Source organism: Staphylococcus schleiferi (assembly GCF_025558325.1).
Classification (GTDB): domain Bacteria; phylum Bacillota; class Bacilli; order Staphylococcales; family Staphylococcaceae; genus Staphylococcus; species Staphylococcus schleiferi.
Genome location: NZ_CP094712.1, coordinates 1211101 through 1441786, shown reverse-complemented (window position 1 = coordinate 1441786; position 230686 = coordinate 1211101). Strand labels below are relative to the sequence as shown.

Below are 230686 nucleotides of genomic sequence, written 5' to 3'. Positions count from 1 at the left end.
GGTAATCAATCGATTATGGCTGTTGTTAAAAATAATGCATATAATTACGGATTAGATTTTGCAGTCAATACATTTAAAGAAATGGGTATTGATACGTTTAGTACAACGTCATTAAATGAAGCTATTGCGATTCGTAAAATCGATGCTGCAGCGACGATTTTTTTAATGAATGCAACGGATGAATTTGAGTTATTGCGTACATATGATATTCATATGACATTGCCCTCTTTGGCATTTTATGAACAATATAAAGAAGCATTGTTTGATGTTAAAGTGCATTTAGAATACGAAAACTTATTACATCGTTCTGGTTTTAAAACGATTGATGAAATGATAAAAGTTATTGAAGATCATCGTCAAACGTATAGCCCTAAAATGATAATAACTGGGCTTTGGACTCATTTTGGCTATGCAGATGAATTTGACGTTACGATGTATCAACAGGAAAGAGATGCTTGGTTCAATGTTGTTGATGTTCTAGTCAACAAAATGAATATGTCGTTTGACTTGATACACGCACAAAATAGCGCCAGTTATTTTAGAGAGGGCCATGTTTTTGAACATCATACACATGCACGTATTGGCATAGCTTTATACGGCTCTCGCCCATATGCTTCACTTTCTCGAGAAGCATTCCCGCAAGCATTGACAGTAAGCGCAAATGTCATCCAAGTGAGACAGGTTCAACAAGGAGATCACTGTGGTTATAGCTTTGCTTATACCGCGGAGGAAAATAACACACGTTTAGCCGTCGTTGATATTGGCTATGGAGATGGAATATTACGTACACGTGCGCAACATGAAGTTATGATAAATCAACGTATTTACCCTATTCGTGCCTTAATGATGAGTCATATGTTTGTTGAAGTTGATGAACACGTACAAGCGAAAGATAAAGTCATTTTGTATAATGAAGATTTACGCATCGATGATTATACATTTAAAGGCGTAGGTGCGAATTCGGAGCAGTTAAGCGCATTAAATTTGGATTCACTGATAAAGGAGTATAGATAAATGACAGTAAGTTACAATAAAAGTGGAGAACTCACTTTGGCAGGAACAAGTTTAAAAACTTTGGCCCAAAGCTTTGGGACCCCTACTATCGTCTATGATGAAGCGCAAATAAGAAATCAAATGAGACGCTATCACAGCGCATTTCAACAGAATGATATTGGTTATGTATTATCATATGCCTCAAAAGCGTTCACTTGTATTCAAATGGTCAAATTGGCACAATCAGAAGATTTTGATTTAGATGTGGTGTCTGAAGGAGAACTCTACACAGCTTTAGAAGCAGGTTTTGATCCGAAGCGTATTCATTTTCATGGGAACAATAAAACAAAACAAGAGATTCGCTATGCTATTGAAAGTGGTATTGGTTATTTTGTTGTTGATGCGCTAGATGAAATTGATTTGATTGAGCGCTATGCTACTGATACAGTCGAGGTTTTAGTTAGAGTTAATCCTGGAGTTGAGGCTCACACACATGAATTTATACAAACGGGACAAGAAAAAAGTAAATTTGGATTATCATTAAAACACGGCCTTGCTTTACAAGCTATCGAAAAAATACAAGCTTCTCAACAACTTCACTTTAAAGGTATCCATTTTCATATTGGTTCTCAAATTGAAGAAACAACGGGCATGATAGAAACAGCGAAAATGGTTTTACAGTGGTTAAAAGAAAATGATATTTCGATTGAATTGCTTAATTTAGGGGGCGGTTTTAGCGTGAAGTATGTTGAAAGTGATCGTCCTTTCAACATCGAGGAAGGCATTACTGAAATTGTTCAAGCCATAAAAGCAACATGTCATCAACTTGACTACCCTATTCCAACTTTAAGTATTGAACCGGGTCGTTCAATTGTGGCAGAAGCAGGTGTCACTTTATATGAGGTAGGATCGATTAAAGAGATTCCAAATGTGAATAAATATGTATCTATTGATGGGGGTATGAGTGATCATATACGTACAGCTTTATATGATGCACAGTATCAAGTGTTATTAGTGAACCGTCAAGAAGAAGCAGATGAGACGGTAACATTAGCAGGTAAACTGTGTGAATCCGGTGATATTCTCATTCATGAAGCTCGCTTATCTTCAAGCGTCAAACGTGGCGATTATTTAGCGGTTTTAACAACAGGCGCTTATCATTATAGTATGACGTCTAATTATAACCAAATTCAAAAGCCTTCTGTATTTTTTGTGAAAGATGGAAAAGCACGAGAAGTCATTAAACGCCAATCTTTAAGACAACTGATTATTAATGACGTTAAATAGTATCCATAACCTTGGTTTGTTAGTGAACGAAGTTGGAACATCCAATCTTTAATAACCCTCGCATGAGGTACAGGACGAGCCGGAGACGACGGGCTGAGGTTGTCCCCCTAGCAAAACAAAGGCATATTATACGAAGTTTTATAACAAAAAGGAAGCGCTAAGATGATTTTCTATTAAAAGTCATCTTAGCGCGATTCTTTTTGACAGTGATGACCTAGTCTTATGCTGTATGCTGTATGAACCACTGAGCATACAAAAAAGGTTCTTTGTCAACGTCGGTTGGCGAGACGATAACGCATTAAGCAACGTTATTTTGTTGTTTAATGCGTTTTTTATATTCACTTACAAATACCTTGGAAATGATTAAGATTCGATTCCTAAAATTCCAGAAATTTCTATAACCATAAGAAACCCGTTTAATCAGTTTTATTTTATTATTAATGCCCTCAATTGGCCCATTCGTTAAATGTGGATAACGCATCGTATTTGAGATATAGGGCAAATATTTGATGAATGTTTGAATGACGCGCTTGAGTCCTTGTGAAATATCTTTTGTTTTTGAATCCTGTAAGATGAAGCGTAATTGCTGGATATCGTTTACTTTCAGAGCACTTAAAAGACGATGCCCCGTTTCATATGTCTCTTTGAGCCTCTCATCAAGCTCCAATAAATACTGAACTAAACTGTATTGACTCTGCCAAGACTTAAAAAGTCCGTATGACTGATATATCATTCGATCTAAATCTAAGGGCGCTTTTAATAGTAACTTCCAATAACGCTTTAATTTATTATATTGAGGTCTATCTTTTGTCCTAAAACCATTCATAACTTGAACTCGGCATCGATTGATTTCACGATTGATAGCCTGCACGATATGAAAGCGATCCATAATTATCTCCGCATGAGGAAATAAGTCTTGAATGAGTGCGATATAAGGTGGAAACATATCTATAGAGATGGTTTTCACTCTTTCACGTTGCTTTCTAGAGAACTTTAAAAAATAGGCTTCTAATTTATGTTTGCGACGATCAGGTAAAATATCGATGATATCATGGGTTACACTATCACAGTAAATAAAGCTCATTGCACCTTCGACATCTTTCGTTGATTTGAATTCGTCAAAAGCTAAGTGCTCAGCTAAAACATGATGTGCCTGCGTCTTCACCGAATCACTTACCTCTTTTAAATGGCGATGGACAGTTGAAGGTGATACACATAGACTTTCAGCGACATCCTTTTCAGAGATGACTTTAGATAGTTTCCGGATCATCATGCATTTGACCTCATTTGAGATGGTACATCGGGGTTGAATATAGGGTGTTTGAGCTGTAAAGGTTTGTTGACAAGCTTTACAGTAAAAGCGCTGTTTCTTCAATTTTAAATAGGCAGGTCTTTCAAAAATTAATCCCATATAAACTTTCGTTTTACGAAAGCCATGTTTAATAATTAAATGGGCATCATTTTTAATTCCACAACACGCACAAGCACTGGGATGATATGTCAATTGGCCTTCGTATAATAATGCCTTTACGTTTTTATGTACATCTAATCCTAGATTTTGAGTGATTTTTAAATTTTTGACTTTAATTCCAAGCATTTCTGATATATCATTACACATAGGCACAATATCTCCTTAATCGTTGGTTTGGTCACTTACAATTATAGAGATATTTGTGCTTTTTTAATATCAAAAATTAAAATAACGGTCAGTGAATATTTCACCAACCGTTAAAAATATACAACCACAAAAAAACAGTGAAGTATGCTTCACTGTTTTTCTAAGTCAATATTGCATCTATTTATTATAGTTTTACAACGTTTGCAGCTTGAGGACCGCGATCGCCTTCAACTACTTCAAATTCAACTGATTGACCTTCATCTAATGATTTGTAACCTTCTTGGTTAATAGCTGAGAAGTGTACGAATACGTCGTTTTCTCCTTCAACTTCGATAAAACCAAATCCTTTTTCAGCGTTAAACCATTTAACTGTACCTTGTTTCATAATGTGTGAAACCTCCAAGACTAAAATTCAATATGCGCTATTCGCATATTACAAAAAATACTAATTCTTAATTTATATAATCTAAAAAAATATTTTTTGCAATATGGAATAATGCTATTGCTTATACCTTATTATAAGGCAATTGTGCATGATTTGCAATATAGAATTTAAAATTTATCGATTAGTCTATTATTGGTAAATTTAAATAAATTTTTTCATTTTTTAATGTAATATAGCTATAAAAGATTTGAAGATCTTCCTCACAGTCTTCGCAATAGTTCATGTCACAATTATTATAAAATGCGTAAATATTATGCTTGCCAACAATGTAATTGTCATAACAGCCTTTCGCTTGTTGGATCAACTGTTGGTAAGCTTGTATAAATGCGTCGTACGAATCAAACTTCTGTGTATCTACGATGTGTTCTGGCCAGTCATCGAATAACCACCAACCTTCGTAGTCTGCACGAATCTTAGCAACTTCCCACATGAAATTGTCCCCCTAAATACAAGAAATGTCTTTCATCCAAAATAATATTTTTAAATTTAAAAATCAAGTTAAAGCACTTAAATCATCGACATGTGATGTAGCTTTATTATTAGAGTTTTAGGCTGAAAATCCTTATAATTAACTGTAAGAGGTGATGTTAAATGAAGCACTATTTAATCCGTGTATATGGTCGGGTGCAAGGTGTAGGGTTTAGATATTTTACTGAACGACTTGCGATGCAATATGAAATCGTTGGCAATGTAAAAAATAAAGATGATTATGTAGAAATTCATGCTCAAGGGAATGAAACACAACTTGAAAGCTTTACAAAGGCTGTATCGAAGGGCGCCTCCCCTGCTTCAAGTGTTACACACTATTCTGTTGACGAACTAGAAATAGAAAAAGATTTTAGAGATTTTAAAGTGATATCTTAAAGGAAGATGGATATGAAGTATATATTTTCTCGTATTTGGGGTGTTTTTGTCGGTATTCCGGTATCTATTATCGCACTGCTGACAAGTATTTTTGCCTTAGATTTAAATTTTATTTTAGACATGTTGATAGGCTTTACAGGATTTATTGCGGGTTATGTTCCAACACAAAGACTCACATCACGTGCGTATTTACAAGAAATGAATTTATCGCGCAAAGACTATCGCTATATTGTGCATCAAATAAACCAAGCACAAAGTAAAATCAAAAGAATTTTAAAAACATTTATTAATGTACGATCTATACAAGATTTCAAGTTGATTAATGACATCTTTCGTTTGAGTCGTACGATTAACGCGCTCGTTAAACAACGGCCTTTTCAATTTTATAAGATAGAAAGTTTTTATTATTCGCATATCGATAATGCGCTTTATCTTGTTGAAAGTTACACACGTCTTGCGAAAATGCCTTTAAAATCAGCAGAAGAACAACAAAAATTACAACAAACGCGTATTACATTAGAAGAAGTCAAACGTACGCTGATTGCTGATTTAAAACAAATTAATGAACAAGATTATAATCAACTAGACACGGAAATAAAGCTTAATCAGCTGTATCAGAAAAGAAATATGAAAGAAATGGAGAATGATCGATGAAACAAAATGACCTTTCTAAAGAAGCGACAGCACATCCTTTAGATGATTATTTCAAATCTTTTGATCAAGAAATGACGTCTCAAAGTCAGGTACAAGCTTTAGAAACATCGTCAGAGTTAGATAAACATTTATCAGAACAAGATCGTCAAAAGATTCATAGTTTATCTGCACAAATCGAACCTTTAAATCATGAAAGTTTATTGAAATTTGGAGCTAACGCGCAAACACAGCTTTCAACTTTTTCGCATCAAATGTTGAATGAAATACAGTCTAAAGATGTAGGCCCCATCGGTGATACATTAGAACAATTGATGAAAAAACTTAAAGAAGTTGATCCTGAGTCGTTATCTCAAAAGGATGATTCATTTTTAAAGAAAATATTTAAGCGTTCAAAAAATTCAATGCAACAGCTATTTTCACGAATGCAATCGGTAAGTGCTCAAGTGGATCGTATTTCGATAGAACTCGATAAAAACAAATCACTATTAGTAAAAGATATCCAAATGTTAGATGGCTTGTATCAACAAAATAAAGATTATTTTGATATTTTAAACTTATACATTCAAGCTGGTGAACAGAAAAAGAAAGAAATAGAACAAGCGCTATTGCCTCAATTGCGTGAAGAAGCTAAAAGCGCATCTGATCAAATGAAAGTTCAAGAAGTTGCAGATATGGAGCAATTTTTAGATCGTTTAGATAAGCGAATTTATGACTTGAAATTATCAAGACAGATTTCTTTACAATCGGCGCCACAAATTCGAATGATTCAGAATGTGAGTCGTGCGCTCGCTGAAAAAATTCAAAGTTCAATTTTAACAAGTATTCCGTTATGGAAAAATCAGATGGCAATCGCGCTTACTTTACAACGTCAACATAAAGCTGCTATTGCACAAAAGCAAGTAACAGATACAACCAACGAAATGCTTTTACGTAACTCTGAAATGTTGCGTCAAAACGCTAATATAGCTGCTCAAGAAAATGAGCGAGGCATTGTTGATATTGAAACGCTTAAGACAACACAAGATAACATTATTCAAACGATTGAAGAAACGCTACAAATTCAAGAGGAAGGCAGACAAAAAAGACAACAAGCTGAAGCGGACTTGAAGCTATTAGAAAGTGACTTAAAAGAAAGACTGACGACAGCTAAAGTTCAAAGAAACCAGCAATAATCAGTATGAAAACATTTAAAAAACCACCGCATCCATAATAGGAATGCGGTGGTTTCATTATGACTCACGATTATTCTTTTTCGTAAACGATAATGTTAGAACTTTTTACAAATGCACCAATGATATAGCTGATGATTAATGTAACTACAGCAATTGGAAACCATTCAAGTGAATGTTGATGTAAAGGAAGTTGATCAATAAAGCTTAATTTTAACCATCCGTTTGTATTCATAACACTTAAAGCAGATTCAATTGTGACAACAGCCACAGTGATTTGTTGCGTAATTCGTCGTGTTGGAATAAAACGTGCGATTAAAATTAACAATACTGTCGTAATCGCGATTGGGTATAAAATGAGTAAAACCGGTATAGACATTTTGATTACAGCATTTAAACCTAAGTTTGATAATACAAAACTAATTAAAGTAAAAATGTAAACATATGCTTTATAAGAGATTTTAGGTAAAATGCTATTGAAATACTCACTGACAGAGACAACTAATCCACAAGCTGTTGTTAAACATGCGAGTGCAACGATAATACCTAGTAAATATTTACCAAATGCACCATAACCTGCATCCGCCATTGTAATTAATAAATAAGCCCCAATATTTTGATCGTTATCTACTAATCGTTTCATTGTATCTTCAGGGATAATCATGTGATTACCGATAAAGCCAAGTGAGATATAAATGACGGCTAATGCAATTGCCGCAATGATACCCGCCATTGCTGTTTGTTTGAAAATGGCATTTGCATGTTTAAGGCCTGTTGCTTTAACCGCATTCACCACTATCATTGAAAATGCAATCGCTGCAATTGCATCCATTGTTAAATACCCTTCTGTAAATCCTTTTGAAAAACCACCTAAAGCAGAAGTGTAAGTTTCAGGATTTGCACTACTTTGCGGTTTGCCACCAAAGTCGATAAAACCTTTAACAATCATTGCGATAATTGTCACTAAAAGTAAAGGTGTTAAAATGGCACCAATACGGTCAACGATTTTACCTGGGTTCAAACATAAATATAAAACAATAAGAAAATATATAACTGAAAAAATGAATAGCCACAAAGGATTACTCGAATGGATAACTGGTGTTACTGTCATCTCAAAAGATGTTGAAGCTGTTCGAGGTATTGCAAATAAAGGCCCTATTGTTAAATAGATAGAAACTAAAAATACAACTGAAAATGCAGGATGTATTTTATTAATTGCTCCGATATAACCTTGTTTATCTAATGCACCAACGACAACGCCGAGTAATGGCAAACCAATTCCAGTTAGTACAAAAGCAAGAATGGATGGCCAAAAATATTGACCGCTATCGAGGCCTAAGTTTGGTGGAAATATAAGATTTCCTGCTCCAAAAAAGATGGCAAATAACATAAAGCCAATGATTAAAGTGTTTTTATTCATATTGCTACTCCTTCAAATTCCTTTAAATAAATATGATTCATTCTATCACAAGAATTTGCCATCGTCTATAAAATTTCTGAAAATTACAAATGTAACTTCAAGTTTTGTATTAAAATGATTTCAATAATAATTTTTTTAATAACGGAGACAACATACTCGGTAAATGTTGAACGCCTTCCACAAATATCGCATATTGACCATAAATGTTATGAATGGTTTGTTCAATAGATTCAGTAATAGGTTCTTGGCTAAGGAAAACGTTGAAAACTTCAATTCCTAGTTTACGTGCCATTTCTACAGCTTCATAAGTGTCTAAAATTCCATCTTGACTATAATTGAAGGCAGAAGGCTCACCATCAGAAAATACAATTAAGAATCGTTGTTGCTCTGAACGTGTTAATAAGCGTTGACTCGCAATTCGTATAGCTACACCATCACGATTATCATCTTGAGGTGTTAATGACATAATTCTTGGCGCTTCTGTATTAAACGTAGATTGGTGATAATGAATAATTTCATCAATAATATTAGGCTGATATTCAGCATCTGCTTCAAAAGCATCTTCATTAAACGCTAAAATTTCATGTTTAACATTAAGAGATTTCAAAGTTTCATGAAAAAGCACGACCCCTTTAATCGTTTCTTCCATTTTGTCGTGCATACTCGCTGAGGCATCGATGAGTAATGTAAAAGTCGCATCGAATGTTCGACTCTGGTCAGCTTTTTTATAAAAAAGCTTATATTGATCATCAATAAACCAATTCACTAAATTACGTTGTAAACGTCCTTTAGTAAGATGCGTGCGAACATCTTGGTACTCACGATCGATAGTTTTTTTAATAATTTGAATTAAATCTTTTATCTCATATTGCACTTCACTCTGAACTTGACGGTATGCCTCGAAATATTCAGGTTGAATATCCGGTACATTCCACTTAATATCAACATATTGATTGATGCCCGACAAACTGAGTAATTGGTTCGATGGACCTTGTTCGCCACCTTCTTCATTTTCTTTCGTATCTTTAGAGCCGCGTCCCTTTTTACTAATCATATCAGTCATATCGTCCGTACTATCGCCTTCTCTTGCGGTGTCATTATCACTTAACACCTCACTATTTTCACCTTCATGTAATTCCATTTCGAGATAGGTGCCGCCAGCAGTGTCGCTATCTGCATATTTAGACTCGATCTGCTCTGCTTCAACTTCCTCTTCCTCTTCTTCATCTCGATGGCCATCTGTTTGTGCAGCATCTGTCCGCTTTAAATCTTCAAGTGTAAGATTTGATAAAGCTTCATAAATATGCCGGGGAATATGATAATATTCATTGAGCATATCTTCACTGAGCCAGTCGTCCACTTGAAACATAATCCTTTGTACGAGGTACATTGTCTCTTCACTAGAACGAAGTTGAAAAGCATCAGGTAGATATTGATACATTCTATTTAATATGCCATCTAACTCAACGTGAATATCCGGTACAGTGTAGAAATCATCTTGTAAAAATGATAATTCTAAATTTAGAAACAGTAAGTCAGTGAATAATGTTTTAGTGCGGTATACATTGATTTGTGACTCACAATACTGTTTGCGAATCTGCTTTCTGACTTGTATCATCCGTTGTGTCATCGGTCGTTGTTTGATGATTAAGTTTAAAATACGCATTTCCTCAATCATTTTAAATAATTGACGATACAGTTTAGGATGTTTAAAGCCTTCTTCATTATTTAAAACTTCATTGACCACTTGTGGATCCATATGAAAATAACTGTACGTTGCAAGTAAAATATCAGTTTTCAGACCTGTATGTTCGATGGTTTTAGGTCGATGTGCCCAAAAAGAACTACAGATTACTTCATTTTGGATAGCGTCATAATATGGAAATTTATGAATTTTTACTTGCGTGTCTTCATTTTTCAGTAACAACCTTGCAAGGTCTTGGAGCATCATCACTTTCATTGCATCAAGTTGTTCATCATTAAACATGATAAAACGATCGCTCATCAAATCACCCTCTAAAAGTTAAGTTCTACTGCATTCATTATCGCTTGTTGCTCACGTTCATCTTCTAATTTATCAATAATGGTACGTTGTATGGCTCTTTCGATTGGCATCACTGTTGCTAAATCACTCATATCAATTAAAGCACGTATACTGGCTGCCTCTTCAGAAAGCTGACCTTGTTGTGTCATCGTGCGCAGATCTTCATTAAATTTAATAATTTGATGGATTAATCGGTCATCTTGCAAAAGACTTTGTGCTTTAATGACATCATGCAATGTATCGCCATCGATATAATCCACATTAATGACTACAAAGCGGTTTTTTAAAGCTTCATTCATGGGTAATGTACCGACGTACCCTTCATTGATTGCGGCAATTACTTTAAATCCAGGTGCGGCTTTGATGACCTCACCAGTAAAAGGATTCGTAAGTTGTCTTCGATAATCAAGAACACCGTTTAAAATCGGTAGTGTTTCAGGTTTGGCCATATTAATCTCGTCAATATACAAAATATGCCCTTCACGCATCGCTTTAATGACTGGCCCATCAATAAAGACAATTTCTTGATGCCCTTCTTCTGAAGTCTTAATTGTTTTGAAGCCGAGTAAACTTTCAGCATCTAAATCCACAGAACAGTTAATTTGATGCATAGGCAATTGAGTGATATGACTTAATGTTTCGGCTAATTTAGTTTTACCAGATCCTGTTGGTCCTTTAAGTAAAATGTTTTTATTTAAAGCAAATAATTTTTCAGCATCTCCTAATACCGTTTCATCTGAGTTTATATAACTTGTAAATTGTTCTTTTATCATTCCCAAAATCCTTTCTAATTCAGTGCATGAAAAAAGACGTGAGTAAAAAGATACCCCCGCTTTTTATCACATCTATTTTCTAAGTCTGCTTGTATTAAACTTCTTCAAAATAAGTTTTATAGTATCCACCGACATGACCAGAATTATCAATTATTTGATAATACTCTTCTGTTTCATTAACGACTGGATATGTATTGCCAATCGTTAACATATCACTTACTGTAAATTTCTTTGCATCTGTATGAATGACTTTAACTTGCTTTTGAGGTGTTTGTTCTTTCCAAGTTTCGTGTAACATCTAATTTCATCCTTCCTCTTGTTGTTCTAAAGTTAAGATATATGAAATACCGTTCGCATCATTTATCCGAATAGAACGTGTATGTTGTTGATCATTTTTTAAAATTTCGTAAGGCATTTGATGCGCTTTTAATTTATTAATCGCATCATTAAATTCGGACATATTTTGTGCAGTAAATTCGACTTGCTCTACAATGCCATATTCTGGCAGTATTACGGTTTCTGCTGATTCGAATACGTGAATTTCAGCGCCTAAGCCACCATTTTGAGATTGTAATACAACTGTGCGTATTTGTGTTTGCGGTGTCACGTACTCTGCAAAAACTTCAAAATTAAATATTTGCGTTAATAAAGCAATCGTAATCATCAACTCATTCGTTTTAATAATTACTGGGCCCACACCTTGAAGTTGATGAAGTGGATTAACGGTACTCTCTTCATTTGGTATGCCTAGACCCACACCCGTATTGTTTTCGTTTGAAAAAATGTCAAATCGTTGTTCATTGGAATCATAAAAAGCGAGATGTGAATGACCATTCATGAATGTGGGTTCTTGATAATCAAGACGATGTTGATGAAAAATATCTTCATATTCCCGAATTCCTTCATCTGAAGGTGTACGCAATCCAATCAGTTGAAAATGCTGATGCTCTTGTTGAATAGGTTGATTCACTTCAACAAATTGTATTCTTGTTCCTGGATTAATAGCTGCATCACCAAATTGAACAGTGTTATTCTTTTTTTGATAAGTCATTCCTAACACATTATGAAATAAATCAATCGTTTTGTCTATATTTTCAGTCGCAAGTGTAATACTTCGGATATGAGACATAAATGATTCTCCTTCTTTCTTAAGTCCGTTTTGGATTTCATCTTAAAGTTAAGGTACCGCTATTATTTAAAGAAAATACCAAACACAATAAAAAGAATTCCTGCCCATAAATATATGGATTTCGCATGACTGTATTTCATCATGTCAAAACCATATAGTACAAGTAGTGCTAAGCCTATCGTTTGGAAAATAGGATAGTAATGAATAGAACCAACTAGGCTTGCAATCATCAGCCCTATATTGATTAAAATTAGGAAAATGCCCACTGTTAAAACAGGCACTATTAATTTACGGTTCATTTGTCAATTCCTTTCTTAATGCGCCTATCTTTTATTGTAACGTATATCGCATCGTTTGGATATGTATTGACAATTGAATATATCAGGATCCCTAATTTAAAGACGAATGTCAATCATTTTTCACTATTCGATGTTATGAATAGCATGATAGCAATGAAATTTGTTAAGTTAATCAAATGAAAAATACAACGGCGTCCATGCACCGTTGTATTTTAATGTGTAAAGTCGTTTCTTTTTAAGATTCTAATAATAAATCTTCAGGATTTTCAATCAGTTCTTTAATCGTTTTTAAGAAACCTACAGCTTCTTTTCCATCGATAATTCGATGATCATAACTTAAAGCAATGTACATCATTGGTCGATTTTCAATCGTATCTTTATCGATTGCAATCGGTCTTGTCATAATAGAATGCATACCTAGTATAGCAGCTTGGTTACCATTAATAATTGGTGTTGACATCATTGAACCGAAGATACCACCATTTGTAATGGTAAATGAACCATTGACCATATCATCAAGAGAGAGTTTATTATCACGTGCTTTTGCAGCTAAGCGTGCAATTTCTTCTTCAATCTCTGCAAAGTTCTTTTTATCACAATCACGAACGTTTGGTACTAATAATCCTCCCGGTGTAGAAACGGCCACACCGATATCATAAAACTGTTTCGTTACCATATAGTCGCCATCAATTTCTGCGTTAACTTCTGGATATTTTTTAAGAGCGGCAACTGCAGCTTTTGTGAAGAATGACATAAAGCCTAACTTAGTACCATTATGGTCTTCCATAAATTTTTCTTTTTTACGTTTACGCAATTCCATAACATTTGTCATATCAACTTCATTGAAAGTTGTCAGCATTGCTGTATTGTTGCTCACTTCTAATAATTTCTTAGCTGCAGTTTTCTTTCTACGGCTCATTTTTTCACGAATCACTGGTTTGTTCGGATTTTGTGGTGCTTGTGGTTTTGATTCATTTTGCTTATCTGCTGATTTTGTTGCTTGTTGTTCTTGAGGGCCACGAGCAACATCTTCTTTACGAATAACATCGTTCGCTTTACGACTCACTTCACTCAAACTGATGCCTTTTTCACGTGCAGCGCGTCTTGCTGACGGTGTGGCATTGATTCGTTCATTTGAAGCTGTTTGTGCGACTTCATTTTGTTTATCTGATTTTTCTTCTGCTTTTTGATTAGACGGGCTTTCTTGTTGATCATCTTTTTCTTTTGACGATGTTTCTTTTTTAGAATCATCTTTATTTGATGCTTTTGCGCCACCTTCGCCTACAACAGCGATTGCTTGACCGACTTCAACGGTATCGCCTTCTTCTGCAAGTAATTCTTGAATTGTACCTTCTTCTTCAGAAACGACTTCAACGTTTACTTTATCCGTTTCTAGTTCAAGTATGGCTTCACCTTTTTCAACTGTGTCACCTACTTGTTTTAACCATTCTGCAATGGTACCTTCTGTAATTGATTCTGCTAACTCTGGAACTTTTACCTCTGCCATTTTAAATATGCCCCCTAAATATTTAAACTATTTTCAATAATGATATTTTGAACAAGTTTGTGAATCTCTCCATCACCCTCAGAAGGTGCAGCACGATGTTTTCTGCCGTGATAAATGAGTTGATATTGATCCCCTGCAAGTTCGTTTAAAATAGGGTGAACAAAGTACCATGCACCTTGGTTTTGTGGTTCTTCTTGAACCCATGCAATGGTTTCAAGTTTTGGTAATGTTTTTAATAGCGACTCAATTTCTTCTTTTGGAAATGGATAAAGTCTTTCAACAGCGACAATTAAAATTTCATCGTTTGGTGATTCTTTTAGACGTTCTTTCAAATCAATAAACATTTTTCCTGATGCTAAAATGACTTTTTTAATTTTATTTGCGTCGTGATTTTCCGCAAGAATAGGTTCAAATCCACCACTTGTAAATGCATCGATAGGCTGTGCAACGGTTTTATTACGTAACAAGCCTTTCGGTGACATTAATACTAAAGGTCTCATCGCATCTGTGCCTAAGCTTGCTGCTTGTGCACGTAACAAATGGAAATAGTTACTTGAACTTGATAAGTTACATACTGTCATATTGTTTTCTGCTGCTAGTTGTAAGAAGCGTTCTAAACGTGCTGATGAGTGTTCGGGACCTTGCCCTTCAAATGCGTGTGGTAAGAAGAATGTCAATCCTGAACGTTCTCCCCATTTTGCATTGCTTGAGAAAATAAAGTTATCATAATACATTTGTGCCATATTTGAAAAATCACCGAATTGTGCTTCCCAAATATTGAAAGATGATGGATTTTCTACATTGTATCCATATTCAAAGCCAACTACAGCAGCTTCTGATAATGGTGAATTATGAATATCAAAAGTTGCTTTTTGATCAGGTACATGTTGTAACGGAATGTATGTTTCTCCGTTTTCTTGATCATGTAATACTGCATGACGATGACTAAATGTACCACGCTCGCAGTCTTGACCTGTCATACGAATTGGGATTCCTTCTTGCATCACTGTAGCAAAAGCCAGTTGCTCAGCATGTGCCCAATCCACGAGCCCCCCTTCTTTTTCAAAAGGTTCTCTACGTTGTTCGAGAATACGATTTAACTTTTTAAAGACATTAAATGCTTCAGGATAAGTAAGCATTGCTTCATTAATTTCTTTTAATCTTTCAAGCGATAATTCAGAATCATTATTCGCTAACGGTTTTGCAATACTTTCAGGCATTGCCATGTCAGTATTGTTATTTGTATCTTTTTTATCGATTTTATCGTGTGCTTGACGCATTTCTTTTTGTACGCCTTCAATCACTTCATCCATCTCATCTTGACTAATCACACCTTCATCCACCAATTGTTGACCGTAAATGACTTCTGAAGTGTCATGCTTTTTAATTTCTTTATATGGTAATGGATTTGTAAGTGTTGGCTCGTCCATTTCATTGTGACCGAAACGACGATAACCTACTAAATCAATAACGACATCTTTGTTGAATGTCTTTCTAAATTCCATAGCAATATCGATAGCTTCAATTGTAGCTTCTACATTATCTGCATTCACATGTAGTATTGGAACGTCATAACCTTTAGCGACGTCTGTTGCATAAGTTGTTGAACGGCCATCTTCTGGATCGGTTGTAAAACCAATACGGTTATTTGTAATAATATGCAAAGTACCTCCAGTTGAGAAACCATTCAAGTTACCCAAGTTCATTGTTTCAAAATTGACACCTTGCCCCGGATAAGCAGCATCACCATGCACGATGATTGGCATTGCACTATTGTGATCTGTCTTAATTTGACTTGAGCCATCAGTGCGATCTTGTGCGGCTCTCGTGCGTCCAGTGACAACAGGTGCCACAACTTCAAGATGGCTAGGGTTATTTGCTAATGTGATGCGTTGTTCGAAGCCGTGTTCTTTAATTGTTTTAATGCCACCTAAATGATACTTCACGTCTCCTGTCCAACCTGAAGTGATTTTTAAACTGCCATCTTCAGGTAAAAACTTCATCGGATCAGTATGCATAAACTCAGAAAGCATCATTTCGTAAGGCTTTTTAAGTACATGGGTTAGCACATTTAAACGCCCGCGATGTGCCATACCAATTTGTATATTTGTAATTTGTTCTTCTGCTGCACGTTTAATTGTTTGAGTGATCATAGGCACGAGGGTATTTACACCTTGGATTGAAAATCTTTTTGCACCTACGAAGTTTTTGTGAAGGTATTTCTCAAACCCCTCTACGTGTGCGAGAAGTTTAAATAGTTTAATTTTTTCTTCTTTGTTGAGGCTTGCTTTATAAGGTGTCTCAATTCTACGTTTCAGCCATACACGTTCTTTATTATTATTAATATGTGTATATTCAAAAGCAATAGGACCTTTGTAACGTTTTTCCATTCTCACTATGGCTTCATACGCATTATCATAAATATCCTTAAAATGGTCAGAAACGATTTCTGCTGAGATGCCCTCAAGTGTTTGTTGATCTAAATTAAAGTCTTCTGGATTTAATTTAGGAATATTCGTACGTTGAGGCGCGTTTACAGGATAAATATCAGCCTCTAAATGACCATACTGTCTAATATTATCAATTAATCGCATAACACGTTTTATTGTGCTATCCCCTGAGCTTGATTGATATGTTGATGAAACTGTTGCTTCACCGTCTTTAATTGTACTAAAGAGAACTTGTAAATCTTCAGTAACAGAACTAGGATCATCTAAATATTGATCATAAAGTTCTAAAATTAATCCTAAATTTGTTCCAAAGTTTACAGGTGCCTCTGTCACCTGTTTATCGTTCTTCATAATCCACCCTCCACATTTAAAAAAATAAAAACGCTTACAGGTCAATAATAGCATTAAAATGTGAACATTTAAAGGCAAAAAATTGGATAATTATAGTTATTATAATGAATCGAAACTGATGATAAATGTTGTAAATTGGCCCACTTCACTTTTGACTGAAATACGACCGTTATATAGTTTGACCATTTTATGTGCGATAGATAAACCGAGTCCGTTTCCACCTTGTTGGCGGGACCGAGATTTATCAACACGATAGAAACGATCGAATATATGTGCTTGGTCTGCCTGAGGTATGCCCATTCCCCTATCTGTAATTTTAATTAAGACTTGGTTGTTAATTAGTTTTGTTGCTATTGATACATGCTTATTTTGCGTATCATATTTAATTGCGTTATCGAGAAAGATTAACAGTATTTGTTCTAGATGGAATGAATTAATATCTAAATAGATAAAATCTAAATTAGATGAAAAATTAAATTGATAGTCTGGGTGAATTTGTTGTAAAGAATGTATCCGATTTTTAATTTCTTCGTTTACATCTACTTTTTCCGTTTGGTTATCAGTTAAGCGTGAGTCATCTTTAGTTAACAGTAACAATTCTTCGACAAGTTTTGTAATTCGATTCATTTCTTCTAATGAAATATTCAATGATTCTTCTAATATGTCAGGATCTTTTTTACCCCAGCGCTGAATTAAATTGAGATGGCCTTGTATGATTTGTAACGGTGTGCGCAATTCATGTGAAGCATCTTCAACAAATTGTTTTTGTTGATTAAACGAATTTTCAAGTTTGACCATCATACTGTTAAATGTATCAATGAGCGCATCTGTTTCTTCGTAATTCGTAGGTACCTCAAGTTTCTCTTGGAACCCATTTCGTCTAATTTGAGTCATTTTTTCAGTAATAATATTAATCGGTTGTGTGATTTGCGATGAAAAGAAATAACTGATACATGCGGTTACAAATAATGCGATAAAACCAAATATAAGTGCCAAGTAAGTAATAAAATTGAGTAAATCATCGTAAACATCAAGAGAGTGAACAATTGTTGCATACCCTTTAAAGTGACCCGTATCTACAGGATTAGAAACAGTAATATAAGCCCCTTTGTCATTTCGTATAATTTTAATGTTTCGAGTTTCGTGAGGGTGAAAAGGTGGTGAGAACTGGATATTCGTTGTATTTGAGTTTTCTAATAATTTATGTCCGTGTTCATCATAAAGAATGACTTTTTGATAGCTATCTGTGACGGAGCTATACTCTAAAGCTGTAATATTTTTTACCGGTTTTGTTTCTAAAAGATTGTAAAGATCATCTGCACTTCTTTCTGCTTTTTGAAATTCATTTTGCTTGAGTAAACTACTAATTGCATAAATAATGAGTAAGCAAAATATGAAAATGATAAGAAACGTAATGAGTGTCGTCACAAATGTCCATTTGGTTTTTAGTGTCGATTGTTTCATTGTCTGATCACGTATCCTACACCTCTAACCGTTTCAATTAGCTTTTGTTTATCGATTTTTTTCAATTTATTTCTTAAATATCGAATATATACATCTACTACATTTGTTTCGACTTCAGATTCATAACCCCAAACATGATCAAGAATTTGTTCTCGATGCAAGACGCGATTTTTGTTTTCTGCAAGAAGTAATAATAAATCAAATTCGGTTTTAGTGAGTTCGAGAGTTTCATTTTCATACCATACTTTGAAAGCATTTTTATCTATTTTGATGCCATCTATTTCTATCACATTTGATTTAGCTGAATGCTCATCTGTGTACCGTCGTATCAATGCACGACTCCTTGCTAATAATTCTTCAATTTCAAAAGGTTTGACAATATAATCATCAGCGCCATAATCTAACCCAGTGACTTTATCTTCTATTTCACCTTTAGCAGTAATCATAATGATAGGCGTATCTTTTTGCGTACGCAATCTTTTACAAACTTCTAAACCATCCATTTCAGGTAACATTAAATCTAATAAAATAAGATCAAAATCATGTTGTAAAGCGCGATTCAATCCTGAAGCGCCATCATTTCTAATTTCTACATCATAATTTTCATGTTTAAGTTCTAATTCAATAAAGCGAGCTAAGTTTTTTTCATCTTCTACAATGAGTACTTTTTTCATGCTTGTCACCTCTTCCATAATCATATGCTAAAACTATAAAACGGGAAAGTTTTTTAAAAAATTTTGCGTTTTTAATTGACAATCATTCTCAATGAGTTATAATGTAATTGAAAATGATTATCAATCACAACGACCCCCCACTACAATTCGTTCTTGAGATTGAGTCATTTTCAATAATATCCCCTTTTATATGCCCGTATAAAAATTCGTTGATATTAAACGTTAAATAAAAGCCGTCGCATTCATTTGCGGCGGCTTTGTTGCTTTTTATAAATTCAATTGTTTACGTAGGATGAGTTGAGACAGTAAAATACAAATCACACCGCCTATAATTCCTGCAATGATGTCAGTTGGATAATGGACACCGAGATAGACACGAGAACTAGAAATCAAAATGATAAATAGTGCACTCGCACCAATAACAAAAGCTTTTGATTTCCCTTTTAAAATACGGTGTGCAACAAACATTAAACTTCCAAAAAATGCTGTTGCACCCATGGCATGTCCACTTGGAAAACTAAAACCTGATATATCAATGAGTCGTAACAAAGTTGGTCGTTCTCTATCGAATATATTTTTAAGTATTGGATTCGTCACGCCGGACATTATCATAGTCAGTGCAAAAAAGAGCGCTTCAATTTTGTATTTATAGAGCATAAGTAAAGTTACGACAATGAGTGATAATGTAATCATTGCCCATACTTCACCGATTTGAGTCGCACCGAAAAAGATAGAAGTCGATATAAAACTCTCTGAAGAATAAATAAATGAATAAACTTCATTATCAATCCACTTGCCTAAGCGCGATTCATGAAACATGGCAATCACTGAAAATATCAGTGTAAAAATGAGTAAAAGTGAAATTCGCTTCCAATGTGACATGAACTAACCTCCTTAACCAAGTGCATCATGAATTATTTTTTCAAGTAAATCATCTTTAGTATAACTTTCAGTGAAATTCTCCATATTGTTAATATATTGAGCTCTATTTTTTTCAATTTCATTGAGCGCTGCCATCAATGTTTCACTAGTGAGTTCGGACTCATCTAACATAGTAGCATAACCTTGCTTTTCGAAATATTGCGCATTATCAATTTGATCGCCTCGTGATTGATCAAGGCCTAATGGGATTAAAAGCATTGGCAAACGTAATGTTAGAAATTCATAAATCGCATTTGAACCCGCTCTTGAAACGACGGTATCTGTAATTGCAAGTAAATCTGTTAAATCATCTTTAACAAATTCAAATTGTACATAACCTTCAGTTTGGACATGTGGCGCGACTAAGCCTTTACCAGTCAAATGAATAATCTGATAAGTTTCAAGCAATGTATCAAGATGACGACGAATGGCCTCGTTTATTTTAAGGCTTCCCATACTGCCGCCCATCACAAGTAACACTTTTTTGTTTGGATTAAATCCAGTTAATTGATAACCACGTGTTTTATTGCCGTGCTTCAAATCTTCTCGAATGGTAGCCCCGACAAAATCTGCTTTATCTTTCGGAACATGCTTTAACGTATCTTCAAATGTTGTATAAAGTTTTTTGGCAAACTTAATTGCAATTTTATTAGCTAGACCCGGCGTTAAATCAGATTCATGAACAATTGTAGGTATTTTTAATGATTTTGCAGCTAATACAACTGGCACGGAGACAAAGCCCCCTTTTGAAAAAACGATGTCTGGCTTTTCGCGTTTTAAGACTTTACGTGCATCTAAAATTCCTTTTAACACTTTAAAGACATCTTTTAAGTTTTCAAAAGAAAAGTAGCGCCGTAATTTACCACTAGAAATGACATAGTAAGGTGTTTGGGGCAATTGCGATTCAATCATTTCACGTTCTATTCCCTTTTTCGAACCAATATAAAATGCCTCATGTCCTTTCTCGATTGCAGCTGGAATTAAGCTCAAGTTGACCGACACATGTCCAACAGTTCCGCCACCTGTAAATGCAATTTTAACCATATTAACCCTCTATTCTGTTAAATTTTTATAATATGCATAAAATGGTTTACCTTTATCAAAAGGAAACTCAGTACTTGTCATTTCACCAGTTTTGACAAAACCATATTTTTTGAACAATCCTTGTGCGCGTTCATTTTGTGAAAATGTATCTGTCAACAAAATTTGAACATGATGTGATTCTGCCAAGTCCATTGCGAATTGCATTAGTTGTTGCGCAATCCCTCGATATTGTGGCGATGCGACAAGGCGATGAATGACATAAGCATTCGATTTATCAATGGGCCACTCAAGCGCATCATACCAATCTGGTGCATTTTGGTCAATGACGATAAAACCTTTAATTTCTGAATCGTCATAAACGTATAGGCCGCCCATTTCAATATCTGTTTTAAAATGGGTTTTAAGTGGGTAACGATGATCCCATTGTGGATTGTTATCCTCAATCATTAGTTGTTTTGCTTCTTCTGTTAAAGCTTCGATTTGATTAAGGTCTTGTAATGTTGCTTTTCTGATCAATGAAATCACTCCTCAAGTTTCTTTAGCGTTTGTTCAAGCATAGGATCTTCACGCGTTGCTTTTTCAACCAGCTTTTCTGTAAATAGACGATTTGTTTCTTCGTTAAACATCCCATTTGCCTCTATGTGATTTTTTTGTTGAAATGCTTTAATTTCAGTCGTTAATTGCGCATCGTATGATTCATCCACTGCATCTATTGAATAACCTAAGGCTTTCATTCCAATTTTAATTGACCGTATATTTTTATCGTGGTCACCTTGTTGGTAAGTTTTATCTGTCGGAATGGGTTTTATATTTTCATAGTCTGCACCTTTAACAGGAACATCTGGCTTAATACCTTTACCGTGAATATAATGACCATCAGGTGTTAACCATTTCATTTCAGTAAATTTCAATAAAGATCCATCTTTAAATTCACGTGTTGTTTGTACGATACCCTTACCAAATGATTTTGTACCATAAATTTTGGCAATATGATGGTCGTGTAGCGCACCTGAGAATACTTCAGAAGCACTCGCTGAACCTTCATTTAATAGGATTGAAACCTTCATATCTTTAATATGATCTAACGGTTGGTTTGCGGTTTTAACAGCATCTTTTTGATTGCCTTTTTCGAGTTTGACGACAGTTTCTCCTTTATCAAGGAAAATATTTGCCATTTTTACAGCTTCGTCCAACAAGCCGCCAGGATTATTTCTTAAATCCAATAATACTTGTGTGACACCTTCTTTTTGTGATTGCTGAATGGCAGATTTAAGTTCTCCTGCAGTGCCTTCTTGGAATTTATTAATTTTAAACACGCCAATGTGTCCATGTTTTTTGTATTCGACACTTTTTACATGAATCTTATCTCTTTTAACCGTAATATCTCTTGTGTCATTGCCTCTTTTAATCGTCAGTTTGACTTCAGTTCCTTTTTTACCGCGTATTTCAGGAATAATAGCATTGAGCGCTTTGTTTTTAGTCGAATGACCATTAATTGCTAATAGTTCATCCTTTGGTTTAATGCCCGCTTTTTCAGCAGGTGAATCTTTCATTGGACTTGTAATAATAATTTGTTTTCCTTTTTGTTGCATTTCAGCACCGATCCCGACAAAATCGCCAGAAACATCTTCTTGGAAAGATTTAGTTTCATCTTGAGATAAATACTCAGTGTATGGATCGTTTAAACTTTTAGTCATGCCTTTAATTGCGTCATTGAGAAGTTGATCTTTATCTTGCTTTTTATAATAATCATTCGCAATTAACTCGTATACATCACTTAGTTTTTGGGCATTCGCAGTCACTTTTTGGTTTTGAGATGCATGGTTGTAGTAAAAAAATCCCCCTGCAATAACTAATGCCGTTAAAACAAAAGTGAGTAGGATACTTAAAATAAAGGTTTTTAAAGATATGTAACGTTTTGGCTTTTTATTGTTGTTAGACGTACTCAATCGTATTTCACCTTCTTATTTGATTTTCTGATTTTTCAAAGGAAAAAGGGTGAGACATTGCTCGTCCGCACCCTTAAAACGCATATGTGGAAAGATATACATCACATTAAAATTGTAGCCATTCTTGATATTCCTCATATAAATCATCAAAGACAGACATAGGTAAAGTATAATTACCTTCCGTTTCAATATATTCGGACAATACATCGAAACTTTTCTCATATTTAGGAAATGATAAATCTTCAAAAATCATTTCTGCGAGTGCCCCTTGTAGATCTTTACGGCCACGTACAGTTAATGCGAATTGATAAAATGATGCATCTTTCATTATTTCATTTTCACTTCTATCACTGAAGTTTCACCTTTGCTAAGATGTGACGCCTCTTCAAATTGAATTGATTCTGTGCTAGCAGTATTGGTAATGATAATTGGAGAAACAGTAGATTTAGCATTTTGTTTAATAAATTCTAAATCAAATGATACGAGGACAGCACCCATTTTTACTCGATCACCACTTTCAACTGAAACTTCAAATCCTTCACCGTTAAGTTGAACAGTATCTAAGCCAATGTGAACTAATACTTCAAGACCATTATCAGCTTTTAAACTAATTGCATGTTTAGTAGGAAAAACGTTATCTACAACACCATCTATAGGTGAAACAACTGTACCTTCAATAGGTTGCACGCCAAACCCTTCTCCCATCATTTTTTGAGCAAAAACTGGATCTGGAATGTCTTCGATTTTTACAAGTTCACCACTAATAGGCGCATAAACCGTAATGTCTTTGCTTGCTTCATTATTCTTACCGAAAAGTTTTTTGAACATCTTGTTAACTCCTTTATTTATCAAAAAGTTTTACGAGATCACCATAACCGAGTGCTTCAAGTTTTTCATAAGGAATAAACTGAATTGCTGCTGAATTAATACAATAACGTAAGCCACCACGATCTTTTGGGCCGTCATTAAAGACATGACCGAGATGACTATTGCTGTCTTCAGAACGGACTTCTGTTCGAATCATTCCGAAAGATTTATCGACAAGTTCGATAATATCTTGATCATCAATGGCTTTTGAAAAACTAGGCCAACCACAATCTGATTCAAATTTATCATCAGAAGTAAAAAGTGGTTTACCTGAAATTTTGTCTACATAAATCCCTTTTTCATAATGATTCCAATATTCATTTTGGAATGGAGGTTCTGTCCCATCTTGTTGTGTTACGAGATATTCTAAGTCAGTTAGATCTTTTTTATCTTTTTTAATCATGCTTGATCACCCCAATGTTTTTTGATAAATGCTTTTCTACCAGACCCACGCTGATACTGATAATAATGAACGGGATGTTTTTTATAATAATCTTGATGATAGTCTTCTGCTGGATAGAAATTTTTGTAAGGTTCTACCGGTGTGACGACAGGTTTATCGAATATTTTTGCCTCATTTAGCGCATCAATTTTCTTTAGTGCACTTTCTTTCTGTGCTTCATCATGATAAAAAATGACAGGTCGATAACTTTCGCCTCTATCAAAAAATTGTCCATTTTTATCAGTCGGATCAAATGTTTTAAAATAAATATCTAAAATATCACTAAAAGATATCACTTGTTCATCAAATACAATTTGAACAGCTTCAACATGTCCTGTTGTATTCGTACATACTTCTTCATAAGTTGGATATTCAACCGTGCCACCACTATAACCAGAAGTGATGCTCTTAACACCGTCATATGATGTAAATGGTTTTACGAGGCACCAAAAACATCCGCCTGCTAATGTTGCTATCGCCATTTCTGACACCTCCGAGTTTTTATAAGTCTTTAGAATTTTTCAAGACAACTAAACCGATTGCACCCGCACCTGTATGCGTAGAAATCACGGGTGTCGTATGTCCAAATTCAAATTTTTGTATATTAAATGTTTCGTCTAATTTTTCTTTAAATTTATCCATAAAATCTTGTGCTTTTGCATGTGATATGCCAACCGATTCAATAGCATTATCACCGATAAATGATTTTAAATCTTTCAGGATAAATTTAATACATGCATTTTGTGTACGTGCATTATGAATCATCTCTAAATTACCATCAACAAGTTCACCAATTGGCTTAATTTTCATAAAGTTACCAATCAAGCCTTTTGCTTTACTAATGCGTCCACCTTTAATCAGTTGATCTAATTGACCAATAATGACGTATAACTTGATGTTTTCTTGTAATTTTTTTAATTTATTAAGGATTTCTTCTGTTGATAAGCCAGCTTCAACCCATTGTGTTAAACATTTCAATTGATAACCTAAACCAAACGAAATCGATTTTGAATCAATGACAGTAATTTTAGCATCAACCATTTCACTTGCTTGGACAGCCGTTTGGTAAGTACCACTTAAACCTGAAGATAGATGGATACTAATAATTTCAGCACCAGTTTGAGCAAGTTCCTCATATTTCTCTACAAATTTTCCGATTGGAGGTTGACTTGTTTTAAGATCATTTTCATCATAACCCAAGTATTGAGAAAAAGATTCATTTGTAATTTCAGTTTGATCTTCGTATGAGTCGCCATTAATTGTAACACTTAATGGAACGACATGAATATTATGTTGTTTTAAAAATGATGGTTCTAAGTCTGATGTTGAATCAGTAACAATTATTTGTTGCATAGTATGAAACCTCCAAGATTTACTTTCGAGTCAAATGTAAAAATGTATGTGGGTACTTGTTTTTCTCGTCTACTGTACCTTCTTCTGCAGAAACGACTTTCCACTCTTCAAATGTATAAGGTGGGAAAAAGGTATCTGCTTGAAATTCATCATCTATCACTGTGATATACATGTCGTCAACCTTGTCGATGAAAGTTTCGAATAAAGATTGTCCGCCAAATATAAAAACATGTTCGTCTTTAATGGATTGTATCTCATCAATGTCATGTATCACATCAACGCCGTCATGATGGAAGTCTTTATTTCGAGTCAACACAACATTTCTACGTTGAGGTAATGGCTTGCCAATTGACTCAAAAGTGGCACGTCCCATAACAAGTGTATGCCCGGTGGTTAATTTTTTTACATGCTTCAAATCATTAGGTAAATGCCAAGGTAATTGGCCTTGGAATCCAATACCACGATGTTGATCATGTGCGACTAAAATAGATAGTGTCATTTGTTTGCTCCTTTATTTATACAGCAATCGGTGCTTTTATTGCTGGATGTGATTGATAATTAACGATCTCTAAATCTTCATATTCTATATCAAATATCGAGCAATCAGAATTAATTTTTAACTGAGGTGGTTCGTAGCTTGTTCGTTCAAGCTGTGTTTGAATCGCTTCTATATGGTTGCTATAAATGTGCGCATCTCCAAAAGTATGAACAAATTCACCGACTTCTAATTGACATTCTTTTGCGATAAGATGCGTCAACAGACTATAGCTTGCAATATTAAAAGGAACACCTAAAAAGATGTCAGCACTTCTTTGGTAGAGCTGGCAACTTAATCGATTGTTCTCTACATAAAATTGAAATAGTGTATGACATGGCGGTAATGCCATAGTGTCAATTTCTGATGGATTCCAAGCACTCACAATATGACGTCTCGAATTAGGATGTGTCTTAATTTGTTCAATAACTGTTTTAAGTTGATCATAATGCTGCCCATCAGCACCAACCCAATCACGCCATTGTTTACCGTAGACATTACCTAAATCTCCGTGTTTTTCCATGAATGCATCGTTGTTCAATATTTGATGTTTAAAGTTGTTCATCTCTTGTTGATAGATTTTTGCAAATTCTGGGTCATGTTGGACACGATGGCCAAAATTAGTCATATCTGGGCCGTGGTAATCTGAACTTTGGACATACTTTTCAAACGCCCATTCATTCCAAATGTTGTTATTATATTTTAAAAGATATCTTAAATTTGTATCGCCTCGAATAAACCATATTAATTCTGTAGCAATCAACTTAAACGAAACTTTTTTAGTAGTGAGTAACGGGAACCCTTTCGAAAGATCGAATCGAAGTTGATGACCAAACTTAGAAATGGTGCCTGTGGCTGTTCTATCATCACGTTGATTTCCAATTTTTAATACTTCTTCACATAAGCTGTGATACGCTTGATCAAATGGATTCATGACATTCACCTCTTTCTCTTAGTATATATAATAGACGATTTTTAACTATTTGAAAAATAAAAACAACGTTGTTGATAAGAGATGCTTCTTAACTAGCAAATGGGTTCTAAATAAACGTATGCTCATAGTTGTCTGTGTGGCGTCTTTACTTACTTCTAATTAATGAACTCTTTCTTTCAATTGTCGCGATGAGCTATGAAATGATAGCGCACTGTTGCTATTATTGAAAGTCAAAAAGGATTGAAACAGCATTTGTTTGGCATGTTTCAATCCTTGTTAGAAAGTTATGCTTGGCAATGCGTATCGAAAGCGTCTTTAATATCCATGGCGATATCATTAATGTCTCGACCTTCGATATGTTCACGTGGCATAAAGTGCACAAGTTGTGTACCTCTAAATAGCGCAAATGATGGACTTGATGGTACTTGTTGAATGTATTCTCTCATTTTAGCTGTTGCTTCTTTGTCTTGACCGGCAAATACTGTGACTTTATGATTAGGTTTGTTTTCGTTTTGTTCAGCGACTGCCACTGCTGCTGGGCGCGCAAGTCCTGCCGCGCAACCACAAGTTGAGTTGATGACAACAAATGTTGTTGCATCGTCTTCCACATTTGCCATATAATCACTGACATCCGCTTCACTCTCTAAACTTTCAAAACCATTTTCTGTTAACTCGCCTCTCATTTGTGCAGCAAGTTCTTTCATATAAGCATCATATGCATTCATTATAAAAACACTCCCTCTATTTATTCATTTATTGATTTCGATTTGCAATTTGCTTCCAAACAGATCCAAGCGCGTCTTCTCCATTTTCAATGCGCGTAATCGCCATTTCAATTTGGAGCTTCACTTCATACGCTGAATCGTCTTGATGCGCTTTTAAACTTTCCAATTGTGCGGGACCACCCTCATCAAAAAGAAACATCGCAGCACGCCATCTCACTATTTTTTGTGGATCGTCGAGCGCCCGTTCCATTTCAGGTAAAGCTTCCTTAAAGCCTAAGTCACTAATATTGTCTCCCGCTGTTCTTCTAACTGCTGGGCTTTGATCTCTTAAACCTTTATATAAGTATGGAAGTGTGGCTTTGTCTTCAATCATACTGAGCAAGACCACAGCTTCTCTTCTCAATGGGACTTTACTTTCATTTAATGCCGCATCTAGTAAAGGATAGTCGTCTGCAGTTGGTGTTGGAAAAGATTTAAGCATCCGTAGACGTGTTTTCCAATCCGCTGTTTGCTGATAGGTCTCTAAAGAGACATGCGTATAATGTTTTTCGGGAACAGTGATATTAGTGTTTTTAGCTTCTTCAACCAATTGGTCTAAAACATGTTCCGGGTAAACTGCATGCATTTCTTCAATGACTTCTGCCATAACTTCTTCGATATCCCCATATCTTACACCTAGTGATGCCCATTTGCGTAAAAATACGACGTTATCTTCAGGTAATTGTGTAGAAAGCATGGCATTAACAAAGCGATCCTCTAATTGCGCTCTATATTCTTTATCCCCTGTAGTTAATTTAACCTGATAGGGAATCCCTTTAAACTTTAGGACTTCTACTTTAATTTCCCCAAAATGTGAATCCGGTTGAATTTCGGAGAGAGAATCTTGCTGATCGTGATTGAGCGTCGCAGTCACTTTAGGCAAAACATCCTCCCAATCTGCTTTAGGCATTTTATCAACCGCTATAAAATCTAACACATAAAAAACAGATTTAACTTCTTCTATTTTCAAAATAGCATTGATAAAGGGAGGTTGCCCTTCTTTAACTTCGGTATAAGTCGAAGAATGACGATCTTCCCTTGTTTCAGATAAAACAATTTTCATGGTATTTGGACTCGGTGTAGGCTCTACCTTAACAATTTCCATAAAAAACCTCCTCATCAAATCATGACATTTATTGCAACTCGTTTCCAAGTTGTCGAATTTGCTTTCCAATTGAACATTCATTGATGCAGAAGTGATGTGCTTGTGTCTTCCCTTTTACTTTTCGAATGTATGATTTAACAAGACATTGCTCACAATATTGCTGAGAGAGTTGGTCAATCTCGGCAATAGCATTTTTCTTAGATTCAGTGAGCACAAAATTCACCTCTTTAAAATATAATGCATACAATATTCACTATATTAACATGATTGATAGGTACATTGAAATGTTTAAACTTAGTGATTTCCTCAATCCTTTCAGAAAAACCTATCTTGAAAATACAACACGGTTTGCTTATAATAGTAAAGTTATATCGTTGAGCGGTTTCTAAACACCCGCTTTAACAAAATTTAGGAGGGATTCTCATTGTATAACGAATGGCTAGGTTTAGTCGCGTTTTTAGTTACATTTATATTAATGGTTTTAATGTACCGTTTTTTTGGTAAGGCCGGATTATATGCGTGGGTCGCAATAGGAACAATTATTGCAAATATCCAAGTATTGAAAACGGTGGATATATTTATGATTTCAGCCACTTTAGGTAACATTATGTTTGCTTCTATTTATCTTGCAACTGATGTATTGAATGATATTTATGGGCGGAAAGTTGCTAAAAGAGCAGTTTGGTTAGGTTTTTCATCCACTTTAGTGATGATTATCGTCATGCAAATCTCCTTAGCATTTCAACCAAGTGATGCGGATATGGCACAAAGCGCGTTGAAATCTATTTTTGATGTCGTACCTCGTATTGCATTTGCCTCAATCATTGCTTATATCATCGGCCAACACATTGATGTGTTCGTATTTAATGTGATTAAGAGAATATTTAAATCGGATCGCACATTTTTTATACGTGCTTATGGAAGTACAACGTTAAGTTCGATATTTGATACTGCGTTATTTGTACTCATCGCTTTTTATGGCAGTCTACCTCATCCTGTCATATTTGAAATATTTATAACAACGTATTTATTAAAATTGCTTTCTACAATTTTGAATGTACCATTTGGTTATTGGGCAAAATCACTTTATCGTAAAGGTAAAATTAAAGATGATGGCTATTGATCAGCAATCATGTTAATTTAAAAATAAAAGATGACTTTGAATTAGTCATTAATCTTGCGGGTGAAGATTTCTGTAATAATGTAATATGTTGGCGTATTTAATCTTAAAGAAGTTGAAGTGTGGTGAGCTCTATTGGCGAAAATACATTTTGATGCAGCAACGAAAGGCAATCCGGGTCTAAGCACATGTGGCGTTGTGATTGTAGATGAACATGAGCGTTATACAGCCACTAAAGTGTTAGGGATGATGGACAATCATACTGCAGAATGGGAAGCGCTCCTATTTGCAATGAAACAGGCTAAAGCGTTAAATATCGAGACTGCACTGATCTATACGGATTCACAACTTATCGAAGATGCTGTGAATCGAGAATATGTTAAAAATAAACACTTTAAAGCTTATCTTGAGCGTTACTTAAATGAATCAAACCATTTTGCACTTTGCTTTGTGAAATGGGTTCCGAGAAAGCAAAATAAAGCAGCAAATCAATTAGCACAAGATAAGTTATACCATACAATAAAGCAACAGTCTGATTAACCCAAATAAAAAAGTACCGAGATTAACTTATGAAAAACAGTTAATTTCGGTACTTTTTAATAATGACAACCATACCTCATTCTGAAGATATACTATAAATGTTGAATAAATCGTTTTGAGACAAAAAGCTCATGTTGATCACAAATTGAAAGGACGTGGTTAAGTTCAACTTGATGCGCCATAGATTCAAGTAATGAAGTCCATTCTATAGGAACGTGACACTCTATCGTTGCCAATTGTTTAGACAGTTGAAGTTCAGATAAATGTTCATTGATTTTTTTCTGCTGACCCGGTGTTAACTTTGCAAGATTTTCAACAACATTTTCAACTGAATCATACTGTTGAATCAATTTAATCGCTGTTTTTTCTCCGATCCCTTTGACACCAGGATATCCATCAGCAGTGTCTCCCATAAAAGCTTTAACATCAATAAGTTGTTGTGGTTTTAAACCATATTCCGCTTCAAAGCGGGCTTGATCATACTTGTGATATTCATTAAATCCTTTTTTAATCAGCCAAACATTAACCTTTTCATTAATACATTGAAGTAAATCTCGGTCACCTGTCACAATATAAACTTCGTGATGTTCATCAGACTCTGAAAAAGAGCGTGCGAGTGTACCGATAACGTCATCTGCTTCAAAGTTTTCGACGCCTATATTTAAAAAGCCGAGTGATTGTGAAATATGTTTGACATGATTAAATTGAGGGATTAATTCTTCTGGTGGTTCTGGGCGATTTTGTTTGTAATCTACATACATTTCATTTCTAAATGTCGCCTTTCCCATATCCCAACAAATTGCGACATGCGTCGGTTGGATATCTCGAATCGCGCTATAGACATGTCTGACAAAGCCTTGTGTCCCATTTGTAGGGACACCTGCTGAATTTCGCATAAAATTTTTATGGATACTCGTCGCATAAAAGTGACGAAATAATAAGGCCATGCCGTCTATAAGTAAAAGTTTTTGAGTCATCGTTTCAGTCCTTTGAATTTAGAATTTGTGCTAATTTTGGCGTGCTTATTTTTAATTGATTGATAAGTGTATCATCAATTTTGAAATCAAGGATCGCATTGATTTCATTTTGTGCTTCTAATTCTGCCGTTTCAATCGCTTCAGTTGCTTTTGAAGTGAGTTGGTCTAACAGCGATTCTAACACTTTTCGTAGTTCAGTCAACTTTGGCTGAAGCAAGTTAATCGTGCGTTCTTTGATTTCTGATTGGATTTGTTTTTGTACTTTAGGCTGTAAAAGGTTTCGCTTTGTCAGCTGTTTAGGTAATTGATCAACCATTTGTTGTAACTCGAGCGTTAAAATAGACTTTTCATACGGTTCAATCTGGATGGTTTCGTAATCAGGTATAATCACGCGATAGTGTTGAAGTAGTTTAATTTTAGGTGCCATTTCTTGTTGTAATGCTTGATTAAAGAAATGCTTAAGTCTTTCTATTAGCAGTGTTTGTTCTAAGAAGAGCTTTTGGTGTATTTGATCAAGATATGATTTCGTACTCCGTCTTTTTTCTTCATTAAAATGATTTGTATTTGTCATTTGGCCATTATAAATCGCTTTAACATCATCTGCTAATTGGATTTTTAAGCGCTCATTTAAATGGTAAATTTGATCTTCTATTTCGTTAAAGGTCTTTTGTGCAATCGATTGGATTAATTCAGCTTTAAATAGTTTTTCTCGGCGCATACGTTCAAGTTGTTGTTGCGTCTGATGCATTTGTTGCGCATTGGTTTCAAAATCGTTGATGATTGATTCGTAAGCTTCCTTAATATAGGCAAATTGATCATACATTTTCTGTTCTAACAGTGATTTAGATTCGACTTCAGCGAAATGTGTGATACTTTCTTTTAACGTATGCATCCCTTCATCATCTGTCTCTAAAGCGGCGCGACTCGATACCATAAAGATATCAGGGTTCATTTGGACTTTAGACAACGCATCTTTGACATATGCATATACTGCTTGTTGTTCGTCACTGTTTTCAGCTAAATCAACAGCATTAATGACCATTTTAAACGACTGATTGGTTTTCAATTGATTCATATCTTTCATATGTTGTATGAAAGCTTGATCATTCTGTGTAAACGCATGGTTAAAATAACTTACATATAAAATAAGATCTGATGTTGTCAAAATCTTTTCGGTTTCATTCGTGTGTCGTTGATTATTAGAATGTAAACCTAATGAGTCAATGATCACTTTGTCTTTTAGCCATGGTAAGGGTAGACGTAGGTGCACCATTTGTACAAAGGTAGCAAATTCGTCTTCCGCACTCCATTTCGAAATTTCTGAAGCATCGATGGGGTGTTCTATGCCCTTTTCGATATAGGACTGATATAAATCATAGTTTTTTTCTACTGCATTAATAAAGGCAACGCTATTTTTATCAATCTTTGTTTTTAATTGTTCAAGATCTGTGTTTAAAAACGTCGTGATTGAATCAAACTGATTGTCTATGAGCTGGGTCATATCGTTAATATCTGCTAATAAGGCGTCAGGTGTTTTAAATGTAACACTGTGATGGGACCCATACGATATTTCTGTCGTAGCGGCAGTGGTAGGATTAGGCGAACTAGTTAAATAAGCTTTACCTAGTAGCGCGTTAATCAAGCTACTTTTTCCAGCGCTAAATGTACCGAAAATCCCTATTTTAATTTTTTGTTGTGTCATTCTCGTTAATGTATCTTCAATGTTTTTGACACTTGTTTTAAAAAGCGGGATGTTGCGAACAACGTCTAATCCTTGTTGGATTTGAGTTGTATGCAAACTTCGCTCATTTGTGACCACACTTTGATGATTATCGGATTCATAGGTTGAGTCGGATACCGTTTCTTGTGGTTGGAAATGAATGCGTGTCCGATCAATCAGTTGGTCAAGAGAGTCTGACATATGAATATAGTAATGGCGATAGTTTTCTGTTTCTAGAGATTGCTTTAATTTCCGCAAATCGATATAGCGCTTATAGTCTTGAATATCAGTGGAATCTTCAACTAAATGCTCTTCTGCATGGACATTTTCAATGATTTCTTCATCTAAAGGCTCAGACATTTTCAAGATATATTGCTTGATTTCTTTCATTAAATGCTCTGAGAAAGTGAGCACATACTGATTCGTAATTTCTATTTGTGTTTGATACAGTTCAGTGATAAGACTTTCAGGAATTTCAAAGTGTTGCTTTAAAATTTGCTGATTCAATTGTGTATTATTGATAAAGCGTGTCAAAAATGATAAGTCATCTTGCATAGGCTTTTCAATTTGATGCGCAATCCGCTTCTGCAGTTGTTGTATAACGTCATGAAGGCGTGCAGCGCGAATTTCCTCTGTTTTTCTTTTTTTATTAAAAAGTCCCCCTGCTTTAAAGTTTTTAGTCATACTTTCTAAATAAAAACGAATGGTTTCCCGCATATCATGCGTCATAATATAAGCATTATCAATAATAGATCTGCGTTTATCTTTTAAATATTGCTTAAGGGCTGAAGGGGTATTTAACAGTTGTGTTTCTTCACTTATCATTTCATTTTTTTGATGTGTTTGATATGCTTGATCAAATTGTTCAGCCGTAATATTTAAACGTTCTAGAAGCATCTGCATTTCTTGCTGTAAATAATCTTTTTGATGTTGTTGAATAAACTCTTTCATTCGAGCAACATAATCTTTGACGGGTTCTCTATGTTGGTCTTGTTCTCGTATAAATGATGAAAGGGCATCAAATTCATTATAAGGATGCTCAAATTTAGTAATATAAAATGTTTTCAAAAGTTGAATATCCCATTCTTGAATTGACTGTTGCACACGACGTTGAAAAGTTTCAAAGTCGATTTCTTGATGATTGTGTTTATCAATCTGGTTAACAACAAAGACAACCGGGATACCTGCATAATTTAATCTTTTCATAAATTTGAAGTTTAAAGCAGATTGAACGTGATTATAATCAACTGTGTAAAAAACAATATTACTTGTATATAAAAATTGCTCAGTCTGCGCACTATGTGATTGTACATTGGAATCTACACCTGGCGTATCTTGAAAAGTGAAGCCATTTTTGAACTTTGAACTTTGTATTTGAATATCAATGGATTCAACTTGATAATTTTCCCGGTTCATCGCTTTAACTTCGTCATAATTTTGAAGGGAAGTGTATTTTTGACCTTCAATGTTTGCGGTCATCCCTGATTGCTCAGCAACAGTCACACGTGCGGTATTACTAGTGGTTGGAACGGGTGAGCTGGGTAATATCTCCTGACCGATAAGACGATTAATGACTGTCGATTTTCCAGATGAAAAGTGGCCTACAAAGGTCACGGTATATTGATTTAGGTAAACTTTTTTAATTATTTGATTAATCGTTTGAACAAACGTATAATGATCTGATTTTTCTACTTCTTTTTTTAATTTATATAAAATATCTAGTTCTTCTTGGTTCTGCATGTAAACTGACTCCCCTTGTTTATAAAGCACTCTATAGTTCTATTATATGAATTTAATTGTAACATTGTACAGTCATACTTATTTTATCACTTGAAGCGATATGCATATCGATAGGAAGACATTATGATGAAGTCAAAACATTGTGAGCGCTTCTTAATTATTCTGTTAAGCTCAATTTCATTAACGCTTACTTTGTATTAAAATGCAGATTAAAAAAACAACGTCACATGAATGTAACGTTGCTGCTTATTGAATATACTATTGAGTTAATATACTGCGCCAAATACTGTCTATTCTTGAAATTCAAGCGGTTTTGGACGACGTTTCATTTTAAGGAGTTGGGAAATGACATAAATGAGAATGCCAGTCCAAATAAAACAGAATGTGATAAACTGATCCATATTAAATGGCTCTTTAAATACAAAAATACCCAGTATAAAAATAAGTGTCGGCCCAATATATTGAATAAAACCCATAAGTGATAGTGGAATACGAATCGCGCCCTCTGAAAAAGCAAGAAGCGGTATCGCGGTTACTGCGCCTGAAAAAAGGAGCCAAAATGATGACATATTGATTCCGACACTTAACCCTGACGTTTGTCCAAGATATATGAGATAGATCAACGCCATTGGTGCAGTTGCTAATGACTCAATCGTAATACTACTTACTGCAGGCATAGGCACTAATTTTTTGAGCAGGCCGTATATGCCGAATGAAAAAGCTAAAAGTAAAGAAATGACTGGAAATTCCCCTACTTTGATTGTCATATAAACGACACCTATAGCAGCAAAGAGAATTGCAAGCCACTCTAAACGATTAAAACGTTCTTTAAAAAAGATCATTGCCAGTAAAATACTGACTAGCGGATTAATGTAATAACCTAAACTTGTTTGTAGCACATAACCAGAGTTAACTGCAAAGATGAATGTCCCCCAGTTCACTGCTACAACGTATCCCGCTAATATAATGATAAAAAGTTTGAGTGGTTTAGCTATTAAATTTGAAAAATCTTGATAGACTTGCTTTTGTTGGCCTATTAACGGAATTAAAATAACCATAAATATGAGTGATAATACAATACGAAACATTAACGTTTCAGTCGCATCTATCCCACGAATTAATGTCCAATAGAGTGGGAGTGTTCCCCACATGACATAAGATATTACTGAATAAAAAATCCCACGTTTAAACGCCTGATCTTGATACAAATCAGTCCCTCTTTTCTAAAAAAGTTTTCATGAATTGCTTATTCACTTTTATTTGCCCAATATTGATAATAAGTCGTTTCGATATAGCCATTAAAAAGTTTACGTCGTTTTGTTGCTTTACGATTAACTAAATGTTCGAATGCTTTATGGCTTGTCATAATATACAGTGAAAGTTGAGGATTTTGATGCAATAATGTACCTAAATAGCGATACATAGCTTCTACTTCATCGCGGTCACCAATACGTTCACCATAAGGCGGGTTCCCTATTAGCCCGATTGGCCCTTCATGCGCTATTGTTAAAGTGTTGACGTCTTTAACTTCAAATTTGATGATATCGCCAACCCCTACTTCATCAGCATTTCGTTTTGCGATTTCAACCATTTTAGGGTCAATATCTGAAGCATAGATTTCTATTTCTTTATCATAATCAGCCTGTTGATCTGCTTCATCTCTCAGTTGATCAAAGAGTCCATCAGGAATTATATCCCACTGTTCTGAAACAAATGAGCGATTAAAGCCAGGTGCAATATTTTGGGCGATTAAACAAGCTTCTATTGCGATAGTTCCAGAACCACAAAATGGGTCGATTAATGGTGTATCGCCTTTCCAGTTTGCAAGTTTAACTAAACTCGCGGCTAACGTTTCTTTAATCGGCGCTTCACCTTGAGCGAGTCGATAACCGCGTTTGTTAAGTCCAGAACCAGATGTATCAATTGTTAAAAGAACACGGTCTTTTAAAATATTGACTTCTACAGGATATTTCGCGCCGCTTTCGTCTAACCAGCCTGACACTTCGTATGCTTTTTTAAGTCTTTCTACAATTGCTTTTTTAGTAATGGCTTGGACATCTGGTACGCTATGTAACGTCGATTTTAAGCTACGACCTTGTACTGGAAACTGTCCATTTTCAGAAATATAGTTTTCCCAAGGAAGATTTTTAGTTTGTTCAAATAAATCGTCAAAAGTTTTTGCTTCAAACTGACCGATAATTAATTTGACACGATCTGCTGTACGCAACCATAGATTGGCTTTAATTAATGCAGATGCATCACCTTGAAAGTAAATGCGTCCATTTTCAACGCGCGTTTCGTATCCTAACTCTTGTACTTCTTTGGCAACAATCGATTCAAGCCCCATTGGACATACTGCTAATAATTGATACACAATCATTCTCCTAACATACATATTTGGAATTAAACTGCCTATAAAATATCAAGTCCTTCCCCGGCATGTAAGGAAGGCTAGAATTGTAAAGAAACTGACTTACATGTATACGTGATTAAGTCAAGGGTCCTTAATTTCTGAAATAACATTATGATTCATGGCAAGACGCGTCCTATAAAACCTCTAATTTTTTGGACGCTTTCCTTCTCCAACTCAGCAAGTTAAAAATTTTAAAAATTTAATCGTCACTTTTAGGGATGCGATTGATTTTTAACTATTATTTTGTAAACCATTGAAAAAATATTTTCAGTGAATTTTTTAACACAATTTTATTTTAACACACGATTAAGCTGCTTCATTTATTTTTTGCATAAATGAAGGGCTGGAACTCGATGTCCCAGCCCGAACTAGTTGAGATATTTCCATAAGCCATGTTCTGTACTATTGTACTCATTACGTGCACTAGCAGCACTGGTACGCCAGTTGTAATCATCTGTCTGAAAGGGATATTACCTTTCCTCGTCTATACGTTGAATTTCGTTAGACAAGTGCTCCTACCAAATTTGGATTGCTCACTCGAGGGGTTTACCGCGTTCCACCTTTATTATTTCTAATAAAGCTACGTCACTGTGGCACTTTCAAACTAATATAACCATATCTAATGACTTAGGTTAGTTCATTGCCGTCAATATCATTGATATTGCCTTGACTTATTGTTTCATCAAGCACGAACACTACAGTCATCTCAGACTGTGTGAGCATGGACTTTCCTCTATATGTAAACCATATAGCGATTACACGAAATATCCTTAAAAATTATAGCATTTTTAATCTCAAAAGCAATGACTATTTTCCAAAGACCGCTTTTTCTAAATTAGAAATACGTTTTAATATGTCTACGTTATTGCTTTGAGTTGAACTTTGGTTAGCGAAACTCTTATTATCTTGAGGTCTACTTGAAGCAACACGAATACGTAGATCTTCAATTTCTTTTTTCAGCTTGTGATTTTCTTCTGATAATTTAATCACTTCATTATTTAGGTCTGCCATTTTTTGATAATCAGCGATGATATCGTCTAAAAATGCATCAACCTCTTCTGGTCTGTACCCACGTACCATCGTTTTTTCAAAATCTTTTTCATAAATGTCTTTTGCTGAAAGCTTTAACGAAACATCTGACATTTGTTCCACCTCATTTGATTTAAATTTCTTCTGACCATTGTAAATCATTGATAAAGCTCATAATTTCGTCAAACGTCACAATATCACAAGTATAGTTTGTTTTTTCAACAAAATCAACTAACTTCTGTTTGAAGAACTTAGGGCTTGCCTCTTGTTCATCATCATAAATTAAGACTGTGACATCCGTATGGTCCAACATAAATTGATCTGCAGCTTGAAATTGAAAAGGGCCTTGATAAGCAGATTGGTAAATACTATTAACATAGTCGCTCTCTGCTATGATTTGTTGGTACTGTAATTGGTTAGCCTCATTCCATTTAGAGCTATGATCTAAAAAAGGCGTAATGACACCGAGTTTCAACTCTGGGTATTCCTTTTTAAGTTCAATGACACATTCTGCAGCCCACATTTCAATTCCCAACTGTCCTTGTATTAATACCCATTCAAGCCCCTCTTCAATGTATTGAATGAGTTTTTGAGTAATAAATTTTTTTAAATAGGTCACTTCTTTCGCTTGGGAATCAAAGATTTGAAGTTCATATGATTTATAACCTGTAATATACATCGTTTTATACATCTTTATGACCCCCGTTTTGAATGAGATAATTCAAGTCGTGTTGAACCGCTTTAAATCGATCTATAAATATTTTTTTACTTGTTGTGGATTGGTGACAGCTGATAGCAAGCTCTGAAATAAGTGATTGCATACGCACAAATTTTTGACGATTAAAATATGGAAGATCTTGAATTTGATTCTCATACAAATTTAAAGATGCTACATCTTGATCGACTTGTGCAACAAAAGGTGCAATGTCTTCGTAAAATTCAAATGGGTGCCCTTCCCTAGCCTGTTGATAACGCAAAGAGATATGGTTCAAGTCATCAAGAAGTTTTTCGATTGCAGATTGCATAAGTGGTATCACCTCATGTTAGATTACTTCGATTTTATCATATTCAAATTCAAAGTTTTAACCAGATATGTTTAGGGGTAACGGTCAAGACCTATCTATGTTACAATAATGACAGTTTATGAATCGTTTTTTTGATTTATAAAACGCCTATCCTATCATGTTTAATAGGACAGCAAACATGGACTGTAGGTGAAAAAATGAATTATCCAAATGGTAAGCCTTTCAAACCAAGTCGGACTCAAGACGGAAGCCCTGTGCGTCATAGTTCTAGTAAAATAAAATACGGTGGCCGTGGGATGACATTAGAAAATGACATTGAACGTTCTAATCAGTTCTATTTGAGAACGAATAAAGCTGTGATACACAAGAAACCGACACCTGTGCAAATTGTTCAAGTCGATTATCCTAAGCGGAGTCAAGCTGTAATAAAAGAGGCTTATTTTAGAACGCCTTCAACCACTGACTATAATGGTGTTTATAAAGGCTTTTATATCGACTTTGAAGCGAAAGAAACAAAAAATAAAACGTCCTTTCCATTACAAAACATTCATGAACATCAAGTGAAACATATGGAGCAAGTTGTGGCGCATGGCGGTATTGCATTTTTGTTATTTCGTTTTAAAGGAATCGATGAAGTCTATCTTTTACCGTTTAAGCGATTTATTCCATTTTGGGAGCGTTACATAAAAAATGGAAAAAAATCAATTAAGGTTGAAGAAATTCAAGAAAATGGTTACTATATTCCTTATCAGTATCAACCCAGATTAGATTACCTCAATGCAGTTGATAAGTTGATATTAGATGAAAGTGAGGACCGCTTATGACGGAAAAGAAAGGGACTTCTAGTCACGCCAACAAGAAGTCCGGTCAAAAAAAGAATAAAAATATTAAGCGTACGATTATTAAGGTGCTGAGCTTTTTAGTTCTAGCATTTGTCATTTTAGCGTTATTAGCTGTTTTGCTTTTTGCTTACTATGCGTGGAAAGCTCCAGCTTTTAACGAATCAAAATTACAAGATCCGAGTCCGGCGAAAATTTATGATAAAGATGGCGATTTAGTCAAGACGCTTGATAATGGTGCAAGACGTGAACATGTTGATTTAAAAGATGTTCCAGATACGATGAAAGATGCTGTACTTGCTACTGAAGATAACCGTTTTTATGATCATGGTGCGATAGACTATAAACGTCTGTTCGGCGCTGTACTTAAAAATGTATCTGGTGGTTTTGGTTCACAAGGTGCTTCAACTTTAACGCAACAAGTTGTTAAACGAACATTTTTGACTGACCAAAAATCTATCGAACGTAAAGCGCAAGAAGCATATTTATCTTATCGTCTTGAGCAAGAATACTCTAAAGATGAGATCTTCCAAATGTACTTGAATAAAATTTATTATTCTGATGGTGTTTATGGCGTTAAAGCCGCAGCAAAATACTATTTCAATAAAGACTTGAAAGATCTTAATTTAGCAGAATCTGCTTATCTTGCTGGTTTGCCACAAGTTCCAAACACATACAATGTGTACGATCATCCTAAAGAAGCTGAAAAACGTAAAGACACAGTGCTTTATTTAATGGCTTATCACCACCGTATTACTGAAAAGCAAAAGAAAGAAGCACAAGATACGCCAATTACAGCGAACTTAGTTAAACGTTCAGCTGAAGAGCGTCAAGTTAAACCGGATGATGATTCACAACAATACAATTCTTACGTCAATTTTGTGAAGCAGGAATTAATGGGTAACCCTGAATTTAAAAATGAAAATTTAGCAGATTTATTAAATAGCGGTATTAAGATTTATACGTATATGGATAAAGATGCTCAAAATTCTTTACAAAGTCATATTGATAATGGCGGCTATTATAAAAATGATGATCAGCTCGTCGGTTCAACAATTGTAGACAGTAAAACAGGTGCCCTTGCAGCTATTTCTGGTGGTAGAGATTATAAAGATGTTGTTCAGCGTAACCAAGCGACTGACGCACACCCTACAGGCTCTACATTGAAACCATTCTTAGCTTATGGTCCAGCTATCGAAAAATTACAATGGGCGACAAACCATTCTATCCAAGATGAGCAGTCGTACAACATTGACGGTGGTACATTCCGAAACTATGATCAGAAGAGTCACGGTACAGTTTCGATTTATGATGCATTACGTCAAAGTTTTAACATTCCAGCTTTAAAAACTTGGCAACAAGTAAAAGAACAAGCAGGAAGTAAAGCACCAACTGATTTTGCGAAAAAAGTAGGACTCGAATATGAAAATTCAAATATTGGTCCATCTGAAGTTCTAGGTGGTTCATCTTCTGAATTCTCACCTACGCAACTCGCTTCAGCTTATGCTTCATTTGCTAATGGAGGAACTTATAATAAAGCACACTCTATTAAGAAAGTTGTAGAGGCAAATGGCGATACAGTTGAATTTGATCATACAAGTCATAAAGCGATGAGTGATTATACGGCTTATATGATAACTGAAATTTTAAAAGGTACGTTTGAAGCTTATGGTTCAGCTTATGGTAACAGTGTTTCAGGTGTCCACATGGCAGCTAAAACAGGTACAGGCACATATGGTCAAGAAGCGTATCAACAATATAACTTACCTGACTCAGCCGCTAAAGACGTCTGGATTACAGGTTTCTCACCTAAATACACAATGTCAGTATGGATGGGCTTTGACAAAGTTAAGCAATATGGTGAAAACTCATTCGTCGGTAGTAGTGAACAAAAATATCCTCAACTTCTATTTAAAGATGTCATGAGTGAAATTAGTCCACACGATGGTGAAGATTTCAAACGCCCTGATTCTGTAAGTGGTAGCGGTAAAAGTTTATATGTATCAAAATCACCGGATGGCCATACAACAAGTAACTTTACAGAGTCAAGCGGAGGTTCTAACTCCAATTCGACATCTGGATCAAGTGATAGCAACAATGAAAGTCAGAATTTGAATAACGGTAACCGTCCACAACAACAAGGTAACAATAACTCAAATAATAATGGTGGTTTTTTCGGTCATCTTTTTAACCGATAAATCATACAAATATCCCAGTTTACTCAATGCGAGAAAACTGGGATATTTTTTGTCTTTGATTGATGTTTGAAATCATTGTATGAAGATGAAGAAGAGTCATTCAATGTGATGTCGCGCACGATAAGCGGCATACATTTTAATCAGTTCTGATTTGAGTGTTTTCATTTGTTGGTAGCCCATATAGTGATGCTTTCTTTCTTCAATATATGCAAGTCGATCAACAATATTAAACGGAACGATTGTGAGTGTATCCAAATCAAGTTGTGCTAATGAAGTAGGTTCGACTTGGTTAATTGCGTAAAAATAGTCCATTAACAATGAGTAATATTGATTAAGTAATGGTTTGGCCTGTACACTGCCAATTTGACGACTTTTGGCGAATTGATCTAATTCTTTTTCTAAAGTAGTCATTTGATTTAATTGTTCCATCAACTAGTGCCCTCCTGCTGCTTTAAGTGATGCACGATAACGCTTTTGACCTTCTCGACAATCATCAAATAATGGACAAACACCACATTTCGGTTTTTTAGCTAGACAATGATAGCGACCGAAGAAGATAAGTTGGTGGTGGCTCTTTGTCCAGCGTTCTTTTGGAATGATTGACGTTAATCGGCGTTCAACTTCAGTTACATTATCTTTCCATCTACAAATGCCTAAACGTTTAGATACGCGTTCAACATGCGTATCTACTGCAAGTGCAGGTTCACCAAATGCGACACTCATCACTACGTTTGCCGTTTTGTGACCGACACCAGCAAGACTTTCTAGTTCAGCAAGTGTATGTGGAACTTCCCCATCGAATTGATCAAGTAAAGATCGACTTAATTTTTGTATATTTTTTGCTTTGTTTCGATAAAGTCCAATCGAACGAATATCTTGTTGTAATTCCTCTAAATCAACAGCTAAATAATCTTCTGGAGTATGATATTTTTGAAATAATGAATGCGTAACTTTATTGACGGTATTATCTGTACATTGCGCTGATAATAGAACCGCAATGGTCAACTCGAAAGGATTATCATGAACTAACTCGCACTCTGCATTGGGAAACATTTGATCAATCACATCAATCATTTCAAGTGCTTTCTTTTTACTTATCAAAAGGATTCTCTCCTTTCAACCAATTAAATTTTGGAAGGTTTTCTATTTTTTTAACAGGTTGTTGAGATTGAGATTGCTTTTTAAATTTTGCACGAATCGGTTGCGTATCTTCTACGGTAGTCACATTATTTTTTTGCCAATTTAATAAAATTCTATCTACGTACTTTAATGATGTCTTCTGATGTGCAAGGGCCTCGTTCAGTGCAGCATCAATAATTTTAATGTCATAGTGATCAACATCTAGCCATTGATTAATATGTTCTATTTCTAAAGGCGATAACGGACGTCCGAATTCAGTTTCTATGCGATGAAACAATTGTTTAAAAGCCTCTGCTTGAGATGTAGATTGCGTTGTTTGTTCAACTTGTGATAATACTTGCGAAAATTGTTCATAGAACCCTTCTAAGTTGATATATTCAGTGAATTTACCTTCTGCGTTTTTCTCAACTCTCATTTCTAACAAACCGAGCTGAATGAGCTTTTGAATGATGGTTGTCACTTCGAACGCTTTCATAGTTGTCCCTTTTTTTAACGTATCTATAGAAGGTTGTTCATTCGAGTGCTCGTAAGCATGCAAAATTTTAAGGAGTATCACTAAGTCATTCTCATTCAAACCTAAGTCATGATAATGCTCAAGGAGTTCATATCGAATCACAACAGGTCTAATTTGAAGTTCACGTGCATTCATACCATTTCCCCCTCACTATATTTAAATGAAGTCCGCACTGATCTATCAAACATGAGCGATAAAAAAAGAGTGAGTGAGAAACCTCTCAAAAACAGGTTTCATCATCTCACCCCGAACGAGGTTGAGACCTTTATCACATGGGGATGATAAGTGAAAATAACGTACTGACTTATCATGCAAGACAACTGATCGTTGAATTCATCCATGTGCGCCCAACTTCAATTCGATTGTTAATTAAGGATATAAACGGTTTAATAAACGTGGGAATGGTGAAGTTTCACGAACATGTTCTACTCCTGAAATCCATGCCACAGTACGTTCAAGACCAAGACCAAAACCACTATGTGGCACACTACCATATTTACGTAAATCAAGATAATATTGATAGCTTTCGGCATCGAGATGGTGCGCTTCAATGCGTGCTTCTAATAAATCAATATCATTGATACGTTCAGAACCACCAATGATTTCACCGTAGCCTTCTGGAGCGATTAAATCAGCGCAAAGGACAGTCTCTTCATTTTCAGGGTTCGGTTGCATATAAAATGGTTTGATTTTAGTTGGATAGTTAACGATAAATACGGGTAAATCATAATGATTTGCGATAGCTGTTTCGTGTGGCGCACCGAAATCATCGCCCCACTCAATGTCGTTAAAACCTTCTTCATGTAAAAATTTAATCGCATCATCATAAGAAATACATGGGAATGGCGTTTGAACTTTTTCTAATTTAGAAGTATCACGACCAAGTGCTTTTAATTCGATTTTACAATTTTCGAGTACTGATTTGACGATAAAAGCAACATAAGCTTCTTGCACTTCTAAACTCTCTTGGTGTGTTGTAAATGCCATTTCAGGTTCAATCATCCAAAACTCAATTAAATGTCTTCTTGTTTTAGATTTTTCAGCTCTAAATGTTGGCCCAAATGAGAACACTTTACCATGCGCCATCGCTGCAGCTTCCATATAAAGTTGTCCACTTTGTGATAAAAACGCATCTTCATCAAAGTATTTTGTATGGAATAATTCGCTTGTCCCTTCTGGTGCACTCGCAGTTAAAATTGGTGGGTCAATTTTTGTAAAGCCGTTATTATTGAAAAATTCATATGTTGCTCGAATAATTTCATTACGAATTTTCATCACAGCGTGTTGTTTTTTAGAACGTAACCATAAATGACGGTGATCCATTAAAAATTCTGTGCCGTGATTTTTAGGTGTAATAGGATAATCATGAGCATCATGGATAACTTCAATTTTTTTCACTTGCATTTCATAACCTAAATCTGAACGTTGATCTTCAGTAATTTCACCTGTTACATAAAGTGAAGACTCTTGTGTTATAGATTTTGCAAGTTGAAATGTTTCTTCATCTACTTCTGCTTTTACTACAACACCTTGCATAAAGCCTGTGCCGTCACGTAACTGAAGAAATGCAATTTTACCGCTTGAACGCTTGTTTGCTAACCAAGCGCCTATTGTTACTTCTTGGCCAATCTTATTTTTTGCTTCTTTAATCGTTGTTTTCATAACCATTCTCCTATTTATTAATACTGTTACTATTTTAACAAAAGTAGTTACGAACTTCTACCTAATGACTAATCTGTCGAATCATTCGATTGCATTCGATTGAGTAATCGTTCAAATTGCTGAATATTACCTTGATGTTGTTTGTAATGCGTTAATGTATTTTGGAAAAATTGTTTATATTGACTATGGATAAGTCGATTATCAAAAGATACAATGACGCCTTTATCTTTTTCGTTCCGTAAAAGACGACCCAGTCCTTGTCTAAATCGCAAAACAGCTTCTGGTAACACATAATCCTTGAAGACATTATCAAACTCATTTGCAAGTAGCATAGGCTTCGTTGCATGTTGATTCATAAATGGTAATTTAGCAATCATGACACATTTAATTCCTTCTGCTTGATAATCGAATCCTTCAAAAAATGTGCTTGTTCCTAATAAAATCGCTTTATCAAAATGATTAAATTGTTGGGCAATTTTATAATTTTGATTTTGCTGTTGCGTTAAAATCACATAATCTTCAAATTCAACCATTTGGTTTAAATAATCCATAACCGTATATAACATTTTATAACTAGTAAATAATATTAGACATTTTCCTTCAACTGTGGTCACATATCGCGCGATATAATCGACAATGGTTTGGATATATTCATCTTGGTTTTGATAATTGTAGCGCTTAATATCTTTTGGAATAAAGATATGACCATTCGGTTGAAATGTTTGTTGGGATTGAATTTGATAGGTTTGAAATGATGTTTCATCCTCAAACCACTTTTTAAAAGTTTTAAATGACTGATTAAAAGTTAAGGTTCCGGATACGAACGAAATAGAGTCAAATTTATTGAGTATCTTCTCTGATAATAGATGCTTCACAGAATGATCTTTAATATGAATTTTGATAGTTGACTTTTGTTGTAAATTTTTGAGCGATAGATAAGCCATATGTCCATCTTTTAAACCATTCTCAATGTGCCGTAATTGATCGACAATATAAAGTAAATGTTTGCGCATCGTCTTAATCACTTTATGTTTCATACTGTTAAAGTTTTCGAGTGTTAAATTAATTTGCGAAATAAAGTGATGTAATGATGGTATCAATACATTAACATCAATATCATAAACATAAAACAGTTTTGATGTTTCGTCGTCATAAATGTGTGCATTATGGACCATCTCAAACAATGTTTCAAAGAACTGTTCGTTCATATCATGTATTGCGTTAATATCTTGTTTAATGTTAAAGACGTCTATTGGCGGAATATCTAATTTTTCGAGTATTCGTTGTTGCTCCAACTGATCAATTTGTTTGAGTAACTTCTCGTTTTCTGTTTTACCAATGAGTCCTAGTTGATATTTAATGTCTGAATAGCCAAAAGCACGCATGGCACAATCAATCGCATAATCAGGCAATCGATGGGCTTCATCGATGATACAATGATTAAACAATTGATAGATCGTATGGTCTGGTGAAGAATATAATAAATGTGCGTGATTTGTAATACCAATTTGAATTTTCGAAGCATTCGTCCGTATGTGGTTATAATAATGAATATCTTTACGAATCGGCACATAAGTTTCAACTTTTTGCTCAAAATACATTTTTTGTCCACCACGTAGATTGAGTTCTTCTATATCACCCGTATGTGTCTCTAAAATCCAAATTAATAACTGCATCTTAAGTAAATTTACATCATAATTCGATGTTTCATCTTTTAACACTTGACTGATAAGTCCTAGTGAAATATAGTCTTGCTTACTTTTGATCAGTGTTGCGTTAATCGTACTATTTAGAGCATCGTTCAACATCGGAATATCATGAGATAAAAGCTGATTTTGTAACATTTTAGTATTAGTCGAAATCATTACATGCTCGCCTGTTTCGATATAATACATTAATGCAGCAATCAAATAAGCTAAAGATTTACCGCTTCCTGTGTTTGCTTCAATCAAGGCTTTATCATTATGCATCAATTGATCAAAAACGACTTGTGCCATATAAAGCTGCTCTTCTCTATACTGATATCCACAATGATTGATAATTAATTGATATAGGTCATTTAAGTCCCCTTCAAACTTTAATGTCGCTTCATGAAATTCCGGTTGTGGTTTATAAAAAATCTGCTCAAATTGTTGTAACTGCTTTTGTTCTAATGAAGGTTGATGTAATCGAACCAATTCGAAAAAATAGTCATCCAAGTTATATTTGAGTTGTTTGCTTAAATAGTAAAGCTGCTTTTTAGTATTGAGCGGGAGTGTTTCAAATTTATCAAAGGCTAAAATCATAATTCGTGCTGTCGTCCGGGCATCTTCATCCGCGCGATGTGCGTTAGTTAAAGGCACACCTAAAGATTCTGACAGCTCTGTCAATTGATAGCTTTTTTCGGTAGGAAAAGCCACCTTAAAAAGCTCTAAAGTATCGATCACTTTCTTTGGTTGATAATGAATATGACACTTTCTAAAAGAACGTTTCAAAAAATTCAAATCAAAATTCACATTATGTGCTACAAATATACAATCTTTTATTTTTGAATATATTTCTTTTGCGACTTCATGAAAATAAGGCGCTTGTTGTAACATTTCTTCTTCTATTGAGGTTAAAGCTTGAATAAATGTCGGGATTTGAATATCTGTTTTTATCATTGAATGATAACTATCAATAATTTGTTTGTCTTGTACAAATGTAATACCAATTTGTATGATTTCATCATAATTTGTTTGGTTGCCAGTCGTTTCAAGGTCGATGACGGCATAACAAGGCGATTGCGCCATATAAAAGGTGCCTCCTTTCTCTGTTTGTCGTTTATAATTCGATGTCAGCACTCATTAATCTGTGAAGATCACCTTGACGATCAACGACATGTAAAAAGCCTTGGTCATCAATTTCAACGACTTTACCATAAAACTGCTGTGATCCTTCTGTAAAACGCAATTGCTTATTCCATATATTTGAATGTGCAATGTATTCCTCTTTGATTGCAGTGAATGGCTCATTTAAAAATTGTAAATAACGTTGCTCAATATTACGCATGAGTACCTTCAAAAAGTCATAACGATTGATGTCTTGACCGCTATGTATTTTAAGGCTTGTTGCTGTATGATTTAAACTTGGGTCAAAGTCTGAATCTTCATGATTAATATTAATACCTATACCACAAATGACCGCTTCTATACCATCTGCATTGGCAATCATTTCAGTTAAAAAGCCACAGACTTTTTGAGTTCCAATATAGATGTCATTGGGCCATTTGATTTGAACTTGATCTGTGAGATAAGTTTGTATCGTTTCACAGATTGCAAGAGAAATAAATAAATTAAATGTTGTCAGCATTGAAAAAGAAATTTCTGGGCGTAAAACGACAGACATCCATAACCCTTTCTCTTTTGGAGATTGCCAAACGCGTTTGAACCGCCCTTTTCCCGCAGTTTGCGCATCGCTCAAAATCAACATAGTCCCATCAAAATCAACAATCGATTTTTTGGCAATTTGTTGTGTGGAATCGACCGTCGCATAACATTCGAATTTCTCTATAAATGTAGAATCTTTAAATAGCCCATTTAAGACGCCTTCGTGCCATTGTGTTGGAAGTTCATTTAGTTTATGTCCACGATTATGGACAGAATCGATTGAAATGCCTTCTAACTTAAGTTGATCAATTGTTTTTTTAACAGTCATTCTCGAAATATTCAGTTTTTCCGCAATGGTTTGGCCAGAGATATAGTCAGGTCTTGCTTCGGTAAGTAATTCCAATATAGTTTCACGATATTTCGACATGTTCTTTCACCCATTCAATAATTTCTTCTTGTTGATTCCCCAGTTGGCCTTTAATGATCGCACATTCAACTTCTCGCAAGGCTTTTTTAAGCCAAGGTCCACCTTTTAAATGAAGTGCATCCATTAAAATAGCGCCATTAATAGCCATAGACTGACGATCCTTTATCGGAAGTTCGTCCCATACTGTTCGAAGGGTGCCTTCATTATAAACTAAAGGGGATGGTAATGAGATTTGGTTTGCTAGCCATATTTCCTTTAAACGTAGAAGTTCAAGTGATAAATCCAAACCAAAATCATAAACAAATAATTTTAATGCATTTTTGGTCTCTATCGATTGACTTGTGTTTATCGCTTTGACCATTGCTGAGACCGAATGGTTCTGAGCTTTGCTAAGTTTCAACGATTTTAGAGTGGCTTCCCCATTTTTTAACAGAATCAGTGCTAAAAATGCTTCCAATGTAAGTGGTGTAACAATTTTCAAAGAAGACATATTCATATCTTTGAATAAAGGGATATATTGCCAAATGTTCAAAGCTTGTAGTAAAGGGAATGTCTCAGCAACAAAAGAACCGTTAAGTAATTTTGTAAGTTCTGCGATGATACGCTCAATTGATAAAAATTGTATATCTGATAATCGTTTTTGCATCGCATCATACGTTTGTGATTCGATATGGAATCCTAACTGTGACTTGAAGCGGAGTGCACGTAAGATTCTTAAAGCATCTTCATTAAATCGTGTCTCAGCGTCGCCTACAGTTCGAATCAATCGCTGCTGAATATCTTGTTCACCGTTAAAGTAATCATAACGTTGAAAAGAAATATCCATAGCAATAGCGTTCATTGTGAAGTCACGTCTTTCAACGTCTCGATATAAATCACGTACAAAATAAACCTCAGAAGGCCGTCTATGTTCAATATAAGTACCTTCAGCTCTAAAAGTCGTCACTTCATAATTTTCTTTATTCCATACGATATTGATTGTGCCGTGATCTTTACCTATAGGTATCGTATGTTCAAAAAGTGATTCGATTTCATCAGGTGTCGCACTTGTTGTAATGTCAACGTCATGTATAGAGCGATTCATAATGTAATCTCGTACTGAGCCACCAACGAAATACGCTTCATAACCATTTTCGGTGAGACGATCTATAATGGGTTGAGCGACTTCAAATTGAATACGATTCATGAATTAAAGTTCTCCTAACATTTGTTTATAATAATATTCATACTGATCTGCGATATTCTGAGAATGGAAGCGTGTCTCAACATCTTTTAGCATACGTTGTTGCATTGTTTGATAAAGTTCTGGATCTTTTAATAATTTTAATGCATAATGTGCAGCTGTATCACTATCTCCTATGTCTACAAGATAGCCTGTTTTTTCATGTTGAATTACTTCTTGAATACCACCTGCATAAGTTCCTATTGGAATAACACCCGTTTTCATTGCTTCTAATAAGGTTAAACCAAAGCTTTCTTTTTCACTCATTAATAACACAATATCTGCAATTTGATAGAAATTACTCATACAATCTTGCTTGCCTAAAAATAGCACTTCATCGGATAAGCCGAGTTCACGTACTTTCATTCGCATATCTAATAATTCTGGTCCGTCCCCGATTAATAATAATTTAGCTTTTATTTGTTTTCTAACTTTACTAAATGTGTCGATGATGGTGTCAATGCGTTTCACTTGTCGAAAGTTTGAAACATGAATTAAAACTTTTTCATCTTGTTCAATATGATAGCTTTCTTTAAAAGATGGATTATATCTTGTTGGAAACTCTGATTCTCGCACAAAATTATAGATAGGAATAATTTCTTTATTCGGCGCAATAATCTCATTTGTTTGTGCTTTAAGTGATTGACTTACACTTGTCACGACATCACTTTGTTCAATACCAAATTTTATCGCATTTCTTAACGAATGATCGTATCCTAAAACAGTGATATCTGTTCCATGTAAAGTTGTCATGATTTTAATATCTTTACCCGACATTTGTCTTGCTAAAATACCACAAATGGCATGAGGGATAGCATAATGCATATGTAATACATCTAAATCATACTCATTAATGACGTTCGCAATTTTTGTACTTAACGAAATATCATAAGGTGGGTATTGAAAAACAGAATACTGATTGACATCAACCTGATGAAAGGTAATGTTAGGAATCGGCTTTGTAAGTCGAAAAGGCATATTAGAAGTAATAAAATGAACCTCGTGGCCACGCTCGGCCATTAATATACCTAATTCCGTTGCAATCACACCTGAGCCTCCCACAGATGGATAACAAGTAATTCCAATTTTCATCGTCAATAATCTCCTTTATGATTTTCTTTCAAAACGATTTTTATCACGTGTATTAAATTTTTGCATCGTTTGATTAAAACTATCCGTCATATCAATATTTAAAGAATTAGCTAAACAAAGTAATACAAATAGATTATCGCCTAGCTCTGCTTCAATTGTATTATCAGCTTCACTCTCTTTTTTCTTCTTTTCACCATGAAAATGATTGATTTCACGTGCAAGTTCCCCGACTTCTTCTGTTAAGCGTGCCAAATTTGCAAGCGGAGAAAAATAACCTGTTTTAAATTGTGATATATATGTATCAACTTCTTTTTGCATTTCAGAGAGTGATTTGGTCATTTGATGACTTCCTTTCTAAATTCATTCTCTTTTATCTTACATGAAATGAATCGATTTGGGCAATCTATCAAGCTCATTCTCTTTTAAGAATCAACTCAATACGATTTACATGAAATTAAAATGAGTGATTCACTATGCACCATGCATCATGATTTAAAAACAGGTGATTTGAGATTGATGTTATTCCAACTCCCATTCATGGCATAACATTGCTTTATAGCATAAAAAAGAGTTGGAGCAATTTCTCCAACTCTTTTTGCATTCTATTTTATTGATCTGATGAACGCGCGATTAAAATAAATCGTAATAGCTCAGCGACTGCGACTGCTGTTGCTGCCACATAAGTCATAGCTGCAGCTCTTAAAACGCGTCCAGCGTGTTTATATTCTTTTTCATTTACAATGTTTAACTTTTGAATCTGATTCATAGCACGTTTACTTGCATCAAATTCAACTGGCAATGTCACTATTGAAAATAATACAGCAAAAGCCATTAAGAAAATCCCAATCCATAAAGCAGTTGAACCAATTGCCATTTGTAATCCGGTTAACACAATTCCAGCCATAATGAAAATATATGACAATGAACTTCCTAGGTTAGCAACTGGTACTAATGCAGAACGGAATCGTAAAAAGAAGTAACCTTGATAGTCTTGAATCGCGTGTCCGACTTCGTGTGCAGCAATTGCAGTTCCGGCTACGCTAGGTCGACTATAGTTGGCAGGTGACAAAACGACTACCTTATTTTTAGGGTCATAATGGTCAGTTAGAAATCCTTGACCTTCTTTTACTTCCACATCATAAATGCCATTCGCATGTAAAATTTCTAATGCGACTTCTCTTCCCGTCTTGCCACTTGTCGATCTAACTTGAGAATATTTTTCATAGTTAGATTTAACTTGGTGTTGTGCATACATTGGGAGGATCATAAGTATTACAAAATAAATAATTAAAGACATTAAAGACATTATGCTCACTCCTTTAGACTATATTTTACGTGGTACTTCAAATAGGGTCAATCTTTTTACCTTGTCTTGTAAAATAAATCAAAAACAAAATGGAAATGACTGAAAGCCAAAACGAAATGTAACCTATTTGTGTTTCATACTGTGAGAGTCCTCCATATACTGGATATTGATGGAAGACATAATCAATGACATCATTATGAAAGACCCAAATGATACTGACAATCATGCTACATTCGGTAAATTTAAAGAGGGGTAAAAATAAAAAGGCTTGAATTGCCATGATAGCATGCATCATCAGCAGTACAACACCCATCACATAAATCGTTTGGTCATGCACAAATAGAATGATATTCATCAAGACGGCCCAAACACCATATTTAATTAAAGTTACAAAAGCAAGCGCATCGATAACGGCACTCTTTTTATTAACATACAATAGGATAAGTGACACTACTAAAAAAAGTGTTGCTGTTGGACTATCCGGAACAAACGGCCAAAAATACCAAGGTGTCGTAGCCAATCTGGGTTGATACCAAATATAGCCATAAATTGTACCTAAAATATTAAATAAAATGAGGAATAAATATGGCGCTCGATTGTAAATTAACATATTTTGGATTTGCGTCCATAGCATGGTGTCACCTCTCTTAATTAAATGAATTTGACCGTATTAGTCATTCATGTGGCGTAGTTCTAATAAGTTCAAAACGTTTGAAAAATGATGAAAAGCCTCTACATCGTTCATGTTAAGGCTTAAATCGATTTGTGATTGAATAGTGTGAATTAACTGATGCTCAATATTTTTAGATAATTCAATGGTATACATATCTTTTAAGTAATCATGGTTATTGTAAGAAGTAATGATTTGATGTAATAATAGGTGATCCATTCTCTTATCGCGTTGGGATGTATGTCCAAAATGGATTTTTATATCAATAATCCCATCGTGCTGCACGATATTGTGAAAAATCTCGTTTGAATTCATTAAAATCGTATGTGTATCATGATACTTAATTGCAACAAACGGGGCATCTTCAGTTGCAATTTCAAGCGTGGGATGCCCCTGTACAATATGATCAACAAAATGAATGCGTTCGAGTCTTTCGCTATTAGCTCTGATAAGGTTTAAGAGCCAAACGCTAATTCTTGATTTAAATTGATAATGAAATAGCAGATAATCAATAAAGTTTCTTTTTTCGTAATTTAAATGCACTTCATACATGAATCATCACCTTACATTAAACGTTCTTGTTCTTCAATCCATGTTGCATTACCTTTATCTTTCTCAATAAGTGTTTCGAGTATTCCTTTTGCTTGATCTGTCTGACCGACTTCGATGAGATAATAATAGTAATCTTTTAAGAAGTCGATATTTTCTTTATACGTGTCGAAAGCGAGTTCATAAAAATGCTGCGCTTCTTTATCACGTTCTTCTTCTCCAAATGCATATGCCAATTGCCATACAAATTGAGGATCCATATCTTCTTCATTGACGAATTGCACCAACTCAATAATCGCTTCATACTCTTCTTCTTTTCTAAATAAGTCTGCAAGCATCAATAAAGGTTCTTGATAACTTGGGTCAACTTCAAGGGCTTGTTTTAACAATTCGACACCTTCGTTTTGGTCACCATGTTCAATTTGTAGTGCGCCTGTACTATACATTAATTCTTTATAAAATTGGTTGAGTCGTAACCCCTCTTGGCCAATCTCAATGGCATCTGCAAAACTTTTTTCATTTTCATATAATTGTTGTAAATAATAATACCCTTGAATGAAATCCGGATCTTTTTGCAATAAAGTTTTCATGAGTTTAATCGCTTCATGCGTTAAATCATTTTTTTCATAAGCAATTGCTTTTTTCAAGTAGTCTTCAGAATGAAGCTCTTTTTCGTTGATTTCATCAAACCAACGCAATGCATCGGTATAATTACCGCTTTGAAGGCTACTGTCGGCTAATCTAGAAAACAAATTGATACCATTGATTTCATATTCACCACTTTCAAGAACAGTGTCATATTCTCGCGAAGCACGTAAATATTGCCCGTCGAAATAAAGAAGCTCCGCAAGCGCAAAATGTATAATCGGATCCGCAGGTTGCATATCAATCGCTTGTTGTACTTTTTCTATTGCGATATCGACCATACTGATTTGTTGATATAAATCTGCTTCTAACATTAAACGTTCGGGAGTAAGTGGGACTTCGTTTAAATATTCTAAAGCTTCGTCTGTATGATTTTCGGAAATCAATCCATCAATAAAATAAATTAGTACTTCATCTTCATCGGGATACTTCATATAAAGTGTTCTAAAAACTTCAAGACCTTGAGGTGTTAGACCAAAATTGTACAGTGTCTCACCTAAAACGAACAACGCATCATCATCGTCAGATTCCAATGCTTGTTGTACTCGAGAATCAAGCTGATTTAATTTTTGTAGATTGATATCATCGATTAATTTGTAGATGTCTTGCATACTATCCCTCATTTTCTAATTGTTTTAACATAGGTAAGAACCCCGGGAAAGATACGTTTACACTTTCAAATTGATGAATATGTACAGATTGTTCAGTGAGTAATGAAGCAACTGCTAGCATCATACCGATTCTATGATCCGTATGGCTATCGAGATCTGAAAGTCTAGAAACTGTTGAAGGCTCAATGATAAGTCCATCTTCTGTCGGTTTTAATTTTAAGCCAAGTTTACTCAGTTCATTTGCTGTCGTATCAATTCGATTGGTTTCTTTTACCTTTAATTCTTCAGCATCTTTTATGATACTTGAACTTGCAGCTTGTGTACAGAGTAATGCAATCACTGGCAATTCATCAATACAACGTGGGATAAGTGAACCGCCAATTTCAATCCCTTTTAAATGAGGTGTATATTGTACACGAAGGGTCGCTGTAGGCTCAGGTCCGTCCGTTTGTTGCGTTAATGTAAGGCAGCCTCCCATTTTTTGTACAATTTCAATGATGCCATCACGTGTAGGATTGATTCCTACATTGTGTATCGTAATATCACTATTCGGTGTTATTAAGGCAGCAACAATAAGAAAAGCGGCCGAAGAGATGTCACCTGGAACATAAAAATCTCGCGCAACAATGTGGTCAATCCCTCTCGGGGGTAATGTCACTGTTAATTGATTTGTTTCAACAGGAATCTGATAATGGGCAAACATTGTTTCTGTGTGATTACGAGACATTTCTATTTCGTGTATAACGGTTTCTTCATTGGCAAACAAACCCGCTAATAAAATAGCACTTTTAACTTGCGCACTTGCAACAGGCATTTGATAATCTATGCCTCGAACTTGACTTGGCATTACAATGAGTGGTGTATAATTTTCATCAACACCACTCATGTTGATATTCATCTTTTGAAGAGGTTGTAAGATACGATTCATGGGTCTTTTTGCAATCGATGCATCACCTGAAAGCACACTTCTTAACCCCATCCCGCCAAATAATCCTGCTAATAGTCTCGTTGTTGTACCTGAATTACCTGTATATAAACATTGACGGGGTGTTTTAAAATCTTGATACCCTGGTGAATCAATCACTATTTTTTCTGATGTGATAGTCATCTTGACCCCTAGTTTTTCAAATATTTTAGCTGTACGTAAACAATCTTCACCTAACAGAGGTTGATAGATGACTGACTTTCCTTTCGCTAAAGAAGCAAAAATGATTGCACGGTGTGTCATTGATTTGTCTCCGGGGACCGTGATTTCCCCTTTTAGAGGACCTTTTAATGTTATGGTTTGCATTTAATTCACCTCTTTGTGGAGTTGCTTAAGTTGCGTAAATGCTTGATGTAAAATGTTATGATTCACATGGACTGCAATAGGACTGCCGATGTCTTTTAGTAAAACCATGCGTACACCATCAGCGTCATTTTTTTTATCATGTAACATCAACGCATATAACGGTTCAAATTGAAACGACGCGATGATTTCCAACGGATAACCTAATGATTTGAAGTAACGATAATAGTGTTGAAGATTAAACGAAGTGTTGAATAAAATATTTGATACGATAAATTGATATAATATACCAATCATAACGGCATAACCATGTGGGAGTCGATGGTGATATTCCACTGCGTGTCCAAAAGTATGACCTAAATTTAAAAACTGCCGTTGTCCCTTTTCTTTCTCATCTTCAACGACAATTTGTAATTTTGTTTGGATCCCTTGAATTAAGTATGTTTCGATTTGTTTTAAAGATTTGAGCTCTACTTGACTCGGATATTGATTTTCTAATGCTTTTGTTGCATTTTCATTTCTCAATAAAGCATGCTTATAAACTTCAGCATAGCCACTTAATATTTCATTTTCAGGTAATGTCTCTAAAAAGTCTAAATCATATAGCACTGCTTTTGGCCGGTGAAATGCGCCTACTAAATTTTTACCTTGCTTTGTATTAATGCCGACCTTACCTCCGATACTTGAATCGTGTGCCAAAAGTGTCGTAGGAACTTGTATAAAATCTACGCCTCTCAAAAGTGTAGCAGCTAAAAAGCCCACAAAATCTCCTGTAGCGCCACCTCCAATAGCAACAAGACAGGTATTTCGAGTGGGATGATATGATAATAATAACTCTAAGTACTCTTCATAATATGAGAAATATTTGACTTGCTCTCCTGATGGAATCGTGATACACGTCATCGCTTGAGCGGTCACAAGTTGATCGATTTTACTTTTCCAGAGTTGATATACCGATGCATCTACGAAGACGAAAGTGTGCTGATAACTCGAAGTGAATTCGGTTAGCTTGTTTAAGGATGAATGTGCGACAATAATAGGATAATTATTTTGTGCGTATGTGGTTGTAAATTCCAATGTCGATCACCTATTCTTTAAAATGTTTTGTTAAGTTCGCGTCTCTCTGTTACAAGTTGAGCTAAGCGTGCGAAATCATGTGAACCAAATTCTTCTAAAATTGCTTTCGAGATTTCAAAAGATACCGCGTGTTCACAGACGACACTCGCAGCAGGAACAGCACAACTATCTGAACGTTCAATCGTTGCTTTAAATGGTGCTTTCGTATCAATATCTACTGAATCAAGTGGTTTATACAATGTAGGAATTGGCTTCATAACACCGTTCACAATGATTGGCATCCCATTTGACATTCCGCCTTCTAAACCACCAAGATGATTGGAGTCTCTGTAGTAACCTTTTTCCTCTGAAAACAAAATGGGATCTTGTATTTCACTGCCTAACTTTTCACCCGCTTTAAAGCCTTCGCCGAAACTAACACCTTTAAATGCATTAATACCAACGACACTTTGTGCAATACGACCATCTAATTTTCTATCATAATGCACATAACTTCCTATACCGATTGGCATATGGTTTACGATTACTTGTACCACACCACCAATGGAGTCGCCGTCTTTTTTAGCTTGATCGATTTTATCACGGACAGCTTGAGCAATTTGAGAATCAATCACGCGGACATCATTTTGATCTACATTTTCTATAATTGTTTCAATATCATAAAGACCTTGATCTTTAATACCACCAATTTCAACAACACGACTATAAACATCTATACCTAATTGGTTAAGCATTTGCTTGCAAAGTGCCCCCACAGCCACTCTTGCAGCAGTCTCTCGTGCAGATGAGCGCTCTAAGACATTGCGTAAATCACGATGGTTGTATTTCATCCCGCCAACTAAATCAGCGTGTCCTGGACGCGGTTTAGTAATGACACGTTTCATATTGTCTTGCGCTTCTTCTGAGATAGGTTCAGCCCCCATAATATTGCGCCAATGTGTAAAATCATCGTTCTTTATGACAATGGTAACAGGACTTCCTAAAGTATAGCCGTGACGCACACCAGAAACAATTTCAACTGTATCTTTTTCAATTTGCATACGGCGACCTCGGCCGTAACCGCCTTGACGTTTAAACATTTCTTCGTTGATTTGATCGATGTCGATTTTCATATTTGAAGGCAATCCCTCAATAATAACTGTTAATTGCGGTCCATGTGATTCTCCAGAAGTTAAAAACCTTAACATGACTGACACGCCCCCTTAGATTTATATTCCTAATCAATTTGCGATTAATAAATTGAATTTAAAATTCGTATGCCTCATATCATAGCATAAAATAAAAGATAAATTAATACAATTCAGTCTTTTTTGTTTATCGCTTTTAATGACTAAAGTGTAACCCGAAATTCTCTGTCAATATGCCACTTTTTAATCGTAGTATTGAAGTGGCTCTGTATGAAGTGCTCCGTTCAAAGTTTCACAGTTTAAATAAATTCGAATTGATGGAAATGGCAAAATGATGAATCGCGCAAAAACAAACTACTTTTACTCGAACACAAATGTATATCATAGAAGGAAGATGTATCAACAGCTATCTATATGTTTGAAAGACACAAAAAGAATACTGGCAGATACTGATAAGGCGCATATCCAAAAGAGAAACCCGAGATGATTTCGTTGTTTTCACGAAAATCTCGGGTTCTTAATAATTAACCTTCATACAACCAAGTTTCATCTGGTGTATGATATGTACTGATTTCTTCTTCGTTAAACCATAAAGCAATTTCTCGTTCTGCAGATGCGACAGAGTCTGAGCCGTGGATGACATTACGGCCAACAGTCAAGCCTAAATCTCCTCGAATTGAGCCTGGTGTAGCTTCAGATGGATTTGTGCTACCGATAATGTGTCGTGCGACTGCAACAGCATTTTCTCCTTCTACAACCATTGCGAATACAGGTGCTGAAGTAATGAAAGAAACTAATGAAGAATAAAATGGTTTCCCTTCATGTTCTTGATAATGTGTTTCTGCAAGAGATTTAGAAACTGTCATCAATTTGGCACCTACAAGTTTTAAACCTTTTTGCTCAATGCGCTGTACAATTTCACCTATTAATTTACGTTGAACAGCATCTGGTTTAATCATTACAAAGCTTTTTTCCATGTTGAGATATCCCCCTGTGTATTTATATTACAAGAATATCCTATCATTAGTTTGAAGCGCTTTCAACAACAAACTTATCTAATGCATTCTGTTTTGGAGTCGTTTAATTAATTTTTTAAAATGCGGTGTAATGTCACTTTTAGGCAAAGTATCGAGTAGGCTTGTCGCTTTATCCAAATATTTTTGACTAATATCTAGTGATTGTTGAATGACATCAGAATTTCTAATTTGATTGATACACCACTCAAAATCAGCAGTATCGGACTGACGATTTAAAGTCACAACTTTTTCTTTAAACGTCGGATTGTTTCTCATTTCCAATAAAACAGGAAGCGTCATATGTCCATTGCGCAAATCACTTCCGACGGGCTTCCCTAATTTTTTCTCTGTACTCGTAAAGTCAAGCACATCATCAATAATTTGAAAGCTCATCCCGATATTATGGCCAATATTGCGCATTTTTCTTACAGTTTCAGTATCGGCTTCAGCTGTCATTGCACCAACTTCAGTTGCTAACTGGATCAACAATGCTGTTTTACGATTAATACGTCTTAAATAATTGGTCATTGATTGTGTGGCTCTAAATTGATCTTGAAATTGAAACAACTCACCTCGACAAACTTCAATAATGGCTTCTGAAAGCGTTAGATGGATGCGATGATCTTCAATTTGAGATAAGTGTTCTAATGCACGGGCAAGCAAAAAGTTTCCAGTCAATATGGCTGTAGGTTGATCCCACTTTTTTTCAATCGTCAACTTCCCTCTTCTTTTGTCGCTTAAATCAATCACATCATCATGTACAAGTGTTGCCATATGAATAAGTTCGAGTGATGTCGCTACTTGGTAAGCAGCTGTGTTAGCAGGATTTTGACCAACATAACTGCTTAAAATGACAAAAAGAGGTCGAATACGCTTGCCACCAGAGGATAGGAGGTGATTAGCAGCATTTTCAAGTGTTGAATCATCCGATTGAATCAACTGCTTTAAAGAGTTTTCAATTTTTTTAATTTCTTGATTCAAATTTATTTTTGACATGCATAATCACCTTTTAATTATTTCGATTTCGGTTTGTATGCTAAATGCATAGCTGATACACCACCGGTAAAACTGCGCACTTTAACATTTTGGAAATGCACTGATTCGAAAAGACCTTTTAATTTTTTACGATCTGGAAAATCAAATGCTGATTGTTGTAACCATTCATACTCTTGTTTTGATTTGGCGAATATTTTACCGAATAATGGCATTACAAATTTAAAATACATTTTATAAACTTGTTTAAATACTGGAATAGTAGGTTGACTTGTTTCTAAACATACGACCATGCCCCCTGGTTTAAGGACACGATACATTTCAGATAAAGCTTTAGAATAATCTGGAACGTTTCTCAATCCAAATCCGATTGTGACGTAATCGAAAACATTATCATTAAAAGGGAGTGCCATTGCGTCGCCTTGTACTAGACGAATGTTATCCATATGGGCAGTCTTTTCTTCACCTACTTTTAACATGTTTTCACTGAAATCAAGTCCTGTGACTTCACCTTCTGGACCTACAGCCTTGCTCAACGCAATTGTCCAATCAGCAGTACCACAACACACATCTAATGCTTTTGAACCAGGCTTTACGTTCATTTCTTTCATCACTTTTTTACGCCATACTTTATGTTGTTCAAAACTAATGATGTTGTTTAATCGATCATATTTACCGGATATATTTTGAAACACCTCATGAACATGGGCTTTGTTTACATTGTTTTTTGCCATTTTAGAAACCTCATTTATTCTTTAATATAATTTTGGAGTTGGTTAATCGTCTCTTCAATCTCAGTCGTATCAAAATCGATGAGATAGGTTAAATGTTGAATTTCAAGATGATTAATCAGGTAGGCACGAAGAGTATTAAATTCAGTTTCTTTGCTGAATCGGTCAATTAGAACTTTAATTAAGAGGGTTTCAATCGTAATGATTGTCTCCAAAAATTCTTTTTGGCTTAGCGCTTTGCCTTGATGTTGTATGAATGATTTCAGTTCATTTATTTTAACAATCGCCTGACTCATTTTAAGTTGAAAATGAACATCTTTTAAATCCGCTATTAATTGATAATAGTGGGCACTCATTAAATCACCTATTAAAATTGCATCCCGTTCATAATGATAGAAGCTAATCCGATCTAAATGCTTCATCGATGTATCAATTGAAAGGCATGCAAGTTTCGCATTTAAAGGGACTGATAACTGATCTAACAAATGACTTAATGGTTTATTAATATGTATATTATCTGGTTGATTCAATTGATTCAGTCGATTATCAATTTGTCGTTGTAAATACGTTAAAGTATTCTCCATATGCCCCACCTCTATTTTTAATCACTCTCTATCTTAACACTATCATTCAAAAATTTAAATCTGAATTACTTTTCTATAAGAGATATTGAAGTTTTGAGATGGTTGTATTGTGAAAAGATATGGAAAATTACTTTAATTAAAGCAAAAAGCCCTATAAAGGGCTTTTTTACTTGTAAATAATTGAATTATTTCACTGCATCTTTCAATGCTTTACCTGCTTTGAAAGCTGGAACTTTACTTGCAGGAATATCAATTTCTTTACCAGTTTGAGGGTTACGTCCTTTACGTGCAGCACGTTCACGTACCTCAAAGTTACCGAAACCGATTAGTTGTACTTTTTCACCTTTAGCTAGTGTTTTTTGAATTGATTCAAAAACAGCATCAACTGCTTGACCAGCTTCTTTTTTAGTAAGTTCAGCTTGATCAGCAACAGCGTTGATTAAGTCAGTTTTGTTCATGTCAATTCACCTCCTCAAAGGTTATGTAATGATAATTCAATTATCATTATGGTATGACTTTAACACAACGCCATACAAGACTGCAACGATTTATATGCGAAAAACGTTGATTTAATCGCATTTTGTTAAATTTTAGAGATTTATGACTAAAATGACACACTTCAAGGAAAGTTATTCTGATTTTTTAGTTCTTCCCATTAAGGCTTTTACTGCGCGTTCAACAGGTTCATCCTCGAACAGTACACGGTATAACGCCTCAGTGATTGGCATCTCCACTTGTACAGCGTGAGATAAATGATACACAGATTCAGTTGTATAAACACCTTCGGCAACCATATTCATTTCACTCATAATTTCTTTCAACTTTTTCCCCTTACCGAGCTGATAACCTAATGTGAAGTTACGAGAATGTGTTGAAGTACAAGTCACGATTAAATCTCCAATGCCTCCTAAACCTTGGAAAGTAAGAGGGTCAGCTCCTAATTTGACACCCAGTCTTGTTATTTCAGCAAGCCCTCGTGTCATTAAAGCTGCCTTTGCATTATCGCCAAAGCCCATACCGACTAATACACCACTCGCAATCGCAATAATATTTTTCAAAGCGCCTCCGAGTTCTACGCCAACTAAATCATCATTCGTATAAACACGTAAATAGTCAGTCATAAAAAGGTCTTGGATACATTTACGTAACTCAGAATCACTTGATGCAGCTGCGACAGTTGTAGGTTGTTTAATAACGACTTCTTCAGCATGACTCGGTCCTGATAGAACACCAATGCCAGCATTATATTCAGGAGAAATCGTGTCTGCTAACATTTCAGATACACGCTTAAATGTCTCGTTTTCAATCCCTTTCGTAACGTGGATAAACGATTTTCGAGTCGTTAACAACCCATTGACTTGTGTCATTACCTCTCGGATAGCCTTTGTGGGTAAGGCAACAAGGAAAATATCTGCATGATCAATTGCCGCTTCGATATTTGTTGTCGCCTTAATATAGTGATTTAATTCCACGTTTTTCAAATAATTATGGTTAGTATGATGTGTGTTAATCTCTTCAACTGTTGATAAAGTTTTACCCCACATGAGTGTGTTATGGCCATTCTCTGCTAGAACATTTGCTAATGCAGTACCAAAACTACCTGTACCAAACACGGTAATGTTAGTCATATAAACCCCTCCGATTTAGTTTCGTTTTCGAGCAATAATGTGAACAGGCGTACCTTCAAAACCGAACGCTTGTCTAATTTGATTTTCAAGGTAACGTTTGTATGAGAAGTGTAATAATTCAACATCATTCACAAACACCACAAATGTTGGTGGCTCAATAGCGACTTGTGTAGCATAAAATACATTCAGTCTGCGGCCTTTATCCGTAGGTGTTGGATTCATTGCAATGGCATCTGTAATAACTTCGTTCAGCGTTGAACTTTGTACACGTTTTTTATGATTTTCACTTGCTTCGTTAATAAGCGGGAATAACGTGCGTAAACGCGTACCTTCTTTAGCAGATACAAAAGCGATTTGTGCATAGTCTAAAAATTGGAAGTTTTGTCTAACATCATCCATAAATTTTTTCATTGTTTTACTGTCTTTTTCTAATGTGTCCCATTTATTGACAACGATTACGATAGCTTTTCCTTCTTCGTGTGCGTAGCCCGCAACACGTTTGTCTTGTTCAATAATGCCTTGTTCTGCATCGAGTACTACAAGGACGACATTAGAACGTTCAATTGCTTTCAATGCACGTAACACTGAATATTTTTCAGTAGATTCGTAGACTTTACCTTTTTTACGCATACCTGCCGTATCAATTAATACATATTCTTGACCTTCATAGCTGTATGCAGTATCAATAGCATCACGTGTTGTTCCTGCAACATTAGAGACGATAACACGATCTTCACCAAGAATCGCATTGATTAAACTAGACTTACCCACGTTAGGTCTTCCAATTAATGATAATCGTATCGTGTCTTCATCATATGGATCTTCTTCCTCAGGTTTAAAATGTTTTGCGACCTCTTCTAATAAATCTCCAAGACCAAGTCCGTGTGAGCCCGAAAGTGGGAATGGTTCTCCAAATCCAAGGGAGTAAAAGTCATAAATATCATTGCGCATTTCATGATTATCTACTTTATTGACAGCCAATACGACCGGCTTTTTTGATTTATATAGCATCTGTGCAACCATTTCATCACTTTGAGTGATACCTTCACGCACATTGACCATAAATATAATGACATCTGCTTCATCAATCGCAATTTCGGCTTGTGCGCGAATTTGTGTTTGAAAAGGTGCATCCCCTATTTCGATACCGCCAGTATCAATAATATTAAATTCGTGTGTTAACCAATCGCCACTTGCATAAATACGGTCACGTGTCACACCAGGTGTATCTTCTACGATGGACACACGCTCGCCGACGATGCGGTTAAAAATAGTAGATTTTCCAACGTTAGGACGACCAACGATAGCAACTACAGGTTTCGTCATGATTGTTCTTCCTCTCTATTAATATCTTTATTATTTTAACATATCCATGTAAGCGCATCGACTACAAGCACTATGCTAAATACAACAATCGTATTATATCATGTGAAGTAATGGATATAAATGGAACGTATCACAGTCTTTTTCACTTCATTAATGCATCCAAAGAAAAAGAGTAAAGTACAAGTCAATTGTAATTGCTTAGACTCATACTTTACTCCACGAATACAGACGAATGCATCAACACATATCTGATTAATGATTCATGTTGACGCATTGTAATCTCAATAAATTTATATTATAAATTTAAGTCTTTAAGTTTATCTCCAAAAACATCTCCTAATGTAGGATTGTTTTCATTTTCATCAGTTGATTGTTGCGTGTATTGTTGTGTTGTTTCCTCTGAAGCTTCTTCAGTTTCCTCTTTAGGTAAGGCCGCTTTGATTGATAATGAAATACGTTCTTCTTCAGGATTGATACCTAAAATTTTAACTTGAACTGTTTGTCCAGGCTCAAGTACTTCACCAGGTGTGCCAATATGCTTGTGGCTGATTTCAGAGATATGAACAAGGCCTTGTAAACCGTGATCGATTTCAACAAAAGCACCGAAAGAGGCTAAACGCATAACTTTACCTTCTACAACATCACCTTCACTATATTTTTCTTGAATTGTTTCGAAAGGACTAGGTAAAGTATCTTTAATTGAAAGTGAAACACGTTCAGAATCTTGTTCTACAGAACGAACTTTCACTTTTACAGTGTCGCCAATTGTAACGACTTCTTCAGGTGTTTTTACATGCTCGTGAGATAATTCAGATACATGGACTAAACCATCTACGCCACCAAGATCGATGAAGGCACCAAAGTTTGTTAATCGTGCTACTTTTCCTTCGATAATGTCGCCAGCTTTAATAGATTTTAAAAGTTCTGCTTTTTTCTTTTCATTTTCTTCTGCTTCTACTGCTTTGCGGCTTAAGATGACACGATTTTTTTCAGGTTCAAGTTCTTCAACTTTAAGTTCAAGCACCTTACCTTCATAATCTGAGAAATCTTCAATGTAATCAGTTGAAATTAACGATGCAGGAATGAATCCTCTTTGACCAACATCCACAACTAAGCCACCTTTAACAACTTCTGTTACTTTAGCCTCAATTGTTTCGTTGTTATCTAATTTTTCTTGTAAGTACGCATAAGATTTCTCTTCTTCTAACTTGCGTTTAGAAAGGATGTAACTTCCTGTTTCATTTTCCTCATCGATTTCAATTTTAGTAACATATGCACCGATTTCATCTCCAACTTTAACAACTTCATTCGCGTTGTCCACGTGATAAGTTGATAGTTGGCTAATAGGAATAATGCCGTTAAATTTTCCACCATTTACATGTACAACAACGTGTTTGTCTTCAATTTGCTGTACTTCACCTGTAATCTTATCGCCTTCCTTAATGTCATTAATCATTGATTCATTGAATTCTTCAGTCATCATGAATGCCTCCTTATACTACTACATAATAATAACTTCTTATAAAAGCGTTGAATTGTCAAGAAATTTAGATAAGTTTGAATAAAATAATTCAAACTTTATTTACTAGCGCTATAATTCGATTTGTGACTTCTTCAATGGATAATCCTGTTGTATCAATTTCTACAGCGTCAGCTGCTTTTTTTAATGGTGAAATTTCACGATTCATATCATAGGCATCTCTTTCGGCAATATCTTTTTTTAATTGTTCAATTGAAGATACAATCCCGCGTTCTTGGTTATCTTTGAAGCGGCGCTCAGCACGCTCTTCTACAGATGCAATCATATATACTTTTACTTCGGCATCAGGAAGAACAGTTGTGCCAATATCTCGGCCATCCATAACGATGCCTTTTTTAGCCGCTAATTTTTGTTGTGCTTGTACTAAAAACGTACGCACTTCTTTAATTGAAGCAACATAGGATACTTCTTGCGTAACATCATTTTCTCGTAGAAAATCAGTGACATCTTCATCATTTAAATAGACACGCTGCCCTTTTTCTGGATCATATGCAAGATTTAAATCAATTTGATCCATCATTTTGTCAAAATGCACAATGCGATCCTTATGTTGTAAGTAATAATAAGTAATCGCACGATACATAGCCCCTGTATCGACGTACACCATTCCGAGTTGTCCTGCAACTCTTTTCGCTATAGTACTTTTACCAGCAGCTGCTGGTCCATCTAATGCAATATTTATCGCTGTCATTTGTTACCTTCCTTGTCGTTTGTTTAACATTATTTTATCATAAGAATGGATGGCTTTACGAGGAGGAACTTATATGAAAAAATTATTAGTCATACATACAGGGGGCACCATAAGTATGTCGGAAGATGAATCAAATAAAGTGAGTACGACTACTGACAACCCTATTTCACATCATCAAGATGTCATTGCGAAATATGCAAAAATTGATGAAATTATGCCTTTTAACGTGCCGTCACCTCATATGACAATTGAGCATGTGAAGATTTTAAAAAATACGATTGAAGCACCAGAAAACTTAAATTATTATGATGGCTTTGTCATTACTCACGGTACGGATACATTAGAAGAAACAGCTTTTTTATTAGATTTAACAGTTGCTACTTCTAAACCGATTGTCATCACGGGCGCCATGCGGTCTTCAAACGAAATTGGTTCTGATGGTTTATACAATTTCATCGCTGCAATACGTGTAGCGATATCGGATGACTCTGAAAATAAAGGCGTAATGGTCGTATTTAATGATGAAATTCACACTGCACGTAATGTAACTAAAACACATACATCAAATACGAATACATTTCAAAGTCCTAATCACGGGCCACTGGGTGTGATAACGAAAGCAGGCATTTATTTTCATCACAGACCATATGAAAATCAAAATTTGCATCTGGTTGATTCTACTCTGAACATCCCCCTGGTTAAAGCATATATGGGAATGGGAAGTGAGATGTTGCAATTTTATGCAGATACACAAGTGGATGGATTAATCATCGAAGCATTAGGGCAAGGTAATCTGCCACCTACTGCAATGCAAGGGCTGAATGCATGTTTAGCACAAGGTATGCCCATTGTGTTAGTTTCACGTTCTTTTAACGGTATTGTAAGTGCTGTGTATGCGTATGAAGGTGGCGGTCATCAACTGTATGAAAAAGGTGTTATCTTCTCTAATGGATTAAATGGTCAAAAAGCTAGACTTAAATTGTTAGTGGCATTGAGTAACAAATTGACGCATCAACAAATACAAAACTATTTTAATGAATAAAACGATATCATTTGGATTTTTTAAGATAGGATAAAAGTGATTGTAGAAGAAACTATCTGGATTTATGAAAAGAATATGAATAAACAATAGAGCAGTCGTTGTCTATGTTATGCTTACCTTAGACAACGACTGCTCTATTTAGATACACTAAAGGTAGCGTATCATTTATGATTCTAATGGAGATTGTTTTTTCGTTAAAATATCTTGCGCAATCGCATCGCCATGATATTTACCATTTTCAATAAAAATTGTATTCGCATCATTTCCTGCTGCAATAACACCTGCAATATAACAATTTTCGATATTTGTTTCATACGTATCATGATGGTAAACAGGAGCTGTTCCAAAATCGTTTGTATGCACTTCGATACCAATAGATTTCAAAAATTCATAATCTGGATGATAGCCAATCATTGCAAATACATAATCATTTGGAATGGTGATACGTTCGCCTTCTTTTTCAAAAGTAACATGACTATCAGTAATTTGAGTGACAACACTATTAAAATGCATTTTCACGTTTCCTCTACGGACCAATGATTCAAAGTTTGGTAAAATCCATGGCTTAATAGAAGGTGAATAATCTGCACCACGATAGATTACGGTCACTCGTGCGCCCGCTTTTTCTAATTCAATTGCAGCATCGACTGCTGAATTTTTCCCACCGATCACAACGACATCTTGGTCAAAATAAGGATGGGGTTCTTTGAAATAATGCATAACTTTTGAAAGTTCAGCGCCTTCAACCTCTAATGTATTATGTTGACCATAATAACCCGTTGCAACAGTTAAGAAACGACATTGATAAACATCTTTCGTAGTAGTTAAAGTGAAATGATCGTCTATTTTCTTTACCGTTAAAACTTCTTCAAAAGCGTTAATATTTAACTGATGATACTTTACGACTTCTCTATAATAAACAAGTGCTTGATTTCTTCTAGGTTTAAGCTCCTCAACAATAAAAGGAACATCACCAATGCTGAGTTTATCACTTGAAGAGAAAAATGTTTGATGTGTAGGGTAATGATAAATGGCATCGACTACATTACCTTTCTCAATAATAAGTGTTTCAATCCCTTTTTTCTTTTGTTCTATAGCAGCACTTAAGCCACAAGGACCGCCACCGATGATGATACTCTCTATAGTTTTCATTTTTAAACAAGAACATTAAAAAATGATGGTGAGTTACCACATATTATGCTACTTTAATGTTCTATATAGCCTCCTAATTCACATACTAGCACAGTATATTATAAGAACTGTTATTTTCCTTAAGTATTATAACAAGTTTTTTTATGAATCTAAATTGAAATGTATGTACATAATGTTAAATTTTTTCAGGTTAACGAAGTGACTTGCATACTGGTTTATAGGTGTTTTCCTGCTTTTATATAGCTTATTATTAAGATGCACTCAATATATAAAACATAAATAAGACTAGGAAATCTTGATACATTTAGATTTCCTAGTCTTATTTTTAATCATTTGTATTGGTTGACGACGAGTGCGCTGTTTGCGCGTCCCCTCTGTCATATAAAATATAATAATTATGGAATAATCAATTGTTGTCCATTTCTAATGTTATTACCTTGGATACCATTTGCACGTCTAATTTTTTCAACATTTTCAGGAGAACCATTACCATAGTATTGAATAGCGATGCGATATAAGTTTTGGTTACCTGTTACTGTATGGGTATGGCCAGTATTGTTTTGGGCTTGTTGATTATTCGCTTGTCCATTTTGTTGGCCATATTGTTGATTACTTTGATTGTATTGTTGTTGATTTTGACCTGTAGTATCTTGTGCGCCGTTGTTATTTTGATCTGAAGCATTTGAGTCATCAGTGGCATTGTTATTATCAGCACTATTATTATCATCTTGATTGTCTGATTGTGCTTTATCATCATCTTTAGTCGAGTTATCTTTATTAGCTTCTTTATCTTTCTCTTTATCTGATTTACTGTGCTCTTTCGTTTCATGTTTTTGAGCAACGTGTGATGCGTGATCGCCTTGTTGATTATGATTAACGAGATAAACACCACCAAAAATGGCTAAAGCACCTAATAGAATAATCGCTGCTAATAAAGGTAACAATTTCTTGAATCTACCACCGCTTGATCTGCCATTTGAAACATGTGTTTCATGAGCGGGTTGACTGTTTTCAGTGCCTGTATGAGATGATGGATGTGTTTGTGACGCGCCTGCCCCTACTGCTGCGCCATTAATTACATTCTCTTTATCTGTGTTACTTTCATGTTGTGCTTTTTTATCATTTGATGATGGATCATCTTGATTTGAATGGACACCTTCTGAAGACTCATGATGAGCCGTTGTTTTATCGTGATGATGTTTAGCGATTGCGCCACCCCCGACAGCGGCAGCACCTGTTAAGGCAGCTTTGTCTTTACTATCGTTTTTTTTGTCATCATGTGTCTCTGAATCATGATTTTCATCGTGCGTTTGATCTGCTTTATGATCTTCTATACTTTGATCATTTTGATGAACTTCTTGCGTTGAATGCGATTTTGCCTCATCTTTTGCGATAGGTTGATCGTTTTCAGCTTTTGTATGTTCATCCTGATGATTAACAAAGCCCCCTACTTTCCCTGGTCTTTTTTGCGATTTTTCATTAGTTTCCTGTTCGCTCAAATCAGTTTGTTGATCTGCTTGATTTGCTTCATTTACAGGTGATGGACCATGCTCTCTCTTTCTATGACGTCTTGATGCATTTCGAGGTGGGAATTGTTGGTTGTTTTCAGTTTGTTGTTCTGAATCGTCTACATGTGTCTCACTAGATGGTTCATCATGATTGTGCGATTTTATTTCTTGACGACTCTGTTCGAATTCATCCTTAAAATTATCTTTTGACACATACATTCATCCTTTCTACGTATATTAAATATATAGCTATATTTAAGGAATTTAAAACATGATAACCTCAATTATTAAAGAAAATTTACCAACCGTTTACATATCCCGATGATTGAAATAGCTATTAAGTATTTATATTGATTATAGCGGTTTTAAAAACGCTGTGTAAAGCATTGTAAAAACTAATGAAATAAATTTTCTAATTTTTCACTGCAATCTAACTTTCGCTTCACTTTTTTCTTATTTTTTTCATATATCGGTTCGATTGTTTCGCAACGATCACAACATTGTGACACGGTTTCATTAGGCATTTGAAAATAAGAAAGGAGATGTTGTCTTCTGCATTTTTGAGTTAAAACATAATGATGCATATGACGGAAAGCGCGCAATTTTATTTCTTCATTTTGTTTGAAAATAGCACGTAATTGTGCGAGTGTAAAGGCTTCGCTCAAAACATCTAAAATCTCTATGATTTCTGAGTCTATCAATTGTCCGAGTTCATATTGTTGAATATCTATTTCTCTTATAATATTTCCTGTTGCGAGAGTTTCCATTAAATATTGGTCATCTGGTTGAAACAATGCAATCGCTTGGCTTTGTTGTCCATCTCTACCAGCACGTCCAATTTCTTGCATATAGCTAGAAGGACTTGGAGAAAGATGGAAATGAATGACTGTCCGGATATCCGGTTTATTAATGCCCATTCCAAAAGCACTCGTCGCTACAATGATGCGAATATCATTTTTTAAAAACTGTTGTTGCACCGTTAATCGTTCTTGATAAGACAAATCTCCATGATAAATCCCTGTTAAATAGCCCGCTTGATAAATGGTCTGTGCGAGTTCTAGGCAAACTTTTTTTGAAGAGACATAAACGATGGTTGGCCCAGAATACGCAATTTTGTCAATTAACCACGTCACTTTCTCTTCATGCGAAGACTTTAATTCAACGGATAGAGCGATATTTGGACGGTCCATTGAAAATTGAATCTTGTGCATCGGCTGTTGAATGACCTTTTCAATGTCTTCTTGTAAATGAATTGTCGCTGTTGCTGTTAATGCTAATACAGTTGCGTTTTCAAATTGTTGGGTTATCTTTCCGATTAAAGCATAATGCGGTCGAAAGTCAAACCCCCATTCAGAAAGGCAGTGGACTTCATCTAATACAACGATACCAAAAGGAATATTTTTAAATTGGTTGAAATAATGTGGTTGTAAAATGAACTCTGGGCTCACAAAGACAAAACGTGACGACTTTATTTTTGCGATCGACAGCCTTTTTTCTGCATCTTCTAAACCAGAATGAATGGCAACAACCTTTTGCTCTCCTTTCATCTTCATTTGCATCACTTGATCATCCATTAAAGAAATAAGAGGTGAGATAATGAGCGTTGGCTGTTGTTTCATATAAGTAGGTAATTGGTAACAAAGTGTTTTACCTGTACCAGTTGGTAATATGCCCAGTGTATTCTGATGTTGTAGCACACTGGTAATGATTTCTTCTTGTCCTGGTCTAAATGATGTAAAGCCGAAAAATTGTTTTAAAGCTGCTTTAAGCATCTAATTCTCCTTTAGCAATCCCTACAATTGCAAGTTTAATTTCAAAGTACGACATATTATCAAATCGTTCTTTATAACGTTTTAAACGCTGATACGGTTCAGCATTGTATTGATTAATAAATTCTTGATTAAAATGATGTAGAAAATCTTGATAGTTATACATTTGATTTTTCATAAATAAATCTAAAATATGATCCTCGATTGTATTTTCTCTCACACCTTCAATTTGAGCAATTTTTTGGAGGTTATAACCTTGATTTAATAATTGTGCCGTCTGATGTACAGGTTGTGAAACGTGAAGTCTCAGTGCACACTGAGAAAGTATAGGAAAGTCACTACTTTCGTTTATCATTAGATAAATTAGAACAAGTTCTTCATAAAACATTTTGAATAAATCTTCACTCTCGATAGATTCAATCATACTGATTTGGGTAAAAGTATACATCGGTTCATCAAAACCTGTTAATAAATAATGGCTATATATTTTTTCTCGTTGCGCTTCTAAGTTTTGATAAAGCGTACGTAATTCTTGCTCTAATTGAGATAAAATGTTTTCTATTTGGTCAGATTGATAAATTTGCTTTACAACTTGATGGACTTCAGTTTGAGACGAAATCGGTTGAAAAGCCATTTGATTGTGTCTGGCATAAGAATAAGTTTGTGTGAGTAGTTGTATGGCATTAAAAGAAGCTTGTAAACATGGAAAAGTAACTTGATTCGTTATTTTTAGTTCAGTCGTTATGGTTTCTTCTTTAATGATTTGTTCAAAAGTTTGCATCTTAAGCTTTGGTGCACAACCATATAAAGACAATAGATTTAAAGAGACCGCATCAAAAAAAGTTTGATGAGATTTTTTTCCTATGATAATATTAAAGATGCTTTTTTTAGTTTTATAGGCTGATGCATGATGATATGCATAATTAATTAAGTGTTTCATCATTTGACCTCATTCTAAAACGAATATATTGAAAATTTAAGTACACAGAACTACAATAAAATTATAATGTTAGTGTGGCACTTTGAAAAGGGAGGCGAAAAAATTGGCTAAATATACGATAGTTGATATGGATACTTGTATCGCTTGTGGTGCATGTGGTGCAGCGGCTCCAGATATTTATGACTACGACGATGAGGGTATCGCATATGTGATTTTAGATGACAACCAAGGTACAACACCTGTACCAGAAGAGTTGTATGAAGACCTTGAAGATGCTTTTGAAGGTTGCCCTACTGATTCTATTAAAGTTGAAGAGGAATCATTTGATGGCGATGCACTCAAATTTGAGTAGACGATAAACAGCGATGATTGCTAGAGACAAGATGTCTTTAATATAAATATAAAACAATCGAATGTCTAGGAATAGACTGAAGTTGAGTGGATGTTTTCATGTTGTACATCCTACTCAACTTATTTATTTTAAAGTTATAAATGTGCATTCAGCTCCACTTGTCATTAAAATTTTTCGCATAAAAAAGAGATGTGTCTTCACAAATTGTAGAAGATACATCTCTTTTTTGTTTAATGACAACATCAACGTTAAGCAGAATCATCTAGGCTGAATAGACTTTGTCTCAGACTTCCTAGTCATGTGCTTCGTTTGAATATGTTTTTATTTTAGAATATGGCCAATACGTTTATATAACAATATAAAGATGACTGATACTAATGCACCTTTAATGATATTGAATGGAATGATACCCGCTGCAATGATAAGCTTAAGATTATTCGCTACATCGGCTAAATTCATAATCATTCCAAACAGTGGAAGTAGTACGAAATAATTTAAAACACTTAGTAATACAGTCATAGCTAATGTCCCAACGATAAGACCAATGATTAATTGACGTGTTGTTTGACGTGATTGATATACCCAATAACTCACTAATAATAATGTTGTTCCAGCTAAAAAGTTGGCAACCGGCCCAACAGGATCGCTCACATTGAAAAAGAAATTAAGTAAATTTTTAATTAATTCAACTAAAACTCCAGCGATGGGTCCTAAAGTAAAAGTAGCTAATAGAGATGGAACATCACTAAAATCAATCGTTAAATACGGTGGTAAAAATGGAAGCGGGAATTTAATAAACATTAAGACCACCGATATGGCACTTAACATTCCCACAATAATCAAATGTCGTGTTTGCTTTTGTTTCATGAAAAAACCTCCTATTAAATTCATCTTAGTTGAATAGGAGGATTAAAAAGCAACACAAATAAACCTCCATCTTCTCCCATCCAGACTTTACTGTCGGCTCTAGAATTTCACTAGATCAGCCACAAAATATCAAGATTTTGATTTTTTGCAGGTCGCAGGCTTTAATTTACTGCCGGTTGGGAATTGCACCCTACCCCGAAGATGAATTCGTTTTTCTATTTTAATGAGTATAGTGTACATGAGAATGCAGCCCAAAACAATGTTTTTGCAATCATTTGACAGTAAGATTCTTTGATGGGATGGTTTTATTTGAAATTTATCGTTTACTGCCAAGTGTCATTGACGTAAAAACAGATATAAGCGCATTATCTTCTTAATTATGAGGGGTTGGATGCTTCTAATTACAGAGAGAATTGCAGGATTGCGCGCCTTTTGTATCAAAAATAGGCTTGGTGATTGGCTCGTCAGGCCTATTTATAATAGAGTCACGAAATTTTTTTATCATATAAAGAAAGCGCTCAGACGATTTCTATTTAAAATCATCTGAGCACTATTGATTTTGCGACTGATGCCCTAATTTTATTAGCCTACTAAAGCGTGATAAATACCAAGTACACAAAAAAACAGGCACTTAAATATTTTTTAAACTTTATGCCTTCTTTTTAGGCAGTGTGATGGTAAAGGTTGTTCCCTCGTTGATGCGACTGTCAACATCGATGTGGCCACCATGCGCTTCAATAATCATTCGCGTGATAAATAGCCCAAGTCCAGTACCTTGTTTTCCGCGTTTACGAGCAGCATCAACTTTATAAAAGCGTTCAAAAACTTTTTCTAAATGTTCGGAAGGAATACCTACTCCTGTATCTTTAACGATTAAAATTTGTTGGTCTATAGTTGATTTTGCATGAATAGCTATCGTATCCCCTGGTTGTGTGTATCGAGAGGCATTATCAACTAAGTTAGTTAGCACTTGCTCCATACGATCAAAGTCATAATACCAAGGTAAGGCCATTTCGCCATCGAGTTGAAAATCTAGATGTAAATCGAGCTCATAAGCTTGTTGTCTGTATTTAATCGCCATTTTTTTAATTAAATCACTCATCGGCTGGACTTCTTGCGTTACATTTAGACCTTCAGCATCCATTTTTGCTACGTTTAACAGTTCATTAACGAGTCGACTGAGGCGTTTAGATTCATCTAAAACGATAGACAAAAATTCATTAATTTCATCAGGTTCTGTAACCACACCATCAACAATTGACTCAGTATAGCCTTGTAATAATGAAATAGGCGTTCTAAGTTCATGAGAGACGCTAGCAATAAAATCTTTCTTCACTTGTTCAAGCTCATGTTCATTCGTCATATCTCTGATAATGACCACAAGCCCGCCTTCACCATTCGTTTGAATATTATGAATGTAACTCATAATGACCACATAAAAGCGTTGATTCATCTCATATTCTCTGAATTCTGTACTTTGACTTTTAAAAGTATCATCAATTTGTTGATCGAACATCTCTTTATCATGCGCGTTCATTTCTGACAACATCCGTTGTGCGAGCTGATTTGAGATGATGGTTTGTCTATGATGATTAATCCCTAACACACCTTCAACCATTGAATTGATTAATGTATCTCGAATATTTTTAGAAGTGACTAATGCATCGATATGACTCTGGATACTCCGACTCATTTTGTTAAAAGTCATTGCCAATTCGCCAATTTCATCTTTTGTTTGAACGGGTACACGTTTATCATAATTTCCACGCGCGACCTCCCTTGCCTGCGTTTTAAGTTGACGCAAAGGATGTGTAATACGTGTTGATAAGAAAAATGCGAAAATGGTCGTAATCGCTAAAAAGACGACAGCTGTGATTAAAATAATGATAGTAATAATATTATTTGTTTCATCGATGCTTTTTAAGTCTTGATAAATAAAAATAACAGAGGCTTTGCCGGTTGAATCTTTCGACGGATACCCTAGCAATACAAAAGTATGTTTTTTACCATCAATATTAAACATGACATGTTGAAGTTTCGATTTATTTTGTGTTAAAACTTTTTCAAATAATGCATGTTGATTGATTTCTTTTAACATTTTAGATTTAACTACATCATGCTCATTGATATGAAGGCGATCGGGTAAGATAATGAGACCTTTATTATTTTCCAATAGGTCTTCACTATGTTCGATTGCTATTTTACGATTGTGACTATTTTCAATCACTTTACTTACATTTTCAGCACTTTTATAGAGAGAGCGTTCTGTTTCTTGCGTAAAATAATATTGGAAAAATGTGATGAGTGCAGCGCTTAATAAAATTAAAACTGTCGTTACTATTAATAAAATAGTTAACCACAGTTTTATAACGACATTATTGAGTCGTTTCATCCGACTGAATAACTTCAAACTTATAGCCTACTCCCCATACAGTTTGAATCATTTTAGCTGCATCTGCAGAAACTCGATTCAGTTTTTCACGCAAGCGTTTGACATGTGTATCCACAGTTCTTAAATCACCGTAAAATTCATAGTGCCAAACTTCTTTTAATAATTGCTCTCTATCGAAAACTTTATTTGGCGTTTTAGCTAAAAAGATGAGTAATTCATATTCTTTAGGTGTTAAATTCACTGGTGTTTCATCCGCTAAAACTTTATGCGCATCATTGTCAATTGTGAGATGTTTAAACTCAATCATATCACGCGCATGAGGTTCATTTTGTTCAGCTGTTGCTGATTGTGTCCGGCGTAAAAGTGCTTTGACACGTAAAACGACTTCGCGAGGTGAAAAAGGTTTAACAATATAATCATCTGCACCGGATTCGAAACCTTCAACACGATTATTTTCTTCGCCTTTTGCTGTAAGCATAATAATTGGCGTATCTTTCGTTTCGCGTAATTTCATCGCAACTTCAAGACCATCCAATTCAGGTAACATCAGGTCTAATAAAATACATGCATAATCGTATTTCGTTGCTAATTCTAATGCTTCGCGACCATCACTCGCTTCAGCTATCTCGTAACCTTCTCTTTCTAAGTACAATTTTAATAATTTTCTAATACGATGTTCATCATCTACGACTAAGATTTCATTAGTCATCATGACATACCTCCCACACATGGTGACATTTCTAACCTAAAGTTTATTATAGCATATCGAAATATCTGCTTGATAATAAAACAATGAATTTGAATTAAAATTCCATAAAAAAGAGTATGCCTGTAATTTTAATCTTAAAAAAGTATTATTTTTTTAAAACAAAAGATTTAATAAGATGTGCTTGTTAGCATCACACTTTTAAAAGGAAAAATAATTTGATTTAACAATTAGACGACGTCCACACACGGTTTGTTTTCAATGAAACATGGTATCACGCAAACGGACTGTGTTCACTTATTGATTCGTACCGCTTTCAGCGAGTTGTCTCAATGATTTAACCTCATGTGGTGATAATACTCTGCCTTCTCCTGCACCTAATCCTTTTAATGTTAACGGTCCAAATGAAACGCGAGATAGTTTTTGAACGTTAAAACCAAAATGTTCAAACATTCTTCTCACCTGTCTATTACGTCCTTCTGTAATTGTGATTTCTACTAAAGAACTATTTTTCTCTTTATTTTGTTTTTTGACTTTCAGTTTTGCAGGTTGTGTGAGTCCATCTTCAAGCATAATTCCTTTTTCTAATGCCTTCACTTGATCTCTTAAAATATATCCTTCTATTTTAGCAACATACGTTTTTGGTATTTTAAAACGAGGATGTGTCATTAAATGCGTAAAAGCACCATCATTCGTTAACAATAATAAACCGGAAGTATCATAATCTAAGCGCCCTACTGGATAGATACGCGTTTCAAGATCGTCGAAATAATCAGTGACCACTTTTCGACCACGATCGTCAGAAACACTCGTAATGACTTGGGCAGGTTTATAAAATAGAATATATAATTTATCTTCCAGTTCAAGAGGAATCCCTTCCACACTGACTTCATCGGAAGGGCGGACTTTCGTTCCAAGTTCAGTGACTGTAACACCATTCACTTGTACTTTACCTTCTTGGATTAATGTTTCTGCTTTACGTCTTGACGTATAGCCGCTATTTGCGATCCGCTTTTGTAATCTTTCTAATTCTTTGCTCATTATGATTCTCCTTTTTGATTCACTAACTGACTAAAAAAGGATTCGATTTCCTCTTCTTCCTCATCAGTTGTAGGCAATGCTTCTAAGTTTTCTAAGCCAAACACATTTAAAAACAATTCAGTTGTATATAATTGTTGACCTCGGGCTTCAGGGTTATTTCGAGGTTCAATTAAACCTTTACCAATCAGCGTCTTAACTGGACCATCTGAACCGACGCCTCTAATTAATTCTATATCATTTCTAGTAACAGGTTGATTATAAGCTATGATAGCTAAGACTTCCATGGCAGCTTGTGAAAGTTTTGTTGATGCTTTATTAATAATCAGCGACTCTATATAAGGTTCAGCTTCTCTTTGCGTTGTTAAAATAAAGCGATTACCATATTGATGGATTTCAAGTCCAGGTAAATTTAATTGAGAAATTGCCGTGTTTAACGTGTCTGAATCAACAGCTAGTGTTTCGAGTAATTGTGCTTCATCAATGCCATCTTCACCGACTGTATACAAAATTGCGGCAAGTGCTTCTATTGTATTAAGTGTCATAATTAACCCCTTTACTGATTTCGATATTCTGAAATGCTTGAACTTGTTGTAATTGAATGATGCCATTTTTGGACATTTCTAACAAAGCTAAGAAATGCGTGACGACATGTTCAATCGATTCATGAAATGTAAACAAGTCAAAAAACGAAATGCGAGTAGATGTTTTTAACTGATCATATATGTGCTGGGTCGATTGTTGAATCGTATACGTTTCTTTTCTTATATCTACTGTTGTTGGCTTCTTAAGTGCAACACGGGTTTTCATTTTTTGATATGCAACGATTAACTCGGTTAAATCGATTTGAGTATCGGGTGACATGCGCTCAGATTGCTCATAATGTGACAAATCTGTCGGCGCTTTTGTGTAATAATGCGCACGAAGTTCGCGTTGCTCGTTTAACATTTCAGAATAGGCTTTGTAGTTTTGATATTCAATTAATTTTTCAACAAGTTCGTCACGTGGATCCTCTTCTAATAAATCCTCTTGGGGTGTGTCAGGTAATAACATTTTACTTTTAATCATTAAGAGTTCAGAAGCCATTAACAAATATTCACTTGCGATATTAATTTCGAGTTGCTTCATTGCATGAACGTACTGCATATATTGCTCTGTTAATTCACGCATAGGAATATCATAGATATCAATTTCGAATTCATTGATCAAGTGCAACAACAAATCCAGCGGCCCGTTAAAGGCATCAAGTTTTACTTCATACATGGATGATCCTCATTTCATATTGCAAGTCATGTGCATAATAACAAAAAATATTATAGCATGTTTATGTATAACAATAAATTTTTGGAGTGATAAAATGAAAGAAAGTGATTTAGTTCATTTTTATTATCAATTTCATTATGAACAGCATTATTTTTTATGCCATGATATTTTAGAGGAGGCGTGGAAACTACAATCTGAGTTTACGAAACAAGATGCGGTTGTAAGTTTAATCCTATTGGCTACAGGATGTTATCACTATCGTAGAGGTAACTATAAAGGCGCCCACAAAACCTTTAATAAAGCTTATCAAATCATTCAATCCTATAAACCGAATGAACTGGTATATTTAGGTTTAAATATTGCAGAATATAAGGAAGTATTAAAGCATTTAATAAGCGCGACTTCTCTAGAAATCCCTTTTTCTCCGATTCAACTGCCTCTGACAGAAGAAATGGAACAACAAATTGAAAGTGAGTTTCCGAATTATTGTGTAACGAAGCATGTTGTCAGTACGCCTTATATTTTACATCATCATCAACTGAGAGATCGGACAGAGGTTATCGCAGCACGTCACCACGCACTTACACAAAGAAAAAAGGAATAAAACAGATGATTCTTAAATGAACTTCTGTTTTATTCCTTTTATACTTTCATCTCTAAAGCCCAAACGCTAACTTCGAATAAAGTACTAAGCTCTAGGATGATAGTCTTGGTAAATCTTACGAATCTGATTTTTAGTCACATGCGTATACAATTGTGTTGTAGAAATATCTGAATGTCCTAACATGTCTTGTACCGCACGCAAATCAGCGCCATTCTCCAATAAATGTGTGGCAAATGAATGACGTAATGTATGTGGTGTTAGTCTTTTGGTAATGCCTGCTTTAAGCCCAACTTGCTTAATCATCTTCCACACGCCTTGTCTTGACATTGGCTTACCATGCATATTTAAAAATAAAACATGGGTAGTCGTATGTTTTAACAATTGTGGTCTTATCTCTTGTATATAATGTGCTAAACAATCGATGACCGTTTCACCTAAAGGCACAATTCTTTCTTTGCTTCCTTTACCAAACACTTTTGCAAAGCCCATGATAAGATTGACATCTTGGACTTCTATATGAATAAGTTCAGATACACGCATCCCAGTCGCATATAAAAGTTCTAGCATTGTTTTATCACGATAACCGTTAATTTTTGAAGTGTCAGGTGTCATTAATAATTGGTCAACCTCATCAATAGATAGCACATCAGGTAACTTTCTATCATATTTGGGTGTCGCAATAAGGACTGTTGGATCGTGCGTCGTATAGCCTTCTCTCAAAGCAAATTGATGAAAGCTTCGAATTGTCGAAGTGAATCTTGCGATGGATTTCGCTGAATGTCCTTCGTCATGTAAAAAACCAAACCACTCTTGAATGATTTGCCGATTAACAAAATTTAAATGAGTAATTTTTTGCTCATTCAAATAGTTTAAATAGTGGTTAAGATCACGACGATACGCAGCGATTGTATTGTTGGACAAACCTTTTTCTATTTGAATAAATCTTAAATATTCATCTCGAATTTCTTCCATGCATTGACCTCAATTCTTGTCAATATCATTACATTTGCGCTTTCGTGCCTTTGCCCTCTTTTTGACACGCTTCACAAATACCATGAAATGTAAGTCTGTGATCTAAAATCTTAAAATTAAATTCATTTTCAACACGTTCTTCTACTTGTGGTAATAAGTCTTCTTCTATTTCATCTACTCTACCACACTCCATACAAACAAGATGGTGATGAAAATGTTTAGAGCCCTCTTTTCGTAAATCAAAACGTGCAACACCATCACCAAAGCTCACCTTATCCACGACTTTTAAATCTGCTAAAAGTTCTAGTGTACGGTAAACAGTGGCTAAACCAATTTCAGGTGCTTTTTCTTTTACTTTTAAGTAAACATCTTCGGCACTTAAATGATCAGTCTCATTTTCAATTAAAACACGCACCGTTGCTTCACGTTGTGGTGTTAACTTATATGAAGACTGTTGTAACTGTTGCTTCACGCGATTAAGTCTTTCCTCCACGGAAGCCTCACCCCTCTACTGAAAATTATAATTATTACAAATTGATTGTTTTACTTGTTATAAATTACCAGTAATTGAGAAAAAAAGCAACTCAAAGCGGTTATTTATTTAGAATGATTATAATGTAATAATAGATATTGGAATGCAATCAGTGTTTTAGCATCTTCTATTTCATGTGTTTCTACTGCATTTTTAACATCGGCCATCGAAAAATGAACTTTCTCAACAAACTCATCTTCATCCAAATGAACAGTGCCCTTTTGGAGTGAGTCCGTAAAATAAATAGATATTTTTTCATCTGCAAAACCAGGTGTCCCATAAACTTCGCCAATCAAATCTAATCGGTCAGTTCGATAACCTGTTTCTTCTTCAAGTTCTCTCATTGCCGCTTCTTTTCTATCTTCACCAGGTTCAAGCTTTCCAGCAGGTATTTCTAGTAATGTTTGTTCTAAAGGTTTGCGATATTGCTTCACTAGAATGACTTCATTTTCTGGTGTTACAGCGCAAATCGCAACGGCACCATTATGTTTTACGATTTCTCTATAGGCTGTTTTTTGATTGGGTAAGCGGACTTCATGTTTCTCTACATTTATAATTTTGCCTTCATAAATCGTTTCTTTTGATATTGTTTTTTCTTCAAAATTCATCAGTGATATGCCCCTTTTCAATTTTTCTCACAGTTTGCTATCATTAGTATACATAAATTTTATCGGAAGGAGCTTTAACATGCAAAAAAACACGTTGAAAAGTGGTCTGACTTTGTCAGAATTAGGATTGGGATGTATGAGTCTAGGTACAGATGAAAGTGATGCTTCTAAAATTATAGAGACAGCTATTGAAGCGGGTATTACCTATTTTGATACGGCAGATATTTACGATAAAGGTGAAAATGAAAAGATTGTTGGGAAAATATTAAAAAAATATCAACAAAACGGTGATATTGTTATTGGAACAAAAGTCGGCAATCACTTGAAAGATAACGGAGAAACTTTTTGGGACCCTTCAAAAAAATATATTAAAAATAATGTGAAACAATCTTTAAAAAGACTTGGCTTAGAAAAACTTGACCTCTACATGCTTCATGGTGGAACAATTGAAGATCCATTAGACGAAACGATTAGTGCATTTGATGAATTAAAGCAAGAAGGATTGATCAAAGCCTACGGTATTTCATCTATACGCCCTAATGTTATTCGTTACTATTTGGAACATAGCCAAATTGAAACGATCATGTCGCAATTTAATTTAATTGATAATCGCCCGCTCGATTTACTTGACGAGATTAATCAAAAAGGTGTGAAACTTTTAGCTAGAGGCCCAGTTTTTAAAGGATTGCTCACCAACAAAGCGGAAGTCACTTTAAATCATAAATTTAAAGAAGGCATTTTTGATTACAGTTTCGATGAATTGAAACAAACAATTCAGTCGCTTCAACAGATTAATCCTCAGCTTACTGCGCTTGCCTTTGAATTCTTAAAGTCTCACGCAGTATTAGGATCGATTATCGTTGGTGCGAGTACACCTGAGCAATGGCGTGAAAATATTCAACAGTATCATTCAACGGTTACTAACGAACAACTTCAAGCTGCAATGGATGTTGTCAAACGCCTTCATTATGCAGAACATTGGGAAATGTAACTTAAAAACCCTTCCTTTTCTTACCTAGAAAAAGAGGTTTGGCAAATTTTTCAATCCATCTGGGAGCAAGTTGATACCATTTCAACATTAAGTGGAGCCCTTTCGGAAGATTGACTTCAATTTTCTTTTGTTTCATCGCTTTGATGATTTGCGTTGCTACAAATTCGGGTTGTAGCATGATTCGTTTCACTTGATGGGCATATTGCCCTGATGGATCCGCCTTACCATGAAAAGGTGTTTGAATCGGCCCTACGTTTACTGTCATAACGTGCCAATTAGGCTGTTCCATTCGCAACGCATTAAGCAGATGATTAAGCGCTGCTTTACTGCCACCATAATGAGCAGCATAAGGTTGTGTAGCAAATGCAGCGAGGCTACTGATGCCTACAACACTTGCATGGGCTTTAAAGAATGGTGCGCATCGTTTAAGTAAAATCGCAAAATACACGATATTGATTTGGTAAGTCTCTACTACTTCAGCATCTTCATGCTCAAGCAATGATTTAAAATAGCCTAAACCAGCACAATGAATAAGCCCGTCATATTGGATGTCTGGGTTGAATTGATGATTGATCTCACGTACTTGTTGGATATTAGAAAGGTCGCATTCAATCAAATGCACATTCTGATTTGAAAAGTACGCACGTGCTTTGTTAATATCCCGTACAATTAATGTTAATTCACAGCAGTCTTGAAGCATGGCTTGAGCCAATGCGAATCCGAGACCACTCGTACTACCAGTCATAATAAAATGTGGTTTTTGCATAAAATCACCCTTTATCTTTTAAATCGTTCCCATAACGTTATGAATAACTGTAATGTAAAAGTACTAAATAAGGAAGTGAAATGTCGTATGAAAATCGTTTTTTATGGTGCTGGCAATATGGCACATGCTATTTTTACGGGTATTATTAATTCAAAAATTTTGGCGCCTGAGGATATTTATTTAACGAACCATACGAATGAAGAAATGTTGCAATCTTATCAAGAAAATTTAGGGATTCAATATAGTTATGATGATGAAGCCTTATTAAAAGATGCCGATTATGTTTTTCTTGGATCAAAACCACACGATTTTGATCAACTTGCTACACGCATTAAAGGAAATATTCATAATCAAAATAAATTCATTTCAATCATGGCAGGACTACCGATTTCTTATATTAAACAAAAACTTGATACGCATGCTCCGATTGCACGTATTATGCCAAATACAAATGCACATGTCGGCCATTCTGTGACCGGTGTGAGTTTCTCTTCGAATTTTGGTCCAACTTCTAAAGAAGAAGTTTTAGAAGTCATCAATGCATTTGGGTCTGCAATCGAAGTTCAAGAAGCACATTTGCACCAAGTCACTGCAATAACAGGAAGTGGTCCTGCATTTTTATATCATGTGTTCGAACAATATGTGATGGCAGGTACAAAATTAGGTCTTGAAAGAGCTCAAGTAGAAGAGTCTATACGCGAGTTGATTATAGGCACGAGTAAGATGATTGAGCGTTCTGATTTGAGCATGGAACAATTAAGAAAAAATATCACTTCAAAAGGTGGTACGACACAAGCTGGATTAAATGCATTATCTGAATATAATTTAGAAGGTATATTTGAAGATTGCTTGAATGCGGCTGTCAATCGTAGTATTGAATTATCAGCGCAAGAAGATGATATGTAATTATAAAAGGTTTCATATATAAGTATTGAGGCTAGGATATTAATTCTAAAATAAGTAGCGCTAAGATGAATTTTACTAGAAAATCGTCTTAGCGCTTTATTTTCATGATAAAACTTCGTATTGTATGACTTTACCTTCCAAGGTGACTGCCTCAGACTGTATACTTCGGCTGTCCTGTTCTAGCCTTTCTGCTTCGATTAATCCAAATTGAGTTAAGACTTCAGCTCTCACGCAGCGAGATCATAAATGCAAGGCTTTCAAGAATTTTATGTCTCGGACGTAATTTATTGTTAGCGAGATTGCTATTAAAATGTATAACTATCAAAATCTTCAACAAACTGAAACGATTGTTCAGATTCAGCTTGAATTTGTGCTTCTATCAATTGAATGTCTTCTTTAGTGTAGCGTCCACTTAAGTGCGTCAGCAACCCATGCTTAACTTGACCATCTGCCATTAATTGAAGGACATCTTCAATATGACTATGATGATAAGCATTGGCTAATGACTTATCGCCTTCAATATATGTGGATTCATGAACTAATACATCAACGTGATGTGCAAGTTCAAGTGCATGCTCACTCGGTTTTGTATCACCAAAAATAGCAATGGTTTTCCCTGTTTTTTCAGGTCCTTTGAATTGATTCGCATCATAAGTTTTGCCCTCATATTCAAATGTATCTTGAGACTTAATCTTTTGATAGAGCGGGCCTGGCGGAATACCTAACGCTTTTAATTTTGAAACGTCTAATTTTCCTGGCGTATTCGGTGCCTTAATACGATATCCGTAGCAAGGGATACCATGGTTTAAAGGCCTAGCATTGACTTCAAAATGATTAATACTTAAATCAAGACGCTTGTCTATTTCGATAATGTGTAACGGATAATTTAAATGTGAATAAGTTAATGATAAATTGTATTCAATAAAATCTTTAATGCCTTTTGGCCCAATTACAGTCAGTGGCTTTGATTCTCCACCTTGAAATGAACGACTGGTTAAAACGCCCGGTAAGCCGAAAACATGATCACCATGCATATGTGTGATAAAAATGTGACTGACTTTTCCGAGTTTAATGGAATGGTGGAGTATTTGGTGTTGGGTTGCTTCGCCCACATCAAAAAGCCAAATATCTGTTAAATAAGGCTCGAGTTTTAAAGCGATAGATTGTGTATGACGCTCTTTAGTAGGTAACCCTGCACTGGTACCAAAAAATGTAATTTCCATGCTTCGTGCCTCCTTAGCGTTATATTACCATAATTGCCGATGAATCGGTAACGAAATCTGACTGTATGTGCTTAAAGCAGAATTGTATGTCATTATGGGCGATATGCTTTATAATGTACACATATTTAATATAAAAAGAATTGAGGTTTTGAATCTTGAATAAGACAAATAATCATATTCCAGCGCTTATTACCATATTCGGCGCAACTGGTGATTTAAGTCACCGTAAATTATTCCCTTCCCTTTTTCATCTCTATCAACAAGATAATTTAGATGAAAGAGTAGCGATTATTGGTATCGGTAGACGTCAATTGACTAACGATGATTTTAGAGCACAAGTAAAAGCATCTATTCAAGCGCATGTCCAAGATACAAAACATTTAGACAAATTTATGCAACATATCTTTTATCAACCCCATGATGTGAATGATGAAGCAAGTTATCAAACACTTTTAGAGTTAAGTGAATCTTTAGATCGTACATTCTCTTTAAGGGGGAACCGTGTCTTTTATCTTGCGATGGCGCCCCAATTTTTTGGCATCGTAACAGATTATCTAAAATCTTCTGGCTTAACAAACACAAAAGGCTTTAAACGTTTAGTCATTGAGAAGCCTTTCGGTAGTGATTTAAAATCAGCGGAAGAATTAAATAAACAAATACGACGTTCTTTCAAAGAAGAAGAAATTTTTAGAATTGACCACTATTTAGGAAAAGATATGGTTCAAAATATTGAAGTTTTACGTTTTAGTAATGCGATGTTTGAACCTTTATGGAATAATAAATATATTTCCAATATTCAAGTCACTTCATCAGAAATATTAGGTGTTGAAGATCGTGGTGGCTATTATGAATCTAGCGGTGCTTTGAAAGATATGGTGCAAAACCATATGCTACAAATGGTAGCATTATTGGCAATGGAGCCACCTATTAGTTTGAATAGTGCTGACATTCGAGCAGAAAAAGTTAAAGTATTAAAATCTATGCACGTATTAAAACCAGAAGAAGTACGCCAACAGTTTGTTAGAGGTCAATATGATCGTGGAACGATTGACGGTCAACAAGTGAAAGCGTATCGTGAAGAAGATAAAGTAGCTTCTGATTCTAAGACGCCAACTTTCGTTTCTGGGAAAGTGCTCATTGATAACTTTAGATGGGCTGGCGTTCCATTTTATATCCGTACCGGTAAACGTCTAAAACGTAAATCCATTCAAGTCGTGGTTGAATTTAAAGAAGTTCCGATGAACCTTTATTATCAAAAAGATAAACATTTAGATTCTAATTTGCTTGTTATCAATATTCAACCGAACGAAGGTGTTTCTATTCACTTGAACGGTAAAAAATATGTACAAGGAATTGAAACTGAACCCGTTCAATTGTCTTATGCGATGAGTGCACAAGATAAAATGAATACTGTCGATGCATATGAAAACTTGTTGTATGATTGCTTAAAAGGCGATGCGACAAACTTTACGCATTGGGAAGAATTGAAATCAACATGGAAATTTGTCGATTCAATTCAAGAAGCTTGGGACAAATTTGAACCAGAATTTCCTAACTATGAATCTGGAACAGATGGTCCGTTAGATAGTGATTTATTGTTAAGTAGAGATGGTTTTAAATGGTGGAATGACATTCAATAATTTAAAAACATAAGGCTAATAGAAAATGAGCTAAGAGATACGGTTTTAGTATCACTTAGCTGTTTTTTGTTATATAATTGATAACTAGATACGAAAAATCGTGCGTCGTGAGTTTTAAGAGTATAGGGAGTGAAAATTTTGGACGTTATCAAACAGTTGCAACGTGCTATAGTCTATATGGAAGATCATCTTTTAGAATCGTTTGATTTGCAAACGTTAAGTGAATACGTTGAAATTTCTCCTTATCATTTAGAACAATCTTTTACGATGATTATAGGCCAAACCCCTCGTGAATATTGTCGAGCGAGACGATTAACGTTAGCTGCCAAAGATTTAATTCAAGGTGCAAATCGTTTAATCAATGTGGCTAAACGCTATCATTATGAAGATGTAAATGATTTTGCACATGATTTTAGTGATTATCATGGGGTTTCACCGTTACAAGCTAAATTGAAGCAAGACCAATTGAAAATGCAAGAAAGATTGTATTTGAAATTATCAACGACTTCTCGTCCCCCACTTCCTTATCGTCTCGATAATATGGGAGGCTTTACTTTAGTGGGGCACTCTCGTTTTATCCCTTCAAATGAATTAGATAATCATTTTATTGTGACTGACTTTCTTGAGGATTTGAAAGCAGATGGCCGATTGAAAGATATGATACGTTATAATGATCGCAGTCCTAGCGAATTATTTGTTGTAAGCTGTCCTTTAGATCAGGGCTTGGAAGTTTTTGTAGGTGTGCCAAGTGAGCGTTTGCCTGCACATTTAGAAGATCGTTTCTTTGCTGAACGTCAATTTGCATTGTTTAATTTACAAGGAGAGATTGATTATGTCACGAGTGAAGCGTGGCATTACATAGAAACCAGTTTACAACTGACTTTACCTTTTGAACGTAATAGTCTTTACGTTGAAATTTATCCATTTGAGATTTCTTTTGAGGATCCATTTACGAAAGTGCAACTTTGCGTACCAGTCAATATTGACGATGAGTAATATTTGAAGTTACAAATAAAGATACTAAAAAGAGACTCGCAACTTATTGCTTGCGGAGTCTCTTTTTTAATCATTTGATATCATCCAAAATGGATTACTCTGTCCAGTGTGTATGGAATGTACCTTCTTTATCTTTACGTTGGTAAGTGTGTGCACCAAAGTAATCGCGTTGTGCTTGGATTAAGTTGGCAGGTAATTCAGCTGAACGATAACTATCATAGTAGTTAATACTTGCTGCAAAACCAGGAATTGCAATACCGTTTTGAACACTTGTTGCCACGACATCACGCAAAGCAGATTGATATTCTGTAACGATATCCTTAAAGTAATCATCTAATAAAAGATTTTGTAATTGATTGTCTTTGTCGTATGCATCTTTAATTTTTTGTAAGAATTGCGCACGAATGATACAACCTTCTCTCCAAATCATCGCAAGTTCGCCTAATTGTAAATTCCAATTATTATCTTCACTTGCAGATTTCATTTGGTCAAATCCTTGCGCATATGAACAAATTTTACTCATGTATAAAGCGCGACGGATTTTTTCAAGAAATGCTTCTTTATCCCCTTCAAATGAAGCAGAAGGACCATTTAAAAGTTTTGAAGCATTGACACGTTGTGTTTTTAATGAAGAAATAAAACGTGCAAATACAGATTCAGTAATGATTGTTAATGGCGCTCCTAATTCTAAAGCGTTAATCGATGTCCATTTACCAGTCCCTTTTTGTCCAGCTTGGTCCATGATTTTTTCAACAAGCGGATCGCCATTTTCATCTAATTTCGTGAAGATATCTCCAGTGATTTCAATAAGATAACTTTCTAACTCGCCAGCATTCCAAGATTTGAATGTTTGAGAAATCTCTTCATGTTGCATACCGAGTAAATCTTTCATAATGATATAACTTTCAGCAATAAGTTGCATATCTGCATACTCGATACCATTGTGTACCATTTTAACGTAATGACCAGCGCCGTTTGGTCCAATATAAGTCACACAAGGTGTACCGTCTTTCGCTTTAGCAGAGATAGCTTCTAAAATGTCTGCCACTTTCTCATAAGCTTCTTTTTGTCCACCAGGCATCATTGAAGGACCAGTTAAGGCACCGACTTCACCGCCAGAAACACCCATGCCGATAAAGTTAATACCACTTTCAGCTAATGCTTTATTTCTACGAATCGTATCTAAATAGTTTGTATTGCCACCATCAATTAAAATATCGTCATTATCAAGTAAAGGTAATAAACTTTCGATTGTTTTATCTGTAGCTTCACCAGCTTTAACCATTAATAATATTTTACGTGGTTTTTCTAAAGAATTTACAAATTCTTCAATTGAATATGTTGGAACAATGTTTTTTCCTTTTGATTCTTCAACCATTAAATCTGTTTTTTCAGAAGAACGATTAAATACTGATACACTGTAGCCACGGGATTCAATATTCCAAGCTAGGTTTTTACCCATTACGGCTAAACCTACTACACCAATTTGTTGTGTCATTTTACTAACCTCTCTTATTTATAAATTACGGACTTATTGTACCATATAATAAGTCATGAAACACTTTCGCAATCTTATTTAGCGATTTCAATGATTTTAAGGACGTAATTTGCTAAATCATTTAAAGATTGTGTTGAAATACGTTCGTCAGTTGTGTGTATTTTTTCATAGCCAACACCTAAAATGACAGAAGGAATGCCTAATTTATTAATGATGTTACCGTCTGAACCGCCCCCACCGACATTGGCTTGCATATCAAAGCCAAGCGCACGAGAAGCTTGTTCAGCAATTTGATACACTTTGTCTTCAGGCTGAATTCGAAAGCCTGGATAAGAGAGTGAAGTTTCAACTTCTGCGTGACAATTAAATTGCTCAGCAGTCGATTGAAAGGTTTTCTCCATATGTTCGATTTGTGCATCTAATTTTTCTTTTGAATGAGAACGTACTTCTGCCCATATATTCACGAGATCAGTGACGACATTTGTCGGCCCGCCCCCTTGGAACTTTCCAATATTTGCTGTTGTTTCGTGATCAATTTGCCCTAATTTCATTTGACTGATGGCTTTCGCTGCAATATTGATAGCACTAATACCTTCTTCAGGGGTACTCGCATGTGCTTTTTTACCATGAATTGTTGCATTGACTTTTGATTGATAAGGCGCCCCAGTAGTGATATGTCCGACAGGAACTGAAGAATCAATAGCATATCCATAATCAGCATCTAGATCGTCTTTTCTTAATGCTTTAGCCCCTACTAAGCCTGATTCTTCTCCGACTGTAATCACAAATTGAATTTGTCCGTGTTGAAGATTTTGCTCTTGTATCACTTCAAGAACTTCAAATATAACCGCTAAACCTGCTTTGTCATCTGCCCCTAAAACAGTAGTTCCATCTGAATAAATAAAACCATTTTCTTTGATAATAGGCTTCACGTTTCGACCTGGCTCCACAGTATCCATGTGACTCGTAAAATAAATTTTGTCATACTCTGTATGAGTGGCTGGTAATGTACAGATTAAATTATTTGCACCAAATCCTGTTTCTTGTTGTGCTTGGTCTTCAACAACTTTTAATCCTAAAGCCTCGAATTTACGTTTTAGGATGGGTTGAATGATTTCTTCATGCCCTGTTTCAGAATCAATTTGTACTAATTCAAGAAATGTATTTAACAATCTTTCTTCATTAACCATTATGTCACCTTCCTTTGAACTTTAATGTCATTTTATCGAAAAACCCTCATTATGCAAAATATCTAATTTTAAATCAGAGTTAAAATTGCTTTGGCGTTTTGAATTAATGAATGTTATAATTTCGTTATTAGTCATTGATGATAAGCGTCAACGGTATTAAGTTCATTTAATAATGGCGTATTAAACGTAAATATCAATGAATTGGCTATTTATTATGATGTTATCGATGGTTTTCATCGAGGGATGAAGTACAGTTGATGTCATTTTTAAAACCATGTTTGTATAGTCAAATTTCGAGATGATGACTTGGAGGCGTAGATTTTGTTAAACAAAAAGGTTAGAAAAGTTTTATTAATTGTCATGCTTTTAGCTATCGTCGCGTCACTTATTTTAACAGGTGTCGCACCTTTGTTAAGCATGTAGTGGATGTTAAAAGAGCCTGAGACAAAATTGTCTCAATAATCGATGAAATCCGAGGTTTTCGTAAAAAACGAAAAATCTCGGATTTTTTTCCTTTTATCATCAGTTTAGCCGCACTAGATGCGACTAATTTCCTTAGGCACCTCGTTAGTTTAGTTTTTGTTGTGATTAATTAAATTATACGAAAGTGCCTTATTTTTTAAAGGATAATGGTGAATGATTACATATATAAGCGAAGTATTTATAGCGAGACTCCTGAGGGAACAGGACGAGCCGAAGACTACAGGCTGAGGCTGTCCCCTCGGAAAGCGAGCCTATATAATACGAAGCATGACAATAAAAAGGAAGCTCGAAGAGGATTTTTATCAAAATCATCTTCGAGCTATTTATTTTGGTATTTATGTCCCAGATTCTTTTATATTTCTTTTATGGGATAATTCAGACTACTATTGAACTTCGTGGTGCATTTTAAGTGATCCAAATTTAGATTTAATCGTTAAATACTCTTCAGTATCATATAAAATTTGTATCATACTTGAGCGCGTATGAAGCTCTTCATGCGTAGTGGGTAAAGGCAATTGTTCGATTTCCAAACGAATTTGGTAAAGTGTGTGAAGGCGTAACGCAGTATAGTTATTTTCATTCACATTTTCCGCCATTTCTTTAAATAAATGAGAGACACGCGCACTCATAACATCATCAGCATGAATATGTTCGATATGGTCCTTTATCCGTTTTAAAATTTCAACTTGGTCTTCTCGCATGTCGAAATAATGATAGTAACTATTTTCATTACGTACAAAGTGATTTTTAACATCCCTAAAAGCGAGTGATTTTGCTTCTTGTATTGTTTTAGAAAGAGAATTAAATGAAACATTAGGATGATTATTATGTTGAGCACAAGCATCGCTGTAAACATAAAAAATCCGTTTAATTTGAGCTTCTATCTCTCGCTTATATTTAGATAATGCGTGATCGAGATTTGGCATAATCGTATTCATTGTAAAAGCGATGGATAAGCCAACGATCAACAATAAAATCTCATTAATAACAAGGTCAAAATTTATTACTTTTGCATTAAAAAAGTGAAGTAAAATGACAATACTTGTGACGACACCTTCTTGCATATTAATCATTACTGTTGTAGGAATAAAAAATAAAACAATTAAGCCGAGTACCCAAGCATGTTGACCGAGTAAAGTGAAAATTGTTGCTCCAAAGGCGATAGCGATAAGACAGGAAATAAAACGAGAAACGATGGCGTGTACAGAGTTCATTTTTGTATCTTTGATACATAAAACAACTAAAATAGCACTAGATGCGTAATTATCCAACCCTAAAAGCTGTGCAATGATTACACCTAGTGCCATGCCTATCGCAGTTTTAATCGTTCTTAATCCGATACGATATGGATTTAAACGTAACATGCGACGTCACCCTACTTTTCAACACAGTAGCGATCAAACAAACGTTGCAATTGAGTGATGACATCCATTGTATCGTGTCCCTCGATTTGGTGGCGTTCCACCATTTCAGTAATTTTGCCATCTTTCATCAGCGCAAAAGAAGGACTAGATGGTGCATACCCTTCGAAATAATCTCTTGCACGTTGTGTCGCTTCTTTATCTTGGCCCGCAAATACTGTAACAAGACGGTCAGGTAATACATCGTAATGTAAAGCGTGCATTGCAGCTGGACGTGCAATTCCTCCTGCACAGCCACAAACAGAATTCACCATGACTAAAGTTGTACCCTCTTGTTTGAAAACTTGATCCACTTCTTCTTCTGTCGTTAATTGTTCATAACCAGCATGGTCCATTTCTGAACGCGCTTGCTGAACGACATTATTCATATATAAATCAAAATTTAAATCCATTTTGACATTCCTCCATACATTAGGCTTGAACTATTTTTATTTTACTAAACGTTCATGTGGACTGCAATCATTCTATGTTCGCTTTTAATGTCGAGAAAACATTTATATAGAAGGTATCCTATATGATTCCCTGTATCATCCACCAAAAGCAGATGTGTTTATTTTTATAAAAAGAAAAAGCTGAGCGCGCCATGCCCAACCTTTTCTTTTTAATGTTTATATAAAATGTTGATGCTTATTTAAATAACTTGCATTGTACTTTCTATGTGTAACGAATGATTTTAGCTTGTGTTATAGGTTTGATTCGTTATTTACAGATTAATATATTTGCGTATGCTCTAAAGTGTAGCTTTCAATACGTTGTTTGACTTCATTTAGAAATTGTCCTGCTTGTAAACCATCAAGTATACGATGATCTAAAGAGAGACAGAGATTGACCATTTGACGGATTGCAATCATATCATCAATGACAACAGGTCGTTTCACAATGGATTCTACTTGAAGTATTGCAGCTTGTGGATGATTAATAATGCCCATAGAGCTTACAGAACCGAAAGTCCCTGTATTATTGACAGTAAAAGTACCACCTTGCATATCTTCATGTGTTAATTGATGGCGACGTGCTTTTTGTGCTAATTCATTGATCTCACGCGCAATGCCTTTGATGGATTTTTCGTCTGCATGGTGAATAACAGGTACGAATAGTTTATCTTCATGTGCGACAGCGATTGAAATATTCACATCTGAATGAAGAATAATTTCATTTTCATGCCACGTACTATTGAGAAGTGGATATTTTTTCAAAGCTTCAGCGACAGCTTTTACAAAAAAGGCAAAATAAGTTAAATTATAGCCTTCCTGTGCTTTAAACTGTCCTTTATAGTGATTTCTAGTTTTAGTTAATTCAGTGGCATCCACTTCTACTTTCATCCAAGCGTGTGGAATTTCTTGAACACTTTGTACCATTTTTTTAGCAATTTGTCTGCGAACACCGTTAATTGGAATAGCTTGTGAATGGTTGTCATGTGAAAAGACATGCGTATTCTCATGACTTGTAGCTAGCTCCTGAACGACGGGTTCTTCAACAGTTTGGTTGTGTGTTCCAGAAGTTTGTGATGTTTGCGTAGCTTGTGATGTAGTACCTTGACCTGCGATATACGCTTCAATATCTTTCTTTGTCACACGACCTTCAAAACCGGTGCCTTCTACATTTGCTAAATCAATATTATGTTCCGATGCCAGACGAAATACGACTGGTGAGAAACGGCCGTTATTTTTAACTTTAGTACCCGCCTTATCTTGATTAGAAGTCACAGATTGAGGTGCATGAACTGCTTCAGTCGTTCCTGATGCTTCTTGTTGCTCACTAGATGTACTTACAGAGGAATCTGCATCATGATTTGCCACTTCCATTTCACATATCACTGCACCGACTTCAATTGTTTCGCCTGCTTGCGCAATAATTTTAGTGATTGTACCAGTATATGAAGAAGGTACTTCGGCTGTAACTTTATCTGTAATAACTTCGCATAAAGGATCATATTCTTCAATTTGATCGCCTTCATTGACTAGCCATTGTTCAATCGTTCCTTCATGGACACTTTCTCCAAGTTTTGGCATTTTAATTTCCATGATGACCCTCCTTAAAAGCGCGCAAGTTCACGCATTTTATTTTTAATTTTATCTGGATTAATCATAAATTCGTCTTCGAGTGGAGGCGAAAATGGCATTGCTGGCACATCAGGACCAGCAAGTCGCATAATTGGCGCATCTAAATCAAATAAGCAATTTTCGGCGATAATTGCTGCGACTTCAGATAAAATACTGCCTTCTTTATTATCTTCAGTGACTAACAAGCATTTCCCTGTTTTTTTCGCGCAACGAACAATTGTTTCTTGATCAAGTGGATATACCGTACGTAAATCTACAACTTCAACATCAATATTTTCATCTTTTAATATATCAGCGGCTTGTAAGCAATAGTTCACTGCAAGCCCGTATGAAAATACTGTAATGTCATTACCTTCACGCTTAACATCTGCTTTGCCTAACGGTACAGTGTAATACGCTTCAGGTACTTCCTCTTTTAGTAATCGATACGCCTTTTTATGTTCAAAAAAGAGTACAGGATCATTAGATGCGATAGAAGCAAGTAACAAACCTTTCGCATCATACGGTGTTGAAGGAATAACGACTGTTAAACCTGGTGTAGACGCAAACACACTTTCAATACTTTGGGAGTGGTATAAAGCACCATGTATGCCGCCACCAAACGGCGCACGAATTGTTAGAGGTGCGTGCCAATCATTATTAGAACGATAACGTAATTTTGCGGCTTCACTCATAATTTGGTTTGTTGCAGGTAAAATATACTCAGCAAATTGTATTTCAGCAATAGGACGTTTGCCCATCATGGCTGCACCTATAGCTGAACCGACGATATTTGATTCAGCCAGTGGTGTATCTAATACACGATACTTGCCATATTTATCTTGTAAACCTGCCGTAACACCAAATACGCCTCCCTTTTTACCCACATCTTCACCTAATATAAATGTTTGAGGGTCTTGTTCTAATGAAAGATCCAATGCTTGTTTAATTGCTTCTAAGTAAGTGATTTTAGCCATGTTTAAAGCCCTCCTTGTTCATAGACATATTGGTAAGTTTCTGATGCATCAGGATAAGGTGAAGCTTCAGCCTCTTTCGTTGCTTTATTGACAATGGCTTGATTTTCTTGCTCGATTTTATCAAACCAATCCCGATCGACTAATTCATTATCGATGAGATAAGATTTGAATTTTAAGTTACAATCATTTTCTTTATCTTGCGTTTTTTCTTCATTAGAGCGATAACGGTCATCATCGTCAGAGGAGTGTGCAGTTAATCGAGTACACATTGCTTCAATGAGTGTAGCGCCTTCACCGTTAATCGCGCGTTCTCGTGCCGCTTTAATAGCCCCATAGACCGCAATAGGATCATTTCCATCAACTGTTTCACCAAACATGCCATAACCTTTAGCACGGTCTGAAAGTTGTTCAGCGCCATACTGTAAATCTTTAGAAACGGAGATAGCATATTTATTATTTTCAATTAAACAAATAAATGGTAAATCGTGAACACCTGCAAAATTAAGCCCTTCATGAAAGTCACCTTGGTTTGAACTTCCTTCGCCAAGTGTTGTCAATGCGACCTGTTGTTTGTTATCCATTTTAAATGTTAACGCCGCACCTACAGCATGTAATATTTGAGTGGCAACAGATGAACCTTGAGACATAATTCCTACTTCTTTTTTACTAAAATGTGAAGGCATTTGTTTTCCGCCAGAGCTAATATCATCTCTTTTACCGAATGCCGATTGCATTGTTTCTAATGGTGTCATCCCTAGATAAGTAACGAGTGCGAGGTCTCGATAATAAGGGGCTGTTACATCTCCTTTTTGTAGTGCATAAGCAGTCCCAATTTGAGTTGCTTCTTGCCCTTGACAACTAATTACGAATGGGATTTTACCTGCTCGATTTAATAACCACATTCGCTCATCAAGTTTTCTTCCTAAGTCCATCGCTTGATAGATTACCTTTAAATCCTCAACTTCTAGTCCTACACTTTTATAATCTTTCATATTCATTTCCCTCCTTATATCTATATATGGATAGATTGATTATTCATTTTAAGACCGAGTTCCATCATTAATTCAGAAATCGATGGATGTGCATGTGTAGATAAGCCCAATTCTATAGATGAACCATTCATAAAATGTAATACGCTGAGTTCATTAATTAATTCAGTCGTATGGGGACCTACGAGTGACGCACCAATAAAACTTTCTGAATCTTTTTCAAATAAAAGTTCAGCAAAGCCTTCAGGTTGATTGGCTGATTCAATCATCGCTTTACCGTTCGCTCTAAATGGTGCCTTAACAACTTTAAAGTTTAATCCTCTTTGTTTAGCTGTTTCTTGGTTTACCCCTATAGATGCAATTTCTGGTGATGTATAAACACATTTTGGCATTTGATCATAGTTTATTGGTAAAGGATTTTCATTAAACATATGCTCAACGGCTATAACGCCTTCTCGTGCACCTACATGCGCTAATTGTAGATGACCAATCACATCACCTGCAGCATAAATATGTTGATCCGCAGTCTGCATCCACGCATTCGTTAAAATCATCTGTTTTTCATTTAGCTCAACTTTTGTATTGTTAAGTCCTATGTCCTGCGTATTAACCCTTCTACCGATTGAAACGAGAACTTTCTCAGTAGAGAAAGATTGATCAACATTAAAAGTTACTTTATCGGTATGAATTTCAATATCTTCCTCATTGAGTGCTGTATTTGTATAGAAAGTAACGCCTTGTTGTTCTAATTCTTTTTGAATCAGACGACTGCTCTGTTGACTTTCAGTAGGAAGGATTCTTGGACCTGCCTCTATGACATAGACTTTGACACCGACTTTACTCAAAAAGGATGCAAATTCTAACCCTATGACGCCACCCCCAATAATCGTCATTGACTGAGGTAATGCGGTTAACGTCATCATGTCATCACTACTTAAAATTTGCTCGTGATCAAAAGGTAAAAATGGCAGCGCCAGTGGGTTTGATCCTGTTGCAATCAAAACATAATCATTAGGTAATAATTCAGAAGATCCATCTTCATATTCAACTGAAACTGTCCCACTTTGTGGTGTGAAAATAGAGGCACCTAACAAGCGACCGACCCCATTAAATACATCGATTTTATGTTGCTTCATTAAACCTTGAACGCCTTGATACATTGTTTCAACAATTCGATTTTTACGCTCCATCACTTGTGGAAGGCTAAATTGAAATGTAGAAGGCTCCGCTTGAATACCATATTGATCGGCATTTTGCATTAAATGATAGACTTCAGCTGATTTGAGAAAAGATTTTGTTGGGATACATCCCCTATGTAAACATGTGCCTCCAACTTTTGATTTTTCTACTAAGGCCACATTTTTTCCTAATTGACTCGCCCTTATTGCAGCAGAATAACCTGCAATGCCACCACCTAAAATAACGACATCATATTTTTCTTTTGTCATAATATTTATCTCCTATCGATACGTTTGGATTGATATTTCTTGGTTAAATGCACGTTGTGCTTGGTCGGCCAATGTTGTCATTTCATGTTCTCCGGCATAAACAGAAATAGGTGCAATCCAATCTACGTAAGTTGAAATCAATTCAACGAGTTGCTCATTAAAACTCATTCCACCTGTTAAAATAATTTGATCAACTTTACCTTTCAAAGTTGCAGCACGTTCTCCAATCACTTTTGAAATTTGAAGTGCCATTGCCCCAATGAAAAGTCGTACTTTTTCATCCGTATCATAAGACATCATGATTTCTTTCAAATTTGAAGTCCCAAAATACGCAGTTAAGCCAGATTCACGACTGAGGATTGCATTTAACTTTTCAGCAGATAACTGATTCCTCTCCATATAAGTGATTAGTAAATCATTCGGTATACTTCCTGCTCTATCCATAGCCATGGGGCCTTCGCCATAAAGTGCTTCATTGACATCGATGACACGACCTTGTTGATGGGCACCAATACTAATACCGCCACCCATGTGTGCGACTATCACATGCACATCTTCATAGTTTTTATTGACGCTTTCCGCATATTTGCGAGCCATCGCTTTTTGATTGAGTGCGTGAAAAACACTGCGTCGTTGGATATCCGGTATCCCTGTCACACGTGCTTCATCGATTAATTCGTCTACAACAACAGGATCAGTTGTAAATACAGGAATATGATATTTTTGGCCTAAACGATAACCAATCATTGCACTTAAGTTCGAAGCATGAGCGCCATAATCAAATGATTTAAGGTCATTATACATTGCACTATTCACTTCATAGGTTCCGCCTGACAAGGGCTTTAGTAAACCACCACGACAAGCGATAACATCCATATTATCAAGTGTTTGATGATGAGATAATAAATCTTGTTCAATCAATTGCTGACGTGTTTGTTCTTGTTCTAACAAAGTTTGATTAATAACAGAGGTTGAATGTTTAATATTTTCATTTAAAATACATTCATCATTACGGTAGATTGCATATTTACTCGATGTACTACCAAGATTTAAAACGAGTGTCGTTACCATAGAATACCTTCTTTCAAAACTTCAACAAATTCCTTTTTATCTTATGGTTGCGAAACACAACGCTAAATAAACTTTAGCGCAACCAATATTGAGTTCACTTTATTTTCTATACTATCTGCTCTAGATGTAAGTACAATAGGAAAGCGTGCACCTAAAATCAAGCTTGCAACTTTTGCATGGCCAAAGTAAGTAAGCGATTTATAGAGAACATTCCCAGCATCAAGGCCAGGTACGATTAAAACATCAGCATTACCTGCTACTTTCGTGTGAATCCCTTTTTGGATTGCACTTTTCTTATCAATTGCATTATCTAAAGCATACGGACCTTCAATTAGGATATCCTCATCGATTGGGTGCGACGCATAAAATTGCTGTAATGTTTGCGCTTTTAAAGTTGAAGGGATTTTGTTACTAACTTTTTCAACTGATGATAAAAGTGCAATATTTAATGAGTCGTAGTCTAGTTGTCTCGCAAAACGGACAATATTATTAATCATTGCTTTCGTATCTTCAACTGAAGGAGTGATATTTAAGGCCACATCAGAAATCATAAGTAATTTGTGATAAGTCGGTATTTCACATATTGCAAGATGATTGAGGAAAGGTTTTGAATCCACTGCATTTCTTTTTAACACTGCTGATAAAATTTGAGCAGTCGGAATTTGCCCTTTCATCAAGATATGTGCTTTTTGATGATAGAGATCGTCTAAACAGTGTTCTATCGCTTCATCTTGCGTTTCAAATGTATGAATATGAATGCGTGTCAATAACTCTGGTGATAGGTCAAATGAACGTATCAACTCTGAAGCATCTTGATAATTGTATAATATAAATTCCGCTTTAGTTTTATTCAAAACTTCGACAATCACGTTGATTAATGGCTCTTCAGTTGCATTAATCATCGCAATGGTTCCACTGAAATTTTGATGCCCTTTTAGTAATGCTTTAAAATTCATATCACATCATCCTTTAAGCCTTTGATTTTGTTCTATCATTTCTTTCGCATTTTGTTTTGTAAGCTCAGTTACAGTTGCGCCTGAAATCATTCGAGCGACTTCAGCAATACGAGATTCCCCGTTGAGCTCTTGTACAGATGTCGTTGTACGCCCCTCTTTTTCTTGTTTGGCGATATATAAATGATGGTCACTCATGGATGCAACTTGTGGTAAATGAGAAATACAGATGACTTGTATCACAGCAGATATTTCTTTCATCTTTTCAGCCATTTTTTGAGCAGCTTGGCCTGAAACACCTGAATCCACTTCATCAAATAGAATCGCTGTTTGACCCCTAGAACGTACGAAAATACTTTTCAATGCCAGCATAATACGTGATAATTCGCCACCACTTGCAATTTTATTTAAACTCTTTAAAGGTTCACCTTTGTTTGGACTAATTAAAAATTCAACACGTTCAAGTCCTTCTCTTTGTGGCTGGTCGTAGGGTTTAAATGATATTTCAAGATTTGCATCCTTCATTTGTAAATTTTGTATTTCATTAACAATTCGATCTCTTAGTTGTCGCGCGACAAGCCTTCTTTCTTTAGACAAAACCTGGCCGTGCTCAATTAACTGAGCAGATAACTGTTTAATCTCATTTCGTAATTGTGAAGTGCTTTCTTCATAGTTTTCAATCTTATCAATTTCTTCTGCGATTTTGGCCTGATATGTGATTAACTCAGAAATATCTTTACCGTATTTTCTTTTTAAGTTGTTTAATAAATTCATTCGAGATTCAAGTTCATTTAAATATTGCTCGTCGAAATCAGTTTGATTAATTTCATCATAAAGCTGATGTTTTGCATCTTCTAAAGTATAGTAGAATTGGTCGACATCTTCTTTCAGTTTTTGAAATGTTTCTGGCAATATCTCATCAATTGTCTGCAAATGTGTACTTAATGTATAAAGTCTATCAGGGATGGCCTGTTCATCGGTCAACGTCTCATAAGCCGCATTAAGCGCAACACTTAAATTTTCTGAGTTTTGAATTCGCTTAATATCAATTTCTAATTGTTCGATTTCGCCTTCCTTTAATTGGGCTTCTTTTAATTCGTCATATTGAAATTTCATTAAGTCCAAACGTTGTAGCAAAGCTTGGTCTGCAGATTCAAGTGCTTCAAGCTCTTTAATTTTTGAGTGATGTTGATTAAATGTTTCTTCATATTGGCTTAATGCTTTTGCATATTGTCCATCTGAATAGCGATCAAGTAATTCGATATGATATTTTTGTTTAAGTAAAGTTTGAGTTTCGTGCTGTCCATGGATATCGAGCAGTGCCTGCATCACTTTCCTTAAATCTTGAAGCGTTACGGTTTGATTATTGATACGGCAAATACTTTTACCCGAACTAAATATTTCACGTTTTACAATTAAGAAGTCTTCGTTAATATCAATACCTAGCGTATTCAATTCTTGTATTGCTTCTTCAGCATGATCAATATCGAAAATTCCTTCAATAATCGCTTTTTTCTCACCATGTCGGACAAAATCAGACGATGCGCGCATACCAATTAATTGACCAATAGCATCGATGATAATGGATTTCCCAGCACCTGTTTCACCACTTAATACTGTAAGTCCGTCTGAAAATTGAATATCTAGCGTTTCTATAATTGCAAATTCTTTTATAGAGAGGCTTTGTAACATCTAACATCCACCCTTATAACATATTGAATATTCTTGCCTTAATTTCATCTGCCGATAAATTGTCTTTACAAATAATAAGGCATGTGTCATCTCCACAAATTGTCCCTAGAACTTCTTCCCAATCAATTTGATCGAGAATGGCACCTATTGATTGCGCGTTACCTGGCAATGTTTTTAATACTAACAAATTGTTTGCACTATCAATTTTTACAAATGAATCCATAAGATAACGACCCAACTTTTCTAAAGGATGATAGCGTCGGTCGTTAGGTAGACTATAAATATATTGACCACTAGCGGCTGGAACTTTAATCAGTTGAAGTTCTTTAATATCACGTGACACAGTGGCTTGTGTTACATTCATTTCATAATCATTTAAGCGCTTTACAAGTTCGTCTTGTGTTTCAATTTGTTCATTAGAAATAATTTCTCTGATTTTTATATGTCTCACAGATTTTTTAGGCATATTTGACACCTCATAACGAATATTTATACATTGATTTTACCATAATCTTATATGATTTACCTAATCAAGACATACGTAAGAATAGTCATTCATGCATACAAAAAATGACAAAAAATGGGCTGAGACTTTTTGACGTCCCAACCCTGAAATACCCTACATATTTGACTACTGATCTTTATTTAAAAATGCTTGTACTGTATGAACAAGGGGTTCACAAGTTAAACCTAAATCTTCAAGAATTTGGTCCACATTCCCATGTTCGATATAAATATTATCAATACCTAAGCGCTTAACACGATTTGCAAATGAATGATCAGTGAAATAATTAGCAATTTGACTACCCAATCCACCATTAAGCATGCCTTCCTCTACAGTGAGTACTGGCATATTTATTTCGCCTAATTGCTTTAACGTAGCCTCATCCATTGGCTTAATGTAGCGTGCATTAATCACACGGGCTTTGATGCCGAGTTTTGATAATTCTTCTGCTACTTCCATGAGTGTTGACACTGTAGGGCCGTAACTAATAAGAGCTATGTCGTCTCCCTCGGTTAGCGTTTCCCATGAGCCAATAGGAATATGACTGCGATTTTCATTAATTTTAACACCTAATCCATTGCCGCGAGGATAACGAATTGCGATTGGACCTTGCTCATAATGCATTGCAGTATAAACTAAATCTTTAGCTTCATTTTCATCTTTTGGCATCATAACGGTCATATTTGGAAATTGCGTTAAGAAACCGACATCAAAGACACCTTGATGCGTTTCACCATCAGCACCAACTAAACCTGAGCGATCAATACCAAAAATAACGTTTAAGTTTTGACGATCAACATCGTGTAGTACTTGATCGTATGCACGTTGCAAGAAAGTTGAATAGATTGCAACGTATGGCTTCATACCTTCCATTGCAAGGCCGGCAGCCATCGTAACTGCATGTTGCTCTGCGATACCAACATCAAAAAACTGTTCTGGAAGCTCAGATTGGAATTTAGTGAGTTTAGAACCAACTGGCATCGCAGGTGTAATCGCTACGACGCGTCTATCCTTTTTGGCATAGGAAAGGATTTCGTCGCTCATCAATTGACTCCATGATGGACCTACAGGTTGTCCTTTTATTTGCTCACCGGTATCAAGTTTATAAGGTCCAAGGCCGTGCCAAGTTCCAATCTTATCGTTTTCAGCTGGATGATAACCTTTACCTTTTTTTGTTACTACATGAATTAATACAGGTTTATTAATTGAGTCGGCAGCTGTCAGCGCATTTTCCAACTCTTCAAAATTATGGCCATCAACAGGTCCAATATAACGAATACCTAATTCTTCGAAAAATGCACCATCTACAACTAAATATTTTAAACTATCTTTGATACGGTCAGCAGATTCACGTAATCGGCTCCCCCCAGGTAATCGACTTAACACGCTCTCTGCATCGATTTTAAGACGATTGTAGCTTTGATTCATTCGAATTCGGCCCAACATATTATGCATTGCACCCACGTTAGGCGCAATGCTCATCTCGTTGTCATTTAATATAATTGTCATATTCGTACGATCATGACCAATATTATTTAAAGCTTCAAGCGCCATTCCTCCAGTCAACGCGCCGTCCCCTATTACAGGAACAATATGGTTGTGCTTACCTAGTATATCTCGCGCTTTAGCCATGCCCATTGCTGCTGATAATGATGTGGAGCTATGCCCGGCTTCCCACACATCATGCTCAGATTCTTTTAATTTTGGAAATCCACATAATCCTTTATACTGTCTTAATGTATTAAAATCATGTCCACGACCCGTCAAAATTTTGTGCGTATAGCTTTGGTGGCCTACGTCCCAAATAATTTTATCTTCAGGGCTATTAAAATGCTTGTGTAAAGCAATCGTCAGTTCAACGACACCTAAATTAGCACCAATATGCCCCCCGGTAACAGCACATGTTTGGATTAAAAACTGTCTTATATCGTGACTCAATGATTCAAGCTCACTTACAGAAAGACTTTTTAAAAATGAAGGATCCTGTATATTTCTTACATCCATTGAAATCACCCTTAATTTTTATGTCATTATGATTATAACATTACATGACTTTTATAGTATAGATTGAAATTAATTCTGTCGCTGATAAAAAAGCGTTAATAATTGCATTAAATCGGTTGTGTTATAGTTTGTAGACAACTGATTTAACAGTGCTTCCGCACTTTGAATATGGTTTTGAAGTTGTGCTTCAGCCTCAGCTTGACCTAGTAAAGAAACATACGTGCTTTTATGGTTGGCTTCATCACTACCTACAGGTTTACCTAACTGGTCTGCATCGCCATAAACATCCAAAAGGTCGTCTTTAATTTGAAATATGACGCCGAGATGTTTGGAAAACTGAATGAGTTGTTGTGTTACTTCAACTGGGGGTTGTGCGATAATTGTTGCTGCTTCAATCGCAAATTCAATAAGTGCCCCCGTTTTATGAGAATGAATTTGTTCTAATTGCTTAAGGTCAATCGCCTGATTTTCACTTTGCATATCTAAAACTTGGCCACCCACCATTCCCATATGGCCACTTGCTTTACTAAGGGATTGGATCAATTTCACCTTTTTTTCTGCACTAATGTCTTCATCACCCGTTATCATTTCAAATGCCTTGGTAAGCAGTGCATCACCTGCAAGTATTGCGAGCCATTCACCATAAACCGTATGATTTGTCGGTTTACCACGTCTTAAGTCATCATCGTCCATAGCTGGTAAGTCATCGTGTATTAACGAATATGTATGAACCATTTCAAGCCCTAAGGCGACACTAAATCCACTTTTTAATTGTTTTGGATTTAACATTTGAAGGGTTGCTAGCAAGAGTAAGGGTCTAATACGCTTTCCTCCCGCTTCCAATGAATAACGCATGCTTTCTTCTAAACGTGTTTTCAGACTTGTATCGTTAATTGAACGATGCAATACTTCGTTAAATTGGTCTAATAAGTTATTCAGATTTTGGTTCATCACTTTCATCTGCCTCTTCATCCATAAGTTGTGAAACTTTCTTTTCTGCATTTTTTAAAGTTGTTTCACATGACTTTGATAGTGCTATTCCTTTTTGATACAATTCTAATGATTTTTCTAAGGAAATCGTATCATTATCTAACTGATTCACAATTGATTCGAGCTCTTGCATCATTTCTTCAAATGAATTATTTTCTGTTGTCATTATTCCACCTTACCTTTTTAATTGTTGCATCTAGCTTCCCGTCTTTCATTGTGACTTCAATATTGTCCCCTTCATGAATATCATGGCTACTTGTGACGACATTATCATCTTTCATCACAATCGAGTATCCTCTTAACATTGTTTTCGTTGGGCTTAAATTATCAAGCGTCAGCAACTTTTGTTCAAACTGCTGTTTCTTTTGTGTGATCACACGTTGCATCTGCTTATTCAAAGCATTTTTAAAGTCTAAAGATTGCTGTTTTTGGCGCTGAATGTAATCATAAAAATACTTAATGCGAATACGTTGCTGAATGATATGAAGGCGCTGTTTTTCATATTGAAAACGATATTGCATAGACTGGTGAAGCATTCGGTCTAAGTCGTCGCGCTTTTGTGTTTGTTGATCGTACAAAAGCGATGGTTGCTTAAATTTATAATAAGATTGATATTGATTCAATTGCTGTGTTGCTTGTTTTAAATATTGTTTTATAAAACGATTTAAGTAATGACGACTTTTTGCCAATATCTGCAAAAGTTCTTTTTGATCAGGTGTAGCTAACATAGCTGCTTGAGTCGGTGTAGCAGCCCGTATATCTGCCACATAATCGCTTAACGTGGTATCTGTTTCATGACCTACAGCAGAAATGACAGGCGTTTGGCATGAAAAAATAGCTTTAACCACTTCTTCTTCATTAAAATTCCATAAATCCTCTATAGAGCCACCGCCACGGCCTAAAATGATGACATCCACATCTAAGCGATCTGCATATTGTAATTTTTCGATGATATCATTTTTAGCCTGACTTCCTTGTACAAGGGTACTGATTTTAATCTGTTCTGCCAAAGGATAACGACTATTGAGTGTGTTTTGAATATCACGAATTGCAGCACCAGTGCTTGCGGTTAATATGACAATTTTTTTAGGATATTTTGGCACTAATTTTTTATGTGATTGATCAAAATAGCCTTCTTTTGTGAGCTTAAGTTTTAACTGTTCGAATTTTTGATATAAGTTACCCACACCGTCTAGTTGCATTTTGTTTACATAGATTTGGTAATTACCACGACGTTCATAAACAGAGACACGTGCTTCAATGAGGACTTGATCGCCTTCTTTAGGTTCAAAATCCAAATGCGCCGCTTGGGCTTTGAACATCATAGCGGCAACAACGCTATCTGCATCTTTAACAGCAAAATAAAGATGGCCACTACTATGTCTTTTGAAATTCGAAAGCTCTCCTTTGATTAGAACAGATTGTAAATGTGGATCTTGATCAAATTTGAATTTAATGTATTTTGTTAACGCAGAAATTGTTAAATATTTTTCCATGTTATCACTCAATTTCTTTTGATATGACTTAATACGCCATTGATAAATTTATAATTGTCGTCATCACTAAATTGTTTAGCCAATTCAACAGCCTCGTTAATAATAACTTTTTCTGGTGTGTCACTATGATCAATTTCAAATGTCGCCATTCTCAAAATGATGCGGTCTGATTTTAATAAACGTGGAATTGTCCAACCATTTAAATGTGGGCTGATCTTTTCATCTAACACATTTTGATGGTCTTTGACACCAGAAACAAGCCATTTAATGAAGTCAAAATCTAAATCTGGATAGTCATCTTTAATAAAGCTGATGGCTTCATCGATTGTTAGTTCTGAATCTTTCATTTCTAGTTGAAATAATGTTTGGAAAGCTTGACTTCTCGCTTGTTTTCTACTCAATTTATTACGCTCCGTTCTTAAAAAATTAGTGACTATTTTTTAGCCATTTCTATATGTGTAATATGAACATTAATTTGTTGTGGTGAAAGTGCAGTCATTGTATGAATAGCACTATGAATGGATTCTTGAACTTTCAATGCTGTTTCTGACACTTTAACGCCATATTGTAATGAACAATAGACATCGATAAAAATTTCATTGTCTTTCGTGTCAATTTTGATACCTTTGTTTAAATTTTTGCGCCCAAAACGTTCTAATGTGGAATTTTTCAAGTCTGAAAAAACACCATGTACCCCTTTTACTTCTGAAACAGCAATACTAGCAATTAAAGAAATGACCTCGGGAACGATTTCGACTGTACCTAGATTTGGGTTGAAATTTTCAATTGGTTTAACCATATGAAATACCTCCATTCAAATTAATCTTCGTTATTCATAATATCGTATATCTCTAAAAACTTCGTGCTAAAGAAACCTTCATTAAAAACAGGATGGTTTAATAATCGGATATGGAATGGAATTGTTGTGTCAATACCTAAAACTACAAATTCGTTCAAAGCACGTAAACCAGACATAATGGCTTCTGCTCTAGTAGGTTGATGTACGATAAGTTTCGCAACCATTGAGTCATAGTACGGAGGTATTAAATAGTTTGTATAACAAGCAGAGTCGATACGAACGCCAAACCCACCTGGTGTCAAATATTGTTCGATTTTACCCGGTGAAGGCATAAAGTTTTTATAAGGATTTTCTGCATTGATACGGAACTCAATCGCATGCCCATTGATTTTGATATCTTCTTGTTTATAAGGGAGTTGCTCACCCATCGCAACTTTAATCTGTAGCTTCACTAGATCAACACCCGTTACCATTTCTGTAACAGGATGCTCAACTTGGATTCTCGTATTCATTTCCATAAAATAAAACTGGTTCTCATCCAAATCGTAAATAAACTCAATGGTACCCGCATTAAAATAATTAACGGCTTTTGCTGCCCTAATTGCAGCATCGCCCATTTCTTTTCTTTTTTCTTCAGTTAAAATTGGAGATGGTGATTCTTCGACTAGCTTCTGCATGCGTCGTTGAATGGTACAATCACGTTCTCCTAAATGAATCACATTGCCATATTCATCCCCAATAACTTGTATTTCAATATGTCTGAAGTTCTCAATAAATTTTTCTAAGTAAAGACCACCATTACCAAATGCAGTTTCAGCTTCTTGTTGTGTCATTTTATAGCCATTTATCAATTCATCTTCATCGCGTGCAATACGTATCCCTTTACCGCCACCACCGGCTGTGGCTTTAATAATAACAGGATATCCAATTTTATCTGCAGTTTGAATTGCATCTTCTATTGTATTAACTAAGCCTTCACTACCGGGTACGACAGGTACATTTGCGCGCTTCATCTCTTCTTTGGCGATATCTTTAATCCCCATTTTTTGAATAGATTCATAACTTGGCCCAATAAACTTAAGTTGAACCGCTTCACACAATTCAGCAAAATCCCCATTTTCTGCTAAAAAGCCATAGCCTGGATGAATTGCATCACAGCCAGTTGATGTCGCTATTGATAATATGTTCGGTATATTCAAATATGAATCTTTTGATTGCTTAGGTCCTACACAGTAGGCTTCGTCAGCTAGTTGAGTATGTAATGCATCTTTATCGCCTTCCGAATATATCGCTACTGTTTGGATACCCAATTCGTGGCACGCACGAATAATTCGTACTGCAATCTCACCACGGTTTGCAATTAATATTTTTTTCATATTACTTCACCTTGAATAAGGCTTGGCCATACTCAACCATTTGTCCGTCTTCAACGAGAATTTCAACGATTTCTCCTGAGACTTCAGCTTGAATTTCGTTAAACAATTTCATCGCTTCAAGAATGCAGACAGTCGTGTCATTAGAGACTTGATCTCCAACTTGAACATATGCGCTTTCTTCTGGTGAAGGTGATTTATAGAATGTACCAACCATTGGTGCATTGATTGTTTGAAGTTGATCATCACTTGAAGGTGCTTGGTTCATATCCTGATCAGGTGTTGATGATACTTGTTCAGTAAATGTATTAGGAGCTCCAACAGGTTGCGTCGGTGCAATTTGTTGAGTGACAATTTCTTTTTCTTTTTTTAGATTAACGATAGTCCCTTTATCTTCTATATTAATTTCAGTTAAGTTAGAGTGATCTAGAATATCGATTAATTCTTTAATCTCTTTAAAATTCATTTTGGTTACTCCCTTATGATTGATTATTTCTACCTTACTATTTTACTTGAGTGAAAGGGGCAATTCAAGAAAAGTCGTAATTCATGTGTTGTCATATCGAAAAACATCAAATCAAAAAAAGACTTGCATCAGATGTATAAAACATGATGCAAGCCCCTTTTTAATTAGGTATATGTTCGATATTGAACGATGAATACAATTACGCGCGTGAAACGTAACTTCCATCTGTTGTATTAATTACTAAAACGTCGCCTTCGTTAACGAATAGTGGTACGTTTAATGAATAACCCGTTTCAACAGTAGCTGATTTTGTAGCGCCTGTCGCAGTATCACCTTTGATACCCGGTTCTGTTTCAGTTACGCGTAGTTCAACAGTTTTTGGAAGTTCTACGCCAATTGTTTCGCCTTCATATGTTTGAATTTGAACATCCATGTTAGCAACTAAAAACTTTAATTCATGTTCTAAATATTGTGTTGTAAGTTCTGTTTGTTCAAATGTTTCATTGTCCATAAATACATGGTTGTCGCCATCAGCATATAAATATTGCATACGACGGTTTTCAATCATAGCAGGCTCTACTTTTTCACCTGCACGGAATGTCTTTTCTTGAATTGCACCTGTTCTTAAATTACGTAATTTTGATCTCACAAAAGCAGACCCTTTACCAGGTTTAACATGTTGGAATTCTAAAACTTTCCAAATGCCGTTATCGACAGAAATGGTTAAACCTGTTTTAAAATCATTTACAGAAATCATTCAGTTTCCTCCTCAGATTCACTCTTCTTATAAAATAATAAGGTCTTTTCGACAATTAGTAAAGCATTGACCGCCATTTTCTGTAATTAAAATGTCATCTTCAATACGAACACCACCAAGACCATTTACATATATACCCGGTTCAATCGTAACACAATGATTGATTTCAAGAACGGTATCAGATTTTTGAGAAAGCGCTGGTTGCTCATGTACATCTAATCCAATACCATGACCTAATGAATGACCAAAATTGTCACCGTAGCCTGCATCAGAAATCACTTGACGCGCGATTGAGTCGATTTCTTTACCAGTCATGCCTGCTTTAATCGCCTGAATTGCAGCTTCTTGACTTTTTAATACGATGTTATAAATTTTGATCATTTCATCAGAAGGTTGTCCCACTGCAAATGTTCTCGTAATATCAGAACTATAGCCTTGGTAGTAAGCTCCAAAATCTAAAGTAACCATATCTCCAGATTCGATGACTTTATCTGATGCGACACCGTGTGGGAGTGCGCCTCTTTTACCAGAAGCAACGATAGTATCAAATGATGTGTCGTCTGCACCTAGATGTAACATTTTACTTTCCAAATGCGCTTTTAATTCTTTTTCTGTCATCCCTGGTTTTGCCACAGTTAGAATATGTTCGTAAGCTTGGTCTACGATATCCGCTGCTTTTTGAATCAATTTAATTTCGTCCGTATCTTTTACGCGACGAATTTTTTCAATTTCATCGCCTATTGATATTAAATCGTGACGTCCTTGGTTTAATTTTAAAAAGGCATCATAAGAAACAAGGTGCCCTTCAAAACCTATATTTTGAAGGTTTAATTCTTGAATTTGTGTGATTACACTAGAATAAAGATCACTTTCTTGTTTAACAATTTCAAATAATGGTGCTTGTTCAGTTGCTTGATCGATATAGCGAAAATCCGTAATTAAACGGGCTTGATCTGCTGTAATTAATAAGCCACCGCTTGTTCCAGTAAAGCCAGATAAATAACGTCTATTAAAATCTGTGAGAACAACTAGGCCATCTATATGTTTTTCTTGTAATAGACTTCTTACTTTATTTATTCTATTTTTCATGATATTTTCCTCCTTGATATTTGTACTTAACTATATGATACCTTAAAATAAAAACAAGTATAATGAAAAACTATTAATGTTTAGGAGTTTATTATGAAAAAAAGAATGTTTGCGAGTTTAGGGCTAACGGTGCTACTAACGGGGTGTGGAAGTCAAAATTTATTGCCCCTTGAAGAAAAAAGTACGGATTTGAGTGACAAAAATCATGATTTGAAATTAGAAAATCAAGAACTTAAAAATGAGAATCATAAAAAACAAAAGCAATTAGATGCGTTGAAAAAAGACTCAGAAAATACTGGACAAGCTAAAACAAACAAAAAAATTGCAGATTACTTACAAATATCTTCAAAATACTATGGCTCAGTAACAAAAACAATTAATGACTATCAGGCGATTGATAGTCAAATTATGAAGAATAAAAAGGATCAAGATGTTATGGATCAACTTGATAGTGTTATTGAAGCGCATGATGATGCAATTGATCAATACAAAGAGAGCGTGAATGATTTATCGATTGTAAAAAAAGATGATAATGTAAAAAAACAACATAAACAAGTGTTGAAAGTACAAAAAGATATCAAAACAGCCTTAACTGAAATTAAAAAAGGTTATGCTAAAAAAGATTTGACTTCTATTCAAAGAGGACGTCAAAATTTGACAAACATTCAAGTAAAGAATGATAATTTGAAACAAAATTAAAGAGGTGTAAATAGAGATGAGCGCTTTGCAAAAAATCCTATTTGGTATCGTAATTATTATTGCGATAATCGGGTTAGTGTTGAATTTAGATCTTGTTTTATTTGGAATATTTAAATCAATTATCATGCTTATTGTGATGATTGCTGTGATTTATTTGATTTATTTCTTTTTCTTTTTAACGCCCGATCAAAGAAACTATAAATTGAGAGTGTGGAAAAATCGTTACCGACGCCGCAGATAATCCTTTAAGCGAGAAATACTAACTAAGAACAATAAAAAGCATGGCACAGTAATTATCATGTGTCATGCTTTTTTTCATTAATTTTATTTTCTGTATAAAAATGCTTCCGAGCGATATTTTTCTTCCAACGCTTTTACTTCTTCTTGTTGAGCCTCGGTCAATTCAAGCGGTTGATATTCCAAATCTAAAGCTTTTTTAAAGCCTTCTTTAAAAGCTACTTCCATTTCGGTTAATGATACATGACTATTAGACAAATCATTAATTGCGACCGCTTTTTCTACAAAAGCTTCCTTCATTTTGGCTTTTAATCGATCATTTTTAAAAATAAACATATCAAATAGATCATCGATGTCGACATCTTGTAGTATTGAACCGTGTTGTAAGATAACGCCTTTTTGACGTGTTTGCGCACTTCCGGCGATTTTTTTTCCTTCGACAACAAGTTCATACCAGCTTGGCGCATCGAAACATACCGAACTTCGTGGTTGTTTAAGTTTCTCACGTTCCTCTTTAGAGCGAGGTACTGCAAAATAAGCATCAAAACCAAGTGACTTGAAGCCTTCCAATAAACCTTCAGAAATGACACGGTACGCTTCAGTTACCGTTTTAGGCATATCTGGATGAGACTCAGGAACAATCACACTATATGTTAACTCTTTATCATGTAAGACACCTCTACCTCCAGTTTGTCGTCTTACAAGACCGTAACCTTTTTCTTTTACTTTGTTGATATCGATTTCTTTTGATAAACGTTGGAAATAACCAATCGACAATGTCGGTGGGTTCCACGTGTAAAATCTGATGACGGGATCGATTTCCCCTCTTGAGACAAAGTTTAATAATGCTTCGTCTAATGCCATATTATAATATGGGTCATGGCTCCCTGTATTAATAAAATGCCAAGTTTCTGTCATTTGACTTAAAGCCTCCTATGAACGACTTTGGCATATGTAGTGATTATATAAAAATACTAACATATGTCACAATATAAAAATTTTGATAAATCAGTCTATCAGTCTTATAATAATAATATCGGTATTTTAGGGAGGATGCAAGATGAGTAACATAACATGGATTGTTTTGATTGTGTTGGCTGCCGTCATTATTTGGATGGTAATTAATTATTTGATTAATAAAAAATCTGTTACAGAATTGGATCAAGAAGCTTTTCAACAAGGCATTCGAAAAGCACAAGTCATTGACCTTCGTGAAAAAGCAGATTATGACTATGGTCACATTAATGGTGCAAGAAACATACCTATGACCATGTTCCGTCAACGCTATCAAGGTTTACGAAAAGACCAACCGATTTATTTGGTTGATGCCAATGGTATCGCAAGTTATCGTGCGGCAAGAACGTTAAAGAAAAAAGGATATAAAGACTTATATATGCTAAAAGGCGGTTACAAAAAGTGGACTGGCAAAATTAAGTCTAAAAAGTAATTTTTAAAGCTAGAATGCTCCAACTTGACGATGGGTGCTCTAGCTTTATTTTAATGCTCAGTTAGGTTGAGCTCACACTCCTTATGAGCTGTGCTATATACCAGTGTGTTTAAATGTTACTGTTACTTTAATCGCCTCTTAAACTCAGTTCGATTGCGAGTCAAACTGTGTATGCTTCGTATCCTATTACAGTTAATAAATCATTATATTCAATCAAAAGAACCCTAGCATGTGCTGCTTTGCACGTACTAGGGTGATCATTTTATTTTTCTTCTTTTAAATTTTCAAATTTTAATATAGGCTTACGTGCTGCTGTTGTTTCATCTAATCGATCGATTATCGTTGTATGTGGCGCTTCTAAAACCTTATCAGGATCTTCTTCTGCTTCTTTAGCAATTTGAATTAAAGCGTCACAGAAATAATCTAACGTTTCTTTAGATTCTGTTTCAGTTGGCTCTATCATCATACCTTCATCAACAATCAGAGGGAAATAAACAGTAGGTGGATGAACACCAAAATCTAAGAGTCGTTTAGCCATATCTAATGTACGCACACCCAATTTTTTCTGTTTTGTACCGCTTAGTACAAATTCATGCTTACAATATTGATCAAATGGAATGACAAAAGTATCTTTAAGTCTCGCTTTCATGTAATTTGCATTAAGCACAGCTGCTTCTGACACTTCTCTCAAACCTTGGTAACCCATTGAGCGAATATACGTGTATGCACGTAAATAGATACCAAAATTACCATAAAACGGTTTAACACGACCAATCGAATGTTGGATGTCATTATCGTATTCAAAACGATCGCCATTTTTAACAACTAGTGGTTTTGGCAAATATTCTCTAAGGGACTTTTTAACACCAATTGGGCCTGAACCCGGTCCACCACCGCCATGTGGGCCAGTAAATGTTTTGTGTAAATTAAGATGTACAGCGTCAAAGCCCATATCACCTGGTCTAACTTTGTCCATAATAGCGTTTAAATTAGCGCCGTCGTAATAAAGCAATCCGCCTGCTTCGTGAACGATGTCTCGAATCTCCATAATATTAGTTTCAAATATTCCTAATGTATTAGGGTTGGTTAACATGATAGCTGCAGTTTTTTCACTGACTAACTCTTTTAGGTGATCAATATCGACTTCACCTTTTTCATTAGATTTCACAGTGACTGCTTTAAAACCAGCAAATACGGCTGAAGCTGGGTTTGTACCGTGCGCAGAGTCAGGAACAATAACTTCATCACGCTGTGTATCACCATTTTGTAAATGATAGGCTTTGAAAATCATTAAAGCAGTCCACTCACCATGTGCACCCGCTGCGGGTTGTAAAGAAATTTCATCCATGCCAGTAATTTCTTTAAGCTCTTCTTGCAAGCTGTAAATAATTTCTAATGAACCTTGAACTTGATTCACATCTTGAAGCGGGTGTGATTCAGCAAAGCCAGGAATGCGTGCGGCTTTTTCATTTACTTTAGGATTGTATTTCATTGTACAAGAACCTAATGGATAAAAGCCTGTATCTACACCGAAGTTTTTATGAGATAGTTCTGTATAATGACGAACAAGATCTAATTCTGATACTTCTGGAAATTCAGCCTTATTTTTACGAATGAATTTTGAATCTAATAACTTTTCCGCGACATTCTCGTTTATCTCTTTTTTAGGTAATGCATAGGCAAAGCGCCCTTCTTTTGAACGTTCAAATATTAATGGACTAGATTTACTTACCATTTAATTCACCCGCTTTCTTAACAAATGTATCAATTTCAGCTTTTGTTCTTAGTTCCGTTACAGCGACAAGCATATGGTTTTTGTATTGAGGATCAACGACACTTAAGTCGAAGCCACCAATAATACCTTCTTCAAGTAATAATGCGTTTACTTCTTCGATAGGTTTATTGAATTCAACGACAAATTCATTAAAAGAAGTGTCTTCATTGACTTTAAAACCATTGTTTTTAAACTGAGCTTTAGCATAATTGGCATTTTCAATATTTTGTTCAGCTATGTCATAGATTCCTTGTTTACCTAAAGCGGACATCGCAATTGAAGATGCGAGTGCATTTAAAGCTTGATTTGAACAAATGTTAGATGTAGCTGTTTCACGTCGAATATGTTGTTCGCGTGCCTGTAATGTTAAAACAAAACCGCGGTTACCATCATCATCTTGTGTTTGACCTACTAAACGTCCAGGTATCTTTCTCATTAATTGCTTCGTTGTCGCAAAATATCCACAGTGAGGTCCGCCGAATTGAGAAGGGATTCCAAACACTTGTGTATCACCAACAACGATATCTGCACCAAATTCACCCGGTGGCGTTAATAAACCTAATGAAAGTGGATTAGCAAAGACAATAAATAAAGCTTTTTTGTCTTTAATAAGCGCTTGAATGGCTTCTAAATCTTCTATTGAACCATAGAAATTAGGATATTGAACAGCAACAGCTGCTGTGTCATCGTCGATTGCTGCTTCAAGTTTTTCTAAATCAGTGATTGTACCTTCTAAATCGACTTCCACAACTTCATATTGCTCACGAATTGCAGAATATGTGTGTAATACTTGTAATGCTTGATAGTGTAAACCTTTTGAAACCACAATTTTACTTTTTTTAGTTTTCCCCCAAGCTAACAAACACGCTTCAGCAAAGCTTGTCATGCCGTCGTACATCGATGAGTTCGCTACGTCCATACCTGTTAACTCACAAATCATCGTTTGAAACTCAAATATAGCTTGTAGTTCACCTTGTGAAATTTCAGGTTGATAAGGTGTATAAGCAGTGTAGAATTCTGATCTAGAAATCATGGCATCTACCACTGCAGGTGCATAATGGTCATAAACACCCGCACCAAGGAAACTTGTATGTGTTTCTTTAGTTGTATTCTTATTTGCAATTCGATTTAATCGCTTTAGCAATTGTGTCTCTGGTTCAGCCTCTTCGATATTTAAATCTCGGTTTAGAAGGATGTTTTCAGGAACGTCACTATATAAATCTTGAATTGAATTTACCCCAATCGTTTCTAACATGTCCTTCTCATCTTGTTCAGTTAATGGAATATAACGATGACTCACACGATTCACTCCCTATTTTTCAATTTGATTTTTTTTAACAATTTGCGCTTTTACTTGTTTTTTTCTAACTTGAATAATGACTTCTTTTCCCATTTCAAATTCATCACGTTGAATAATTCCCATACCAATTGAGTGTCCTGTAGAAGGGGACTGAGTTCCAGACGTGACTTCACCTATTTCTTTGCCTTCTAAATTGTAAATGGTGTAACCTGTTCGAGGTATCCCTTTTTCAATCATTCGCAAGCCAATTGTACGTCTTGGTGCACCATTTTCTTTTTGTTCTTTGAGTACTGATTTTCCAATAAAATCGGCTTCAATGAGAGGTTTAGCGGCAAATGCAATTCCCCCTTCGTATGGTGTAATCATTTCACTTAAGTCTTGACCATGCAGAGGTAAGCCAGCTTCTAAACGTAACGTATCACGTGCACCTAAACCACAAGGAACCACATCAAGAGAAAGGAGTTTTTCCCATATGGCAACTACGTCTGCACTATCGCAATATATTTCGAAACCATCTTCTCCTGTGTACCCTGATTGAGATAAAATGACTTTTTTATCAAATAATTCTACCTCTTTTTTAAATTCAAACATTTTCATGTCGCTGATATCATCTTGAACCTGTGCTTGGATTAATTGACGTGCGTTTGGACCTTGTACAGCGAGTTGTCCGTAACTTGATGACACATTTTCAACCTTAGCATCAAAATCTTGACTATGATCAACAATCCATTGATAGTCTTTTTCTACGTTTGCAGCATTAACAATAAGTAAATAACGTTGTGTATCCAATTGATAAATAACTAAATCATCAATTACACCACCATGTTCATTGCACAATGCTGTATATTGTGCTTTTGAAAGTGTTAGTTGTTCTGTATCATTTGAAAGTACATACTGGACTAACTTTGCTGCATCAGGACCTTCGATGATAATTTCCCCCATATGACTGACATCGAATAATCCCACATTAGATCGAACAGCATTATGCTCTTCTTTAATACTTGAAAATTGAACAGGCATTGCCCAACCACCGAATTCAACAATTTTTGCACTAGCATCAACATAGTGTTGATATAACGGGGTTTGTTTTAAACCTTCAGACATGAAAATACCCTCCTAATTGTTTAATAAAAAAACAGAAGAGTAGTTGAACTACTCCCCTGTTGAAATCCCTTCAGGAATGCGTCACAATATTATCCTTTTGCCTGAGAGATTCGTAATCCAAGTTACTTGCTCCTTCGGCGATGGCCCATGCCATGCTCTCTAATATTGATCGTTCGCAAATATTGTGTTTTTAATTTCATTAAGTGTTTCTCGCAATGATATTTTGGATGAAATCTTAATGAATGCGATTTCATTATATCTTGAATTACGACTATAATACAAGCTTTTTAAGGCGTCATAACTTTTTTTGTTTGCATTAGGTCGATTCGCATCATTTTTAATGCGTTCATATAAAATTTCGAAGGGTGCATCTATCCAAACAACCGTTATTTCCTGTTTTTTTAGAAAATTGAATGTTTGATCGTCTGATAGTATACCGCCACCTGTGGCTATAATATCATATTTTTCTAGTGCATGTTTTAAATATTGACATTCATATCTTCTAAATGCTTTTTCCCCTTCTAACTCAAAAATTTCTGGTATTGATTGATTCAATTGCGCTTCAACCAAACTGTCTAAATCAGTAAATGAGCAATTGAGTTCACGTGATAAAATTTTGCCAATTGTGGATTTACCTGCGCCCATGAATCCTATTAATACGATAGGCATTTTACTAGTTGTCTTCAATCGTTACTCACCTTTTTCTATTGTTTGCCTAATGTGATGTTCATAATCATCAGTAATAGCATCTATTGTTTGTAATTTTAGACTATAAATCATTAAATAAAAAGCATTAAATGAAAAATAAGCAGTAAATATAACGAGAAGTAAAGGTAGTGTGAACCCTTTCTTAGAAGAGAATTTCTTTTTCGTGAAAACCATTCCTTTCACGGTACTTTATTCGCATTAAAATATATTTGTTACTAACTTTTGTGAAAACTACGTTCATCACCTCATTACATAGCGTAATATTTCCTCTATGATTCACAGTTTTAATGATTTTTTGATTTTGGAGATAATAATTAATTTTTGATTGTTTGTTTTGAATTTCAATTCCCTTTTTTAGTAATAATACATCTTTAATATCAGTGTGGTTTAAATGATCGGAGATATCTTTAATCATCATTTCTAAATCATAAGTTCTATCATCAAAAAGTGTGTGTTTATGTTGGCTGAATGTCATGATAAAAAATGGGATAAGCATTATGATTAAGCATTGCGCTAGTAATGCTATCAAACTTTCAATGAGTGTGAATCCCCTTTTTGATATAACAATATTTTTGATGAGACTGTAAATTTTGTATACAAATACGCTGTTTCTGAGGAATGACTTCATAATGTGCTATTCTTAACCTTTCATGAGGGATATTTTTTCTAACAATTTGGTATAGCGCTCGTTTAAGCTCCAATTGTTCGACTTCATTCCGATAAGTGGTTAACATTTGTTGATTTAATGGTAGCATTTGATTCGCTAAAACAACCAAGATAGAAATTGCAAAAAGCGCCTCTATTAACAAGTAACCTTTTTTTATTTTAAATATTTGATACGATACCTCCCTTGTTCAATATGAAAAATCAGAGCAATCGTTTGACCTTGATATTCAAAATATAACGTTCCAAACTTTGAAATTTGCCCTTTTTCATCAAATTTTAGATATGGCAGATTAGAACTCGTTTTTAATTTAAGGGGATTTAATTTAAGCAAGCGTGTTGTTTGGGGATATGAAGTAACAATTTTAATGTCATTGTATTGTTTGCGAAAAAGCATCAATATGGATTGATGATGTTTGATTGCCTGTGATTGATAGAAGTCAATCTCGCTTGTAAGCTTTTTAATCTCATATTGACATTGTAGATGAGAAAAATCAAATTTTGGATGTGTCATCACAATGGATAGAAAAACAATGATAATTGATAATACAACTAACATTTCTACAAGTGTATAGCCATCACGACGCAACCGCTTCGCCTGCATTGATAGAAATCGTTTCTCCAGATTTACATTGTTTTTGACTTTCTTTAATATAGCCTTCTCTAACTAAATCATCAATCGTTGCAGGTTTGTGATTGAACTTCAAAGCATAAGCTTCGATTTGACTATCTATCATTTTCAATTGAGCGCTACAGCCTGTCTTCTGAATGTGCTCAGATTGTTTAGCGATGTTAGGAATGATTAAAATGAGTAATACACTAATAATTAATAATACGAGTAGCATTTCTATGAGTGTAAAGCCTTTTTTTACTAATAATTTTGTCATTATATTTTTAAGCATATCAATATCTCCTATTCTTTTATTGTTTGCATCATTTCAAAAACGGGAAGCATCATGACTAAATAAACACATAATACAAGTAAACCAATTAAGGTGAACATAATGGGCTGAATCCATTTAATGTGTTGGTGTAAAAAATGTTCAATATGGTCAAGTAAAAATATGCTATACATTTGGAGTTCGACATCCAATTTGTCTCGCATTTCACCATGTTGAATATATTGAATAAACTGATTTTCAAAACAATTGAGTTGCGTAAATATAGTTGAAAAGGAAACGCCATTTTGAAGTTGATATTGCAAAGTACGACCAATATATGTGAGAAATAAACTTTCCTGTTGATGGATATAAATTTGGACAATATCATTCAATGTAATGCCATTTTTAAAAAATAAAACGAAATGATTTGTAATGTTATAGGTGTTGTAAAGTTTGTAGTATTTTCTGAGGAATGGGAAGCGGTTAATCCAATGGATTTGCTGACGAATAGTAAGTTGCTTAAAAAAGTGGCGAACTAAAAAGAAAATTACGATCAAACAAAGTAGTAGGACTATTGAAGTAAGTGAAAAGTTTTGGATAAAAGCTTTTATGATTTTTTGTAAAAACGAGGCTTCTATCTGCATATTGTCATACATTTGATTAAATTGAGGCATAACGGTGTGGTTCAAAGTCGTGATTAGCGCGAAAAAAATAAAAATAAGTACAATAGGATATTGTATTGTTTTAACAAATTGTTTTTTTAGCTTTCTGTTTTTACTGTAAAATTGGTGGCATAATTGCAGTGTTTCTGGGAGAGAGCCATATTTTTCAGCGAAATATAATTGGAGTAAGACGGTTTGGGGATAACCTAAAATACGGAAAACTTCATAACATGTAGCACCTTGATTCAAGGCGTTAATCAATATTGAATGAAATCGTGTGTTTTTGATTTGGAGTTGGTCATATATAAACTTCATCGCTTCAGCGAAGGTAAAACCATGCACTAAAAGTTGTGATAGGCGTTCCATTATTAATAGATGATTTGAGCGTATGTGGCGTAATGTTTTTCTATGTTGAATATTTTCGTAATATTTTTTCATCGATCACGCCTTCTTGGTTTAAAGAATGCAACTTATCTACTAAGCTTTCAAATGCTGCAGGTAATTTAAAATTATTTTTTAAGAAAAATTGAATTTCAGATTGATTCATTGTTTCATAAACAAGTTGTCGGTTATCGTTTTTAGTTGTAATTAAACGTTGATTAATAATCATATTAATAGATTGTGACAAGTCTTGCTGTGACAGTCCCATTTCTATCAGCCTTAATAATACACCAGAGCAGTCATTCGCATGAATTGTGGATAATACTAAATGGCCACTTAAACTCGCTTGAATGACGTCTCTGGCAATATATTTATCTCTTATTTCACCAATTAGAATAACATCTGGATCACATTTTAAAATGGCTTTCAAGGAAGAACTATATGTGATATCGGCTTTTTCATTTACTGAAATTTGTGTAATACCGTTTACAAGCTGTTCGACGGGATCCTCAATTGTAATAATATTAAGATTTAATTTTTGCTTTGCATAAACGACCATTTGATACATCAACGTACTTTTACCTGCACCCGTTGGACCACTAAATAATATGAGGCCCTGCTTTTTTTCCATTGTTGTTTTAATATCTATTACTGAGTCTAAATTTGAAGTTTGGAAATATTGGGGTGTTATGCGTATGACACAACTTTCAGTACCTAAATTAAGTGGCAAAGTAGATACGCGTAGATAATATAAATTTTTATACTCATAAATATATCTACCGCTTTGTGCTTTGTGGCGTGTTGTAATATCAAGTCCAGCTTGAAACTTTAAAAGCGTGAGTAATTTTTGATAGGTTTCTTTATTCAACGTGTCATACATGATTAACTGATCTTTAACTCTTAATTTCACCTCAACTTGTGATTGTGAAGGTATAAAATGAATATCACTTGCTTCACTTTGAATCGCATATTGGATGACATGGTCAAATAATAATTGCATAAAAAATCACCTCTTACATCTATACACGTAAGAGGTGATTAAATTACTTTAAAATTTTTAGCCATGAAGATATGGATTCATATATTCATTTTCAACAGTTGTGAATGGACCATGTCCTGGATATAATGGCAACGTTTCATCTAAATTAAAAATCTTATCTTGAATTGAATCAACAAGTGTTTCATAGTTACCACGGTATAAATCCGTTCTACCAATACCATTATTAAATAAAGTATCTCCAACAACTGCAAATTCATCAAAAACATATGTCAGACTTCCTGGTGAATGCCCAGGTGTATGCAATGCATCAAATTGAAATTGTCCAATTTGATGATGACCCTCTTCGATCGCAGTAGGCTGTGCATGGCTCGTGATGATTGGTAAGCCATATGCTTGGAATTGGACAGAGCCATTCTTTTCTGGTTCAGAAAGAAAATCAAATTCTTCAGGATGCATATATACTGGCACGTCATATTGTTCTAAAACATCATCTAGTGCTGCAATATGATCAAAATGTGCATGTGTGAGCAAAATTGCTTTCAATTGCTTTTGAGATTGCTGTATACGATTTAGTATTTTTTTAGATTCTGATGACGGGTCGATTAAAATCAATTCTGTATCATTTTCAATAAAATACGTATTTGTGCTGACGATCCCTAAAGTCAGGTAGGAAATTTTCATATTTATCCCTCTCACTTACTGTAAATGTTTTCTCACTGATTCTAATTTATCGTTCATTTTTCTATCTTTATCACGACGGTCATCGATTCTAATATTAGTGCAAACACGGTCTAAGCCTTTATCGAATGGTAGTTCATGAATAGCTTGAACAACTTCAAATAAATCGGATAACTCGCCTTCAATCAATGTGTTCATAGGTGTTAATTGATAATCGATTTTACCTTCTTGTTTGAATGCCTCTAATTTTGTTTGGATTTCTGCGATATATTGACTTACACTTGGTCCTTCAGTTCCAACAGGGATTACTACGACATCTACTATAGCCATTTAAACGCGCTCCTTTTCTATAATATAAGTTTTAATTAAACCCGCTGCACCGACAATACCAGCGTCATTGCCGAGTTCCGCACGTACAATTTCTGTACCCTCTTGTGAAGGTGTAAATGCAAGATGATGATATTCTGTCTTAATATTTTCAATTAAAATATCTCCTGCATCCGACATACCACCACCAAGAATAATATATTTCGGATTTGTCGTAACGCTGATAATACTAGCTAAATAAGCAATGTATTGTGCAACACGTTCGGTAATAAAAATACAAAATTGATCACCTGCTTTAGCAGCATCAAAAACCGCTTTGGCAGTGACTTTATTATCTTTAATCAATTGTAAAATTGATGATTTAAATGTCAATTTAGGATAGTAGAAATTGACTAAATTAACGACACCTGTAGCTGAGGCAACGGTTTCGATACAACCCGATTTACCACAGTTGCACTGGAAGCGTTGGTCATGATCCACTCTGATATGACCGAGTTCGGCACCTGAACCATTATGACCATGTACAATCTCGCCGTTTGAGATAATTCCGCCGCCAAGTCCTGTACCTAATGTTATCGCAACAACATCATCAGCATCTTTGCCCGCACCACTATGTTTTTCTCCTAATGCTGCCACATTGGCATCATTGTCGACATAGACTGGGAATGACACCCACTCTTGCATGATTTCTGAAACATTGACCCGGCCAGGCCAGTTAAGGTTGACAGCACCATTTACAATCCCAGATTTAAACATAACTGGACCGGGAACGCCTATCCCTAATCCAAGAACGTCATTCATGTCAAAATTATGTTTAACCATTTGGTTTACAAAAGCATCATATATTTGTCGTAATAAAACACGACCAGTAGGATCAGACGTATCGGTTTCAATCGACCATTTCGAAAGCTGTTCTAGATTATCATTAAAAATCCCAAGTTTACAAGTCGTACCACCAATATCTGCTGCTAAAATCAAATGTTTACTCATCTCTGTTCATCCTTCTTTGGTTAATTAATAATTTAGATTGGAGAAATTCTTCTCTAGTTATTAATTCGTGTCGATATAACGTCTGAATTTCTTGTTCAATCATTTCAAGCATATCATCTTTATTATCAAAATAAATGATAAAACCATATTTTTTAAGTAATTGAAGTACATCATAAAATGTATTAAGTTGTGTCTGCATGCTAATCATCCAGTTCTTTTTTTAAATTGATATAATCCTTATTTTTAGGATCGTTTTTTAGTACTTGTGATAAATATTTTTTCGCCTTTTTATTATCGCCTAATGACCGGTTTGCTATGGCTAATTCATAATTGAGTTGCGTTGAATTTGGAAAGAGCTTGACTCCATGTTCCCATTCAGCCATAGCCTCGGCTTTTGAATCTTGTGTTGCGATAATTAGTCCGGATAAATAATATGTCATGTCGTCTGCATAGCCATTATGGTAGGTCTGCTTAACCATATCTTTAGCTTCACTAAAATGATTGCTATACATTTCATCTTGAATGATTTGATTATAAATATTGATATCCGGTGTTGTATATATTTTAACGAGCATACCAATGGTAATCATCATTGTGATTGCGACTAAAATATAGAAGTATTTTCGCATTGCTACAAATAAATAACCTAAATAAGTAATAAGTCCCCCACCTATTAATCCGCCTAAATGAGCGACCACGTTAACATTTTGAATGAGTAATGTGATTCCCGTCATAATGAGTACAGCAAGGATCATTTGTAACATCATTTTACGTTCAAAACGTTTACTGATAATCATTAATGCAAGCAATGCGCCAATCAATCCAAAAATAGCCCCACTTGCTCCTAATGAAAATCCTTTTGTAATAAACGATAACGATAATAAGTTGCCAAAAATTCCTGAGAAAAAGTAGATGCCAAGCATTTTAAGTGATCCGACAAAGGATTCTACTAATTTCCCAAATATATAGAGCGACAACATATTAAAGAGTAAATGTTGAAAATCAATATGTAAAAATATCGAAGACAACAGTCGATACCATTCTCCATGAACAACATTAAAATGGCTTAATGCACCTAAATTAATAATTTCATAATCCGTATGATGAGGCGTAAAAAAAGTTACGATAAGCCAAATAAGCACATTAATTAAAATCAAAGCGTAAGTTACCGGTGTAAAACGATACATTGCACGTTCGATAATATTTGGATTCAATACACGTTTTTTGTACTCTTTTTCTGTTTTATTATCTTTATGTCTCAAATTTCTTTTGATAAGAAAATGGTCACTCATTTGATCAAATGATTTGATTGAATCAATACAATGAAAGCGAACACGAACAGGTTGATGTACATTGAATTGAGTGGGGTTAAACGATTTCTCCGTCAATACATATACATCATATCGATTGGCATTATAACCTATGAAATTTGTGATATCGTCATGATGTGAAATGAGGCGCTCTTTATCAAATTCTAATTCTTGGGTTGTAAAATGACCTTGTTTAAATATAATAATATGATTTTGTTTTTTATTGCCAAGCCAAATCTCGCCTTTATCTTGATCAAAGTGTATACATTCGTAGTTTAAGTATTTTATCCATAAAAAACTTGCTTTCCATAAGTGCTTTTCTTCAAACATATAAATCCTCCAGTTATTTATGTTTCTGCGATGATTAATTCAGATACCGGGTAATCATGAGGCTCAACGGTCATCAAGTCTGTCATTTGTATATCATAAACGAGACTTAGATTCACTGGCTGATATTTTGACAAAAATCGATCAAAATAACCCCCGCCATAGCCAATACGATAACCATTTTGATTAAAAACAACTCCTGGTACAATTACCAAATCTAATGAATGATTGATAGGTGTTTGATGTTTAACATATCGGATCCCTCTCTCATCCATATCAACTTGATTTAAGTCAAACAGCTGTTGAAATACCATCTTTTTTTGTTGATATTCAGTAGAAGGTACAAAAACTAATTTATCGTTTTGTAATGCATGTAAAATAATCGGGTCTGTATTGATTTCGTGAGGCATGGACATTACAATACCGATACGATTGGCATGTTGGTACTTTGGATGTGCAATTAATTGTTGAAATAGCCATTCGTCAGCTACACATTTTTGCTGGGGCGAGAGTGATTTCATCTTATTTAAAGTTTCTAACCTCAATGATTTTTTGTTCAATTAACTTCACTCCCCTTTTGTCACTATTATATCGTGCTTGTTAACTGGTGTCATGGAAATATCATTATATGACAATTGAATAAAGTATATAACAATTGATTTTATGTCGTAAAATATGTGTTTCAGCTACATTTAGAGTGGTGCATTTCAAAATCCGTTTATAGAATAATGAGCTAGAAATTGTTTCCTTAAGAGCGTAATAAAAAAAGAGGCCAAAAATATCTAAGACTACTAGATATTTTTGCCCCCCTTGGATAATCAAACGTTTAGAACTTGTAATAAAATCTTGTCTAGAAGTTTGAAATCTCCGTGATTTAAACTGATTTAATCATTAAAATGAGTTGAATTATTTATGTTCCAAACTCACTTACTTGAAATGATTACTTTGTTTCACGATGTAAAGTTTTTTTATTATCTCGTGCACAGAACTTATTCATTTCAATTCGTTCAGGATTATTTCTTTTGTTTTTAGTAGAGATGTAATTACGATCTCCACATTCTGTACAAGCTAATGTCACATTAACGCGCATAACAGTATCCCTCCTATTCTTTCTTCAAAATACGACTTCATTATCATATCATTTAAAGCAGAAATTGGGAAGTGTTATTTCTCATAAGTCTCATACCGATTTCCTGTAATAAAATAATAAATATGTTCAGCAATTTTGACGACATGATCACCGATTCTTTCTAAATATCTTGCGACTAAATGTGCTTGTCCAGCAACGAAAGGATCGTTATCAATCAAATATGTTGTATTAATAATTTGCTTATATAAATCATCAATATCAATATCACGCTCGATGATTTCTTTAACTAATTCTAAGTCATTATGACGCGTAGCATCTTTCAAGTCTTTGAGCATCAACATAGAAAGATGTCCCATAGCTTCGAGCCGCATCATAATATAATGATCTGTAAATTGCGCCCGTGTCCGTATTTTAGCTATATTTGCGGCATTATCGCCCATTCTTTCAAATTCAGAAGCGATTTTAAGTGTTGAAATCATAAATCGTAAATCTTTAGCAATAGGCTGTTGCCGTGTAATCAGCATGACAACTTTCTCATTAATATCAGACTCCAATTTATTAATGTCTTCATCTCTTCTAATGACCTGTCTTGCATGGGTAACGTCTTTATCTGATAAAACTTTTATCGATTGTTGTATCATATCATAAACGTTTAAACCTAATCGACGAACATCTTTAAATAGGTCACTTAACTGGTCTTCATATCTTTTCCTAATGACAGTCATGATTATCCAAAACGTCCAGAAATGTAGTCTTCTGTTTGTTTATCAGAAGGATTTGAGAAGATTTTATCTGTATCGTCGTATTCATTCACATGACCATTTAAGAAAAATGCCGTTTTATCAGAAACACGCGCTGCTTGTTGCATATTATGTGTAACAATAATAATTGAATAATCTTTTTTCAAATCTTGTACGAGTTCTTCTACTCTTAAAGTAGAAATCGGATCAAGTGCAGAAGTTGGCTCATCCATTAAAATAACATCCGGTTCGATAGCAAGGCATCTGGCAATACAAACACGCTGCTGTTGACCACCAGAAAGACCGTATGCATTTTGGTTAAGGCGGTCTTTTAATTCATCCCAAATTGCTGCGCCACGTAACGATTTTTCAACAATTTCATCTAGTATTTTTTTATCTTTTATGCCATGAATTCTTGGTCCATAAGTGATATTATCATAAATTGATTTCGGAAATGGATTTGGCTGTTGAAATACCATACCTACATTTGTACGCAATTTTTCAACAGGATAACGTTTGTCAAAAATGTTTTGATTTCGATAAAATACTTTACCTGATGTTTTAACAGAAGGCACCAACTCAACCATTCTATTTAATGCTTTCACATAAGTTGATTTTCCTGATCCAGAAGGCCCAATAATAGCAGTAACATTTTTCTCTAAAATATCTAAGTTGATGTTTTTTAAAGAATGTTGCTCACCGTACCATAAATCTAAATTTTGTGTAGAATAAACAATTTGACGATCTGCGTCTGTCAGTACATTGTCCTCTTGTTGTTGTGTAGTGGCAATAAATCTTTTATTTTCATTGTTAACTTTGCGATTACTGTTAACTTTGTTTGTTTCTGACTCTAGTGTATTAAGTTCAGTCATAGTAAAACCTCATTTCAAAACGATTTTAAAATTCTTCTTGTTAATATTTTTTAGAATACTTATTTCTGATAATGACAGCGATTGTGTTCAATATTAATAAAATGGCTAGTAGGACGATTATGGCTGCAGATGAAAGTGATTGAAAATCAATTCCTGGTTTTCTCGCCCAATCATAAATTTGTAAAGGTAATGTTTGAAAAGAATCTAAAATGCTATTCGGTGTTCTTAACAAAATGGTTGGAATACCGATTGCAACTAAGGGTGCTGTTTCTCCGATAGCTCTTGAAATCGCTAAAATAACCCCTGTTACAATACCAGGTATCGCTGCTGGTAAAACAACGTTTTTAATCGTTTGCCATTTGTTTGCCCCTAAACCATAAGAAGCTTCTTTAACTGAATTAGGGACGGCTTTCAAGGCTTCTTGGCTTGCTACGATAATAACGGGCAAGATGAGCAACGCTAATGTTAATGCAGCAGCAATTACAGAATTGCCGAGTTTCAACAAAGCAACAAATATCGTTGCACCCAATAAACCATATACAATGGAAGGCACAGAAGCTAAGTTAGAAATATTAACACGGATGAATTTAGTGAAAGCATTGTCTTTAGCATATTCTTCTAAATAAATGGCGCTTCCTACACCAAGCACTAAAGCGATAGGAATAAGTGTCATCATGAGCCATAATGTCCCAATAACAGCACCTTTAACCCCCGCTGTATGCGCAGATGATGAAGAGAAATTTGTGAAAAAGTCACCCGTCATAACTGGAAGGCCTTTTCTTAAAATGTCGATAATTAAGATGGCTAAAACAATTAGTCCAATAAGTGTACATATCAAGAATATCGATTTGAACACCTTATTCTTTGTCATACGGCCAGAGAGCTTTTTCTCAACCTCAGCTTGATTGATTAAATTCATATTAATACTCCTCTCTGAAACGTTTTGTAATCATTTGCGAAATAAAATTCATTATTAATGTAAAGATAAATAATGTGAACCCAACTGCATAAATACTGTAGTATAAATCAGAACCATTTGTTGCATCACCTTGTGAGACTTGGACAATATAAGCCGTCATCGTTTGGATAGAATGTGTTAAAGATAAATCAAACGACGGACTTGACCCTGCTGCAAGGGAGACGATCATTGTTTCACCGATTGCACGAGAAATAGCTAATACAATTGAAGCCATAATTCCTGATGTGGCTGCGGGTACAATCACTTTAAGTATCATCTCTAATTTTGTTGAACCTAAGCCAAGTGCCCCTTCTCTTATTTTGTCAGGCACTGATGACATCGCATCTTCACTCATACTTGCAATCATTGGAATAATCATTACACCGACAACGAGACCTGGACTAATTGCATTAAAACTACTAATGCTTGGGAAAATTGCTCTGAGCACAGGTGTTACGAATGTCAATGCAAAGAAACCATAAACAATTGTTGGTATACCTGCAAGGACTTCTAATATAGGCTTAATGATTTTACGTGCACGTTTTGATGCATACTCGCTTAAATAAATAGCTGCACCTATTCCAACTGGAACAGCGAAAATTGTTGCGATTAATGTTATTTTCAGTGTTCCGAGAATAAGTGCCCAAATACCATATTTTGGTGTCGAACTAAATGGATTCCAATCGGTTTCTAAAAAGAATTTAGAGATGGGGACCCGTGTAAAAAAAGTAATCGTTTCAGTCAATAATGTAATGACAATCCCTATTGTTGTTAAAATAGAAATTGCTGCAATCGTAGCCAATATGATTGGCATAATTTTATCACTCAGCGATGAACCAGAATGACTCTTCTTTTGGATCATCTCTCTAATATTGTTTTGCGATTTCATATTACGCGCTCCTTTTCTAAAAAGGGCTGAGACATAATCATTTGATTATGAAACTCAACCCTTTGACACTGTCAATCATGATTACAACTTCAAGGTGGATTTTGTAATCACTTCCGTAAATGAATATGCATGATTGTCAGAATATAAAACTTATCATGTTATGACTGCTTCGATTATTTCTTTTTATCTCCAGTTAATTTATCAAGTTTTTTCATCTGTTCTTCATATTTATTCTTAGGTAATGCGACATAATCAACACCTTTAGATTCTGCTGCTTTACCTTTATCATCTAATGTGTATTTTAAGAATTCTGCAAATGCATCATTTTTCTTGAGTTTTTCGTTATTAGCATAGATGAATAACGGTCTACTTAAAGGATATGAACCATCTTGGATTGTTTTGTGATCAGGTGAAATGGCTTTACCATTTTTATCTTTAATTTTAACTGCTTTTAAATTCTTTTCGTTTTCTTTATAGAAGTTAAATGCGAAGAACCCGATACCATTTGGATTATCTTGCACTGATTTAACAATGACATCTGTATTTTGGTTTTTCTCAGCTTTAATATCTTGTTTGTTCATAACTTCTTCAGAGAAGAAATCGTATGTTCCGTGCGATTGGTCAGGTGAAAAAGCTTTAATCTCTTTATTTGGATATTTAGAGTTAATATCAGACCATTTTTTAGCTTGGCCAGAATAAATCTTTTTCAAATCATCTAAAGATAATTCTTTTACAAAGTCATTATCTTTGTTAACTGCAATTGTTAAACCGTCTTTTGCAATTTCAAATTCTGTATAATCGATGTTTTTGTCTTTTAATTGATTTTTTTCTTCATCTTTAATTGGTCGTGACGCATTTGAAAAATCAGTTTTACCAGCAATGAATTGTTTGAATCCATCACCAGTTCCTGAAGTCACGTTTTCAACTGTAATATTTTTATGATCTGAAGAAAAGTTTTCGTTTAATTTTTCAATGATAGGTGCTACAGTTGATGAACCATTACCTTTTACAGAGCCCTCAACATCCGAACCTTTAGAGTCATTCCCTTTGCTATCATTACTTTGTCCAGCTCCGCCACATGCACCTAAAATTAATGAAGCGCTGATAACTGTAGTGCCCAGTACTTGCCATTTTTTCATTGAAACATCCTCCTAGAATTAGTGGTTATCATATTGTTTACATCTTAAGGATACAAATCATTTATTAACTATGAATGAATGTAATGTAAAGTTTATGTTAATTATGAAATTTTGTAGTGTTTCTTTGCGATATACGCTTATTTTTTCTTGATTGAACGTCGTTAGATTGTACTTACTTATTTGTGCTTTCAGTCAATCATTAATAGATAATTATTGAAAATCGGTTGTTAATATTGAAATCTAAACTATACATCATAAAATTTGGATTAAAAAAAGCCCTAAGATGATCGTTTCATCATCTTAGAGCTGTTCTGACTTCGTAATGCATATGAAAGTATTTGAGATTACAAAGCCAGTCTTTATTTAAAATAGTAATTAATAACATCTCGTCCTAAGTCGCCACCATTCAACCATGGTTCAGGAACAGGTTGGTTGGTATAAACGATTGAGAATGCAAGTTTTGGATCATCTTCAGGAGCATAACCAATATAAGTAGAGTTGACGCGTGGTTCTCCATCTTGGAATACTTCGGCTGTACCCGTTTTACCTGCAGAACGAACTTTTGTTTTACTAAAACTTGCATAACCTGTACCAGCAACTTTATTAAAGGCCATATCAAATCCCTCTTGAACTTCTTTTATTTCGTCAGGTTTGTTATTGACGCGGTTTAAAACTCTGCCATTAATTTTGTGTTTGACAGGTCCTAAATCATCATTTTTTGTTGCTTTTCGAATTTCTTTACCAATATGTGGCTGAATTCTAAAACCATTATTTGCAATTGTTGATACATATTGTGATAGTTGCAATGGTGAATAAGTATCATATTGGCCAATTGCGAGATCAAGATAGTTCCCTGGATTGTTTTTTAAGGGTTCAATTTGTCCAGTGACTTCATTTGGTAAGTCAATACCAGTTTTCACACCAAGACCGACTTGGTTTAAACCTTTTCGTAATTTTTGTCCAGGAATCGTTACATCTGTTGGTAAGGCCATGTTAGGTTGGTACTCAAGGCCAGCCAGCTTTAATGCCGTTTTAAACATAAAAACGTTGGATGAATGCATGAGTGCTTCTTTATCATTGATCAATTTTCTACCATCTTTGTTAAAGTAAGATCGTTTTGTAGAGCCGCCTTTAAAAGTTAAAGGTTCATCAATCATTTGTTCACCAACATGGATGACATTGTTTTGATAACCAGCTAATAAGGTTGCCCCTTTAACAGATGAACCAACAGCGTATTGCGTCGTGAATGTACCGATATCAAAGTCTGTCAGTGAGCCGTCTTTATCAATTTTCTTACCGACCATAGCTAAAATATCACCGTTATTAGGGTCTTGCACAACCATCATTGCCGTATCCATATCTTTAGCGCCTTCTGAACGTAATTTTTTAATTTGTTGTTCTAAATATTCCTCCGCTTTTTGTTGCAACTTAATATCTATCGTTAAGACTAAGTCATCACCGCGAGAACCTTCGTTAACCACTTCCGAATCAATGATGGCTCCAGATTTATCAGTGGTATAGCGCATTTCTTTCTTTTTACCTCTTAAAATATTTTCATATTGCAATTCTAAATAACTTTTACCCACACGGTCGTTTCTTGAATAACCTTTAGATAAATATTCATCTGTTAATTCTTTTGGTAGACCTTCTTCAGGAGTTGAAACACTTCCTAATATACCTCTTAATGTTTTTCCATAAGGATATTTACGATCCCAATCCATTTCTGTATTAATACCAGGCAAATCTGAAAGTTTTTGTGATACAGAGGCATACTCTTCATCAGTGACCTTATCATTTTTAATTGTTCTCGGACTTAATGTTGAGCCTTGCATCATCTCTCTATAAATAGCCAACACTTCAAGGTCTTTTTTAGATAAAGTGTCTAAATCTTTGTCACTGATTTTATGGCGCAATGTGTTATCGTAATCATCTTGAGAAATATCACCGTTCTCATATAATTGTTGTTCTTTTTTCATTAATTTTTTGGCTTGATTAGGATTTTTTTGAATCCAAAAATCTTTTTTATCGCGTTCGGTGATTTTAGAAGTATCCATTTTAATTAATTGAGATAACTTTTTAGCGGTATCCATAATCTCTTCTTGATTCGTATTTTTACCTCTAGTATATGTAATTGATTTTTTTGACGCGTTGTCTACGATGACATTACCATTACGATCTAAAATACGGCCTCTTGGCACAGACTCGTTCACTGTCACATTTTCGCTTTCACGAATCATTTGGTTATATTGAGAACCTTGAACAATTTGTAAGTAACCTAACCTTAAGACAATGAGTACGAAAGCAAAAATAATGACTGCGAAAATAAAATTGACACGCTTGTTCATTCGTAGACGCATCTTTTCATCATTTGTTTTTTCTTTTAATCGTTTTAACAAAACAACCGACCTCTATTCACCATAGTTCTTCTTAAAATAATATATGATAAAAATACATTTGGCTAATGTTTTGTGGTAAAAAGTATAAAAATATAGCAACCCTATCTCCCTATACTTATTTGCCGAAATATAATGTGAATGACACTGATTTATGTATCGAGGTCCATTCTAAAATAAAAAAAGAGGTTGATGGCCCACGAGCCTCAACCCCCTTCTATATCGCATATTATTTCGCTGCTTGATATAATTCGTCAACTTTTTCCCAGTTAACAACATTCCAGAAAGAATTGATATAATCTGGGCGTTTATTTTGATATTTAAGGTAATATGCATGTTCCCATACATCTAAGTTTAAAATTGGAGTTTGGCCATTAGTAAGTGGACTATCTTGGTTAGGAGTCGTTACGATTTCTAATTGACCATTATTCACTACTAACCATGCCCAACCTGAACCAAATTGACCTGCAGCTTTTTCAGCAAATTCTTTTTTGAATGCATCTAAAGAACCCCATTGTTCTTTAATTTTATCTACAACTTCACCTTTTTCTTCTGAGTTAGGTGAAATAATTTGCCAGAAAAATGAGTGGTTTAAGTGTCCACCACCATTATTACGAACTGCAGTACGTTTATCTTCAGGTACACTATCTAAATTAGCAATTAAATCTTCAATAGATTTATCTTCTAAATCTGTACCTTCAACTGCTGCGTTTAACTTTGTTACATACGTATTATGATGTTTGTCATGATGTAGCACCATTGTTTCTTTATCAATGTGTGGTTCTAACGCATCATAGTCATATGGTAATTTTGGTAGTTCAAATGCCATAATTAATCATCCTCCTAAATTTGATTCCATGATAATTGTATCAACATTCATCAACTTGTCACAATTAATATGCTTACAAATTGATGAATTTCATTTTGACTACGTACTTATATTATAGCGCAATTTCAGTAGATTTAAACATTTTAATCATCAAATTATCTATATATAAAGTTTTTTAAATTGCTTGACACTTTTTATTTATAAAATGTGATTGGATGGATGAATGAATTGTTATTGATGAAACATATTTTCAATACGCCAATAGTAAATATTCACTTTACAACGTTTATGAAAAATTTATGACATTCTCAATCTAATTGTTTTGAATATGCAGGTGAGCTTATTGTATAATATGAAATAACGTTGAATTAATAGCCTCTTAGAAGTGCATTTTCAAGTTAAAATTATTCATAAAGGAGTTCCTATTATGGCTGAAATTACACATCGTAAAAATACGCGCCCCGTTAAAGTCGGTAATTTAACAATTGGTGGTGCAGATGAAGTTGTTATTCAGAGTATGACAACGACGAAAACTCACGATGTAGAGGCAACAGTGGCTGAAATTAAACGCTTAGAGGAAGCAGGTTGTCAAATTGTACGTGTTGCATGTCCTAACGAAGAAGATGCGTACGCTATTAAAGATATTAAAGCTCAAATTAATATCCCTCTTGTTGTAGATATCCATTTTAATTATAAATTAGCATTGATTGCGATTGAAAATGGTGCGGACAAAATCCGTATTAATCCAGGTAATATTGGAAGACGTGAAAAAGTAGAAGCTGTTGTGGAGGCTTGTAAAGAAAAAGGAATCCCAATTCGAATTGGTGTTAATGCGGGTTCTCTTGAAAAACATATTCTAAAAAAATATGGTTACCCTACTGCTGATGGTATGGTAGAGAGTGCATTACACCATATTAAAATTTTAGAGGATTTAGATTTTCATGACATTATCGTGTCAATGAAAGCGAGCGATGTTAACCTCGCAATTGAAGCTTATACAAAGGCTGCACAAGCATTTGATTATCCATTACACCTTGGTATTACAGAAAGTGGTACATTGTTTAATGGTACAGTTAAATCTTCTGCTGGTTTGGGCGCAATTTTATCTCTTGGTATTGGTAACACAATGAGAATTTCACTTTCAGCGGATCCAGTTGAAGAAGTGAAAGTTGCGAAGTCTTTATTAAAATCTTTTGGCTTAGCAAGTAATGCAGCAACTTTGATTGCGTGTCCAACTTGTGGTCGTATCGAAATTGATTTAATTTCAATTGCAAATGAAGTAGAAGAATACATTGAGAAACTTCAAGTTCCTTTAAAAGTAGCAGTACTGGGTTGTGCCGTAAACGGTCCAGGTGAAGCGAGAGAAGCAGATATCGGTATTGCCGGTGCTCGTGGAGAAGGCTTGTTATTTATGAAAGGAAAAACGGTGAGAAAAGTACCTGAAGAGACAATGGTGGATGAATTGAAAATGGAAATCGATAAACTCGCTGCTGAATGGGAAGAAATCAAGAAAAAAGAAGCAACTGCAAATCAAAACTAGACATCACATGTTACCCTATTTTGCTGAACAAATATCAAAACCCGAACGTTAACGAAAGCAAACGTCCGGGTTTTTACTATTTTTACAATACATATCATTTTTTACTAAAGTAAATAGAGATCTCTCTAATTAAACAAGATGGTAGCCTTTTTGCTTACATTTTTCACACATGCCGTAAACTTCTAATTTATGCATTTCAATGTCAACATTTGGTAGTTTTGCTTTGATTTCAGACATTGGACAAAAATCAATCACTTTTGTATCTCCACACACTTTACAAATAAAATGGTGGTGATGATGCGAAGTACATGCCGCACGAAACTTCATTTCTCCATCCATTTCTGTTCCCTCGATGATGCCTAAAGTTTTAAATAAATGTAAGTTTCTATAAATCGTATCAAAAGATATACCTGGGTAGTGTGCATTCATGTGTTGTTGAATGGTCTTAGCATTGATATATTTATCCTCATTAATAAACATCTCAATCATATCTCTTCTTTTGTTCGTATATTTATGCCCATTATTTTTCAATATACGAATGGCTTCATTTGTTTTCATTCACATTCACTCCTTTAAATTTTCTGACTACAAAGGACTGATAAAATAGTGTTAACATTAACATGATAACTAAAATAACAACGATAATACCACCAGGTGAGATATTTAAATAAAATGCAGTAACCAGTCCAATAATGACAGAAAACTCACCAATCATGATACTTAAAAATATAAATTGCTTAAACCCTTTTGTCCAACGCATCGCTATGGCAACCGGTAATGTAATTAGTGCACTAACAAGTAATACACCAATAACACGCATAGAAGCAGATATGACTAATGCGACAATAACGATAAATAAAAACTGAATCCACTTTGGTATACCGATAACTTGACTGTACTCTGTATCAAAAGAGAGTATAAATAGCTCTTTATAAAATAACATGATATATATTAACACTAATACCGTAATTGTAATAATTGTAAACAAATCACTCAGCGATACAGCGCTAATAGAGCCAAATAAAAGGCCTAAAAGTTCTTGGTTAAACCCTTTGGCTAAAGATATAAATATCGCACTTAAGCCAATACCTGTACTCATAATAATAGGTATAGCGATTTCAGAATAGTTTTTATAAGATGTTCTAAGTTTTTCAATTAACAACGCACCAACAATTGCAAAAACAATACCAGTCCATATCGGATTAATAAATGCAAATACTGATGAGACAGTTAATAAGTACATGCCGAATGATATCCCACCAAGAGTTACGTGACTTAAAGCATCTGCAATTAATGATAAGCGTCTCACAACGATAAATGTACCGATTAAGGGAGCAATAACCCCTATTAATATACCACTAATAAAAGAATACCTGATAAATTCAAAATTCAATAATGCATCAATCATACACAACAATCCCTATCATGTTTATGGTCTACAAATTTAATGGGGTGGCCATAAATTTTAGAAATTTCAACTTCATCAAGTGATTTGAATTCACTTGTTGCCCCATGGAAGTGCAAATGTTTATTTAAACAAGCCACTTCAGTTGCTGTATCAACAACAACACCAATATCGTGTGTTACTAAAATAATAGTAACGCCTTCTTTTTTGAGGTGATCTAACGTCTCATAAAATTCACCGACGTGTTTCGCATCAATGCCATTAGTTGGTTCATCTAATACAAGTACAGAAGGATTTGAGACAAGTGCCCGTGCAATTAATACGCGTTGCTGTTGCCCTCCGGATAACTGTGCAATATTTTTATGCTTTAATTGCGAAATATTCAAGCGATCTAAGACTTGATTTACTTTCTGATCATCAGACTTGCTAAACCATCTGAAAAGACGCTTTTTACGAGTTAAACCACTTAAAACAACTTCTTTCACAGTAGCTGGAAAACCAGATGTGACAGATGACGCTTTTTGTGAGACATAACTGATTTTATCAGTTGTCAATTTTTTGTGATATGACTCTCCATCAATAAGAATTTCCCCCTTTTGAATCGGCAAAATCCCTAAAATTAATTTGAGCAACGTAGACTTACCCGCGCCATTAGGTCCAACAATGGCTAAAAATTCACCTTTATTGATACGAATGTTGATATTTTCTAATACTTTTTTATTGTCATAAAAAAAGTCTATCCCTTTTAATTCAAAGACTGGTTGTGGCATCTTTTCACCTCAATTTTCACCATATTGATTTAAGCATACAATGTAAATAGTAATCTTTCCGACTTCGATTTATTATAACATTAAATACGCGATTTTTATAATGTAAAAAAAGTTAGTACTGATTTACTCAAATTTAAAGGAGTGAGACTAAAAAATTAGTGCTCACCCCTATTTGTGCAACTTGTATATTTAAAGTGCACTTTTGAATTTAAATAACTGGCACAATATGCCCGTTCAAAAAATCATTCTGAGCTATAGATTAAACTGACATAATTTTGTTTTTCATTTCTGGATCGAATTTGTTGTTTTTGAAAGCTTCTATTTCAAAACGATACGGTGGCTTTTTATTTTTCTTATCTTCCCCAACGTAAGGCGTTTCTAAAATTTTAGGAATATCTTTGAATTGTTCATGGTGAACGACATAATTGAGTGCATCAAATCCGATATGACCAAAGCCAATGTTTTCATGGCGATCTTTATGAGCTGAAATTGGATTTTTGCTATCATTCACATGGACGACTTTGATACGGTCTACCCCTATAATACGGTCAAATTCTTCTAAAACACCATCAAAATCATGAACGACATCATATCCTGCATCGTGAATATGGCATGTATCTAAGCAAACAGAAAGTCGTTCATTGTGTGTAACACCATCAATAATTTGAGCGAGTTCTTCAAAAGTTCGGCCCACCTCTGAACCTTTTCCAGCCATTGTTTCAAGCGCTATTCTAACATCGTTTTGGTTGGTTAAAACTTCATTAAGTCCCTCAATAATTTTTTTAATTCCGACTTCAGGACCAGCACCAACATGCGCACCTGGATGTAAGACAATATCTTTGGCTCCAATTGCTTCTGTACGCTCAATTTCATTTTGTAAGAAATTGACCCCTAGTTCAAAGACTTCTGGTTTGTTCGTATTTGCAATATTAATAATATAGGGTGCATGTACAACAATATTTGATAAACCATATTTTTGCATTGTTGCTTTACCATTTTCGATATTAAGATTTTCTATCGCTTTGCGACGTGTATTTTGGGGTGCTCCAGTATAAATCATAAATGTTGAAGCCCCGTATTGATGTGCCTCTTCAGCGGATGCTTGTAACATTTTTTTACCACTCATTGAGACGTGAGAACCTATTAACATAATTATCCTATCCTTTTTTTATCTTTTATTCTTTCTAGCTTGACGTTTTTTACTTCTGCTAAACTGTCTTTTTACTTGGCGTTTAATCTGCTCGAGCTCTTGCTTATATTTTTTCTTATAGCCTGGTTTAACTTTTTTCTTATTATTACGTTTCACTTTATGTTTTACTTGTTGCGTAATGTGATCATCTTGTTTTTGACGTAGCTTTCTTGTATTGTGCGCTTTGATAGGTTTTAATTCACCATTTTTAATATCTACATTTTCAAACTGATAGCCTTTTTGTTCAATTAATTGAATCAGTTCTTCTTCTTCAGGTGTATAAAGTGTAATTGCAATGCCCTTATAATTACCGCGTCCTGTTCTTCCAACACGATGTGTAAAGAAGTCAATGTCTTTAGGTACATCAAAATTAATGACGTGACTAACTCCTTCAATGTCGATTCCTCTTGAAGCTAAATCACTTGCGATTACATATTGATAATCTAAGTTTCGGATTCGCTTCATTTGTTGTTTACGTTCGCGAGGAGACAAGCCACCATGAATCATACCGACTTGAATACCTTGTTGCTGCAACTCACTTGCGAGCGCATCTGCACTATCTCTACTATTACAAAATATTATCGCGAGATAAGGGTTTAAAAGTTCAATAAGTGAAACGGTTTTATCTATCTTTTGTGCACCTTTTGTAGGAATAAGGAAGAATTCAATACTCTTTTTATTTTTCGATTCACTCTTAACTTCGATAAATTCTGGTTGCTCTAAATATTTATTTAAAAATGGATATAATGTCTTAGGAATTGTAGCACTAAAAACAGCCATTTTTGCTTGTTCATCAAGTTTAGACGCGATTTGATCCACGTCTTCGATGAGACCTAAATCAATCATTAAATCAGCTTCATCTACAACTAAATAATTTGCTAAGTGAACATGTAGCGCACCCGATTTAGCGAGATCGTTTATGCGCGTTGGTGTACCAATCACCAATTGGGGTTGAATCGTTGTCTTTTGTTTGTCTTTTTCAAAATCAGTTCCACCAATAAACAAGCTTACTTTTACATTAGTTTTAAATTGACTAAGGTGTTGCGCAGCTTGGTAAAGTTGTGTTGCTAACTCACGTGTTGGTGCAACGATAATGGCTTGTGGTTCCTCGTATGTGGAATCAATTTGTTGGAATAATGGTAAAAGAAATGCATGTGATTTCCCTGTACCCGTTTGTGATTGACCAATCAGATTTACACGTTTCATTATTTTTGGAATCACACGTTGTTGTATTTCAGTGGGTTGTTTAAAATTTAATGATTTAATTGCTTCAATTAAGTTTGAATCAAAACGAAATTGGTCAAATGGATGATTTGCCATGATTTGGCCTCCTTAAAGATTCGTCTCTATATTATAAATGAAATCATGTTTAATGAAAATAAGCAAAGTGCATGTTTTTTAAATATGATTTTTACATTTGTAGTTGTGAGACTAAATCTAGATTTTATTTGTATTTTAATTTTAAAAGTACGGTGTTACTGATATAATGATGTATCGAAGGAGGTTCGTGTATAAAAATGGAAATTATTAAGATTACCCCTCGTGGTTATTGTTATGGTGTTGTCGATGCGATGGTGATTGCTAGAAATGCTTCGCTTGACCCTAATTTACCACGGCCTATCTATATACTTGGTATGATTGTTCATAACAAGCATGTAACGGATGCTTTTGAAACGGATGGTATTATCACATTAGACGGACCAAATCGATTAGAGATTTTAGAACAGATTTCAGAAGGCACTGTTATTTTCACAGCACATGGTGTTTCGCCAGAAGTGAAAAAACGTGCTAAAGCTAAGGGATTAACATGTATTGATGCTACTTGTCCAGATGTTGAGAATACACACGCTTTGATTAGAGAGAAAAAAGCAAGTGGCTATCATGTCGTATATATTGGTAAAAAAGGCCATCCTGAGCCTGAAGGTGCTGTCGGTGTTGCACCAGATATTGTTTATCTTGTTGAGACGAAAGAAGATGTAGAAGCTTTACCAGATACACTTAATGATTATCCTTTAATTGTGACTAACCAAACAACGATGTCGCAATGGGATGTTTTACATTTAATGGAGGATTTACAAGAGAAGTTCCCACACATTGAACAACATAAAGAGATATGTCAAGCGACGCAAGTGAGACAAGAAGCAGTTGCTGAGCAGGCTGGTGCAGCTGACCTACTGATTGTTGTCGGTGATCCAAAAAGTAATAATTCTAATCGTCTTGCACAAGTTTCTAAAGATATTGCACATACGCAATCTTATCGAATTGCGGACATTTCTCAACTTAAACTTGAATGGCTTGAAGGTGTTGAGACTGTCGCTGTTACTGCAGGGGCTTCGACGCCAACGCCAATTGTAAAAGAAGTGATTAACTTCTTGAAAGATTACGACCCAATGAATCCTGAAACCCATACAACTCACTCTAATGTGCCTGTTGAAAAAATTCTACCTAAAATTAAAAAAGCTAAACCTGTTAAAATCATGGAATAATATAAAAGTCGAAGCAGTTTGATACGATTGCTTCGACTTTTGCTTTAGTAAAAATAGATTTTAATTGACCATTAACCAACTTTTCAGCTTTTGTTTGTGAATTTTATAAGATTTTTACACTATCTTTTATAAATAATCGTAAGGATCGGTATTGTGTGCTGAGGCTTCAATTTTGAGTGAATGTTCTGGTTCTGACTCTAACCAATTTCTTAATAAATGAACGAGCCCTTCTTTCATTACATATTCACTATAATGATTAATATCTAATAAATTGATACCTGCTATTTTTGCATCTAATGCATCATGATGCTTAATATCTCCTGTTATGAAAAGGTCGGCGCCAGATTGCTGCGCTTGTGTTTCATAGCCCATTCCAGACCCACCAATAATTGCAACGCGCTGAATTGAAGCGTTCATATCCCCAATAAATCTTACACTTGGCATTTGTAAAGCGTTTTTGACCTGATTGACGAATGAATGGACCGTCATTTTATGTTCTAGATTCCCTATTATCCCAAGACCATGATGAGATGTTCGTGTCATTTGAATGACGTCATAGACGGGTGTTTCATAAGGATGGTATTGATGAATTAATGCTTCTGCTAAAGGACGTTGATTGGATTGAACCATAAATTCTATTTTTTGTTCTTGCACCGTCTCAACTTTTCCAATTTCCCCAATATGAGGGTTTGCGTTTTCTAAAGGTTTAAATTGTCCTTTTCCATTTGTATTAAAGAAACAATACGCATATTCTCCCTCTTGAGCAAGACCGTGCTGTGATAAAGTATCTTTAAAAGCCTCAGCGTTCTCTTCAGGGATATAAACTTGAATTTTATAATAATGCTCTTTTTCTTTGTTAAGCAGTTCAAAATCTTTTAGACCAATCTTTTCAGCAAGCATGGCATTTACGCCTTCAGGATGAACGTCTAAATTGGTATGCAATGCGATTAGATTAATATTATTTTGAATTAATCGATATATAATTGATCCATATGCCTCATCATCAATAATTTGTTTGATGCCTTTAAATATAAGAGGATGATGCGCGATGATGGTATTTAAATTCTTTTCTATTGCTTCATCGACAATTTCGCCCGTACAATCAAGTGCAGTTAAAATACCTGTAACTTGGCTCTCTTTATTGCCAATTAATAAGCCTACGTTATCCCATGACTCAGCAGTATGGAATGGCACATTTTTATTTAAAATTTCTAAAAGCTTTTTGAGTTGCATTGTGGTAACACCTCTTTTATGTCACTTTCTAAATGGCTTATCTCGTTCCAACGTTGTTTATGTTTTTCGGGATTGAGATTCTTCTTAATGTCCGCTAATGCCTCTAACTCTCTTTCCCACTTTTCAATAAATAAATCATCGGGTGATGGGTGTAGAAATGGTCCAAACTTTAAATCACGTTGAGATAACTGCATTTTTCCAGGATCTGCAACAATGATTTCATAAATATGCGCGCGCTCTTTCATTAATGTTTCTGTTGTAATTTGATAGCCATTATTTTGTAAAAATTCACGTATAGGCTGACTTTGAATATTAGACTGTAAAACTAATCTCGGTTGGTTTTGAATGAATGCGGCACCTTCTTTTAAAATTCGAGCAATCAATGGTCCGCCCATGCCACAAATAGCCACGGTATCTACTTTGTCGTGCGCTGTTAGAATGGTTAACCCATCACCAAGACGCACATCAATTTTAGATTGATAGCCATGAAGTTGCACACTTTTCACAGCAGATTGATAGGGGCCTTTAATGACTTCTCCTGCAATAGCATGATCTATCAAACCATTTTCAATACAAAACATAGGTAAAAAAGCATGATCTGAACCAATATCAGCAAGGACATCACCGGTAATATATTCACTGACCTTTTTAAGTCGTTTATTAATTGGAATGATAGTAATTCCTCCTCTATGTAAAATGCTAAGTAAAAAGATGTATCAATTAGATGTTGATACAAAAAAAGAGTGGGATAGAAATCTAAAGTGAATTTAAATTTCATAGTCCCACCTTAACAAGGCTGACTAAAGCATTAATATCTTTTTAAGTTGTAAGAAGCACTTTAGTCTAATTTGAAATAAAGTCTTTATGCATCTATCCCATTGTTTTATGCGCTTTTAATCTTAGTCCATGAAATCTTTCAAACGTTTACTGCGACTTGGATGTCTAAGTTTACGTAAAGCTTTAGCTTCAATTTGACGAATTCTTTCACGTGTTACACCAAATACTTTACCAACTTCTTCTAATGTACGTGTTCGTCCATCATCAAGACCGAAACGCAAACGAAGTACATTTTCTTCACGGTCTGTTAAAGTATCAAGGACATCTTCTAATTGTTCTTTTAATAATTCATACGCTGCATGGTCAGAGGGGCTTTGAGCTTCTTGATCTTCTATGAAATCACCTAAATGGCTGTCATCTTCTTCACCAATAGGTGTCTCTAAAGATACAGGTTCCTGTGCAATTTTTAAAATCTCACGTACTTTTTCAGGTGGTAAATCCATTTCTTCACCAATTTCTTCAGGTGCTGGATCACGACCAAGATCTTGTAATAATTGACGTTGTACGCGGATTAATTTATTGATTGTTTCTACCATATGAACTGGAATACGAATTGTTCGCGCTTGATCGGCAATTGCACGTGTAATTGCTTGTCTAATCCACCAAGTGGCATACGTAGAAAATTTGAATCCTTTACTAAAATCGAATTTTTCTACCGCTTTGATTAAACCCATGTTACCTTCTTGAATTAAGTCAAGAAACAACATGCCACGTCCGACGTAGCGTTTTGCAATACTTACAACAAGACGTAAGTTCGCTTCAGCTAAGCGCGCTTTCGCCACTTCGTCACCTTGCTCAATACGTTTCGCTAATTCTATTTCCTCTTGCGCACTCAAAAGGTCCACACGACCAATTTCTTTCAAGTACATTCTTACAGGGTCGTTAATTTTAACCCCTGGTGGTGCACTAAGGTCGCCAGGATTTAATTTATCATCTGTATCTGAACTATCTTTTTCATTTACGAGTTGGATGTCATTATCATTAATCATATCGAAAAATTCATCCATTTGGTCAGAATCCATATCAAAGTTTTGTAATTTATCTGCTACCTCTTCATGGCTTAGATGACCTTCTTTTTTACCTTTTTCAATAAGTTGTTTTTTTACATCTTCTAATGTGAGTGTCGGATCAATGGTTTCTTTTTTTATTACTTTTACCTGGTTATCTGACATAAAAAGGCCTCCCGAAATTATTCTTGACTCTTCAATCTAGCTCTATTTTTATTGACAATCATCTCTAAGTAGTATTTTTGAGATTCTGTATCCCCGATTCGGGTTGCTTCACGCAACTTTTCGTGGAGTGTTTCAATCGATTCTGAAAATCGATGCTCAGTCATCAACTTAATATAATCAGTAATTTCGTTTTCAAACGGTTCACGGTTAAGTGGATAATCTACTAAATGTATCAACACTTCTTTTAATTCATCCTGATCAACATAAGTGATAAAGTCACTCATCGCAAAAGAATCATAATTTGAATAAAACTCCCGTAAAATACTAAATATACGTTTAAAATGTTGATTTGTAAAGTCTGTTTCTTCAATATCTTGATAAAAGCTTAAAAATACTTCTTTATCACTGATAAAATGTTTTAAAAGTGCACGCTCGGCTTTTTCATATTTAGTAAGTGTTGTGAATTGTGGTGTTTCATGCTGAATTTGTCTAGGTGCAACATTTTGTTGTGGATATATTCGTTCTACTTCATTATTTAGACTCTCAACACTTATTTTAAACACTTGGGCAGCATCTTGTATCACTTTATTTCTTAAAATTTTTGAATTGATATGGGCTGCATCATCTATAAAAGTTTTATAATATTTTTCGTAAGATAAATCATTGTTTTGTATTTCGCTTTGGTTAAGATGAAGTTTAAAGCTGACAAATGATTTTTTCTCTTTATTAACAAAGTCTCGGAACTTTTCTGCACCAAATTTACTTATATACTCATCAGGGTCCATTTTTGTAGGCAGTTGAACGACATAAACGTTAAATTGTTGCTGCAACAGTGTTTGACCCGTTTTCAACGCTGCGTTTATCCCAGCATTATCACCATCATACATAATTGTAATATGACCACACAGTTTTTTTAGAAACGTGATATGCTCATTTGATAGTTGCGTCCCCATACTGGCAACAACATTTTTTAAGCCTGCGCTATCAGACTTGATAACATCCATAAATCCTTCGAGTAAAATAACTTCATCATTTTGACGGATGCTTTTACGTGCTTTGTCCAAATTATAAAGCAACTTTCTTTTTTGAAATATAGGAGATTCAGGGCTATTTAAGTATTTAGGCTCTTGACCTGTGTAGGTTCTACCCGAATAGCCAACAATACGACCTTGAGCATTTGCAAGTGGAAAAATAATGCGATCACGAAAACGATCATAATAATTAAATTCTGTTTCGTTTCGCGATAATATCCCAGCTTCATACCCAAGTTGTAAATCATAGCCCTTTTTTTCCATGAAGTTCGTTGCAAAATGTGATGAATTTGGTGCGAATCCTATTTTACGCTCGTCTATGATTTCATCTGTAAAGCCACGATCATACAAATATTTGAGTGCTTTCTCGCCTTCAACGGTTTTTTTCAATAAATAGTGATAATAATCAAGCAATGATTCATGCATTTGAATCATTGTTAAATCATCTGATGCAATGTGCTCTAATTCTTTAGACTCACCGGTATCTACTTTAATATTGACCCGTGCGCCTAACTTTTTAACAGCATCTGTAAATGAAACATTTTCAATTTCTTGGATAAATTGAAAGACGTTTCCTCCTTTTTTACATCCAAAGCAGTGGCAAATTTGTTTGTCCTCTGAAACGGTAAAAGAAGGTGTTTTTTCGTCATGGAAAGGACACAAACCGATATAATTGCGCCCTCTCTTTTCAAGTTTGACATATTCGCTTACTACGTCTAATATGTCCGATTGTGTCTTAATTTCGTCAATCGTACTTTGCGGAATTCTCATTTCATCACCTTATATTACAATTTACTGCATCATAATTTTGTGAATGATTAAAAGACAGTTGTATTATTATACAATTTATCCATTAAAAAAGGAATTATTATGCTCAATGATTTGAATAATATTATTGGCAGTTTCTTCAATCGCTTTATTAGAAACATCTAAAACTGGACAGCCTATCTTTTCAACAATTTGATTAAAGTATTCAAGTTCTTCTGTAATACGTTGGTCTGTCGCATAGCGTGCGGAATCAGATAAGCCTAACTGTTTAAGTCTTTCTTTACGAATTGCATTTAATTTTTCAGCACTTATTTTCAAAGCTATACACTTCTGCGGATCTATTTCAAATAACGCATCAGGAGGTGTCACTTCAGGAACGATAGGAACATTCATCACTTTGTATCGTTTATGTGCTAAATATTGTGAAATGGGTGTTTTTGAAGTACGTGAGACCCCAATTAAAACAATATCTGCTTTAGGTAACCCTTTAGGATCTTTGCCATCGTCATATTTAACAGCAAACTCCATCGCCTCTATTTTTTTGAAATAATCTTCGTCAAGCTGATGTACAATACCAGGTTCGTTTAATGATTTTTGATTAAATGTTTTTTCCATCACTTGAATCATAGGACCCATAATATCAACTGATTTGAGATCGTATTGCTCTATTAATTCTTGCATATAATTACGGATATCAGGGCGTACAAGTGTGTATATAATGATAGAATCGACTTCTCTTGCTAAGGCAATGATTTCGTCGATATTTTCTTTTGTTTCTATATAAGGATAGCGTAATATGTCAGATGAGTGATCGCTATGTTTAAATTGGGAAATACATGCTTTAGCTACTAATTCAGCAGTCTCTCCCACTGAATCTGAAGCAACAATTACTTTTACATTTTTCATAGATTATCCTCCTAATGATCAAATAGCGATACGAATAGTTTTGTGATTGTGGTTTTCGAAATACGTCCTGTCACTTCAAACTTGCCGTTTTCTTTTGCTCGTACTATAGGTATTGAGTCTATTTCTTTTGTTATCATTTGTCGTGCTGCATACAAGACTAAATCATTCTCATTGAGCAAGACGATATTAGGCATTCTTGTCATAATAATATTGACTGGCATAGTGTGTATGTCTTGCCCTGCCATCGAAGCTCTAAGTAAATCTTTTCTCGAACATACACCAACGAGTTCATTTTCATTATTAACAATGAATAATGTTCCTACATCTTCAATAAATATCGAGCAAATCGCATCATAAACTGTCACATCGCTTTTTAAAATCACTGGATGTGATTGGTAATCTTTAACGATATATTGTTTTAATTGTTCAGTTAAAAGTTGTGATCCTGACTTACCGGAATAAAAGTAACCGACTCTAGGTCTTGCTTCTAAATATCCAGCCATCGTTAAGATAGCTAAATCAGGTCTCAACGTAGCACGAGTTAAATTTAACTGTTCTGCTATCTTTTCACCTGTAATAGGTCCAGAAGACTTAACAATTTCTACAATATGGGCTTGTCTTTGACTAAGTTCTATATGAGTCTCTAACTATTTAAAACCGTAAACGGTTATGCTAATTAAATAGCAGAAGTGCCTCCTTTTTACATACTAGCACTATATTTTTATCTGTTGGCAAACCAGTAACATTAAATTGTTAATATTGCATCGATTATGGAAAACGATATATTGAAAGTTTATAAAAGTAACCTATAGTTCCTCATATAAACTTTGAGTTGGCATGCAATCAAAATTAGTTTGACTTTGCATTTTTAGTACAATATTCATTATAACTTGTATTCGAAAGTGATACAATTATGATTTTACTTGCCTTTCTAATTCGTATAATTTAGAATTAATAATAAAGCGAGTTAAGGATGGTGGAAGCTTAACACACTGATTTGGCGTATGATTTGAGTTGAATAAAAGTGAGTGGCGACACTAATTTGGGTGGAACCGCGGATTATTATAATAATTCGTCCCAAGGCAAAGTTGATTCTTTGGCTTGGGGCTTTTTTATTGTTAAGGAGTGTAAAATTGAAATGGATAAAAACATGGATACTATTGTACAATTAGCCAAACACAGAGGATTTGTTTTTCCTGGTAGTGAAATTTATGGTGGTTTAGCAAACACTTGGGACTATGGTCCTTTAGGTGTTGAATTGAAAAACAATATTAAAAGAGCATGGTGGAAAAAGTTCATCACGCAATCACCTTATAATGTAGGTTTGGATGCTGCTATTTTAATGAACCCTAAAACTTGGGAAGCATCAGGACATTTAGGTAACTTTAATGATCCAATGATCGATAACAAAGATAGTAAAATAAGATATCGTGCTGACAAATTGATTGAAGACTATATGTTAAACGAAAAAGGCGATGAAAACTTTATTGCTGATGGTTTAAGTTTTGATGAGATAAAACGCATTATTGATGAAGAAGGCATCACTTGTCCTGTAAGTGGTACTGCGAATTGGACAGACATTCGTCAATTTAATTTAATGTTTAAAACATTCCAAGGTGTTACTGAAGATTCAACAAATGAGATCTTCTTACGACCTGAAACAGCTCAAGGTATTTTTGTGAATTATAAAAATGTACAACGTTCAATGCGTAAGAAACTACCATTTGGTATTGGGCAAATTGGTAAATCTTTCCGTAATGAAATTACACCTGGGAACTTTATTTTCCGTACACGTGAATTTGAGCAAATGGAATTAGAATTTTTCTGTAAACCTGGTACAGAAATCGAATGGCAAAACTATTGGAAAGAATTTGCTGCGAACTGGTTAACTAATTTAGGTCTTAACAAAGACAATACACGTTTACGTGACCATGATGAAGATGAGTTATCTCACTACTCAAATGCTACAACAGATATCGAATATCGTTTCCCATTTGGTTGGGGCGAATTATGGGGTATTGCTAGTCGAACAGATTACGACTTAAAACAACATAGTGAACACTCTGGAGATGATTTTAGATATCATGATCCAGAAACAAATGAAAAGTATATCCCTTACTGTATTGAACCTTCATTAGGTGCCGATCGTGTGACATTAGCCTTTTTATGTGACGCTTATGATGAAGAAGGTGTTGAAGGAAGTAAAGATGCACGTACAGTATTACACTTCCACCCTGCCATTGCACCATACAAAGCAGCAATTTTACCATTAAGTAAAAAGCTATCTGCAGATGCGATTAAAGTTTATGAACAATTAAGTGAAGACTTTGTAGTAGATTTTGATGAATCTCAATCTATTGGTAAACGTTATCGTCGACAAGATGAAATTGGTACACCATACTGTATTACGTTCGACTTTGATTCACTTGAAGATCAACAAGTAACAGTGCGTGATCGTGATACAATGGAACAAGTTCGTATGCCAATTAGTGAATTAAATGCATTTTTAGCAGAAAAAGTTAAATTTTAAAGGCTGTACACTTTATATGGTGGTTATGTGTCTATAATAATTAAGCCGCAAACTTCCGATTGCTTCTTCGAGTCTCGCTTTCCCAGGCGCCTTACCTCAACTAATTTTGGCTTTTATGGTAGCTCATAAAAAGCCAAAATGGATTTTCGGTTTCGGCTCTATGCCTCGGGAGTCTCGACTCGGTACGCAATCTATTTAAGCAATTTCACTATTGAAAAGTGGCATTGCTTACTTTATGAATCACACGTTTTACAGAAGATGCAGAAACGTTACAATCACTTGCGATATCAGTTTCTGAGCGAACTTGTGTTGCTTTATCTATAATAGCTTTCTGAACATGGTTTGAGATAAAACAGTTATCCTCAACAACATTTGTTTTAGAATTAAAAGTCCGACCACAAACCCTACATTTAAAACATTGTTTTAACAGATTTAAATACACTGCTATCTCTTGGAATCTTAAAAAAGTAATTCGCGATAAACGTTTTCCGTGTTTGTGTATTCGGTTTGGATTCGAATGATAACAGTGAGGACAAGTCATAGGCTTATATGAAAGGGTACCAAAGATGACGTTAGATTTCTTACCTCTAATAACTACATCTTCTTCAACTTTAGTGATTTTAATATTATTATCTTTTAATATATCATTACACATAGGCGCAATATGTCTCCTTTATTTTTGGTTTAGTCACTTAAAATGATAGAGGCATTTGCGCTATTTTTGTACAAAAAAGCAGGATGACTTATGTCATCCCACCATAAAAAATGAAGAACCATTTTAAATAAGAAAATGGGAGTGGACGACATTGATGTAATCCACTCCCATTTCTTTTATATTGTAAAATTTGTCATTAGACCTCTTCACTTTTTAGTGGATAAGCAACTTTTTTATCGATCAAAATTTTGATTCATTTCAAGTCGATGAAGTTGATTAATGAGTCTTTGACTTTTAAAATACATGCCAGCATACTCCTTATACAGAAGTAAAATGAATTGAGACATTTCGTCAACAATGGCATCTTGAATACGAATTTCTTTAATTTTATTCAAAGGTAAATTTTTTAAAACTTGAGTAAGGTAGATTGTTTTATTCGATAATGGATAAGCATGTTCATCTTGAGATGCAGCCTGTTGAGACAAAACGCCGTTAAATTTAAAACTATAATGTGTGAAATGACCCGGATGGGTATCTCCTGTAACTACACATTGAGACAAGTCTATATCAAAACCAAAGCGAGACATACATTTTAACATCACAATATTTGCCACAAGTTGGGGAGAGACACCTTGATGAATTCGATCAAACGCAAAAATAAGTAATGCGTACATATGATGATTGACTTCATCTGCTTCCATTGAGCGATCAATCGTTTCTAGACAAAGGCTGGCATAACTATTCGCATATATATCTTGACGCAATTCGTAATTCAAATCAATCACATCAACAGATGTAAGTGACCCCATGCCTTTCCATTTGTTGTATATGAACAGACCTTGTACAAAAAGTTGGGTAGTAGCTTGAAGCCCTGATTTGACCTTTTTGGCACGCTTTACCATAAGGGGAACTTTAGCGCCATGTTCATTTAAAATGGTGATAATTTTATCAGATTCACCATAATCTACAGCTTTAATGATGATACCTTTTTGCTTCACTAACATGTCGCCACCACCTGATTTACAAAATCATTCGTCTTCAACGTAACCCATTTGTTTAATAAATGTAGTCTTGTTGCGCCAATCTTTTTGAACTTTTACCCATAAATCAAGGTATACTTTTGAGCCGAGTAGATGTTCAATATCAAGGCGCGCTCTTTTGCCGATTTCTTTTAATTTTTTGCCACCTTTACCAATGACAATCCCTTTCTGTGAATCACGTTCTACAAAAATCGTAGCCTCAATATGAACACGATCTTCAGATTCTTTGGTCATACGCTCAACATTAACCCCAATAGCATGAGGGATTTCTTCAGTAGTCGTTTGTAGAATTTTTTCACGAATGAGTTCACTCACGACAAATTGTTCTGGGTGATCTGAAATTTGACCATCTGGATAATATTGGGGTCCTTCAGGTAAATAAGATTTTAATACATTTAGAAAATGTTCGACGTTATGGCCTTCTAACGCAGAAATAGGTACGATTTCCGAAAAATCCATATAAGTTTGGTATTGTTCGATTTTTGGCATTAATGCATCAGGATGCACTAAATCAATTTTATTTAAGACTAAAAAAACAGGTGTTTTTACCGTTTTTAACATCTCCATAATATATTGATCGCCTCGGCCAATCTCCTCATTGACATTGACCATAAACATCACTGCATCAATTTCAGAAAGTGTATTTTTAGCCACTTTCATCATGTAGTCCCCTAGCTTATGCTTAGGTTTGTGAATACCGGGTGTATCCAGAAATACGATTTGTGCATCTTTTTCTGTCATGACCCCTTGTATTTTATTTCGTGTCGTTTGCGCTTTGTCTGACATAATCGCAATCTTGTGACCGATGACACGATTAACAAACGTAGATTTACCCACATTGGGACGGCCAATGATAGTTACAAATCCTGATTTATATTCATTCATTATTTAAATCCTTTCCAGAAAATCCATATGGTAAAAGTTCAGCAACAGTAGATGTTCTTACTTCTCCTGTTTGGTTCGTCATATACACAGGCATGTCATCATCACATAATTCTTTCATCACCTGTCTGCAAGGACCACATGGTGAAGCAAGTTCAGGACTATCCACTGTTATGGTAATCGATTCAAAATCACCAGGGCGATAACCTTGAGAAATTGCAGCAACTAAAGCTGAACGCTCAGCGCAAATTGATGATGGATAAGCGGCATTTTCAACGTTTGCACCATGGAATGTATGTCCATCTTTCGTGATAAGATATGCACCAACTTTAAATTTACTATAAGGTGCATATGCTTTTTGTTGCGCTGCTCTAACTTCTTTGTAGTGTTCTTCTGTATAAGCCATGTTTTTTAGCTCCTCTTATATCAATTTAGGTATAAAAATCATACAACCAATAATTATAGCAAAAATAGATGCTAGCAACACACTGAATGCTGAAATATCTTTTGCATTTTTTGCAAATATATGAAATGAACCTGTTGTCAAATCTACGGCGTACTCAATGGCTGTATTAATCGCCTCTGTAATGAGAACTAAAAATATTGCTAATATGATTAATATCCATTCGATTCGATTTAACGACAAGAAACTTCCAAAAATTATAATTAAAACCGCCAATATAAGATGGTATAAAAAGTTTCTATCTTTACGCAACAACGTGAGGCCACCTTGTAATGCGTATTTAAAACGATTCATCATCGATCCCTAGTTAAACCAAAGCCTTCTAGTATTTCTTTTTGGCGGCCAAACATAATTCTTTCTTCTTCTTCAGACATGTGATCATAACCTAATAAATGCAAAAAGCCATGTAGTGCTAAAAATCCTAGCTCTCGCTCAAAAGAATGGTTATACTGTTGCGCCTGTTCTTGCGCCACATCAGTACAAATGATGATGTCTCCTAAAATACGTGGCATTTCCATGCCTTCAAAAATGTCTTCTTGTTCTTCAAAAGCAAAAGATATAACATCTGTGACACGGTCTTTATCTCTATATTCACGATTAATAGCTTGGATTTCGTCTTTGTCTGCAAATGTCACTGATAGTTCAGCTTCTTCATTTATACCTTCTTCAGTTCTTGCGTAATCCAACAGCGCATTAATTTGTTCATACCATTCTGCTTTCACTTCTCCTGTATGATCACTAAAATCAATTGTAAACATGGATTAATCCTCCTCGTATCGACTGATTATTCTTCCAACTAAAGGATGGCGAACAACATCAGCTTGATCTAAATGTTGAATTGATAGCCCTTTAATATTTTTCAGTCTTTGTTCTGCTTCTATTAAGCCGCTTTTGACGCCTTTAGGTAAGTCGATTTGTGTTTTATCTCCAGTTACAACCATTTTCGAGCCGAAACCAAGTCGTGTTAAAAACATCTTCATCTGAGCGTGTGTTGTATTCTGCGCTTCATCTAATATGACAAATGCATCATCTAACGTTCTCCCTCTCATATAAGCTAAAGGTGCAATTTCGATGATACCTCTTTCGATAAAGCGTGCGGTTTGCTCAACACCAAGAACTGTATTCAGACCATCATATAAAGGACGGAGGTAAGGATCCACCTTTTCTTTTAAATCGCCAGGTAAAAACCCCAGAGATTCCCCTGCCTCTACGGCTGGACGAGTAAGTACAAGCCTTTTAACTTGGCCAGCACGCAAAGCTTTTGCGGCATAAACAACTGCTAAAAATGTCTTCCCAGTACCGGCAGGACCAATACCAAAAACTAAGTCATTCTTTTTCATTGCATGAATATACATACGTTGCCCCATCGTTTTGGCACGAATGGTTTTTCCAAATGCATCTTTAGTGATTTCTTCTTCGTATAAATCGATAAGATGTTCGATTTGTCCATTCTTTGCCATTTTGATTGCTGCTTGTACATCTTTAACCGTAACTGATGCACCTTGCTCAATCACTTTAAGTAAGTTGATGAGTACAGATTCCGCTTCAGTAACAGCATCCAGCTTTTCACCTTTGACTGCTACTTCTTGTCCTCTTGCATGTATGACGACATCAAACGCATCTTCAATTAGTTTAATATGTTCATCATTATTCCCTAATAAAGCTTGTGCTTGATTGATATCGTCAATCTGAATAATTCCAGGCATATAGTAGCTCCTTTTCATGTATTGTTATCACAAATGTATCAAATTTAAATTGTATGTTGCAATTGTTCTTTTATCGCTATAGGTTTATTATATCATGTTTGCTATATTTCAACCGTAAATCTAACATGAAATGACATAAAGTTGTCGGCTTGTTAACAGAACATTGCTGTTATAATTTTGCCCACTAGGGACAAGTAATAATGATGGATGTAATATTATCAACTAATAAACGATTTCATAAAATAACCAAAGGGAAAATCCCTTTGGTTAGTAGAGTGAGTTTATTTTAGTTGTTTAGGTTTGGTTAAAACTTCCGACCAAATCAAACCGTTTACTACCTCATTTTCAGAAAAGGTTAAGTCCCCTTTCAAAGCTGGGGTTGGTTCTTTTCTCTCAGTGAGTTGCTGTAATTTCATTCGTTTAGTACGATTAGATAAATACTCATCTTGAATAATTTCTTTTGCTTTACGTTCCATGCGTTCTAACTGTTTAAGACGCTCTTTATTAAGTTGTGCGTCGATTTCATCCATTTGAGATTGTAACAGTTCTTTGAGTTGCTTCGACGTATCTTCTTGCTTTTTTTGTTCTGACACTTTAGGCTTTATTGGCTCAACTTGCTTTTTAGGTATAGGTTGTTGTGAAGGTTGATGCTGCCTTTCTTCCTGAGGGACATGCTCAGGTTCTGAAAATTCTTTTTCAAATTCTTCTAGCTTTTCTTGTACTTTATCTAAAAAGCTTTTTTGATTCGTTTTTTCATGTTCAATATGTTTTTGTTGAGGAGGCTTACGATTTTGGCGTTTCTCATGACTTTTATCATTAACTGCGCTAATGATTGAAATAACGACAGAAATGATAAATATGATCACTCCTATACTCATAAAATCACCTCAATTAATGTTCTGATGTAGAGTTATCGTTATTTTGAGTGCTTTTATTAATCGCTTCTCTCATACCTGTATCAGCTTCTATATTTTTAAGATTGTAATAATCTTTGACACCTAAATTTCCTGAACGTAAAGCTTCGGCTAATGCAAGTGGAACTTCTGCTTCCGCTTCTACTACCTTCGCATGCATTTCTTGTACGCGTGCTTTCATTTCCTGTTCTTGGGCAACAGCCATCGCACGGCGTTCCTCTGCTTTTGCTTGTGCAATATTTTTATCAGCAATAGCTTGTTCAGTTTGTAAGTCTGCACCGATATTTTTGCTAATATCAACATCAGCAATATCAATTGATAAAATTTCAAATGCTGTTCCAGAGTCAAGACCTTTACTTAACACTGTTTTAGAAATATTATCAGGGTTTTCTAAAACTTGCGTATGGTGCTCACTTGAACCAATCGTTGAAACGATACCTTCACCGACACGTGCGATAATTGTGTCTTCTCCAGCACCACCGACTAAGCGTGAAATATTTGCACGTACTGTAATACGTGCTTTCGCTTTTACTTCAATCCCGTTCATTGCCACACCTGCGATAAATGGTGTTTCAATAACTTTAGGGTTTACAGACATTTGGACCGCTTGTAAAACGTCGCGGCCTGCTAAGTCGATAGCAGCACCACGTTCAAATGGTAAATTGATGTCAGCACGTTGAGCAGCAATGTTGGCATCAACAACGCGGTCTACATTACCTCCAGCTAGATAGTGTGATTCAAGTTGGTTTGTTGTAAGGTGTAAACCGGCTTTATGCGCTTTGATTAATGGACCAATGACTTTACGTGGTGATACACGACGTAAGCGCATCCCAACTAAAGTGCCAATGCCGACTTTAACACCAGCTGCAAGTGCAGATATCCATAATCCTACTGGTACAAATGAGAATAATATGATAAGTGCAACAATGATAAGTGCAGCGATGATAATAAATGATATAAATCCAGTTGTTAACATTGCATTCTCTCCTTTATATTTAGTTTTCTCTTACTACAACACGTGTACCTTCGACTTCGATAATTGTGACTTCAGAATCTTTATTGATAAAAGAGCCTTCTGAAACAGCATCAATACGCTCATGATTGTATAAAATAATTCCTGAAGGTCTCAAATCGGTATACGTGATGGCTTTCTTGCCCACTAAGTCTGATCGATCATTGTGAGAAGTATAGCCAGATTCTTTATTCGTTGAATCTTTTAAAACAACCTTATCAAAGATAGAAATACTCTTTTTAAAGAATTTCACTAAAATCACCCATTCAATTAATGTCAAAATTAGTGCAACGATAACATTAAGTAGCATCATTGGTAAATCATTACCCATGGTAATCAAGCTGATAATGATTAAAATCATACCAATAATACCTAGAACTGCACCAAAAACAAATAGTTCTATGATTACTAAAATAGCACCAATTGTAAATAACATAATCGTAATCACAGATAAACTGCCTTCTATGATGAAACCTAAAAATATAAGTAATAAAGCGAACAAGGCAATAATACCAGCAAAATTAATTTTTCGAGAATAAAGTTGATATAAAAAACCAAGAAAGACTAGACAGGTTAGTACTAACGAAATACTTTGCGTGGTTAACCATGAGCCAATTTGCTCAAAGCCACTTTGATTTGTTACCTTATCAATCATATTTAAATTATGTATGACGAATTTAATTGTTCATACACCTCACTCTCTTCTTTGTAGTATACATGAAATTACAGCTGACATGTAGTAGTTATGCATTTTATTTTTTAATGTTAAAAAGCCTAGAACACGATGTTCTAGGCTTTTATATATCATTATTTGAACGTTGAGGGAGTTCAACACAATGAAATTATCTGAATTTACGTTTACGAGCAGCTTCAGATTTCTTTTTACGTTTTACGCTTGGTTTTTCATAGAATTCGCGTTTGCGAACTTCTTGAATTGTACCACTTTTAGAAACTGAGCGTTTAAAACGACGTAAAGCATCTTCTAATGATTCGTTTTTGCGGACTACTGTTTTAGACATCTGTATTTCCCTCCCTCCAAATATCAAAAAAACTTTTATTCATCAGTACATGGCTATGAACCATATACACAATAGTATAAATTAAATCTCTATTTCGGTCAATCTTCAAATTTACATTTTTAAAGATAAACGAAATCTTTTTTAATGTACGATTACAAAGAATATAGAAGGCAAAAGTATAGAAACAGCCTATTTTGATAAGGATAACGTCCATTGAAAACAGTACAAATGAACAAGAAATATACTAAAGCTTTTAATATTCTGTGTAAATCTATAAATTAATGTTAATTTAATATAACTTACTTTAATTATATAAGCACATGCTCGTGTTCAGAAGCGTTTGAAGCATGCGTAACCACACGTAATAAAGAACCTTGATTAATAGGATATCCAGCCTTTGTAATTTTAACCTTACAAATTTGGCCAATTAAAGAAGTATCGCCTTCAAATTCAACTTTCATATAATTATCAGCATAACCTACCAATACATTGTTGTGTGACCCTTTTTCTTCAGGGATTACTTCTAATACGTCATTTTCAAATTGAGAAGCATACGTTTTTGCGAGTTGATTACTCAATTCGATTAACTTATGAACACGTTCGTTTTTGATTTCTTCATCTATTTGATCGTCCATGCGTGCTGCAGGTGTCCCAATTCTTGGGGAATATGGGAATACATGTAGTTCAGAGAAATGATGATTAACAATAAAATCATAAGTTTCTTGGAACTCTGCTTCCGTTTCACCTGGGAAACCAACAATAACATCACTTGTTACAGCTAAGCCTGGTAGTGCTTCGTGTAATTTTTGAATACGTTCAGAAAAATGAGACATAGAATATTTACGACGCATGCGTTTTAATACACTATCTGAACCAGATTGAAGTGGCACGTGCAAGTGTCTTACCACTTTATGTGACTGTTTTAATACTTCTATTACTTCATCAGTCAGCTGACTTGCTTCTATAGAGGAGATTCGAATACGTTCAAGCCCATCTACAGTTTCAAGATCTCTAAGCAATTGTGCGAGGTTATAATCTTTTAAGTCTTGTCCATAACCTCCTGTATGAATACCAGTTAAAACAATTTCTTTATAACCGGAATTAACAAGCTGTGTTGCTTGTTCAATAACTTTTTTAGGATCTCTAGAACGCATTAAGCCCCGTGCCCACGGTATGATACAGAAAGTACAGAAATTATTGCATCCTTCTTGAATCTTTAAAGATGCACGTGTGCGGTCTGTAAAATATGGGACATCTAATTCTTCATAAGTGCGATTTTTCATAATATTACTTACGCCATTAATAGGTTGGCGTTCTTTTTGGTATTCGTTGATATAACCAAGTAATTTATGTCTGTCTTGCGTACCTACAACAATGTCAACACCAGGAATTTCCATAATTTCAGCAGAAGAAGTTTGTGCATAACATCCTGTCACACACACGACAGCTTCTGGATTACGTCGAATGGCACGACGAATCACTTGTCTACTTTTTTTATCGCCTGTATTTGTTACAGTACATGTATTAATAACAAAAACGTCTGCATTTTGTTCAAAATCAACACGTTCATAGTTTTCTTCTTTGAATAATTGCCAAATTGCTTCTGTCTCGTAGTGGTTTACTTTACAACCTAATGTGTGAAAAGCAACTGTACTCATATACTCACCCCATCAATTCTATTTCATAACTTATGGCACTTAGTGCATATAGTGGTGCGGTTTCAGCACGTAAAATTCTTGGGCCTAAACCAATACAAGTTGCAACTTTTTCAAAAGCTGCCACCTCTTCATCAGAAAAGCCACCTTCAGGACCAAATAGCATTAAGACACGAGCACCTGGCTTTAATTGTTGAATCTTAGTCTTAAAAAATGCCCGTTCATTTTCTTTTGCAGATGCCTCATAAGCCATAAGCACACAATCATATTGATTTATCATACCATAAATGTCTTTTAAATTCGAGGTAAAGTTAACTTCAGGGATGATTTGACGATAGCTTTGTTCAGCTGCTTCTTTAACGATTTTTTTCCAACGTTCAACTTTTTTATCGGCTTTTTGCTTATTTAATTTAACAATAGATCGGTCCATTTGAGTTGTGATGAACGCACTTGCACCAAGCTCAGTTGCTTTTTGTAGCAACCACTCATATTTATCGCCTTTAATAAGACCGCTACAAATAGTGATAGAAATAGGCAATTCACTCGCTATATCGACTCGTGCCAGACATTCGATTGAAATGTCGCTATCAGATATTTCTATAATTTTACAGCGGAAAGTTTGAGCGTCTAAAAAATTAACGATAATCTCATCGCCTACTGATAAACGCATGACATTTTTAATATGGTGTATATCATTTTTATCTGTGATAAAAAAACGCTGATGAAGTTCAGCGTTTTTATGAATAAAGTATCTTTGCATATTAAATCTCCTTACGCGCTATAATGCAAACCCAACCTTCTTGCAACTCAGTGTTAATAATTGTAAAACCAGCTGCTTTCATTTGCGCTTGTATTTCATCACGCTTTTCTTCAATAATACCAGATGCAATGAAATAACCGTTAGGATTCAATCGCGCATAAGCGTCTGTAATCATTTTTTCGATAATATGTGCCAATATATTAGCAATGATAACGTCATATTGTTCTGTCTCATTGACCAATAAGTTGCCTGTGCCTGTTTGTATAGTGTCAAGACAATGATTTTTTTCGAAATTTTCTTGTGCAACTTTTACAGCCATTTCATCTAAATCAATGGCTTTAATCGCTTTAGCACCAAGTAAATAAGAGGCGATACTTAAAATACCAGACCCTGTGCCCACATCTATAACGCGATGTTCAGGTTGTATTGTTGTCTCTAAAGCACTTAAGCACATACTTGTCGTTGGGTGATCACCTGTACCAAATGCCATACCTGGGTCTAACTCAATATAAAGATGATCAGATGTACGGTCTACTGACTCCCAACTCGGCACTATATAGAAACGATTTGAAGCTTGAAATGGGTGAAAATAGTTTTTCCACTCATTCTCCCAATCTGATTCCTGAATAGTCTTTTCACTTAAAGCTAGGATGGATTGATCAATTAAAGGCGCATGCGTAAATTGTGATTTAATATTTTCTTTTAAAGTTTCATCATATTGAAAATCATTAAAATAGGCTTTAATAATCATGTGTCTCTCAGGGTAGTCTTCTGGATTCAGTTCAAAAATCTCTCCGAATCGATCTTCACGTTCTTTTGAAAGCTCTCCCGAATCTTCAATCGCAACACCACTTGAACCGGCTTCTTGAAGAATTTCAGTAACAACGGCTTCTGCGTCTTGGTTTACGGTTACAGAAAGTTCAATCCATGTCATTGACTAATCTCCTTTGAAAAAGCGACGTGCTTTATCTTTAAAATTAGATGGCTGTTCAGTAATATTTTCTCCTGATTCACTCGCAAATTCTTTTAAAATTTCACGTTGTCTTTCAGTTAAGCGTGTAGGCGTCTGTACACGGATATTTACAAATAAATCACCGTATCCATAGCCATGCACATTTTTAATCCCTTTACCTTTAAGTCTGAACTGTTTACCAGTTTGTGTACCTTCTGGAATAGTTAACATGACATGTCCATTTAATGTTGGGATTTTAACTTCATCACCTAAAGCAGCTTGTGCAAATCCAATATCATGGTGATATAAAATGTCATCGCCTTCACGTTGGAACTTATCAGATGGTTTAACGCGGAATACGACAAATAAATCACCAGCAGGACCTCCATTTTCACCTGGTGAACCTTGACCTGCTAAACGAATTTGTTGGTCGTTATCGACACCTTCTGGAACAGTCACTTCAAGTTTGACATTTTTAATTTCTGTTCCTTTACCTTTACAAGTTGGACATGGCTCTTCAAATTCTTCGCCAGTTCCATTACATTCAGGACAAACTTTCTCAGTTCTTACACGTCCAAGTATTGTGTTTTGCTCTACTGTTATATGGCCTTTACCTTTACAGTATGAACATGTTTTCTTTTTAGTTCCTGGTTTGGCACCTTCCCCACCACACGTATGACAAGTAACTTCTTTACGAATAGAAATTTCTTTTTTCGTACCGAATACAGCTTCCTCAAAAGAAATGGTCATTGTATATTGAAGGTCGTCACCTTTACGTGGGGCGTTTGGATCACGCTGTCTTTGAGCACCACCAAAAAATGAGCTAAATATATCTTCAAATCCGCCCCCAAATCCTGAAAAGTCCTGGCCACCAAAACCTTGACCAAATCCACCTTGAGGTCCAGAATGACCAAATTGATCATAATTTGCGCGTTTATTATCATCGCTAAGTACTTCATAAGCTTCACTTATTTCTTTAAACTTAGCATCTGCGCCCTCTTCTTTATTAATATCTGGATGATATTTTTTTGACAATTTGCGGTAAGCCTTTTTAATTTCATCCTTACTTGCGCTTTTGCTTACACCAAGAACTTCATAATAATCTCTTTTTGCCAATGCCATCTCTCCTTTATATGCAAATTATGATTAAAAAGGGGCTGGGACGATTGAATGTCCTAGCCCCTTTGAGCGACTTTTTACAGTCAATATATACTTAGTGACATGACCTATTTTTGTGATTGATCGTCGTCATTTACTTCTTTAAATTCGCCGTCTTCAACTGTGCTTCCTTGTTGAGATGCATTGCCTTGACTTGCTTGAGCTTGTTGTTGTGCTTGCTCATATACTTTCATAGATAGTTGTTGTACAACTTGTTCTAAAGCTTCTTTTTTCGCTTTAATGTCTTCGATATCGTTACCTTCTAAAGCAGTTTTAAGCTCGTCTTTTTTCGCTTCAGCATCTTTTTTATCATCTTCGCTTACGTTTTCACCTAAGTCTTTTAATGTTTTATCTACTTGGAATACAAGTTGATCTGCTTCATTTCTTAAATCTACTTCTTCACGACGTTTTTTGTCAGCTTCAGCATTTTGTTCTGCATCTTTAACCATACGATCGATTTCTTCATCTGATAACGCTGAAGAAGATTCGATTGTAATGTTTTGCTCTTTATTTGTACCTAAATCTTTAGCAGTTACGTTTACGATACCGTTTTTATCAATATCAAAAGTAACTTCAATTTGAGGTACGCCACGTGGTGCTGGTGGAATGTCAGTTAATTGGAAGCGACCTAATGTTTTGTTGTCAGATGCCATCGGACGTTCACCTTGTAACACATGAATGTCTACAGCAGGTTGATTGTCAGCGGCAGTAGAATAAACTTGAGATTTTGATGTTGGAATTGTTGTGTTACGTTCAATTAAAGTGTTCATACGGCCACCCATGATTTCAATACCAAGCGAAAGTGGCGTAACGTCTAGAAGTACAACATCTTTAACGTCACCAGTAATGACACCGCCTTGAATTGCAGCCCCCATAGCTACAACTTCATCAGGGTTAACACCTTTGTTTGGTTCTTTACCAATTTCTTTTTTGATTGCTTCTTGTACTGCTGGGATACGTGTAGAACCACCTACTAAGATAACTTCATCAATATCAGCTTTTGAAAGACCAGCATCTTGCATTGCTTGACGTGTTGGACCCATTGTTTTTTGAACAAGTGAATCTGCTAATTCTTCAAATTTAGCACGTGTCAATGTTGTTTCTAAGTGTAACGGTCCAGATTCTCCTGCAGAAATAAATGGAAGTGAAATTTGTGTTGAAGAAACGCCAGATAAATCTTTTTTCGCTTTTTCAGCTGCATCTTTTAAACGTTGTAATGCCATTTTATCTTGAGATAAATCTACACCGTTTTCAGATTTGAATTGTTGAACAAGATAATCAATAATGACTTGGTCAAAGTCGTCCCCACCAAGTTTATTGTCACCTGCAGTAGCAAGTACTTCGAACACACCGTCACCTAATTCTAAGATAGAAACGTCAAATGTTCCGCCACCTAAGTCAAATACTAAAACTTTTTCATCTTTTTCTGTTTTATCTAAACCATAAGCTAATGCTGCAGCTGTAGGCTCGTTAATAATACGTTCAACTTCTAATCCAGCAATTTTACCAGCATCTTTAGTTGCTTGACGTTCAGCATCATTGAAGTAAGCAGGTACTGTAATAACAGCTTTTTCTACTTTTTCGCCTAAATAGCTTTCAGCAGTACTTTTTAGATTTTGTAAAATCATTGCTGAAATTTCTTGTGGTGTATAATCTTTGCCATCGATATTTTCTTTGTGATCAGTACCCATATAACGTTTAATAGATTGAATTGTATTTGGGTTTGTAATTGCTTGACGTTTAGCAACTTCACCAACTTGTGTTTCTCCACCTTTAAAAGCAACAACAGATGGTGTTGTACGTGCGCCTTCAGGGTTTTGAATTACTTTTGGTTCGTCTCCCTCTAAAACTGATACACAAGAGTTAGTAGTACCTAAATCAATTCCAATAACTTTACTCATAGTCTAATTCCTCCTAAATTTCAAACATTGTTATTTTTACATAAATGGTATTTTCAGTCAAAATTATTGATTTACTTTTACCATTGAAGCACGTAATACTCTGTCATTCAATTTATAACCTGGTTGTAACTCTTCTGTGATTTGTCCAGATTCATAATCAGGATGATCATCTTGAATTACAGCTTGATGATAGTTCGGATCAAATTGTTCGCCTTCTGTTTTGATACGTTCTAATCCGTTATCCTCAAGTGCTTTAGTAAGGCTATCATAAACCATTTCTACACCTTTTTTAAGTGAATTGAATGATTCATCATTACCTTCTATTTTTAAAGCGCGCTCAAAATTATCTAATGCAGGCAATACATCAGTAAGTACACTTTGAGCTTGATATTTCTTTTGAATTTGTGCTTCATTTTGAATACGTCGTTTATAATTTTCAAATTCAGCATACAAACGAAGATACTGTTCTTCTTTTTCATCTAGCTTAGATTTTAAAGATGCAATTTCTTCATCTTTTGGATCTACAGTTTCAGTCTCTTCGCTAATTTCTGAACTACTTTCATTTTCAGTTTGAACATCTTCTACAGGTTCAGAAGATAAATTTTCGTTCTGTTCCTGTTCAATTTTTTCTTCGTTATCACGAATGTCTTTTTCCTCTGACATTTTCAAACCTCCATTACATTTAAGCATGCGTGTATGCCTATTTTATGATATTCGACTAAGCAATTGTATCACGTTTTGATAACGCATTGCTGTAGGACCAATAACAGCAATATAACCATTCAAATCTTTTTCGATTTGATATGGACTGGTAAGAATGGCTACACCATGCAAATTGTTCTCAATTTCAGTACCAATGCGTATATTGATTGGATGATTAGAAATTTTATGAATAAATTCTGTAATCTGCTCAGACTCAATATACTTCAAGATAGGTTGAATGGATGCAACATTTGATTCATTTAACCCCTCAATTAATTGATGTTTGCCACCTAAATAGACATGAGATGATTCGTCTTTATTGTATTGTTCAATTAACTGATAAATATGCATGATTAAGTTTATTTCTTTATCATCAAAGCCTAACATACGATACATTTCAAAATGATGATTTTGGCCATCGTTGAGAAATGTATGAATACTTTGAGAAAGATAATTTGAAACTTTAATAATAGATTGATCATCAATGGTTTGCTGTGTGGAAACATGCAAATGTTTTACATGTCCAGTTTTATAAACCAGTACGACAATTAAATGATGAGGGTTTACCTTCATTAAATGTACATCTAAAATGGTGGACTTTGAATGATCAGGTCCTATTACAAGAGTTGTGTAATGTGTTTGATTTGAAAACACTTTTGCAAAGTTATCTAATGTAGATGAAATATCATAATGATGATTGACAAACATTTCATGTAAACTGAGATGACTTTGCTCATCTGAATTTAATGACGCCTCTAACAATCGATTCGCATATAGCCTAAACCCTTGTTCAGAGGGCACACGCCCAGAAGAAAAATGTGTTTTTTTAATTAAATCATTTTCTTCTAAAGACTTCATGTCGTTCCTAATTGTCGCAGGACTAACATCAACATTATGTCTTCGTATTAGTGTATTAGAACCGATTGGTTGTCCTAATTCAACATAATCTTCAACAATCGCATTTAAAATGCTTAATTGTCTTCGTGTAATCATGTTTTTCACCTCATTAGCACTCTTTTGTTTCAAGTGCTAACTATAATTTATCAAATTGGTCAAAGTAAGTCAATGTTAAAGCATCAAATATCAAAAAAGATTTTACACTTGTATAAATGCTTCAAAGACTTCATTTCCTACTATTCGTCCTTTATCTGTAAGCTTTATTTCCGTAGGTGAATTTTCGATGAGTCCTTGTTTTTCCAGCTTTAAAATTTCTTTAGAATATATGTCTTCTAACCGCCGTTGATATTTCATTTGGAATGTATCTTTATTGACACCTTGGTTCATTCTAAGTCCTAAAAACATTTCTTCCTCAATCTGTTCTTGTTCAGTCGGTTCTGTTTCAGATAACCTTGGTTTCAAACCTTGGTTGACTTTTTTAATATAATGATTAACGGGATTTACATTTGTATATCTAATCCCGTCAATATAGCCACTTGCGCCAGCACCAAACCCATAATAACTTTCATTTTTCCAATAAACTTTATTATGTGCAGATTCATGATTGGCTTTTGCGAAATTAGAGATTTCATATTGGTGTAATTCACTTTTTTTGATTCGATTCATCAAGAAATGATACATTTCAGCACCAATATCTTCATTAGGTAGCTTTAACTTTCCTTTTCGATATTGGTTATAAAATTGGGTCTGAGGTTCTAAAATAAGTCCATAACTTGATAAATGATCTATATTTAAAGATAAAGCTTCATCAAGACTAGTTTGAAATTGTTTTAAAGTTTGACCCGGCAAATGATACATCAAATCTAAACTAATAGATGGAATGTCATAATATCTTGCATTTTCAATTGCTTGATAAATATCGGATTTTTGATGACTACGCCCTAAAGTTTTGAGTAAATCATCATCAAACGTTTGGACACCAAGTGACAAACGATTTACCCCATATGATTTGAGTAAAGCTACTTTTTCAGCCGTTAATTCATCTGGGTTAGCCTCAAAAGTGTATTCTCCTGAAATTTTAAATTGTTGTTGAATCGTTTCTAATAGGTATGTGAGTTGCTCTACTGACAAAGCTGTAGGGGTCCCTCCGCCCACAAACAATGTCTCCAAAGTAGAAGCATTTGATTGCTTTATTTCCTCTCTTAAGCATTGTAAATAAGCATCAACTGGTTGATTTTGAATGAAATATTTATTGAAATCACAATAAGTACAGATTTTAACGCAAAAAGGAATATGAATATATGCACTTTTCACTGTCATCATGTCACCCCATAAAATATGCCCCCTAAACACTTTAAAGTATGGGGAGCATATAACAAAATTTTATTCTTCATCCATTTTTAATACGGCTAAGAAAGCGTCTTGAGGTATTTCAACATTACCTACTGCTTTCATTTTCGCTTTTCCTGCTTTTTGTTTTTCTAATAATTTACGTTTACGACTAATGTCGCCACCATAACATTTAGATAGCACGTTTTTACCCATGGACTTAATATTTGTACGCGCCACAATTTTATGCCCAATTGCAGCTTGAACAGGCACTTCAAATTGTTGACGTGGGATAAGCGTTTTTAATTTTTCAACTAAAACTTTGCCTCGTGCATATGCAAAATCACGGTGAACGATAAAACTTAAAGCATCAACTTTATCTCCGTTTAAAAGGATATCCATCTTAACAAGGTTACTTTCTTTATTTTCGATAAACTCATAATCAAATGAGGCGTATCCTTTAGTATTTGATTTGAGTTGATCAAAGAAATCAAATACGACTTCAGATAACGGAAGTTCGTATACAATATTTACACGTATATCATCTAAATAGTCCATGTTGATAAATTGACCACGTTTACGTTGACATAATTCCATAACTGCACCCACGTAATCGTTTGGTACCATCATTGTTGCTCTTACATAAGGTTCATATATTTTATCAATTTGATCTCTCTCTGGCATTTGAGCTGGGTTGTCGACTTGTAATTGATCACCATTTCTCAATACCACTGTGTAAATAACTGAAGGCGCTGTCGCAATCAATTCAATTCCGAATTCTCGTTCAATTCGTTCTTGAATAATTTCCATGTGTAACATACCTAAAAATCCAGTTCTATATCCGAATCCGAGTGCTTTTGATGATTCGGGCTCAAACTCAAGAGAAGCATCATTAAGTTGTAATTTTTCTAATGCTTCACGTAAATCGTTATAATCTTTATTATCGATTGGAAATAAGCCACAGTAAACCATCGGATTCATTTTCTTATACCCTTTTAATGGTGTCTCAGCAGGGTTTTCAGCATGTGTGATAGTATCACCAACTCGAGAATCGTCTACATTTTTAATGCTTGCAATAATATAACCTACATCGCCTACTGTTAATTCGTTTACAGGCAATTCTTTTGGTGTATTAATTCCGACTTCAGTCACTTCGAACGTTTTTCCTGTCGCCATCATCTGAATGCGGTCGCCTGCTTTAACGACACCGTCAACGACTCTTATAGATGAAATAACCCCTCTATATGGATCATATTCTGAGTCGAAGATTAAAGCTTTTAAAGGTGCACTAGGGTCACCATCTGGTGGTGGTACCATTTCAACAATTTTTTCTAAGATTTCATCTATACCTATGTTTGATTTTGCACTTGCTAATACTGCATCGTCCTTATCTAAACCGATGACGTCTTCAACTTCTTGTTTGACGCGTTCAGGTTCTGCGGCAGGTAAATCTATTTTATTAATAACAGGAATAAGCTCTAAGTCATTATCCAATGCTAAATATACATTCGCTAATGTTTGTGCCTCTATTCCTTGAGCAGCGTCAACGACTAAAATCGCACCTTCACACGCAGCAAGAGAGCGAGAGACTTCATAAGTAAAGTCGACGTGACCTGGTGTATCAATAAGGTGGAAAGTATAAGTTTCACCATCATTGGCTTCATATTTTAAGCGAACTGCATTTAATTTAATTGTGATTCCACGTTCGCGTTCTAAATCCATTGAATCTAATAGCTGTGCTTGCATTTCGCGAGATTCTACTGTTTTCGTATTTTCCAGTATACGATCTGCTAAAGTGGATTTTCCGTGATCGATATGTGCTATGATCGAAAAATTCCTGATATATTTACGTCTATTTAAACGTTCTTGATTATTCATATCATCATACTCACTTTCATAAAATTACCCGTCAATTAACGATTACATCTTTGCTATAATAACGTTTTTAAGTTATAAATGCAACTGAGTCTAGAGGTGTTTAATGTTAATATTTCTATTATAACCTATTTTCTTCAACAATCCTGAATAGGCCTTATATTTCGTGAGTTCTTATTGAATTATCAAAAATTACAGCTACACTTGAATTAATCGTTGCACATTGATTTGAGTTTTGATAGAATGAATCTTGTTGTAATCAAATTATTTTGATACCAAGATGATTATAGGAGGTGTCTTTCATGCCCAATATTAAATCTGCAATTAAACGTGTGAGAACAACTCATACAGCTGAAAGCAAAAACATTTCTCAAAAGAATGATATGCGTTCTGCAGTCAAAAATGCTAAAAAAGCTATTGAGACAAATGCCGATAATAAACAAGAATTAGTAAGCAATGCAATTAAACGTATTGATAAAGCTGCTCAAAAGAATTTAATTCATTCTAACAAAGCTGATAGAATGAAATCTAAATTGATGTCAGCAAAATAATTCAATATTTGTTTGAAAGTTATAGATTATGAGTGTGGGACATTCGTCCCCTCTAGCATTAATCAATAAAAGCTTCTATTAAGCATTAATGTGGTTATCTATTGCTGATTTCATTAATTTAATAACTTTCATAGGTTGAGACTTACCAATGTCTCAACCTTATTTTTTTTGCAACAAAATCTTAGTCATTTAATCAACCATTAGAAAAATATTAACGGTTGATTAAACAAACACTTAAAATATAATGTGGTTCGCCATAAAAAGTTGAATGAAGAAAACGCATCGTTGTACATAACGATTTGAACGTATCGCGGAACTAATCGCCATACGCTACAAGCTGAGTATAAATAATTCTAAAATTAAAACTTTATCCATATAGGAAGACTTAAGTTTATAATCTGTTTCAGCGCATCGATCAATAATCGATAATAATGATTCTAACTGATATCTTTTAACTTGGTTGAGTGCTAATTTAACTCGATAAGGGTGTGCACCAACAGTTTTAGCAATTTGTTGTCCAGAATATCCTTTTTGACTCAAAATTTTGGTTTGATAATACAATCGATAATTACTTGTGATAAGTGCTAATAATTTAATGGGTTCTTCTTTAAGCTGAATTAAATCTTTAATGAGTTGAATTGCCTTATCCTTTTGACCTTTTTGAATATATTCGGTTAATAGAAAAACATTTTGCTCAAGACTTCTATTAACAATCATTTGTATATCGTTTTTATTTATGACGGGGCGTTCTCCTACAAATAATAACAACTTATCAAGCTCTTGTTTTATAACACGATATTGTACGCCTGTTAATGATAAAAAGTGCTCTAATGCATCTTGTTTAATTTCCTTATAAGATGTATTTAAATATGTTTTAATCCAATTCAACATTTCTTGTTCTGACATTTGTTCAATTTTTTTAATTGATGCATGCTTTTTTAAAGTTTTTACAAGCTTCTTTCTCTCATCTAATTTCACTGATTGGACTTGAAATATCAGTAATGCTTCCCCATCGTATTTTTCTATAAATGCTTGTAACGCATCTGTATGAGCAATGTAATCTTTAGGCGGTTTTTCTCCTGTAAAAACGAAACTATTTTGAACAACAATCACTTTTTTATTTGAAAATAGCGGAAGTGTCAAAGCTTCTTCGATAATTGTATGAATATTGACCTCATATAAATTATACTTTACATAATTAAAATCATCCTTAGGTTCATTATCAAGATAATGATCGATGAGTTGATCTGTTTCGCGGTCTATTAACTCAGGGACCTCCCCATGAATGACGTGAATGTTTGACATACATATACTTCCTCTCTTATTTCTCAATCGTATTTATACATTATATCATGAAAAGTAAAGGTGATTCCTAATTATGAAGCTTTCTCAGTATGAATTTGATACGATGTCTTACCTTTATCATTAAATTCGATATTTATATGATGATTATCAGCGGTGTTATATACTTTTGCATGAATAGCCCTTAGCTTTTGAATAGTAGTTGGATGCGGCAAATGATAGACATTATTTCTACCTGCTGATATCAGTGCGATTTGAGGTCGTATTTCATTGATAAAGGTTGTTGATGAACTCGTTTGACTTCCATGATGTCCTACCTTTAAGATTTGAATTTTCGGTAAGCGATAATTAGCGAGTAGCTTCAGTTCATTTTTTTCTGTAGCATCCCCCATTAGTAAGATATGGGTTTGATCGATCGATGCTAAAGTAATGATTGAATGTTCATTTGGGTCAGCACTGTTTTCAATATTTGTATCCAATAGAGTAAATTTAAATGCGCCTAAATCGATAAAAGAAATGTCTTTATAGGACAATAATTTTGTATGTTGGCTTTTCGCAATATTTTGAATCCATTGCAACTTTTCTTGGTTAAAATGAGAAGGATTAATGATAATATTTTTGATTTTGATATATTTTGAAATTTGCGCAAGTTCGCCTAAATGATCACTATGATCATGAGTGATAATTAAATAATCAACATGATGAATACCCCTCTTTTTAAATAACGGATAAGTTGATTTTTCCGTGATGTTGTAGTTACGTTTTTTCATGCTCCCATGTTCAGCTACCCCACCAGTATCAATTAGGAGTGTTTTACCATTTTTATTTTGGAAGAGTATGGCATCGCCTTGTCCAACATCTAAAATTGTCATTTGGTTCGGATAATTTGGATGTAAGTGAGTCGCTATAAATAGGAAAGAAACAGCAGCCAAAAAGAACATGAGATATTTTTCATTAGAAAGGAAGTAAAGAAGAATAAAAGTAACGATTGTAATCATTAAAAATCCAACTTCTCCAAAATCTGCAATGGGAAAATGATACTGCGTAAGCGGTTGTAAACCTTTTAAAATGAAATTTTGTATCGTGAAAATAATTATCGACAAAGGCTTAAAAAGGAATAACAAAGAGGGATATATTAATGCACATAGACCTACAATGAATGAGAAAGGGATAATGACAAAACTATATAGCGGAATAAAGATAATATTGCTGATGATCCCCTGCCATTGTATTTCATTAAATTGGAGATAGTTGATTGGCAGAACAGCAACAATTGAAATCACAGATGCTAAAATAAGCGAATACGCGAATTGATACTTATTTAAAAGATCTTTCATCAAGATAAGAACACTACTAATGAGAAACGAATATATAAAACCTAGATGATAGTGATATTGAAAATTCAAAAACGACATGAAAATATACACACATGCTAATGCTTGTATCGACGTGAAATGAAAATATTTTGAAAGTATTAAAATTAACATTGTCATTAATACAGCTCTTTGTGCACTGGGGCTTGCATTAACAAACATAAGGAATAACGGCAAAAAGAGAAGTAATAGAGATTCAATCACATAAATGGGAATGGGTAACCGCTTAGTGAACATATAAAAAAACGCAATTAATATATTCACATGTGTCCCACTAATCGCATATAAATGTGATATCCCCAAGCCTCTCGCTCGGGACTTTTTGTCGCTAGACATATCATCTGTAGAGCCTGTCGCAATTGCTAATATTTCACCTTGGCCTATAAAATGATGCGCTCTAATGCGTTCAATCAAACTATTACGTGCATACATGATATAGTCTTTAAATTTGGGTTGCATGCGTATACATCTATTAAAATCAATTTTTTTAACAAAAAGAACTTCCAATTGTGAAAGGTGTTGGGGATCGTGATATATTCCCTTCACCGGACAAGCATGGTTCAGAAAGAAATTAGCATTTGGAAGGTTGATTTTAGTTTTAAAAGGCGCCTTTAAAACTAACTGTTTATTAAAGTCTGATATATTTGCCGTAAGTAACCCTTCCTTGACTGAAGGAAGAGAAGAAAAATGAATCAATACGTTCTTTTCCTCATTTGATTGTTGGGTATAGGAAGATTGAATATGTTCTAAAGGCGCATGTTGTTTCTTTTCAATCCCAAATCCAATCGACACGATTAAAAGACTGGTCACCATCAATAATTTGCTTTTTCTTTTCCTATACATAGTAATTAATATAATGAATAATAGAAAAAGCGCAGTCATTAAATGATGATAAGCGATTTGACCAATAATATAGCATAATAAGAGATAGGTCATTTTGTATTAAGAAGATAATTAGCAATAGTTTGAGCATTAAAGTCGATCTTTTCAAAATTAATTCCAGATTGCTTTAATAACTGGATTGCATAGGGATGATTATGGTAATCTTCGGCATAATAAACAGTTTTGATTCCGGCTTGAATTATAGATTTTGTGCAATTTAAGCATGGAAAATACGTCACGTAAATTGTAGCCCCCTCTGTTGAGACACCTTGCTTGGCGCATTGCAATATTGCATTCATTTCTGCATGAATCGTTCTAATACAATGACTGTCTTCTATTAAACAACCTTCATCAATACAGTGGACTTCTCCTGAAACTGAGCCATTATAGCCCCCAGCAATAATACGATTGTCTTTAATAATGGTTGCACCGACTGATAATCGAGTACAAGTCGATCTCAATGCTAGTAAATGTGATTGTGCCATGAAATAGTCATGCCATTGAATACGTTTCTATTTAAGTCACTCCTCGAAGTTATTTCCAATGATTCTTTATTAAATTATAACTTTTTCTATAGTATTTCACTAGTTAGATTCTACAATCAGACTGAAAAGTAAGATTTGATTTTCTGTTTTTACCTCAATAATTACCCGTTATAACAAATCTGAATGAGATTTCAGCATATAGATAGGTTTTACATATGAATTCACCAAAAATGATAAAGTATAAAAACGGTTTCTATACGGTTCGATCTCATACACTTTATGAGAGATTATTTAGGTTTGGGTTGTTCAACGGTAGACGCTACACCACCGTCAGCACCTTTACGTGCATCTTGTATTTTCATACAAGCACAGACTATATCTTTTCCGTTGGCATTATCCATTACGGCGAAACCACTTCCACACGCTTGTGTGTACTTCCCTCAAGAGGAATAGTCGTTGAACCTTCCTATTTCTAGGCTTGGCTGCTAGTTGCCCATTGCAAAAAACACTTAGGTTTTAACCTTATGTCATCCTGCTTATTTTTTCTGCAGTTTCGCAACCTTCACGCTTGAGTTTGATTATCTCTACGTTGTGGTCAAGCAGGCTTTAGGGTTTTCAAGCAATTCAATTTCTTTGTTGGACAGTCGTACTGTCACGATGTGCAGATTTCTCTACACACTGAATAAAAGAGGCGCTTTGACTTGAAAAATACATCTAAAATGTCAAAAGCTTAGGTCTTTTCATTATTCAAACGTTTTATCGCCGATACCTTTAATTTCTTTTAATTCATCAACAGCATTAAAGCCATTGTGTTCTTCTCTATATTTAATGATTGTTTGGGCCTTCGAAGGTCCAATTCCAGGAACTTGGGTCAAGTCTTTTTCTTCTGCTGTATTTAAATTAATGACTTGATTTGAATCTGAAGTCTCATGCTCTTTACCTAATGATTCAGCATGTGCCTCAACTTGTTGTTTATCGTTAACAGTTGGAATATAAATCATCTTTTGATCACGTAACTTTTCGGCTAAATTAACCGTTGATAAATCTGCGTTCTTAAGTGGCTGAGCTTTATCCAATAAATCCTTTATACGCGCGTTAGGTTTCATTTCGTATGTTCCCGCATGCTTTATTGCACCTTTTATATCGACTATAACTGTTGAAGGTATCGTCTGTTCATTTGGCTTGGATTGCTTATCTTTCCCAACACTTGACTCTATCAAATCACTTTGATGTGGCAGAGATATCTCATCTTTTGATTCTTTGCTGTCAAATCCCGTAAAAAAGAATATAGAACAAAGAATAATGATTAATAAAGAAATACATAGACATAAGTGAATCTTATAATGCTTAAGCAAATCAAAAACATGTTGTGTAGATCGCATAAAAAAACCTCCTTGCGTTTATTTACACGCAAAGAGGGATGGTTTTACTTCTATTTTTTTGCTATAAAAAAGAGTCGATCACTCTCACTATTTTTATTACTATAATCGAAATCATAAAATGTTTCAATATCTTTAAAACCAATTGCTTTAAGCATTTCTATATACTGTGCTTTTTCTAACGTCCGTTGAAACTGTGATTCATCTCTTCTTAAATATTGTCCATCTTCTGTTCGAATAAAAAATGTTAAGTCATGCCAAACACTATGAGGTAACTCGCCAGTCTCGGTTTGCCATACGAGCGTTAAGTCATCACGATCATCTAAATAAACTTGTTGGTTGAACTGTGTATCCATTTTATAAATACTGTGCACATCAAAGATAAAACTTCCTTGTTGTTTGAGATGATGGAAGACATGATTAAAAGTTGCCATTACATCCGCTTCTTCAACAACGTAATTTAAACTGTCACAAAGAATCGTTACTAAATCAAATTGGCGATTTAAGTTAAATGCTGTCATATCTCCTTGTATCCAATTTACATGTTCAGATTTTTGCTGTGCACGTGCTATCATCTCAGGACTTAAATCCATTCCTACTACCTCGGTCGCTAGTTGTGGTAAAAACTGTGTTAAATTACCCGTCCCGCAACCAATATCTAAGATGGAATGAGCTTGAGCCGCATGAAGCGTATCCTTTATAATGGCAAGCCATTTATCATAAGGCTGATCATCAGTTAATCGATCATAAAATACACTTAAATTCTCATATTGCATTATGAACTCATAACCTCTTTATACCCCATCATTTCTACATCTTGATAAAGTTTTTCTAAATTGTAATAACTGCGTTCATCTTTATGAAAAACATGAACAACAACATCTGCTAAATCAATTAAAATCCATCGGCCTTCATTGAAACCTTCTATACGTTTCACTGTAACGCCTTGTTCTTCCGCTTGTTCTTTAACAGCTCTTGCGATAGCTTGAACTTGTCTTTCATTGTTTCCATGACAAACTACAAAGTAATCTACAATATCAGAAATGCCATGCATATTAAGTGAGATAATATCTTCGCCTTTTTTATCGTCTGCAGCTTTAACAGCTAACATGAGTAAGTCTTTTACGTTCATTGAATCATCCTTTAATTAGAGTCATTTAAATTGTAATAATTAAGACAATCAATAGTTGATTGAAAAACATTAACATCTTTGTTCACAAGATACAATACTGTACGTTTGGATATTTCATATATTGTTTTGTCTAAGCCTACACCATTATAGGCCATATCGCGTATTTCATCTACACCGGGTGTTTTACGTCCAGGTTCGATATAGTCAGCGATAAACACTAGTTTTTCAGTTTTCGTCATTTGTTTACGCCCTGTTGTATGATTATAGATTGCTAATAAAATTTCTTTATCGTTTACACCATATTGATGTTTCATCAATGCCGCACAAACAGGACCGTGTAAAATCTCAGAACCATAACCTAAAAGCTCGTGATCTAACTGATAGCGCGTCACTTGTTGATATAAAAAGCTGAGGTCGTCATATTTACAAAAATCATGTAAAATACCTGCTAATTCCGCTTTTTCTTTATCCCCTTCATAAATATCTGCTAATTTAACAGCTGTTTCTGCAACACGCATTGAATGTTCAAATCTTTTTTTAGGTAACTTTTGCTTAACCAATTCAATTGCAAACGCTTGATCCATATAACCCCTCCTTGAAAATATACTGTTCGACATTTAACGGTACCCACATATGAATCGTTCTGTTTTGTTGACAACGTTCACGAATTTCAGTTGAGCTGATTTCGATATTAGGAATATTAATCGGTTGAATAGATTCTGACTGTGATTGGATTGGATAGCCTCTATTAACAACAATAAAAGTAACGATTTTCTTTAATTCCTTAATTTTATACCACTTGTCTAATTGTTCATATTGGTCAGTGCCAATAACAAAATAGAGTTGCGCGTCTGGCGCTTCATTTTTAATTGCGACTAATGTATCGTAAGTATAACTTTGTCCTTTACGATGTATTTCGTCTAAACGAAGTGTGCCAAATCCCAGATTTTGAATGACAAGTTCGACCATTTTTATACGATGTTTGACATCAATTAAACCGCTCGGTGTCTTTAAAGGAGACATGTAACTCGGTATAAAATAGAACGCATCCGGTCTAATCTGGTCATTTACCTCACTCGCAACCATCTCGTGACCACTGTGAATTGGATTAAACTGTCCCCCATAAATAACGATTTTTTTCATATTAAGGGAGTTCAATCGTTTTATTTTCTTTAGATTCCTTATAAAGAACAATCATAGATCCAATCAGTTGAACCAATTCACTTTGAGTTTCATTTGCTATCGTTTCTGCAAGTGTGGCCTTATCTTCTAAATTATTTTGTAAAATATGAATTTTAATTAATTCTCGTTTTTCAAGAATATCTTTAATTTGAATAATCATATTTTCATTTATACCTGATTTTCCAATTTGAAATGTAGGATCAACATGATGTGCTTGACTCCTTAAAAATCTCTTTTGTTTTCCTGTTAACGCCATAATAGCCTCCTTATTAATTCGTTTCATTTAATTTGTTTAGTACAGATTGTCTCATTTCTGAAATATTACTATCTAGGCCTGTCCAAATTTTAAAGCTTTCTGCGCCTTGAAAAACAAACATATCCAAACCATTATATATCGTATACCCTTTTTGAGCAGCTTGTTTTAAAAATGATGTTTGCAAAGGGTTATAAACGATGTCGCATACAAGTGCGCTAGGCTTTAACTTTTGAAAAGTAATGATACTATCAGTAGATTGATTCATGCCTACTGGCGTTGTATTGATAATAATATCAAACGTCTCTAATAGAGGATGAACCTCATCTAAACTATACTTAAGCACATTAAATTTCCAACTGTCAAAGCGTGCCATTGTCCTATTAGCAACTGTAATTGGATGTTTGCATACTTTTTTTAATGCATAAGCGATTCCCTTGCTTGCCCCTCCTGCACCTAAGATAAGGATTTGTGCGTCACTTAAATCTCCATATTTTGATTGCAATCCTTTAACAAAGCCGAGGCCATCAGTATTGTGTCCAATCCACTGATTATTGATAATTCGAACAGTGTTCACCGCACCAATTGCTTGCGCCTCTTCAGTAAGTGAATCTAAAAAAGGGATGATACGCTCTTTATGAGGAATAGTGACATTAAAACCATCTAAATCTCTTTCGGAAATGATATCTTTAATATGATGAAAATCCTGTTCTGGAATATTTAGTGCTTCATATTGATCGTTTAAATTTAAACTTTTAAAATTTGTCTGATGCATGATGGGTGATAAAGAATGATCGATTGGATGCCCGATAACTGCAAATTTCATACATGCTCACTCCTTACATAATGGAAGGTCTTAATGTCACTTCAACATTTTTAGGAACCGTCACATCTAACTCTGCACCAGCGTCAACGGTAACGAAGCCTAAACCAGAAATCATGATGTCTTTTTTCTCATTTCCTGTATTCAAATGAATCGTATTGAGTAGTTCAAAATCAAAGTCTTGAGGTTGGGACGGTGGTGTTAATAATGAACCAAGTTGAGTTTTCCATAATTGATCAGCTTTTTCTAGCTTAGTTCTGTGGATGTGAAGCTCGTTAGAAAAATAACAAACTAGAGGCCGTTTTCCTCCTTTTAAATAATCAACACGAGCCAGTCCCCCAATAAACAAGCTTTGTAATTCATTGAGTTGATAAACGCGCTGTTTAATTTCTTTTTTAGGCATAATGATATTGAGTTCTTTTGTCGTTACAAAATGTGTCATTTGATGTGCCTGTATAATACCTGGTGTATCATACATGTCACTTTGATCATCAATTGGGATATCTATCATATCAAGCGTTGTACCTGGTACTTTTGATGTCGTGACTACATCTTTTTCTCCTACGCTTTGTTCTATTAAGCGATTAATCAATGTCGATTTCCCCACATTTGTTGTGCCAACAATATACACGTCTTGCCCGTCACGATGCTTTTCAATCGTTTGGAGAAGTTCATCAATACCGAACCCTTTATGCGCAGAAATGAGACATACATCTTCAGGATATAAGCCATAATTTTTAGCAGATTTTCGTAACCACTCCGTTACACGACGCTTATTAATTTGTTTTGGTAATAAATCAACTTTATTCGCTGCTAAAATAATTTTTTTATTTCCTACAATTCTTTTAATTGCATTAATAAACGAACCTTCAAAATCAAACACATCTACTAAATTAACTACAATTCCAGGTTTGTTCGATAAGCTATTCAATAATTCAAGAAAATCTTCACTATCCATACCGACATCTTGAACCTCATTGTAGTTCTTTAAGCGGAAACAACGTCGACAAATGACGTCTTCTTTTCCCATGCTTGCTTTTGGGACGTAACCAGGTTTTTGAGGGTCAGTCGATTGTAAGACTGCACCACAACCGATACACTTTAAAGTTTCAGTCAATTAAGATTCCTCCCATTTAATATAACCTTTTCGCTTGAAATGATTTAATAAGCGTCTCTCTAATAGCCGGTTAAACTTAGTGATAAATCCATCTGAATTTTTAACTGGGACAACCATAATTGTATACAAACCACTGCGATTCCCACCAAATACATCTGTTAACATTTGATCTCCAATGACAACAACCGCATCTTTCTCTAATCCCATTTGATGTGTTGCACGTCTTAGAGATTTTCCACGTGGCTTTTTAGCTTTAAAAATATAATCTACATTTAAGTTTTGGCAAAAAGATTTCACTCTTTTTTCATTATTATTAGAAACAATTGTTACTTTCATATTTCTATCTTCAAGGCCTTTAAACCATTCCTGAACTTTAGGTGTGGGATCTGCTTCATCCCAACCTACTAATGTATTATCTAAATCTGTAATGACACCTTTAATATTTAATGCGTGTAATTGGTCAAAGTCGATTTCATGAATTGATTTGACATATTGGTTAGGCAAAAATAATCGCTTGATAATACCCATTATAATCCTCCATTTTAAAATACTTCATTCGTAGTATTATAACACAATATCTTCTTAAAAGCGCTTTGTTTATAATTCTTTGACTAATTCACTAACCATTTTACTTGAAGACTGTGAGGCTACTTTTAAAAATGCTTCAAAAGTCATTCCGGCTTCTTCATCTGCTAAATCAGATATTGCGCGTGTGATAATAAATGGCGTATTAAATTGGAAACAAGTTTGAGCAATGGCTGCAGCTTCCATTTCAGCTGCTAAAGCATGTGGGAATGAAGCTAAAATTGTTTGACGTTGCGCGTTGGTACCAATAAAGCTATCTCCCGATACAATAAGGCCTTCTTTACCATTTTGGCTTAAAGATTTTAAAACTTTATCTACTTTTTTAAATAATTCTTGATCCGCTTTGTACGTTGCTGGCATGCCAGGTATTTGCCCTATTTCATATCCAAAAGCGCGAGCATCAGCATCATGATATGCCACTTCTGAACTAATGACGACATCCCCTAATGACAAGCCAGGTTGAAGTGCACCTGCTGATCCAGTATTTATAATATACGATGGTTTAAATTCGTTGATTAATAATGCCGTTGAGATAGCAACATTGACTTTACCAATTCCGCTTTGTGTTAAAATAATCTCTTTGTCATTTAATAAGCCTTTATAGAAAACCGTATGTGCGATTTTAATCTCTTCTAACGCCACCATCTGAGATTTTAAAATTTCTATTTCTTCTTCCATAGCACCAATAATGCCAATCATAATATTGCCTCCTGTTACATATATTGAATTATTACTATTTAATCGATTAAATGTATGATTTTAAATATAAATGTTTAAGTCGTTTATAAAAGATTAGAATGTCGCTTAGTTTACACTATTGTCATTAATGTAAGAAGTAAAGTGCCATTAACGCAAAACAAGAAATACACACCTTTAAAACACAACACCCTAACCTATCCTTATACACTTCCAATACCTTACCTTTGCTATTTTATCATACTTAGACCAACAACTTCATAATAAAAAATGGGAGCGGGACAGAAATCAAAATGATTTCGTCGTCCCGCCCCGGCAAGGATGAGTAGGACGATTCAAGCATAAAAAGCGAAGAAGAGTCCACTCATCTACTGCGCTCTCAAAGATGTCTAGAAGCATACCATGCGGGACAGAAATCAAAATGATTTCGTCGTCCCGCCCCGGCAAGGATGAGTAGGACGATTCAAGCATAAAAAGCGAAGAAGAGTCCACTCATCTACTGCGCTCTCAAAGATGTCTAGAAGCATACCATGCGGGACAGAAATCAAAATGATTTCGTCGTCCCGCCCCGGCAAGGATGAGTAGGACGATTCAAGCATAAAAAGCGAAGAAGAGTCCACTCATCTACTGCGCTCTCAAAGATGTCTAGAAGCATACCATGCGGGACAGAAATCAAAATGATTTCGTCGTCCCGCCCCGGCAAGGATGAGTAGGACGATTCAAGCATAAAAAGCGAAGAAGAGTCCACTCATCTACTGCGCTCTCAAAGATGTCTAGAAGCATATCATGCGGGACAGAAATCAAAATGATTTCGTCGTCCCGCCCCGGCAAGGATGAGTAGGACTGTTTGAACATAAATATATAAAAAAACAGGATGGCATTTGTCATCCTGTTAACACTTGTTTGCAAAGATTGTATTAAAATCATCGCATCTCAATTCTGAACTATTTTCTTATAACCTCATATTTTAAATCGTATCTTATTGATTCCATAAAGCTGCTAAACCTTGTAAAGAGAAAAATCCTGTAAAAATTGTAACGACAACTGCTACAATTCCAAATATAAGCATCCAAGTTGGGTGCTTGTAGTCACCTACGATTCGTTTATTTTTTGAAGCAATCAAAATTGTTCCCAATACGATAGGAAGAATTAATCCATTGAGCGCACCTGCAATAATCAGTAATTTTACAGGTTTACCAATAAACAAGAATATTAGAGTAGAAATAACTATGAAGGCTACAACAACATAGTTATCATAAGTTTTAATTTTATGATGTAATGTTTTTATGAAAGTTGTACTTGTATATGCAGATCCAATAACAGATGACATTGCAGCAGCAAAGAGAACAACACCGAAAATATTTTTTCCAATCGGTCCTACTGCATGTTCAAAAACTGAAGCTGGTGGATTATCTGGATTCAATGTCACACCAGTAACAACGACACCTAAGACAGCTAAAAACAAGAGTGCTCTCATTACACCCGTTGTGAGAATACCTGTTATTGCTGAACGGTTCACAAAAGGTAAATAATTTTGTCCTTTAATACCTGCATCTAATATTCGATGTGCACCAGCAAATGTAATGTAACCCCCAACAGTGCCCCCGACCAAAGTAATGATAGGTAATACCAGTGATGAAGGATTTTCTGGTAAAATCATATGTTTTGCTGCATCAAGATAAGGCGGATGAGACTGCACCATGACATATGCAACAGTTGCAATCATCACGACACCTAATATCATTGTCACAACGTCCATAATCTTTTGACCATTTTTAGAGATGAACACTAATATAGCGATAGCAGCTGTAATCGCTGAGCCTACTCTAACATCGAGTCCAAAAATAGCATTAAGTCCTAATCCAGCACCAGCAATGTTTCCAATGTTAAATGCTAATCCCCCTATAGCAATTAAAATTGAGATGAAAGTTCCTAATCCCTTAATCACTTCATTCGCAATTTCTTGGCCACGATAACCAGTCACAACAAGGATACGCCAAATATTAATTTGTGCACCAATGTCTATAATGATAGAGAGCAATATTGCAAAAGCGAAACTAGCCATAAATTGTTGTGTAAATACAGCAGTTTGCGTTAAAAAGGCTGGTCCAATTGCAGAAGTAGCCATTAAAAATACAGAGCCTAACAATAGCCTCTTATGTGTTTTTGTGAATTGAAAACTTTCATTATTCTCAATTTGATTTGGATTTTTTTTCATTTATTAACCCCCTAATGTACGGATATCAACATTTTCTTCTGATAGATGCGATCGAATTTGTTTAACGAATTCCAGTGCATGTGCTCCGTCTCCATGTACACAAATAGTATCTGCTTTGATATCTATCATTTCACCTGAAATCGTTTTTACAGTACCTTCTTTAACCATTTGTAAAACTTGTTCAATTGCTTCATGCGAATCTTCAATGACGGCTCCTTCCTTTTTACGACTCACTAATTGGCCATCATTTTCATATCTGCGATCAGCAAAAACTTCAGAAGCCACATTTAATCCTTGCTTTCTTCCCTCATCAATCAAAATAGAATTAGAAAGACCCATTAAATATAATTTAGGGTCTATTTCATAGATTGCAGAGGCAATCGCCTTAGCGATTTCTGCATCTCTAGAAGCCATTTGATATAAGGCCCCGTGCGGTTTCACATGATTGAGTTTGACGCCTTGAATGTCACAAAATGCTTTTAAGGCACCGACTTGATAGACTACCATATTAAAAATTTCCTTTAATGACATGTCTAAGTTTCGGCGACCAAAACCTTGTAAGTCAGGAAAACCTGGATGTGCCCCAACACCCACATGATTTTGTTTGGCAAGTTTAACTGTTTCTGCCATTACATTTTCATCACCTGCGTGAAACCCACATGCAATATTTGCAGATGTTATCAATGGTATGACAGACTGGTCGTTACCAATTTTATAATTACCGAAACTTTCACCTAAATCACAGTTTAAGTCAATTTTCATTTTCAGTGACCTCCTTAAAAATGTTGTGACGATCTAAAAATTTAATATCTACTTCTTTCGCATCACCTTCAAAATATGGCGGATACGAAAGTAAAGCATACAAGAAGTCTGCAGTCGTTTTAAAACCGTCTATAACGAGTTCATCTAATGTCACTTTTAATTTTTCTATCGCATGTTGTCTAAATTCACCTTTAACGATGACTTTAGCTACCAGTGAATCATAATATGAAGATACAGTATAACCGCTGTATAAAAGCGAGTCAACTCGTATATTGAAGCCATGAGGGAAATGAAGGCGTTGAACTGTACCCGGTGTCGGACGGAAGCCTTTTTCAGGATCTTCAGCATTAATTCGTGCTTCTATGACATGACCTTTAAAAGAAATATCTTCCTGTTTTAAATCGAGTTGACCGTTCTTCATGATTAATAATTGTTGACGAACTAGATCAATATCCGTACGCATTTCAGTCACTGTATGCTCGACTTGAATTCGTGCATTCATTTCAATAAAGTAATAAGCGTCTTCTGTAACAAGAAACTCAATCGTTCCTGCACTTCTATATTGAGCTGCTCGAGCGACTTTGACAGCATCATTACAAATCTTTTCTCTTTTTTCATCACTTAAAGCGCTACATGGCGATTCTTCAATCAGTTTTTGGTTTTTTCTTTGTACAGAGCAATCTCTCTCACCTAAATGGATATACTGTCCTTGTCCGTCACCCAAAACTTGAACTTCAACATGTTTTGCTACAGGGATAAATGCCTCAACATAAACACGATCATCATTAAAATATTTATTACCTTCACTTTTGGCTTCTTTAAATGCGCGTTCTAATTGAGATTCGTCTTTAACAATGCGAATGCCTTTACCGCCTCCGCCACTCGCCGCTTTAATAACAAGTGGATAGCCAATCTCTTCTGCAAGTTTTTCAATTTCTTCGATATCCTCTACAGATGATTTTGACCCGGGAATGACTGGTACGCCTGCTTGGTCAACGGTTTGTCTCGCAGTAATTTTATCTCCCATTAATTTCATCGTTTCTTTAGTAGGGCCAATAAAATAGAGGCCTTCGCTTTCTACTTTTTCAGCAAAAACTGGGCTTTCAGATAAGAAACCATAACCTGGATGAATTGCATTTGCATTTGTAATTTCTGCAGCTGACAAGATTTTACGAATATGCAAATAACTATCAAGTGGATTAGGCTGTCCGATACAGACGGCGTCATCAGCGAGTTTGACATGCAAACTATCTTCATCGCCAACGGCATAAATCGCGACAGACTCCATACCCATTTCTCTAAGCGCTCTTATAATCCGGACCGCTATTTCTCCTCTATTTGCAACTAGTACACGATACATGCTTTCACCCCCATTATTTTAAAGTTACAATTACTTGATTAAATTCTACATTCTCACCGTGGCCAATTAAGATTTCTTGGATTTCTCCAGATTCATCAGCTGTAACTTCATTCATCACTTTCATTGCTTCAATGTAGCCGATAATATCACCTTTATTGACTTTGTCGCCAACTTTAATAACGGGTTTAGTTAATTCTTTTTCATCTTGCAAATAGAAAGTTCCAATCATTTGTGAGCGAATCGCTTTTGATTCATTTTCTTCTTGCTTTTGCGCATTCTCATTTGTGTTTTGAGGTACTGGTGATGGAGAAGCATCAAATTGCTCAGATGATTGACCGTTTGTATTTGTAAACAAGTCCAATTCAAGTTCAATGTCATCATCTTTATATTTAAAGTGTTTTGCACCGTAATGATTTAACAGATTTAATGTTTGTTCGATTTGTTTTAAGTCCATGGTAATTGATCTCCTTTAAGAACGGTTTTAATTTTTTGCTGCGTAGGTCGAATGTTTTTCAAGAAACGCTGCGGTTGTTTACGAATTTTAGCTTTTGCGTCATCAAGCTTACGTCGCTTTCTCGCTAAGATTTCGTTCGCTTCGTTAAATGTAATCCATTCAAATTTTATTGTTTCTCCAGGCTGTTTTTGTGCAATATCAACGATGTCACAATCAATGACAGTACCAATTTTTGTGTACCCGCCAACCGTCTGTCTGTCATTTAATAAAATAATTGGATTGCCATCTTTAGGCACTTGAACACTACCTAATGCAACAGGTTCAGAAATAATATCGGCACTTTGGAAAGGTTGTATCGATTGCCCTTTTAAACGATAGCCCATCCGGTCTGAACTTTCTGAAATTTTGAATTCAAACTGCTCGATTTCCTTAATAGTTCGTCTTGTAAAAGATTCAAGTTGTGGTCCATCCATGATGCCAATCGGTAAGTGTTTTGCTCTATTAAAACTAGAATAGTCACTAGAACGCCCGATTAAACTGAGATCTATAAAGCCTGGCTTTGTTTTTAAAATATCATTTTCTTTTAATTGACGCCCTTTATAGCCACCAATTCGTGTCCGCGTATGTGTAGAATAGCTTCCTTCTACTTTTGGGATATCTAATATTTCAGCAAACCCAATATAGCCTCGCATTCCTTTTTCTACTTTTCCTACATCAAGTATGTCGCCCTTTTCTACCTTAATCACTGTTTGGTGAGGGATAGGCTCGTTATTTAGAGTAGCTGAAAATTGTGCCCCTGTTAATGCCATTAAATTTCTTCTTAAGAACTTGATTTTAGGTCCAATCATAGTCACTTCAAGTGCGGGTTGGTTTTCCGTTTCTAATAAAGTATTTAATATTTCATAACTCGGCCGATCTAGTACACCAGCAGGTGAATACCCTTCAAACTGATGATGATAACGTCCCATATCTTGAACTGTGGTAAATAATCCGGGCTTTAATATTTTAATCGACATCTTCAATCATCACCCATTCATCATAATCTAGCTGATTTTTTTGTATATATTTTTGTACATGCAAGAATTCTTCCTCATTAATGGAATAAAATTTTATCTTATCTCCCGGTTTATACAGTATTTTAGGATTTCTATGAGGATTAAAAACATCAATAGGTGTTCTACCTATAATCTGCCATCCACCAGGAGAATCTGATGGATATAGACCTGTTTGATTATTTGCAATACCCACTGATCCCGCTTTTATTTTAATTCTTGGCTCTTCTTTTCTTGGTGTATGGAGCTTCTCGTTCAAGCCTCCTAAAAACGGAAAGCCTGGCATAAAGCCGATCATATAAACGAGATAAAATGCTTCAGTATGATATTGAATCACTTGTTCGATTGATAATTGGTTATGGGCGGCAACGACGTCAAGGTCAGGTCCCCATTTCCCTCCATATAGCACAGGCAAATTAATAATTCTTCGCTGTCCTTGTGTGTTATGTTCATGATTATATTTCAGTTGATTGAGTTCAAGTTCTTCAACTAATGTTTCAAAATTAACACGTATGCCATCAAAATAAACTAAAATTGCTCGATAAGACGGTACAACTTCTTGTATATATGGATGGTGTTTTGAACGAAGATAATCTACAACAAAATTAACATTTTCAAAGACATCTTCACTTATTTCGGATTTAAAATAAATCATGAACGATTGCTCACTGATTTGACGAAAATTCAATTAAAGCCCCCCTTATAAAAACCCTTACATATTTACATTTTATCATTTTGTAAAAGTGCATCGCAATGAAGCGTTGTATTAAAAAATAGCTACAAAGCGTTGTTATGCAAATTTAATTAAATAAATTTATTTTTAAAGTTTTTAATTCAAAAAAAGAAACGGTGATAAAACCATACACCGAATCAAAAAAAACAAGTTTATGTAAATGAATCACTAAGGTGAGATTGAGGACATTGGTTCACTTCAAAATTCTAAAAGAGCGACTCAGATGCCAATGCCCTACTTGTTATATTCATCTAAGTTTATTTAATATCTATAATTTTAACGTTCATTTCTCCACCATTTGGAAGAGGAACGCGCACTTCTTCATTTAATTGCTTACCAATTAAAGCTTGAGCCATTGGAGATTCATTAGAAATTTTACCATTAAATGCATCTGATTCCGCCGATCCTACAATTTGGTAACTTTCTTCTTCATCCCCAGGAAGTTCAACAAAAGTTACAGTTTTACCAATTTGTACAGCATGATTATCGCCTGTATCTTCAATAATCAAAGCATGACGAAGCATTGTCTCAATACGTTGAATATCTTGTTCGATAAAACCTTGTTCGTCTTTAGCTGCATCGTACTCAGAGTTCTCAGATAAATCACCAAAACTACGCGCAACTTTGATTTTTTCAACGACTTCAGGACGTTTTACTGTTTTTAATTCTTCGAGTTCTTGTTCTAACTTTTCAAATCCTTCTTGCGTCATTGGATATTGTTTTTGGTTTTCCATTTTACATCTTCCTTTTACATATATTTAATCTTGTTTACGAACGAGCGCTTGAATTTTCGTTGTCATGATATCAATCGCAACTTTATTAGAACCACCTTCAGGTATAATGATATCAGCAAACTTTTTCGTCGGCTCAATAAACTGATTATGCATTGGTCTCACGACATTGAGATATTGCTCGATTACAGAATTCATCGTACGTCCTCGCTCTTCAGTATCTCTAATTAAGCGGCGTAAAATTCTCAAATCCGCATCTGTGTCGACAAAAATTTTCACATCCATCATATCACGTAGTTCTTTGTTTTCAAGCGCAAATATACCTTCTACGATAATAACATCTTTAGGTTGAAATGCAATTGTTTTATCACTACGTGTATGTTTCGTATAGTCATAAGTCGGTACTTCGACACTTTGTCCCGACTGTAACGCTTTTAAATTTTGAATTAATAAATCATTATCAAATGCAAATGGATGATCATAATTTGTTTGTAATCGCTGTTCAAAAGTGAGATGTGACTGATCTTTATAATAGTAATCTTGTTCCATCAGCGCAACACTGTGGCCCTCTAAATTGTTCATTATTTCGTTTGTCACAGAAGTTTTTCCTGAACCTGATCCTCCAGCAATACCGATTATCGTTGTTGCCATGCTTTAAACTTCCTTTCTCATCATGTTGTTAGGATAAATTGGCTGGTCTACTTTGATTTGTATAATTTGTAATGGATGACGCGCAGCATCAAGTTCATTACCTTCTTCATCATAGATTTTATCTATAATTTGTGAAAAAGTTTGAATTTCTGGACCAAAAAATTCAATTTCTTGACCTGGCTTAAAGTGATTTCTTTGTTGGATCGTAGCGATTTGACTTTTTTCATCATAATCAAGAACTAACCCGACGAAATCAAAGGGTGCTTTTTTAGAAGATTCATTGCCGAACATTTGCTCTTCATAACCCGGCGTTCCTTTAAAGAATGCAGGTGCAGTATCGCGGTTTGCACACTTATCTAATTCAAAAAGCCATTCTGGTTTTATTTTGAAATTCTCTGGATCTTCTGCATAAGCATCAATAACTTTTCTATATACAGAAACAACAGTCGCTATATAATGAATCGATTTCATTCTACCTTCAATTTTTAATGAATCAATACCTAAATCCATCATGTTTGGAATCGATTCAATCAGTTTTAAATCTCTTGGACTCATCGCAAAAGGTGTTGCTTGTCCTTTTTCATCATAATAGACATCTAATTCACCGTTTTGATCGACAGTCAACAAATCATAATCCCAACGACAACTTTGACAACATCCACCGCGATTGGAATCACGTGCAGTCATGTGATTACTTAATGTACAACGACCTGAATAAGCGATACACATAGCGCCATGAATAAAGGCCTCGATTTCAATATCGACTTTATCCTTAATCTCTTTCATTTCCATTGCGCCTGTTTCACGGGCTAATACGACACGGTCTAATCCCTCTTCTTTCCAGTATTCAACCGCTTTATAATTACTTAATGATTGTTGTGTTGAAAGATGGATTTCTAGTTTTGGTGCCACACTTTTACAAGTTTCTATAATGAGTGGATCTGCTACAATGATTCCTGTAGCACCTGTTGATTCAAGTTGTTGTAAATATTCTTCAAGACCTTCTATATTTTCGTCATGAGCAATAATATTAGTTGTAATATAAACTTTTGCCCCGTATTGATTTGCAAATTCAACACCTTCACGAATTTCATCAATTGTAAAATTATCAGCATTTGAACGCAAACCATATTCTTGGCCACCTATAAAAACAGCATCTGCACCATAGTGAATTGCAATTTTTAATTTTTCTAGATTACCAGCTGGAGCAAGTAATTCAGGTTTTTTTAATTTAGGTTTTGAACCTGATTTAACTTCTTCAAGTACCTTCATCTTTAATCTCTCCCATAAATTAGTAGACTGTTTGCTTGTAATAAAAACCTTCATCAAATGGTCGGTGCTCAGGCTGAATTTCCTCAATTGGCTCTACAAGCATAAATTTTTCATCATCATACGCTTCTGGATCTTCGTTGTATAAATCAATAGCTTCTCGATATTGTTGTGTCACAGTATTGATATAGGCTTCATCATGTAACACACCATCAATTTTAAAACTATCAATACCTGCTTCAAATAGTGGCTCTAATTCTTCGATTAAGCAAATATCGTTCGGTGACATTATATGTGTGCCATTGTAATCTTCAAAAACAGGATACTTATTCTCACGTTCTTCATCGTAAAGTAAAAGTTGCACATCATCTGCGATATTTTGGCGCTCTATTTTCATTTGTCTCTCTTGGAATGTGTAATAATTGCCTAAAAGCATACGCTTAGATTGGAACATACATGTCATTCCATGAACTTGCACTTCTATTTCAACATCACTATTTTCCTTAATATTGATGATTTCTTCAAGACTCAATTCTCTAGCTAATACGGCTCTTTTAGCGCCTCTTTTCCCCCAATAGTTACATTGAAAATGGTTCGTGACCAATGTTTCTGCATTCCAGTTCAAAGGGATTGGTTCGGCTTGCTGTTTAACAATCATCACGACAGCAGGATCACCGAAAATAATGCGATCCACTCTAATTTCATGCAAAAATTCAATATAATCTTCAAGTGCAGGAATATGATAATTATGGAAAATGCCATTTACAGCTGCATATGCTTTTTTCCCTGCCGCATGAATGATATTGACGGCTTCACGCATCGCATCACGATTAAATTCACCAGCCAGACGCAAACCAAATTTTTCTTCTCCGATTACGAAGGAGTCTGCCCCTTTATCAATAAGTGTCTTTATATGTTCGATTGATTTCGGCGTCACTAATAATTCAGTCATTTTTACTCTCCTTTATTGAAATGGCTAAACCATCATCCATGTGAACAAAATTGGTTGAGTAGTCTTCTCTTTGACTCAACCATGCATTATATTTTTGTACTTTTTTAACCATTTGTTTAACATTTCGACTCTTTACTACATCAATATTGGCAACAAAACCATGATATAAAACATTATCTGTTATAATAACACCTTTTTCACGAAGCAGTGGACTATAAAGCTCAAAAAATCGTTGGGATTGCGCTTTCGCTGCATCTATAAAAATCATGTCATAACTTTGATCATTTACAAGTTCCAATGCGCCTGTGGCATCTGCTTCAATCAATCGAATTTGAGACTGGTATCCTAAATTTTCAATGTTTGCTTTTGCTTCTTGTATCATGGCTTCATTACGCTCAATTGTTGTAATTTGAATATCAGAATTAACAGAAGCAAATTGCATAGCACTATAGCCAATAGCACTCCCTATTTCTAATATATGTTTAGAATTATGAATTCGAATCAATTGCTTAATCAAATCTAATGATAATTGATCGATAATCGGTACATTGTTCTTTTCAGCAATGCTACGTAATGCGTCTATTGGACTGTCGTAATTTTGCAAACTTAAAAGATAGTTTTGGTTGTTATCTTCCATTTATGTTAACTTCCTTTTAACATTAATCTAAAATTTATCAAAAAATAAACCAGTCTAACTGGACTGATTTTTTGAACACAGGTGTCATATATAAATGTATCGTAAATACATTTAATGTTTTAGTATTATTGAGCTATTAATTCGCTTCTTCCACATATTAATCTAACTTTGACTCATATCTTATATGAAAAAAGTATATAAATGATAAAGTCAAACAGCTCAATACATCAAAATCACTTCTACATATTTTATCACAGAATTGAATTGTAGGTAAACAGCAAAATCCTTACCTATGGCTCTTATTTCATATTTTATTCATGTGCATTCTGAGCTTGATTCGTCTCCAATAACAAAAAAGGGCAAAACCCTTAATCTAATCAATTAAAGGTTTTGCATTTACTTTTTATATATCAAAATTGAGCTTCTCTATACTTAACTTCGAGACTAAACTTCAGGATCTTCCATATTTGTGTTGACAATTTCTTCAATCATGTCCCATTCTTCATCTGTTTCTACAGGTAAGAAACGCCCACCTTCACCAGACTCATCAGGCTCATTAATCATCGGTACAAGCTCGATTAAGTCATCGTCATCCGCTTGTGCGCCTTCTTCAGCTAGAATCACGTATTCTTTCTCAAATCCAGGGTGGTAAAATTCTAACATTTTACGATAAAGAACTTCATTACCTTCTTCATCATAGAGTGTTAATAACGTTTCATCATTTTTAATTTCTATTTCTTGATTATGGTTTTCGTTTGTCATATTTTAGCTCTCCTTAATTAATTCTATCTAAATAGCCTTGTAAAATGAATACAGCCGCCATTTTATCAATTACTTTTTTGCGTTTTTGTCTTGATACATCAGCTTCAAGGAGTGAGCGTTCAGCTGCCATCGTGCTTAATCGCTCATCCCACATCACAATTTCTAACTCTGGCATTTGTTCAGCTAAAGCTTCTTTATATTTTAATGATGCTTCTCCTCGAAATCCGATTGTATTGTTCATATTTTTTGGTAACCCAATGACTACAGTACCCACATTTTCTTTTTTAACAATGTCAATTAAGGTTTCAATCCCGAGCTGATTTTCTTCTTCGTTAATTTGGAGTGTATCTAAACCTTGTGCTGTCCATCCCATTAGATCACTAATTGCGATGCCGACAGTACGACTGCCTACATCTAACCCAATAATTTTATGTTTAAGCATGGTCTTTCTTATTATGGTTTTGTAAATAATAAGAGACGAGCTCTTCCATAATATCATCGCGATCGATGTGTCTAATTTGATTTCTCGCTTCATTATGACGTGGTATATAAGCAGGATCCCCTGATAATAAGTATCCTACGATTTGATTGACAGCGTTGTAACCACGTTCTTCTAGGGTATGATAGACATTGTTTAAAACCGTTTCGACGTTTTCTTTTGGAATATCTTCATAGTTGAATTTCATTGTTTTATCAAAATTTGCCATAGTTTTAACACTCCTTAAACCATAATAGATTACACTTCCATTATACATGAAACCTAATTGCATTATAAGGATTTAATATAGTTTTTAATAAATTGTAATGCTTCTGTTATCTTTTCAGGTTGTGTACCGCCGCCTTGGGCCATGTCCGGACGACCGCCACCTTTACCACCTACTTCAGGTGCAAGATGTTTAATCAAGTCGCCAGCTTTAACGCGATCTGTATATTGTTTTGGCACTGTTGCAATCAATGAAACTTTGCCTCCAACATCACTTGCTAAAATGATAATCGTATCTTGAAGTTTGGATTTAAAATCATCCATTGTTGTTCGAATTGCTTTTGCATTATCAACTTCAACTTCTGTAATTAATACAGGGAATTCATTGATTTGCTCAACTTGGCTCTTAATATCGCCCATTTTGAGTTGGTTGAGTGCTTTATTTTTTTCTTCAATCGTACGTTGTAATTCTTTTTCATTATGTTGTAATTGCTCAATTTTTTCTGAAACTTGTTCATCTGATTTTGCTTTGACTAAAGATTTAATTTCATTAAAGCGCGCGAGGTATTGTTCTAAATACAAGAATGCTTTTTGTCCTGTAACGGCTTCAATGCGTCTGACACCCGCACCTGTTCCGGACTCACTTGTAATTTTAAAGAGACCAATTTCTGAAGTGTTATTCACATGTGTTCCACCGCAGAGTTCGATTGAGAATGGACTCATATCAACAACACGAACAACATCACCGTATTTTTCTCCAAATAGTGCCATAGCGCCTTTGGCTTTTGCATCTTCAATATTCATTTCTTGAATATCTACATTAATGCTATTCCAAATTTCCTCATTAACGAGTTGTTCTACACGTTCGATTTCTTCTTGTGTCATAGGCGCAATATGTGAAAAATCGAAGCGAAGTCGCTCGCTATCCACAAGTGAACCTGCTTGATTAACATGTTCACCTAATACAGTTTTTAATGCAGCATGTAGTAAATGCGTTGCACTGTGGTTTTTCATAATCGCCTTTCTCGCTTGGCTGTTCACTTTAGCTGTAACATTTGCTGATTCTTGTACTTCGCCAAATTGAACAATACCTGTGTGTAAGTGTTGCCCATTAGGCGCTTTAATCACATCTGTAACTGCGATTTCGAAATGGTCATTTGTAATCACACCTTTATCAGCAACTTGTCCACCACTAACAGCATAAAACGGTGTTTGATTTAGAATAAAATGGATTGTTTCACCGGCATCTGCAGAACTTACACGTGCCCCATCTAAAATAATATCAGTAATCACTGCGTCTGTTTCAAATGTTTCGTATCCTAAAAATTGACTTGGTGTTTTAATTGCTTTTAAGACTTCACTTTGAACTTGCATTGACTGATTATTTTGTCTCGCTTTTCTTGCACGTTCACGTTGGGCATCCATATGAGATTCAAATGCATCCATATCAATTTGCAAGCCTTCGTTTACGGCAATTTCCTCTGTTAATTCGATTGGGAAACCGTACGTATCATATAATTTGAAAGCATCTTCACCATTGATGATACGATCTGATGCTTTCGCAGTACTAATGAACTGATTAAGTATAGAAAGACCTTCTTCAAGCGTTTCATGAAAACGCTCTTCTTCAGATTTAATGACACGCGCAATAAAATCTGCCTTTTCTTTAACATTTGGATAATAAGGTTCCATAATTTCTGCCACAATGTCGACGAGTTGATACATAAAAGGTTTATTGATGTCTAATGACTGGCTAAATCGAACCGCACGACGTAATAAACGACGCAATACATAACCACGTCCTTCATTCGCTGGAAGTGCGCCATCAGAAATAGCGAAAGCAATCGTACGAATATGGTCTGCAATCACTTTAAATGCAACATCATGTTGCGCATTAACGAGATATTTTTTTCCTGAAACAGCTTCGACTTCTGCAATAATTGGAATAAATAAGTCTGTTTCATAGTTTGTGCGTACATTTTGGGAAATCGATGCCATACGCTCTAATCCCATGCCGGTATCAATATTTTTACTTGGTAGTGGTGTATAAGTATGATCTTTATTATGATTATACTCACTGAACACTAAATTCCATACTTCTAGATAACGCTCATTTTCTCCACCAGGATACATTTCTTCAGCTGGATCATCTTGTCCATAAGCTTCTCCACGGTCATAAAATATTTCAGTATTAGGTCCAGATGGTCCTTCCCCAATGTCCCAGAAATTTCCTTCAATTCGGATAATACGATCCTCCGATAAACCTATAAGATTAGACCATAAATCATATGCTTCCGTATCTTCGGGATGAATTGTCACATAAAGTTTTTCAGGTTCCATTGCCATCCATTTCGGGCTCGTTAAAAACTCCCAAGCAAACTCAATCGCTTCTTTTTTAAAGTAATCCCCAATTGAAAAGTTTCCAAGCATTTCAAAAAATGTATGGTGACGGGCTGTAAAACCTACATTTTCAATATCATTTGTACGAATAGACTTTTGTGCATTAACGATACGTGGCTTTTTTGGTATTTCACGGCCATCAAAATATTTTTTCAAAGTGGCTACCCCTGAATTAATCCATAACAGGGAATCGTCATCAATGGGTACAAGGGGAGCTGATGGTTCAACCATATGCCCTTTTTCCACAAAGAAATCAATATACATTTGTCTAATGTCACTTGCTTTTAAGTTTTTCATCTTTACAACTCCTCATTTCATAAATACAAAAAAACATTCGTCGCAGAAAGGGACGAATGTTCGCGGTACCACCCTAGTTACAGCATGTATCCATACTATCACTCTTTGTTTTTATTATTAATGATACATAGTAGCGTTCAATGTATCGACTCGTACTTTTCCAGCAACAGTACGTCTCTTTAAAAGTCGATTAACACCTACTCGGCTATGCACGTGAACTTAATATGATTATATAAAAAAGAATTAAGCTTTGTCAATTTCAAGAAAATCGTATGGTGTGACTTCACCCATATTAATCATAGGATTGATTTTAAACATGGTTGCTTCGGTCAATTCGATTGGTAAGTCCTCTTGATTGTCTTGATTATATTCTTCAGTGTCATTATTAAAATATTGCGTTAAAAATGAATGTAATTGTGTTAAACGTGCCTTACCTTCTGTGGCTAGCCCCATATTGAAAGCTTCTGAATCACCTAAAAATACAAGAGATTGTTTAGCCCGTGTCAATCCCGTATAAAGAATCGGCTTTTGAAGCATTCGATAATATTGTTTGACGATGGGCATAAGAACAATCGGAAATTCTGAGCCTTGCGCTTTATGAATAGAGGTACAATAAGCATGTGTAAGTTCTGTTAAATCTGATTTCATATAAGTGTTTTCATTACCGTCATAATCTACGACAACGACATCTTTGTTAAGGGCATTTTCTTTCGCCCAAAAAATGCCGACAATGATGCCAATGTCACCATTAAAAACATTGTCGTTCGGTCTGTTGATGAGTTGTAATACTTTATCGCCTTTACGATAAATCACATCACCAAATACAATTTCTCGCTTAGACTTATCTTGAACTGGATTAAGAATGGATTGTAAAATCTGATTTAATCTTTTAATACCAGCGTTCCCTCTATACATAGGTGCTAAAACTTGAATGTCAGCCATCGTATAACCTTTTTGTACTGCATTATTTACAACCTTTTCAACGACGTCAGGAATTTGTTCGGTACTACAGGGTATAAAAGAACGATCATGGAAACGCTGGGTAATATCAACAGGCTCACCTAGTTTCATTTTGTGTGCAAGTTCTATAATACTTGAACCCTCTTGTTGTCTGTATACTTCAGTTAAATTAATTCTAGGTAGCACATTCGAATCGATAAGGTCTTTAAAAACCTGCCCCGGACCAACGGATGATAACTGGTCTTCATCCCCAACGAAAATGATTTGTGCATCTAACGGCACGGCAGCCATAAATTGATGGAATAACCACGTATCCACCATAGACATCTCATCTATAATAATTAGTTTGGCATTAATTTCATTATCCAAAATATCATCCGGCTTCGTTTCTTGATTCCAACCTATTAAACGATGTATCGTCATGGCTTCTAAGCCTGTTGATTCATGCAATCGTTTCGACGCACGTCCCGTTGGTGCTGCTAAAACAATTGGATAGTCGTTATCATGGTAATCATCATAATCAAGAGACACACCATGAATCTCTGAGTAAAGTTGAACGATACCTTTAATAACCGTTGTTTTCCCTGTTCCCGGACCACCAGTTAATAACATAACTTTATGATTGATTGCACATTCTAACGCTTCTTTTTGAGAGGTAGCATAATGGACTTCATTCATCTCTTCGATTTCACCAATATGCAGTTGAATATCTGAACGTTCAAATTGCGTCAGTGCTTCATTATGACTATAAACTCTGAATAAATTTTGTGTGCTTTTAATTTCAGAATAATATAGACTTGGTATGGCAATCATGTGATCAACTTCTATTAACTTTTTTTCTTCAGTCAATTGAACCATGATGTCTTCAATGGCTTCATAACGAATGTCTTCACCCTCATTTTTAGAAAGAAGTTGTATGGTCTCATTGATAAGCGCCTCTTGTGGTAAGTACGTATGCCCTTGTTTAATACAAGTTTCTTCAACTAAAAATAATAGCCCGGCTTTTAGACGATCAGGATGATTCGGATGAATGCCTAATTGCTGTGCAAGTTGATCCGCTTTTTGAAAACCAACTCCCTTGATATCGTAAACCAATTGATAAGGATTTTGATCTAGTACATTAAGCGTTTCATGTTGATAAAATTTATAAATATCCATCGCTAATTTTGATCCAAATCCTAATTCATTGAGGCGTATCATCACTTGTTCACTTTCTTGATTGGTAATAATTTGCTGCACAATTTGTTCTTGCTTCTTTTTAGAAAGTTTTGGAACCTTTTCGATGACTTGATTATCTTTCAATATTTCATTAATTGCATTTTCTCCGATTGTTTCGACAATCAGTTCTGCTGTTTTTTTACCAATACCTTTGAATAAGTCGCTTGATAAATATGCAATTACCGCATCTTTAGTTTGTGGAATTTCTTTCTGGAAAGTTTCAGCTTTTAACTGTTTACCATACTTTGGATGTTGGACAACGCTTCCTTTAAATAAATACGTTTCATCTTCGACCATATTTGGAAAATATCCAACGACTGTGACCATGTCATCGAAGTCGCCATTTGAATCTTGTACATCGACTTTCAGCACTGTATAGTAGTTTTCGTTATTTTGGAACAATATCATTTCAACTGTCCCTTTTACATAGGTTTGATCAAACAGTGTTGGATTATCCATCATTAGTCCTCCTTATCTTGTATGGCACGAAACGTTTTAATAGCATGATGACTTAACAAATGATTTTCATCCATTGTGATTGCACGTTCAAAACCTTGAATTGCCGCTTCAACATTACCATTCAGCATAAATAATGCTAATGTGAGATTATATTGCGCATCCGCATGACGATTGTCTTTTTCTAAAATTTGATTTAGAACTGGCACAGCTTGCTCAAACATCTCTAACTCACACATTAATAATCCAAATTGGAATTGTACTTCTATATCTTCAAATTCAGTATCTAATTCAGCAGCACGCATTAAATATGGTAATGCTTGTTTTTTCGCATCTAATTCAATAAAAGAGCGACCAAGCATATAATTGGTGTCTTTATTATTTAATTCGTTCGACATGGCTTGTTGATATAATTTAATGGCTTCTTGATATCGCGCTTCATTAAAATATACATTAGCGAGATTATAGTAAATCACACCATGATTCGGATTAATCGTAATGGCTTTCTGGAAAAACCGCTCTGCTTTTTCGACTTCTCCCGCTTCGGCAAGTAGTATCCCTGAATTGATATAGTTTTCTACTTCTTCTGGATGCGCTTCAATATTATCAAAGCTCGCTTGTAACGCATCCTCATATTTGCCTTCTTTTATTAATTGATGAATTTTTTCTTGGTTCATAATGTCACCTTTTCTTATACAACGTAATCAAGCTGTCTTTCATTTTTGTAAACATCGTCAATCGTTGCCCCACCTAAACAAACTTCTCCGTCATAGAGAACAACGGCTTGACCAGGTGTAATGGCACGAACAGGTGTGTCAAATGTGACTTTGATAGCATCTTCTGAATGCGCTGTAACGGTCACGCCAATATCTTGTTGTCGGTATCTAAATTTAGCCGTACATTTAAGAGGCACTGTCAAATCAACTTGATTGACAAAGGATACATCTGAAGCAATTAAATAATCACTATATAAAGCATCATGGTGGAATCCTTGTTCAACATATAAAATATTTTGTTCTAAGTTTTTACCTACTACAAACCAAGGCTCTCCGTCTCCACCAATACCAAGTCCGTGTCTTTGACCAATTGTATAGTACATTAAACCTGTGTGTTGTCCTTTTTTTTCACCTGTTAAAGTTTGCATTTCACCAGGTTGTGCCGGTAAATATTGAGATAAAAATGTTTTAAAATTACGTTCACCAATGAAGCAAATGCCAGTAGAATCTTTTTTCTTAGCCGTTGCCAAATCTTGTTCTAAAGCAATTTCTCGTACTTTTTTCTTATCGATATCACCAATTGGAAACATGACTTTTTCTAATTGTTGATTTGTTAATTGATTTAAGAAATAAGTTTGGTCTTTATTATTATCTACACCTCTAAGCATTTCTACTGAACCGTCATCATTTCTTCTTACGCGCGCATAGTGTCCTGTTGCCACATAATCAGCGCCAAGCTTTAATGCATGCTCTAAAAATGCTTTGAATTTGATTTCTTTATTACACATGACATCAGGATTAGGTGTGCGTCCTTTTTTATATTCATCTAAGAAATAAGTAAACACCTTGTCCCAATATTCTTTTTCAAAGTTGACAGCATAATAAGGAATACCGATTTGGTTACATACAGCAATCACATCATTATAATCTTCAGTGGCAGTACATACGCCATTCTCATCAGTATCATCCCAGTTTTTCATAAAAATACCAATTACATCGTAACCTTGCTCTTTGAGTAAATGGGCAGTCACAGAACTATCTACGCCGCCTGACATCCCAACTACTACACGTGTATTTTGATTTGTCACGTATTTTCCTCCTTAAATTTTAAATAGATTTTTTGAATTTCAGTTGCAATCAATTGCATATCTCTAGCAGTCAATTGTTCGTTGATACTAATGCGAACGGATTGATTTACTCTTGGACTATTTTCACCAAACATTGCTAACAGCACATGTGACGGTATAGTGGATCCTGCGGTACATGCCGAACCAGACGATACATAAATGCCAGCAAGATCTAGCAAAGTAAGTAACGTTTCTACATCTATAAACGGAAAGTATAAGTTAATAATATGATTCGTACTATCAATCATAGAGCCATTGTATTCAAAAGGGATGGCACGATCTTGCAGCGCGACAAGTAGCTGCTCACGTAATTGTGCTAGATGAACATTGTTATCATCACGTGATGATTCCGCAATTTTGAGCGCTTCTGCTAATCCAACGATTTGTGCTAAGTTTTCAGTTCCAGCTCTTCTTTTTGTTTCTTGTTCTCCACCTAACTGAGAAAAAGTAACACGTGTTCCATTTTTAATATAAAGTACACCGACGCCTTTTGGGCCCCCAAACTTATGCGCAGTCATACTGAGCGCATCTACCTTTAAATCTTCTACATCAATCGGCAAATGCCCTACAGCTTGTACAGCATCCATGTGAAAGTATGCTTCATAAGGCGCCAGTACTTGCTGAATATCATATACGTGTTGAACTGTCCCAACTTCATTATTAACAAACATAATCGACACAAGCGTTGTGTCCTCTCGCAAACTGTTTCGCAATTGCTCGATATCGACTAGGCCTTCAGGTGTTACATCTAAATAAGTAACTTCGAATCCTTGTTCTTCCAGGTACTCAAAAACGTGCAACACAGAATGATGCTCGATTTTTGTTGTAATTAGATGTTTGCCCTTTGATTGATTTGCGTAAGCGATGCCTTTGATGATTGTATTATTGGATTCAGTTGCACCACTCGTAAATACAACTTCATTGGGTTGTGCATTCAAGTAGTTTGCTACCGTACGTCGAGATGCATCAAGCAAGCTTCTCGCATCACGTCCTTGTGAATGAATAGATGAAGGGTTACCAAAATGCGTTTGGTAGATGGTCATCATTTTATCAACAACTTCTGGTTTAACAGGTGTTGTTGCAGCATAATCTGCATAAACGCCCATAATCACGTCAATCCTTTCTCATAATCAATGTTCCTATTTTAGCATTTGCGGTATAAAAATTCTAGTACGTCGTTTTACTGATTTCACGTTGTTTTATCTTCATTGTAATCTTTCAAATAAGAGAGTTCAACGATAGCATTAAGCAATTTTCATGAGTTCACTATTTAGAAAATGTTATACTCTATTCTGAAAAGGAGTGTTTTAGATATGACAAAACAAATGAAATACTCTGCCTTAAATCTTGTTCCTATACGTGAAGGCAGTTCTGATATAGATGCAATTGAGCAAATGGTCGATTTTGCTAAGCATCTTGAGCAACAAGAATATGAACGTTTGTGGATTGCAGAACATCACAATGCTCCAAATTTAGTCAGTTCAGCAACCGCGATACTTATTCAGCATGCATTAAGCCAAACGACGCACATGAGAATCGGTTCAGGCGGTATTATGTTGCCTAATCATGCGCCATTAATTGTTGCCGAACAATTTGGAACACTAAAAACGATATATGGAGACCGTGTCGATCTTGGTTTAGGCCGAGCACCGGGAACGGATATGGCAACAGCCAGTGCTTTAAGAAGAGATCAGCATGATGGTGTGTATAAATTTCCTGAAGAAGTTCAACAATTATTAAAATATTTTGGACCCGACTCTAATCAAGGCTACGTTAAAGCAATTCCCGCTGTTAATAAAAATGTGCCGCTGTATATTTTAGGATCATCTACCGATTCAGCACATGTAGCTGCTCGAGAAGGTTTACCTTATGTTTTCGCAGGGCATTTCGCTCCACAACAAATGAAAGAAGCCCTTGCAATATACAAAGAACTCTTCCAACCTTCAGCCTATTTGAAAGAACCTTATATTATTGTTGCTTTAAATGTCATTGTTGCTGATACCTTTGAAGAATCACAATATTTAGCTACAACACAAGCGCAAGTTTTTGCAAGCATTTTAAATGGGCGTATGCGTAAAATGCAACCCCCAACAGACGATTTGGGTGATGTTTTATCACCACGTGAAGTCGCTCTTGCAAAAGCACGTTTACAAGATTCTATTATTGGAGACAAAGCTTCAGTTAATCAGCAATTAGATGCTTTTATTGAACAATATGGAGAAATTGATGAAATTATGGCTGTTAGTTATATTTATGATACAAAACTACAACACCGCTCATATCAGTATTTTAAAGAAATAATGGATGAAAGAAATCAACAATAAGATTTAACTGCAATTTATATCATTTTTGTAAATATTGAAGAGGAACATCTATTTAATATTGGTTCTTCATTTTTTATGGTGGGATGACATAAGTCATCCTGCTTTTTTGTACAAAAATAGCGCAAATGCCTCTATCATTTTAAGTGACTAAACCAAAAATAAAGGAGACATATTGCGCCTATGTGTAATGATATATTAAAGTTACTAAAAATTAAAGATAATAATATTAAAATCACTAAAGTTGAAGAAGATGTAGTTATTAGAGGTAAGAAATCTAACGTCATCTTTGGTACCCTTTCTTACAAGCCTATGACTTGTCCTCACTGTTATCATTCGAATCCAAACCGAATACACAAACACGGAAAACGTTTATCGCGAATTACTTTTTTAAGATTCCAAGAGATAGCAGTGTATTTAAATCTGTTAAAACAACGTTTTAAATGTATGGTTTGTGGTCGGACTTTTACTTCTAAAACAAATGTTGTTGAGGATAACTGTTTTATCTCAAACCATGTTCAGAAAGCCATTATAGATAAAGCAACACAAGTTCGCTCAGAAACTGATATCGCAAGTGATTGTAACGTTTCTGCATCTTCTGTAAAACGTGTAATTCATAAAGTAAGCAATGCCACTTTTCAATAGTGAAATTGCTTAAATAGATTGCGTACCGAGTCGAGACTCCCGAGGCATAGAGCCGAAACCGAAAATCCATTTTGGCTTCTTATGAGCTACAATAAAAGCCAAAATTAGTTGAGGTAAGGCGCCTGGGAAAGCGAGACTCGAAGAAGCAATCGGAAGTTTGCGACTTAATTATTATAGACACATAACCACCATATAAAGTGTACAGCCTTAATATTTCACAAAAAATAAGCTTCCAAGGGAAACCTTGGAAGCTTATTTATATGATAATGTTTAATTAAATTCTTATTTATCGTCGCCAGTAAACTTGTTTAAAGCGTCTTTAGCTTTTTCTTTAACGTTATCAATGGCTTCTTTAGCTTTACCTGAAGCTTTGTCACCTTTACCTTCATTTTCAAGTGACTTATTATCTGTTACATTTCCTACTGTTTCTTTAACGTTACCTTTTGCTTGTTCAAATTTATTTTCACTATTTGACATTTAAAGGCCTCCTTTATTAATAACTACTCTATTTATTCCACAAATCATGGAATTTAAACATCGTCATTAAAATTCTTCGTAAACAGCTGGATCTTGTCCTTTTCTTCTTCCATCTTTTTTAGTTAATTGATTAATTAATTGGATGTCTTCATCTGTAATATAGAAATTAAAGACATTTAGGTTTTCTTGCTGACGTTGAGCCGATGTTGCTTTTGGTATTGGCATCACACCATTTTGAATATGCCATTTTAAAATAATTTGCGCGGGTGTTTTATCATATTTTTCTGCTAATTGTCGTAAAACCGCTTCTTCCATAACGCCGTTATCCCGGCCTAATGGACTCCAAGCTTGAGTCAAAACACCTTTTTGCTGATGAAATTGAATCATCTCTTTTTGGTTAAAGTAAGGATGTAGCTCAATTTGGTTGACGACAGGTAATACGCCTGTTTCTTTTTCAAGCTGTTCTATATGCTCCGGCAAGAAATTACACACACCAATTTGACGTATTAAACCTGCTTTTTGTGCTGCAATCATAGCTTTCCAGGCTTCAACAAATAAGCCTTGCTTTGGATTTGGCCAATGAATTAAATACAAATCAATGTAATCTAAATGAAGACGATAAAGTGACTCTTGAATGGTTTCATAAACATTTGCATCTTTTTGATAACGGCCTGGTAATTTCGAAGTCACATAAATTTGATTTCTACCTATTTGACTATTTTGTATTGCTTTACCAACGGCACCTTCATTTTCATAGTTATATGCTGTGTCTAATACACGATATCCTAACTTGAGTGCTTCAGTTATCGCATGTGCACCTTGAGTGCCATTCAATTTATATGTCCCAAAGCCCAATTGATCAATATTATTACCATCTCTTAATTGAAACTGTTCCATAATTTGTAGCCTCCTTAGAATAACGTTGATTGAATCGTATTTTAAATATAGAACATATAGCCTTCGAGTTCGTCTCTTTCTTTATCATCTGCTAAAGATTGCAATGTTGTTTGATCAAGCACCTCTTTAACAGCATTTCTCATACGTAGCCATAGTTGTTGTTGTGCAGGTGGCTCTGATTCCATTCGTTCAACTATCGTCAGTGGCCCTTCTAATAAACGAATGATATCCCCCGCAGTAATTTCATTTGCGGGCATTTTTAACTCATAGCCCCCTTTTGCACCTCTAACGCTTCTAATTAAGCCTGCATTTCGCAAAGGTCCTACAAGTTGTTCTAAATATAAATCACTTAAATGATTTTCTTCAGCAATTGTTTTAAGCGACACACATCCAGTCCCTTGACGCTTTGCTAAGGCAATCATTAACGTTAAACCATATCTTCCTTTAGTCGATATTTTCATATTTTTACCTCACCTTATTTAATCCGATTTAGTTTGATTTTATCATTATTTATATTATTATAATACCAATGCAATCAGAGTACAAAACAAATCTTAACGGAGGGATAAAGATGTTAACCGAACCGTTAGCTTCGAGAATGAGACCTAGAAATATAGATGAAGTGATAGGACAAAGGCATCTCGTTGGCGATAAAGGGATTATTCGACGCATGGTAAATGCAAAAAGACTGTCTTCTATGATTTTTTATGGTCCTCCTGGCATAGGAAAAACAAGCATTGCTCAAGCTATTGCGGGAAGTACCGCATTTAAATTTAGACAACTGAATGCTGTAACTAATACTAAAAAAGATATGCAAATGATAGTTGAAGAAGCAAAAATGTCAGGACAAGTCATTTTGTTATTAGATGAAATCCATAGATTGGATAAAGCGAAGCAAGATTTTTTATTACCGCACTTAGAAAACGGGAAAATTGTATTAATAGGCGCTACAACTTCTAATCCTTATCACGCTATAAATCCTGCGATTCGCTCACGTGCACAAATTTTCGAATTATATCCTCTTGATAAAGACGATATCAAAGTAGCGTTGACACATGCGTTAGAAGATGAGGAGAGAGGATTACTGAGCTATGAGCCTGTCGTGGACGACGATGCTTTTGAATATTTTGCTACTCAGAGTCAAGGTGATGTACGCAGCGCTTTAAATGCATTAGAGCTTGCCGTACTGAGTTCTAGTGAGAAACCGCCACATATCACAATTCAAGATGCTGAAGATTGCCTTCAACGCGGGGCTTTTCTGAGTGATAAAGATGGTGATATGCATTATGACGTGATGAGTGCCTTTCAAAAGTCGATACGCGGAAGTGATGTCAATGCGGCATTACATTATTTAGCACGTCTCATTCAAGCTGGAGATTTACCAACGATTGCTAGACGTTTACTAGTGATTAGTTATGAAGATATTGGTTTAGCCTCTCCTGGTGCAGGACAACGTACACTCGCAGCAATCGAAGTGGCTGAACGACTTGGTTTTCCCGAGGCTAGAATTCCTTTAAGTCAAGCGGTTATCGAACTTTGTTTATCACCAAAATCCAATTCTGCTATCAAATCTATTGATGCTGCACTTAGTGATATCCGTAAAGGTCATGTAGGCCAAATCCCTGATTACTTAAGAGACGGTCACTATGAAGGCGCGAAATCTCTTGGACGCGCAATAGGATATCAATATCCTCATGATTTCTCTAATGGTTTTGTCGCCCAACAGTACTTACCTGATTTATTAGCAAAACGAGAATACTACGAGCCAAAAGACACTTCTAAAACAGAACAACATTTTAAACAAATCTATGACAATATTAAAAAGCAACAAAATCAGCTTCATCAAAAGTAAAAGGCGCTCTTGTTATTAATGACAATTAATTTATAAATTCTATTTGTAAAACACCTAGGACATCCATCCCTAAAAAAATAGCGCTAAGATGATTTTTAATGAAAAATCGTCTTAGCGCTTCTTTTTTAGGATAAAACTTTTTTAGTGTGCAATTTCTATACTTAACGATCTTTAATACGTTGTAATGGAATAGATTTCAGTATATCGTTACAAACATAACTGGCACATATTAAACCGACAACACTTGGTACGTATGCATTAGAAGAGGGTGGCATTTGAGCTTTTCTATTTTTGCCTTGAGCATCGCCTACCACTGTTTTGACATCTTCACGAATCACGATTGGACTTTCCCCTGAGAAAACAACAGGGATGCCCTTTTTAATGCCTTTTTGTTTTAATTTATTTCTTATTACTCGAGCGATTGGATCTGTATGTGTTTTTGAAATATCAGCAATTTCAAATTGTGTAGGATCTGTTTTATTGGCAGCACCCATGCTTGAGATAATTTTAATATCTCTCTTTAGACATTGTTCCATAAGATGAACTTTATAAATAATCGTATCACTTGCATCAACAATATAATCAATATCATAGTCATTAAATAATTGTTCATACGTTTCTTCAGTATAGAACATATGTAGAGGTGTGACTTTACAATCAGGATTGATCAGTTTAATGCGCTCTTCCATCAAAGCAACTTTACTTTTCCCAATTGTTGTTGTCAGTGCATGTATTTGACGATTCACATTTGTAATATCGACATCATCTTTATCAATTAAAATAATGTGACCAATGTTCGTACGTGCTAATGCCTCTGCTGCAAAAGAACCTACACCACCCACACCTAATACAGCTACTGTTGTTTGTTTCAACTTGTCTAATCCTTCTTGTCCGATTGCAAGTTCATTACGAGAAAATTGATGTTTCATATTAATCTCCTTCATAGCTAAGTTATACATTTATATGTAAAAGCATAAAAAATACGCAAGACAAAGTGTCTTGCGTACCGATAGAATCCGTCATGCCGTAGTTGAAAATGCTTGATCATTTTGGCCTGCTATATACAGGTGGGTGCCCTGTTTCTTGTTTTGCAAGTCCTCCTTGAGAGGCGTGTGCGCTGCAAGAAAACCCATTGGGCTCCCTGATCAAAGAGTGTTAGGTCAAAATACAAAAAGCGAACTTACGAACATTGCAGACGACTATCTTATGAATTCATCATATCACAAATCAGTGATTTAGCAAATAATAAGTTTATCATGCCGTGAAATGATATTTTAAATGTTTTTAATACGCAAAGACAATTCATCTAATTGGCGGTTAGATACAGGGCTCGGCGCATCTGTTAATAAATCTGTAGCCGATGCAGTTTTAGGGAATGCGATTGTATCACGTAAATTTGTACGACCTGACAATAACATCACAAAACGGTCCAGTCCTAATGCAATTCCGCCATGTGGAGGTGCGCCATATTTAAACGCATCTAATAAAAATCCGAATTGCTCTTGTGCTGCTTCATCAGAAAAACCAAGTGCTTTAAACATTTTTTGTTGTAATTCTCCATTATGAATACGGATAGAACCGCCACCTAATTCATAACCATTTAAAACGAGGTCATACGCTTGTGCTTGCGCTTTTTCAGGTGCTGTTTCTAATAATTCGATATCTTCTACTTTTGGTGAAGTAAATGGATGGTGTGCTGCTACATAACGACGCGCTTCTTCATCATATTCAAGCAATGGCCAGTCAGTAACCCATAAGAAATTCAATTGTTCAGGATCAATCAGACCTCTTTCTTTTCCTAATTTATTTCGTAAAGCGCCTAAACTTTGTGCAACGACCTCTTTTGTATCAGCAACAAATAACACGAGGTCTCCATCTTTAGCATTTGTGAGCGATTGTAATTTTTCAACATGCTCGGCTTCAAAAAATCGTGCAATAGGTCCATTCAAGCCATCTTCTACAACTTTAACCCATGCTAATCCTTTAGCACCATAAATATTAACAAATTCAGTTAAACCATCGATGTCTTTTCTTGTGTAATCTTTAGCACCATTTTCAACGACGATGGCTTTCACTTGGCCGCCACTTTCAACAGCACCTTTAAACACTTTAAAGTCCATAATTTGACCTAATTCTGAAACGTCAATCAATTCCATACCGAATCGTGTATCTGGTTTATCTGTTCCATATCTTTCCATTGCTTCAGCATAAGTCATACGTGGAAATGCATCTGTCAAAGTAACCTGTTTAACATCAGATACAACTTTTTTAGCCATTGCTTCACCTAATTGAATGACATCTTCTTGTTCAACGAAGCTCATTTCAATATCGATTTGTGTAAATTCAGGCTGACGGTCAGCACGTAAGTCTTCATCTCGGAAACATTTAACAATTTGATAATATTTGTCGAATCCACTAATCATAAGCAATTGTTTAAACAACTGTGGTGATTGAGGAAGTGCATAAAATTCACCCTCATGTACACGAGATGGGACAAGGTAGTCACGTGCGCCTTCAGGTGTAGACTTTGTTAAGACAGGCGTTTCCACATCATAAAAATCTTGATCATCTAAAAATGTACGAATTGATTTTGTAATTTGATGGCGCATTTTAAATGTTTGCGCTAACTTTTCGCGTCGTAAATCTAAGTAGCGATATTTAAGTCGAATATTTTCATCTACATTGACATTATCTTCATTGATAGAAAATGGGGGTGTCTCTGATTGATTAATAATTTCGATAGACTTCGCTTGTACTTCGATTTGACCGGTTTTAATTTTAGGGTTAATTGTTTCTGGATCTCTTTTCGTTACTGTACCTGTGATTTCAACAACATATTCTGAGCGAATACGTTCAGCAACTTTTAATGCTTCTTCAGAGAAATCAGGATTAAATACGACTTGTACATAGCCTTCTCTATCACGAACATCTACAAAGATAAGGCCCCCTAAATCTCTGCGGTTGTGGACCCAACCTTTTAATGTAATCTCTTGTCCTAAATATGCTTCTGTGACTAAACCACAGTACGTCGTTCGTTTGTTCATTACTTTCTTCCTCCATTAATATAGCTTTCAATTTCTTCAAATTTCATTGTTTTTGCTTCTCCCGTTGCCATATGTTTCACTGCAACTTCGCCATTTTCTAGTTCTTGATCCCCGATTACAATCGTATAGGTTGCGTTAAGACGGTCAGCTTGTTTCATTTGTCCTTTTAATTTACGTGACAAATAATCTTTATCAGCTGAAATGCCGTCATGTCTCAAACGGTTAAGTAATGTTACAGCATAATGATCCGCTTTTTCTCCCATAGTTGCAATAAATAAGTCGATTTGGTTTTCTTCTGGAAATTCGATGCCTTCTTCTTCTAAAGCTAATAGTAAACGTTCAATACTTAACGCAAATCCAATACCTGTTTCATTTGGTCCATCTAATAACTCTAACAAACCGTTGTAACGGCCACCGCCACAAAGTGTAGTGATTGCGCCATCATACGCTTCGTTATCCATCATCAATTCAAACGCTGTGTGCGTGTAATAATCTAATCCACGAACAAGTGTTGGATCCACTTCATACGGGATACCTAAACGATCTAAGTGTGCTTTCACTTCTTCAAAATACGATTTTGAATAATCGTTTAAATAATCAATGATCGAAGGCGCTGTTTTCATCTCTGGTTGATTGCGATCGACTTTGCAATCTAAAATACGCATTGGATTGGTCTCAATTCGATTTTGACAATCTTGACAATAATTATGGATGACAGGTCTAAAGTGTTCACGTAGCGCCTCTTGATATTCTTTACGTGATTCTGCATCACCAACACTATTAATGACAAGTTTAAGTTTTTTCAAACCAAATGATTGGTAGATATGCATGACTAATGCTAAAACTTCAGCATCAATACTTGGGTTTTCAGCACCAATCACTTCAACACCAAATTGATTAAATTGACGATAGCGTCCTTTTTGTTTTCTTTCATAACGAAACATTGGCCCATTATAATACAACTTAACAGGTTGATTAGGATTACCCTGCATTTTGTTTTCGATATAACTTCTTACTACAGCAGCTGTTCCCTCTGGTCGTAAAGTAATACTACGATCCCCTTTATCTTTAAATGTGTACATTTCTTTTTGCACAACGTCAGTTGAATCACCAACGCCACGTGCAAATAAATCTGTACTTTCAAATATAGGTGTTCTAATTTCTTGATAGTTATACAGTTTCATTAATTCATCTAATTTTGATTCAATATACTGCCATTTTGAAGTATCTTGAGGTAATATATCTTGCGTTCCACGCGGAATGTGAATCATCTTCATCTCTCCTTTATCATTGATTGCACCAGTCATCGAATTTTGAATAAAAAAAGCCCCTTGTATGACTTTTTGCATACAAGGGACGTACTTTAAGCCGTGTTGCCACCCTAATTAAGTACAATCAACTGTCACGATTGTACTTCACTCTATAGCCAGTAACGTTGGCCGTACGACTTTATTTTCATAAAGTACCTCTTCTTGTGTTCAACAACTTAACTTGAAGGTTTATCTTTCAGCCTAGGATAAACTCTCTGCATTTCTTCATGAATCTAAAAAGTCTCTTCAAGAATACTAACGGTGATAAATATAAAATTCATTCATTATCATAACTGTTTTTATGTTCAGTTTCAAGATGTTAACTTAAAAAATAATTTTTTAATCCATCAACGATAGCAGTTTCAACTATCTTTCTATGATTTGTATCTCTAATCAACACTTCGTCAGTTGGATTACTAATATAGCCAAGTTCAAGTAAAACAGCAGGCATTTCTGTTTGTCGTAAAACTTGATAGTTTTCTTGTCTTGGACCACGATCAGATAATATCGCTTTCTTTTGAATACTTGCATTTAAAGTTTCCGCAAGTGCTTGTTGCTGTTCGTGGAACCAATAAACGGTTGCGCCATTCGCATTTGGTGAGTCAAGCGCATCATTATGAATGCTGATAAAAACATCGCCTTTTAAGTTTCTATCTTTCAATTTAACATACTCATCCTTAGTGCGTGTTAATTTGACTTTTGCACCTTCTTTTTCAAGCAGTTCTTTTAATTCTAAACTTGTTTTTAAAGTCATATTTTTTTCTAAAGTTTTCTTACCCGTTTGACTGGCAGCACCCTGATCTCCGCCACCATGTCCCGGATCAAGAACGATCACTTTATTCTTTAATGGATGGGCATAAGGGTTTTCATCTTCCTTAATGTCTAGATTCGTATGCCAGCCAGCAATCCAACCTTTTTCTTTGCCATCTGGTGAACGTACTTCTACCCATTTGCCGCTTTGCCCTATTTTGATAAAGCTATCGCCTTCTTTAACTTTATATATCACTGGAAATGCAGCATTAGGGCCCGTTCTAATTTCTGCATCTTCCACAACATGAATTTGGCTCGTATGACTCTCTTTAATTAAAATAAAGGAAATGAGGATTGCAATGATAACAGCCAAAATAAGTAACGCTAAATAAAATCTATGCGGTTTGATTCTCTTTTTCTTTAACCATTGATCTACTTTTTTCATAGGATTTTGCCATCTATACTTTCATAGATTATCGTCACGGGTCCATCATTTTGAATATCTACAAGCATATCTGTTCCAAATTGACCTGTTTCAACTGCCAAATGATAAGTACGTAATTGCTCATTAAAATATAAATATAGCGCATTGGCTTCATCTGGAGACATTGCTTTACTAAATCCTGGTCGATTGCCTTTTCGCACATCCGCATATAAGGTGAATTGTGAAATTGACAAAATATCGCCTTCGATTTGTTGGACATTTAAATTTAATTTGCCGTTGTCATCCTCAAAAATGCGAGAATTTGCAATTTTCTTAGCGAGTACATCTGCATCCGCTTTTGTATCATTTTCGCCAACGCCTACGAGTAAGCATAAACCACGATCTATAGAGCGCGCTATTTGGCTGTTTTTCACACTTGCAGCTTGCACACGTTGTACAACGATTCTCATAATTAAGCACTCCTAATTCCAAACTCGTGTTACTGTATAGATATCGCCGAGTTGTTTAATTTTATCAGCAACTTTATACACTTCATGTACATTTTTTACCATAATACTTAAATTAATAACAGCATTTTTATCAATATCAGATTTACCTGCTACTTTAATTAATTGACTAGAGGTGCTATTCACTGCTTGTAAAACCTCATTTAACAAGCCATTTCTGTCGTAAGCAGTGACTTCTAAATCTACTTGATATTTCTGAGCTGCATTTTTAGATTTGACCCATTCCACATCAATTAAACGCTCTTTTTCGTTTTGAATATTTGGACAATCCGTACGGTGCACTTTTATACCATGACCTTTTGTAATATAGCCTAATATTTTATCACCTGGTATCGGATTGCAACATTTGGATAACTTAATTAGAACATTATCTAAACCTTCAACATACACACCTGAATCTGTCGTAATGTGATCTTTAATAGGTGCTGATTTCGTCACTTGTTGTGCCTGATTCAATGCTTTTTGCTTGTTTTCGATACGAATTCTTTCAGTCAGTTTGTTGACGATTTGAGCTGATGTCACACCCCCGAAACCAACTGCAGCATATAAATCATCTTCATTGGCAAAATTATACTTATCATTTACTATTTTTAAATTACGTTCAGTTAATAGTTCGTCAGGTTTAAAGCCTTGCTCTTTAAGTTCAGCTTCCACCATAAACTTACCTTTTTCAATATTTGAAGAGCGATCTTGCTTTTTAAAGAAACTTTTAATTTTACTTTTAGCACTTGATGAACGTACGATTTTTAACCAATCACGGCTTGGACCATATGAATGCTTACTCGTTCTAATTTCAACGATATCGCCGGTTTGTAACACGTAGTCAATCGGCACAATTTTACCGTTTACTTTTGCACCTATCATTTTATTGCCGACTTCACTGTGAATTGCATATGCAAAATCAATCGGTACCGCGCCGTACGGTAACTCAATTACATCACTCGCTGGTGTAAAAGCGTAAACTTTATCACTTTGTAAATCAAATTTAAGTGACTCAATAAATTCTTGCGCATCAGAAGAAGTATGATCAGTTTCTGCAATATCTTTTAGCCAATTTAGCTTTTTATTATATGTTTCACTATCTTTGTCAACTTGTTTTCCCTCTTTATAAGCCCAATGCGCTGCAACCCCATGCTCTGCGATTTCATGCATTTCAAAAGTACGAATTTGGATTTCTAATGGGTCGCCATTCGGACCAACGACAGTCGTATGCAATGACTGATACATATTTTGTTTTGGCATCGCAATATAATCTTTAAAACGACCAGGCATCGGTTTCCATAGGGTATGGACGAGACCTAATACGGCGTAACAGTCTTTGATAGAGTTAACGATAACACGTACAGCAAGCAAATCAAAAATCTGATCGAACTGTTTCTTTTGCTTCATCATTTTACGATAAATACTGTAGATATGTTTGGGGCGACCATTGATTTCACCACTAATTTCCATAATATCCATTTCTTTACGTATATTTTGAATTGCGTTTTCAATATAAGCTTCACGTTCGCTTCGTTTCTTTTTCATGAGATTAACAATTCTAAAATATTGAACATTATCAATATATCTTAGTGCAATATCCTCTAATTCCCACTTAATTGTATTGATCCCTAAACGATGGGCAAGCGGTGCATATATTTCCAATGTTTCTTTTGAAATTCGAATTTGTTTCTCACGAGGCATTGCACGCAAAGTCCTCATATTATGTAATCGGTCAGCTAATTTAACTAAAATGACACGTACATCTTTAGCGATTGCAATAAATAATTTACGATGATTTTCAGCTTGTTGCTCTTCTTTCGAACGGTATTTTACCTTTTTTAATTTCGTAACCCCATCGACAATTGTCGCAATTTCCACATTGAACATTTCTTCAACATCATCAAAAGTATACGGCGTATCTTCAATCACATCATGTAAAAAACCTGCAACAATCGTTGGGCCATCGAGATGCATTTCAGTTAATATACCTGCCACTTGAATAGGGTGCATTATATAAGGTAAACCGTTTTTACGAAATTGTCCTTCGTGTGCTTGGTAAGCGATGTGATAACTTTTTAATACATATTCATATTGTTCGCTGTCTAAATATGTTTTTGCTTTATGCAATACCTCATCTACACTATATGGATATTCGTTATTCATTATGGTCACCCCCACGTTATAAATAATAATTCTATCATACTACATGATTAAAAATAATTGAACCGTATCACAACGCATAATTTTATTACAAAAGAATAATAAAAGTGTCAATAATTTTAGTTTTTCAATACTTGATTACATTTTAAAATGTTTACTCTGTTTATTTAAAGCGTTTATTTAAAATATAGAAGCAACAGCAAATGATATCAATCGACCTCAACGTAACATTTAATATAATAAAAAAAGTGAGACTGAAATCTATAATAAAACGAAGATTTCTTAATCTCACTAAATTCCAACATACAATGATGTGTATGTTAGAAACTTTTGATTCTATGAACTATTCATTATACGTGATTAAACGCATCACGTCGTAATCTTTAATTTTTTCTATACCATTTAAGTAAGCAAGTTCAATAATAAATGCAATGCCAGCAACGATACCGCCTTGTTTCTCAACAAGATGAATAGCCGCTTCGATTGTTCCACCTGTAGCAAGCAAATCATCAGTAATTAATACTCTTTGACCTGGTTTGATTGCGTCTGCATGCATTGTGAGTACATTGCTTCCGTATTCTAGGTCATATTCATAACGGATGACTTCACGTGGAAGCTTCCCTTCTTTACGAACAGGTGCAAAACCGATTCCCATTGCATATGCAACAGGACATCCGATGATAAAACCACGTGCTTCTGGTCCTACGACAATATCAACGTTTTTCTCTTTTGCATATTTAACGATTTGATCTGTCGCATAGCCGTATGCTTCTCCGTTGTCCATGATTGTTGTAATATCTTTAAAATTAACGCCTGCTTTAGGCCAATCTTTGACTTCAGATACATATTTTTTTAAATCCACTTAAATCCTCTCCTCATTCAATCCCTGCTAATTCATTAACAAACCAAGACTTAATGGCATCAAATTCTTCATATAAGAGCTGTTTTTCAACTTCAATTCGCTGTACCCGTGCTTGATAAATGCGACTAGCTGAAATAGACTGCTTTTCACGAGAATGCGCAATCTCAATTATACCATCTTTTTGTGAAATAATTTGTAAGTCTAAGAAAACTTTTAAAATAAATTTCAGCATAGCGGGTTTAATTTGCAAATATTGACTCAGTGCCATACCTTCAGTTTCTAGATTTGTTTTACCCTTTTGAAATAGTGCTTTATAACATTTTTTAAACGTATCATCTTTCGGTAAACCTTCAAAATAAATAGAATGTTGATGCTCAAATACAAGATAAATTTGAGATGCTTTAATGTAACGACATGACAGCTTTATATCTTCCATAGTAAGTGGTAAATCTCTCATTACACATTTATCATAACCTTCTGGAATGACCTCGCCATAATAGAATTCATGATGACTAGATTTATCTTTATTTGGATGTATCAGATAACACACTTGATCTTTACCCTCAAATCGAGGTAACCGCTTATTTTTGCTGCGATAATCTAAAATCTGTCGATCATTACTTCTTACATCAGTCATTACAAATTGAGGCGTACGATTCCCATTCCATTCATTAATTTGAAGTTCACCAATGATATCTATTTCTTGGTCTTCCATTAATTCTTGGTTTAATTCACCATGATTCCAAAACAAGCCTTGTAAATTTTGTTCATTAAAAGTAACTTTAAGATGATTCTGATTTTGACCAATCGCTTTCGCTTGTTGGATGGTCAAGCCATCAATTTGAAATACAGGTCTGTTAAAATCCATGCCAAAAGGGCGTAACCGTTCTAAAGAGCGGATTTGTTCAATCGTTACATGTTCGATATTTAAAACAACATTAACCATTTTGACGGGTTGTAGATCATCGTCATTAAAACGTTCAGTCATCCATGTATTTAGCGCGTTTCTTAGCTGATCTACATTTTCTATCGGCATTGTTAATCCTGCAGCCATATGGTGACCACCAAATTTTGTAATTAATGTAGATTCCGAAGATAGAGCTTCAAACATTGAGACTTGCGAAATACTTCGGGATGAACCTTTTGCATGTTGTTGGGCTTCATCAATATTTAAAATCATAGTAGGCAAATGAAATGTTTCAACAATTCTTGAAGCCACAATTCCTAATACGCCTTCGTGCCAATTTTCTTTAGCTAAAACTAAAAATTTTTGACCCTCACTAACGGCTTCTTGAGCCATCTCCATCGCTTCCTCCACGATTTGTTGGACAATTTCTTTACGTTCCACATTGAAATGTTCCACTTGTTCTGCTAGAAATAGCGATTCTTCTGGATCATCTGACATTAATAATTCAGCCGCTAAACCTGCATCGTCTAAACGGCCTACCGCATTTAATCGAGGCGCAATGATAAAACCAATTGTTTCTTCATTAATATCATCTCGGTATTGTGCCTGATCTAATAAAGTGCGAATCGCCACGGGTGTCTCTTCATTGATATAAGTCAATCCTTTTTGAACAATCATCCGATTTTCATCAGTCAAAGAAACTAAATCAGCAATTGTCCCAATCATTGCTAAAACCCAAAATGAATGTGGCAATTCTTCTAAAAGCATATCTGCTAACTTAAACGCCACACCTGCACCACATAAATATTTAAATGGATAATTGAAATCAGGATGCATCGGATGGATAATTGCAAAAGCAGGAGGCAACGTTTCCCCCATTTCATGATGGTCTGTAACAATCACATCCACGCCTAGATTTTGCACAAGTTCAATTTCATGATGCCCTTGTATACCATTATCAACAGTAATAATTAACGTAACTCCTTCATCATAGGCATTTCTAAAGGCCATTTCGCTTGGCCCATATCCTTCTGTAAATCGGTTAGGGATATACCACCCTACAGTAGCACCAAGTTGTTGCAATGTTTTAACCATAATGGTCGTTGACGTTACACCGTCTGCATCATAGTCTCCATAAACAAGAATCTTTTCACCATTTTGAATTGCTTTATGTATGCGTGATATCGCTTTATCCATGTCACTTAATGCTTGAGGGTCATGTATCAAATGATTCGGTGCTAAAATGCGTTCAAGCTCTAATCCATCAGTGTACCCTTTGCTTTCTAGTATCGATTTCATCATCGGTGTCAATTTATATTTATCGACTAAAGCGTCATCAATCAAGCTATCAACTTGACGCGTTTGCCATTGAAAATTCGATTGTATCATAATCATTACCGCCTCTTTCTCAAAACGTATTATAACGAAAATTAGAGAAAATAAAAAGAACTTGGACATCATTGATGTTAATCAATAAGACGTCCAAGTTTATTTCTATTATACTAATACTTTTTCTTCGTTAGTACGTTTACGTTTATAAACAACAAGTTTGTGATGACTTGATTTACGTAATTCACGTTTCTTCAACATGCCCCAAAGCGGTACCGCAATAACAATAGATGAGTATACACCTGATACTAAACCAATCAATAATGCTAATGAGAAGTTGAATATACTTGATGCACCTAATATCAACATTGCAACAACGACGATAACTACGGTTAAAACAGTGTTGATTGAACGTGTTAACGTTTGTCGAATAGAACTATTCACAATATAGTCTATTTGCTCTTCTTTCGTGATTACTTTTACTTTTTTCAACATTTCACGAACACGGTCAAATGTTACAATCGTATCGTTTATCGAATAACCGATGATTGTCAGTACTGCAGCGATAAACGTTATATCAACCTCGAGTCTAAACAAGCTAAAGACGGCAATAATCATAAAAGCATCATGTAATAAGGAAATGATCGATGCGATACCCATACGCCATTCAAAACGTAAAGAAATGTAAATAATCATACCAATGGATGCAATAATCACTGCTAGCATCGCATTTTTAGCCAATTCTTGACCTATTACAGGTGATACAGTATTCACAGATGGCTCTTTGCCATATGCATCTTTTAATGTTTTAGATACTTTAGCAATTTCATCTTTTGACAAGTCATGTTTATACTGCATCGAAGCATTTTCATTTTTATTTCCACCAATTGATAATTGGTTTGGTTTCAAATCAATCGCTTCTAATTTTTTCTCTACTTGGTTTTGATTGAGTGGTTGATCACTTTGAAGATCAACACGCGTACCAGAAGTAAAATCAATACCTAAGTTCAATTTGAAAATTGATAAAATGATAACACCTGCTAAAATGACCACACCACTAAATGCAAATAGTGGCTTTGCAATTTTCATAAAATCAATCTTATCGTAAGGTGTACTTAAATCCGATACATCATAACCGTCATTAATATTATGAATTTGATTGTTTTTAACACCAAACCACCAAAGTTTTTTCTTGAATACATTGGATTGTACGACTAAAGATAAAAGAATACGTGTTAAGAAGACCGCAGTCACAAAGCTCATTAAAATTGCCAATAATAACATCGTAGCGAAACCTTTAACTGAACTTTCCCCAAAGAAGAAGAGAACAGCGGCTGCAAGTACAGTTGTCAAGTTGGCATCTAAAATAGTAATAAATGAGCTTTTATTTGCTTTTTTATAAGCTTGTTTTAATGTGCGACCAATTCGCAACTCGTCTTTAATCCTTTCGTACATGATGATATTCGCATCAACAGCCATACCTACACCAAGTACTAACGCGGCTAAACCAGGTAATGTGAGGACACCTGAGATAAAATTAAATGCTAACATTGTTAAATAAATATAAGTTGTTAATGTAATGACAGCAATTAAACCTGGCAAACGGTAGAATAATAACATGAATAAGAAAATGATGCTAATCCCAATAATTGATGCAAACATCGTCTTATCTAATGCATCTTGACCAAATTGGGCACCAACTGAAGTTGAATAGATTTCTTTTAAATCAACTGGTAATGAACCAGAATTCAAAAGATCAGCAATTTGTTTGGCTTCAGTTATGCCTTTTTCACCTTGGAAACCACCTGAAATTTCAACATTAGGTGAGTTAATCGGTTGGTCTACAGAAGCTGCTGAAATATATTTTGGATCTTCTTTAGTTTTTTCTTTCGCATAGCTGTCGCCTTTTTTAAAGTCGAGCCATACAACCATTACATTTTCTTGCTTTTTAGAAATTTTTTCTGTTACTTTTTTAAATTTATCACTGTCTTTTAATTTAAAAGTAACTGCGGGTTGGTTCGTATTTTGTTTAAACTCTTGTTTAGCCGAACCTTGAACTAAATCTTTACCAGTTAATAAAACTTTATCATCAGCATCCCGTATTGTTAAATTAGCTTGTGATGATAAAATTTTACGGGCTTGGTTTTGGTCCTTAACCCCAGCAAGTTGAACACGTATACGATTTTGGTCTTCAACTTGTATTTTCGGTTCAGAGACACCAAGTACGTTGACCCGACGTTCTAAAGTTTTAGCTGTGGATTGTACGGCGGTATTATCAATTTTATCGCCTTTATCAAGTGGGTTGACTTGATATAAAACTTCGAATCCACCTTGTAAATCAAGCCCTAAGTTGACATTTTTGATCACATTTTTATATGTAGTGGCCATTCCCGCGAATAATAGCACGACAAGAATAACAAAGGTGATCAATCTACTTGTTTTTTTCACATAAACACCTCATTTTATCTTATGTTTCAAGCATACTTCACTTTACAAAATTAGTGCAAGTGATTTCTAACACGAACTAAAAAAGACATGGGTATAATCCATGTCTTTAATTGTATTAAAGCTGTTCAATACAATCCGTTATGAAGGATCCACTTGTTTAATGGCTTGTTTTTCAAAAGTCAGTTCAGTACCTTTACCATTAACTGTAATGACAGCTGTCGTTTCGTCAACTGCACGAACTGTTCCTTTAATACCACCAATTGTCGTTACACGTTGGCCCGCTTCTAATTGGTCTACCATTTGGCGATGCTCTTTAGCACGCTTTTGTTGTGGACGAATCATAAAGAACCACATAACAACAAATAGCAATATTAAAGGTAATAAACTAATAAGTGAAGACATAAATCTTAGCTCCTATCTAGAAATTTTTCGGATTATCAACATTGAGGCCATATTGTTCGAAAAATTCCTCTTTAAAATCTAAAAGACGATCCTCTCGAATGGCTTGTCTAATGTTCTCCATTAATTTTAACAGAAAATGCAAATTATGATAAGTGGTAAGACGAATCCCAAAAGTTTCATCCGCTTTGATGAGATGTCTTAGGTATGCGCGTGAATAATTTTTACACGTATAACAATCACAATTTTCATCTAGCGGTCTAAAATCCTCTTTATATTGCGCATTTTTTACGACAACACGGCCATGTGAAGTCATACATGTTCCATTACGTGCAATACGTGTCGGTAATACACAATCAAACATATCCATACCACGGATGCTACATTCAATCAATGCATCAGGAGAACCTACGCCCATTAAATAACGCGGCTTATCTTTAGGCATAAACTGCTCAGTAAATTCGACCATCTCATACATGACAGGTTTTGGCTCACCAACAGACAATCCACCTATCGCATATCCTGGAAAATCAAGTTTAACGAGTTCTTCCGCTGATTGTTGACGTAAATCTTTGTATTCTCCACCTTGGATAATTCCAAACAAGGCTTGATCGTTCGGACGTTGGTGCGCTTGTAAGCATCGTTCAGCCCATCTTGTTGTTCTTTCAATAGAATTTTTCACATAATCATACTCAGCTGGCATAGGAGGGCACTCATCAAAAGCCATGATAATATCCGAACCTAAATCATTTTGTATTTTGATAGAATCTTCTGGAGATAAAAAGAGTTTTGAACCATTCGTATGATGTCTAAATTCTACACCTTCTTCGGTAATTTTTCTCAAATTACTCAAACTAAAAACTTGGAAGCCACCCGAATCCGTTAAAATAGGACCGTCCCAATTCATAAATTGGTGTAGGCCCCCCGCCTTTTTAACAATATCATTGCCAGGTTGTAACCATAAATGATAGGTGTTCCCTAATAAAATTTTCGTATTCATTTGTTTTAATTCTTCTGGGCTCATCGTTTTAACTGTAGCTTTTGTACCCACTGGCATAAACATAGGTGTCTCAAACGACCCGTGCGGTGTGTGTACAATGCCTAATCTTGCACCAGATTGTTTACAAGTTTTAATATGCTCATAAGTTACTGCAGGCATAATATTCTCCTCTCAAACTAAATAATAATCATCGCATCGCCAAAACTGAAAAATCGATATTTTTCAGCGACTGCATGACGGTATGCCGAAAGCACAAATTGTCGCGAACTAAAAGCAGATACCAACATCACTAAAGTGGATTTAGGTAAATGAAAATTGGTAATCAAGCCATCTATCGCTTTAAATTCAAAACCCGGATAAATAAATATATCCGTCCATCCACTAGAAGCAACAAATTGCGTATTATTTTGTCGAATGGTCTCTAGTGTTCTCGTTGAGGTCGTACCCACAGATATGATGCGATGGCCCTTAGCTTTAGTCTCATTTAGTAAATCTGCAGTCTCTTGAGACATTTGATAATATTCACTATGCATTTCGTGGTCATCGATATTCTCAACACTCACAGGTCTAAATGTACCTAATCCTACGTGAAGTGTGATAAATGCAATATTAACCCCATTTTCACGAATTTGTTGTAACAACTGATCTGTAAAATGTAAACCTGCAGTCGGTGCTGCAGCTGAACCAGACGCTTTTGCATAAACGGTTTGATAACGATCTTTTTCATCTAATCGTTCTTTAATATATGGAGGGAGAGGCATTTCGCCTAATTCATCAAGTCGCTCTTGTAAAATGCCGTCATAATGCAAGCGCATCATTCGGCCACCTTGATCGAGTTCTTTCATACAAGTAGCAATGATTTTTCCGTCTCCAAAGCTCAAAGATTGCCCTACTTTAATCCGTTTCGCTGGTTTAAGTAAAACTTCCCAGTCGTCACCTTCAATTTGAGTCAACATTAACATTTCAACTTTTGCTAGTGTTTCTTCTTTAACACCAAATAAACGCGCTGGCATTACTTTCGTATCATTTAATACAAGTGTATCGCCTTGTTTGAAAAATCGCGTAATATCTTTAAAATGCAAGTCTTCGGTATCACCAGTTTGTCGATTCAAATATAACAAGCGGCTTTGATCGCGCTGTTTTAATGGTGTTTGTGCGATGAGCGACTCTGGCAATTCATAATCAAATTCTTCAATATTCAAAGTAGTAACTCCTCTATTTAATGACTCGTATATTTAAAATGTTCATAGGCTTGGGGTGTCGCTTTACGACCTCTTGGTGTTCGCTCTAAAAAGCCTCTTTGAATGAGAAAAGGTTCATATACGTCTTCAATCGTAATACGCTCTTCTCCGATTGAAACAGCAATCGTATCTAACCCTACCGGCCCACCATGATATTGCTCAATAATACAAGCCATCATTTTGTGATCAATATAATCTAGACCTTCTTCATCGACTTGTAATAAGTGCAAAGCACGTTTTGTCGTCTCAATGTAAATCATGTCATCTTCATTTACTTGTTGGAAATCCCGTATTCGTTTTAATAAACGATTAGCGATACGAGGTGTCCCACGACTTCTTTTTGCAATTTCTATAGCACTTTCTTCATCAATTGCTGTGCCTAATACATCAACAGTGCGAATAATAATCTGTGCCAGTTCTTGTTCAGAATAATATTCTAAACGTAAATGAACACCAAAACGGTCACGTAAAGGACTCGTCAAACTCCCTGCACGTGTTGTTGCACCGACTAATGTAAATGGTGGTAAATCGATACGTATACTACGTGCTTCCTCGCCTTTTCCAACGATAATATCAATAAAAAAATCTTCCATAGCCGGATATAATACTTCTTCCACAACGCTACTTAGACGATGTATCTCATCAATAAATAAAACATCGCCAGGTTGTAAACCAGTTAAAATAGCAGCTAAATCACCGGGTCTCTCTATAGATGGCCCTGAAACTGTACGTAAATTAACGCCCATTTCATTTGCGATAATATGTGAGAGTGTCGTTTTACCTAAACCAGGAGGGCCAAAGAGAAGGACATGATCAAGTGGTTCTTCACGAATTTTAGCCGCTTGAATAAAAACTTCAAGATTTGATTTGATCGTACTTTGACCTATGTATTGTCTTAGCCGATCTGGCCGTAATGACAATTCAAAAGCTTGCTCATCAGATTGCTCATGGCCATCCATCATTCGATCTTGTTCCATTTGACTCACTCCTTTTTTATGAAACTAATTGTTTTAATCCAAATTTAACTGCTGCATCAACACTTTCAAAAGTTTCACTTTGCATCGCCTTCTCAACCTTTTTCAATTCACGCTTAGAATAGCCTAATGCTTCTAACGCCAATAGTGCTTCTTTTGCATAATGAGAGGTTTCGATAGCATCCGTAGCATTCGAAAGTAGGTCTTCATCGTTCGTTTCGGTAATAACTACTTTACCTTTTAAATCTAATACAATTTGGCGCGCTGTCTTTTTACCGATTCCTGGAAATTTTGTTAAATACGCATCATTTTCATTTTCAATCGCGCGTTTAACTTCATTAGGCGTGCTCGCTGCTAAAATAGCTAATGCAGATTTAGGACCAATTCCAGTCACCTTAATTAAACTTAAAAACATATCCTTTTCTTCTTCATCAATAAAGCCATATAACAATTGAGCGTCTTCTCGTACAATTAACGACGTATAAACTTTAATAGATTGATTAAGATGCTTTTGAAAACGATATGAGTTTGGGGTCTGAATTTCATATCCCACACCCGATGTTGTTTCGACGATGATGTGTGTTGGATAAAGTGCCGTTAAATTCCCAAAGATATATGCATACATCGTAACTACTCCTTATAAATTCATTCCGATAATATCTACATTATAAATATTTTCCATTTGTCTTAATGTGTTAATTAATTCATAGGGATTAATTTTCGCTTTACTCCCATCTAGTGACAGTGTAATGGATGCTTTATTATTGATAGGGACACTTTGATGAATTGTGAGCACAGAAAGTTGAAGCTCTGACAATTTTTCAAGGATACTTGCCAGAATTCCAACTTTATCAATAACAAATAAAATAATGGTATAAGCTTCTGTGCGCTTACGAACCTCATCTAATGGAAAGATAGTGTCTCTATATTTGTAGAATGCACTGCGTGAACAATCATGCATATCCACTGCTTCTTGAATTGTCAGTGATGGGTCATTTTTTAATGAGGATTTTACTTGTAGTACACGCTTCACGACGTAAGGTAGAACATCCTCACGAATAACATAAAATTGATGTTTCATACGCGCATTAGGCGCCTCCTGTTCATTATTCGACAAATTCAAACTCTCCTCCAAGAATACGTACAATATCACCATTCTCTGCACCACGTTCACGTAATGCGTCATCGATACCCATTGAACGCATTTGTCTAGCAAAACGTCGTACTGCTGGGTCACTATTAAAGTCGGTCATTTTAAACATACGTTCTATCGCATTACCACTTACGACATAAGCACCATCATCATCTCTCGTAATTTTAAATTGATCTTGTGAAGGTGTATGTTTATAAACAACACGATTGACACCGATTTGCTCTTCCGTCGCAGAAAAATCAACATCTTTGACCTTATCAAGTGTATTCGCTATTTCATAAAGTAATTGATCAATGTTTTCACGTGTATATGATGAAATTGGAATGATTTTAACCGGTTGATTAAGTTTATTTTTAAATTGTTCCAACTGGTCATGTGCTTCTGGTATATCCATTTTATTGGCAACAATGATCTGTGGTCGCTCTTCTAATCGTTGCGCATAAGCTTTTAGCTCTTGGTTGATAATCGTATAATCCTCATAAGGATCACGGCCTTCTAAACCGCTCATATCAATTACATGCACAATTACTTTTGTTCTTTCGACATGTCTTAAGAATTGATGTCCTAAACCGACACCTTCAGATGCACCTTCAATCAAACCTGGTAAATCAGCCATAACAAAACTACGTTGGTCAGGCGTAACCACAACGCCTAAATTAGGTTGAATTGTAGTAAAGTGATAAGCGCCAATTTTAGGTTTTGCTTTAGAAACGATTGAAAGTAGTGTTGATTTACCAACACTTGGAAAACCAACAAGGCCTACATCAGCAAGAAGCTTAAGTTCCAAAGTTACTTCTATTTCTTCACCAGGTTCACCATTCTCACTAAAATCTGGTGCCGGGTTTTTAGGTGTCGCAAAACGTGAATTACCACGACCTCCACGACCTCCTTTTGCGATAACTGCACTTTGGCCATGTTCCACTAAATCAGCTAATGTTTGTTCTGTTTCAACATCTTTGATAATCGTTCCAGGCGGTACTTTTAAAACAAGATCCTCTGCATTTTTACCATGCATATTACTACTTTGACCGTTTTCGCCTTTTTTAGCTTTAAAGTGTCGTTGATATCTAAAGTCCATGAGAGTGCGCAATCCTTCATCTACTTGGAAAACAACTGATGCACCACGACCACCGTCACCACCGGCTGGTCCTCCAAATGGAACATACTTTTCACGGCGATATGCCGTAATACCATTCCCGCCATCACCCGCTTTTAATGATATTTTAACTTGATCTACAAACATATTTTCACCTCTTTTTCGATTTTTTTGTTTTATTTTAAACGCAAGTTACTTACTTTACGTTTGGTTCTCATTTTGAAACTATGATTATCTTTAGTCTAATCAATATAAAAAATAAACACCAGAAGTTACCTTCTGGTGTCAAAATTTGACAAATTATTCAGCAACTGCATATACAGAAACTTGTTTTTTGTCTCGACCTTTACGTTCGAATTTAACAACGCCATCGATTTTAGCGAATAATGTATCATCGCCACCACGACCTACGTTTTCACCTGGGTAAATCTTAGTTCCACGTTGACGGAATAAGATAGAACCACCAGTAACGAATTGACCGTCTGCACGTTTAGCACCTAAACGTTTAGATTCTGAGTCACGTCCGTTTTTAGTAGAACTTACCCCTTTTTTAGATGCGAAAAATTGTAAGTTTAATTTAAGCATGAGTTACACCTCACTTCAGATTTAATTTAATATACTCATTATATTCTTCTTCAATTGTTTGTAAAGAAACTAACATTGACTGGAGTATCAACTGTGCCTGCTCATTTGATGTATCAACAGATCTCACATGAAAATATCCACCGTCATCACTGTAATCAATATCTGGTCTTTCTGCAGTAAGTCCAATAATAGCGTTAACGCTACCGAAAACAACTGCTGAAGCACCAGCGCAAACAATGTCTTGACCATGCTCAGCAAAGTCAGCATGACCGTCCATTATGACATCTGTTATCTGACCTTCGTCATTCAATTTAAAGTCAACATTAATCATGATTAAGCGTTAATCTTATCAATTGTTAACTTAGTATATGGTTGACGATGGCCTTTTTTGCGTTTTGAATCTTTACGACGACGGTAAGTAAATACAGTGATTTTTTTACCGCGACCTTGTTTGTTTACAGTTGCAGTGACAGTTGCGCCTTCAACTGTAGGAGCACCAACTTTAACGTTGTCTCCACCGACGAATAAAACTTTATCAAAAGTGAAAGTGTCACCTTCGTTTACGTTTAATTTTTCAACGTAAATTTCTTGACCTTCTTCAACTTTTACTTGTTTTCCACCTGTTTCAATAATAGCAAACATACTTTGCACCTCCTAATTATAAGTCACGCCATATATAGGTGACATTGCGTACTTAAAACCTATATTTGAGCGGTTGTATGTAGCTATGAACTACTCAACTACTGAATCATACCATTCGTATTACTTCGTGTCAATAGTACTTAATTGATTTATGAAGCGATTAAAAATGAAATACATAAAGATTAATAAAAGACTGTTCAAAAACAATGTCGGTATGATACGGAAAACTAAAAATCCAAACATATTTATATCAATTAACCCCAATAGACTATAGATCACCATGACAAAAATTTCTAAGAATATCACACCAAGTAGAATCATGCCATAAAGCATTGTGTGATCTCTGAAAAAAACTTTTAAGAATTTATCGGCAATGAGAATGGACACAATGTAACCGAATAAATAAACACCATAAACTTGACCGAAATACAGATCTTGCATGATACCCAATAAGACACCTAAGATTAATGCGGTACTGGTATTTTTATAAATCGCAATGATCATTAAAAATAAAAAGCTTAAATGGGGCACTAATATAAATGAAAAGTGACCTATTGTAACCGGTGATAAAAAGGTAAGCAACGTATCTAGATAAAACATCAATAAGCCTATAAGTACATAATAAATCGATTTCATTATGAATTGTCACCCTTATCGTTAATTACTGTTTTAGGGTCTCTTTTAGCGATATAAACATGAGAAAAATGATTCATGTTTGCCCCAGTTTTAATAGAAACTTGCTTTGATAAACCATATTGATCGTTTTGAACTTTTTCAACTTCACCTACGTAAAGCCCTTTAGGCAATTGATCCCCTAAACCACTCGTTACAACTTTATCGCCCTCTTTAATATCTTCGTTATTATCTATATCACTGACAATAAGTTGATCTGTTTTATCATCATAG

Annotated in this window: 232 protein-coding genes, 2 other RNA genes, 1 pseudogene, 2 riboswitches and 1 other annotated feature (2 of these 238 running past the window's edge); of the genes and pseudogenes, 27 read left to right on the top strand and 208 right to left on the bottom strand. The window is 35.1% G+C overall.

Annotation, left to right across the window (positions count from 1 at the left end; genetic code table 11):
* Both alr and lysA read left to right on the top strand, forming a co-directional pair.
* Positions 1 to 1014, top strand: the 3' portion of a protein-coding gene (gene alr, locus MUA40_RS06815; RefSeq protein WP_016425050.1) for an alanine racemase. Its footprint begins 60 nt before the window's first position; the window shows 1014 of its 1074 coding nt (coding positions 61-1074); its start codon lies off the left edge, out of view; its stop codon occupies positions 1012 to 1014.
* A complete protein-coding gene (gene lysA, locus MUA40_RS06810) occupies positions 1015 to 2280 on the top strand; it encodes a diaminopimelate decarboxylase (protein WP_016425051.1) in 1266 nt (421 codons plus the stop codon).
* Positions 2281 to 2578: 298 nt separating this feature from the next.
* On the opposite strand, the gene MUA40_RS06805 is transcribed toward lysA, so the two are convergent.
* The 3 genes from MUA40_RS06805 to msaA all read right to left on the bottom strand — a co-directional run bounded on the left by MUA40_RS06805 (position 2579) and on the right by msaA (position 4773).
* Positions 2579 to 3898: an ISL3 family transposase gene (locus MUA40_RS06805; protein ID WP_262569280.1), complete on the bottom strand. Its 1320-nt coding sequence runs from the start codon at positions 3896 to 3898 to the stop codon at positions 2579 to 2581.
* A 184-nt stretch (positions 3899 to 4082) separates the two neighbouring features.
* A complete protein-coding gene (gene cspA, locus MUA40_RS06800; protein WP_014613945.1) occupies positions 4083 to 4283 on the bottom strand; it encodes a cold shock protein CspA in 201 nt (66 codons plus the stop codon).
* Between the two features lie 181 nt (positions 4284 to 4464).
* Positions 4465 to 4773 (bottom strand): regulatory protein MsaA, encoded by a 309-nt coding sequence (gene msaA / locus MUA40_RS06795; protein ID WP_126496154.1) that lies wholly within the window; start codon positions 4771 to 4773, stop codon positions 4465 to 4467.
* A 161-nt stretch (positions 4774 to 4934) separates the two neighbouring features.
* Here msaA and MUA40_RS06790 point away from each other — a divergent pair, with 161 nt between their 5' ends.
* The 3 genes from MUA40_RS06790 to MUA40_RS06780 are packed head-to-tail and all read left to right on the top strand — an operon-like array spanning position 4935 to position 7033.
* The gene (locus MUA40_RS06790; protein WP_016425054.1) at positions 4935 to 5207 is read left to right on the top strand and encodes an acylphosphatase; all 273 of its coding nucleotides are present in this window, start codon (positions 4935 to 4937) and stop codon (positions 5205 to 5207) included.
* Between the two features lie 12 nt (positions 5208 to 5219).
* Complete coding sequence (locus MUA40_RS06785; protein WP_016425055.1) at positions 5220 to 5861, top strand: 5-bromo-4-chloroindolyl phosphate hydrolysis family protein; 642 nt, start codon at positions 5220 to 5222, stop codon at positions 5859 to 5861.
* Positions 5858 to 7033 carry a toxic anion resistance protein gene (locus MUA40_RS06780; protein WP_016425056.1) on the top strand — a complete coding sequence of 392 codons (1176 nt, stop codon included), beginning with the start codon at positions 5858 to 5860 and terminating at the stop codon, positions 7031 to 7033. The genes MUA40_RS06785 and MUA40_RS06780 overlap by 4 nt, the downstream gene beginning before the upstream one ends.
* Positions 7034 to 7103: 70 nt before the next feature.
* Here the strand turns inward: MUA40_RS06780 and brnQ3 are convergent, their stop codons facing one another.
* From brnQ3 to MUA40_RS06660, 24 genes are all read right to left on the bottom strand, one after another.
* Positions 7104 to 8450, bottom strand: coding sequence for a branched-chain amino acid-like transporter carrier protein BrnQ3 (gene brnQ3 / locus MUA40_RS06775; RefSeq protein ID WP_016425057.1), 1347 nt, complete (start codon positions 8448 to 8450; stop codon positions 7104 to 7106).
* A gap of 109 nt (positions 8451 to 8559) precedes the next feature.
* Positions 8560 to 10455, bottom strand: a complete 1896-nt coding sequence (locus tag MUA40_RS06770) for a nitric oxide reductase activation protein NorD (RefSeq protein WP_262569275.1) — start codon at positions 10453 to 10455, stop codon at positions 8560 to 8562.
* An 11-nt stretch (positions 10456 to 10466) separates the two neighbouring features.
* A complete protein-coding gene (locus MUA40_RS06765; RefSeq protein WP_126496157.1) occupies positions 10467 to 11267 on the bottom strand; it encodes an ATP-binding protein in 801 nt (266 codons plus the stop codon).
* Positions 11268 to 11361: 94 nt separating this feature from the next.
* Positions 11362 to 11565, bottom strand: a complete 204-nt coding sequence (locus tag MUA40_RS06760) for a DUF6501 family protein (RefSeq protein WP_016425060.1) — start codon at positions 11563 to 11565, stop codon at positions 11362 to 11364.
* Between the two features lie 6 nt (positions 11566 to 11571).
* Positions 11572 to 12396, bottom strand: a complete 825-nt coding sequence (locus tag MUA40_RS06755; protein ID WP_016425061.1) for a VOC family protein — start codon at positions 12394 to 12396, stop codon at positions 11572 to 11574.
* A 62-nt stretch (positions 12397 to 12458) separates the two neighbouring features.
* Positions 12459 to 12695 carry a hypothetical protein gene (locus MUA40_RS06750; RefSeq protein ID WP_016425062.1) on the bottom strand — a complete coding sequence of 79 codons (237 nt, stop codon included), beginning with the start codon at positions 12693 to 12695 and terminating at the stop codon, positions 12459 to 12461.
* A 235-nt stretch (positions 12696 to 12930) separates the two neighbouring features.
* Positions 12931 to 14202 carry a dihydrolipoyllysine-residue succinyltransferase gene (sucB, locus tag MUA40_RS06745; RefSeq protein WP_167732783.1) on the bottom strand — a complete coding sequence of 424 codons (1272 nt, stop codon included), beginning with the start codon at positions 14200 to 14202 and terminating at the stop codon, positions 12931 to 12933.
* Positions 14203 to 14216: 14 nt separating this feature from the next.
* The gene (locus tag MUA40_RS06740; RefSeq protein WP_016425064.1) at positions 14217 to 17003 is read right to left on the bottom strand and encodes a 2-oxoglutarate dehydrogenase E1 component; all 2787 of its coding nucleotides are present in this window, start codon (positions 17001 to 17003) and stop codon (positions 14217 to 14219) included.
* A 99-nt stretch (positions 17004 to 17102) separates the two neighbouring features.
* On the bottom strand, positions 17103 to 18467 hold the full coding sequence (locus MUA40_RS06735; protein ID WP_016425065.1) for a HAMP domain-containing sensor histidine kinase: 1365 nt from the start codon (positions 18465 to 18467) through the stop codon (positions 17103 to 17105).
* Positions 18464 to 19141, bottom strand: a complete 678-nt coding sequence (locus MUA40_RS06730) for a response regulator transcription factor (protein ID WP_016425066.1) — start codon at positions 19139 to 19141, stop codon at positions 18464 to 18466. The genes MUA40_RS06735 and MUA40_RS06730 overlap by 4 nt, the downstream gene beginning before the upstream one ends.
* Positions 19142 to 19408: 267 nt before the next feature.
* Positions 19409 to 20023, bottom strand: coding sequence for a phosphatase PAP2 family protein (locus MUA40_RS06725; RefSeq protein ID WP_016425067.1), 615 nt, complete (start codon positions 20021 to 20023; stop codon positions 19409 to 19411).
* Between the two features lie 12 nt (positions 20024 to 20035).
* On the bottom strand, positions 20036 to 21106 hold the full coding sequence (locus MUA40_RS06720) for an undecaprenyldiphospho-muramoylpentapeptide beta-N-acetylglucosaminyltransferase (RefSeq protein WP_016425068.1): 1071 nt from the start codon (positions 21104 to 21106) through the stop codon (positions 20036 to 20038).
* A gap of 9 nt (positions 21107 to 21115) precedes the next feature.
* On the bottom strand, positions 21116 to 21622 hold the full coding sequence (locus MUA40_RS06715) for a GNAT family N-acetyltransferase (RefSeq protein WP_016425069.1): 507 nt from the start codon (positions 21620 to 21622) through the stop codon (positions 21116 to 21118).
* A gap of 5 nt (positions 21623 to 21627) precedes the next feature.
* On the bottom strand, positions 21628 to 23055 hold the full coding sequence (locus tag MUA40_RS06710; protein ID WP_126496160.1) for a S41 family peptidase: 1428 nt from the start codon (positions 23053 to 23055) through the stop codon (positions 21628 to 21630).
* A 106-nt stretch (positions 23056 to 23161) separates the two neighbouring features.
* The gene (locus MUA40_RS06705; RefSeq protein WP_016425071.1) at positions 23162 to 23383 is read right to left on the bottom strand and encodes a YozE family protein; all 222 of its coding nucleotides are present in this window, start codon (positions 23381 to 23383) and stop codon (positions 23162 to 23164) included.
* Positions 23383 to 23883 carry a PTS sugar transporter subunit IIA gene (locus MUA40_RS06700; protein ID WP_016425072.1) on the bottom strand — a complete coding sequence of 167 codons (501 nt, stop codon included), beginning with the start codon at positions 23881 to 23883 and terminating at the stop codon, positions 23383 to 23385. The genes MUA40_RS06705 and MUA40_RS06700 overlap by 1 nt, the downstream gene beginning before the upstream one ends.
* 13 nt (positions 23884 to 23896) lie before the next feature.
* Entirely contained in the window at positions 23897 to 24325 is a 429-nt protein-coding gene (gene msrB / locus MUA40_RS06695) for a peptide-methionine (R)-S-oxide reductase MsrB (RefSeq protein WP_016425073.1), read from the bottom strand.
* Positions 24322 to 24846 (bottom strand): peptide-methionine (S)-S-oxide reductase MsrA, encoded by a 525-nt coding sequence (msrA, locus tag MUA40_RS06690; RefSeq protein ID WP_016425074.1) that lies wholly within the window; start codon positions 24844 to 24846, stop codon positions 24322 to 24324. Before msrA ends, msrB begins: the two co-directional genes overlap by 4 nt.
* A gap of 19 nt (positions 24847 to 24865) precedes the next feature.
* Entirely contained in the window at positions 24866 to 25717 is an 852-nt protein-coding gene (locus MUA40_RS06685; protein ID WP_016425075.1) for a DegV family protein, read from the bottom strand.
* 19 nt (positions 25718 to 25736) lie between these two features.
* Complete coding sequence (locus MUA40_RS06680; protein ID WP_016425076.1) at positions 25737 to 26216, bottom strand: dihydrofolate reductase; 480 nt, start codon at positions 26214 to 26216, stop codon at positions 25737 to 25739.
* A 16-nt stretch (positions 26217 to 26232) separates the two neighbouring features.
* Complete coding sequence (locus MUA40_RS06675; RefSeq protein WP_016425077.1) at positions 26233 to 27186, bottom strand: thymidylate synthase; 954 nt, start codon at positions 27184 to 27186, stop codon at positions 26233 to 26235.
* A gap of 284 nt (positions 27187 to 27470) precedes the next feature.
* Entirely contained in the window at positions 27471 to 27911 is a 441-nt protein-coding gene (gene brxA, locus MUA40_RS06670; protein ID WP_167732779.1) for a bacilliredoxin BrxA, read from the bottom strand.
* Between the two features lie 28 nt (positions 27912 to 27939).
* Positions 27940 to 29055: a virulence factor gene (locus tag MUA40_RS06665; RefSeq protein WP_262569269.1), complete on the bottom strand. Its 1116-nt coding sequence runs from the start codon at positions 29053 to 29055 to the stop codon at positions 27940 to 27942.
* A 28-nt stretch (positions 29056 to 29083) separates the two neighbouring features.
* A complete protein-coding gene (locus MUA40_RS06660) occupies positions 29084 to 29269 on the bottom strand; it encodes a zinc-finger domain-containing protein (protein WP_037559128.1) in 186 nt (61 codons plus the stop codon).
* A gap of 210 nt (positions 29270 to 29479) precedes the next feature.
* Here MUA40_RS06660 and MUA40_RS06655 point away from each other — a divergent pair, with 210 nt between their 5' ends.
* Positions 29480 to 30178: a queuosine precursor transporter gene (locus tag MUA40_RS06655; protein ID WP_016425080.1), complete on the top strand. Its 699-nt coding sequence runs from the start codon at positions 29480 to 29482 to the stop codon at positions 30176 to 30178.
* 132 nt (positions 30179 to 30310) lie between these two features.
* Complete coding sequence (locus MUA40_RS06650) at positions 30311 to 30715, top strand: ribonuclease HI family protein (RefSeq protein WP_016425081.1); 405 nt, start codon at positions 30311 to 30313, stop codon at positions 30713 to 30715.
* 92 nt (positions 30716 to 30807) lie between these two features.
* Here MUA40_RS06650 and MUA40_RS06645 read toward each other — a convergent pair whose 3' ends face one another.
* The 8 genes from MUA40_RS06645 to MUA40_RS06610 form a co-directional block, all read right to left on the bottom strand.
* The gene (locus MUA40_RS06645; RefSeq protein WP_016425082.1) at positions 30808 to 31692 is read right to left on the bottom strand and encodes a 5'-3' exonuclease; all 885 of its coding nucleotides are present in this window, start codon (positions 31690 to 31692) and stop codon (positions 30808 to 30810) included.
* A 4-nt stretch (positions 31693 to 31696) separates the two neighbouring features.
* Complete coding sequence (locus MUA40_RS06640; RefSeq protein ID WP_126496146.1) at positions 31697 to 35152, bottom strand: dynamin family protein; 3456 nt, start codon at positions 35150 to 35152, stop codon at positions 31697 to 31699.
* Between the two features lie 290 nt (positions 35153 to 35442).
* Positions 35443 to 36360: an EamA family transporter RarD gene (gene rarD / locus MUA40_RS06635; RefSeq protein WP_016425084.1), complete on the bottom strand. Its 918-nt coding sequence runs from the start codon at positions 36358 to 36360 to the stop codon at positions 35443 to 35445.
* Positions 36361 to 36398: 38 nt separating this feature from the next.
* Entirely contained in the window at positions 36399 to 37526 is a 1128-nt protein-coding gene (locus MUA40_RS06630; RefSeq protein ID WP_016425085.1) for a THUMP domain-containing class I SAM-dependent RNA methyltransferase, read from the bottom strand.
* A gap of 420 nt (positions 37527 to 37946) precedes the next feature.
* Positions 37947 to 38332: RNase P RNA component class B (gene rnpB, locus MUA40_RS06625), an RNA gene on the bottom strand.
* Between the two features lie 40 nt (positions 38333 to 38372).
* Entirely contained in the window at positions 38373 to 38708 is a 336-nt protein-coding gene (gene gpsB / locus MUA40_RS06620) for a cell division regulator GpsB (RefSeq protein WP_016425087.1), read from the bottom strand.
* A 19-nt stretch (positions 38709 to 38727) separates the two neighbouring features.
* The gene (locus tag MUA40_RS06615; protein WP_016425088.1) at positions 38728 to 39285 is read right to left on the bottom strand and encodes an SLOG family protein; all 558 of its coding nucleotides are present in this window, start codon (positions 39283 to 39285) and stop codon (positions 38728 to 38730) included.
* A complete protein-coding gene (locus MUA40_RS06610; protein ID WP_016425089.1) occupies positions 39278 to 39619 on the bottom strand; it encodes a DUF1798 family protein in 342 nt (113 codons plus the stop codon). The genes MUA40_RS06615 and MUA40_RS06610 overlap by 8 nt, the downstream gene beginning before the upstream one ends.
* A gap of 197 nt (positions 39620 to 39816) precedes the next feature.
* Here MUA40_RS06610 and recU point away from each other — a divergent pair, with 197 nt between their 5' ends.
* Positions 39817 to 40443 (top strand): Holliday junction resolvase RecU, encoded by a 627-nt coding sequence (gene recU, locus MUA40_RS06605; RefSeq protein WP_016425090.1) that lies wholly within the window; start codon positions 39817 to 39819, stop codon positions 40441 to 40443.
* Positions 40440 to 42656: a transglycosylase domain-containing protein gene (locus MUA40_RS06600; RefSeq protein WP_126496145.1), complete on the top strand. Its 2217-nt coding sequence runs from the start codon at positions 40440 to 40442 to the stop codon at positions 42654 to 42656. The genes recU and MUA40_RS06600 overlap by 4 nt, the downstream gene beginning before the upstream one ends.
* 96 nt (positions 42657 to 42752) lie before the next feature.
* Here the strand turns inward: MUA40_RS06600 and MUA40_RS06595 are convergent, their stop codons facing one another.
* From MUA40_RS06595 to cmk, 25 genes are all read right to left on the bottom strand, one after another.
* A complete protein-coding gene (locus tag MUA40_RS06595; RefSeq protein WP_016425092.1) occupies positions 42753 to 43085 on the bottom strand; it encodes a YpoC family protein in 333 nt (110 codons plus the stop codon).
* Positions 43086 to 43088: 3 nt separating this feature from the next.
* A complete protein-coding gene (nth, locus tag MUA40_RS06590; RefSeq protein WP_126496144.1) occupies positions 43089 to 43757 on the bottom strand; it encodes an endonuclease III in 669 nt (222 codons plus the stop codon).
* A complete protein-coding gene (locus tag MUA40_RS06585) occupies positions 43747 to 44445 on the bottom strand; it encodes a DnaD domain-containing protein (RefSeq protein WP_016425094.1) in 699 nt (232 codons plus the stop codon). Before MUA40_RS06585 ends, nth begins: the two co-directional genes overlap by 11 nt.
* 234 nt (positions 44446 to 44679) lie before the next feature.
* Positions 44680 to 45972, bottom strand: coding sequence for an asparagine--tRNA ligase (asnS, locus tag MUA40_RS06580; RefSeq protein ID WP_262569264.1), 1293 nt, complete (start codon positions 45970 to 45972; stop codon positions 44680 to 44682).
* 68 nt (positions 45973 to 46040) lie between these two features.
* Positions 46041 to 48743, bottom strand: a complete 2703-nt coding sequence (locus tag MUA40_RS06575; RefSeq protein ID WP_262569263.1) for a helicase C-terminal domain-containing protein — start codon at positions 48741 to 48743, stop codon at positions 46041 to 46043.
* A gap of 31 nt (positions 48744 to 48774) precedes the next feature.
* A complete protein-coding gene (locus tag MUA40_RS06570) occupies positions 48775 to 49746 on the bottom strand; it encodes a biotin--[acetyl-CoA-carboxylase] ligase (RefSeq protein ID WP_016425097.1) in 972 nt (323 codons plus the stop codon).
* Entirely contained in the window at positions 49730 to 50932 is a 1203-nt protein-coding gene (locus tag MUA40_RS06565) for a CCA tRNA nucleotidyltransferase (protein ID WP_016425098.1), read from the bottom strand. Before MUA40_RS06565 ends, MUA40_RS06570 begins: the two co-directional genes overlap by 17 nt.
* Before the next feature lie 3 nt (positions 50933 to 50935).
* Complete coding sequence (gene bshA / locus MUA40_RS06560) at positions 50936 to 52060, bottom strand: N-acetyl-alpha-D-glucosaminyl L-malate synthase BshA (protein WP_016425099.1); 1125 nt, start codon at positions 52058 to 52060, stop codon at positions 50936 to 50938.
* Between the two features lie 15 nt (positions 52061 to 52075).
* Complete coding sequence (locus MUA40_RS06555) at positions 52076 to 52399, bottom strand: nucleotide pyrophosphohydrolase (RefSeq protein ID WP_016425100.1); 324 nt, start codon at positions 52397 to 52399, stop codon at positions 52076 to 52078.
* Between the two features lie 268 nt (positions 52400 to 52667).
* Positions 52668 to 53366 carry a zinc metallopeptidase gene (locus tag MUA40_RS06550; protein ID WP_016425101.1) on the bottom strand — a complete coding sequence of 233 codons (699 nt, stop codon included), beginning with the start codon at positions 53364 to 53366 and terminating at the stop codon, positions 52668 to 52670.
* Positions 53367 to 53403: 37 nt separating this feature from the next.
* Positions 53404 to 54000 (bottom strand): DUF1405 domain-containing protein, encoded by a 597-nt coding sequence (locus tag MUA40_RS06545; RefSeq protein WP_016425102.1) that lies wholly within the window; start codon positions 53998 to 54000, stop codon positions 53404 to 53406.
* A gap of 36 nt (positions 54001 to 54036) precedes the next feature.
* Positions 54037 to 54588, bottom strand: coding sequence for a YpiB family protein (locus tag MUA40_RS06540; RefSeq protein WP_016425103.1), 552 nt, complete (start codon positions 54586 to 54588; stop codon positions 54037 to 54039).
* 11 nt (positions 54589 to 54599) lie between these two features.
* Complete coding sequence (locus MUA40_RS06535; protein ID WP_016425104.1) at positions 54600 to 55841, bottom strand: tetratricopeptide repeat protein; 1242 nt, start codon at positions 55839 to 55841, stop codon at positions 54600 to 54602.
* A 1-nt stretch (position 55842) separates the two neighbouring features.
* Positions 55843 to 57132, bottom strand: a complete 1290-nt coding sequence (gene aroA, locus MUA40_RS06530) for a 3-phosphoshikimate 1-carboxyvinyltransferase (protein WP_016425105.1) — start codon at positions 57130 to 57132, stop codon at positions 55843 to 55845.
* On the bottom strand, positions 57133 to 58206 hold the full coding sequence (gene aroB, locus MUA40_RS06525) for a 3-dehydroquinate synthase (RefSeq protein WP_126496533.1): 1074 nt from the start codon (positions 58204 to 58206) through the stop codon (positions 57133 to 57135).
* Positions 58207 to 58223: 17 nt separating this feature from the next.
* Positions 58224 to 59393, bottom strand: coding sequence for a chorismate synthase (gene aroC, locus MUA40_RS06520; protein ID WP_016425107.1), 1170 nt, complete (start codon positions 59391 to 59393; stop codon positions 58224 to 58226).
* A 464-nt stretch (positions 59394 to 59857) separates the two neighbouring features.
* On the bottom strand, positions 59858 to 60310 hold the full coding sequence (gene ndk, locus MUA40_RS06515) for a nucleoside-diphosphate kinase (protein ID WP_016425108.1): 453 nt from the start codon (positions 60308 to 60310) through the stop codon (positions 59858 to 59860).
* Between the two features lie 78 nt (positions 60311 to 60388).
* Entirely contained in the window at positions 60389 to 61345 is a 957-nt protein-coding gene (locus tag MUA40_RS06510; protein WP_016425109.1) for a polyprenyl synthetase family protein, read from the bottom strand.
* A 17-nt stretch (positions 61346 to 61362) separates the two neighbouring features.
* Entirely contained in the window at positions 61363 to 62076 is a 714-nt protein-coding gene (locus MUA40_RS06505) for a demethylmenaquinone methyltransferase (protein WP_167732776.1), read from the bottom strand.
* A gap of 14 nt (positions 62077 to 62090) precedes the next feature.
* Entirely contained in the window at positions 62091 to 62657 is a 567-nt protein-coding gene (locus MUA40_RS06500; RefSeq protein WP_016425111.1) for a heptaprenyl diphosphate synthase component 1, read from the bottom strand.
* A gap of 185 nt (positions 62658 to 62842) precedes the next feature.
* A complete protein-coding gene (locus MUA40_RS06495) occupies positions 62843 to 63115 on the bottom strand; it encodes an HU family DNA-binding protein (RefSeq protein ID WP_016425112.1) in 273 nt (90 codons plus the stop codon).
* Between the two features lie 171 nt (positions 63116 to 63286).
* The gene (locus tag MUA40_RS06490) at positions 63287 to 64285 is read right to left on the bottom strand and encodes an NAD(P)H-dependent glycerol-3-phosphate dehydrogenase (RefSeq protein ID WP_016425113.1); all 999 of its coding nucleotides are present in this window, start codon (positions 64283 to 64285) and stop codon (positions 63287 to 63289) included.
* A gap of 15 nt (positions 64286 to 64300) precedes the next feature.
* A complete protein-coding gene (gene der, locus MUA40_RS06485) occupies positions 64301 to 65611 on the bottom strand; it encodes a ribosome biogenesis GTPase Der (RefSeq protein ID WP_016425114.1) in 1311 nt (436 codons plus the stop codon).
* Between the two features lie 295 nt (positions 65612 to 65906).
* Complete coding sequence (gene rpsA, locus MUA40_RS06480; protein ID WP_037559132.1) at positions 65907 to 67091, bottom strand: 30S ribosomal protein S1; 1185 nt, start codon at positions 67089 to 67091, stop codon at positions 65907 to 65909.
* 91 nt (positions 67092 to 67182) lie between these two features.
* Positions 67183 to 67842, bottom strand: a complete 660-nt coding sequence (gene cmk, locus MUA40_RS06475; protein WP_016425116.1) for a (d)CMP kinase — start codon at positions 67840 to 67842, stop codon at positions 67183 to 67185.
* Positions 67843 to 67915: 73 nt separating this feature from the next.
* Here cmk and MUA40_RS06470 point away from each other — a divergent pair, with 73 nt between their 5' ends.
* Positions 67916 to 68884 (top strand): asparaginase, encoded by a 969-nt coding sequence (locus MUA40_RS06470; RefSeq protein ID WP_262569256.1) that lies wholly within the window; start codon positions 67916 to 67918, stop codon positions 68882 to 68884.
* 165 nt (positions 68885 to 69049) lie between these two features.
* Here the strand turns inward: MUA40_RS06470 and ypdA are convergent, their stop codons facing one another.
* From ypdA to MUA40_RS06450, 4 genes are all read right to left on the bottom strand, one after another.
* Positions 69050 to 70036, bottom strand: a complete 987-nt coding sequence (gene ypdA / locus MUA40_RS06465) for a bacillithiol disulfide reductase YpdA (protein ID WP_262569255.1) — start codon at positions 70034 to 70036, stop codon at positions 69050 to 69052.
* 395 nt (positions 70037 to 70431) lie between these two features.
* Positions 70432 to 71763 carry a LysM peptidoglycan-binding domain-containing protein gene (locus MUA40_RS06460; RefSeq protein WP_228446195.1) on the bottom strand — a complete coding sequence of 444 codons (1332 nt, stop codon included), beginning with the start codon at positions 71761 to 71763 and terminating at the stop codon, positions 70432 to 70434.
* A 176-nt stretch (positions 71764 to 71939) separates the two neighbouring features.
* The gene (locus tag MUA40_RS06455; RefSeq protein WP_016425120.1) at positions 71940 to 73316 is read right to left on the bottom strand and encodes a RecQ family ATP-dependent DNA helicase; all 1377 of its coding nucleotides are present in this window, start codon (positions 73314 to 73316) and stop codon (positions 71940 to 71942) included.
* Complete coding sequence (locus tag MUA40_RS06450) at positions 73309 to 74253, bottom strand: helix-turn-helix domain-containing protein (RefSeq protein ID WP_016425121.1); 945 nt, start codon at positions 74251 to 74253, stop codon at positions 73309 to 73311. The genes MUA40_RS06455 and MUA40_RS06450 overlap by 8 nt, the downstream gene beginning before the upstream one ends.
* 103 nt (positions 74254 to 74356) lie before the next feature.
* On the opposite strand from MUA40_RS06450, the gene MUA40_RS06445 reads away from it, so the two are divergent.
* Positions 74357 to 74605, top strand: a complete 249-nt coding sequence (locus tag MUA40_RS06445) for a ferredoxin (RefSeq protein WP_014613875.1) — start codon at positions 74357 to 74359, stop codon at positions 74603 to 74605.
* Between the two features lie 321 nt (positions 74606 to 74926).
* Here MUA40_RS06445 and MUA40_RS06440 read toward each other — a convergent pair whose 3' ends face one another.
* The 6 genes from MUA40_RS06440 to MUA40_RS06415 all read right to left on the bottom strand — a co-directional run bounded on the left by MUA40_RS06440 (position 74927) and on the right by MUA40_RS06415 (position 80871).
* On the bottom strand, positions 74927 to 75472 hold the full coding sequence (locus MUA40_RS06440) for an ECF transporter S component (RefSeq protein ID WP_167732774.1): 546 nt from the start codon (positions 75470 to 75472) through the stop codon (positions 74927 to 74929).
* Positions 75473 to 75536: 64 nt separating this feature from the next.
* Positions 75537 to 75679: riboswitch (FMN riboswitch) on the bottom strand.
* Between the two features lie 442 nt (positions 75680 to 76121).
* Positions 76122 to 77864, bottom strand: coding sequence for an ATP-binding protein (locus tag MUA40_RS06435; protein ID WP_037559135.1), 1743 nt, complete (start codon positions 77862 to 77864; stop codon positions 76122 to 76124).
* Complete coding sequence (locus tag MUA40_RS06430) at positions 77848 to 78573, bottom strand: response regulator (RefSeq protein WP_037559271.1); 726 nt, start codon at positions 78571 to 78573, stop codon at positions 77848 to 77850. Before MUA40_RS06430 ends, MUA40_RS06435 begins: the two co-directional genes overlap by 17 nt.
* A 294-nt stretch (positions 78574 to 78867) precedes the next feature.
* Positions 78868 to 79611, bottom strand: a complete 744-nt coding sequence (locus tag MUA40_RS06425; RefSeq protein WP_016425125.1) for a pseudouridine synthase — start codon at positions 79609 to 79611, stop codon at positions 78868 to 78870.
* Entirely contained in the window at positions 79611 to 80153 is a 543-nt protein-coding gene (scpB, locus tag MUA40_RS06420; protein ID WP_016425126.1) for an SMC-Scp complex subunit ScpB, read from the bottom strand. The genes MUA40_RS06425 and scpB overlap by 1 nt, the downstream gene beginning before the upstream one ends.
* The gene (locus MUA40_RS06415) at positions 80143 to 80871 is read right to left on the bottom strand and encodes a segregation and condensation protein A (RefSeq protein ID WP_016425127.1); all 729 of its coding nucleotides are present in this window, start codon (positions 80869 to 80871) and stop codon (positions 80143 to 80145) included. Before MUA40_RS06415 ends, scpB begins: the two co-directional genes overlap by 11 nt.
* 94 nt (positions 80872 to 80965) lie before the next feature.
* Between MUA40_RS06415 and MUA40_RS06410 the strand changes: the two genes are divergently transcribed.
* Entirely contained in the window at positions 80966 to 81475 is a 510-nt protein-coding gene (locus MUA40_RS06410; RefSeq protein ID WP_016425128.1) for a DUF309 domain-containing protein, read from the top strand.
* Positions 81476 to 81559: 84 nt separating this feature from the next.
* On the opposite strand, the gene xerD is transcribed toward MUA40_RS06410, so the two are convergent.
* The 3 genes from xerD to MUA40_RS06395 all read right to left on the bottom strand — a co-directional run bounded on the left by xerD (position 81560) and on the right by MUA40_RS06395 (position 83587).
* Positions 81560 to 82447, bottom strand: coding sequence for a site-specific tyrosine recombinase XerD (xerD, locus tag MUA40_RS06405; protein WP_016425129.1), 888 nt, complete (start codon positions 82445 to 82447; stop codon positions 81560 to 81562).
* 28 nt (positions 82448 to 82475) lie between these two features.
* A complete protein-coding gene (gene fur, locus MUA40_RS06400) occupies positions 82476 to 82940 on the bottom strand; it encodes a ferric iron uptake transcriptional regulator (RefSeq protein WP_016425130.1) in 465 nt (154 codons plus the stop codon).
* A 104-nt stretch (positions 82941 to 83044) separates the two neighbouring features.
* Entirely contained in the window at positions 83045 to 83587 is a 543-nt protein-coding gene (locus tag MUA40_RS06395; protein ID WP_016425131.1) for an NUDIX hydrolase, read from the bottom strand.
* Between the two features lie 79 nt (positions 83588 to 83666).
* On the opposite strand from MUA40_RS06395, the gene MUA40_RS06390 reads away from it, so the two are divergent.
* A complete protein-coding gene (locus MUA40_RS06390) occupies positions 83667 to 84578 on the top strand; it encodes an aldo/keto reductase (RefSeq protein WP_262569235.1) in 912 nt (303 codons plus the stop codon).
* Position 84579: 1 nt separating this feature from the next.
* On the opposite strand, the gene MUA40_RS06385 is transcribed toward MUA40_RS06390, so the two are convergent.
* Positions 84580 to 85344 (bottom strand): SDR family NAD(P)-dependent oxidoreductase, encoded by a 765-nt coding sequence (locus tag MUA40_RS06385; protein WP_016425133.1) that lies wholly within the window; start codon positions 85342 to 85344, stop codon positions 84580 to 84582.
* An 87-nt stretch (positions 85345 to 85431) separates the two neighbouring features.
* Here MUA40_RS06385 and proC point away from each other — a divergent pair, with 87 nt between their 5' ends.
* On the top strand, positions 85432 to 86250 hold the full coding sequence (gene proC / locus MUA40_RS06380) for a pyrroline-5-carboxylate reductase (RefSeq protein ID WP_167732772.1): 819 nt from the start codon (positions 85432 to 85434) through the stop codon (positions 86248 to 86250).
* Positions 86251 to 86555: 305 nt separating this feature from the next.
* Here the strand turns inward: proC and rnz are convergent, their stop codons facing one another.
* The gene (gene rnz / locus MUA40_RS06375; RefSeq protein WP_126496528.1) at positions 86556 to 87473 is read right to left on the bottom strand and encodes a ribonuclease Z; all 918 of its coding nucleotides are present in this window, start codon (positions 87471 to 87473) and stop codon (positions 86556 to 86558) included.
* A gap of 155 nt (positions 87474 to 87628) precedes the next feature.
* Here rnz and zwf point away from each other — a divergent pair, with 155 nt between their 5' ends.
* The gene (gene zwf / locus MUA40_RS06370) at positions 87629 to 89113 is read left to right on the top strand and encodes a glucose-6-phosphate dehydrogenase (RefSeq protein WP_016425136.1); all 1485 of its coding nucleotides are present in this window, start codon (positions 87629 to 87631) and stop codon (positions 89111 to 89113) included.
* A 138-nt stretch (positions 89114 to 89251) separates the two neighbouring features.
* Positions 89252 to 90109 carry an AraC family transcriptional regulator gene (locus tag MUA40_RS06365; RefSeq protein WP_262569232.1) on the top strand — a complete coding sequence of 286 codons (858 nt, stop codon included), beginning with the start codon at positions 89252 to 89254 and terminating at the stop codon, positions 90107 to 90109.
* Between the two features lie 94 nt (positions 90110 to 90203).
* Here MUA40_RS06365 and gndA read toward each other — a convergent pair whose 3' ends face one another.
* A complete protein-coding gene (gene gndA, locus MUA40_RS06360) occupies positions 90204 to 91607 on the bottom strand; it encodes an NADP-dependent phosphogluconate dehydrogenase (protein WP_016425138.1) in 1404 nt (467 codons plus the stop codon).
* 74 nt (positions 91608 to 91681) lie between these two features.
* Positions 91682 to 92797 carry a tripeptidase T gene (locus MUA40_RS06355; protein WP_167732771.1) on the bottom strand — a complete coding sequence of 372 codons (1116 nt, stop codon included), beginning with the start codon at positions 92795 to 92797 and terminating at the stop codon, positions 91682 to 91684.
* A gap of 321 nt (positions 92798 to 93118) precedes the next feature.
* Here MUA40_RS06355 and prli42 point away from each other — a divergent pair, with 321 nt between their 5' ends.
* Positions 93119 to 93220 carry a stressosome-associated protein Prli42 gene (gene prli42, locus MUA40_RS06350; protein WP_155976431.1) on the top strand — a complete coding sequence of 34 codons (102 nt, stop codon included), beginning with the start codon at positions 93119 to 93121 and terminating at the stop codon, positions 93218 to 93220.
* 443 nt (positions 93221 to 93663) lie between these two features.
* Here the strand turns inward: prli42 and MUA40_RS06345 are convergent, their stop codons facing one another.
* The 20 genes from MUA40_RS06345 to MUA40_RS06250 all read right to left on the bottom strand — a co-directional run bounded on the left by MUA40_RS06345 (position 93664) and on the right by MUA40_RS06250 (position 113352).
* On the bottom strand, positions 93664 to 94644 hold the full coding sequence (locus MUA40_RS06345; protein ID WP_016425140.1) for an aromatic acid exporter family protein: 981 nt from the start codon (positions 94642 to 94644) through the stop codon (positions 93664 to 93666).
* An 11-nt stretch (positions 94645 to 94655) separates the two neighbouring features.
* Positions 94656 to 95093, bottom strand: coding sequence for a bacilliredoxin BrxB (brxB, locus tag MUA40_RS06340; RefSeq protein WP_016425141.1), 438 nt, complete (start codon positions 95091 to 95093; stop codon positions 94656 to 94658).
* 318 nt (positions 95094 to 95411) lie between these two features.
* Positions 95412 to 96725 (bottom strand): dihydrolipoamide acetyltransferase family protein, encoded by a 1314-nt coding sequence (locus MUA40_RS06335; protein WP_016425142.1) that lies wholly within the window; start codon positions 96723 to 96725, stop codon positions 95412 to 95414.
* Positions 96726 to 96736: 11 nt separating this feature from the next.
* Positions 96737 to 97720, bottom strand: a complete 984-nt coding sequence (locus tag MUA40_RS06330; protein ID WP_167732859.1) for an alpha-ketoacid dehydrogenase subunit beta — start codon at positions 97718 to 97720, stop codon at positions 96737 to 96739.
* Positions 97721 to 97722: 2 nt separating this feature from the next.
* Positions 97723 to 98712, bottom strand: a complete 990-nt coding sequence (locus MUA40_RS06325; protein ID WP_016425144.1) for a thiamine pyrophosphate-dependent dehydrogenase E1 component subunit alpha — start codon at positions 98710 to 98712, stop codon at positions 97723 to 97725.
* Between the two features lie 20 nt (positions 98713 to 98732).
* On the bottom strand, positions 98733 to 100157 hold the full coding sequence (gene lpdA / locus MUA40_RS06320; RefSeq protein WP_167732860.1) for a dihydrolipoyl dehydrogenase: 1425 nt from the start codon (positions 100155 to 100157) through the stop codon (positions 98733 to 98735).
* Positions 100158 to 100169: 12 nt separating this feature from the next.
* A complete protein-coding gene (buk, locus tag MUA40_RS06315; protein ID WP_155976432.1) occupies positions 100170 to 101228 on the bottom strand; it encodes a butyrate kinase in 1059 nt (352 codons plus the stop codon).
* Positions 101229 to 101290: 62 nt separating this feature from the next.
* The gene (locus tag MUA40_RS06310; RefSeq protein WP_016425147.1) at positions 101291 to 102184 is read right to left on the bottom strand and encodes a phosphate acyltransferase; all 894 of its coding nucleotides are present in this window, start codon (positions 102182 to 102184) and stop codon (positions 101291 to 101293) included.
* 6 nt (positions 102185 to 102190) lie between these two features.
* Positions 102191 to 103873, bottom strand: coding sequence for a DNA repair protein RecN (gene recN / locus MUA40_RS06305; protein ID WP_167732861.1), 1683 nt, complete (start codon positions 103871 to 103873; stop codon positions 102191 to 102193).
* Between the two features lie 13 nt (positions 103874 to 103886).
* Entirely contained in the window at positions 103887 to 104339 is a 453-nt protein-coding gene (ahrC, locus tag MUA40_RS06300) for a transcriptional regulator AhrC/ArgR (RefSeq protein WP_016425149.1), read from the bottom strand.
* Between the two features lie 165 nt (positions 104340 to 104504).
* On the bottom strand, positions 104505 to 106382 hold the full coding sequence (gene dxs, locus MUA40_RS06295; RefSeq protein WP_167732862.1) for a 1-deoxy-D-xylulose-5-phosphate synthase: 1878 nt from the start codon (positions 106380 to 106382) through the stop codon (positions 104505 to 104507).
* Positions 106383 to 106451: 69 nt separating this feature from the next.
* Positions 106452 to 107333 carry a polyprenyl synthetase family protein gene (locus tag MUA40_RS06290; RefSeq protein WP_167732873.1) on the bottom strand — a complete coding sequence of 294 codons (882 nt, stop codon included), beginning with the start codon at positions 107331 to 107333 and terminating at the stop codon, positions 106452 to 106454.
* A complete protein-coding gene (locus tag MUA40_RS06285) occupies positions 107314 to 107538 on the bottom strand; it encodes an exodeoxyribonuclease VII small subunit (RefSeq protein ID WP_016425152.1) in 225 nt (74 codons plus the stop codon). The genes MUA40_RS06290 and MUA40_RS06285 overlap by 20 nt, the downstream gene beginning before the upstream one ends.
* Positions 107522 to 108868 (bottom strand): exodeoxyribonuclease VII large subunit, encoded by a 1347-nt coding sequence (gene xseA / locus MUA40_RS06280; RefSeq protein WP_016425153.1) that lies wholly within the window; start codon positions 108866 to 108868, stop codon positions 107522 to 107524. The genes MUA40_RS06285 and xseA overlap by 17 nt, the downstream gene beginning before the upstream one ends.
* Before the next feature lie 8 nt (positions 108869 to 108876).
* Entirely contained in the window at positions 108877 to 109269 is a 393-nt protein-coding gene (gene nusB / locus MUA40_RS06275) for a transcription antitermination factor NusB (RefSeq protein WP_016425154.1), read from the bottom strand.
* 32 nt (positions 109270 to 109301) lie between these two features.
* Positions 109302 to 109667 carry an Asp23/Gls24 family envelope stress response protein gene (locus MUA40_RS06270; RefSeq protein ID WP_016425155.1) on the bottom strand — a complete coding sequence of 122 codons (366 nt, stop codon included), beginning with the start codon at positions 109665 to 109667 and terminating at the stop codon, positions 109302 to 109304.
* 20 nt (positions 109668 to 109687) lie between these two features.
* Positions 109688 to 111043, bottom strand: coding sequence for an acetyl-CoA carboxylase biotin carboxylase subunit (gene accC, locus MUA40_RS06265; RefSeq protein WP_167732863.1), 1356 nt, complete (start codon positions 111041 to 111043; stop codon positions 109688 to 109690).
* A gap of 1 nt (position 111044) precedes the next feature.
* A complete protein-coding gene (accB, locus tag MUA40_RS06260; RefSeq protein ID WP_016425157.1) occupies positions 111045 to 111506 on the bottom strand; it encodes an acetyl-CoA carboxylase biotin carboxyl carrier protein in 462 nt (153 codons plus the stop codon).
* 199 nt (positions 111507 to 111705) lie between these two features.
* Positions 111706 to 112263, bottom strand: coding sequence for an elongation factor P (gene efp, locus MUA40_RS06255; RefSeq protein ID WP_016425158.1), 558 nt, complete (start codon positions 112261 to 112263; stop codon positions 111706 to 111708).
* Positions 112264 to 112290: 27 nt separating this feature from the next.
* Positions 112291 to 113352 carry a M24 family metallopeptidase gene (locus MUA40_RS06250; protein WP_016425159.1) on the bottom strand — a complete coding sequence of 354 codons (1062 nt, stop codon included), beginning with the start codon at positions 113350 to 113352 and terminating at the stop codon, positions 112291 to 112293.
* A gap of 93 nt (positions 113353 to 113445) precedes the next feature.
* Between MUA40_RS06250 and MUA40_RS06245 the strand changes: the two genes are divergently transcribed.
* A complete protein-coding gene (locus MUA40_RS06245) occupies positions 113446 to 114051 on the top strand; it encodes a hypothetical protein (RefSeq protein WP_167732864.1) in 606 nt (201 codons plus the stop codon).
* 25 nt (positions 114052 to 114076) lie between these two features.
* Complete coding sequence (locus MUA40_RS06240; protein ID WP_037559273.1) at positions 114077 to 114292, top strand: SA1362 family protein; 216 nt, start codon at positions 114077 to 114079, stop codon at positions 114290 to 114292.
* An 83-nt stretch (positions 114293 to 114375) separates the two neighbouring features.
* Here the strand turns inward: MUA40_RS06240 and MUA40_RS06235 are convergent, their stop codons facing one another.
* On the bottom strand, positions 114376 to 115206 hold the full coding sequence (locus MUA40_RS06235) for a lipoate--protein ligase family protein (RefSeq protein WP_016425162.1): 831 nt from the start codon (positions 115204 to 115206) through the stop codon (positions 114376 to 114378).
* A 196-nt stretch (positions 115207 to 115402) separates the two neighbouring features.
* Between MUA40_RS06235 and MUA40_RS06230 the strand changes: the two genes are divergently transcribed.
* Positions 115403 to 115735, top strand: coding sequence for a rhodanese-like domain-containing protein (locus MUA40_RS06230; RefSeq protein WP_371317743.1), 333 nt, complete (start codon positions 115403 to 115405; stop codon positions 115733 to 115735).
* Positions 115736 to 115997: 262 nt separating this feature from the next.
* Here the strand turns inward: MUA40_RS06230 and gcvPB are convergent, their stop codons facing one another.
* The 22 genes from gcvPB to MUA40_RS06120 all read right to left on the bottom strand — a co-directional run bounded on the left by gcvPB (position 115998) and on the right by MUA40_RS06120 (position 136750).
* On the bottom strand, positions 115998 to 117470 hold the full coding sequence (gene gcvPB / locus MUA40_RS06225) for an aminomethyl-transferring glycine dehydrogenase subunit GcvPB (RefSeq protein WP_262569229.1): 1473 nt from the start codon (positions 117468 to 117470) through the stop codon (positions 115998 to 116000).
* Entirely contained in the window at positions 117460 to 118809 is a 1350-nt protein-coding gene (gene gcvPA / locus MUA40_RS06220) for an aminomethyl-transferring glycine dehydrogenase subunit GcvPA (protein WP_016425165.1), read from the bottom strand. The genes gcvPB and gcvPA overlap by 11 nt, the downstream gene beginning before the upstream one ends.
* A 12-nt stretch (positions 118810 to 118821) precedes the next feature.
* Complete coding sequence (gene gcvT / locus MUA40_RS06215) at positions 118822 to 119913, bottom strand: glycine cleavage system aminomethyltransferase GcvT (protein WP_016425166.1); 1092 nt, start codon at positions 119911 to 119913, stop codon at positions 118822 to 118824.
* Between the two features lie 79 nt (positions 119914 to 119992).
* Positions 119993 to 120086: riboswitch (glycine riboswitch) on the bottom strand.
* Positions 120073 to 120600, bottom strand: coding sequence for a shikimate kinase (locus tag MUA40_RS06210; RefSeq protein WP_016425167.1), 528 nt, complete (start codon positions 120598 to 120600; stop codon positions 120073 to 120075). It overlaps the preceding riboswitch by 14 nt.
* An 841-nt stretch (positions 120601 to 121441) precedes the next feature.
* Positions 121442 to 121888 (bottom strand): competence type IV pilus minor pilin ComGD, encoded by a 447-nt coding sequence (gene comGD, locus MUA40_RS06205; RefSeq protein ID WP_016425169.1) that lies wholly within the window; start codon positions 121886 to 121888, stop codon positions 121442 to 121444.
* Complete coding sequence (gene comGC / locus MUA40_RS06200) at positions 121863 to 122186, bottom strand: competence type IV pilus major pilin ComGC (protein ID WP_016425170.1); 324 nt, start codon at positions 122184 to 122186, stop codon at positions 121863 to 121865. Before comGC ends, comGD begins: the two co-directional genes overlap by 26 nt.
* 11 nt (positions 122187 to 122197) lie before the next feature.
* Positions 122198 to 123265 (bottom strand): competence type IV pilus assembly protein ComGB, encoded by a 1068-nt coding sequence (gene comGB / locus MUA40_RS06195; protein WP_262569228.1) that lies wholly within the window; start codon positions 123263 to 123265, stop codon positions 122198 to 122200.
* Positions 123234 to 124208: a competence type IV pilus ATPase ComGA gene (comGA, locus tag MUA40_RS06190; RefSeq protein WP_194369115.1), complete on the bottom strand. Its 975-nt coding sequence runs from the start codon at positions 124206 to 124208 to the stop codon at positions 123234 to 123236. The genes comGB and comGA overlap by 32 nt, the downstream gene beginning before the upstream one ends.
* Positions 124209 to 124265: 57 nt before the next feature.
* On the bottom strand, positions 124266 to 124889 hold the full coding sequence (locus MUA40_RS06185) for an MBL fold metallo-hydrolase (RefSeq protein WP_016425174.1): 624 nt from the start codon (positions 124887 to 124889) through the stop codon (positions 124266 to 124268).
* A 15-nt stretch (positions 124890 to 124904) separates the two neighbouring features.
* Complete coding sequence (locus tag MUA40_RS06180) at positions 124905 to 125216, bottom strand: MTH1187 family thiamine-binding protein (protein WP_016425175.1); 312 nt, start codon at positions 125214 to 125216, stop codon at positions 124905 to 124907.
* Positions 125217 to 126203 (bottom strand): ROK family glucokinase, encoded by a 987-nt coding sequence (locus tag MUA40_RS06175; RefSeq protein WP_016425176.1) that lies wholly within the window; start codon positions 126201 to 126203, stop codon positions 125217 to 125219. It abuts the gene before it with no gap.
* On the bottom strand, positions 126196 to 126402 hold the full coding sequence (locus MUA40_RS06170) for a YqgQ family protein (RefSeq protein ID WP_016425177.1): 207 nt from the start codon (positions 126400 to 126402) through the stop codon (positions 126196 to 126198). The genes MUA40_RS06175 and MUA40_RS06170 overlap by 8 nt, the downstream gene beginning before the upstream one ends.
* Position 126403: 1 nt before the next feature.
* Positions 126404 to 127843, bottom strand: a complete 1440-nt coding sequence (locus MUA40_RS06165) for a rhomboid family intramembrane serine protease (protein ID WP_155976435.1) — start codon at positions 127841 to 127843, stop codon at positions 126404 to 126406.
* Positions 127844 to 127860: 17 nt separating this feature from the next.
* Positions 127861 to 128400 (bottom strand): 5-formyltetrahydrofolate cyclo-ligase, encoded by a 540-nt coding sequence (locus MUA40_RS06160; RefSeq protein ID WP_016425179.1) that lies wholly within the window; start codon positions 128398 to 128400, stop codon positions 127861 to 127863.
* A 380-nt stretch (positions 128401 to 128780) separates the two neighbouring features.
* Positions 128781 to 128930, bottom strand: coding sequence for a 50S ribosomal protein L33 (rpmG, locus tag MUA40_RS06155; protein ID WP_016425180.1), 150 nt, complete (start codon positions 128928 to 128930; stop codon positions 128781 to 128783).
* Positions 128931 to 129004: 74 nt separating this feature from the next.
* Complete coding sequence (gene phoU, locus MUA40_RS06150) at positions 129005 to 129655, bottom strand: phosphate signaling complex protein PhoU (RefSeq protein ID WP_016425181.1); 651 nt, start codon at positions 129653 to 129655, stop codon at positions 129005 to 129007.
* Positions 129656 to 129657: 2 nt separating this feature from the next.
* Positions 129658 to 130542: a phosphate ABC transporter ATP-binding protein PstB gene (gene pstB, locus MUA40_RS06145; protein ID WP_126496318.1), complete on the bottom strand. Its 885-nt coding sequence runs from the start codon at positions 130540 to 130542 to the stop codon at positions 129658 to 129660.
* Between the two features lie 40 nt (positions 130543 to 130582).
* Entirely contained in the window at positions 130583 to 131461 is an 879-nt protein-coding gene (pstA, locus tag MUA40_RS06140) for a phosphate ABC transporter permease PstA (protein WP_126496320.1), read from the bottom strand.
* 1 nt (position 131462) lies between these two features.
* Positions 131463 to 132362 (bottom strand): phosphate ABC transporter permease subunit PstC, encoded by a 900-nt coding sequence (pstC, locus tag MUA40_RS06135; RefSeq protein ID WP_371665268.1) that lies wholly within the window; start codon positions 132360 to 132362, stop codon positions 131463 to 131465.
* 200 nt (positions 132363 to 132562) lie between these two features.
* The gene (locus MUA40_RS06130; RefSeq protein WP_016425185.1) at positions 132563 to 133528 is read right to left on the bottom strand and encodes a PstS family phosphate ABC transporter substrate-binding protein; all 966 of its coding nucleotides are present in this window, start codon (positions 133526 to 133528) and stop codon (positions 132563 to 132565) included.
* Between the two features lie 359 nt (positions 133529 to 133887).
* The gene (locus MUA40_RS06125; RefSeq protein WP_016425186.1) at positions 133888 to 135924 is read right to left on the bottom strand and encodes a peptidoglycan D,D-transpeptidase FtsI family protein; all 2037 of its coding nucleotides are present in this window, start codon (positions 135922 to 135924) and stop codon (positions 133888 to 133890) included.
* Positions 135925 to 136150: 226 nt separating this feature from the next.
* Positions 136151 to 136750, bottom strand: coding sequence for a superoxide dismutase (locus MUA40_RS06120; protein WP_016425187.1), 600 nt, complete (start codon positions 136748 to 136750; stop codon positions 136151 to 136153).
* A gap of 436 nt (positions 136751 to 137186) precedes the next feature.
* Here MUA40_RS06120 and ispG point away from each other — a divergent pair, with 436 nt between their 5' ends.
* Positions 137187 to 138290 (top strand): flavodoxin-dependent (E)-4-hydroxy-3-methylbut-2-enyl-diphosphate synthase, encoded by a 1104-nt coding sequence (ispG, locus tag MUA40_RS06115; RefSeq protein WP_262570091.1) that lies wholly within the window; start codon positions 137187 to 137189, stop codon positions 138288 to 138290.
* Positions 138291 to 138419: 129 nt separating this feature from the next.
* Here ispG and MUA40_RS06110 read toward each other — a convergent pair whose 3' ends face one another.
* The 5 genes from MUA40_RS06110 to MUA40_RS06090 form a co-directional block, all read right to left on the bottom strand.
* Positions 138420 to 138848, bottom strand: a complete 429-nt coding sequence (locus tag MUA40_RS06110; RefSeq protein ID WP_016425189.1) for a Fur family transcriptional regulator — start codon at positions 138846 to 138848, stop codon at positions 138420 to 138422.
* Positions 138835 to 139698, bottom strand: a complete 864-nt coding sequence (locus MUA40_RS06105) for a metal ABC transporter permease (RefSeq protein ID WP_167732869.1) — start codon at positions 139696 to 139698, stop codon at positions 138835 to 138837. Before MUA40_RS06105 ends, MUA40_RS06110 begins: the two co-directional genes overlap by 14 nt.
* A complete protein-coding gene (locus MUA40_RS06100; protein WP_016425191.1) occupies positions 139695 to 140465 on the bottom strand; it encodes a metal ABC transporter ATP-binding protein in 771 nt (256 codons plus the stop codon). The genes MUA40_RS06105 and MUA40_RS06100 overlap by 4 nt, the downstream gene beginning before the upstream one ends.
* Positions 140466 to 140724: 259 nt before the next feature.
* Positions 140725 to 141615, bottom strand: a complete 891-nt coding sequence (locus MUA40_RS06095; protein ID WP_016425192.1) for a deoxyribonuclease IV — start codon at positions 141613 to 141615, stop codon at positions 140725 to 140727.
* A gap of 18 nt (positions 141616 to 141633) precedes the next feature.
* The gene (locus tag MUA40_RS06090; protein ID WP_262569221.1) at positions 141634 to 142974 is read right to left on the bottom strand and encodes a DEAD/DEAH box helicase; all 1341 of its coding nucleotides are present in this window, start codon (positions 142972 to 142974) and stop codon (positions 141634 to 141636) included.
* Between the two features lie 197 nt (positions 142975 to 143171).
* Between MUA40_RS06090 and MUA40_RS06085 the strand changes: the two genes are divergently transcribed.
* Positions 143172 to 144140, top strand: coding sequence for a 4-hydroxy-3-methylbut-2-enyl diphosphate reductase (locus tag MUA40_RS06085; protein WP_016425194.1), 969 nt, complete (start codon positions 143172 to 143174; stop codon positions 144138 to 144140).
* 126 nt (positions 144141 to 144266) lie between these two features.
* On the opposite strand, the gene MUA40_RS06080 is transcribed toward MUA40_RS06085, so the two are convergent.
* From MUA40_RS06080 to ccpN, 6 genes are all read right to left on the bottom strand, one after another.
* Positions 144267 to 145373, bottom strand: a complete 1107-nt coding sequence (locus tag MUA40_RS06080; RefSeq protein ID WP_016425195.1) for a Nif3-like dinuclear metal center hexameric protein — start codon at positions 145371 to 145373, stop codon at positions 144267 to 144269.
* Complete coding sequence (locus MUA40_RS06075; RefSeq protein WP_037559143.1) at positions 145352 to 146047, bottom strand: tRNA (adenine(22)-N(1))-methyltransferase; 696 nt, start codon at positions 146045 to 146047, stop codon at positions 145352 to 145354. Before MUA40_RS06075 ends, MUA40_RS06080 begins: the two co-directional genes overlap by 22 nt.
* 225 nt (positions 146048 to 146272) lie before the next feature.
* Complete coding sequence (gene rpoD / locus MUA40_RS06070) at positions 146273 to 147382, bottom strand: RNA polymerase sigma factor RpoD (RefSeq protein WP_016425197.1); 1110 nt, start codon at positions 147380 to 147382, stop codon at positions 146273 to 146275.
* Positions 147383 to 147399: 17 nt separating this feature from the next.
* Positions 147400 to 149184 (bottom strand): DNA primase, encoded by a 1785-nt coding sequence (gene dnaG, locus MUA40_RS06065; protein ID WP_194513122.1) that lies wholly within the window; start codon positions 149182 to 149184, stop codon positions 147400 to 147402.
* A gap of 75 nt (positions 149185 to 149259) precedes the next feature.
* Positions 149260 to 150087 (bottom strand): pyruvate, water dikinase regulatory protein, encoded by an 828-nt coding sequence (locus MUA40_RS06060; RefSeq protein ID WP_167732872.1) that lies wholly within the window; start codon positions 150085 to 150087, stop codon positions 149260 to 149262.
* 11 nt (positions 150088 to 150098) lie between these two features.
* A complete protein-coding gene (gene ccpN, locus MUA40_RS06055) occupies positions 150099 to 150722 on the bottom strand; it encodes a transcriptional regulator CcpN (RefSeq protein WP_081635142.1) in 624 nt (207 codons plus the stop codon).
* A gap of 503 nt (positions 150723 to 151225) precedes the next feature.
* Between ccpN and MUA40_RS06050 the strand changes: the two genes are divergently transcribed.
* Complete coding sequence (locus tag MUA40_RS06050) at positions 151226 to 152617, top strand: glycine--tRNA ligase (protein ID WP_262569219.1); 1392 nt, start codon at positions 151226 to 151228, stop codon at positions 152615 to 152617.
* Between the two features lie 208 nt (positions 152618 to 152825).
* Here the strand turns inward: MUA40_RS06050 and MUA40_RS06045 are convergent, their stop codons facing one another.
* From MUA40_RS06045 to lepA, 20 genes are all read right to left on the bottom strand, one after another.
* Positions 152826 to 153272, bottom strand: coding sequence for an ISL3 family transposase (locus MUA40_RS06045; protein ID WP_016425202.1), 447 nt, complete (start codon positions 153270 to 153272; stop codon positions 152826 to 152828).
* Positions 153273 to 153505: 233 nt separating this feature from the next.
* Positions 153506 to 154276 (bottom strand): DNA repair protein RecO, encoded by a 771-nt coding sequence (gene recO, locus MUA40_RS06040; RefSeq protein ID WP_016425203.1) that lies wholly within the window; start codon positions 154274 to 154276, stop codon positions 153506 to 153508.
* A gap of 24 nt (positions 154277 to 154300) precedes the next feature.
* Positions 154301 to 155197 carry a GTPase Era gene (era, locus tag MUA40_RS06035; protein ID WP_016425204.1) on the bottom strand — a complete coding sequence of 299 codons (897 nt, stop codon included), beginning with the start codon at positions 155195 to 155197 and terminating at the stop codon, positions 154301 to 154303.
* A complete protein-coding gene (gene cdd, locus MUA40_RS06030) occupies positions 155190 to 155600 on the bottom strand; it encodes a cytidine deaminase (protein ID WP_016425205.1) in 411 nt (136 codons plus the stop codon). Before cdd ends, era begins: the two co-directional genes overlap by 8 nt.
* Before the next feature lie 15 nt (positions 155601 to 155615).
* Entirely contained in the window at positions 155616 to 155951 is a 336-nt protein-coding gene (locus tag MUA40_RS06025) for a diacylglycerol kinase family protein (RefSeq protein WP_170166958.1), read from the bottom strand.
* Entirely contained in the window at positions 155951 to 156415 is a 465-nt protein-coding gene (gene ybeY, locus MUA40_RS06020) for an rRNA maturation RNase YbeY (RefSeq protein ID WP_016425207.1), read from the bottom strand. Before ybeY ends, MUA40_RS06025 begins: the two co-directional genes overlap by 1 nt.
* Before the next feature lie 3 nt (positions 156416 to 156418).
* On the bottom strand, positions 156419 to 157363 hold the full coding sequence (locus MUA40_RS06015) for a PhoH family protein (protein ID WP_060829839.1): 945 nt from the start codon (positions 157361 to 157363) through the stop codon (positions 156419 to 156421).
* A 281-nt stretch (positions 157364 to 157644) separates the two neighbouring features.
* A complete protein-coding gene (locus MUA40_RS06010; protein ID WP_016425209.1) occupies positions 157645 to 158241 on the bottom strand; it encodes a hypothetical protein in 597 nt (198 codons plus the stop codon).
* 13 nt (positions 158242 to 158254) lie between these two features.
* Positions 158255 to 159253 carry a flotillin-like protein FloA gene (floA, locus tag MUA40_RS06005; RefSeq protein ID WP_016425210.1) on the bottom strand — a complete coding sequence of 333 codons (999 nt, stop codon included), beginning with the start codon at positions 159251 to 159253 and terminating at the stop codon, positions 158255 to 158257.
* A gap of 19 nt (positions 159254 to 159272) precedes the next feature.
* Complete coding sequence (locus MUA40_RS06000; protein ID WP_016425211.1) at positions 159273 to 159944, bottom strand: NfeD family protein; 672 nt, start codon at positions 159942 to 159944, stop codon at positions 159273 to 159275.
* A 187-nt stretch (positions 159945 to 160131) separates the two neighbouring features.
* Complete coding sequence (rpsU, locus tag MUA40_RS05995; protein WP_002471046.1) at positions 160132 to 160308, bottom strand: 30S ribosomal protein S21; 177 nt, start codon at positions 160306 to 160308, stop codon at positions 160132 to 160134.
* A gap of 308 nt (positions 160309 to 160616) precedes the next feature.
* Positions 160617 to 161966 carry a tRNA (N(6)-L-threonylcarbamoyladenosine(37)-C(2))-methylthiotransferase MtaB gene (mtaB, locus tag MUA40_RS05990; protein WP_016425212.1) on the bottom strand — a complete coding sequence of 450 codons (1350 nt, stop codon included), beginning with the start codon at positions 161964 to 161966 and terminating at the stop codon, positions 160617 to 160619.
* Positions 161967 to 161970: 4 nt separating this feature from the next.
* A complete protein-coding gene (locus MUA40_RS05985; protein WP_016425213.1) occupies positions 161971 to 162723 on the bottom strand; it encodes a 16S rRNA (uracil(1498)-N(3))-methyltransferase in 753 nt (250 codons plus the stop codon).
* A gap of 1 nt (position 162724) precedes the next feature.
* Positions 162725 to 163657 (bottom strand): 50S ribosomal protein L11 methyltransferase, encoded by a 933-nt coding sequence (gene prmA / locus MUA40_RS05980; protein WP_016425214.1) that lies wholly within the window; start codon positions 163655 to 163657, stop codon positions 162725 to 162727.
* Between the two features lie 3 nt (positions 163658 to 163660).
* Positions 163661 to 164791 (bottom strand): molecular chaperone DnaJ, encoded by a 1131-nt coding sequence (dnaJ, locus tag MUA40_RS05975; protein ID WP_016425215.1) that lies wholly within the window; start codon positions 164789 to 164791, stop codon positions 163661 to 163663.
* Between the two features lie 110 nt (positions 164792 to 164901).
* A complete protein-coding gene (gene dnaK / locus MUA40_RS05970) occupies positions 164902 to 166734 on the bottom strand; it encodes a molecular chaperone DnaK (protein ID WP_016425216.1) in 1833 nt (610 codons plus the stop codon).
* Positions 166735 to 166797: 63 nt separating this feature from the next.
* Positions 166798 to 167397, bottom strand: coding sequence for a nucleotide exchange factor GrpE (gene grpE, locus MUA40_RS05965; protein WP_016425217.1), 600 nt, complete (start codon positions 167395 to 167397; stop codon positions 166798 to 166800).
* A gap of 42 nt (positions 167398 to 167439) precedes the next feature.
* Positions 167440 to 168429: a heat-inducible transcriptional repressor HrcA gene (hrcA, locus tag MUA40_RS05960; protein ID WP_194369343.1), complete on the bottom strand. Its 990-nt coding sequence runs from the start codon at positions 168427 to 168429 to the stop codon at positions 167440 to 167442.
* Between the two features lie 102 nt (positions 168430 to 168531).
* A complete protein-coding gene (gene hemW, locus MUA40_RS05955) occupies positions 168532 to 169653 on the bottom strand; it encodes a radical SAM family heme chaperone HemW (RefSeq protein ID WP_037559280.1) in 1122 nt (373 codons plus the stop codon).
* 63 nt (positions 169654 to 169716) lie between these two features.
* The gene (lepA, locus tag MUA40_RS05950) at positions 169717 to 171540 is read right to left on the bottom strand and encodes a translation elongation factor 4 (protein ID WP_016425220.1); all 1824 of its coding nucleotides are present in this window, start codon (positions 171538 to 171540) and stop codon (positions 169717 to 169719) included.
* A 299-nt stretch (positions 171541 to 171839) separates the two neighbouring features.
* On the opposite strand from lepA, the gene rpsT reads away from it, so the two are divergent.
* Positions 171840 to 172088 (top strand): 30S ribosomal protein S20, encoded by a 249-nt coding sequence (gene rpsT, locus MUA40_RS05945; RefSeq protein ID WP_016425221.1) that lies wholly within the window; start codon positions 171840 to 171842, stop codon positions 172086 to 172088.
* Between the two features lie 330 nt (positions 172089 to 172418).
* Here the strand turns inward: rpsT and holA are convergent, their stop codons facing one another.
* From holA to MUA40_RS05785, 32 genes and pseudogenes are all read right to left on the bottom strand, one after another.
* Entirely contained in the window at positions 172419 to 173393 is a 975-nt protein-coding gene (gene holA, locus MUA40_RS05940) for a DNA polymerase III subunit delta (RefSeq protein ID WP_167732901.1), read from the bottom strand.
* Positions 173394 to 173464: 71 nt separating this feature from the next.
* Entirely contained in the window at positions 173465 to 175576 is a 2112-nt protein-coding gene (locus tag MUA40_RS05935) for a DNA internalization-related competence protein ComEC/Rec2 (RefSeq protein ID WP_228446251.1), read from the bottom strand.
* 119 nt (positions 175577 to 175695) lie between these two features.
* Positions 175696 to 176151 (bottom strand): ComE operon protein 2, encoded by a 456-nt coding sequence (locus MUA40_RS05930; protein ID WP_262570086.1) that lies wholly within the window; start codon positions 176149 to 176151, stop codon positions 175696 to 175698.
* 722 nt (positions 176152 to 176873) lie between these two features.
* Entirely contained in the window at positions 176874 to 177512 is a 639-nt protein-coding gene (locus tag MUA40_RS05925) for a helix-hairpin-helix domain-containing protein (protein ID WP_016425226.1), read from the bottom strand.
* A gap of 50 nt (positions 177513 to 177562) precedes the next feature.
* Positions 177563 to 178288 (bottom strand): class I SAM-dependent DNA methyltransferase, encoded by a 726-nt coding sequence (locus MUA40_RS05920; RefSeq protein ID WP_228480304.1) that lies wholly within the window; start codon positions 178286 to 178288, stop codon positions 177563 to 177565.
* The gene (gene rsfS / locus MUA40_RS05915; protein WP_016425228.1) at positions 178285 to 178641 is read right to left on the bottom strand and encodes a ribosome silencing factor; all 357 of its coding nucleotides are present in this window, start codon (positions 178639 to 178641) and stop codon (positions 178285 to 178287) included. The genes MUA40_RS05920 and rsfS overlap by 4 nt, the downstream gene beginning before the upstream one ends.
* Before the next feature lie 3 nt (positions 178642 to 178644).
* Positions 178645 to 179225 (bottom strand): annotated as a pseudogene (yqeK, locus tag MUA40_RS05910) (bis(5'-nucleosyl)-tetraphosphatase (symmetrical) YqeK); the annotation flags it as partial.
* On the bottom strand, positions 179203 to 179784 hold the full coding sequence (gene nadD, locus MUA40_RS05905; RefSeq protein ID WP_262569210.1) for a nicotinate (nicotinamide) nucleotide adenylyltransferase: 582 nt from the start codon (positions 179782 to 179784) through the stop codon (positions 179203 to 179205). The pseudogene yqeK and the gene nadD, both read right to left, overlap by 23 nt.
* A gap of 1 nt (position 179785) precedes the next feature.
* Positions 179786 to 180079: a ribosome assembly RNA-binding protein YhbY gene (gene yhbY, locus MUA40_RS05900; RefSeq protein WP_016425231.1), complete on the bottom strand. Its 294-nt coding sequence runs from the start codon at positions 180077 to 180079 to the stop codon at positions 179786 to 179788.
* Between the two features lie 13 nt (positions 180080 to 180092).
* Positions 180093 to 180902: a shikimate dehydrogenase gene (aroE, locus tag MUA40_RS05895; RefSeq protein ID WP_016425232.1), complete on the bottom strand. Its 810-nt coding sequence runs from the start codon at positions 180900 to 180902 to the stop codon at positions 180093 to 180095.
* Positions 180903 to 180915: 13 nt separating this feature from the next.
* Positions 180916 to 182016 carry a ribosome biogenesis GTPase YqeH gene (yqeH, locus tag MUA40_RS05890; RefSeq protein ID WP_016425233.1) on the bottom strand — a complete coding sequence of 367 codons (1101 nt, stop codon included), beginning with the start codon at positions 182014 to 182016 and terminating at the stop codon, positions 180916 to 180918.
* Positions 182017 to 182544: a YqeG family HAD IIIA-type phosphatase gene (locus tag MUA40_RS05885; RefSeq protein WP_016425234.1), complete on the bottom strand. Its 528-nt coding sequence runs from the start codon at positions 182542 to 182544 to the stop codon at positions 182017 to 182019.
* A gap of 69 nt (positions 182545 to 182613) precedes the next feature.
* Positions 182614 to 183300 (bottom strand): 5'-methylthioadenosine/adenosylhomocysteine nucleosidase, encoded by a 687-nt coding sequence (locus MUA40_RS05880; protein ID WP_016425235.1) that lies wholly within the window; start codon positions 183298 to 183300, stop codon positions 182614 to 182616.
* A 976-nt stretch (positions 183301 to 184276) separates the two neighbouring features.
* Positions 184277 to 185515 carry an NRAMP family divalent metal transporter gene (locus tag MUA40_RS05875; RefSeq protein ID WP_126495983.1) on the bottom strand — a complete coding sequence of 413 codons (1239 nt, stop codon included), beginning with the start codon at positions 185513 to 185515 and terminating at the stop codon, positions 184277 to 184279.
* A 3-nt stretch (positions 185516 to 185518) separates the two neighbouring features.
* On the bottom strand, positions 185519 to 186277 hold the full coding sequence (pxpA, locus tag MUA40_RS05870; RefSeq protein ID WP_016425237.1) for a 5-oxoprolinase subunit PxpA: 759 nt from the start codon (positions 186275 to 186277) through the stop codon (positions 185519 to 185521).
* Positions 186267 to 187637 carry an acetyl-CoA carboxylase biotin carboxylase subunit gene (locus tag MUA40_RS05865; RefSeq protein ID WP_016425238.1) on the bottom strand — a complete coding sequence of 457 codons (1371 nt, stop codon included), beginning with the start codon at positions 187635 to 187637 and terminating at the stop codon, positions 186267 to 186269. Before MUA40_RS05865 ends, pxpA begins: the two co-directional genes overlap by 11 nt.
* Positions 187638 to 187650: 13 nt before the next feature.
* Positions 187651 to 188091 (bottom strand): acetyl-CoA carboxylase biotin carboxyl carrier protein, encoded by a 441-nt coding sequence (locus MUA40_RS05860; protein WP_016425239.1) that lies wholly within the window; start codon positions 188089 to 188091, stop codon positions 187651 to 187653.
* Positions 188082 to 189107 (bottom strand): 5-oxoprolinase subunit C family protein, encoded by a 1026-nt coding sequence (locus tag MUA40_RS05855; RefSeq protein WP_016425240.1) that lies wholly within the window; start codon positions 189105 to 189107, stop codon positions 188082 to 188084. The genes MUA40_RS05860 and MUA40_RS05855 overlap by 10 nt, the downstream gene beginning before the upstream one ends.
* Positions 189097 to 189831, bottom strand: a complete 735-nt coding sequence (gene pxpB, locus MUA40_RS05850) for a 5-oxoprolinase subunit PxpB (protein WP_126495984.1) — start codon at positions 189829 to 189831, stop codon at positions 189097 to 189099. Before pxpB ends, MUA40_RS05855 begins: the two co-directional genes overlap by 11 nt.
* A 302-nt stretch (positions 189832 to 190133) precedes the next feature.
* Positions 190134 to 190610 (bottom strand): transcription elongation factor GreA, encoded by a 477-nt coding sequence (gene greA, locus MUA40_RS05845; protein ID WP_016425242.1) that lies wholly within the window; start codon positions 190608 to 190610, stop codon positions 190134 to 190136.
* A gap of 24 nt (positions 190611 to 190634) precedes the next feature.
* On the bottom strand, positions 190635 to 191258 hold the full coding sequence (gene udk / locus MUA40_RS05840; RefSeq protein WP_016425243.1) for a uridine kinase: 624 nt from the start codon (positions 191256 to 191258) through the stop codon (positions 190635 to 190637).
* Between the two features lie 3 nt (positions 191259 to 191261).
* On the bottom strand, positions 191262 to 192530 hold the full coding sequence (locus MUA40_RS05835) for a peptidase U32 family protein (RefSeq protein ID WP_016425244.1): 1269 nt from the start codon (positions 192528 to 192530) through the stop codon (positions 191262 to 191264).
* A gap of 19 nt (positions 192531 to 192549) precedes the next feature.
* Complete coding sequence (locus MUA40_RS05830) at positions 192550 to 193479, bottom strand: peptidase U32 family protein (RefSeq protein ID WP_016425245.1); 930 nt, start codon at positions 193477 to 193479, stop codon at positions 192550 to 192552.
* On the bottom strand, positions 193472 to 194116 hold the full coding sequence (locus tag MUA40_RS05825; RefSeq protein WP_016425246.1) for an O-methyltransferase: 645 nt from the start codon (positions 194114 to 194116) through the stop codon (positions 193472 to 193474). The genes MUA40_RS05830 and MUA40_RS05825 overlap by 8 nt, the downstream gene beginning before the upstream one ends.
* A 444-nt stretch (positions 194117 to 194560) precedes the next feature.
* Positions 194561 to 194878, bottom strand: coding sequence for a DUF1292 domain-containing protein (locus MUA40_RS05820; protein WP_016425247.1), 318 nt, complete (start codon positions 194876 to 194878; stop codon positions 194561 to 194563).
* A 13-nt stretch (positions 194879 to 194891) separates the two neighbouring features.
* Positions 194892 to 195320, bottom strand: a complete 429-nt coding sequence (ruvX, locus tag MUA40_RS05815; protein WP_016425248.1) for a Holliday junction resolvase RuvX — start codon at positions 195318 to 195320, stop codon at positions 194892 to 194894.
* Positions 195313 to 195585 (bottom strand): IreB family regulatory phosphoprotein, encoded by a 273-nt coding sequence (locus tag MUA40_RS05810; protein ID WP_016425249.1) that lies wholly within the window; start codon positions 195583 to 195585, stop codon positions 195313 to 195315. The genes ruvX and MUA40_RS05810 overlap by 8 nt, the downstream gene beginning before the upstream one ends.
* A gap of 62 nt (positions 195586 to 195647) precedes the next feature.
* Positions 195648 to 198278, bottom strand: a complete 2631-nt coding sequence (gene alaS / locus MUA40_RS05805) for an alanine--tRNA ligase (protein WP_016425250.1) — start codon at positions 198276 to 198278, stop codon at positions 195648 to 195650.
* A 243-nt stretch (positions 198279 to 198521) separates the two neighbouring features.
* Entirely contained in the window at positions 198522 to 200915 is a 2394-nt protein-coding gene (gene recD2 / locus MUA40_RS05800) for an SF1B family DNA helicase RecD2 (RefSeq protein WP_262570044.1), read from the bottom strand.
* A 2-nt stretch (positions 200916 to 200917) separates the two neighbouring features.
* Positions 200918 to 201592 (bottom strand): tetratricopeptide repeat protein, encoded by a 675-nt coding sequence (locus tag MUA40_RS05795; protein WP_262570084.1) that lies wholly within the window; start codon positions 201590 to 201592, stop codon positions 200918 to 200920.
* Between the two features lie 11 nt (positions 201593 to 201603).
* On the bottom strand, positions 201604 to 202716 hold the full coding sequence (gene mnmA / locus MUA40_RS05790) for a tRNA 2-thiouridine(34) synthase MnmA (protein WP_016425253.1): 1113 nt from the start codon (positions 202714 to 202716) through the stop codon (positions 201604 to 201606).
* On the bottom strand, positions 202713 to 203861 hold the full coding sequence (locus MUA40_RS05785) for a cysteine desulfurase family protein (protein WP_016425254.1): 1149 nt from the start codon (positions 203859 to 203861) through the stop codon (positions 202713 to 202715). Before MUA40_RS05785 ends, mnmA begins: the two co-directional genes overlap by 4 nt.
* 207 nt (positions 203862 to 204068) lie before the next feature.
* Between MUA40_RS05785 and MUA40_RS05780 the strand changes: the two genes are divergently transcribed.
* Both MUA40_RS05780 and MUA40_RS05775 read left to right on the top strand, forming a co-directional pair.
* Positions 204069 to 205079: an LLM class flavin-dependent oxidoreductase gene (locus tag MUA40_RS05780; protein WP_016425255.1), complete on the top strand. Its 1011-nt coding sequence runs from the start codon at positions 204069 to 204071 to the stop codon at positions 205077 to 205079.
* A gap of 180 nt (positions 205080 to 205259) precedes the next feature.
* Entirely contained in the window at positions 205260 to 205721 is a 462-nt protein-coding gene (locus MUA40_RS05775) for a transposase family protein (RefSeq protein WP_155976504.1), read from the top strand.
* A 282-nt stretch (positions 205722 to 206003) separates the two neighbouring features.
* Here the strand turns inward: MUA40_RS05775 and MUA40_RS05770 are convergent, their stop codons facing one another.
* The 3 genes from MUA40_RS05770 to cymR form a co-directional block, all read right to left on the bottom strand.
* On the bottom strand, positions 206004 to 206198 hold the full coding sequence (locus MUA40_RS05770; protein WP_016425257.1) for a CsbD family protein: 195 nt from the start codon (positions 206196 to 206198) through the stop codon (positions 206004 to 206006).
* A gap of 66 nt (positions 206199 to 206264) precedes the next feature.
* Positions 206265 to 207095, bottom strand: a complete 831-nt coding sequence (locus MUA40_RS05765) for an aldo/keto reductase (protein ID WP_016425258.1) — start codon at positions 207093 to 207095, stop codon at positions 206265 to 206267.
* Between the two features lie 41 nt (positions 207096 to 207136).
* Complete coding sequence (gene cymR, locus MUA40_RS05760; RefSeq protein WP_126496462.1) at positions 207137 to 207556, bottom strand: cysteine metabolism transcriptional regulator CymR; 420 nt, start codon at positions 207554 to 207556, stop codon at positions 207137 to 207139.
* Between the two features lie 110 nt (positions 207557 to 207666).
* On the opposite strand from cymR, the gene MUA40_RS05755 reads away from it, so the two are divergent.
* Complete coding sequence (locus MUA40_RS05755; RefSeq protein ID WP_262570040.1) at positions 207667 to 208947, top strand: replication-associated recombination protein A; 1281 nt, start codon at positions 207667 to 207669, stop codon at positions 208945 to 208947.
* Positions 208948 to 209108: 161 nt separating this feature from the next.
* Here MUA40_RS05755 and MUA40_RS05750 read toward each other — a convergent pair whose 3' ends face one another.
* The 22 genes from MUA40_RS05750 to mreC form a co-directional block, all read right to left on the bottom strand.
* Positions 209109 to 209876 (bottom strand): tRNA threonylcarbamoyladenosine dehydratase, encoded by a 768-nt coding sequence (locus tag MUA40_RS05750; RefSeq protein ID WP_262570037.1) that lies wholly within the window; start codon positions 209874 to 209876, stop codon positions 209109 to 209111.
* An 80-nt stretch (positions 209877 to 209956) separates the two neighbouring features.
* Positions 209957 to 210148: non-coding RNA, 6S RNA (gene ssrS / locus MUA40_RS05745), on the bottom strand.
* 73 nt (positions 210149 to 210221) lie between these two features.
* Complete coding sequence (aspS, locus tag MUA40_RS05740) at positions 210222 to 211991, bottom strand: aspartate--tRNA ligase (protein ID WP_016425262.1); 1770 nt, start codon at positions 211989 to 211991, stop codon at positions 210222 to 210224.
* A complete protein-coding gene (gene hisS / locus MUA40_RS05735) occupies positions 211991 to 213262 on the bottom strand; it encodes a histidine--tRNA ligase (protein WP_167733013.1) in 1272 nt (423 codons plus the stop codon). The genes aspS and hisS overlap by 1 nt, the downstream gene beginning before the upstream one ends.
* 358 nt (positions 213263 to 213620) lie before the next feature.
* Positions 213621 to 214496: an N-acetylmuramoyl-L-alanine amidase family protein gene (locus MUA40_RS05730; protein ID WP_155976444.1), complete on the bottom strand. Its 876-nt coding sequence runs from the start codon at positions 214494 to 214496 to the stop codon at positions 213621 to 213623.
* The gene (gene dtd / locus MUA40_RS05725; protein WP_016425265.1) at positions 214493 to 214945 is read right to left on the bottom strand and encodes a D-aminoacyl-tRNA deacylase; all 453 of its coding nucleotides are present in this window, start codon (positions 214943 to 214945) and stop codon (positions 214493 to 214495) included. Before dtd ends, MUA40_RS05730 begins: the two co-directional genes overlap by 4 nt.
* Before the next feature lie 12 nt (positions 214946 to 214957).
* Positions 214958 to 217147: a RelA/SpoT family protein gene (locus MUA40_RS05720; protein WP_126496465.1), complete on the bottom strand. Its 2190-nt coding sequence runs from the start codon at positions 217145 to 217147 to the stop codon at positions 214958 to 214960.
* A 340-nt stretch (positions 217148 to 217487) separates the two neighbouring features.
* Positions 217488 to 218006: an adenine phosphoribosyltransferase gene (locus MUA40_RS05715; protein WP_016425267.1), complete on the bottom strand. Its 519-nt coding sequence runs from the start codon at positions 218004 to 218006 to the stop codon at positions 217488 to 217490.
* Between the two features lie 13 nt (positions 218007 to 218019).
* Positions 218020 to 220302 (bottom strand): single-stranded-DNA-specific exonuclease RecJ, encoded by a 2283-nt coding sequence (gene recJ / locus MUA40_RS05710; protein ID WP_126496466.1) that lies wholly within the window; start codon positions 220300 to 220302, stop codon positions 218020 to 218022.
* Positions 220303 to 220410: 108 nt separating this feature from the next.
* Positions 220411 to 222690 carry a protein translocase subunit SecDF gene (gene secDF, locus MUA40_RS05705; RefSeq protein WP_016425269.1) on the bottom strand — a complete coding sequence of 760 codons (2280 nt, stop codon included), beginning with the start codon at positions 222688 to 222690 and terminating at the stop codon, positions 220411 to 220413.
* Positions 222691 to 222828: 138 nt separating this feature from the next.
* On the bottom strand, positions 222829 to 223092 hold the full coding sequence (gene yajC / locus MUA40_RS05700; RefSeq protein ID WP_016425270.1) for a preprotein translocase subunit YajC: 264 nt from the start codon (positions 223090 to 223092) through the stop codon (positions 222829 to 222831).
* 16 nt (positions 223093 to 223108) lie between these two features.
* Positions 223109 to 224248 carry a tRNA guanosine(34) transglycosylase Tgt gene (tgt, locus tag MUA40_RS05695; protein WP_016425271.1) on the bottom strand — a complete coding sequence of 380 codons (1140 nt, stop codon included), beginning with the start codon at positions 224246 to 224248 and terminating at the stop codon, positions 223109 to 223111.
* A gap of 17 nt (positions 224249 to 224265) precedes the next feature.
* Positions 224266 to 225291: a tRNA preQ1(34) S-adenosylmethionine ribosyltransferase-isomerase QueA gene (queA, locus tag MUA40_RS05690; protein WP_016425272.1), complete on the bottom strand. Its 1026-nt coding sequence runs from the start codon at positions 225289 to 225291 to the stop codon at positions 224266 to 224268.
* A gap of 17 nt (positions 225292 to 225308) precedes the next feature.
* Positions 225309 to 226307, bottom strand: a complete 999-nt coding sequence (gene ruvB / locus MUA40_RS05685) for a Holliday junction branch migration DNA helicase RuvB (RefSeq protein WP_016425273.1) — start codon at positions 226305 to 226307, stop codon at positions 225309 to 225311.
* Positions 226308 to 226323: 16 nt separating this feature from the next.
* On the bottom strand, positions 226324 to 226929 hold the full coding sequence (ruvA, locus tag MUA40_RS05680; RefSeq protein ID WP_167733016.1) for a Holliday junction branch migration protein RuvA: 606 nt from the start codon (positions 226927 to 226929) through the stop codon (positions 226324 to 226326).
* Positions 226930 to 226941: 12 nt separating this feature from the next.
* Positions 226942 to 227385 (bottom strand): ACT domain-containing protein, encoded by a 444-nt coding sequence (locus tag MUA40_RS05675; RefSeq protein ID WP_167733017.1) that lies wholly within the window; start codon positions 227383 to 227385, stop codon positions 226942 to 226944.
* Between the two features lie 25 nt (positions 227386 to 227410).
* Positions 227411 to 228700, bottom strand: a complete 1290-nt coding sequence (gene obgE, locus MUA40_RS05670) for a GTPase ObgE (protein ID WP_016425276.1) — start codon at positions 228698 to 228700, stop codon at positions 227411 to 227413.
* A 153-nt stretch (positions 228701 to 228853) separates the two neighbouring features.
* Positions 228854 to 229138, bottom strand: a complete 285-nt coding sequence (gene rpmA, locus MUA40_RS05665; protein WP_014613716.1) for a 50S ribosomal protein L27 — start codon at positions 229136 to 229138, stop codon at positions 228854 to 228856.
* Between the two features lie 10 nt (positions 229139 to 229148).
* Positions 229149 to 229469, bottom strand: a complete 321-nt coding sequence (locus MUA40_RS05660) for a ribosomal-processing cysteine protease Prp (RefSeq protein WP_016425277.1) — start codon at positions 229467 to 229469, stop codon at positions 229149 to 229151.
* 2 nt (positions 229470 to 229471) lie between these two features.
* Positions 229472 to 229780 (bottom strand): 50S ribosomal protein L21, encoded by a 309-nt coding sequence (gene rplU, locus MUA40_RS05655; protein WP_016425278.1) that lies wholly within the window; start codon positions 229778 to 229780, stop codon positions 229472 to 229474.
* 11 nt (positions 229781 to 229791) lie between these two features.
* Positions 229792 to 229865, bottom strand: a sequence feature (ribosomal protein L21 leader region).
* 35 nt (positions 229866 to 229900) lie between these two features.
* On the bottom strand, positions 229901 to 230416 hold the full coding sequence (gene mreD, locus MUA40_RS05650) for a rod shape-determining protein MreD (RefSeq protein WP_262570031.1): 516 nt from the start codon (positions 230414 to 230416) through the stop codon (positions 229901 to 229903).
* Positions 230416 to 230686: the 3' portion of a rod shape-determining protein MreC gene (mreC, locus tag MUA40_RS05645; RefSeq protein WP_262570028.1), read on the bottom strand. The gene runs 566 nt beyond the window's last position; 271 of the gene's 837 nt are visible here — the last part of the coding sequence; its start codon lies off the right edge, out of view — the gene reads right to left on this strand; the stop codon is at positions 230416 to 230418. The genes mreD and mreC overlap by 1 nt, the downstream gene beginning before the upstream one ends.

What these genes read in the sequence shown, in the direction of transcription:
- MUA40_RS06165 (WP_155976435.1), bottom strand. Translation starts at nt 127,843, where the DNA reads ATGTTTGAAGAAAAGCACTTATGGAAAGCAAGTTTTTTATGGATAAAA.
- MUA40_RS06720 (WP_016425068.1), bottom strand. Translation starts at nt 21,106, where the DNA reads ATGGTTAAAATTGCATTTACAGGTGGCGGAACTGTTGGACATGTGTCG.
- MUA40_RS06170 (WP_016425177.1), bottom strand. Translation starts at nt 126,402, where the DNA reads ATGCAGACACAACTTAATACATTTTATGATGTACTTCAATTACTTAAA.
- MUA40_RS06330 (WP_167732859.1), bottom strand. Translation starts at nt 97,720, where the DNA reads ATGGCTAAAATCACTTACTTAGAAGCAATTAAACAAGCATTGGATCTT.
- MUA40_RS06080 (WP_016425195.1), bottom strand. Translation starts at nt 145,373, where the DNA reads ATGCAACTCAAAAAGCTTTTAGAAATTTTAAATAAAAATGTGCCATTC.
- MUA40_RS06585 (WP_016425094.1), bottom strand. Translation starts at nt 44,445, where the DNA reads ATGAATGCACGTGAACTTCAAATTAGACCTGTTGTGATTCGATATGAA.
- MUA40_RS06010 (WP_016425209.1), bottom strand. Translation starts at nt 158,241, where the DNA reads ATGAGTATAGGAGTGATCATATTTATCATTTCTGTCGTTATTTCAATC.
- MUA40_RS05780 (WP_016425255.1), top strand. Translation starts at nt 204,069, where the DNA reads ATGACAAAACAAATGAAATACTCTGCCTTAAATCTTGTTCCTATACGT.
- MUA40_RS06740 (WP_016425064.1), bottom strand. Translation starts at nt 17,003, where the DNA reads ATGAAGAACGATAAACAGGTGACAGAGGCACCTGTAAACTTTGGAACA.
- grpE (WP_016425217.1), bottom strand. Translation starts at nt 167,397, where the DNA reads ATGTCAGAGGAAAAAGACATTCGTGATAACGAAGAAAAAATTGAACAG.
- ybeY (WP_016425207.1), bottom strand. Translation starts at nt 156,415, where the DNA reads ATGTTTACAATTGATTTTAGTGATCATACAGGAGAAGTGAAAGCAGAA.
- cmk (WP_016425116.1), bottom strand. Translation starts at nt 67,842, where the DNA reads ATGACAGCGATAAATATTGCATTAGATGGACCAGCAGCTGCTGGTAAA.
- MUA40_RS05855 (WP_016425240.1), bottom strand. Translation starts at nt 189,107, where the DNA reads ATGTCGATTAAAATATTAAAGCCCGGATTATTTACCACAGTTCAAGAT.
- MUA40_RS05775 (WP_155976504.1), top strand. Translation starts at nt 205,260, where the DNA reads ATGTGTAATGATATATTAAAGTTACTAAAAATTAAAGATAATAATATT.
- MUA40_RS06545 (WP_016425102.1), bottom strand. Translation starts at nt 54,000, where the DNA reads ATGCTATGGACGCAAATCCAAAATATGTTAATTTACAATCGAGCGCCA.
- MUA40_RS06435 (WP_037559135.1), bottom strand. Translation starts at nt 77,864, where the DNA reads ATGAAACGACTCAATAATGTCGTTATAAAACTGTGGTTAACTATTTTA.
- MUA40_RS06555 (WP_016425100.1), bottom strand. Translation starts at nt 52,399, where the DNA reads ATGACCAAATCACTCTCTGAAATGCAAAAAGAAGTTGATACATATATA.
- ndk (WP_016425108.1), bottom strand. Translation starts at nt 60,310, where the DNA reads ATGGAAAAAAGCTTTGTAATGATTAAACCAGATGCTGTTCAACGTAAA.
- ahrC (WP_016425149.1), bottom strand. Translation starts at nt 104,339, where the DNA reads ATGCCTAAAAAATCTGTGAGACATATAAAAATCAGAGAAATTATTTCT.
- gpsB (WP_016425087.1), bottom strand. Translation starts at nt 38,708, where the DNA reads ATGTCAGATGTTTCGTTAAAGCTTTCAGCAAAAGACATTTATGAAAAA.
- scpB (WP_016425126.1), bottom strand. Translation starts at nt 80,153, where the DNA reads ATGACACTTAATACAATAGAAGCACTTGCCGCAATTTTGTATACAGTC.
- MUA40_RS06120 (WP_016425187.1), bottom strand. Translation starts at nt 136,750, where the DNA reads ATGGCATTTGAACTACCAAAATTACCATATGACTATGATGCGTTAGAA.
- mreD (WP_262570031.1), bottom strand. Translation starts at nt 230,416, where the DNA reads ATGAAATCGATTTATTATGTACTTATAGGCTTATTGATGTTTTATCTA.
- hrcA (WP_194369343.1), bottom strand. Translation starts at nt 168,429, where the DNA reads ATGATTACACGAAGACAATTAAGCATTTTAAATGCGATTGTTGAAGAT.
- MUA40_RS06235 (WP_016425162.1), bottom strand. Translation starts at nt 115,206, where the DNA reads ATGACAGAAACTTGGCATTTTATTAATACAGGGAGCCATGACCCATAT.
- holA (WP_167732901.1), bottom strand. Translation starts at nt 173,393, where the DNA reads ATGTCAAACATTCACGTCATTCATGGGGAGGTCCCTGAGTTAATAGAC.
- MUA40_RS05860 (WP_016425239.1), bottom strand. Translation starts at nt 188,091, where the DNA reads ATGGACTTAAAACAAATCGAACAAACATTAAATCTGTTAAATCATTAC.
- MUA40_RS05785 (WP_016425254.1), bottom strand. Translation starts at nt 203,861, where the DNA reads ATGGGCGTTTATGCAGATTATGCTGCAACAACACCTGTTAAACCAGAA.
- buk (WP_155976432.1), bottom strand. Translation starts at nt 101,228, where the DNA reads ATGGTAACGACACTCGTTTTAAATCTTGGTAGTACATCGAGTAAATAT.
- MUA40_RS06615 (WP_016425088.1), bottom strand. Translation starts at nt 39,285, where the DNA reads ATGTATAAAACGATGTATATTACAGGTTATAAATCATATGAACTTCAA.
- rpmA (WP_014613716.1), bottom strand. Translation starts at nt 229,138, where the DNA reads ATGCTTAAATTAAACTTACAATTTTTCGCATCTAAAAAAGGGGTAAGT.
- MUA40_RS06755 (WP_016425061.1), bottom strand. Translation starts at nt 12,396, where the DNA reads ATGTCTCATATCCGAAGTATTACACTTGCGACTGAAAATATAGACAAA.
- dtd (WP_016425265.1), bottom strand. Translation starts at nt 214,945, where the DNA reads ATGAGAATCGTTGTACAACGTGTGCAAGCTGCAAGTGTGAAAAACAGC.
- MUA40_RS06705 (WP_016425071.1), bottom strand. Translation starts at nt 23,383, where the DNA reads ATGAAAGATGCATCATTTTATCAATTCGCATTAACTGTACGTGGCCGT.
- MUA40_RS06100 (WP_016425191.1), bottom strand. Translation starts at nt 140,465, where the DNA reads ATGCCACAACCAGTCTTTGAATTAAAAGGGATAGACTTTTTTTATGAC.
- prmA (WP_016425214.1), bottom strand. Translation starts at nt 163,657, where the DNA reads ATGACATGGATTGAACTTTCTGTAACCGTAAACCAAGACGCAGAAGCC.
- MUA40_RS06250 (WP_016425159.1), bottom strand. Translation starts at nt 113,352, where the DNA reads ATGAAAAATAGAATAAATAAAGTAAGAAGTCTATTACAAGAAAAACAT.
- pxpA (WP_016425237.1), bottom strand. Translation starts at nt 186,277, where the DNA reads ATGAAAATTGACTTAAACTGTGATTTAGGTGAAAGTTTCGGTAATTAT.
- MUA40_RS06095 (WP_016425192.1), bottom strand. Translation starts at nt 141,615, where the DNA reads ATGTTAATAGGTTCTCACGTCTCAATGAGTGGTAAAAAAATGTTACAA.
- mtaB (WP_016425212.1), bottom strand. Translation starts at nt 161,966, where the DNA reads ATGAGTACAGTTGCTTTTCACACATTAGGTTGTAAAGTAAACCACTAC.
- MUA40_RS05720 (WP_126496465.1), bottom strand. Translation starts at nt 217,147, where the DNA reads ATGAATAACGAATATCCATATAGTGTAGATGAGGTATTGCATAAAGCA.
- MUA40_RS05820 (WP_016425247.1), bottom strand. Translation starts at nt 194,878, where the DNA reads ATGACAAACGAAAACCATAATCAAGAAATAGAAATTAAAAATGATGAA.
- efp (WP_016425158.1), bottom strand. Translation starts at nt 112,263, where the DNA reads ATGATTTCTGTAAATGATTTTAAAACAGGTTTAACCATTTCTGTCGAT.
- ruvA (WP_167733016.1), bottom strand. Translation starts at nt 226,929, where the DNA reads ATGTATGCATATATCTTTGGGAATTTAACGGCACTTTATCCAACACAC.
- MUA40_RS05770 (WP_016425257.1), bottom strand. Translation starts at nt 206,198, where the DNA reads ATGTCAAATAGTGAAAATAAATTTGAACAAGCAAAAGGTAACGTTAAA.
- MUA40_RS06245 (WP_167732864.1), top strand. Translation starts at nt 113,446, where the DNA reads ATGAAAAAAAGAATGTTTGCGAGTTTAGGGCTAACGGTGCTACTAACG.
- MUA40_RS06505 (WP_167732776.1), bottom strand. Translation starts at nt 62,076, where the DNA reads ATGGCAAAAAACAATGTAAACAAAGCCCATGTTCATGAGGTGTTTCAA.
- rpsT (WP_016425221.1), top strand. Translation starts at nt 171,840, where the DNA reads ATGCCCAATATTAAATCTGCAATTAAACGTGTGAGAACAACTCATACA.
- MUA40_RS05935 (WP_228446251.1), bottom strand. Translation starts at nt 175,576, where the DNA reads ATGGTGACCAGTCTTTTAATCGTGTCGATTGGATTTGGGATTGAAAAG.
- comGC (WP_016425170.1), bottom strand. Translation starts at nt 122,186, where the DNA reads ATGCTTAAAAATATAATGACAAAATTATTAGTAAAAAAAGGCTTTACA.
- MUA40_RS06735 (WP_016425065.1), bottom strand. Translation starts at nt 18,467, where the DNA reads ATGAAACAATCGACACTAAAAACCAAATGGACATTTGTGACGACACTC.
- MUA40_RS06470 (WP_262569256.1), top strand. Translation starts at nt 67,916, where the DNA reads ATGAAAAAATTATTAGTCATACATACAGGGGGCACCATAAGTATGTCG.
- MUA40_RS06725 (WP_016425067.1), bottom strand. Translation starts at nt 20,023, where the DNA reads ATGTCACATTGGAAGCGAATTTCACTTTTACTCATTTTTACACTGATA.
- rpsA (WP_037559132.1), bottom strand. Translation starts at nt 67,091, where the DNA reads ATGACTGAAGAATTCAATGAATCAATGATTAATGACATTAAGGAAGGC.
- cspA (WP_014613945.1), bottom strand. Translation starts at nt 4,283, where the DNA reads ATGAAACAAGGTACAGTTAAATGGTTTAACGCTGAAAAAGGATTTGGT.
- pstB (WP_126496318.1), bottom strand. Translation starts at nt 130,542, where the DNA reads ATGACTGAACTTAATACACTAGAGTCAGAAACAAACAAAGTTAACAGT.
- xseA (WP_016425153.1), bottom strand. Translation starts at nt 108,868, where the DNA reads ATGGAAAAATATTTAACAATTTCTGCGTTAACAAAATACATTAAATTC.
- msrB (WP_016425073.1), bottom strand. Translation starts at nt 24,325, where the DNA reads ATGATTAAAAAAGATAAAAAAGATCTAACTGACTTAGAATATCTCGTA.
- MUA40_RS06575 (WP_262569263.1), bottom strand. Translation starts at nt 48,743, where the DNA reads ATGGCGCAATCGCCTTGTTATGCCGTCATCGACCTTGAAACGACTGGC.
- MUA40_RS05835 (WP_016425244.1), bottom strand. Translation starts at nt 192,530, where the DNA reads ATGAAGGTACTTGAAGAAGTTAAATCAGGTTCAAAACCTAAATTAAAA.
- bshA (WP_016425099.1), bottom strand. Translation starts at nt 52,060, where the DNA reads ATGAAAATTGGAATTACTTGTTATCCATCTGTGGGAGGCTCAGGTGTG.
- MUA40_RS06185 (WP_016425174.1), bottom strand. Translation starts at nt 124,889, where the DNA reads ATGAAAATTTCCTACCTGACTTTAGGGATCGTCAGCACAAATACGTAT.
- MUA40_RS06290 (WP_167732873.1), bottom strand. Translation starts at nt 107,333, where the DNA reads ATGAACCAAAATCTGAATAACTTATTAGACCAATTTAACGAAGTATTG.
- ruvX (WP_016425248.1), bottom strand. Translation starts at nt 195,320, where the DNA reads ATGCTTAAACATAAAATTATTGGGTTAGATGTAGGCAGTCGTACTGTC.
- MUA40_RS06175 (WP_016425176.1), bottom strand. Translation starts at nt 126,203, where the DNA reads ATGAGTAAACATTTGATTTTAGCAGCAGATATTGGTGGTACGACTTGT.
- MUA40_RS06570 (WP_016425097.1), bottom strand. Translation starts at nt 49,746, where the DNA reads ATGTCGAAATATCGTGAAACTATATTGGAATTACTTACCGAAGCAAGA.
- MUA40_RS06410 (WP_016425128.1), top strand. Translation starts at nt 80,966, where the DNA reads ATGAAAGAAAGTGATTTAGTTCATTTTTATTATCAATTTCATTATGAA.
- floA (WP_016425210.1), bottom strand. Translation starts at nt 159,253, where the DNA reads ATGTTAACAACTGGATTTATATCATTTATTATCATCGCTGCACTTATC.
- MUA40_RS06450 (WP_016425121.1), bottom strand. Translation starts at nt 74,253, where the DNA reads ATGAAACACTTAATTAATTATGCATATCATCATGCATCAGCCTATAAA.
- MUA40_RS06550 (WP_016425101.1), bottom strand. Translation starts at nt 53,366, where the DNA reads ATGTCTTTAATGTCTTTAATTATTTATTTTGTAATACTTATGATCCTC.
- yhbY (WP_016425231.1), bottom strand. Translation starts at nt 180,079, where the DNA reads ATGGCGTTAACAGGAAAACAAAAGAGATTTTTAAGGAGTCAAGCACAT.
- MUA40_RS06015 (WP_060829839.1), bottom strand. Translation starts at nt 157,363, where the DNA reads ATGCCTGGAATTATTCAGATTGACGATATCAATCAAGCACAAGCTTTA.
- MUA40_RS06355 (WP_167732771.1), bottom strand. Translation starts at nt 92,797, where the DNA reads ATGGTTAATGAAGAAAGATTGTTAAATACATTTCTTGAATTAGTACAA.
- asnS (WP_262569264.1), bottom strand. Translation starts at nt 45,972, where the DNA reads ATGAAAACAACGATTAAAGAAGCAAAAAATAAGATTGGCCAAGAAGTA.
- MUA40_RS06675 (WP_016425077.1), bottom strand. Translation starts at nt 27,186, where the DNA reads ATGAATCCATTTGATCAAGCGTATCACAGCTTATGTGAAGAAGTATTA.
- MUA40_RS05985 (WP_016425213.1), bottom strand. Translation starts at nt 162,723, where the DNA reads ATGCAAAGATACTTTATTCATAAAAACGCTGAACTTCATCAGCGTTTT.
- MUA40_RS06180 (WP_016425175.1), bottom strand. Translation starts at nt 125,216, where the DNA reads ATGGCTATAGTAGATGTCGTAGTAATCCCTGTTGGAACTGAAGGACCA.
- alaS (WP_016425250.1), bottom strand. Translation starts at nt 198,278, where the DNA reads ATGAAAAACTTAAAAGCAAGTGACATTAGACAAATGTATATTGATTTC.
- MUA40_RS05825 (WP_016425246.1), bottom strand. Translation starts at nt 194,116, where the DNA reads ATGGAAGATAACAACCAAAACTATCTTTTAAGTTTGCAAAATTACGAC.
- MUA40_RS06785 (WP_016425055.1), top strand. Translation starts at nt 5,220, where the DNA reads ATGAAGTATATATTTTCTCGTATTTGGGGTGTTTTTGTCGGTATTCCG.
- cdd (WP_016425205.1), bottom strand. Translation starts at nt 155,600, where the DNA reads ATGGCTTATACAGAAGAACACTACAAAGAAGTTAGAGCAGCGCAACAA.
- MUA40_RS06535 (WP_016425104.1), bottom strand. Translation starts at nt 55,841, where the DNA reads ATGCAAGACATCTACAAATTAATCGATGATATCAATCTACAAAAATTA.
- MUA40_RS06230 (WP_371317743.1), top strand. Translation starts at nt 115,403, where the DNA reads ATGGTAATTAATTATTTGATTAATAAAAAATCTGTTACAGAATTGGAT.
- MUA40_RS06685 (WP_016425075.1), bottom strand. Translation starts at nt 25,717, where the DNA reads ATGCAACAAATAATTGTTACTGATTCAACATCAGACTTAGAACCATCA.
- greA (WP_016425242.1), bottom strand. Translation starts at nt 190,610, where the DNA reads ATGGAAAACCAAAAACAATATCCAATGACGCAAGAAGGATTTGAAAAG.
- recD2 (WP_262570044.1), bottom strand. Translation starts at nt 200,915, where the DNA reads ATGGATAATCCAACACTGTTTGATCAAACCTATGTAAAAGGGACAGTT.
- MUA40_RS06430 (WP_037559271.1), bottom strand. Translation starts at nt 78,573, where the DNA reads ATGACTAATGAAATCTTAGTCGTAGATGATGAACATCGTATTAGAAAA.
- MUA40_RS06000 (WP_016425211.1), bottom strand. Translation starts at nt 159,944, where the DNA reads ATGATTGATAAGGTAACAAATCAAAGTGGCTTTGAGCAAATTGGCTCA.
- lpdA (WP_167732860.1), bottom strand. Translation starts at nt 100,157, where the DNA reads ATGACAAAAGAAAAATATGATGTCGTTATTTTAGGTGGTGGCATTGCA.
- MUA40_RS06045 (WP_016425202.1), bottom strand. Translation starts at nt 153,272, where the DNA reads ATGTGTAATGATATATTAAAAGATAATAATATTAAAATCACTAAAGTT.
- aroE (WP_016425232.1), bottom strand. Translation starts at nt 180,902, where the DNA reads ATGAAATTTGCAGTTATCGGGCATCCAATCGATCATTCTTTATCACCC.
- MUA40_RS05810 (WP_016425249.1), bottom strand. Translation starts at nt 195,585, where the DNA reads ATGGCAAATTTTGATAAAACAATGAAATTCAACTATGAAGATATTCCA.
- xerD (WP_016425129.1), bottom strand. Translation starts at nt 82,447, where the DNA reads ATGGAAGAAATTCGAGATGAATATTTAAGATTTATTCAAATAGAAAAA.
- nadD (WP_262569210.1), bottom strand. Translation starts at nt 179,784, where the DNA reads ATGAAAAAAATCGTTATTTATGGGGGACAGTTTAATCCAATTCACAGT.
- phoU (WP_016425181.1), bottom strand. Translation starts at nt 129,655, where the DNA reads ATGACTGTCATTAGGAAAAGATATGAAGACCAGTTAAGTGACCTATTT.
- MUA40_RS05875 (WP_126495983.1), bottom strand. Translation starts at nt 185,515, where the DNA reads ATGAAAAAAAATCCAAATCAAATTGAGAATAATGAAAGTTTTCAATTC.
- MUA40_RS06600 (WP_126496145.1), top strand. Translation starts at nt 40,440, where the DNA reads ATGACGGAAAAGAAAGGGACTTCTAGTCACGCCAACAAGAAGTCCGGT.
- MUA40_RS06790 (WP_016425054.1), top strand. Translation starts at nt 4,935, where the DNA reads ATGAAGCACTATTTAATCCGTGTATATGGTCGGGTGCAAGGTGTAGGG.
- ruvB (WP_016425273.1), bottom strand. Translation starts at nt 226,307, where the DNA reads ATGGAACAAGATCGAATGATGGATGGCCATGAGCAATCTGATGAGCAA.
- MUA40_RS06730 (WP_016425066.1), bottom strand. Translation starts at nt 19,141, where the DNA reads ATGAAAAAAGTACTCATTGTAGAAGATGAAAAAAACTTAGCTCGCTTT.
- MUA40_RS06805 (WP_262569280.1), bottom strand. Translation starts at nt 3,898, where the DNA reads ATGTGTAATGATATATCAGAAATGCTTGGAATTAAAGTCAAAAATTTA.
- cymR (WP_126496462.1), bottom strand. Translation starts at nt 207,556, where the DNA reads ATGAAAATATCGACTAAAGGAAGATATGGTTTAACGTTAATGATTGCC.
- comGD (WP_016425169.1), bottom strand. Translation starts at nt 121,888, where the DNA reads ATGCAGGCGAAGCGGTTGCGTCGTGATGGCTATACACTTGTAGAAATG.
- dnaG (WP_194513122.1), bottom strand. Translation starts at nt 149,184, where the DNA reads ATGAGAATTCCGCAAAGTACGATTGACGAAATTAAGACACAATCGGAC.
- brxB (WP_016425141.1), bottom strand. Translation starts at nt 95,093, where the DNA reads ATGGATTTAAATTTTGATTTATATATGAATAATGTCGTTCAGCAAGCG.
- rnz (WP_126496528.1), bottom strand. Translation starts at nt 87,473, where the DNA reads ATGGAAATTACATTTTTTGGTACCAGTGCAGGGTTACCTACTAAAGAG.
- aspS (WP_016425262.1), bottom strand. Translation starts at nt 211,991, where the DNA reads ATGAACAAACGAACGACGTACTGTGGTTTAGTCACAGAAGCATATTTA.
- msrA (WP_016425074.1), bottom strand. Translation starts at nt 24,846, where the DNA reads ATGGCGATAGCAACATTAGCAGGCGGATGTTTTTGGTGCCTCGTAAAA.
- MUA40_RS06025 (WP_170166958.1), bottom strand. Translation starts at nt 155,951, where the DNA reads ATGAATCGTTTTAAATACGCATTACAAGGTGGCCTCACGTTGTTGCGT.
- MUA40_RS06325 (WP_016425144.1), bottom strand. Translation starts at nt 98,712, where the DNA reads ATGAAAGATTATAAAAGTGTAGGACTAGAAGTTGAGGATTTAAAGGTA.
- MUA40_RS05865 (WP_016425238.1), bottom strand. Translation starts at nt 187,637, where the DNA reads ATGTATCGTGTACTAGTTGCAAATAGAGGAGAAATAGCGGTCCGGATT.
- hemW (WP_037559280.1), bottom strand. Translation starts at nt 169,653, where the DNA reads ATGACAGTGAAAAGTGCATATATTCATATTCCTTTTTGCGTTAAAATC.
- MUA40_RS06425 (WP_016425125.1), bottom strand. Translation starts at nt 79,611, where the DNA reads ATGAGCAAAGAATTAGAAAGATTACAAAAGCGGATCGCAAATAGCGGC.
- recJ (WP_126496466.1), bottom strand. Translation starts at nt 220,302, where the DNA reads ATGATACAATCGAATTTTCAATGGCAAACGCGTCAAGTTGATAGCTTG.
- dxs (WP_167732862.1), bottom strand. Translation starts at nt 106,382, where the DNA reads ATGGATGTAAGAAATATACAGGATCCTTCATTTTTAAAAAGTCTTTCT.
- comGA (WP_194369115.1), bottom strand. Translation starts at nt 124,208, where the DNA reads ATGCAATTATTATTTGACCATGTCATCCAATATGCGATTCAAAGTGAA.
- MUA40_RS06110 (WP_016425189.1), bottom strand. Translation starts at nt 138,848, where the DNA reads ATGAAAACAAATGAAGCCATTCGTATATTGAAAAATAATGGGCATAAA.
- lysA (WP_016425051.1), top strand. Translation starts at nt 1,015, where the DNA reads ATGACAGTAAGTTACAATAAAAGTGGAGAACTCACTTTGGCAGGAACA.
- MUA40_RS06495 (WP_016425112.1), bottom strand. Translation starts at nt 63,115, where the DNA reads ATGAACAAAACTGACTTAATCAACGCTGTTGCTGATCAAGCTGAACTT.
- brxA (WP_167732779.1), bottom strand. Translation starts at nt 27,911, where the DNA reads ATGAATGCATATGATGCTTATATGAAAGAACTTGCTGCACAAATGAGA.
- MUA40_RS06310 (WP_016425147.1), bottom strand. Translation starts at nt 102,184, where the DNA reads ATGAATTTTAAAGCATTACTAAAAGGGCATCAAAATTTCAGTGGAACC.
- aroA (WP_016425105.1), bottom strand. Translation starts at nt 57,132, where the DNA reads ATGCAAACCATAACATTAAAAGGTCCTCTAAAAGGGGAAATCACGGTC.
- MUA40_RS06285 (WP_016425152.1), bottom strand. Translation starts at nt 107,538, where the DNA reads ATGACAACAGAAAATAATTCATTTGAAGAAATGATGCAAGAGCTCGAA.
- rpsU (WP_002471046.1), bottom strand. Translation starts at nt 160,308, where the DNA reads ATGTCTAAAACAGTAGTCCGCAAAAACGAATCATTAGAAGATGCTTTA.
- MUA40_RS06085 (WP_016425194.1), top strand. Translation starts at nt 143,172, where the DNA reads ATGGAAATTATTAAGATTACCCCTCGTGGTTATTGTTATGGTGTTGTC.
- MUA40_RS06500 (WP_016425111.1), bottom strand. Translation starts at nt 62,657, where the DNA reads ATGGAGAATACTTTAACGTATTTACAACGACAAATTGATAATCGACTG.
- rsfS (WP_016425228.1), bottom strand. Translation starts at nt 178,641, where the DNA reads ATGAACGTAAAAGACTTACTCATGTTAGCTGTTAAAGCTGCAGACGAT.
- rplU (WP_016425278.1), bottom strand. Translation starts at nt 229,780, where the DNA reads ATGTTTGCTATTATTGAAACAGGTGGAAAACAAGTAAAAGTTGAAGAA.
- recO (WP_016425203.1), bottom strand. Translation starts at nt 154,276, where the DNA reads ATGTTAGTGAAGCAAAAAGGTATCATCATTAAAGCTGTAGATTATGGT.
- accB (WP_016425157.1), bottom strand. Translation starts at nt 111,506, where the DNA reads ATGAATTTTAAAGAGATTAAAGAATTAATCGATATTCTAGATCACTCT.
- MUA40_RS05660 (WP_016425277.1), bottom strand. Translation starts at nt 229,469, where the DNA reads ATGATTAATGTTGACTTTAAATTGAATGACGAAGGTCAGATAACAGAT.
- MUA40_RS06440 (WP_167732774.1), bottom strand. Translation starts at nt 75,472, where the DNA reads ATGAAACAAAAGCAAACACGACATTTGATTATTGTGGGAATGTTAAGT.
- MUA40_RS06565 (WP_016425098.1), bottom strand. Translation starts at nt 50,932, where the DNA reads ATGAATCGTATTCAATTTGAAGTCGCTCAACCCATTATAGATCGTCTC.
- MUA40_RS05755 (WP_262570040.1), top strand. Translation starts at nt 207,667, where the DNA reads ATGTTAACCGAACCGTTAGCTTCGAGAATGAGACCTAGAAATATAGAT.
- MUA40_RS06385 (WP_016425133.1), bottom strand. Translation starts at nt 85,344, where the DNA reads ATGCAAAAACCACATTTTATTATGACTGGTAGTACGAGTGGTCTCGGA.
- MUA40_RS06640 (WP_126496146.1), bottom strand. Translation starts at nt 35,152, where the DNA reads ATGCAGAACCAAGAAGAACTAGATATTTTATATAAATTAAAAAAAGAA.
- MUA40_RS06105 (WP_167732869.1), bottom strand. Translation starts at nt 139,698, where the DNA reads ATGATTGATGCATTATTGAATTTTGAATTTATCAGGTATTCTTTTATT.
- comGB (WP_262569228.1), bottom strand. Translation starts at nt 123,265, where the DNA reads ATGAAAAAATATTACGAAAATATTCAACATAGAAAAACATTACGCCAC.
- obgE (WP_016425276.1), bottom strand. Translation starts at nt 228,700, where the DNA reads ATGTTTGTAGATCAAGTTAAAATATCATTAAAAGCGGGTGATGGCGGG.
- msaA (WP_126496154.1), bottom strand. Translation starts at nt 4,773, where the DNA reads ATGTGGGAAGTTGCTAAGATTCGTGCAGACTACGAAGGTTGGTGGTTA.
- brnQ3 (WP_016425057.1), bottom strand. Translation starts at nt 8,450, where the DNA reads ATGAATAAAAACACTTTAATCATTGGCTTTATGTTATTTGCCATCTTT.
- MUA40_RS06415 (WP_016425127.1), bottom strand. Translation starts at nt 80,871, where the DNA reads ATGTATGAAGTAAAACTTGATGCCTTTAACGGGCCGCTGGATTTGTTG.
- MUA40_RS06765 (WP_126496157.1), bottom strand. Translation starts at nt 11,267, where the DNA reads ATGATAAAAGAACAATTTACAAGTTATATAAACTCAGATGAAACGGTA.
- MUA40_RS06540 (WP_016425103.1), bottom strand. Translation starts at nt 54,588, where the DNA reads ATGTATGAAGTGCATTTAAATTACGAAAAAAGAAACTTTATTGATTAT.
- MUA40_RS06395 (WP_016425131.1), bottom strand. Translation starts at nt 83,587, where the DNA reads ATGAATTTTGAAGAAAAAACAATATCAAAAGAAACGATTTATGAAGGC.
- accC (WP_167732863.1), bottom strand. Translation starts at nt 111,043, where the DNA reads ATGAAAAAAATATTAATTGCAAACCGTGGTGAGATTGCAGTACGAATT.
- MUA40_RS06460 (WP_228446195.1), bottom strand. Translation starts at nt 71,763, where the DNA reads ATGTATGTGTCAAAAGATAATTTTAAGGATGAATTCGAACAGAGTCGT.
- sucB (WP_167732783.1), bottom strand. Translation starts at nt 14,202, where the DNA reads ATGGCAGAGGTAAAAGTTCCAGAGTTAGCAGAATCAATTACAGAAGGT.
- MUA40_RS06335 (WP_016425142.1), bottom strand. Translation starts at nt 96,725, where the DNA reads ATGGAAATTAAAATGCCAAAACTTGGAGAAAGTGTCCATGAAGGAACG.
- MUA40_RS06090 (WP_262569221.1), bottom strand. Translation starts at nt 142,974, where the DNA reads ATGGCAAATCATCCATTTGACCAATTTCGTTTTGATTCAAACTTAATT.
- MUA40_RS06060 (WP_167732872.1), bottom strand. Translation starts at nt 150,087, where the DNA reads ATGAAAAATGTAAAAGTAATTGTTGCTTCAGATTCAGTGGGAGAGACT.
- MUA40_RS06780 (WP_016425056.1), top strand. Translation starts at nt 5,858, where the DNA reads ATGAAACAAAATGACCTTTCTAAAGAAGCGACAGCACATCCTTTAGAT.
- der (WP_016425114.1), bottom strand. Translation starts at nt 65,611, where the DNA reads ATGACGAAACCTGTAGTTGCTATCGTTGGTCGTCCTAACGTTGGAAAA.
- MUA40_RS05925 (WP_016425226.1), bottom strand. Translation starts at nt 177,512, where the DNA reads ATGCGATCTACACAACATGTTTTTGATTTGCTTAAGCATTATAAGATT.
- MUA40_RS05730 (WP_155976444.1), bottom strand. Translation starts at nt 214,496, where the DNA reads ATGAAAAAAGTAGATCAATGGTTAAAGAAAAAGAGAATCAAACCGCAT.
- tgt (WP_016425271.1), bottom strand. Translation starts at nt 224,248, where the DNA reads ATGCCTGCAGTAACTTATGAGCATATTAAAACTTGTAAACAATCTGGT.
- MUA40_RS06665 (WP_262569269.1), bottom strand. Translation starts at nt 29,055, where the DNA reads ATGGAAATTGTTAAGGTAGAGCCTACACCGAGTCCAAATACCATGAAA.
- pstC (WP_371665268.1), bottom strand. Translation starts at nt 132,362, where the DNA reads ATGATCCAAAAGAAGAGTCATTCTGGTTCATCGCTGAGTGATAAAATT.
- MUA40_RS06270 (WP_016425155.1), bottom strand. Translation starts at nt 109,667, where the DNA reads ATGGTTAAACCAATTGAAAATTTCAACCCAAATCTAGGTACAGTCGAA.
- era (WP_016425204.1), bottom strand. Translation starts at nt 155,197, where the DNA reads ATGAATGAATATAAATCAGGATTTGTAACTATCATTGGCCGTCCCAAT.
- yajC (WP_016425270.1), bottom strand. Translation starts at nt 223,092, where the DNA reads ATGTCTTCACTTATTAGTTTATTACCTTTAATATTGCTATTTGTTGTT.
- MUA40_RS06130 (WP_016425185.1), bottom strand. Translation starts at nt 133,528, where the DNA reads ATGAAAAAATGGCAAGTACTGGGCACTACAGTTATCAGCGCTTCATTA.
- MUA40_RS06770 (WP_262569275.1), bottom strand. Translation starts at nt 10,455, where the DNA reads ATGAGCGATCGTTTTATCATGTTTAATGATGAACAACTTGATGCAATG.
- MUA40_RS05675 (WP_167733017.1), bottom strand. Translation starts at nt 227,385, where the DNA reads ATGAAACATCAATTTTATGTTATTCGTGAGGATGTTCTACCTTACGTC.
- MUA40_RS06490 (WP_016425113.1), bottom strand. Translation starts at nt 64,285, where the DNA reads ATGACTAACATTACCGTGTTTGGTACAGGTAGTTTTGGTACTGCATTA.
- ypdA (WP_262569255.1), bottom strand. Translation starts at nt 70,036, where the DNA reads ATGAAAACTATAGAGAGTATCATCATCGGTGGCGGTCCTTGTGGCTTA.
- lepA (WP_016425220.1), bottom strand. Translation starts at nt 171,540, where the DNA reads ATGAATAATCAAGAACGTTTAAATAGACGTAAATATATCAGGAATTTT.
- gcvPB (WP_262569229.1), bottom strand. Translation starts at nt 117,470, where the DNA reads ATGGTAAGTAAATCTAGTCCATTAATATTTGAACGTTCAAAAGAAGGG.
- hisS (WP_167733013.1), bottom strand. Translation starts at nt 213,262, where the DNA reads ATGATTCACATTCCGCGTGGAACGCAAGATATATTACCTCAAGATACT.
- recN (WP_167732861.1), bottom strand. Translation starts at nt 103,873, where the DNA reads ATGTTACAAAGCCTCTCTATAAAAGAATTTGCAATTATAGAAACGCTA.
- dnaK (WP_016425216.1), bottom strand. Translation starts at nt 166,734, where the DNA reads ATGAGTAAAGTTATTGGAATTGATTTAGGTACTACTAACTCTTGTGTA.
- MUA40_RS05765 (WP_016425258.1), bottom strand. Translation starts at nt 207,095, where the DNA reads ATGGAACAGTTTCAATTAAGAGATGGTAATAATATTGATCAATTGGGC.
- MUA40_RS06455 (WP_016425120.1), bottom strand. Translation starts at nt 73,316, where the DNA reads ATGCTTAAAGCAGCTTTAAAACAATTTTTCGGCTTTACATCATTTAGA.
- MUA40_RS06645 (WP_016425082.1), bottom strand. Translation starts at nt 31,692, where the DNA reads ATGACTCAAAAACTTTTACTTATAGACGGCATGGCCTTATTATTTCGT.
- rpoD (WP_016425197.1), bottom strand. Translation starts at nt 147,382, where the DNA reads ATGTCAGATAACCAGGTAAAAGTAATAAAAAAAGAAACCATTGATCCG.
- recU (WP_016425090.1), top strand. Translation starts at nt 39,817, where the DNA reads ATGAATTATCCAAATGGTAAGCCTTTCAAACCAAGTCGGACTCAAGAC.
- MUA40_RS05885 (WP_016425234.1), bottom strand. Translation starts at nt 182,544, where the DNA reads ATGGGTATTATCAAGCGATTATTTTTGCCTAACCAATATGTCAAATCA.
- MUA40_RS06680 (WP_016425076.1), bottom strand. Translation starts at nt 26,216, where the DNA reads ATGACACTATCTATTTTAGTCGCACATGATCAACATCGTGGTATTGGA.
- aroC (WP_016425107.1), bottom strand. Translation starts at nt 59,393, where the DNA reads ATGTTAAGGTTTTTAACTTCTGGAGAATCACATGGACCGCAATTAACA.
- MUA40_RS06595 (WP_016425092.1), bottom strand. Translation starts at nt 43,085, where the DNA reads ATGGAACAATTAAATCAAATGACTACTTTAGAAAAAGAATTAGATCAA.
- udk (WP_016425243.1), bottom strand. Translation starts at nt 191,258, where the DNA reads ATGGCAACAACGATAATCGGTATTGCTGGAGGATCAGGTTCAGGAAAA.
- MUA40_RS06345 (WP_016425140.1), bottom strand. Translation starts at nt 94,644, where the DNA reads ATGTTACGTTTAAATCCATATCGTATCGGATTAAGAACGATTAAAACT.
- MUA40_RS06390 (WP_262569235.1), top strand. Translation starts at nt 83,667, where the DNA reads ATGCAAAAAAACACGTTGAAAAGTGGTCTGACTTTGTCAGAATTAGGA.
- gcvT (WP_016425166.1), bottom strand. Translation starts at nt 119,913, where the DNA reads ATGTCTGAAGGTTTAAAACAAACCCCGTTATATCAACACTATGTTGAT.
- MUA40_RS06750 (WP_016425062.1), bottom strand. Translation starts at nt 12,695, where the DNA reads ATGAACCGTAAATTAATAGTGCCTGTTTTAACAGTGGGCATTTTCCTA.
- MUA40_RS06050 (WP_262569219.1), top strand. Translation starts at nt 151,226, where the DNA reads ATGGATAAAAACATGGATACTATTGTACAATTAGCCAAACACAGAGGA.
- MUA40_RS06700 (WP_016425072.1), bottom strand. Translation starts at nt 23,883, where the DNA reads ATGTTCAAAAAACTTTTCGGTAAGAATAATGAAGCAAGCAAAGACATT.
- MUA40_RS05830 (WP_016425245.1), bottom strand. Translation starts at nt 193,479, where the DNA reads ATGACTGAATTATTAGTGACGCCGAAATCAATCGAACATATAAAGACA.
- gndA (WP_016425138.1), bottom strand. Translation starts at nt 91,607, where the DNA reads ATGACACAACAAATTGGTGTAGTAGGTTTAGCCGTAATGGGTAAAAAC.
- MUA40_RS06760 (WP_016425060.1), bottom strand. Translation starts at nt 11,565, where the DNA reads ATGTTACACGAAACTTGGAAAGAACAAACACCTCAAAAGCAAGTTAAA.
- MUA40_RS05750 (WP_262570037.1), bottom strand. Translation starts at nt 209,876, where the DNA reads ATGAAACATCAATTTTCTCGTAATGAACTTGCAATCGGACAAGAAGGA.
- proC (WP_167732772.1), top strand. Translation starts at nt 85,432, where the DNA reads ATGAAAATCGTTTTTTATGGTGCTGGCAATATGGCACATGCTATTTTT.
- MUA40_RS06510 (WP_016425109.1), bottom strand. Translation starts at nt 61,345, where the DNA reads ATGTCAAAAATAAATTTGAATCAAGAAATTAAAAAAATTGAAAACTCT.
- MUA40_RS06610 (WP_016425089.1), bottom strand. Translation starts at nt 39,619, where the DNA reads ATGCAATCTGCAATCGAAAAACTTCTTGATGACTTGAACCATATCTCT.
- rpmG (WP_016425180.1), bottom strand. Translation starts at nt 128,930, where the DNA reads ATGCGCGTTAATGTGACATTAGCTTGTACAGAATGTGGAGATCGTAAT.
- MUA40_RS05880 (WP_016425235.1), bottom strand. Translation starts at nt 183,300, where the DNA reads ATGATTGGCATTATTGGTGCTATGGAAGAAGAAATAGAAATTTTAAAA.
- pstA (WP_126496320.1), bottom strand. Translation starts at nt 131,461, where the DNA reads ATGAATTTAATCAATCAAGCTGAGGTTGAGAAAAAGCTCTCTGGCCGT.